The 229,332-nt window shown below is 72.0% G+C and carries 199 protein-coding genes, 1 tRNA gene and 4 pseudogenes (2 of these 204 running past the window's edge); 115 read left to right on the plus strand and 89 right to left on the minus strand.

Annotated elements, in window-relative coordinates:
- The 4 genes and pseudogenes from ACN28C_RS10940 to ACN28C_RS10955 form a co-directional block, all read left to right on the plus strand.
- On the plus strand, positions 1-183 hold the 3' end of the coding sequence (locus ACN28C_RS10940; protein WP_422773385.1) for an aminoglycoside phosphotransferase family protein. The gene continues 726 nt to the left of window position 1, outside the view; 183 of the gene's 909 nt are visible here — the last part of the coding sequence; its start codon lies off the left edge, out of view; the stop codon is at positions 181-183.
- Between the two features lie 276 nt (positions 184-459).
- Positions 460-2,097 (plus strand): IS1634 family transposase, encoded by a 1,638-nt coding sequence (locus ACN28C_RS10945; RefSeq protein ID WP_422773386.1) that lies wholly within the window; start codon positions 460-462, stop codon positions 2,095-2,097.
- 16 nt (positions 2,098-2,113) lie between these two features.
- Positions 2,114-2,332 (plus strand): annotated as a pseudogene (locus ACN28C_RS10950) (transposase family protein); the annotation flags it as partial.
- Positions 2,333-3,139: 807 nt separating this feature from the next.
- The gene (locus ACN28C_RS10955; protein WP_422773387.1) at positions 3,140-3,316 is read left to right on the plus strand and encodes a hypothetical protein; all 177 of its coding nucleotides are present in this window, start codon (positions 3,140-3,142) and stop codon (positions 3,314-3,316) included.
- A gap of 239 nt (positions 3,317-3,555) precedes the next feature.
- Here ACN28C_RS10955 and ACN28C_RS10960 read toward each other — a convergent pair whose 3' ends face one another.
- The 6 genes from ACN28C_RS10960 to ACN28C_RS10985 form a co-directional block, all read right to left on the minus strand.
- Positions 3,556-4,179 (minus strand): IS630 family transposase, encoded by a 624-nt coding sequence (locus ACN28C_RS10960; RefSeq protein ID WP_422774614.1) that lies wholly within the window; start codon positions 4,177-4,179, stop codon positions 3,556-3,558.
- The gene (locus tag ACN28C_RS10965) at positions 4,143-4,634 is read right to left on the minus strand and encodes a winged helix-turn-helix domain-containing protein (RefSeq protein WP_422768684.1); all 492 of its coding nucleotides are present in this window, start codon (positions 4,632-4,634) and stop codon (positions 4,143-4,145) included. The genes ACN28C_RS10960 and ACN28C_RS10965 overlap by 37 nt, the downstream gene beginning before the upstream one ends.
- A gap of 705 nt (positions 4,635-5,339) precedes the next feature.
- Positions 5,340-5,411, minus strand: a tRNA-Arg gene (locus ACN28C_RS10970).
- A gap of 102 nt (positions 5,412-5,513) precedes the next feature.
- Entirely contained in the window at positions 5,514-6,194 is a 681-nt protein-coding gene (locus ACN28C_RS10975) for a winged helix-turn-helix domain-containing protein (protein WP_422773388.1), read from the minus strand.
- Between the two features lie 190 nt (positions 6,195-6,384).
- The gene (locus ACN28C_RS10980; RefSeq protein WP_422774615.1) at positions 6,385-6,936 is read right to left on the minus strand and encodes a DUF305 domain-containing protein; all 552 of its coding nucleotides are present in this window, start codon (positions 6,934-6,936) and stop codon (positions 6,385-6,387) included.
- Between the two features lie 128 nt (positions 6,937-7,064).
- The gene (locus tag ACN28C_RS10985; protein ID WP_422773389.1) at positions 7,065-7,928 is read right to left on the minus strand and encodes a DUF3105 domain-containing protein; all 864 of its coding nucleotides are present in this window, start codon (positions 7,926-7,928) and stop codon (positions 7,065-7,067) included.
- Positions 7,929-8,023: 95 nt separating this feature from the next.
- Here ACN28C_RS10985 and argS point away from each other — a divergent pair, with 95 nt between their 5' ends.
- The 9 genes from argS to rho all read left to right on the plus strand — a co-directional run bounded on the left by argS (position 8,024) and on the right by rho (position 22,799).
- On the plus strand, positions 8,024-9,685 hold the full coding sequence (gene argS, locus ACN28C_RS10990) for an arginine--tRNA ligase (protein WP_422773390.1): 1,662 nt from the start codon (positions 8,024-8,026) through the stop codon (positions 9,683-9,685).
- A gap of 65 nt (positions 9,686-9,750) precedes the next feature.
- Positions 9,751-11,136 carry a diaminopimelate decarboxylase gene (lysA, locus tag ACN28C_RS10995; RefSeq protein WP_422773391.1) on the plus strand — a complete coding sequence of 462 codons (1,386 nt, stop codon included), beginning with the start codon at positions 9,751-9,753 and terminating at the stop codon, positions 11,134-11,136.
- A 2-nt stretch (positions 11,137-11,138) separates the two neighbouring features.
- Complete coding sequence (locus ACN28C_RS11000) at positions 11,139-12,488, plus strand: homoserine dehydrogenase (RefSeq protein ID WP_422773392.1); 1,350 nt, start codon at positions 11,139-11,141, stop codon at positions 12,486-12,488.
- A gap of 138 nt (positions 12,489-12,626) precedes the next feature.
- Positions 12,627-13,676 carry a threonine synthase gene (gene thrC / locus ACN28C_RS11005; protein ID WP_422773393.1) on the plus strand — a complete coding sequence of 350 codons (1,050 nt, stop codon included), beginning with the start codon at positions 12,627-12,629 and terminating at the stop codon, positions 13,674-13,676.
- Positions 13,677-13,882: 206 nt separating this feature from the next.
- Entirely contained in the window at positions 13,883-17,191 is a 3,309-nt protein-coding gene (locus ACN28C_RS11010) for an efflux RND transporter permease subunit (protein WP_422773394.1), read from the plus strand.
- Positions 17,192-17,302: 111 nt separating this feature from the next.
- On the plus strand, positions 17,303-18,559 hold the full coding sequence (locus ACN28C_RS11015) for an MFS transporter (RefSeq protein WP_422773395.1): 1,257 nt from the start codon (positions 17,303-17,305) through the stop codon (positions 18,557-18,559).
- Positions 18,560-18,929: 370 nt separating this feature from the next.
- Positions 18,930-19,448, plus strand: coding sequence for a hypothetical protein (locus ACN28C_RS11020; RefSeq protein WP_422773396.1), 519 nt, complete (start codon positions 18,930-18,932; stop codon positions 19,446-19,448).
- 98 nt (positions 19,449-19,546) lie between these two features.
- Positions 19,547-20,503 (plus strand): homoserine kinase, encoded by a 957-nt coding sequence (gene thrB / locus ACN28C_RS11025; RefSeq protein WP_422774616.1) that lies wholly within the window; start codon positions 19,547-19,549, stop codon positions 20,501-20,503.
- Between the two features lie 298 nt (positions 20,504-20,801).
- Complete coding sequence (rho, locus tag ACN28C_RS11030) at positions 20,802-22,799, plus strand: transcription termination factor Rho (RefSeq protein WP_422773397.1); 1,998 nt, start codon at positions 20,802-20,804, stop codon at positions 22,797-22,799.
- Positions 22,800-22,887: 88 nt separating this feature from the next.
- Here rho and ACN28C_RS11035 read toward each other — a convergent pair whose 3' ends face one another.
- Entirely contained in the window at positions 22,888-23,088 is a 201-nt protein-coding gene (locus ACN28C_RS11035) for a hypothetical protein (protein WP_422773398.1), read from the minus strand.
- Between the two features lie 70 nt (positions 23,089-23,158).
- Here ACN28C_RS11035 and ACN28C_RS11040 point away from each other — a divergent pair, with 70 nt between their 5' ends.
- The gene (locus tag ACN28C_RS11040) at positions 23,159-23,530 is read left to right on the plus strand and encodes a winged helix-turn-helix transcriptional regulator (RefSeq protein ID WP_422773399.1); all 372 of its coding nucleotides are present in this window, start codon (positions 23,159-23,161) and stop codon (positions 23,528-23,530) included.
- A 256-nt stretch (positions 23,531-23,786) separates the two neighbouring features.
- On the opposite strand, the gene ACN28C_RS11045 is transcribed toward ACN28C_RS11040, so the two are convergent.
- Positions 23,787-26,690 carry a BTAD domain-containing putative transcriptional regulator gene (locus ACN28C_RS11045; RefSeq protein WP_422773400.1) on the minus strand — a complete coding sequence of 968 codons (2,904 nt, stop codon included), beginning with the start codon at positions 26,688-26,690 and terminating at the stop codon, positions 23,787-23,789.
- 217 nt (positions 26,691-26,907) lie between these two features.
- On the opposite strand from ACN28C_RS11045, the gene ACN28C_RS11050 reads away from it, so the two are divergent.
- From ACN28C_RS11050 to prfA, 4 genes are all read left to right on the plus strand, one after another.
- Positions 26,908-27,777 (plus strand): hypothetical protein, encoded by an 870-nt coding sequence (locus tag ACN28C_RS11050; protein WP_422773401.1) that lies wholly within the window; start codon positions 26,908-26,910, stop codon positions 27,775-27,777.
- A gap of 130 nt (positions 27,778-27,907) precedes the next feature.
- Positions 27,908-31,336, plus strand: a complete 3,429-nt coding sequence (locus ACN28C_RS11055) for a phosphodiester glycosidase family protein (RefSeq protein WP_422773402.1) — start codon at positions 27,908-27,910, stop codon at positions 31,334-31,336.
- A gap of 359 nt (positions 31,337-31,695) precedes the next feature.
- On the plus strand, positions 31,696-31,920 hold the full coding sequence (rpmE, locus tag ACN28C_RS11060) for a 50S ribosomal protein L31 (RefSeq protein ID WP_203867866.1): 225 nt from the start codon (positions 31,696-31,698) through the stop codon (positions 31,918-31,920).
- Positions 31,921-32,014: 94 nt separating this feature from the next.
- Positions 32,015-33,103, plus strand: a complete 1,089-nt coding sequence (gene prfA / locus ACN28C_RS11065) for a peptide chain release factor 1 (protein WP_422773403.1) — start codon at positions 32,015-32,017, stop codon at positions 33,101-33,103.
- A 32-nt stretch (positions 33,104-33,135) separates the two neighbouring features.
- Here prfA and ACN28C_RS11070 read toward each other — a convergent pair whose 3' ends face one another.
- Complete coding sequence (locus tag ACN28C_RS11070; RefSeq protein WP_422773404.1) at positions 33,136-34,695, minus strand: GGDEF domain-containing protein; 1,560 nt, start codon at positions 34,693-34,695, stop codon at positions 33,136-33,138.
- Between the two features lie 227 nt (positions 34,696-34,922).
- Here ACN28C_RS11070 and prmC point away from each other — a divergent pair, with 227 nt between their 5' ends.
- From prmC to ACN28C_RS11150, 16 genes are all read left to right on the plus strand, one after another.
- Complete coding sequence (prmC, locus tag ACN28C_RS11075; protein WP_422774617.1) at positions 34,923-35,780, plus strand: peptide chain release factor N(5)-glutamine methyltransferase; 858 nt, start codon at positions 34,923-34,925, stop codon at positions 35,778-35,780.
- A gap of 59 nt (positions 35,781-35,839) precedes the next feature.
- Positions 35,840-36,484 (plus strand): L-threonylcarbamoyladenylate synthase, encoded by a 645-nt coding sequence (locus ACN28C_RS11080; protein ID WP_422774618.1) that lies wholly within the window; start codon positions 35,840-35,842, stop codon positions 36,482-36,484.
- A complete protein-coding gene (locus ACN28C_RS11085; RefSeq protein ID WP_422773405.1) occupies positions 36,485-37,105 on the plus strand; it encodes a phosphotyrosine protein phosphatase in 621 nt (206 codons plus the stop codon).
- Between the two features lie 182 nt (positions 37,106-37,287).
- Positions 37,288-39,597 carry a transglycosylase domain-containing protein gene (locus ACN28C_RS11090; RefSeq protein ID WP_422773406.1) on the plus strand — a complete coding sequence of 770 codons (2,310 nt, stop codon included), beginning with the start codon at positions 37,288-37,290 and terminating at the stop codon, positions 39,595-39,597.
- A gap of 322 nt (positions 39,598-39,919) precedes the next feature.
- Entirely contained in the window at positions 39,920-40,336 is a 417-nt protein-coding gene (locus ACN28C_RS11095) for a hypothetical protein (protein WP_422774619.1), read from the plus strand.
- A 204-nt stretch (positions 40,337-40,540) separates the two neighbouring features.
- Positions 40,541-40,771 carry an AtpZ/AtpI family protein gene (locus ACN28C_RS11100; RefSeq protein ID WP_422773407.1) on the plus strand — a complete coding sequence of 77 codons (231 nt, stop codon included), beginning with the start codon at positions 40,541-40,543 and terminating at the stop codon, positions 40,769-40,771.
- A gap of 12 nt (positions 40,772-40,783) precedes the next feature.
- Positions 40,784-41,596 carry a F0F1 ATP synthase subunit A gene (atpB, locus tag ACN28C_RS11105; RefSeq protein WP_422773408.1) on the plus strand — a complete coding sequence of 271 codons (813 nt, stop codon included), beginning with the start codon at positions 40,784-40,786 and terminating at the stop codon, positions 41,594-41,596.
- A 95-nt stretch (positions 41,597-41,691) separates the two neighbouring features.
- Entirely contained in the window at positions 41,692-41,931 is a 240-nt protein-coding gene (locus ACN28C_RS11110; RefSeq protein WP_107260457.1) for a F0F1 ATP synthase subunit C, read from the plus strand.
- A gap of 26 nt (positions 41,932-41,957) precedes the next feature.
- Positions 41,958-42,521, plus strand: a complete 564-nt coding sequence (locus tag ACN28C_RS11115) for a F0F1 ATP synthase subunit B (RefSeq protein ID WP_422773409.1) — start codon at positions 41,958-41,960, stop codon at positions 42,519-42,521.
- On the plus strand, positions 42,521-43,342 hold the full coding sequence (locus tag ACN28C_RS11120; protein WP_422773410.1) for a F0F1 ATP synthase subunit delta: 822 nt from the start codon (positions 42,521-42,523) through the stop codon (positions 43,340-43,342). The genes ACN28C_RS11115 and ACN28C_RS11120 overlap by 1 nt, the downstream gene beginning before the upstream one ends.
- An 80-nt stretch (positions 43,343-43,422) precedes the next feature.
- Positions 43,423-45,078: a F0F1 ATP synthase subunit alpha gene (gene atpA / locus ACN28C_RS11125; protein ID WP_422773411.1), complete on the plus strand. Its 1,656-nt coding sequence runs from the start codon at positions 43,423-43,425 to the stop codon at positions 45,076-45,078.
- Between the two features lie 9 nt (positions 45,079-45,087).
- Positions 45,088-46,020 carry a F0F1 ATP synthase subunit gamma gene (locus tag ACN28C_RS11130; protein ID WP_421495033.1) on the plus strand — a complete coding sequence of 311 codons (933 nt, stop codon included), beginning with the start codon at positions 45,088-45,090 and terminating at the stop codon, positions 46,018-46,020.
- Entirely contained in the window at positions 46,020-47,456 is a 1,437-nt protein-coding gene (gene atpD, locus ACN28C_RS11135; protein WP_422773412.1) for a F0F1 ATP synthase subunit beta, read from the plus strand. Before ACN28C_RS11130 ends, atpD begins: the two co-directional genes overlap by 1 nt.
- A 301-nt stretch (positions 47,457-47,757) precedes the next feature.
- A complete protein-coding gene (locus tag ACN28C_RS11140) occupies positions 47,758-49,008 on the plus strand; it encodes an LCP family protein (RefSeq protein ID WP_422773413.1) in 1,251 nt (416 codons plus the stop codon).
- Positions 49,009-49,096: 88 nt separating this feature from the next.
- Positions 49,097-49,378 (plus strand): F0F1 ATP synthase subunit epsilon, encoded by a 282-nt coding sequence (locus ACN28C_RS11145; protein ID WP_422773414.1) that lies wholly within the window; start codon positions 49,097-49,099, stop codon positions 49,376-49,378.
- Positions 49,379-49,390: 12 nt separating this feature from the next.
- Positions 49,391-49,834 (plus strand): DUF2550 domain-containing protein, encoded by a 444-nt coding sequence (locus tag ACN28C_RS11150; protein ID WP_422773415.1) that lies wholly within the window; start codon positions 49,391-49,393, stop codon positions 49,832-49,834.
- Here ACN28C_RS11150 and ACN28C_RS11155 read toward each other — a convergent pair.
- Positions 49,817-50,470, minus strand: a complete 654-nt coding sequence (locus tag ACN28C_RS11155; RefSeq protein WP_422773416.1) for a class I SAM-dependent methyltransferase — start codon at positions 50,468-50,470, stop codon at positions 49,817-49,819. The two genes, ACN28C_RS11150 and ACN28C_RS11155, sit on opposite strands and share 18 nt — an antisense overlap.
- 130 nt (positions 50,471-50,600) lie before the next feature.
- Here ACN28C_RS11155 and ACN28C_RS11160 point away from each other — a divergent pair, with 130 nt between their 5' ends.
- Positions 50,601-51,647 carry a sensor histidine kinase gene (locus ACN28C_RS11160; protein WP_422773417.1) on the plus strand — a complete coding sequence of 349 codons (1,047 nt, stop codon included), beginning with the start codon at positions 50,601-50,603 and terminating at the stop codon, positions 51,645-51,647.
- Complete coding sequence (locus tag ACN28C_RS11165) at positions 51,644-52,363, plus strand: response regulator (protein WP_422773418.1); 720 nt, start codon at positions 51,644-51,646, stop codon at positions 52,361-52,363. Before ACN28C_RS11160 ends, ACN28C_RS11165 begins: the two co-directional genes overlap by 4 nt.
- Here the strand turns inward: ACN28C_RS11165 and ACN28C_RS11170 are convergent.
- Positions 52,340-52,768 (minus strand): VOC family protein, encoded by a 429-nt coding sequence (locus ACN28C_RS11170; RefSeq protein WP_422773419.1) that lies wholly within the window; start codon positions 52,766-52,768, stop codon positions 52,340-52,342. The genes ACN28C_RS11165 and ACN28C_RS11170 overlap by 24 nt on opposite strands.
- Positions 52,755-53,327 (minus strand): cob(I)yrinic acid a,c-diamide adenosyltransferase, encoded by a 573-nt coding sequence (locus ACN28C_RS11175; protein ID WP_422773420.1) that lies wholly within the window; start codon positions 53,325-53,327, stop codon positions 52,755-52,757. Before ACN28C_RS11175 ends, ACN28C_RS11170 begins: the two co-directional genes overlap by 14 nt.
- On the opposite strand from ACN28C_RS11175, the gene murA reads away from it, so the two are divergent.
- Positions 53,326-54,798: a UDP-N-acetylglucosamine 1-carboxyvinyltransferase gene (murA, locus tag ACN28C_RS11180; protein WP_422773421.1), complete on the plus strand. Its 1,473-nt coding sequence runs from the start codon at positions 53,326-53,328 to the stop codon at positions 54,796-54,798. The genes ACN28C_RS11175 and murA overlap by 2 nt on opposite strands.
- 17 nt (positions 54,799-54,815) lie before the next feature.
- Here murA and ACN28C_RS11185 read toward each other — a convergent pair whose 3' ends face one another.
- Positions 54,816-55,304 (minus strand): MarR family winged helix-turn-helix transcriptional regulator, encoded by a 489-nt coding sequence (locus tag ACN28C_RS11185; RefSeq protein ID WP_422773422.1) that lies wholly within the window; start codon positions 55,302-55,304, stop codon positions 54,816-54,818.
- 103 nt (positions 55,305-55,407) lie between these two features.
- Between ACN28C_RS11185 and ACN28C_RS11190 the strand changes: the two genes are divergently transcribed.
- Positions 55,408-55,968, plus strand: a complete 561-nt coding sequence (locus tag ACN28C_RS11190; protein ID WP_422773423.1) for an NADPH-dependent FMN reductase — start codon at positions 55,408-55,410, stop codon at positions 55,966-55,968.
- Positions 55,969-56,169: 201 nt separating this feature from the next.
- The gene (locus ACN28C_RS11195) at positions 56,170-57,018 is read left to right on the plus strand and encodes a 3-hydroxyacyl-CoA dehydrogenase family protein (RefSeq protein ID WP_422773424.1); all 849 of its coding nucleotides are present in this window, start codon (positions 56,170-56,172) and stop codon (positions 57,016-57,018) included.
- Between the two features lie 115 nt (positions 57,019-57,133).
- Here ACN28C_RS11195 and ACN28C_RS11200 read toward each other — a convergent pair whose 3' ends face one another.
- The 3 genes from ACN28C_RS11200 to ACN28C_RS11210 all read right to left on the minus strand — a co-directional run bounded on the left by ACN28C_RS11200 (position 57,134) and on the right by ACN28C_RS11210 (position 59,562).
- Positions 57,134-57,991, minus strand: a complete 858-nt coding sequence (locus ACN28C_RS11200) for an ABC transporter permease (protein WP_422773425.1) — start codon at positions 57,989-57,991, stop codon at positions 57,134-57,136.
- Entirely contained in the window at positions 57,988-58,836 is an 849-nt protein-coding gene (locus tag ACN28C_RS11205) for an ABC transporter ATP-binding protein (RefSeq protein WP_422773426.1), read from the minus strand. The genes ACN28C_RS11200 and ACN28C_RS11205 overlap by 4 nt, the downstream gene beginning before the upstream one ends.
- 84 nt (positions 58,837-58,920) lie before the next feature.
- Entirely contained in the window at positions 58,921-59,562 is a 642-nt protein-coding gene (locus tag ACN28C_RS11210; protein ID WP_422773427.1) for a DUF4126 domain-containing protein, read from the minus strand.
- Between the two features lie 73 nt (positions 59,563-59,635).
- Between ACN28C_RS11210 and nucS the strand changes: the two genes are divergently transcribed.
- The 4 genes from nucS to ACN28C_RS11230 all read left to right on the plus strand — a co-directional run bounded on the left by nucS (position 59,636) and on the right by ACN28C_RS11230 (position 62,535).
- Entirely contained in the window at positions 59,636-60,295 is a 660-nt protein-coding gene (nucS, locus tag ACN28C_RS11215) for an endonuclease NucS (protein ID WP_422773428.1), read from the plus strand.
- A gap of 283 nt (positions 60,296-60,578) precedes the next feature.
- A complete protein-coding gene (locus ACN28C_RS11220) occupies positions 60,579-60,989 on the plus strand; it encodes a hypothetical protein (protein ID WP_422773429.1) in 411 nt (136 codons plus the stop codon).
- A 13-nt stretch (positions 60,990-61,002) separates the two neighbouring features.
- The gene (locus ACN28C_RS11225) at positions 61,003-61,605 is read left to right on the plus strand and encodes a cell wall protein (protein ID WP_422773430.1); all 603 of its coding nucleotides are present in this window, start codon (positions 61,003-61,005) and stop codon (positions 61,603-61,605) included.
- 84 nt (positions 61,606-61,689) lie between these two features.
- Entirely contained in the window at positions 61,690-62,535 is an 846-nt protein-coding gene (locus ACN28C_RS11230) for a MauE/DoxX family redox-associated membrane protein (RefSeq protein WP_422773431.1), read from the plus strand.
- Positions 62,536-62,617: 82 nt separating this feature from the next.
- Here the strand turns inward: ACN28C_RS11230 and ACN28C_RS11235 are convergent, their stop codons facing one another.
- Together ACN28C_RS11235 and ACN28C_RS11240 are read right to left on the minus strand one after the other, a co-directional pair.
- Entirely contained in the window at positions 62,618-63,277 is a 660-nt protein-coding gene (locus ACN28C_RS11235) for a class I SAM-dependent methyltransferase (protein ID WP_422773432.1), read from the minus strand.
- A gap of 80 nt (positions 63,278-63,357) precedes the next feature.
- On the minus strand, positions 63,358-64,845 hold the full coding sequence (locus ACN28C_RS11240) for an aldehyde dehydrogenase family protein (protein WP_422774620.1): 1,488 nt from the start codon (positions 64,843-64,845) through the stop codon (positions 63,358-63,360).
- Between the two features lie 236 nt (positions 64,846-65,081).
- Here ACN28C_RS11240 and ACN28C_RS11245 point away from each other — a divergent pair, with 236 nt between their 5' ends.
- From ACN28C_RS11245 to ACN28C_RS11255, 3 genes are all read left to right on the plus strand, one after another.
- Positions 65,082-65,630, plus strand: a complete 549-nt coding sequence (locus ACN28C_RS11245; protein WP_422773433.1) for an FHA domain-containing protein — start codon at positions 65,082-65,084, stop codon at positions 65,628-65,630.
- Positions 65,631-65,742: 112 nt separating this feature from the next.
- On the plus strand, positions 65,743-66,891 hold the full coding sequence (locus tag ACN28C_RS11250) for an alpha/beta fold hydrolase (protein WP_422773434.1): 1,149 nt from the start codon (positions 65,743-65,745) through the stop codon (positions 66,889-66,891).
- 176 nt (positions 66,892-67,067) lie between these two features.
- Complete coding sequence (locus tag ACN28C_RS11255) at positions 67,068-68,735, plus strand: 3-hydroxyacyl-CoA dehydrogenase family protein (RefSeq protein WP_422774621.1); 1,668 nt, start codon at positions 67,068-67,070, stop codon at positions 68,733-68,735.
- Positions 68,736-68,789: 54 nt separating this feature from the next.
- Here the strand turns inward: ACN28C_RS11255 and ACN28C_RS11260 are convergent, their stop codons facing one another.
- From ACN28C_RS11260 to ACN28C_RS11280, 5 genes are all read right to left on the minus strand, one after another.
- On the minus strand, positions 68,790-69,890 hold the full coding sequence (locus ACN28C_RS11260) for an Ig-like domain-containing protein (protein WP_422773435.1): 1,101 nt from the start codon (positions 69,888-69,890) through the stop codon (positions 68,790-68,792).
- A 177-nt stretch (positions 69,891-70,067) separates the two neighbouring features.
- Complete coding sequence (locus tag ACN28C_RS11265) at positions 70,068-71,180, minus strand: FG-GAP-like repeat-containing protein (RefSeq protein WP_422773436.1); 1,113 nt, start codon at positions 71,178-71,180, stop codon at positions 70,068-70,070.
- A gap of 40 nt (positions 71,181-71,220) precedes the next feature.
- Positions 71,221-72,345 (minus strand): FG-GAP-like repeat-containing protein, encoded by a 1,125-nt coding sequence (locus ACN28C_RS11270; protein ID WP_422773437.1) that lies wholly within the window; start codon positions 72,343-72,345, stop codon positions 71,221-71,223.
- Positions 72,346-72,431: 86 nt separating this feature from the next.
- Positions 72,432-73,547 carry an Ig-like domain-containing protein gene (locus ACN28C_RS11275; protein WP_422773438.1) on the minus strand — a complete coding sequence of 372 codons (1,116 nt, stop codon included), beginning with the start codon at positions 73,545-73,547 and terminating at the stop codon, positions 72,432-72,434.
- A gap of 165 nt (positions 73,548-73,712) precedes the next feature.
- Positions 73,713-74,810, minus strand: a complete 1,098-nt coding sequence (locus ACN28C_RS11280) for an Ig-like domain-containing protein (RefSeq protein WP_422773439.1) — start codon at positions 74,808-74,810, stop codon at positions 73,713-73,715.
- Between the two features lie 196 nt (positions 74,811-75,006).
- On the opposite strand from ACN28C_RS11280, the gene ACN28C_RS11285 reads away from it, so the two are divergent.
- The gene (locus ACN28C_RS11285; protein WP_422774622.1) at positions 75,007-75,333 is read left to right on the plus strand and encodes a hypothetical protein; all 327 of its coding nucleotides are present in this window, start codon (positions 75,007-75,009) and stop codon (positions 75,331-75,333) included.
- 93 nt (positions 75,334-75,426) lie between these two features.
- On the plus strand, positions 75,427-76,227 hold the full coding sequence (locus ACN28C_RS11290; RefSeq protein ID WP_422773440.1) for an alpha/beta hydrolase: 801 nt from the start codon (positions 75,427-75,429) through the stop codon (positions 76,225-76,227).
- Between the two features lie 31 nt (positions 76,228-76,258).
- On the opposite strand, the gene ACN28C_RS11295 is transcribed toward ACN28C_RS11290, so the two are convergent.
- From ACN28C_RS11295 to ACN28C_RS11320, 6 genes are all read right to left on the minus strand, one after another.
- Positions 76,259-77,242: a glycosyltransferase family 2 protein gene (locus ACN28C_RS11295; protein ID WP_422773441.1), complete on the minus strand. Its 984-nt coding sequence runs from the start codon at positions 77,240-77,242 to the stop codon at positions 76,259-76,261.
- Positions 77,239-78,099 (minus strand): glycosyltransferase, encoded by an 861-nt coding sequence (locus tag ACN28C_RS11300; protein ID WP_422773442.1) that lies wholly within the window; start codon positions 78,097-78,099, stop codon positions 77,239-77,241. Before ACN28C_RS11300 ends, ACN28C_RS11295 begins: the two co-directional genes overlap by 4 nt.
- Complete coding sequence (locus tag ACN28C_RS11305; RefSeq protein ID WP_422773443.1) at positions 78,093-78,944, minus strand: glycosyltransferase family 2 protein; 852 nt, start codon at positions 78,942-78,944, stop codon at positions 78,093-78,095. The genes ACN28C_RS11300 and ACN28C_RS11305 overlap by 7 nt, the downstream gene beginning before the upstream one ends.
- Positions 78,941-80,305 (minus strand): O-antigen ligase family protein, encoded by a 1,365-nt coding sequence (locus ACN28C_RS11310; protein ID WP_422773444.1) that lies wholly within the window; start codon positions 80,303-80,305, stop codon positions 78,941-78,943. Before ACN28C_RS11310 ends, ACN28C_RS11305 begins: the two co-directional genes overlap by 4 nt.
- 89 nt (positions 80,306-80,394) lie before the next feature.
- Positions 80,395-81,285 (minus strand): hypothetical protein, encoded by an 891-nt coding sequence (locus ACN28C_RS11315; protein ID WP_422773445.1) that lies wholly within the window; start codon positions 81,283-81,285, stop codon positions 80,395-80,397.
- A 41-nt stretch (positions 81,286-81,326) separates the two neighbouring features.
- Positions 81,327-82,580, minus strand: a complete 1,254-nt coding sequence (locus ACN28C_RS11320; protein WP_422773446.1) for a glycosyltransferase family 4 protein — start codon at positions 82,578-82,580, stop codon at positions 81,327-81,329.
- 468 nt (positions 82,581-83,048) lie between these two features.
- Between ACN28C_RS11320 and ACN28C_RS11325 the strand changes: the two genes are divergently transcribed.
- From ACN28C_RS11325 to ACN28C_RS11335, 3 genes are all read left to right on the plus strand, one after another.
- On the plus strand, positions 83,049-85,943 hold the full coding sequence (locus ACN28C_RS11325) for a PQQ-dependent sugar dehydrogenase (protein WP_422773447.1): 2,895 nt from the start codon (positions 83,049-83,051) through the stop codon (positions 85,941-85,943).
- A 163-nt stretch (positions 85,944-86,106) separates the two neighbouring features.
- The gene (locus ACN28C_RS11330; RefSeq protein ID WP_422773448.1) at positions 86,107-88,959 is read left to right on the plus strand and encodes a PQQ-dependent sugar dehydrogenase; all 2,853 of its coding nucleotides are present in this window, start codon (positions 86,107-86,109) and stop codon (positions 88,957-88,959) included.
- 26 nt (positions 88,960-88,985) lie between these two features.
- Positions 88,986-89,282: a hypothetical protein gene (locus tag ACN28C_RS11335; protein WP_422773449.1), complete on the plus strand. Its 297-nt coding sequence runs from the start codon at positions 88,986-88,988 to the stop codon at positions 89,280-89,282.
- Here the strand turns inward: ACN28C_RS11335 and ACN28C_RS11340 are convergent.
- The 5 genes from ACN28C_RS11340 to ACN28C_RS11360 are packed head-to-tail and all read right to left on the minus strand — an operon-like array spanning position 89,279 to position 94,223.
- On the minus strand, positions 89,279-89,410 hold the full coding sequence (locus ACN28C_RS11340) for a hypothetical protein (RefSeq protein ID WP_422773450.1): 132 nt from the start codon (positions 89,408-89,410) through the stop codon (positions 89,279-89,281). The two genes, ACN28C_RS11335 and ACN28C_RS11340, sit on opposite strands and share 4 nt — an antisense overlap.
- Positions 89,407-90,999: a lipopolysaccharide biosynthesis protein gene (locus ACN28C_RS11345; protein WP_422773451.1), complete on the minus strand. Its 1,593-nt coding sequence runs from the start codon at positions 90,997-90,999 to the stop codon at positions 89,407-89,409. Before ACN28C_RS11345 ends, ACN28C_RS11340 begins: the two co-directional genes overlap by 4 nt.
- Position 91,000: 1 nt before the next feature.
- Complete coding sequence (locus ACN28C_RS11350) at positions 91,001-91,933, minus strand: glycosyltransferase family 2 protein (RefSeq protein WP_422773452.1); 933 nt, start codon at positions 91,931-91,933, stop codon at positions 91,001-91,003.
- A gap of 14 nt (positions 91,934-91,947) precedes the next feature.
- A complete protein-coding gene (locus tag ACN28C_RS11355; RefSeq protein WP_422773453.1) occupies positions 91,948-93,195 on the minus strand; it encodes a methyltransferase domain-containing protein in 1,248 nt (415 codons plus the stop codon).
- A complete protein-coding gene (locus tag ACN28C_RS11360; RefSeq protein ID WP_422773454.1) occupies positions 93,192-94,223 on the minus strand; it encodes an NAD-dependent epimerase/dehydratase family protein in 1,032 nt (343 codons plus the stop codon). Before ACN28C_RS11360 ends, ACN28C_RS11355 begins: the two co-directional genes overlap by 4 nt.
- A 179-nt stretch (positions 94,224-94,402) precedes the next feature.
- Between ACN28C_RS11360 and ACN28C_RS11365 the strand changes: the two genes are divergently transcribed.
- Genes ACN28C_RS11365 through ACN28C_RS11385 form a run of 5 tightly spaced genes read left to right on the plus strand, consistent with a single transcriptional unit; the run spans position 94,403 to position 99,863 of the window.
- The gene (locus ACN28C_RS11365; RefSeq protein WP_422773455.1) at positions 94,403-95,632 is read left to right on the plus strand and encodes a methyltransferase domain-containing protein; all 1,230 of its coding nucleotides are present in this window, start codon (positions 94,403-94,405) and stop codon (positions 95,630-95,632) included.
- A 19-nt stretch (positions 95,633-95,651) separates the two neighbouring features.
- Entirely contained in the window at positions 95,652-96,518 is an 867-nt protein-coding gene (locus tag ACN28C_RS11370) for a glucose-1-phosphate cytidylyltransferase (RefSeq protein WP_422773456.1), read from the plus strand.
- Complete coding sequence (locus tag ACN28C_RS11375) at positions 96,515-97,150, plus strand: PIG-L deacetylase family protein (protein ID WP_422773457.1); 636 nt, start codon at positions 96,515-96,517, stop codon at positions 97,148-97,150. Before ACN28C_RS11370 ends, ACN28C_RS11375 begins: the two co-directional genes overlap by 4 nt.
- The gene (locus tag ACN28C_RS11380) at positions 97,147-98,478 is read left to right on the plus strand and encodes a polysaccharide pyruvyl transferase family protein (protein ID WP_422773458.1); all 1,332 of its coding nucleotides are present in this window, start codon (positions 97,147-97,149) and stop codon (positions 98,476-98,478) included. Before ACN28C_RS11375 ends, ACN28C_RS11380 begins: the two co-directional genes overlap by 4 nt.
- On the plus strand, positions 98,478-99,863 hold the full coding sequence (locus ACN28C_RS11385) for a Coenzyme F420 hydrogenase/dehydrogenase, beta subunit C-terminal domain (RefSeq protein WP_422773459.1): 1,386 nt from the start codon (positions 98,478-98,480) through the stop codon (positions 99,861-99,863). Before ACN28C_RS11380 ends, ACN28C_RS11385 begins: the two co-directional genes overlap by 1 nt.
- Here ACN28C_RS11385 and ACN28C_RS11390 read toward each other — a convergent pair.
- From ACN28C_RS11390 to ACN28C_RS11410, 5 genes are all read right to left on the minus strand, one after another.
- Entirely contained in the window at positions 99,833-101,191 is a 1,359-nt protein-coding gene (locus tag ACN28C_RS11390) for a hypothetical protein (RefSeq protein ID WP_422773460.1), read from the minus strand. The two genes, ACN28C_RS11385 and ACN28C_RS11390, sit on opposite strands and share 31 nt — an antisense overlap.
- Positions 101,192-101,451: 260 nt before the next feature.
- Positions 101,452-102,687: an AI-2E family transporter gene (locus tag ACN28C_RS11395; protein ID WP_422773461.1), complete on the minus strand. Its 1,236-nt coding sequence runs from the start codon at positions 102,685-102,687 to the stop codon at positions 101,452-101,454.
- Positions 102,688-102,832: 145 nt separating this feature from the next.
- Positions 102,833-105,112, minus strand: a complete 2,280-nt coding sequence (locus tag ACN28C_RS11400; protein WP_422773462.1) for a hypothetical protein — start codon at positions 105,110-105,112, stop codon at positions 102,833-102,835.
- A gap of 192 nt (positions 105,113-105,304) precedes the next feature.
- Positions 105,305-106,573 (minus strand): cell division protein DivIVA, encoded by a 1,269-nt coding sequence (locus ACN28C_RS11405; protein WP_422773463.1) that lies wholly within the window; start codon positions 106,571-106,573, stop codon positions 105,305-105,307.
- A 110-nt stretch (positions 106,574-106,683) separates the two neighbouring features.
- Positions 106,684-107,751, minus strand: coding sequence for a TIGR03621 family F420-dependent LLM class oxidoreductase (locus ACN28C_RS11410; RefSeq protein WP_422773464.1), 1,068 nt, complete (start codon positions 107,749-107,751; stop codon positions 106,684-106,686).
- 179 nt (positions 107,752-107,930) lie between these two features.
- Here ACN28C_RS11410 and ACN28C_RS11415 point away from each other — a divergent pair, with 179 nt between their 5' ends.
- Positions 107,931-108,812 carry a hypothetical protein gene (locus tag ACN28C_RS11415; RefSeq protein ID WP_422773465.1) on the plus strand — a complete coding sequence of 294 codons (882 nt, stop codon included), beginning with the start codon at positions 107,931-107,933 and terminating at the stop codon, positions 108,810-108,812.
- A 93-nt stretch (positions 108,813-108,905) separates the two neighbouring features.
- Here ACN28C_RS11415 and mce read toward each other — a convergent pair whose 3' ends face one another.
- Positions 108,906-109,370 (minus strand): methylmalonyl-CoA epimerase, encoded by a 465-nt coding sequence (mce, locus tag ACN28C_RS11420; RefSeq protein WP_422773466.1) that lies wholly within the window; start codon positions 109,368-109,370, stop codon positions 108,906-108,908.
- 64 nt (positions 109,371-109,434) lie between these two features.
- On the opposite strand from mce, the gene ACN28C_RS11425 reads away from it, so the two are divergent.
- The gene (locus ACN28C_RS11425) at positions 109,435-110,634 is read left to right on the plus strand and encodes an acetyl-CoA C-acetyltransferase (protein WP_422773467.1); all 1,200 of its coding nucleotides are present in this window, start codon (positions 109,435-109,437) and stop codon (positions 110,632-110,634) included.
- 92 nt (positions 110,635-110,726) lie between these two features.
- A complete protein-coding gene (gene meaB, locus ACN28C_RS11430; RefSeq protein WP_422773468.1) occupies positions 110,727-111,710 on the plus strand; it encodes a methylmalonyl Co-A mutase-associated GTPase MeaB in 984 nt (327 codons plus the stop codon).
- Here meaB and ACN28C_RS11435 read toward each other — a convergent pair.
- Positions 111,685-112,137 (minus strand): DUF2000 family protein, encoded by a 453-nt coding sequence (locus tag ACN28C_RS11435; RefSeq protein WP_422773469.1) that lies wholly within the window; start codon positions 112,135-112,137, stop codon positions 111,685-111,687. The two genes, meaB and ACN28C_RS11435, sit on opposite strands and share 26 nt — an antisense overlap.
- Before the next feature lie 171 nt (positions 112,138-112,308).
- Between ACN28C_RS11435 and ACN28C_RS11440 the strand changes: the two genes are divergently transcribed.
- From ACN28C_RS11440 to ACN28C_RS11465, 6 genes and pseudogenes are all read left to right on the plus strand, one after another.
- A complete protein-coding gene (locus ACN28C_RS11440; protein ID WP_422773470.1) occupies positions 112,309-112,743 on the plus strand; it encodes an Asp23/Gls24 family envelope stress response protein in 435 nt (144 codons plus the stop codon).
- A 185-nt stretch (positions 112,744-112,928) separates the two neighbouring features.
- Positions 112,929-114,617, plus strand: a complete 1,689-nt coding sequence (locus ACN28C_RS11445; RefSeq protein WP_422773471.1) for an acyl-CoA mutase large subunit family protein — start codon at positions 112,929-112,931, stop codon at positions 114,615-114,617.
- A 105-nt stretch (positions 114,618-114,722) separates the two neighbouring features.
- On the plus strand, positions 114,723-115,655 hold the full coding sequence (locus ACN28C_RS11450; protein WP_422773472.1) for a tetratricopeptide repeat protein: 933 nt from the start codon (positions 114,723-114,725) through the stop codon (positions 115,653-115,655).
- A gap of 82 nt (positions 115,656-115,737) precedes the next feature.
- Positions 115,738-116,904 (plus strand): annotated as a pseudogene (locus ACN28C_RS11455) (arginase family protein); the annotation flags it as partial.
- A gap of 618 nt (positions 116,905-117,522) precedes the next feature.
- Positions 117,523-118,080 carry a TetR/AcrR family transcriptional regulator gene (locus ACN28C_RS11460; RefSeq protein WP_422773473.1) on the plus strand — a complete coding sequence of 186 codons (558 nt, stop codon included), beginning with the start codon at positions 117,523-117,525 and terminating at the stop codon, positions 118,078-118,080.
- Between the two features lie 131 nt (positions 118,081-118,211).
- Positions 118,212-118,445, plus strand: a complete 234-nt coding sequence (locus ACN28C_RS11465) for a TM2 domain-containing protein (RefSeq protein ID WP_422773474.1) — start codon at positions 118,212-118,214, stop codon at positions 118,443-118,445.
- Positions 118,446-118,568: 123 nt separating this feature from the next.
- Here ACN28C_RS11465 and ACN28C_RS11470 read toward each other — a convergent pair whose 3' ends face one another.
- Positions 118,569-120,533 carry a penicillin-binding transpeptidase domain-containing protein gene (locus ACN28C_RS11470; protein ID WP_422773475.1) on the minus strand — a complete coding sequence of 655 codons (1,965 nt, stop codon included), beginning with the start codon at positions 120,531-120,533 and terminating at the stop codon, positions 118,569-118,571.
- A 429-nt stretch (positions 120,534-120,962) separates the two neighbouring features.
- Between ACN28C_RS11470 and ACN28C_RS11475 the strand changes: the two genes are divergently transcribed.
- Positions 120,963-126,011 (plus strand): NAD-glutamate dehydrogenase, encoded by a 5,049-nt coding sequence (locus ACN28C_RS11475; protein ID WP_422773476.1) that lies wholly within the window; start codon positions 120,963-120,965, stop codon positions 126,009-126,011.
- A 63-nt stretch (positions 126,012-126,074) separates the two neighbouring features.
- On the opposite strand, the gene ACN28C_RS11480 is transcribed toward ACN28C_RS11475, so the two are convergent.
- The 4 genes from ACN28C_RS11480 to ACN28C_RS11495 all read right to left on the minus strand — a co-directional run bounded on the left by ACN28C_RS11480 (position 126,075) and on the right by ACN28C_RS11495 (position 129,352).
- Complete coding sequence (locus tag ACN28C_RS11480; protein ID WP_422774623.1) at positions 126,075-126,809, minus strand: class F sortase; 735 nt, start codon at positions 126,807-126,809, stop codon at positions 126,075-126,077.
- A gap of 1 nt (position 126,810) precedes the next feature.
- The gene (locus tag ACN28C_RS11485; protein WP_422773477.1) at positions 126,811-127,608 is read right to left on the minus strand and encodes a hypothetical protein; all 798 of its coding nucleotides are present in this window, start codon (positions 127,606-127,608) and stop codon (positions 126,811-126,813) included.
- 252 nt (positions 127,609-127,860) lie between these two features.
- Positions 127,861-128,592, minus strand: a complete 732-nt coding sequence (locus tag ACN28C_RS11490; protein ID WP_422773478.1) for a class F sortase — start codon at positions 128,590-128,592, stop codon at positions 127,861-127,863.
- Positions 128,576-129,352 (minus strand): hypothetical protein, encoded by a 777-nt coding sequence (locus tag ACN28C_RS11495; RefSeq protein ID WP_422773479.1) that lies wholly within the window; start codon positions 129,350-129,352, stop codon positions 128,576-128,578. Before ACN28C_RS11495 ends, ACN28C_RS11490 begins: the two co-directional genes overlap by 17 nt.
- 699 nt (positions 129,353-130,051) lie before the next feature.
- Here ACN28C_RS11495 and ACN28C_RS11500 point away from each other — a divergent pair.
- Positions 130,052-131,815, plus strand: coding sequence for a glycoside hydrolase family 6 protein (locus tag ACN28C_RS11500; protein WP_422773480.1), 1,764 nt, complete (start codon positions 130,052-130,054; stop codon positions 131,813-131,815).
- Between the two features lie 123 nt (positions 131,816-131,938).
- Here the strand turns inward: ACN28C_RS11500 and ACN28C_RS11505 are convergent, their stop codons facing one another.
- The 7 genes from ACN28C_RS11505 to ACN28C_RS11535 form a co-directional block, all read right to left on the minus strand.
- Entirely contained in the window at positions 131,939-132,307 is a 369-nt protein-coding gene (locus tag ACN28C_RS11505) for a hypothetical protein (protein WP_422773481.1), read from the minus strand.
- 187 nt (positions 132,308-132,494) lie between these two features.
- Complete coding sequence (locus tag ACN28C_RS11510) at positions 132,495-132,776, minus strand: hypothetical protein (protein WP_422773482.1); 282 nt, start codon at positions 132,774-132,776, stop codon at positions 132,495-132,497.
- A 32-nt stretch (positions 132,777-132,808) separates the two neighbouring features.
- Complete coding sequence (locus ACN28C_RS11515) at positions 132,809-134,440, minus strand: sodium:solute symporter family protein (RefSeq protein WP_422774624.1); 1,632 nt, start codon at positions 134,438-134,440, stop codon at positions 132,809-132,811.
- A 222-nt stretch (positions 134,441-134,662) separates the two neighbouring features.
- Positions 134,663-135,286 carry an IS630 family transposase gene (locus ACN28C_RS11520; RefSeq protein WP_422774625.1) on the minus strand — a complete coding sequence of 208 codons (624 nt, stop codon included), beginning with the start codon at positions 135,284-135,286 and terminating at the stop codon, positions 134,663-134,665.
- Complete coding sequence (locus tag ACN28C_RS11525) at positions 135,250-135,741, minus strand: winged helix-turn-helix domain-containing protein (RefSeq protein ID WP_422768684.1); 492 nt, start codon at positions 135,739-135,741, stop codon at positions 135,250-135,252. The genes ACN28C_RS11520 and ACN28C_RS11525 overlap by 37 nt, the downstream gene beginning before the upstream one ends.
- Positions 135,742-135,860: 119 nt before the next feature.
- On the minus strand, positions 135,861-137,105 hold the full coding sequence (locus ACN28C_RS11530) for a hypothetical protein (RefSeq protein ID WP_422773483.1): 1,245 nt from the start codon (positions 137,103-137,105) through the stop codon (positions 135,861-135,863).
- 14 nt (positions 137,106-137,119) lie between these two features.
- Positions 137,120-137,722, minus strand: a complete 603-nt coding sequence (locus tag ACN28C_RS11535; protein WP_422773484.1) for a hypothetical protein — start codon at positions 137,720-137,722, stop codon at positions 137,120-137,122.
- A 388-nt stretch (positions 137,723-138,110) separates the two neighbouring features.
- On the opposite strand from ACN28C_RS11535, the gene ACN28C_RS11540 reads away from it, so the two are divergent.
- From ACN28C_RS11540 to ACN28C_RS11560, 5 genes are all read left to right on the plus strand, one after another.
- Positions 138,111-139,364 carry an MFS transporter gene (locus ACN28C_RS11540; RefSeq protein ID WP_422773485.1) on the plus strand — a complete coding sequence of 418 codons (1,254 nt, stop codon included), beginning with the start codon at positions 138,111-138,113 and terminating at the stop codon, positions 139,362-139,364.
- A gap of 186 nt (positions 139,365-139,550) precedes the next feature.
- Complete coding sequence (locus tag ACN28C_RS11545; RefSeq protein ID WP_422773486.1) at positions 139,551-142,322, plus strand: nitrate- and nitrite sensing domain-containing protein; 2,772 nt, start codon at positions 139,551-139,553, stop codon at positions 142,320-142,322.
- Entirely contained in the window at positions 142,323-142,745 is a 423-nt protein-coding gene (locus ACN28C_RS11550) for a roadblock/LC7 domain-containing protein (protein ID WP_421497435.1), read from the plus strand.
- On the plus strand, positions 142,735-143,127 hold the full coding sequence (locus tag ACN28C_RS11555) for a DUF742 domain-containing protein (RefSeq protein WP_422773487.1): 393 nt from the start codon (positions 142,735-142,737) through the stop codon (positions 143,125-143,127). The genes ACN28C_RS11550 and ACN28C_RS11555 overlap by 11 nt, the downstream gene beginning before the upstream one ends.
- On the plus strand, positions 143,108-143,710 hold the full coding sequence (locus tag ACN28C_RS11560; protein ID WP_422773488.1) for a GTP-binding protein: 603 nt from the start codon (positions 143,108-143,110) through the stop codon (positions 143,708-143,710). The genes ACN28C_RS11555 and ACN28C_RS11560 overlap by 20 nt, the downstream gene beginning before the upstream one ends.
- Before the next feature lie 77 nt (positions 143,711-143,787).
- Here ACN28C_RS11560 and ACN28C_RS11565 read toward each other — a convergent pair whose 3' ends face one another.
- The 4 genes from ACN28C_RS11565 to ACN28C_RS11580 form a co-directional block, all read right to left on the minus strand.
- Positions 143,788-144,432, minus strand: a complete 645-nt coding sequence (locus ACN28C_RS11565; RefSeq protein WP_422773489.1) for a LutC/YkgG family protein — start codon at positions 144,430-144,432, stop codon at positions 143,788-143,790.
- The gene (locus tag ACN28C_RS11570; RefSeq protein ID WP_422773490.1) at positions 144,429-145,880 is read right to left on the minus strand and encodes a lactate utilization protein B; all 1,452 of its coding nucleotides are present in this window, start codon (positions 145,878-145,880) and stop codon (positions 144,429-144,431) included. Before ACN28C_RS11570 ends, ACN28C_RS11565 begins: the two co-directional genes overlap by 4 nt.
- 86 nt (positions 145,881-145,966) lie before the next feature.
- Positions 145,967-146,710, minus strand: coding sequence for a (Fe-S)-binding protein (locus ACN28C_RS11575; RefSeq protein WP_422773491.1), 744 nt, complete (start codon positions 146,708-146,710; stop codon positions 145,967-145,969).
- The gene (locus ACN28C_RS11580) at positions 146,701-147,411 is read right to left on the minus strand and encodes a GntR family transcriptional regulator (RefSeq protein WP_422773492.1); all 711 of its coding nucleotides are present in this window, start codon (positions 147,409-147,411) and stop codon (positions 146,701-146,703) included. The genes ACN28C_RS11575 and ACN28C_RS11580 overlap by 10 nt, the downstream gene beginning before the upstream one ends.
- 135 nt (positions 147,412-147,546) lie before the next feature.
- Here ACN28C_RS11580 and ACN28C_RS11585 point away from each other — a divergent pair, with 135 nt between their 5' ends.
- The 3 genes from ACN28C_RS11585 to ACN28C_RS11595 all read left to right on the plus strand — a co-directional run bounded on the left by ACN28C_RS11585 (position 147,547) and on the right by ACN28C_RS11595 (position 152,388).
- Positions 147,547-148,578 (plus strand): lactonase family protein, encoded by a 1,032-nt coding sequence (locus ACN28C_RS11585; protein WP_422773493.1) that lies wholly within the window; start codon positions 147,547-147,549, stop codon positions 148,576-148,578.
- A 219-nt stretch (positions 148,579-148,797) separates the two neighbouring features.
- Positions 148,798-150,549: a substrate-binding domain-containing protein gene (locus ACN28C_RS11590; protein WP_422773494.1), complete on the plus strand. Its 1,752-nt coding sequence runs from the start codon at positions 148,798-148,800 to the stop codon at positions 150,547-150,549.
- Between the two features lie 354 nt (positions 150,550-150,903).
- Positions 150,904-152,388, plus strand: a complete 1,485-nt coding sequence (locus tag ACN28C_RS11595) for a sugar transferase (RefSeq protein WP_422773495.1) — start codon at positions 150,904-150,906, stop codon at positions 152,386-152,388.
- Here ACN28C_RS11595 and ACN28C_RS11600 read toward each other — a convergent pair.
- Positions 152,382-153,683, minus strand: a complete 1,302-nt coding sequence (locus ACN28C_RS11600) for a PP2C family protein-serine/threonine phosphatase (protein ID WP_422773496.1) — start codon at positions 153,681-153,683, stop codon at positions 152,382-152,384. The genes ACN28C_RS11595 and ACN28C_RS11600 overlap by 7 nt on opposite strands.
- Positions 153,684-153,799: 116 nt before the next feature.
- Between ACN28C_RS11600 and ACN28C_RS11605 the strand changes: the two genes are divergently transcribed.
- A complete protein-coding gene (locus ACN28C_RS11605) occupies positions 153,800-154,276 on the plus strand; it encodes a MarR family winged helix-turn-helix transcriptional regulator (protein ID WP_422773497.1) in 477 nt (158 codons plus the stop codon).
- A gap of 455 nt (positions 154,277-154,731) precedes the next feature.
- Here the strand turns inward: ACN28C_RS11605 and ACN28C_RS11610 are convergent, their stop codons facing one another.
- Both ACN28C_RS11610 and ACN28C_RS11615 read right to left on the minus strand, forming a co-directional pair.
- A complete protein-coding gene (locus tag ACN28C_RS11610) occupies positions 154,732-155,937 on the minus strand; it encodes an IS110 family transposase (RefSeq protein ID WP_422769885.1) in 1,206 nt (401 codons plus the stop codon).
- A 262-nt stretch (positions 155,938-156,199) separates the two neighbouring features.
- Positions 156,200-157,480, minus strand: a complete 1,281-nt coding sequence (locus tag ACN28C_RS11615; RefSeq protein ID WP_422773498.1) for an ROK family protein — start codon at positions 157,478-157,480, stop codon at positions 156,200-156,202.
- Between the two features lie 136 nt (positions 157,481-157,616).
- Between ACN28C_RS11615 and xylA the strand changes: the two genes are divergently transcribed.
- The 5 genes from xylA to ACN28C_RS11640 all read left to right on the plus strand — a co-directional run bounded on the left by xylA (position 157,617) and on the right by ACN28C_RS11640 (position 164,028).
- Positions 157,617-158,804, plus strand: coding sequence for a xylose isomerase (gene xylA, locus ACN28C_RS11620; RefSeq protein ID WP_422773499.1), 1,188 nt, complete (start codon positions 157,617-157,619; stop codon positions 158,802-158,804).
- A 66-nt stretch (positions 158,805-158,870) separates the two neighbouring features.
- A complete protein-coding gene (gene xylB, locus ACN28C_RS11625) occupies positions 158,871-160,286 on the plus strand; it encodes a xylulokinase (RefSeq protein ID WP_422773500.1) in 1,416 nt (471 codons plus the stop codon).
- Positions 160,287-160,625: 339 nt separating this feature from the next.
- Positions 160,626-161,924 carry a hypothetical protein gene (locus ACN28C_RS11630; protein WP_422773501.1) on the plus strand — a complete coding sequence of 433 codons (1,299 nt, stop codon included), beginning with the start codon at positions 160,626-160,628 and terminating at the stop codon, positions 161,922-161,924.
- 102 nt (positions 161,925-162,026) lie between these two features.
- Positions 162,027-162,341, plus strand: a complete 315-nt coding sequence (locus tag ACN28C_RS11635; protein WP_421494941.1) for a DUF6458 family protein — start codon at positions 162,027-162,029, stop codon at positions 162,339-162,341.
- Between the two features lie 229 nt (positions 162,342-162,570).
- Positions 162,571-164,028, plus strand: a complete 1,458-nt coding sequence (locus tag ACN28C_RS11640; protein WP_422773502.1) for an MFS transporter — start codon at positions 162,571-162,573, stop codon at positions 164,026-164,028.
- A 14-nt stretch (positions 164,029-164,042) separates the two neighbouring features.
- On the opposite strand, the gene ACN28C_RS11645 is transcribed toward ACN28C_RS11640, so the two are convergent.
- The 6 genes from ACN28C_RS11645 to ACN28C_RS11670 form a co-directional block, all read right to left on the minus strand.
- On the minus strand, positions 164,043-165,695 hold the full coding sequence (locus ACN28C_RS11645) for a glycoside hydrolase family 13 protein (RefSeq protein WP_422773503.1): 1,653 nt from the start codon (positions 165,693-165,695) through the stop codon (positions 164,043-164,045).
- 125 nt (positions 165,696-165,820) lie between these two features.
- Positions 165,821-166,846 carry a LacI family DNA-binding transcriptional regulator gene (locus ACN28C_RS11650; RefSeq protein ID WP_422773504.1) on the minus strand — a complete coding sequence of 342 codons (1,026 nt, stop codon included), beginning with the start codon at positions 166,844-166,846 and terminating at the stop codon, positions 165,821-165,823.
- A 103-nt stretch (positions 166,847-166,949) separates the two neighbouring features.
- Entirely contained in the window at positions 166,950-167,918 is a 969-nt protein-coding gene (locus tag ACN28C_RS11655; RefSeq protein ID WP_422773505.1) for a carbohydrate ABC transporter permease, read from the minus strand.
- A gap of 1 nt (position 167,919) precedes the next feature.
- Positions 167,920-168,987: a carbohydrate ABC transporter permease gene (locus ACN28C_RS11660; protein ID WP_422773506.1), complete on the minus strand. Its 1,068-nt coding sequence runs from the start codon at positions 168,985-168,987 to the stop codon at positions 167,920-167,922.
- A gap of 73 nt (positions 168,988-169,060) precedes the next feature.
- On the minus strand, positions 169,061-170,404 hold the full coding sequence (locus tag ACN28C_RS11665) for an ABC transporter substrate-binding protein (protein ID WP_422774626.1): 1,344 nt from the start codon (positions 170,402-170,404) through the stop codon (positions 169,061-169,063).
- A 175-nt stretch (positions 170,405-170,579) separates the two neighbouring features.
- A complete protein-coding gene (locus ACN28C_RS11670) occupies positions 170,580-171,338 on the minus strand; it encodes an HD domain-containing protein (RefSeq protein ID WP_422774627.1) in 759 nt (252 codons plus the stop codon).
- 129 nt (positions 171,339-171,467) lie between these two features.
- Here ACN28C_RS11670 and ACN28C_RS11675 point away from each other — a divergent pair, with 129 nt between their 5' ends.
- Complete coding sequence (locus ACN28C_RS11675; RefSeq protein ID WP_422773507.1) at positions 171,468-172,247, plus strand: peptidoglycan DD-metalloendopeptidase family protein; 780 nt, start codon at positions 171,468-171,470, stop codon at positions 172,245-172,247.
- Between the two features lie 188 nt (positions 172,248-172,435).
- Here the strand turns inward: ACN28C_RS11675 and ACN28C_RS11680 are convergent, their stop codons facing one another.
- The 4 genes and pseudogenes from ACN28C_RS11680 to ACN28C_RS11695 all read right to left on the minus strand — a co-directional run.
- Positions 172,436-172,579 (minus strand): GPGG-motif small membrane protein, encoded by a 144-nt coding sequence (locus ACN28C_RS11680; protein ID WP_422773508.1) that lies wholly within the window; start codon positions 172,577-172,579, stop codon positions 172,436-172,438.
- A 3-nt stretch (positions 172,580-172,582) separates the two neighbouring features.
- Complete coding sequence (locus ACN28C_RS11685; protein ID WP_422773509.1) at positions 172,583-173,356, minus strand: metallophosphoesterase family protein; 774 nt, start codon at positions 173,354-173,356, stop codon at positions 172,583-172,585.
- 10 nt (positions 173,357-173,366) lie between these two features.
- The gene (locus tag ACN28C_RS11690; RefSeq protein ID WP_422773510.1) at positions 173,367-173,642 is read right to left on the minus strand and encodes a hypothetical protein; all 276 of its coding nucleotides are present in this window, start codon (positions 173,640-173,642) and stop codon (positions 173,367-173,369) included.
- Positions 173,643-173,719: 77 nt separating this feature from the next.
- Positions 173,720-174,280 (minus strand): annotated as a pseudogene (locus ACN28C_RS11695) (nucleotidyltransferase); the annotation flags it as partial.
- A 211-nt stretch (positions 174,281-174,491) separates the two neighbouring features.
- On the opposite strand from ACN28C_RS11695, the pseudogene ACN28C_RS11700 reads away from it, so the two are divergent.
- Positions 174,492-175,157: pseudogene (locus ACN28C_RS11700) on the plus strand (dTMP kinase); the annotation flags it as partial.
- Between the two features lie 160 nt (positions 175,158-175,317).
- On the opposite strand, the gene ACN28C_RS11705 reads toward ACN28C_RS11700, so the two are convergent.
- Positions 175,318-176,064 carry an SDR family NAD(P)-dependent oxidoreductase gene (locus ACN28C_RS11705; RefSeq protein ID WP_422773511.1) on the minus strand — a complete coding sequence of 249 codons (747 nt, stop codon included), beginning with the start codon at positions 176,062-176,064 and terminating at the stop codon, positions 175,318-175,320.
- A gap of 263 nt (positions 176,065-176,327) precedes the next feature.
- On the opposite strand from ACN28C_RS11705, the gene ACN28C_RS11710 reads away from it, so the two are divergent.
- From ACN28C_RS11710 to ACN28C_RS11730, 5 genes are all read left to right on the plus strand, one after another.
- The gene (locus ACN28C_RS11710; protein WP_422773512.1) at positions 176,328-177,236 is read left to right on the plus strand and encodes a MurR/RpiR family transcriptional regulator; all 909 of its coding nucleotides are present in this window, start codon (positions 176,328-176,330) and stop codon (positions 177,234-177,236) included.
- A 253-nt stretch (positions 177,237-177,489) separates the two neighbouring features.
- A complete protein-coding gene (murQ, locus tag ACN28C_RS11715; protein ID WP_422774628.1) occupies positions 177,490-178,389 on the plus strand; it encodes an N-acetylmuramic acid 6-phosphate etherase in 900 nt (299 codons plus the stop codon).
- Positions 178,390-178,814: 425 nt separating this feature from the next.
- A complete protein-coding gene (locus tag ACN28C_RS11720) occupies positions 178,815-179,813 on the plus strand; it encodes a sigma-70 family RNA polymerase sigma factor (RefSeq protein WP_422774629.1) in 999 nt (332 codons plus the stop codon).
- Positions 179,814-180,118: 305 nt separating this feature from the next.
- Positions 180,119-180,973 carry a helix-turn-helix domain-containing protein gene (locus tag ACN28C_RS11725; RefSeq protein WP_422773513.1) on the plus strand — a complete coding sequence of 285 codons (855 nt, stop codon included), beginning with the start codon at positions 180,119-180,121 and terminating at the stop codon, positions 180,971-180,973.
- 16 nt (positions 180,974-180,989) lie between these two features.
- Complete coding sequence (locus ACN28C_RS11730) at positions 180,990-181,223, plus strand: DUF397 domain-containing protein (RefSeq protein WP_422773514.1); 234 nt, start codon at positions 180,990-180,992, stop codon at positions 181,221-181,223.
- Positions 181,224-181,306: 83 nt separating this feature from the next.
- Here ACN28C_RS11730 and ACN28C_RS11735 read toward each other — a convergent pair whose 3' ends face one another.
- A complete protein-coding gene (locus ACN28C_RS11735; RefSeq protein ID WP_422773515.1) occupies positions 181,307-182,053 on the minus strand; it encodes a hypothetical protein in 747 nt (248 codons plus the stop codon).
- A gap of 201 nt (positions 182,054-182,254) precedes the next feature.
- Here ACN28C_RS11735 and alr point away from each other — a divergent pair, with 201 nt between their 5' ends.
- Positions 182,255-183,406 carry an alanine racemase gene (gene alr, locus ACN28C_RS11740; RefSeq protein WP_422774630.1) on the plus strand — a complete coding sequence of 384 codons (1,152 nt, stop codon included), beginning with the start codon at positions 182,255-182,257 and terminating at the stop codon, positions 183,404-183,406.
- Positions 183,399-184,457, plus strand: a complete 1,059-nt coding sequence (locus tag ACN28C_RS11745) for a D-alanine--D-alanine ligase family protein (RefSeq protein ID WP_422773516.1) — start codon at positions 183,399-183,401, stop codon at positions 184,455-184,457. The genes alr and ACN28C_RS11745 overlap by 8 nt, the downstream gene beginning before the upstream one ends.
- Before the next feature lie 68 nt (positions 184,458-184,525).
- Here the strand turns inward: ACN28C_RS11745 and ACN28C_RS11750 are convergent, their stop codons facing one another.
- Positions 184,526-185,488 (minus strand): NlpC/P60 family protein, encoded by a 963-nt coding sequence (locus ACN28C_RS11750; RefSeq protein ID WP_422773517.1) that lies wholly within the window; start codon positions 185,486-185,488, stop codon positions 184,526-184,528.
- A 731-nt stretch (positions 185,489-186,219) separates the two neighbouring features.
- Here ACN28C_RS11750 and ACN28C_RS11755 point away from each other — a divergent pair.
- A complete protein-coding gene (locus tag ACN28C_RS11755) occupies positions 186,220-186,759 on the plus strand; it encodes a DUF6232 family protein (protein WP_422773518.1) in 540 nt (179 codons plus the stop codon).
- A 166-nt stretch (positions 186,760-186,925) separates the two neighbouring features.
- Positions 186,926-190,240 carry a BTAD domain-containing putative transcriptional regulator gene (locus ACN28C_RS11760; RefSeq protein WP_422773519.1) on the plus strand — a complete coding sequence of 1,105 codons (3,315 nt, stop codon included), beginning with the start codon at positions 186,926-186,928 and terminating at the stop codon, positions 190,238-190,240.
- On the opposite strand, the gene ACN28C_RS11765 is transcribed toward ACN28C_RS11760, so the two are convergent.
- Both ACN28C_RS11765 and ACN28C_RS11770 read right to left on the minus strand, forming a co-directional pair.
- Positions 190,213-191,106, minus strand: a complete 894-nt coding sequence (locus ACN28C_RS11765) for a C40 family peptidase (RefSeq protein ID WP_422773520.1) — start codon at positions 191,104-191,106, stop codon at positions 190,213-190,215. The genes ACN28C_RS11760 and ACN28C_RS11765 overlap by 28 nt on opposite strands.
- Positions 191,107-191,256: 150 nt before the next feature.
- Positions 191,257-192,123, minus strand: coding sequence for a helix-turn-helix domain-containing protein (locus ACN28C_RS11770; RefSeq protein WP_422773521.1), 867 nt, complete (start codon positions 192,121-192,123; stop codon positions 191,257-191,259).
- 321 nt (positions 192,124-192,444) lie between these two features.
- On the opposite strand from ACN28C_RS11770, the gene ACN28C_RS11775 reads away from it, so the two are divergent.
- Complete coding sequence (locus ACN28C_RS11775) at positions 192,445-192,633, plus strand: DUF397 domain-containing protein (RefSeq protein ID WP_422773522.1); 189 nt, start codon at positions 192,445-192,447, stop codon at positions 192,631-192,633.
- Positions 192,634-192,781: 148 nt separating this feature from the next.
- Here ACN28C_RS11775 and ACN28C_RS11780 read toward each other — a convergent pair whose 3' ends face one another.
- Together ACN28C_RS11780 and ACN28C_RS11785 are read right to left on the minus strand one after the other, a co-directional pair.
- Positions 192,782-193,093 carry a DUF3817 domain-containing protein gene (locus ACN28C_RS11780; protein WP_422773523.1) on the minus strand — a complete coding sequence of 104 codons (312 nt, stop codon included), beginning with the start codon at positions 193,091-193,093 and terminating at the stop codon, positions 192,782-192,784.
- A 12-nt stretch (positions 193,094-193,105) separates the two neighbouring features.
- A complete protein-coding gene (locus ACN28C_RS11785) occupies positions 193,106-193,519 on the minus strand; it encodes a hypothetical protein (protein ID WP_422773524.1) in 414 nt (137 codons plus the stop codon).
- A gap of 138 nt (positions 193,520-193,657) precedes the next feature.
- On the opposite strand from ACN28C_RS11785, the gene ACN28C_RS11790 reads away from it, so the two are divergent.
- Genes ACN28C_RS11790 through ACN28C_RS11800 form a run of 3 tightly spaced genes read left to right on the plus strand, consistent with a single transcriptional unit; the run spans position 193,658 to position 194,933 of the window.
- Positions 193,658-194,014 (plus strand): DUF6158 family protein, encoded by a 357-nt coding sequence (locus ACN28C_RS11790; RefSeq protein WP_422773525.1) that lies wholly within the window; start codon positions 193,658-193,660, stop codon positions 194,012-194,014.
- Entirely contained in the window at positions 194,008-194,358 is a 351-nt protein-coding gene (locus tag ACN28C_RS11795; protein WP_422773526.1) for a hypothetical protein, read from the plus strand. The genes ACN28C_RS11790 and ACN28C_RS11795 overlap by 7 nt, the downstream gene beginning before the upstream one ends.
- Positions 194,359-194,414: 56 nt before the next feature.
- Positions 194,415-194,933: a DUF1360 domain-containing protein gene (locus tag ACN28C_RS11800; RefSeq protein WP_422773527.1), complete on the plus strand. Its 519-nt coding sequence runs from the start codon at positions 194,415-194,417 to the stop codon at positions 194,931-194,933.
- A 97-nt stretch (positions 194,934-195,030) separates the two neighbouring features.
- Here the strand turns inward: ACN28C_RS11800 and ACN28C_RS11805 are convergent, their stop codons facing one another.
- The 4 genes from ACN28C_RS11805 to ACN28C_RS11820 form a co-directional block, all read right to left on the minus strand.
- Entirely contained in the window at positions 195,031-195,228 is a 198-nt protein-coding gene (locus ACN28C_RS11805; RefSeq protein WP_422773528.1) for a hypothetical protein, read from the minus strand.
- A 45-nt stretch (positions 195,229-195,273) separates the two neighbouring features.
- Positions 195,274-195,495 carry a hypothetical protein gene (locus tag ACN28C_RS11810; protein WP_422773529.1) on the minus strand — a complete coding sequence of 74 codons (222 nt, stop codon included), beginning with the start codon at positions 195,493-195,495 and terminating at the stop codon, positions 195,274-195,276.
- Positions 195,496-195,855: 360 nt separating this feature from the next.
- On the minus strand, positions 195,856-198,354 hold the full coding sequence (locus ACN28C_RS11815; RefSeq protein WP_422773530.1) for a penicillin-binding protein: 2,499 nt from the start codon (positions 198,352-198,354) through the stop codon (positions 195,856-195,858).
- Between the two features lie 229 nt (positions 198,355-198,583).
- Entirely contained in the window at positions 198,584-199,678 is a 1,095-nt protein-coding gene (locus ACN28C_RS11820; RefSeq protein ID WP_422773531.1) for a 3-deoxy-7-phosphoheptulonate synthase, read from the minus strand.
- Positions 199,679-200,101: 423 nt separating this feature from the next.
- On the opposite strand from ACN28C_RS11820, the gene ACN28C_RS11825 reads away from it, so the two are divergent.
- Together ACN28C_RS11825 and ACN28C_RS11830 are read left to right on the plus strand one after the other, a co-directional pair.
- Positions 200,102-200,896 carry a hypothetical protein gene (locus ACN28C_RS11825; protein WP_422773532.1) on the plus strand — a complete coding sequence of 265 codons (795 nt, stop codon included), beginning with the start codon at positions 200,102-200,104 and terminating at the stop codon, positions 200,894-200,896.
- Between the two features lie 2 nt (positions 200,897-200,898).
- Complete coding sequence (locus tag ACN28C_RS11830; protein WP_422773533.1) at positions 200,899-201,771, plus strand: hypothetical protein; 873 nt, start codon at positions 200,899-200,901, stop codon at positions 201,769-201,771.
- A gap of 84 nt (positions 201,772-201,855) precedes the next feature.
- Here the strand turns inward: ACN28C_RS11830 and ACN28C_RS11835 are convergent, their stop codons facing one another.
- The 3 genes from ACN28C_RS11835 to ACN28C_RS11845 all read right to left on the minus strand — a co-directional run bounded on the left by ACN28C_RS11835 (position 201,856) and on the right by ACN28C_RS11845 (position 207,369).
- Positions 201,856-202,056: a DUF397 domain-containing protein gene (locus tag ACN28C_RS11835; RefSeq protein WP_422773534.1), complete on the minus strand. Its 201-nt coding sequence runs from the start codon at positions 202,054-202,056 to the stop codon at positions 201,856-201,858.
- The gene (locus ACN28C_RS11840; protein WP_422773535.1) at positions 202,053-202,919 is read right to left on the minus strand and encodes a helix-turn-helix domain-containing protein; all 867 of its coding nucleotides are present in this window, start codon (positions 202,917-202,919) and stop codon (positions 202,053-202,055) included. The genes ACN28C_RS11835 and ACN28C_RS11840 overlap by 4 nt, the downstream gene beginning before the upstream one ends.
- A gap of 691 nt (positions 202,920-203,610) precedes the next feature.
- A complete protein-coding gene (locus tag ACN28C_RS11845) occupies positions 203,611-207,369 on the minus strand; it encodes a M12 family metallo-peptidase (protein WP_422773536.1) in 3,759 nt (1,252 codons plus the stop codon).
- 195 nt (positions 207,370-207,564) lie between these two features.
- On the opposite strand from ACN28C_RS11845, the gene ACN28C_RS11850 reads away from it, so the two are divergent.
- The 10 genes from ACN28C_RS11850 (at position 207,565) to ACN28C_RS11895 (ending at position 218,483) form a co-directional block, all read left to right on the plus strand.
- Positions 207,565-208,899, plus strand: coding sequence for a M16 family metallopeptidase (locus ACN28C_RS11850; RefSeq protein ID WP_422773537.1), 1,335 nt, complete (start codon positions 207,565-207,567; stop codon positions 208,897-208,899).
- The gene (locus tag ACN28C_RS11855) at positions 208,896-210,260 is read left to right on the plus strand and encodes a M16 family metallopeptidase (RefSeq protein ID WP_422773538.1); all 1,365 of its coding nucleotides are present in this window, start codon (positions 208,896-208,898) and stop codon (positions 210,258-210,260) included. Before ACN28C_RS11850 ends, ACN28C_RS11855 begins: the two co-directional genes overlap by 4 nt.
- A 90-nt stretch (positions 210,261-210,350) precedes the next feature.
- Complete coding sequence (locus tag ACN28C_RS11860) at positions 210,351-211,370, plus strand: aspartate-semialdehyde dehydrogenase (RefSeq protein ID WP_422773539.1); 1,020 nt, start codon at positions 210,351-210,353, stop codon at positions 211,368-211,370.
- A 29-nt stretch (positions 211,371-211,399) separates the two neighbouring features.
- Positions 211,400-211,837 carry a PPOX class F420-dependent oxidoreductase gene (locus tag ACN28C_RS11865; protein WP_422773540.1) on the plus strand — a complete coding sequence of 146 codons (438 nt, stop codon included), beginning with the start codon at positions 211,400-211,402 and terminating at the stop codon, positions 211,835-211,837.
- 117 nt (positions 211,838-211,954) lie between these two features.
- The gene (locus ACN28C_RS11870; RefSeq protein ID WP_421494899.1) at positions 211,955-212,371 is read left to right on the plus strand and encodes a CBS domain-containing protein; all 417 of its coding nucleotides are present in this window, start codon (positions 211,955-211,957) and stop codon (positions 212,369-212,371) included.
- A gap of 75 nt (positions 212,372-212,446) precedes the next feature.
- Positions 212,447-212,821, plus strand: a complete 375-nt coding sequence (locus ACN28C_RS11875) for an SCP2 sterol-binding domain-containing protein (RefSeq protein WP_422773541.1) — start codon at positions 212,447-212,449, stop codon at positions 212,819-212,821.
- On the plus strand, positions 212,818-214,881 hold the full coding sequence (locus ACN28C_RS11880) for a glycogen debranching N-terminal domain-containing protein (protein WP_422773542.1): 2,064 nt from the start codon (positions 212,818-212,820) through the stop codon (positions 214,879-214,881). Before ACN28C_RS11875 ends, ACN28C_RS11880 begins: the two co-directional genes overlap by 4 nt.
- A gap of 72 nt (positions 214,882-214,953) precedes the next feature.
- The gene (locus tag ACN28C_RS11885) at positions 214,954-215,361 is read left to right on the plus strand and encodes an SCP2 sterol-binding domain-containing protein (protein ID WP_422773543.1); all 408 of its coding nucleotides are present in this window, start codon (positions 214,954-214,956) and stop codon (positions 215,359-215,361) included.
- The gene (locus tag ACN28C_RS11890; RefSeq protein ID WP_422773544.1) at positions 215,358-217,451 is read left to right on the plus strand and encodes a glycogen debranching N-terminal domain-containing protein; all 2,094 of its coding nucleotides are present in this window, start codon (positions 215,358-215,360) and stop codon (positions 217,449-217,451) included. The genes ACN28C_RS11885 and ACN28C_RS11890 overlap by 4 nt, the downstream gene beginning before the upstream one ends.
- A 57-nt stretch (positions 217,452-217,508) precedes the next feature.
- Entirely contained in the window at positions 217,509-218,483 is a 975-nt protein-coding gene (locus tag ACN28C_RS11895; protein WP_422773545.1) for a hypothetical protein, read from the plus strand.
- 395 nt (positions 218,484-218,878) lie between these two features.
- Here the strand turns inward: ACN28C_RS11895 and ACN28C_RS11900 are convergent, their stop codons facing one another.
- On the minus strand, positions 218,879-219,238 hold the full coding sequence (locus tag ACN28C_RS11900; protein WP_422773546.1) for a hypothetical protein: 360 nt from the start codon (positions 219,236-219,238) through the stop codon (positions 218,879-218,881).
- Positions 219,239-219,472: 234 nt separating this feature from the next.
- Between ACN28C_RS11900 and ACN28C_RS11905 the strand changes: the two genes are divergently transcribed.
- A complete protein-coding gene (locus tag ACN28C_RS11905; RefSeq protein ID WP_422773547.1) occupies positions 219,473-220,216 on the plus strand; it encodes a helix-turn-helix domain-containing protein in 744 nt (247 codons plus the stop codon).
- Positions 220,207-220,395, plus strand: coding sequence for a DUF397 domain-containing protein (locus ACN28C_RS11910; RefSeq protein WP_422773548.1), 189 nt, complete (start codon positions 220,207-220,209; stop codon positions 220,393-220,395). Before ACN28C_RS11905 ends, ACN28C_RS11910 begins: the two co-directional genes overlap by 10 nt.
- An 8-nt stretch (positions 220,396-220,403) precedes the next feature.
- Here the strand turns inward: ACN28C_RS11910 and ACN28C_RS11915 are convergent, their stop codons facing one another.
- Genes ACN28C_RS11915 through ACN28C_RS11925 form a run of 3 tightly spaced genes read right to left on the minus strand, consistent with a single transcriptional unit; the run spans position 220,404 to position 222,294 of the window.
- Entirely contained in the window at positions 220,404-221,087 is a 684-nt protein-coding gene (locus ACN28C_RS11915) for a hypothetical protein (protein WP_422773549.1), read from the minus strand.
- Positions 221,084-221,959, minus strand: a complete 876-nt coding sequence (locus ACN28C_RS11920) for an ATP-binding cassette domain-containing protein (protein ID WP_422773550.1) — start codon at positions 221,957-221,959, stop codon at positions 221,084-221,086. Before ACN28C_RS11920 ends, ACN28C_RS11915 begins: the two co-directional genes overlap by 4 nt.
- Positions 221,956-222,294 (minus strand): PadR family transcriptional regulator, encoded by a 339-nt coding sequence (locus tag ACN28C_RS11925; RefSeq protein WP_422773551.1) that lies wholly within the window; start codon positions 222,292-222,294, stop codon positions 221,956-221,958. The genes ACN28C_RS11920 and ACN28C_RS11925 overlap by 4 nt, the downstream gene beginning before the upstream one ends.
- 159 nt (positions 222,295-222,453) lie before the next feature.
- On the opposite strand from ACN28C_RS11925, the gene ACN28C_RS11930 reads away from it, so the two are divergent.
- The 3 genes from ACN28C_RS11930 (at position 222,454) to ACN28C_RS11940 (ending at position 224,515) form a co-directional block, all read left to right on the plus strand.
- Positions 222,454-222,858 carry a hypothetical protein gene (locus tag ACN28C_RS11930; protein ID WP_422773552.1) on the plus strand — a complete coding sequence of 135 codons (405 nt, stop codon included), beginning with the start codon at positions 222,454-222,456 and terminating at the stop codon, positions 222,856-222,858.
- Positions 222,859-222,936: 78 nt separating this feature from the next.
- Positions 222,937-223,776 carry a hypothetical protein gene (locus ACN28C_RS11935; protein WP_422773553.1) on the plus strand — a complete coding sequence of 280 codons (840 nt, stop codon included), beginning with the start codon at positions 222,937-222,939 and terminating at the stop codon, positions 223,774-223,776.
- Positions 223,777-223,876: 100 nt separating this feature from the next.
- Positions 223,877-224,515, plus strand: a complete 639-nt coding sequence (locus ACN28C_RS11940) for a hemerythrin domain-containing protein (RefSeq protein ID WP_422773554.1) — start codon at positions 223,877-223,879, stop codon at positions 224,513-224,515.
- A gap of 72 nt (positions 224,516-224,587) precedes the next feature.
- On the opposite strand, the gene alaS is transcribed toward ACN28C_RS11940, so the two are convergent.
- A complete protein-coding gene (gene alaS / locus ACN28C_RS11945; RefSeq protein WP_422773555.1) occupies positions 224,588-227,263 on the minus strand; it encodes an alanine--tRNA ligase in 2,676 nt (891 codons plus the stop codon).
- Positions 227,264-227,620: 357 nt separating this feature from the next.
- On the opposite strand from alaS, the gene ACN28C_RS11950 reads away from it, so the two are divergent.
- Entirely contained in the window at positions 227,621-228,442 is an 822-nt protein-coding gene (locus tag ACN28C_RS11950) for a Clp protease N-terminal domain-containing protein (RefSeq protein ID WP_422773556.1), read from the plus strand.
- Positions 228,443-228,624: 182 nt separating this feature from the next.
- Positions 228,625-229,332 carry the 5' portion of an asparaginase gene (locus tag ACN28C_RS11955; protein ID WP_422773557.1) on the plus strand. Its footprint extends 288 nt past the window's final position, so the window shows 708 of its 996 coding nt (coding positions 1-708); it begins with the start codon at positions 228,625-228,627; its stop codon lies beyond the right edge, outside the window.

Below are 229,332 nucleotides of genomic sequence, written 5' to 3' on the forward strand. Positions count from 1 at the left end.
GACATCACTACCGACCCCGCCTGGCCCTTGCTCCGCGAAGCACGCGAGTTGAAGATGATCGCTGCCGGAGCGCCTCTACTTGCCTCCGCTCCAGGCGTTGCAGCCGAGTTCCAGCTCCGTCTGAACTCGATTCGTCACAACGATGCAGCTGTGCGATGGACCGCATTTGGCGACTTGTACTGAACGACTGAAACCGCGTCCCGAGTTTGGTCACTGGCTTGCGGGGCGATGGGGCGTAGGGCGCTGACCTGGGGTGTTGGGTGTTGGTGGGTTGTTTCTGAGGCACTAATTGGTGTCTTACGCTCGGGTTCGTGGCGTGGATTCGGCGGGTGCGGACGGCCTCGGGCCCTGAGTTTGGTCACCGGCTCGCGGCGTGACGGTGGGCGGCGCGCTGACCTGGGGTGTTGGGTGTTGGTGGGTTGTTCCTGAGGCACTAATTGGTGTCCTACGCTCGGGTTCGTGGCGTGGATTCGGCGGGTGCGGACGGCCTCGGGCGCGACGGCGGTGCAGATCGCCGAGTCCGTGGGCGGGCGTCGGCGGATCGTGGCTCATGTGGGCTCGGCCCATACCGAGGCCGAGTTGGGGCTGCTGGTCTCGCGGGCCCGCGAGTTGCTTGCCGATCTCGGGCAGGGCGAGTTCGACCTCGGTGTAGAGCCGGTCGTGTCGAGGGCGACGTTGGTCGGCCCGGCTGGTGACGCGGCGCTGTTTGACCTCGGCGGGTCACCGGAGCGTGGACCGGCGGTGCCCGCCGCGCCGCGGGTGGTGTCGACGGCGTCGCGGGTGTTGTACGAGGTGCTGGCCTCGGTGTTCACATCGCTTGGATTCGACCGCTTGGGCGACAGGGTGTTCCGGGACTTGGTGATCGCGCGGGTCGTGGAGCCGACCTCGATCCGCGACACCGGTCGGGTGCTGATCGACCTGGGCCGTAAGCCGTCCAGCGAGAAGACGATGCGCCGCACCCTGATCCGCGCTCACGAGGGCGGCTACCGCGATCAGATCGCACGGCTGTGCTTCGCCCACGCCCTGAACAGCGGCGACGTCAGCCTCTGCTTGTACGACGTGACCACCCTGTATTTCGAGGCCGACAAGGAGGACGACCTGCGCAAGGTCGGATACTCCAAGGAACGGCGCGTGGACCCGCAGATCGTCGTCGGTCTGCTGGTCGACCGGCACGGGTTCCCGTTGGAGATCAGCTGCTTCGCCGGCAACAAGGCCGAGACGTTGACGTTGCTGCCCGTCATCCGCCAGTTCCAGGCCCGCCACCACATCGCGGGCATGGTCATCGTCGCCGACGCCGGCATGCTCTCGGCCACCAACCTACGCGAACTCGACGCCGCCGGCCTCGGCTTCATCGTCGGTTCCCGCACCACCAAAGCGCCGATCGACCTGGAGTCCCACTACCGCTGGCACGGGGACTACTTCACCGACGGACAGATCATCGACACGATCACCCCCCGCACCGGCGTCAACCGGGACAACGACCCCGCCCTCAAGGCCGAACCGGTGTGGAACCCACGAACACACACATCGGCATGGCGGGCGGTGTGGGCGTACTCGGCCACCCGCGCTGCCCGGGACAACAAAACCCTCAACGCCCAAGAGGCAAAGGCGCGAGCCGTGGTCGCCGGAGAGAAGACGACCCGAACCCCGAGATTCGTCACCATCAACGGCAACGCCCGCACCCTCGACGAAGCGTCGCTGGCCAGGGCTCGGAAGCTGGTCGGGCTCAAGGGCTACGTCACCAACATCGCCCACAACGTGATGAGCCCGGCCGAGGTGATCTCCAACTACCACGACCTGTGGCACGTGGAGCAGTCCTTCCGCATGTCCAAGACCGACCTCGCCGCCCGACCCATGTTCCACCACACGAAAGACGCCATCGAGGCGCACCTGACCATCGTCTTCACCGCCCTGGCCGTCACCCGCGAAGTCCAGACCCGCACCGGACTCGCGATCCGCAACGTCCTCCGTCAGCTACGCCCGCTACGATCCGCGACCCTCGCGATCAACGAAGCCACGCAGACGTTCCCACCCCAGATCGACCCCAACCGGCAAGCCATCATCGACGCCCTCGTCACGAGGGACGTCAGGCACTAACGATATGACCGAACTCGGGTTCAAGCGTCACCGCTACCGGCCCAAGCTGTCACACCGGCAGAAGTCCGTGAACAAGGCGCACGCCCGTATCCGCGCCCTCGGTGAACGAGCCGTCGCCACCTTGAAGACCTGGAAAGTCCTGACCAAGCTGCGCTGCAGCCCGTCCCGGACAACCGCGATCGTGCAGGCCATCCTGGCCCTGCACCACGTCGAGAACCCGACCTACCGAGGATGAAAAACGCTCAATGAGGATCGGTCAAGCGGCCGGCCAGCGGAGCAGATGCAGCACCGAATCATCGAGGCTAGTTGAGTCTGGTGCATAAAGCATGTTCTACAGATGATGTAACAAACCCTCGATGGTCGGCGAAATTGGGTTCGATATGAATACTCCCGTTCGCCGATACACTAAACACCATTGTCCCGGCACAGCATCCGCCTTTGCGTTTTCCGTCGGCCGGGCGTAGTGCCAAATGGCGGGGTTGGGGTATTACTCTTCGACCGTCACAACCAAGTCCCAGTTGCGTGCAGAGCATCTTCACGTTGCTGCTGTAATCTCGAATGCCTTGGATGATTTCCGGCCTTGGCGTCCCGTAGCCGCTGTGTCTGCCGTGCGAGAATACGATGACGTCCGGGTGTACCGCCTCACACAACTCTCGTGCGAACCGTCGATCATCGCCTCCGGAATGGCCACCGTGATGCGGAAAAACAAGCAGTGGCGCTGCCATGGGAAGCTTGCGAGAGACCATTCGATCGAAGCCGTACCGAGTCACATCCCCTGCAAGGGTCCAAAGATCCCCGTCGCCACCACCCTGCCGCTGGTCAACCGACCTTGAACCTCGCGACGTAGGCGGCTATACCTGGATCCGGTCCGAAGCACGTCCGGCAGGATCGCGATCACCGTAGAGCCGGGGTTCTGCTGCACTGCAGCGTGGAGGAACACGGCTGCCGAAGAGACGCCCCCGCTGCCCCACTTCGTCCCTCCCGGGGCTAATTGGGTAATAAAGGGAGGGTTCATGATGATACCTTGCGGCGGCATCGCCTGATGCAAGGCAGCAAGGCCGTCGCCCGCTCGGACGTTTGGGAAGATCGTCTTCTTGTTTATTCGTTCCGTTGGGGCGTTCGGGTGTACTGCGCGGAAGCGGCTGACGGCACATACCAACAAGCGCAGGCGCGTGGCCTCTACGAATTCTGGCTCGAGGTCCGCGCCATGGAGCTGTGAGCCCCAGGACTTCAGCGTTGCTCGTAGTGAGTCTCGTATGGCGAGCCGCTGAGCGACACACAGTAGAAGGTCGCCAGCGCCGCAGGCCGGGTCTAGCCAGGTGCCCGTGATCTTCTTCGGCAGCAGGGCATCGAGCTGGCTGCGCCATGCTGATGAGGTGAAGTAGGCCCCAGCGTCTCGACGTACAGAGCGCTCGACCAACGTCGCTACAGCGGTTGAAAGTCTGGGGTCTGTTTCGGTCATGGTGGTTCCGGTTCCAGGCTGAGTCCGGTCTGGGTGAGGAAGCCGGGGATCAGGTCGGGTCGGTACTGGATGCGTTTGAGTCGGTTGCGGATGATCGCGGCGAGGTGGTCCACGCCGTCGACGGCGAGGTTGCCGAGGCTGGACTTCATCGTTGACCACAGGCCCTCGACGGGGTTGAGGTCGGGTGCGTACGCGGGTAGTTGGACCACGGTCAGCCACCGGTGGCGGGCGGCGATGAGCTGGCGCATCGCGGTGCTGGTGTGGGTGTTGACTCCGTCCCAGATCAGGATGATCGGGGCGTGGAGCCGGTGGTGCGCGGCGGTGATCAGGGTGGCGTAGTCGTCCTCGGACAGGCTGCGGCGCTCGCCGGTACGGTTGCGGTGGACGCGCAGGCGGTAGAAGACGTGGCCGCGCTGGCCGGGTTTGTAGGCGATCAGTCCGGCGATCGAGACCCGGCCTGAGCCCTTGCCCGATACCCGCACGGTGGGTGTGTGGCCCGTGCGGGCCCAGGTTCGGGCCCTGGACGGGCGCAGGGTCTGTCCGGCCTCGTCTTCGAAGACGATCCACGCCCTGGTCGCCGCCGCTAGCCTCGTACCTTGGCCCAGGTCGTGGCCCGCCAGTCGGCGATCGCGTCCTCATCGCGCTGGACGGCTCGGTGTGTGGGTACCTGAGGGGTGTAGCCCATGCGGTGCAGCAGGTAGGACACGCCGCGCAGGGTGTAGGAGACGTGGAACAGTCGGCCGATCAGGGTGGCGACCCGGGCCAGGGTCCAGCGTTGGTCCTCGATCCAGCCGTGTGCGGCCGGGCCGAGGTCCAACTCCGCGCGTAGCCGCAGTAGCTGGTCCGGTGAGAGCCGGGAGACGTTTCCACCCGGGCCGGTCGAGGCCAGGGCGGTCATCCCACCCGCACGCCAGCGGCGTCGCCACTGGTAGATCGACTTCGTCGACACCCGTAGCCGGGCCGCGACCTGCGCCGCCGGCACATCGACGGCGAACATCCGCGCGGCCTGCATCCGTACCTGCTCCCGCTTGGCCCGTCCGGCAGCGGACAGGCCACCACTATCGGCGTACCTCACACCCCAGGTATAGATCGACACCGACCGGTCGTCCATAGTGGTTGATCACAGGCGATCGACCGAGCCAGACCCCAGCCATTCAACCGCTGTAGCGCACGGTTGGCGGCGCCATCTAGGGCTGCCGCCACCTCGGCCGCTGTGTGAGTGCCCTTCACCGCGCGCCCGGCGAGATCCCGCAAGGAGCCAACGAAGGGCTCATAGTTGGCGAATCGGTTCGTTGCAGGCGATTTCAGCGCGGGGGAGATCGTCACAGGCCCAGTCTGCAGCAGTGTCCCCGCAAAGGACAGCACCCTGTCCCTACGGGGGACCTGGTGGCTCCGTTAAACCCGACTCCCCTCGGGGTGGTACGTCAGCTTGCGTGAGGTACAACGCCTACGCGCTGAGCCTCGGAGGGCCTCCCGCTTCAAGCCGAAGCTTGCCCCTTTCGGAAAGCCTCAGCGGCCTGACGCCGCCGGTGCGTCCACGGCGGCAGACAACGCACCCGGGCGGTCTTGGAGGCCGGGCACTCGAATGGTCACCGTCTAATGGTCCCGAGGTGGGAGTTACTGAGCAACGGGTCGCACCGACGCCCGCGCGTGAAGGCGAACACGATGATGCCTCAGCGCGCCCAGGCCGAGGCATCATCGTTGTGTTCACGTAAGTGCGAAGCTAGCGTCTACGACTAGTGATCTACCAGCTACGTCCTGCTTTTGCAGTTCTGTGAGGTGCCCCCGGCAGGATTCGAACCTGCGCTCCCGCCTCCGGAGGGCGGTGCTCTATCCCCTGAGCTACGGGGGCTCAGCGACCCAGGAAGAGTAGCAGGCGTGGTTGCCGGGACACGAATCGGTATGCCCCGGGTCGGTGCACCTGCCGCACCTGCCGAAACCCGCTACCCGACGCTCACCGGCCGCAGCTCGGCAGCGGGTGCAGCACGATCCGGCGGGGGAGCCGGCGGGGCCACTCGGCCCTGGTCCAGGAGCCGTCGACCACGACGTGGACGGCGTTCCCCTCCGCGCCGCTGAGCCGGAGCAGGAAGTCGCGGGGGAGGGCCGGGTCGACGTTGGGGGTGGCGATGACGAACCGCACGCGGCCGCGTACGGAGACCGCGGAGAGGACGTCGGCGGCGGGGACCACCCCGTGCAGCCGGGTACGGCCGATCCAGCAGAGTTCGGCGCGGTGCTCCTCGGCCGCGCGGACGATGGCCGGGTACTCCCGCTCTACCCAGAGGGCCACCGCGTCGACGCAGAGCCCACAGGCCCGCTCGGTCGGCTGGCGGGGGCCGAGGCCCCAGGCGCGCAGGTAGCCGCCGACCTCGGTGGTGTCGACACGCAGGTCGTACCGGTGGCGTACGAGGTTGGCGACGCTCTGGCGGGTCCAGAGTTCGTCCTCCAGGCCAAGCTCGTCGGGGTAGCAGCCGCGCAGCGTCTCGATCAGGTCCAGCTCCTGGTCTCGGCTGAGCGTCCCCGCCTCGCCGGACCGCTGCCCGCGCCGGACGGCAGCGACCGCGCCGTCCCCGCCGATGGTGTGCCGACGGCACCAGCTGGTGACCGACCGGCGTCCGTCCCGGAGAGCAACCGTCATGTCTAGGACAACGACGGCAGATCCTGACTGGTCACGTTATGTATGGAGAAAACTCGCCAAAGCGGGCAAGTATCCCAAGCCGGACCTAATGGCTGCGGATGGAGATCGCACCTCGAACGGATCCGGCGGCCGTCCCATCGGTGGGAACGGCCGCCGGAGCGGTGGTCGTGCGGGAGCCAGGAACCGGCGCTCAGCCGGCGCCGATCCTGCTCTGCAGGCTCTGGATCAGCTCGATCTCCTTCTTCTGCCCGGCGACCATGGACCGGGCCAACTCGGCCACCTGCTCGTCGTCGGAGAGCTCGAGGATGCCATCGGCCATGTGGATCCCACCGAGGTGGTGGTCGAGCATCAGCCGCAGGAAGAGCAGGTCGAAGTCGCGCCCGGTGGCGGCGCGCAACTCGGCCCGCTCGGCGTCGGAGGCCATCCCGGGCATCAGTCCGTCCTGCACCGCCTCGGCGCCCTCCGGCATCCAGGCCATCCGGGGATCCCGGCCGGTTGGGCCGAGCCCCCACTGCTTGAGCCAGCTCTGCATGGTGCCGATCTGGGCCTGCTGGGTCAGCGCGATGTCCGCCGCCAGGGTCCGCACGTCCGGGTCGGTGCCCTTCGCGTGCGCCAGGATCGACATCTCGACCGCCTGGGCGTGATGTGACGACATGTCCCGGGCGAAGCCGGCCTCGGGGGAGCTGTCACCTGGGCGCAGCAGCCCGGGGGCGAGCAGGCCGGCGGCGAAGCCGAGCAGCATCCCCAGCAGGATGGCGAGGGCCAGCGGGGCCGGGCCCGCGCTCCACCTGCGGCTCCGGCCGGCGGCGACCCCGGTCTCCTCCCGGGCGGTGGCGGTCGCCACCGCCCCCGGTCCGCTGGTCACCCCGATCAACCGCCCGCCGGAGGCATCGGCTGGTCACCCGGCACGTTGTCCCGCGGGGTCGTGCCGGTGGCGGTGATGCCGCCGGAGCAGGGGGCGCCGGGCTCCATGGAGGCGTTCTGCCGCAGTGCGGTGATGAACTCGTCGATCCGGCTGTCGTCGGCGCTGTCGAGCTTGAGCTGGTAGCCCCAGGCCTGCAGCGAGATCGGGCGGTCGAGGTTCTCCACCGGGCTCATCAGCATGAACTCGTTGCCCCGGACCTTGCCGGCCAACTGCTCCACCTGCTCGGCCGGCAGGTCGGACCTGTAGGTGACCCAGACGGCGCCGTGCTCCAGGCTGTGCACCGCGTGCTCGTTGGCGATCGGGGCGTCGTAGACGTCACCCATGCAGTTCTGCCAGGCGTTGTTGTGCGAGCTGCCGACCGGCGGGTTGATCGCGTAGGTCAGCGGGCCGGCCTCGTGGGACTGCTTGCCCGGCATCGGGTTCACCGCCGACGGGTCGCTCTCCCGGAAGTTGACGATCCCGCCGATCGCGGCGGCCTTGTCCTCCCAGCTCCTGCCGTTCTGGATCACCGCGTACGCGCCGTACCCGATGATGCCGGCGGCGATCACGCCGACCGCGACGAAGAGGCCGATGGAGCCCCACGACCGGCCCTGGCTGACCCTGACCGGGGCGACCGGGCGGCGCTGCTGCGGCTTCTTACCACCCCCAGCCCCGCCGGCGCGACCGGCCGGGACGCGGGCACCCGAGCCCGCAGACTTGGCCCCGGCCCCCTTCCCCGCCGCGGCGGGCTTGCCGCCGGCCGGCGGCTTCTTGCCGGTACTGACCACGGACGGACGGCGCTGTTCGCCGCCCGAGGTGCTGATGCTCATGGTCCCTCGTCATGTCGGTCGGTCAGGGCATGGCGGGCCACACACGCGCAGGGTCGCCACCGAGTGACCGAGTCTACCCCCGGTAGCATGGTTCGGTGACTCCCGCCAATCTCGCCGAGGCCGTCCTCGCCGCCGCGCACGCCGTCTTCGACCGGCGTGGGCTCGACCGCTCGGTCCTGCCCGGGTCCGTGACGCTGGAGCGACCCCGGAACCCCGAGCACGGCGACTACGCCTCCACCATCGCCCTCCAGTCGAGCAAGCGGGTCGGCATGCCGCCCCGGGACCTGGCCACCGCCCTCGCCGAGGAGCTGGCCCGGACCCCGGGCGTCAAATCGGTCGAGATCGCCGGTCCCGGCTTCCTCAACATCCGGCTCGACGCGGCCGCCGCCGGGCAGCTCGCCCGCGAGGTGGTCCGGGCCGGTCAGGCGTACGGGCGGAGCGACCGGCTCACCGGCCAGCGGGTGAACCTGGAGTTCGTCTCGGCCAACCCGACCGGCCCGATCCACCTCGGGCACACCCGGTGGGCGGCGGTCGGCGACTCGCTGCGCCGGATCCTCACCGCGGCCGGCGCCGAGGTGACCAGCGAGCACTACGTCAACGACGCGGGCGCCCAGGTCGACCGCTTCGGCCGCTCTCTCCTCGCCGCCGCCAGCGGCGAGCCGGCCCCGGAGGACGGCTACGCCGGCGAGTACGTCGCGGAGATCGCCGAGCGGATCGTCGCCGAGCACCCCGGCCTGCGCGACCTGCCGGAGGGCGAGGCGCTGCCGATCTTCCGGGACCGGGGCTACCGGCTGATGCTCGACGAGATGCGCGCCAGCCTGGAGCGCTTCGGCGTGCACTTCGACGTCTGGTTCTCCGAGCGCACCCTGCACACCAGCGGCGCCATCGAGCACGCGCTCGCCCGGCTGCGCGAGCAGGGCCACGTCTACGACGCCGACGGCGCGATCTGGCTGCGCACCACCGACTTCGACGACGACAAGGACCGGGTGCTGATCCGCAGCAACGGCGAGCTGACCTACTTCGCCGCCGACTCGGCGTACTACATCGACAAGCGGGAGCGGGGCTTCGACCGCTGCGTCTACCTGCTCGGCGCCGACCACCACGGCTACGTCAACCGGCTCCGGGCGATCGCCGCCTGCGCCGGGGACGATCCCGACGTCAACATCGAGATCCTGATCGGCCAGCTCGTCAACCTGGTTCGCGACGGCGCGCCGGTCCGGCTCTCCAAGCGGGCCGGCAACATCATCACGCTGGACGAGATCGTCGACGCGGTGGGCGTGGACGCGGCCCGCTACTCGCTGGCCCGCTCCTCGACCGACTCGCCGCTGACCCTGGACATCGACGTCATCACCAGGAACTCCAACGACAACCCGGTCTTCTACGTCCAGTACGCGCACGCCCGGATCGCCTCGCTGCTGCGCAACGCCGCCGACTCGGGGATCGACCGGGGCGACGACTTCGACCCCGGGCTGCTCGGCCACGAGAAGGAGAACGACCTGCTCAAGACGCTCGGCGAGTTTCCGGTGGTGGTCGCCACCGCCGCCGAGCTGCGCGAGCCGCACCGGGTCGCCCGCTACCTGGAGGAGCTGGCCGGCACCTACCACCGGTTCTACGACGCCTGCCAGGTGCTGCCGCGCGCCGACCGGCCGGTGCCGCCGCCGCTGACCCAGGCCCGGCTCTGGCTGGTGGAGGCGTCCCGGACCGTCCTGGCCAACGGCCTGGACCTGCTCGGCGTCTCCGCACCGGAGCAGATGTGACCCGGCTCCGGCTTTCCGGACAGCGACGGGGAAGACGCGGGTAGCGAAGGGAAACGACGACAGACATGCGCGCTCACGAAGCGGGGGCACTCCACGGCGACCTCGGGGTACGGGGTCCGGCCTGGCTGCGTACCCCGGAGGACGTCAACGCCCTGGTGCCGCACCTGTGGCCGCGCAACGTGGCGCGGCACGCCGACGGCGCGCTCGTGGTCGCCGGCCTCGGCGTCCGCGAGCTGGCGGCCGAGTTCGGCACTCCCGCCTACGTCCTCGACTCCGACGACCTGCGCAGCCGCTGCCGGGACTTCCGGGCCGCCTTTCCCGACGAGGACGTCTACTACGCCGGCAAGGCGTTCCTCTGCCGGGCCGTGGTGCGGATCGTCGCCGAGGAGGGGCTGCACCTGGACGTCTGCTCCGGCGGGGAGCTGGCGGTGGCGCTGGCCGCCGGGATGCCGCCGGAGCGGATCGGGTTCCACGGCAACAACAAGTCCCCGGCCGAGCTGGCCCGCGCCGTCGACGCGGGGGTGGGGCGGATCGTCGTCGACTCGTTCCAGGAGATCGACCGGCTGACCGCGCTGGCCCGGGAGCGCGGCGTCCGGCCCAGGGTGCTGGTCCGGGTCACCGTCGGCGTCGAGGCGCACACCCACGAGTTCATCGCCACCGCGCACGAGGACCAGAAGTTCGGCTTCTCGCTGGCCGGCGGCGCGGCGGCCGCCGCCGCGTTCCGGATCCTCGACGAGGGCGTGCTCGAACTGCGCGGGCTGCACTCGCACATCGGCTCGCAGATCTTCGACACCAGCGGCTTCGAGGTCTCCGCCCGGCGCGTCCTCGGCCTGGCCGCGCAGATCCGGGACGCCCGCGGGGTCGAGCTGCCGGAGCTGGACCTCGGCGGCGGCTTCGGCATCGCGTACACCACCCAGGACGATCCGGCGCCACCGCACGACCTGGCGAAGCGGCTCCGCAAGATCGTGGACGGGGAGTGCGAGGGGCTGCGGCTGGCCGTACCCCGGCTCTCGATCGAGCCGGGGCGGGCGATCGTCGGCCCGGCCGTCTTCACCCTCTACGAGGTCGGCACGGTCAAGGACGTGGACGGGATCCGGACGTACGTCAGCGTGGACGGCGGGATGAGCGACAACATCCGAACGGCGCTCTACGGCGCCTCCTACTCGGCGACGGTCGCCTCCCGGCGGTCGACCGCCGAGCCGATCCTCGCCCGGGTGGTGGGAAAGCATTGCGAGGCCGGGGATGTGGTGGTGAAGGATGAATTCCTGCCCGCCGACGTGCAGCCCGGAGATCTTCTCGCCGTTCCTGGCACGGGCGCCTACTGCCGGAGCATGGCCAGCAACTACAACCATGTTCCCCGGCCCCCTGTGGTGGCGGTCCGGGACGGGCGCGCGCGGGTGATCGTCCGGCGGGAGACCGAAGACGATCTGCTGGCATTGGATGTGGGTTGACCTTGACGAAGCCTGTCCGTCTCGCCCTGCTCGGTTGCGGCACCGTCGGCGCGGAGGTGGTCCGCCTGCTGCACGAGCAGGCCGCCGACCTGACCGCCCGGGTCGGCGCGCCGCTGCAGCTCGCCGGGATCGCCGTCCGCCGGCCCGGCCGGGACCGGGGTGAGCTGCCGGTCGACCCCGCCATCTTCACCACCGACGCGCTCGGTCTGGTCAAGCGGGACGACATCGACCTGGTGATCGAGGTCGTCGGCGGCATCGAGCCGGCCCGAACCTGGCTGGTCGAGGCGCTGCGCGCCGGCAAGAGCGTGGTGACCGCCAACAAGGCGCTGCTGGCCGAGGATGGCGGGGCGCTGCACGATGCGGCCGCCGAGGGCGGTGCCGACCTCTACTACGAGGCGGCGGTGGCCGGAGCCATCCCGCTGCTCCGCTCGCTGCGCGAGTCGCTGCACGGCGACACGATCACCCGGGTCACCGGGATCGTCAACGGCACCACCAACTTCATCCTCTCCGCGATGGACGCCACCGGTGCCGGCTTCACCGAGGCGCTCGACGAGGCGACCGAGCTCGGCTACGCCGAGGCCGACCCGACCGCCGACGTGGAGGGCTTCGACGCCGCCGCGAAGGCGGCCATCCTGGCCTCGCTGGCCTTCCACACCCGGGTCACCGCCGCGCACGTGCACCGGGAGGGCATCACCGAGGTCACCGCCGCCGACATGGCCAGCGCCAAGGCGATGGGCTGCACCATCAAGCTGCTCTGCATCGCCTCCCGGGGGCCGGACTCGACCGGCGCCGACTCGGTGAGCGTCCGGGTCCACCCGGCGATGATCCCGGTCGGGCACCCGCTGGCCAGCGTCGGCGACGCCTTCAACGCGGTCTTCGTCGAGGCCGCCGCCGCCGGTGAACTGATGTTCTACGGGCGCGGGGCGGGCGGCGCGCCGACCGCGAGCGCGGTGCTCGGCGACATCGTCGCGGCGGCCCGGAACAACCTCGCCGGGGTACGCGCACCCAGCGAGTCCGTCTACGCCGCGCTGCCGATCCGGCCGATGGGCGAGGCGGTCACCCGCTACCACATCAGCCTCGACGTGGCCGACCGGCCCGGCGTGCTGGCCGCGGTCGCCGGGGTCTTCGCCCGGCACGACGTGTCGATCGCGACCGTGCGGCAGGCCCCCGCCCCGGGCGGCCCGGCCGACGGTGCGGCTGGCGCGGTGGGCCGGGGCGACGACGCCGTCCTGGTGATCGTCACGCACGCCGCACCGGACGCCGCGCTCGCCGCCACCGTCGACGAGCTGCGCCGGCTGGAGATCGTCCGGTCGATCGCCAGCGTGCTCCGGGTGGAGGGCGGCGGCCGGTAACGATCCGGGGGTCCGCCGTCTCGTCAGGTGGTTACCGGCTGGTGCCGGTGCGGGGGATCGGCGACGCTGGGTCACCGTGGTGAGCAGAGTTGTTCGCCGCCGGTGACGACCGGGCGGGCGCGAGGCGAGGAGAGCGAGATGTGGCGGGGCTTGATCGAGGCATACCGGGAGCGGCTGCCGGTCAGCGACGCCACGCCGGTGATCACCCTCTACGAGGGAAACACCCCGCTGCTGCCCGCCCCGGTGCTCTCGGCCCGGCTCGGCTGTGACGTCTATCTGAAGGTGGAGGGGGCCAACCCGACCGGCTCGTTCAAGGACCGTGGCATGACGCTCGCGGTCTCCCGGGCGGTCGAGGCCGGCAACAAGGCGATCATCTGCGCCTCCACGGGCAACACCAGCGCCTCGGCGGCGGCGTACGCGGCCCGGGCCGGGCTCACCTGCGCGGTGCTGGTGCCGCAGGGCAAGATCGCGCTGGGCAAGCTGGCCCAGGCGCTGGTGCACGGCGCCCGGCTGCTCCAGATCAACGGCAACTTCGACGACTGCCTGGCGCTCGCTGCCAAGCTGGCCCTGGACTACCCGGTGGCGCTTGTCAACTCGGTCAACATCGACCGGCTGCACGGGCAGAAGACCGCCGCCTTCGAGGTCGTCGCCGCGCTCGGCGACGCCCCCGACATCCACTGCCTGCCGGTCGGCAACGCCGGCAACATCACCGCGTACTGGATGGGCTACTCGGAGGAGACCGAGGCCGGCAACGCCACCCGGCGGCCGAAGATGTACGGCTTCCAGGCCGCCGGCGCCGCCCCGATCGTCACCGGCGAGGCGGTCCGGGAGCCCTCCACCATCGCCACCGCGATCCGGATCGGCAACCCGGCGAGCTGGACCAAGGCGGTGGACGCCCGGGACGCCTCCGGCGGGCTGATCGCGGCGGTGACCGACCGGGAGATCCTCTCCGCATACCGGCTGCTCGCCCGGGAGGTCGGCGTCTTCGTCGAGCTGGCCAGCGCGGCCAGCGTCGCCGGGCTGCTGCAACAGGCCGCCGAGGGCAGGGTGCCGAGCGGCTCCACCGTGGTCTGCACCGTCACCGGGCACGGGCTCAAGGACCCGGAGTGGGCGATCTCCACCGCCCCCTCGCCGATCACCATCCGCAACGACGTGCCGACGGCGGCCCGCGCGCTCGACCTGGCCTGACCGCGGGGCACGATCCGGGCGGTACGGCGAGCTGAGAATGTGCTGAGCAGGGGTTGCCGTTCGACTGAGTCGTCACGCAGGCTGGCCGAGCGCCCCGGGGCCGGGGCCGCGTTCCGGGTCAGGCAGACTCTCCCTGCCGCGCCGAGTCGGAACTCGCGCGAAGAGCATTCTCGCGCCAACTCGATCATCTCAGGAGTGAGCCGCCGATGTCCTTCCTCGCCAGACTCAGTCTCGCCAACCGAGGGCTCGTCGCGCTCATCGCGATCGTGATCACAGGCTTCGGCGTCTACGCCGTGCCGTCGCTGAAGCAGCAGCTCCTGCCGTCGCTGGAGTTTCCGGCGGCCTTCATCGTCGCGCCCTACCCCGGTGCCGGACCGGAGGTGGTGGAGCAGCAGGTCGCCGAGCCGATCGAGAACAGCATCCAGGGCATCGCCGGGCTGACCACGGTCACCTCCACCTCGCAGGAGGGCAGCGCCACCCTGCAGGTCGAGTACGAGTTCGGCACCGATCTGGACGACGCGGTCAACAAGATGCAGACCGCGCTGAACCGGACCCCGCTTCCGGAGGGCGTCGAGCCGCAGGTGATCGCCGGCAGCACCGACGACCTGCCGGCGGTGGTGCTGGCGGCGGCCGGCAACGGCGACGAGCGCGTCCTCGCCGACCGGCTCGCCCAGACCGTCGTACCGGAGTTGGAGTCGATCGACGGCGTTCGGGCCGTCGAGGTGACCGGTGCCCGCGACGAACAGGTGGTGATCACCCCGGACCCGGCCAGGCTGGCCGGGGCAGGCGTCACGCCGGCCGCGATCGGCGAGGCGCTGCGGGCCAACGGCGTGACCATTCCGGCCGGGGCGCTGGCCGAGGGTGACCAGACCCGGGCGGTCCAGGTCGGTGGCCGGATCACCTCGGTCGACGACCTCGCCGGCATCTACCTGCCGGCGCGCTCCGGCGGTCAGCCCGTCCGGCTCGGCGACGTGGCAGCGGTCGAGCAGCAGCTCGCCGCCCCGACCTCGTTCACCCGCACCGACGGTGCGGAGAGCCTCGGTATCATGATCACCGCCAGCCCGGACGGCAACGCGGTACGGATCTCGCACGACATCCGGGACCGGCTCGACGAGCTCTCCACCGCCTCCGGCGCCACCCTCACCGTCGTCTTCGACCAGGCGCCCTTCGTCGAGAAGTCGATCGAGAGCCTGACCACCGAGGGCCTGCTCGGCCTGGTCATGGCCGTACTGGTGATCCTGGTCTTCCTGCTCTCGATCCGCTCCACCCTGGTCACCGCGGTCTCCATCCCGCTCTCGGTGGTGGTGGCGCTGATCTCGCTCTGGGTCGCCGACTACTCTCTCAACCTGCTCACCCTCGGCGCCCTCACCATCGCGGTCGGCCGGGTGGTCGACGACTCCATCGTGGTGTTGGAGAACATCAAACGGCATCTCGGCTACGGCGAGGAAAAGCGCGCCGCCATCCTCGGCGCCGTACGCGAGGTGGCCGGCGCGGTCGTCGCCTCCACCCTCACCACCGTCGCCGTCTTCACCCCGATCGTCCTGGTCGGCGGCTTCGTCGGGCAGCTCTTCGCACCGTTCGCGATCACCGTCACGGTGGCGCTGCTCGCCTCGCTGCTGGTCTCGCTGACCATCGTCCCGGTGCTCGCCTACTGGTTCCTCCGGCCGGCGGGCGGCGGCGCCACCGAGGAGGAGGTCCGGCGGGCGGCGGAGGAGAAGGAGCTGCGCAGTCCGCTGCAGCGCGGGTACCTGCCGGTGATCCGGTTCGCCACCCGGCGGCGCTGGCTCACCGTCGCCCTCGGCCTGGTGGTGCTGGTCGGCACCTTCGTCCTCTCCACCCGGCTGGAGACCAACTTCCTGGACGACTCCGGCCAGGACACCCTGAACATCAGCCAGGAGATGCCGGTCGGCAGCAGCCTGGCCGCCACCGACGCGGCCGCCAGGAAGGTCGAGGGGGTGCTCTCCCGCGCCGACGGGGTGCGGTCGTACCAGGTGACGGTCGGCGGGGGCGGCGGCAACCCGTTCGCCGGCGGTGGCGGCGCCAACGAGGCGAGCTTCTCGGTCGCGCTGGACGAGGAGGCCGACGCCGAGCGGGTCGAGGAGGCGCTCCGGGCCGAGTTCGGCCGGCTGGCCGGGGTCGGTGAGCTCAGCTTCGGCGGTGGCGGTGGACCGGGCGGCGGTGCCGTCGACGAGATCCAGGTGATCGTCCGCGCCGCGGACACCGCCGTACTGACCCGGGCGAGCGAGCAGGTGCGCGAGGCGATGGCGGAGGTGCCGGACGTCACCGACGTGCGGAGCAGCCTCGCCGAGAGCGCCCCGCGGATCGACGTGACGGTGGACCGGGCCGCCGCCGCCCGGCTCGGGCTCTCCGAGGCGGCCGTCGGGCAGCTCGTCGCGCAGCAGTTCCGGGGCAGCCCGCTCGGGCAGGTGGCGCTGGACGGGCGGCAGCAGGACGTGGTGCTGCGTACCGGGCAGCCGCCGGCCGGCATCGAGGCGCTCCGGGCGATGCCGGTGGGGCCGCCCGGACCGGGTGGCGTGGTCACGCTCGACGACATCGCCGACGTCACCGAGATGCGGGGACCGGTCGCGGTGACCCGGATCGACGGCGAGCGCAGCGTGACGATCAGCGGTACGGCGGCCGGCTCCAACCTGGGTGCCACCACCACGCAGCTGCGGGAACGCCTGGACGGGATCGACGTGCCGGGCGCGAGCTTCGAGATCGGTGGCGTCAGCGCCGAGCAGCAGGAGGCCTTCGCCGACCTGGGGCTGGCGGTGCTGGCCGCGATCGCGATCGTCTTCGTGATCATGGTCGCCACCTTCGGCAGCCTGGTCCAGCCGCTGATCCTGCTCGTCTCCGTTCCGTTCGCCGCGACCGGCGCGATCGGCCTGCTGCTGGCCACCGGCACCCCGCTGGGGGTACCGGCGCTGATCGGCGTGCTGATGCTCGTCGGCATCGTGGTGACCAACGCGATCGTCCTGATGGACCTGATCAACCAGTACCGGGCCCGGGGGATGGGCGTGGTCGAGGCGGTGATCGAGGGCGGACGGCGCCGGCTGCGGCCGATCCTGATGACCGCGATCGCGACGATCTGCGCCCTGCTGCCGATGGCGCTCGGGCTGACCGGTGAGGGCGGGTTCATCTCGCAGCCGCTGGCGATCGTGGTGATCGGCGGCCTGATCAGCTCGACGCTGCTCACCCTGGTGCTGGTGCCGACCCTCTACACGATGGTGGAGCGGGCCAAGGAGCGGCTCCGGGGCGGCTCCGGTGCGGAGCGGGACGGTGCGGAGCGGGACGGTGCGGACGGGGCCGGCACCGCGGGCGTACCGGCGGGCGAGCCGGTGCCGGTCGGCGCCGGGCAGACCGGCGGTGCCCCGGCCCGTCCGGCCGGCGGGTCTCCGGGGCCGGTGCCGGCCCGTCCCGCCCCGTCGGGCGCGCTGATCGACGGGACCGACCAGTTCGAGGTGCTCCGACTGCCGAAGAGCCGGAGGTCGCCCCTGCCGCCGGCCGAGGACTGACAACGCCCGACAGCATCGACGCCGACCGCCGGTCGGGCCGGTGGGGCCGGTGGGGCCGCGCCGGTCGGCGTCGATCGCCGGCCCGCAGGCGGCCGGGTAGGGTTCCGGTACGTGTCGCCCGTTGTTTCAGTCCTTACCCGCAACCGGGATTTCCGCCGCCTCTTCACCGCCGAACTCGTCGTCTTCGGAGCCGACTGGTTCATCATGGTGCCGCTGCTGGTGCTGCTTCCCGAGCTGACCGGCAGCGGGGTGTGGGGAGCGCTGGTGCTCGCCGCCGACAACGGCATCCTGGCGCTGCTGCTGCCGTACGCCGGAACGGTCGCGGACCGGCTGGACCGCAAGCGCATCCTGATCGCGTCCAACCTGGTCGCGGTGACCGCGATCGTGCTGCTGCTCGGCGTGCGCTCGCCCGGCACCGCCTGGCTGGCGCTGGTGGCGGTCGGCACGGTGGCGGTGGCCAAGGCGTTCTACTCGCCCGCCGCGCAGGCCGCGCTGCCGAACATCGTCGACCCGGAGGATCTCGCCGCCGCGAACGCGGTCGCCGGTTCGGCGTGGGGCACGATGAGCATCGTCGGCGCCTCGCTCGGCGGTGTGCTGACCGCCGTCATCGGGCCGTACGCCTGCTTCTGGGTGGCCCTGGGCGGCCTGGCGCTGGCCGCGGGCCTGACCTGGCTGATCCGCCGTCCCCTGCAGCAGCCGCGCGACCACGACCTGCCGGCGCCGCACCCGTGGGCGGCGCTCGGCGAGGCGGTGCGCTACATCGGGCGCCGCCCCCGGGTGCTGGCGCTGGTCACCGTGAAGAGCGCGGTCGGGCTCGGCAACGGCGTGCTGACCGTCTTCCCGCTGCTGGCCGCGGTCTACGGGGTCGGCGCGATCGGCACCGGCCTGCTCTTCGCGGTACGCGGCGCCGGCGCGCTGGTCGGTCCGCTGCTGATGCGCCGGGTGCTGAAGCACCGCTCCTGGCTCCTCACCGGACTGGCCCTGTCGATGTCGCTGTACGGGCTGGGCTACCTCGGTGTGTCGGTGACCCGGTGGTTTCCGCTGGTGCTGGTCCTGGTCTTCGTCGCGCACCTGGCGGGCGGCAGCAACTGGGTGATGTCCAACTACGCGTTGCAGGCCGAGGTGCCGGACCGGTTGCGGGGTCGGGTCTTCGCCACCGACATGATGCTGGCGACGGTGGCCATCGCGCTGAGCCAGCTCGTGGTGGCCGGCGTGGTGGACCACGTCGACCAGCGGGTGGTGCTGGCCGGATGCGGCCTGACCACCCTGGTGTACGCGATCGGCTGGTGGGTGGCGACCCGCCGGCTCGACCCCTCCGACGACGAGAACCCGGAGCCGGTCGCCCGCCCGGTCAACCAGCCCGGCTGACCCTGCCGGGCTCGGTCGGTCTGCCTGGCCGGGCTCGGTCTGCCTGGCCGGGCTCGGGTCGGTCTGCCTGGCCGGGCTCGGGTCGGTCTGGCCGCTCCGTCGGCCGTCCCGCCCCGGCCCGTCGGCCCGACGGGTCTGATGGGGCTCGGCTCGGTCGGCCGCGGCGTGCATTGCCCGGCCGGAGGGTGGGTATCCAGAGCCCATCGACACGATTCCGGAGTCCCGGGGCTCCCGAGCGTCCAGCCGTGCCGCCCGGTGGCGCGGCGGTCGCCTGCTGCATCCACGTGGGCTCTCCTTCACCGGCCAGGTCGAGGTCTGGGGGCCGCTCGCCGGTCCGCTGGCCGGTGGCGCCGGCCGGTACGCCGGCACGGTGCGGCTTTCCCGGGGCATCCCGACTCCGGAGGGTTGGCCCGACGTGCTGGGCTTCGCCCTCCGGCTGCACGGTGCCGAGGGCGCGGTCGACCTGCTGCTCTCCAGCGCCGGTCGGCCGCCGGTGCTCCGGCACCTGCCGCTGCCGCGCTGTGACTTCGCCGGGCCGTACGGCAGCCTGCTGGCGTACCGGTTCGGTGGCCGGCGGGTCTATCTGCTGGCCCGCGCCGGTCGTCCGCTCGGCTGCTCCCTGGCCGGGGTGGCCGAGCTCGCCGCCCGGAACGAGGCCCGGATCGACCTGCTCGCGGCCAGCGCCGGTGGCCCCTGGTGGCCCTACGGCCGGGTCACCTTCGGCACCCGGCTCCCCGCCGAGGTCGATGCCGCGCTGGCCTTCGATCCGAACGGCCGGGGCGGTTTCGACCTGCGACCGCGCGGGCTGCTCCAGCGGCTGCGGACGGTCGGCTATCCGTGGTCGCGCCGCGGCCGGGGTGCCGCCGATGACCAGACACGGCTGCCCTGAGCTCGCCACCGAACGCGTTAACCGGGGGCCCTTCCTCTACCGGAAGCGATAAGCGGGGGCCCTTCCTTGCGCCCCCGGCTGGTGGATATCCTTGTGATATCACTTCGCTAGCAGGGGGATTCGTTTCCGAGCCGGTCCGGGTCCGGGTGCCGGCGACCAGCGCCAACCTGGGTCCGGGCTTCGACGCGCTCGGTCTGGCACTGGCGCTCTACGACGACGTCAGCGCGTGGACGGCTCCGACCGGTTGCCGGGTCGAGGTCACCGGGGAGGGTGCCGGGGAGCTTCCGGCGGGTGAGGACCACCTGGTCGTCAGGGCTATGCGGGCCTGTTTCGACGCGCTCGGTGCGCAGCCGCCCGGACTGGCCGTCGAGTGCGTCAACCGGATTCCGCAGGCACGCGGGCTGGGCTCCTCGTCGGCGGCGATCGTCGCCGGCATCCAACTGGCCCGGGCCCTGGTCGTGGACGGGATGCGGCAGCTCGACGACGCGGCGGCGCTGCGACTGGCGGCCGAGCTGGAGGGCCACCCGGACAACGTCGCGCCCTGCCTGCTCGGGGGCTTCACCATCGCCTGGACGGATCCGGCCGGTCCGGCGAGGGCGGTCCGGCTGCCGGTCGCGCCGCAGATCAGGGCCACGGTTCTCGTGCCGGAGGAGCGGGGCCTGACCGCGACGGCCCGGGCCGCGCTGCCGGCGACGGTGCCGCACGCGGACGCGGCCCGCAACGCCGGCCGGGCCGCCCTGCTGGTGCACGCCCTGACCGCCGCTCCGGCGCTGCTCTTCGCGGCCACCGAGGACCGGTTGCACCAGGACTACCGGGCGGCCGGAATGCCGGCGACGGCGGCCCGACTGGCCGAGTTGCGTGGGGCTGGTGTGCCGGCCGTGGTCAGTGGGGCGGGACCGTCGATCCTGGCGCTGACCGGCGCCGACGAGGAATTCGACGCGGGAATGGGTTGGACCGCGCAAAGGTTACCGATAGACGTAGCCGGGGCCCGGGTCGATGGGGGTAGACTGGGACACGCCGAGCGGGACCCTGTTGCCGCAGGTCGGAAGAGTTGATTACGCTCTAGACCTAGCACAGCCGCGAAGCAATGCGACTCCTGCGGGTCGGTGCACCCCCGAAGCTCTCGGCGGTCAGCCCGTCTCACCCCTGCCTAGGTCTACGCCGCACCGCAGTTTCCACAGGTCGCCGCAGGCGGCGAGACCTGCCCACCGATGTTGGTGGGTCGGGAAACCAACCGGCTGCTGTGTTACAGACTCCCGCTACGCGTCACGCGAGGCGGGTGCACCGAGGCCGCCCGGCCAGCCAGCACTTCCGGCCACGGGCGGGCCCCGGCCTTACGAGGGAAGGAATCCATTGAGCGACACCACCGACGTGACGTCGGATGTTTCCAACGTCGCTGGCGAAGCCACCGCAGGCGCCACCCGCCGTCGGCGGACCGGCACCGGACTGTCGGCGATGCTGCTGCCGGAGTTGCAGAGCCTGGCCGCGTCGCTCGGCATCTCCGGTACGGCCCGGATGCGCAAGGGCGAGCTGATCGCCGCCATCTCGGAACGGCAGGCTGGTGCCACCAACACCGCGGGTGGAGGTGCGCCGCGGCCCCGCGTCGAGGTGTCGGCGGCGTCCGCTCCGGCCCGCGAGGAGGTCCGGGCCGACGTGCGGGAGAGCGCCGACCGGCCCGACGGTGAGCATCGGGCCGCCGAGCAGGCGCCCGCTGGTGGGGAGGGCCGGGCCCGGTCGTCCCGCCGGTCGTCCGGCCGAGCCGCCACCTCCGAGCTGGAGACCGACACGGCTCCGGCGGAGCGGGGTGAGCGGGCCGACCGGTCCGAGCGCGGTGAGCGTGCGGATCGGTCCGAGCGCGGTGAGCGTGCGGATCGGTCCGAGCGCGGCGAACGCGGTGAGAGTGCCGAGCGGAGCGACGGTGGCGAGCGCGGCGAACGTGCCGACCGGAGCGAGTCGCGCAACGGCCGGGACCGCAACGACCGGGGTGACCGGGGTGACCGCAACGAGCGGGGTGACCGCAACGAGCGGGGCGAGCGCGGTGAGTCGCGCGGCGACCGCGGGCAGCGTTCGGCGGACCGGGACAACGACGGCGACGACGACGGTGAGGGCGGCGGCCGGCGCAGTCGGCGGAGCCGCTTCCGGGACCGGCGGCGTGGCCGTGGCGACCGGTCGGACAACGGCGAGGGCGGTGGCGGCCGGGAGCCGCAGGTCAACGAGGACGACGTGCTTGTCCCGGTGGCCGGCATCATCGACGTTCTCGACAACTACGCCTTCGTCCGGACCACTGGCTACCTCTCCGGCCCGAACGACGTCTACGTGTCGATGTCCCAGGTCAAGAAGTACGGCCTGCGTCGCGGTGACGCGGTCACCGGCGCGGTCCGGGCGGCCCGGGAGGGCGAGCAGCGGCGGGACAAGTACAACCCGCTCGTGCGGCTCGACACCATCAACGGGATGGACCCGGACGAGGCGAAGCGGCGTCCCGAGTTCTACAAGCTGACCCCGCTCTACCCGCAGGAGCGGCTCCGGTTGGAGACCGAGCCGCACATCCTGACCACCCGGGTCATCGACCTGGTCACCCCGATCGGCAAGGGGCAGCGGGCGCTCATCATGTCGCCGCCCAAGGCCGGTAAGACCATGGTGTTGCAGGCGATCGCCAACGCGATCACCCACAACAACCCCGAGTGCCACCTGATGGTCGTGCTCGTCGACGAGCGGCCCGAAGAGGTCACCGACATGCAGCGCTCGGTCAAGGGCGAGGTTGTCGCGGCCACCTTCGACCGCCCGCCGCAGGACCACACCACGGTCGCGGAGCTCGCCATCGAGCGGGCCAAGCGCCTGGTCGAGCTCGGCCACGACGTGGTCGTACTGCTCGACTCGGTGACCCGGCTCGGCCGCTCGTACAACCTGGCGGCCCCGGCCAGCGGCCGGATCATGTCCGGCGGCATCGACTCCACCGCGCTCTACCCGCCGAAGCGGTTCCTCGGCGCGGCACGGAACATCGAGAACGGCGGCTCGCTGACCATCCTCGCCACCGCCCTGGTGGAGACCGGTTCCGTGATGGACACGGTCATCTTCGAGGAGTTCAAGGGCACCGGCAACGCGGAGCTGAAGCTGGACCGGAAGATCGCCGACAAGCGGGTCTTCCCGGCCATCGACATCCACACCTCCGGCACCCGCAAGGAGGAGATCCTGCTGGCCCCGGAGGAACTGGCGATCACGCACAAGCTGCGCAAGGTGCTGCACTCGCTCGACTCGCAGGCCGCACTGGATCTGTTGCTGGACCGGCTCAAGCAGTCCCGGACCAACATCGAGTTCCTGATGCAGATCGCGAAGTCGACACCGGGCGAGTAGCTGCCCAGATCCCGACAGAGACAGTCGTGGGGCCCGGCCGGTTCCGGCCGGGCCCTCGGTGTCTGCCAGATCGGTTATCGGGGCCGGGTCAGCCGGTCAGCAGGTCGACCACTCCGGTTCCGCTCTCCGCGCCGTGGCCGTCGGCGAGCCGGCGCGCCATCAGCGTCAGGTACGGCTGCAACAGCTCAGCACTGACGCCCTGCTCCTGCGCCGTACGCCGCAGCGTGTCGTTGGCCGCGACCATCATCGCGAGGTTGGACCCGGTGCCGCCGTACCCCGGGCCGCTCAAGTACGCACTTCGTTGTGGGTGGTTACCCGGGGGAAAGCGAGCTGGCCGGGGGAGTGCGACCGTGGCGACGGTGACGAGGCCGAGCGCGCCGGGCGGGTACGTCTGCGGCATCGACGCGGCGATGGCGGTGGTCGGCGGGAAGTGGAAGGTCCTGATCCTCTGGGCGCTCGGCGAGCAGGTGTGCCGGTTCGGCGAGCTGCGCCGGCTGGTACCGGGCGTGACCGAGAAGGTGCTCGCCTCGCACCTGCGCGAGCTGGAGGCGGACGGCATCGTGCACCGGGAGGTGTACGACGAGGTGCCGCCGAGGGTCGAATATTCGCTGACCCCGCTCGGTGTCTCGCTCAACGCGGCCCTGGAACCGCTCGGCGCGTGGGGTCGGCAGCACGTCTTCGGTGCCGGCGCGAGCGGGACCTCTGCCCCGGCTGCCTCTTCCCGGACGTGACCACGCCTCGGCGCTGGTCCGGCCGTGCCGGTGCAGCCCAGCAGCACGGTCCGGCCACACAACGGTCCGGTCCGGCAGCACGGTCCGGCCACACAACGGTCCGGTCCGGCAGCACGGTCCGGCACCACAACGGTCCGGTCCGGCAGCACGGTCCGGCACCACAACGGTCCGGTCCGGCCCCACCACCGTTTGGTCCGGTCCCACGATCCTCTGGTCGCACGGTCCGGTCGATCGTCGTACGCCCCGCCGACACGGCTCAGTCGCTGGTCGCGGTCGCCTCGTCGGCCGGGACGGCCGAGGCTGTGCTGCCCAGTCCGGCGGTGTCCGGCCCGCGCGGAACGGCGAGCCTGGCCCGCAGTTGGTCCGCGTCGGGGTGGTGCAGCTCGTCGTAGATCGCCAGGGCCTGTCGCCAGGCGGTCCGGGCGGCGTCGAGGTCTCCGGCCGCCCGGTGGCTGTCCCCGAGGTTCGCGAGCACCTCGGCCTCGTCGTACCGGTCGCCGAGCTCCCGGTGCAGGGCCAGGGCCCGCCGCTGGCACTCGACCGCCCGGTCGTGCTGGCCGAGCCGCTGGTGGGCGTAGCCGAGACTGTCCCAGGTGAGCGCGGCACCGCGCCGGTCGTCGTTGCGGGCGTGCAGGGCGAGGGCCTGGTGGCAGCAGGCGACGGCCCGGTGGTGGTCGCCGAGCCGGGCGTGCAGCCAGCCGATGTTGTTGAGCGTCTTCGCCTGCCCCACCGTGGCGGCGGTGGCCTGATAGAGCAGCAGCGCGCGTTCGGCGTGCTCCAGGGCCGTCCGGTGCCGGCCCTGGCGGGCGAGCAGCCAACTGATCCCGACGTGGGTGTGCGCCTGGCCGGCCCGGTCGCCGAGCTCCTCGTAGAGGTCGATGACCCGCCGGAAGTGGCGGTGCGCCTCGCCGTGCCGGCCCAGCCAGGTATACGCGACGGCCAGCCCTCGGTGCGCGTGCGCCTGGCCCGGCAGGTCGGCGCGGCGCTGCGCCGCCGCCAGGGCGACGCGCTGGGCTGCGGCCAGCTCCGCCCAGTGCCCCTGCCGGTCCAGGAACGTCGTGACCAGCGCGGCAAGCTGCCAGGCGTGGCCGTCGAAGCCGGTCGTGGCGGCCTGGGCAACCGCCGCGAGCAGCACCCGGTGTTCGGCGGAGAGCCAGGCCATCGCCTCGGCGTGCCCGTCCGGCCGCTCGACGGTCACCCCCGGCCGGGGCGGCGCTGGCCGGACCCGGGGCGCGAGCCCGTGTGGGTCGAGCAGGTGGTCGGCGGCTCCGGCGGCGTGCAGGTAGTGGTCGAGCAGCCGGTGCCGGGCGGCCTCTCGCTCGGTGTCGCCGTCTGTCCGCCGGCAGAGCTCGGCGGCGTACGTGCGCAGCAGGTCGTGGAAGGCGTACCGCCCCGGTTGGTCCTCGGCGAGCAGGTGTGCCCGGGTCAGCCCGGCCAGCAGTGGGCGTACCCGGGGCAGCGGTAGCCCGGCCATACTGGCCGCGGCCGGTGCCGAGACGTCCGGGCCGGGGTGCAGCCCGAGCAGCCGGAAGAGCCGTGCCTCGGCGGCGTCCAGGGTCCGGTACGACCAGGAGAGCACCGCCCGGACCCCGGTGGCCGGGTCGACGGCGTCGAACGCCGTCAGGGCGTCCTCGGCGTCCCGCAACTCGGCGGCGAGGGCGGCGAGTGGAAACCGGGGATTGATCGCGGCCCGCGCTCCCGCCACGGCCAGGGCCAGGGGCAGCCGTGCGCACCGCTCGACGATCTCGTCGACCGCGCCCGGCTCGGCGGCGGCCCGGTGGGCGCCGACGCGCCGTCCCAGCAGCTGCCGCGCCTCCACTGTGGATAGGCGGTCCAGGGTGAGCGGGCGCGCCCCCTCGGTCACGACCAGCGGCAGCAACTGGTCGCGGCTGGTCACCACGACCAGGCAGCCCGACGCGCCGGGCAGCAGAGCCCGGACCTGGTCGGCGTCACGGGCGTTGTCCAGCAGGACCAGCATCCGCCGGCCCGCCAGCGTGCTGCGGTAGAGGGCGGCCTGCCGGGACTCCTCGGTGGGAACCTGGTGCGGGGGTACCCGCAGCCCGTCCAGGAAGTCCCGGAGCGCCTCGCCCGGCGTCACCGCCCGCCCGTCGAGGTCGAAGCCCCGCAGGTTGACGTAGAGCTGCCCGTCGGGAAAGCGGTGGGCGACCCGGTGTGCCCAGTGCACCGCAAGCGCGGTCTTGCCCACCCCGGCGGTGCCGCCGATCGCCGAGATCACGACCGGGGCGGGTCCGGCATCCTCGCCGGTCGCGTGGGGGAGCAGCGCGTCGAGTTGGCGGAGGAACGCCGTACGCCCGGTGAACCCGGCGACGTCGGCCGGCAGCTGTGCCGGCACCGGCCGCTCCGGGGAGTCCTCGGTGACCACCGCGGCGGCCGGCGCGACGGCGTCGACCGCGGCGGCCGGCACCTCGTGCCGGAGGACCCGCAGCTGGGCCGAGGCCAGTTCGGCACAGGGCTCGACGCCGAGTTCGTCGGCGAGCCGGGCCCGGGTCTCGGCGTAGAGCCGCAGCGCGGGTTCCTGCTGACCGCAGCCGGCCAGCGCCAGCATGCAGCGGGCGACCAGCCGTTCCCGCAGCGGATGCTCGGCCAGCAGCGGGCGCAGCGTGCCGAGCAGCCGCTCGTGCCGGCCCAGCGCCAGTTCGACCTCGGCGAGCTGCTCATACGCCGCCAGTCGCTGCTCGGCCAGCCCGGCCGCGGCCGTCGCGACGAAGTCGCCGGCCGCACCGGCCAGCGCCGGACCGCGCCAGAGCGCGAGCCCGGCGCGCAGCTCCGCGGCGGCCTCCTCGGGCCGCCCGTCCCGGGCGGCGATTCGCGCCCGTTCCACGGCCCCGGCGAATTCCGCCAGGTCGAGGCTGCCGTCGGCGACGGCGAGCCGGTATCCGCCGGCCCGGTGCGCGAGCAGGTCGCCGGCATCGGCGGTACGCAGGGCGGCGCGGAGCTGCGAGACGCAGACCTGCACCTGCGTACGGGCACTGGCCGGCGGCTCGTCGCCCCAGAGTGCCCGCTCGATCTGCGCCACCGACACCACGCGGTTCGGGTTGAGCAGCAGCAGCGCCAGCAGGCCGCGGTACTGCGGCCGCCGGATCTCCAGCGGCCGTCCGGAGACCGTCGCTTCGACCGGGCCGAGGAGGCTCCAGCGCATCGCCCCACCTCACGGTGTGCCGTGAACGTCCTCATCGTAGGTTCGCCACCGGTGCGGCGGTCGCTGCCTAGCGGTCGGATAGCGGACGCCAAGGGGCGGCTCGGAGGCTGGACCCGCAGCACCTTCCGGCCCTCCCCGGGCTGCACTCCGGCGGGTTCGGACGGGTCTGCCGGGTGGCCGGCGGTCGGCTCCCGGAGGGGGAACAGGAGGCAGCACGATGAGCAGCTCCACACGATCCGCCCGCGCCGTACTGGGCGGGCTGGCCGGCGTCGCCGTCGCCGTCGCGATGGCGTCGGTGCCGGCCGCACCGGCCGCGGCCGACCCGCCGGGCCTGGTGAAGGTCGGCGTCAACTCGGCCCGGAACAGCATCGACAAGGGGGTGACCGCGAGGTGCCCGGCGGACACGGTGGTCACCGGTGGTGGTGGCTATCTCGCCGCCTCGGGCAGCGCGTGGGGGCACGTCGGCATCGAGCGGTTCGAACCGCTGGCCGGCGGTACCGGTTTCGCGGTGACGATGCGCGAGGCCGGCAGCGTCAACTTCGAGGGCGACTGGACACTGACCGGGCAGGCAATCTGCGCTCCGGCCCCGGCCGGCTGGCAGGTGGTCGCCGCCACCGGCCCGGCCGAGAGCCAGTACGTCACCGCCAGTTGCGGGACCAAGCGGGTGATCGGGATGGGGGGCCGGATCAACGGTGGTGGTGCCGGTGACGTCCTGCTGGACCAGGTGGTGCCCGCCGCCGACCTGCGTTCGGTGACCGCCCGGGGCGTGGAGGTGCCGGGCTCGGGGCCGCCGCCCGGCTGGAGCGTGACGGCGTACGCGGTCTGCGCCACCAACCCGGCCGGGCTGGAGCGGATCTCCTTCTCGTCCAGCCCGGACGCTGCCGGGCACGCCGGGGCCAGCCAGTCCTGCCCGGCCGGCAAGGCGCTCTACAGTGCGGGCTCCGACATCGTCGCCGGCAACGGCGCGGTGCTGCTCTCCGGCGTGAACATCATCGACTCGGACACCACGTCGGCCTGGGCCGACGAGTACGACGGCGGTCCGTCGAACGTGTGGAGCTTCCTCGGCTACGGCATCTGCGGAAGCTGACCGGACCGGGACGCGGGAGCAGCTGGCCGGGGGCGTCGGCCAGCGGCTCCCGCCCACCATGCTGGAGTTTTTCTTCGTTTCACTCGGATGCTATTGAAACTTCTAAACAATGTCGGGTTGACTACCGGGCATGCGTACCCGCCGAACCCTCCGCTCCGCCGGACTGCTCCTGCTGGCGCCGCTGCTCACCGTCGTCGGGCCCGTACCACCCGCAGCCGCGCACTCGGCACCGCCCGCCCGGTACCCCGTCAGCGCGCCCGCCGCCCCGGCGGAGGCATCAGCCGCCGAAGAGGGGATCGAGACCGACACCCGGACCCGACCGGTCGCACCCGGGCTCGCGCTGACCTCCTTCGACCGCTACGACGCCGACGGCTGGCTCCGGGCCGACGCCCTCACCGCCGACCTGGGCGGCGGGCTCACCGTCGACTACGTCAACTCCGGCGAGGTGGCCAGGGTCGAGCCGCTGCGCGCGGCCGCCGACCGGGCCGGTGCGGTGGCTGCGGTCAACGGCGACTTCTTCGACATCAACAACTCGGGCGCGGCCCAGGGGATCGGCATCCAGAGTGGAAACCTGATCCAGTCGCCGGTCAGCGGCCACCACGAGGCGGTCGGGATCACCGCCGACGGGGTGGGCCGGGTCATCCAGGTGCACTTCGACGGCACCGCCACCCTGCCGGCCGGGCCGCTCACCCTCACCCAGTTCAACAACATGGTCGCCACGAACGGCGTCGGCGTCTTCACCCCGCTCTGGGGGTCGTACCCCCGCACCCGCGCCGTCGAGGGCGCCGGCCGGGTCACCGAGGTGACGGTGCGCGGCGGCCGGGTCGGCACCGTCTCCGCCGCCGCCGGCAGCGGCGCGATCCCGGCCGGCACGACGATCCTGCTCGGCCGGGAGGCCGGCGCCGACGCACTCGCCGCGCTCCGCCCCGGCGACCCGGTCGAGATCGCGTACGCGCCGAAGTCCTCCGACGGCAGCACCCTGCACGCCGCGATCGGCGGCAACCGGGTACTGGTCCGCGACGGCGTGCCGCAGGAGATCGGTGACGTCAACCCCGAACCTCGGACAGCGGTCGGGTTCTCCGCCGACGGCCGGAAGATGTTCCTGCTCACCGTGGACGGCCGGCAGGCCGACAGCCGGGGCGTGACGCTCACCGACCTCGGCCGGATGATGGCCGACCTCGGCGCGCACAGCGCACTCAACCTCGACGGCGGCGGCTCGTCGACGCTGCTCGCCCGGGAGCCGGGCCAGGCCGCCGTCCGGGTCGAGAACAGCCCCTCGGACTCCTCGGAGCGGTCGGTGCCGAACGGGCTCGCGCTCTTCGCGCCGCAGGGGAGCGGTCGGCTGAAGGCGTACTGGGTGACGACCGTGCTCGACGCGGCGGTGGCGCCGGGCGTCGGGCCGGTGCGCGGCGGGCGCCCCGACCGGGTCTTCCCCGGGCTGACCCGGCGGCTCTCGGCGGCCGGCCACGACGAGACGTACGGGCCGGCGGCCGGCGCGCCGACGTGGCGGGCCGAGCCGGGCAGCCGGGGCACGGTCGACTCCGCCGGGCTGTTCCGGGCCCGCGGCACCGGCGAGGTGACCGTCACCGCCTCGCGAGGGTGGGCGCGGGGCGAGCTGGAGCTGACCGTGCTCGGTCCGCTGGCCCGGATCGACGGCACCGTCGACAAGGTCGGACTGGCCGGTGCGGGCGGCACCGGGACGTTCGGCGTGGTCGGCTTCGACGCCGAGGGGAACACCGCGCCGATCGAGCCGGCCGACCTGCGGCTGGAGTACGACCGGGAGCTGCTGGAGATCACCCCGGCGCCGAGCGGCGGACTCAGCGTGAAGGCCAGGGTGAGCAGCGGTGCCGGACTGGTCACCGTCCGGGTCGGCGCGACCAGCACCGTGCTGCCGGTGACGATCGGGCTCACCGACGTGCCGGTGGCGACATTCGACGACGACGCGGCGAGCTGGCGGTTCAGCGCCGCCCGGGCCACCGGCTCGGTCAGCCCGGTGCCGGGCCGCACCGGGACCGGCCTGAAGCTGGCGTACGACTTCGGCCAGTCCACCGGCACCCGGGCCGCGTACGCCGACCCGCCCGCCTACATCCCGGTGGCCGGCCAGCCGCAGGCGTTCGGGATGTGGATATACGCCAACGGGCACGGCGAGTGGCCGAGCCTGCACCTGCACGACGCGCTCGACCAGCAGCACGTGCTCCGCGGCCCCTACCTGGACTGGACCGGCTGGCGGTACGTGGAGATGCCGGTCCCGGCCGGCGTGGCGTACCCGGTGCGGGTCCGCCGCTTCTACGTGGCCGAGACCGACGCGGCGGCGGCATACACCGGCGAGGTCATCATCGACGACATCGTGGCGAAGGTGCCGGTCGAGGTGACGCCGCCGGCCGAGCCGTTCCGCACCGACCGGGTGGTGCTGACCGACGGCACCGTGGAGCGGGCACCCTGGCGGTTCGCGGTCCTCTCCGACGTGCAGTTCGTCGCCGCCGACCCCGACAGCGACCTGGTCGCCCAGGCCCGCCGTACGCTGCGCGAGGTGCGGGCCGCGAAGCCCGACCTCCTGGTCATCAACGGGGACTTCGTGGACACCGCCTATCCGGCGGACTTCGCGCTGGCCAAGCGGATCCTGGACGAGGAGTTGCGCGGCGAGCTGCCGTACGTCTACGTGCCGGGCAACCATGAGATCATGGGGGCGCCGATCGGCAACTTCCGGGCGGTCTTCGGTGAGACGTCGCGGGTCTTCGACCACGCCCCGCGCCGGGGCGGCACCCGGACCCGGTTCATCACCCTGGACACCTCCACCGGCACCCTCCGAGGCGGTGGCTTCGGGCAGGTGCTGGCGCTGCGTACCGCCCTGGACGGCGCGGCCCACGACCCGGGGGTCGGCTCGGTGGTGGTGCTGGAGCACCACCCGCTGCGCGACCCGACCCCGGCCAGGGCGAGCCAGCTCGGCGACCGCAAGGAGGCGGCGCTGCTGGAGCGCTGGCTCGCCGAGTTCCAGCAGGAGACCGGCAAGGGCGTCCTCTTCGTCGGCGCGCACGTCGGCAGCTTCTCCGCCGACCGGGTCGACGGGGTGCCGTACCTGGTCAACGGCAACGCCGGCAAGAACCCGTCGACCGCGCCGCAGCTCGGCGGGTTCAGCGGCTGGACGATGTTCGGGGTCGACCCGGTCAGCCCGGCGGAGTCGGCGGCGGCCCGCCGTGACCCGCTGGCCGCCGGCCCGGAGTGGGTGACCGCGCAGACCCGGGCACACGTGGACCAGCTCGCCCTGGCCGCCCCGCAGACGCTGCCGGCCGGCACCGCCGTCACCGTCACCGCCACGGTCACCCAGCCCGGCGGCCGGCAGGTGCCGGTCGCCGCCCCGCTCTCGGCCGACTGGGCCGGCTCGGCGAACCTGTACGTCGGATCATCGCTGTGGGGGCTGCGGCCCTGGCACGCCGCCTGGTTCGACCCGGGCACCGGCCGGCTCATCGCGCTGCGCTCGTCCGGCTCGGTGCGGCTCGCCGTCACCGTCAACGAGGTGACCGCCGCGGCCACCATCCCTCTCACCCGCCGCCGGGCCTGACCCTGCCGACCCGGCTCCCCACTCACCGTACGCCGGTTCGATCTTCGTGGCCGGGGCGTCGGGTCGGAACACTAGGTTCGGAGTTTCGGCCGTTCCCGTCCGTTCGTCCGGTATCGCCTGGTCCACCGAGGTGTGTGGCTGGCCAGGGCGGGAATGCCGCGTAGCGGAGCGGCGTTGTCCGTCACGGATCAGGTGTGCCTGCCCGCTGCCGGGGCGACCCGGCCGCCATGGCACACTGGTCAGTCGGCCACCGGTTCCGGTTCACGCCCGAGTCCGCCATGCCGCGCGATACCCGACATCGCGCCGGTGGCGGGTGCCGAGGGCGACCCGGCGACCAACCACGAAAGGACCGAGGCGACATGAAGCCCAACATTCACCCGGAGTACGTGACCACCGAGGTCACCTGCTCGTGCGGCAACACCTTCACGACCCGCAGCACGGCGAAGGGCGGCTCGATCCACGTCGAGACCTGCAGCGCCTGCCACCCGTTCTACACCGGCAAGCAGCGCGTGCTCGACACCGCCGGCCGGGTCGCGAAGTTCCAGCAGAAGTACGCCAAGGTTCAGGCCAAGAAGGCCAAGTAGCCGCGTCGACGGCGCCCGCCTCCGGCTCTCCGCCGGGGGCGGGCGCCGTCGTGCCGTATCGGCCGTGGACGGTTCCAGCAGAAGGAGTACGAGCATGAGCGGCGATCGGCTGGCCGGTCTCCTCGACGAGTACGCGGAGCTGGAACGACGGCTCGCCGATCCGGCGATCCACGCCGACCAGGCCACCGCCCGGCGGGTGGGTCGGCGGTTCGCGGAGTTGACCCCGCTGCACAAGGCCGCCGGTGAGCTGGAGCAGGCCCGCGCCGACCTGGCCGCGGCCCGGGAACTGGCCGCCGAGGACCCCTCCTTCGCGGCCGAGGTCGAGTCGCTGGCCGAGACGCTGCCGGTGCTGGAGGGGCGCCTCGCCGAGCTGCTGATCCCGCGTGACCCACACGACGCCAAGGACGTGATCCTGGAGATCAAGGCTGGCGAGGGCGGCGAAGAGTCGGCGCTCTTCGCCGGCGACCTGCTCCGGATGTACCTGCGGTACGCCGAACGGCACGGCTGGGCGACCGAGGTGCTCGACGCACAGGACTCCGACCTCGGCGGCGTGAAGGACGTCTCGCTCGCGGTGAAGGCGCGGGGCGTCCCGGAGGGCGGCAACGGGGTCTGGTCCCGGCTCAAGTGGGAGGGGGGCGTGCACCGGGTGCAGCGGGTGCCGGTCACCGAGTCCCAGGGGCGGATCCACACCAGCGCGGCCGGCGTACTGGTGCTGCCGGAGGCCGAGGAGGTGGACGTCACCATCGACCCGAACGAGCTGCGGATCGACGTTTTCCGGTCGTCCGGGCCGGGTGGCCAGTCGGTGAACACCACCGACTCGGCGGTCCGGATCACGCACCTGCCGACCGGGATCGTGGTCTCCTGCCAGAACGAGAAGTCCCAGTTGCAGAACCGGGAGCAGGCGATGCGGATCCTGCGGGCCCGGCTGCTCGCCAACGCGCGGGAGCAGGCCGACGCGGCGGCCTCGGACGCCCGCCGGTCGCAGGTGCGCACGGTGGACCGCTCGGAGCGGATCCGGACGTACAACTTCCCGCAGAACCGGATCACCGACCACCGGATCGGCTTCACGGCGTACAACCTCGACCTGGTGCTCGCGGGCGAGCTGGACGGAGTGCTCGACGCGCTGGCCGAGGCGGACCGTTCGGCCCGGCTGGCCGGCGAGACCGAGCTGTCCCGTCGCTGAGCGGAGCTGTCCCGCTGGTGAGCGGAGCTGTCTCACCGCTCGGCGGTGCCCTCCGTCCCGGCCCGGGTCCGTGCCCGGTCGGCGCGGGCGACCGCGGCGCCCAGCACGTCCTGCCGCCCGACACCCGAACCCTGCATCTCGGCGAAGCCGACGCTCACCCCGACCGAGCTGCCGGGGATGAGCGTCTCCCACTCCTCGGCGGCGACCGCCGCCCGGATCCGCCGGCCCACCTCGGTCGCCTCGATCATCCCGGCGCCGGGCAGCACCACCACGAACTCGTCGCCGCCGTATCGGGCCACGAAGTCGCCGCGGCGCATCACCCGGTTGACCACTCCGGCGATCCGTTGCAGCACCAGGTCTCCGCAGCGGTGACCGTGCCGGTCGTTCACCGCCCGGAAGCCGTCGATGTCGCAGACGCCGAGCACCGCCCGCTCGCCCCGGCTCACCATCGCGGCCACATAGCGCTCCAGGCGGCGGCGGTTGGGCAGCCCGGTGAGCGGGTCGGTCAACGCCTCGCCCTCGTAGCGGGCCGCCTCGCGCCGCATCTCCTCGTGCTCGATCCGGGCCGCGATGCCGTCCACGTAGACGTCCCGCAGCCGGTCGTTGCGCTGGGTCGCCAGCCGGAACGCGTACCGGTCGGCCCGGTGCGCCGCCGCGTGGTCGCCGACCCCGGCGTACGCCAGGCTGGAGAGCCGGGCGTGTTCGGCCGCGCCCAGCGTCTCGGCCGAGACGTGCACCGTCTCCAGCCGGGCCAGCGCCTCCGCCGAACGGCCGCCGGCGATCGCCAGGCACGCCCCGCCGAGTTGGCGCATGTCCCGGGTCCGGGCGCTGTCCCCGCCGTTGCCGAGCAGCCATCCGGGATCGAACTCGGGCACGGCCGGCCGGTCGGGTGCCGCCCCGAGCGCCGCCTGCCGGGCCAGCGCGTAGCCGTACGCCGCCCGGCTGCTCGGCCGCAACCGGCTCGCGGTCCCGGCGGTGACGAAGCGCTCCAGGTCGCCGCCGACGTCCCGGAGCACCCGCAGGCAGCCGTCGCTGTCCCCGTGGTGGTCGAGCGCGACCGCGTTGCGCAGCCGGATGCCGGGCGCGGCGAAGGTCTCCTCCGGAATGCCGGCGCCGACGCCCAGCCGGCGGGCCCGCTCGATGGCGCCGAGGGCGTAGCCGTGGAAGCTGAGGTAGGAGTAGGCCATCGCCAGGTCGTGCCAGCCCCAGGCGGTCTGCCGGTCCGGGTCGTCGACCGAGCCGAGCGCCCGGGCGCCGCGTACCAGGTGTGTGACGCAACGGTCGAGCGCGCCCTGGTTGTGCGCGGCGAGCGCGGCCAGCGCGTGCAGGTGCCCGTGCAGGTACGGCTCGGGCAGGTCCCGGGCGGCGTCGAAGGCCCGCTCCACCGCCCGGGTGTATTCGGCGGTGCGGCCCAGGTTGAGGATCGCGGAGAGCCGCTGGAGCAGCGCCTCGGCCCGGGAATAGGGGTCGTCGGTGGTGTTGACGACCCGTTCGAAGATCAGGCAGGCCTCGGCGGAACGACTGCTCTCCATGAGGTCACGGGCGTGTCTCAACTCCTCGGCCTGGTCTCGGACCCGGTCGAGCCAACTCACGCACAACCTCCATCGCCTCGCCAGCCAGACCCCGTCTGCCGTGGGCCCGGCCCGTCGGCAGACCGGAGAGGAGGCCCTCCGGGACGCTCGACCGGCCCGAGCACCCGGTCGACCCGGGATTGCGCCCGCGACGCGATGATCCCCGGTCGACGTTTCATGATTATGTCGTGACACGTATTCCCCGGCATAGCTCCCCGGCGCCAGCGGACGTTCCGCCGTCGGCCGCGATCACGGCGGCGACGTCCACGCTGGCCCGGGCCGGTGTCGGCCCGGCCCGGATCGAAGCGGAATTGTTGCTCGCGCACGTCCTCGGCGTGTCGCGCGGCGGTCTGGCCCTGGCCGGCCCGGTCACGCCGGCACAGCAGGAGCGGCTGCGGGACCTGGTCGACCGGCGCGCCCGGCACGAGCCGCTGCAGCACCTGCTCGGCACGGCCGCGTTCCGCTACCTGGAGCTGGCGGTCGGCCCCGGGGTCTTCATCCCGCGCCCGGAGACCGAACTGCTCGCCGGCTGGGGCGTCGAGCAGGCACGCCGGAGCGTCGATTCTGGCGGCGGCCTCGTCGTCGACCTCTGCAGCGGCAGCGGTGCCATCGCGCTCGCCGTCGCCGCCGAGGTGCCCGGGACCCGGGTGATCGCGGTGGAGCGGGCGGCGCCGGCGCTCGACTGGCTGCGGCGCAACGCCGCCGACCGGGCCGCCGCCGGGGACCGGCCCGTCGAGGTGGTGGCCGGGGACGTGACAGATCCGGAGCTGCTCGCCGACCTCGCCGGGCGGGTGGACGTGCTGCTCTGCAACCCGCCGTACGTGCCGGACGGCACCGCCGTACCGGCGGAGGTGGCCGAGCACGACCCGGCGGAGGCGGTCTTCGGCGGCCCGGACGGGCTCGCGGTGATCCGGCCGGTGCTGGACCGGGCGGCCCGGCTGCTGCGCCCGGGCGGGGCGCTCGGGATCGAACACGACGACACGCACGGTACGGCGGTTCCGGAGCTGCTCCGCGCCGACGGCCGGTTCGTCCGGATCGCCGACCGTCCGGACCTGGTCGGCCGGCCGCGTTTCAGCACCGCCCGGCGGGCCGACGCCGGCTCGTGACCGGCCCGAAGTCCCCGTGCCACGGCGGGGGTCCCGGCGTGGCAGACTGGCTCCCCGTGATGCTCTACGACTGCCGGTCGCTCGAGGACCGTGACCGAGGCATCGCCGCGGCGATCGAGGCGGTCAAGAACGGCGAGCTGGTCGTGATCCCGACCGACACGGTCTACGGGATCGGGGCGGACGCGTTCACTCCGTACGCGGTCACGGCGCTGCTCAACGCGAAGGGACGGGACCGGCAGCATCCGCCGCCGGTGCTGGTCGGCTCCAGGCGCACCCTGGACGGGCTGGTCTTCCTGCTGCCGAGCGCGGCCCGCGACCTCGCCGACGCGTTCTGGCCGGGTGCCCTGACCATCGTGGTCGAGCACTCGCCGAGCCTGCAGTGGGACATCGGCGACACCGGCGGCACGGTGGCGGTGCGGATGCCGCTGCACCCGGTCGCCCTGGAGGTGCTCCGCGAGACGGGCCCGATGGCGGTCTCGTCGGCGAACAAGACCGGCCAGCCGGCGGCGGTGACCGCCGAGGAGGCGCGGGAGCAGCTCGGCTACTCGGTCCGGGCCTACCTGGAGGCCGGGCAGTGCCCGGAGCCGGTGCCGAGCACCATCGTCGACGTCACCGGCGAGGTGCCCCGGGTGCTGCGCCAGGGCGCCATCCCGCTGGAGAAGCTCCGTGACGTGGTGCCGGACATCCAGGGCCAGGTGTCCTGAGTGCCGCCCTTCACCGTCCTGCACGTCTGCCTGGGCAACATCTGCCGGTCGCCGATGGCGGAGCGGCTGCTCGCGCTGGCCGTACGGGAACGGCTCGCCCGCCGGCCGGCGGCGGAGGTGGCCGACGTCGACCGCCTGGTGCACAGCCACAGCGCCGGCACCGGCGGCTGGCACGCGGGTGAGGAGATGAACCCGCCGGCCGCCCGGCAGGTGCGGTCCCGGGGTGGGGACGTCGACGACTTCGGCGCCCGCAAGCTCCGCTCCGAGCACATCGACGCGGCCGACCTGGTGCTGACCGCAACCGCCGACCAGCAGGAGTACGTCGTGGCGCTGCGCCCCGACGCCGCCGACCGCACCTTCGTGCTCGGCGAGTTCGGCCGGCTGCTGCCCACGGTCGACGCCACCGCCCTGCCGCCGGTCAGCGACCCGCCCGATCCGGACGCCGTCTACGCTCGGGGCAGCGCCCTGGTGGCCGCGGTGGCGGCAGCCCGGCACGGCTCGTCGCCGCTTCCCGGCGACGACCTCGACGACCCGTGGGGCCGCGGCGACCAGTGCTTCAGCCGGGTCGCCGACGAGATCGAGGAGGCGGTCCAGCCGCTCGCCGCCGTCCTCCTGCCCTGAGGTGTAAGGAAGGGCCCCCGCTTATCGCTTTTTGTATAAGAAGGGCCCCCTCCTAACTCGCTTGGTTGATTTGGCGCGAAACGGGTGCGGAGTTCCGAAAGTGCCGTCAGGCTGACGGGGTCCTGAACCCGGTCGACTGTCCGGGTTGTCGTCCCGAACGCTGTCCCGCCGGGAGGTACGGCATGCTCCGGCAGCGGCTGAGCCAGCTCTGGACCCTGACCCTGGCCGGGATACTGGCCGGCACCATCCTGGCCGCGGCCGCCCTGCCGGCCTCGGTGCTGGCCGCCGTCGGGCTGAGGTCGCTGGGCGCCCGTTACGAAGACCTGCCGCAGGACCTGCGGACCCCGCCCACCGCCCAGCGTTCCTACCTCTACGCCAGCGACGGCCGCACGCTGATCACCTCGTTCTACGACGAGAACCGGACGAACGTGCCGCTGGCCCAGGTGGCCGAGGTGATGCGGCAGGCCACGGTGGCGGCGGAGGACGCCCGCTTCTACTCGCACCGGGGCGTCGACGTCCGGGGCGTGCTCCGGGCCGCCGTGGCGAACAGGGTGGGTGGGGAGGTCCGGCAGGGCGCCTCCACGCTGACCATGCAGTACGTCCGTAACGTCCTCGCCAGCGATCCCGGCCTGAGCGTGGAGCAGCGGGCCGAGGCCACCGAGACCAGCGCCGCCCGCAAGATTCAGGAGGTGCGGTACGCGGTCGCGCTGGAGCGCCGGCTCGCCAAGGACGAGATCCTCGGCCGCTACCTGAACATCGCCTACTTCGGCGCGGGGGCGTACGGTGTCGCCGCCGCCAGCCAGCGGTACTTCTCCAAGCCGGCCCGGAGCCTCACCCTGGCCGAGGCCGCCCTGCTGGCCGGCCTGGTGCGCTCGCCGGAGACGGACACGCCGATCGGCGGTGACGCCGACGCCGCGCTGGTCCGCCGGGGGTACGTGCTGCGGCAGATGGCCGAGAACGGGATGATCTCCGCCGAGACCGCCACGCGTGCCCAGGCGGAGCCGATCCGGCTGCGCCCCGGCGCCGAGCCGAACGACTGCGCCGGTATCCCGGACGGGCACTCCGACTGGGGCTTCTTCTGCGACTACTTCCGGCAGTGGTGGGACGCGAACCCGGCGTTCGGGCTCACCGTCGACGAGCGGCGGGAGACGCTGCGGCGCGGCGGCTACCGGATCGTCACCTCGCTCGACCCGGCCATCCAGGCCGGCGCGCTGCAGCAGAGTCTGACCGTGTACGACCTCGACGACCGCAGGGCCGCCCCGATCGCCGTGGTGCAGCCCGGGACGGGCCGGGTACTGGCGTTGGCGGTGAACCGCAACTACCGGCTGGATCCCAATCCGGCGGGACAGCGCAACCACCCGAACACCGTCAACCAACTGCTCGCCGGCGGTGGCGGGATCAACGGCTACCAGGCCGGTTCCACCTTCAAGATCTTCACGTTGCTGGCCGCGCTGGAGTCCGGGATGCCGCTCAGCGCGGGCTACGACGCGCCGTCCCGGCTGCTGACCCGCTATCCGGTGGACGGCCCGAACAGCTGCGGCGGCTACTGGTGCCCGGCCAACGCCAACCCGGGGTGGATGGACGGCTACCACACCATGTGGACCGCCTTCGGGCGCTCCGTCAACACCTACTTCGTCGCGCTGCAACAGTGGATCGGCGCGGAGCGGGCGGTCCGGATGGCCGAGCGGCTGGGCATCGTGTTCCGGGCCGACCGCGACGCCCAACTGGCGGCGTACGGCGCACGGGGCTGGGGTGCCTTCACCCTCGGCGTGGCCGCCACCACACCGCTGGAGCTGGCGAACGCGTACGCCACGCTGGCCGCCGAGGGGAGGTACTGCAAGCCGCTGCCGGTGATCAGGATCGTCGACCCCACCGGTCGGGCGCTGCCGGCCGCCGCGCCGAGCTGCGGAAAGATGCTCAAGGCGGAGGTGGCCCGAGCGGCGACCGACGCGGCCCGCTGTCCGGTCGGCGGCCAGTCGGCGTACGCCCAGTGTGACGGTGGCAGCGCGCCGGAGGTGGCGAGGATCCTCGGCACCCAGCCGGTGGCCGGCAAGACCGGCAGCACCGAGGGGTACGCCACGGAGACCTTCGTCGCCTTCACCCCGCAGCTCGCGGCAGCGGGCATCGCCACCAACCCGGACGACCCGAGCGACGCCGTCGGCCGGGCGGCGCAGCGGAGGGTGATCGCGGCGGTGGCGAACACCATGGCCGGCGCGTTGCGGGGGGCGCCACGGCGGGACTTCATGCCGCCCGGCCGGGAGATTGCCTTCGGTGCCGGCCTCGGCGCCGCTCCCGGCGAACTCGGTCCGGAGCCGTTCGCCCCGGCACCCGCCCGGACCACGCCGCCGGCCGCCCTGCCGACCCCGCCGCCCGCCGTCCCGACCCCGCCGCCCGGCGTCGTGCCCCGGCCGACGCCGGTGCGCACGGCCGCCGTTCCCCCGCCCACGTCGCCACGCAGCACCGCCACCGCCCCGCGCCCCCCGCTCCGTTAGGGGCGTCGGCGCGACGACCGGGCGTCCGCGCTGCGACAGGGCGTCCGTGCGGCGACCGGGCGTCCGTGCGGCGACCGGGCGTCCGCGCGGCTACGGAGGGCGTCCGGCGCGTTGGGTCAGAAAGGATGCCGTGCCGCCAGGCGCTACGCTGCCCAGATGGTTTCGAACGCGCAGGCGCCGGCCGCCGCCCTCGCGGCCGCGGGGGTCCGCCCGGTGTCCGGTCCGGCGTACCGGCGTGGCTGAGCAGGCGGACCGGCCGGTCGAGGTGGCGGACGTGCCGGTGGAGACCGCGGACAGGCCGGGCGAGGCGGCGGACCGGCCGGTGGAGGCCGCGGAGCGGCACTGGCGACTGGCGCACCTGCCGGTGGTGCTCGGGGCCTCGGCGGCCCTGCTGGTCGTTGCCACGGTGCTCGGCGCGGTGCTGGGTGGCGGGATCGGCGCGGTCGGCGCGGCGGCCGGAGTCGGTTTGGTGACGCTGAGTTACCTTATCTCCACCCTGGTGATCGCCTGGGCCGACTCGGTCCACCCCAACCTGGTCCTGCCGTTCGGGCTGGCGATGTACGTGGCCAAGTTCAGCGTGATCGGCGTGGTGATGGCCGGAGTGGCCGCGCAGGGCTGGGCCGGGCTGGTGCCGTTCGGTTGGGGCGTACTCGCCGGGGTGGTGGCCTGGATCGGCGCGAACATCTGGTGGGTGGTGACCGTGCACGCCGCACGGACGGGGTCCGGCTCCGCCGGGTGACATGGGTCACGGCCACCGGGCCGGAATTACCGTAGTCCCGTAGACGGGACGGCACAGGAAACTGTCAGTGATCGGTCATTTTCCCAGTGGCGGAACCGGAGTAGCGTGCCCACAGACGACGCGCCCACCCAGAGGCCCACACAACGAGGTTGTGCGGGGGGTGAGGCACAGCCTCGTATCCCCGGCTGATATCGTTCGGCCGTCATGACCGGTGACCAAACCCCCCAACCCCCTGGCGGTCCGGGCACTCCCGAGGCCGGCGAGGGTTGGACCGCGCTGGCATACCTCATCGGAGGTCTGGCGGTGTGGGGCTTCATCGGTTGGTTGGTCGACCAGTGGCTCGAGACCGATGGCCTGGCCACCGGGATCGGGTTCCTGCTCGGCGGGGCCGGGGGCGTCTACCTGGTCATCCGCCGGCTCGGCACCCCTAGCTAGGGAAGGGACGCGGTGATCGGAGAGTCGGTCGTCCTCGCGGAGGGCCTCGCGGAGGGCGAAGTTCCGTTTCCACCCAGCGTGGAAGACTTCTTTCTGCCGAGCATCGTGCCCTGGGGCGGGCACAACGTTTACTGGATCACGAAATTCACGGTGCTCATCTGGCTGGGCGCCGCGCTGCTCATCATCTTCTTCCTGGCGACCTACCGGAATCCGAAGCTGGTGCCGACGAAGGGGCAGTGGATCGCCGAGTCGATCTACGGCTTCGTCCGGAACAACATCGCGGTCGACATGATCGGGCACCGGGGCGTCGCCTTCGCGCCGTATCTCACCACGCTCTTCTGCTTCATTTTCATCAACAACCTGTGGCAGATCATCCCGGTCGTGCAGATATCGCCGATGTCGCACATCGCGTTCCCGGCGTTCCTGGCGATCATCAGCTACGTGCTCTTCATCTGGGTCGGCATCCGGCACCACGGTTTCGGAAAGTTCTTCAAACATTCACTCATGCCGCCGGCGCCGTGGTTCATGCAGCCGCTGCTGATCCCGATCGAGCTCTTCTCGACGTTCGTCGCCCGGCCGGTCTCGCTGGCGCTGCGGTTGTTCGCCAACCTGTTCGCCGGGCACATCATCCTGCTGGTCTTCACCCTCGGCGGCTTCGTATTGCTGAACGCCGACTCGTTTTTCCTGAAGCCGATCTCGGTGCTCTCCTGGACGGTGTCGATCGCGATCACCTTCCTGGAGGCCCTGGTCATCGTCCTGCAGGCCTACATCTTCACCGTGCTGACCGCCAGCTACGTGCAGGGCGCGCTCGCCGACGAACACTGATCCGCATCCGACGAACACCGACCCGCACGCCACAACCGCACAACCGTTGTCGTCCCGCGTGAACCGTCACGCGTGATTTCAGGAGGAACCAACCCATGTTGTCGTCGACCCTCGCCGCCGTCGAAATCACCGGCAGCCTCAGCGCCATCGGCTACGGCCTCGCGGCCATCGGCCCCGGCATCGGTGTCGGCCTGGTCTTCAGCGCCTACATCCAGTCGACCGCCCGGCAGCCCGAGTCGTCCCGGATCACGCTGCCGTACGTCTGGATCGGCTTCGCCGTCATCGAGCTGCTGGCGCTGCTGGGCATCGCCTTCGGTTACGCCTTCGGCAACTAGCCGTCCCCTCGACCGAGGAGGTTCCGATGCTGCGCTACCTAGCCGCCGAGGGCGGCACCGAGCACAACCCGATCATCCCGCTCTGGCAGGAGATCGTGGTCGGCTCAATCGCCTTCGCCATCCTCTGCTTCGTGCTGATGAAGTTCGTCTTCCCGCGGATGGAGCAGACCTTCCAGGCCCGGGTCGACGCGATCGAGGGCGGGATCAAGCGCGCCGAGGCCGCCCAGGCCGAGGCCAACCAGCTTCTCGAGCAATATCGTGCCCAGCTCGCCGAGGCCCGGACCGACGCGGCGAAGATCCGCGACGACGCCCGGGCAGACGCCGAGGGCATCCGGCAGGACGTCCTGGCCAAGGCCAGGGAGGAGTCCGACCGGATCATCGCGGCCGGCAAGGAGCAACTCGCCGCGGAGCGGGCCACCATCGTGCGTGAGCTGCGTACCGAGGTGGGCACGATCGCCGTCGACCTGGCCAGCCGGATCGTCGGCGAGTCGCTGGCCGACGAGGCGCGGCGCACGGGGACGGTCGAGCGGTTCCTGGCCGACCTCGACGGTGTCGCTTCGGCCAACGGCTCCGCCGTCCGGACGAGCTGATGCAGGCCGCCAGCCGGGAGTCGTACGCCGCCGCGCGGCAGCGTCTCGACGAGTACGCCCGGCAGACCGACGCGGCGCGGATCTCCGCCACCGGTGACGAGCTCGGCTCGGTCGCCGGCCTGCTGCGGCGCGAGCCGCGGCTGCGCCGGGCCCTCTCCGACCCGGCGCGGGCCGGTGAGGACCGGGCCGCGCTGCTGGACTCGCTGCTCGGCGACAAGATCGGCGCGGACGCCAAGGAGCTGCTCGGCGTGCTGGTCTCCGGCCGCTGGTCGGCGCCGTCCGAGCTGCTCGACGCCGCCGAACGGCTCGGGGTCGAGGCGCTGCTGGCCAGCGCCGAGCAGGCCGGGGACCTGGGCGAGGTGGAGGACGAGCTGTTCCGCTTCGGCCAGGTGGTCGCCGCCGACGCGCGGCTCTCCAACGTGCTCTCCGACCCGATCGCGCCCGTGTCGCAGCGGGCCGAGCTGACCGGGGCGCTGCTGGAAGGCAAGGCCAGGCCGGTCACGGTCAGGCTGGTCGAGGTGGCGCTCGCCGGGTTCGGCGGGCGGTCCTTCACCGGCGCGCTGACCCGGCTGGTCGAGCTCGCCGCCGACCGGCGGGACCGCCAGGTGGCGTACGTCACCGTCGCGGCCCCGCTGACCGAGCAGGAGGAGCAGCGGTTGGGAAGCAAGCTCGCCGAGCTATACGGTCGGGAGGTCAGCGTCAAGCAGACCGTCGACCCGGCGGTGCTCGGTGGGCTGAGCGTCCGGATCGGCTCCGATCTCTACGACGGCACGATCCTGCGCCGCCTCACCGACACCCGAAACGCGCTCGCGCGGCGATGAGCACCGCCGACGCCGCGCAGCGCTGAGAACCACATCCACGCCGTTCCGGTTAACCGGGCCCTGAATAGAGGAAGAAGAGGATGGCCGAGCTGACCATCTCGTCGGAGGAGATCCGCGGCGCGCTGGAGCGCTACGTCTCCTCCTATTCGCCCGACGTCTCCCGTGAGGAGGTCGGCACCGTCGCCGACGCCGGTGACGGCATCGCCCACGTCGAGGGCCTCCCCTCGACCATGACCAACGAGCTGCTCGAGTTCGAGGACGGCACCCTCGGCCTGGCGCTGAACCTCGACGTCCGCGAGATCGGCGTCGTCGTGCTCGGCGACTACCGCGGTATCGAGGAGGGGCAGCGGGTCAAGCGGACCGGCCGGGTCCTCTCGGTGCCGGTCGGCGACGCGTTCCTCGGCCGGGTGGTCGACCCGCTCGGGCAGCCGATCGACGGCCTCGGCGACATCGAGAACGAGGGTTACCGCGAGCTGGAGCTGCAGGCGCCGAACGTGATGGCCCGGCAGAGCGTCTTCGAGGCGCTGCAGACCGGCCTCAAGGCCGTCGACGCGATGACCGCGATCGGCCGGGGCCAGCGGCAGCTCATCATCGGTGACCGGCGGACCGGCAAGACCACCGTCGCGCTGGACACCATCCTCAACCAGCGGGACAACTGGCGCTCCGGCGACCCGGCCAAGCAGGTCCGCTGCATCTACGTGGCGATCGGCCAGAAGGGCTCCACCGTCGCCTCCGTGAAGGGGCTGCTGGAGGAGCAGGGCGCGATGGAATACACCACCATCGTCTCCGCGCCCGCCTCCGACCCGGCCGGCTACAAGTACATCGCCCCGTACACCGGCTCGGCCATCGGCCAGCACTGGATGTACGCCGGCAAGCACGTCCTGATCGTCTTCGACGACCTGACCAAGCAGGCCGAGGCGTACCGTGCCGTGTCGCTGCTGCTGCGCCGCCCGCCGGGCCGCGAGGCGTACCCGGGTGACGTCTTCTACCTGCACTCCCGGCTGCTGGAGCGCTGCGCGAAGCTCTCCGACGAGATGGGCGGCGGCTCGATGACCGGTCTGCCGATCATCGAGACCAAGGGCAACGACATCTCCGCGTTCATCCCGACGAACGTCATCTCGATCACCGACGGCCAGATCTTCCTGGAAACCGACCTCTTCAACCAGGGTGTTCGGCCGGCGATCAACGTCGGTACCTCGGTCTCCCGGGTCGGCGGCGCCGCACAGGTGAAGCCGATGAAGAAGGTGGCCGGCCGGCTCCGGCTGGACCTGGCGCAGTACCGGGAGCTGGAGGCGTTCGCCGCGCTCGCCTCGGATTTGGACAAGGCCTCGCAGGACCAGCTCAGCCGGGGTGCCCGCCTCGTCGAGCTGCTCAAGCAGACCAACTACTCGCCGTTCCCGGTACAGGAGCAGGTGGTCTCGGTCTGGATCGGCACCGAGGGCAAGCTGGACGACATCCCGATCGGCGAGGTCCGGCGCTTCGAGTCCGAGTTCCTGGAGTTCCTCCGCCACCAGTACAAGCCGACGTTGCAGTCGATCGCGGACAACAACTGGGACGACGACATCGTCAACGCGCTGAACGAGGCGGTCGCCCGGTTTAAGCAGATGTTCCTCGGCAAGGAGGACGAGGTGCGGATCAACGAGGCACCCGCCGAGCCGATGGAGGGCGAGCAGGACCGCGAGACGGTCACCCGCTACCGCGACGGCGGCGAGTCGGCCCCGGCCGAGAAGCAGTAGGGCCGACCGGTGGCTGCCCAGGTACGCGTTCTTCGTCAACGAATCCGCTCGGCGAAGTCGATGAAGAAGATCACCAAGGCGATGGAGCTCGTCGCGACGAGCCGGCTCGCCAAGGCCCAGTCCCGGGTCGCGGCCTCGCTGCCGTACGCCCAGGCCATCACCGGCGTGCTCACGGCGCTGGCGTCCAACGCGGCCATCGACCACCCGCTGCTCACCGCCCGGCCGAAGGTCCGGCGGGCCGGGGTGGTCGTGGTGACCAGCGACCGCGGCCTCGCCGGCGGTTACACCTCCAACGCGATCAAGGCCGCGGAGTCGCTTATCGCCCGGCTGAGGGCCGACGGCAAGGAGCCGGTGCTCTACGTCATCGGCCGCAAGGGCGTCGGCTACTACCGGTTCCGGCAGCGGAAGGTGGAGGCGAGCTGGACCGGCTTCTCGGAGCAGCCGACCTTCGCCGACGCCAAGCAGGTGGGCGAGACGCTGATCAAGGCGTTCGTCTCCGGCGCGGACGATCTGGAGGGCGGCGACCCGGGGATCGACGGCGTGCTCGGCGTGGACGAGCTGCACATCGTCTTCACCGAGTTCAAGTCGCTGATGTCGCAGACCCCGGTGACCCGGATCATCGGCCCGATGGAGGTCGAGGACCGGCCGCGCTCCGAGGGGGTGCTGCCGGCGTACGAGTTCGAGCCGGAGGCGGACGCGCTGCTCGACGCGCTGCTGCCGAAGTACATCAACACGCGGATCTACGCGGCGTTGCTGGAGTCGGCGGCGAGCGAGTCGGCGTCCCGTCGCCGGGCGATGAAGAGCGCGACGGACAACGCCGAAGAGATGATCGAGAACTACACGCGCGAGATGAACTCGGCCCGCCAGGCCGGGATCACCCAGGAGATCAGCGAGATCGTCGGCGGCGCCAACGCGCTGGCCGCGTCGGGAAGTGAAGTGTGATGACTGCTCCTACAGAGACCAAGACCGCGACGGGCCGCGTGGTCCGGGTCATCGGCCCGGTCGTCGACGCCGAGTTCCCGCGCGACGCCATGCCGGACATCTTCAACGCCATGCACGTCGACGTGACCCTCTCCGGGGGCGAGAAGACCCTGACCCTGGAGGTCGCCCAGCACCTGGGCGACAACATGGTCCGGGCGATCTCGATGCAGCCGACCGACGGCCTGGTCCGGGGCACCGAGGTCCGGGACACCGGCTCGCCGATCATGGTGCCGGTCGGTGACGAGGTGAAGGGCCACGTCTTCAACACCATCGGTGAGGTGCTCAACCTCAAGGAGGGCGAGACCTTCAAGGCGACCGACCGGTGGCAGATCCACCGCAAGGCGCCGGCCTTCGCCGACCTGGAGCCGAAGACCGAGATGCTGGAGACCGGCATCAAGGTCATCGACCTGCTCGCCCCGTACGTCAAGGGCGGCAAGATCGGCCTCTTCGGCGGTGCCGGCGTGGGCAAGACGGTGCTGATCCAGGAGATGATCACCCGGGTCGCGAACAACTTCGGCGGTACCTCGGTCTTCGCCGGGGTGGGTGAGCGGACCCGTGAGGGCAACGACCTCATCCACGAGATGACCGAGTCCGGCGTCATCGACAAGACCGCGCTGGTCTACGGCCAGATGGACGAGCCGCCGGGCACCCGGCTCCGGGTCGCGCTCTCCGCGCTGACCATGGCGGAGTACTTCCGGGACGTGAACAAGCAGGAAGTGCTGCTCTTCATCGACAACATCTTCCGGTTCACCCAGGCCGGTTCGGAGGTCTCCACCCTGCTCGGCCGGATGCCGAGCGCGGTGGGCTACCAGCCGACCCTGGCCGACGAGATGGGCGAGCTGCAGGAGCGGATCACCTCGGTCCGGGGCCAGGCGATCACCTCGATGCAGGCGATCTACGTGCCGGCGGACGACTACACCGACCCGGCGCCGGCCACCACCTTCGCGCACCTCGACGCCACCACCAACCTGGAGCGGTCGATCTCCGACAAGGGCATCTACCCGGCGGTGGACCCTCTGGCGTCCTCGTCCCGGATCCTCGCGCCGGAGTTCGTCGGCGCCGAGCACTTCGCGGTCGCCTCCGAGGTGAAGCGGATTCTGCAGCGCTACAAGGACCTGCAGGACATCATCGCCATCCTCGGCATCGAGGAGCTCTCGGAGGAGGACAAGCTCACCGTCGGCCGGGCCCGCCGGATCGAGCGGTTCCTCTCCCAGAACACCTACGCGGCCGAGGTCTTCACCGGCATCAAGGGCTCGTACGTGCCGGTCAAGGACACCGTCGAGGCGTTCAAGAAGATCAGCGAGGGTGAGTACGACCACTTCCCCGAGCAGGCCTTCTTCATGTGCGGTGGCCTGGACGACCTGGAGCGCAACGCCCGGGAGCTGATGAAGGACTAGTTCTCCGACCCGTGCCCGCAGGAAGCCGCACCGGCAGTTGCCGGTGCGGCTTCGGCGCTTTACGTGTTGTTCACCTGCGCGCTCTGGTCGGTTTATCCGCGCTTCGCGTGGTTCCGGTGCTTTGGTAACCCGCGTTCGCCGGGTACCGTCGGGTGCGCCGCTACCGTGGCGAGCAGTCCCATCGATCGGACGTGGGGTTGTGGCGCGTTCGAAGCTGTGGCTCTGCAACACTTTTGCCCCGTCATCCCGTCATTAGTGAGGGGGGCGTGACACTCGCGGTGCGCGACGGATGGAGATTCAGGTGAGCGAGGGCATGGGCGCCGGTCGGTCGGGCAGGCGGACGGCCCGGCCGGAACGTGGCCGGAGCTACGGTGGTCCCGGCCCGGCCGACGACGGCCGGGTGGGCGACCTCACCGGCGCCGGACGGCCGATCAGGGAGAAGCGGCGCCGGAAGTCCGCGGTGCCTCTCTGGGCCCGGCTCTGCGCGATCTTCGGTGCGGTGCTCGTGGTGCTCAGCGGCGGGACGCTGGTCGGCCTGGAGACGGTGCTCGCCCGGTTCGAGGGTGCGGTCACCGAGCAGGACCTCTTCGGCGACCAGGCCGCCGGGGCGGCGGAGAAGAAGTCGGATATCAAGGGGCCGCTGAACATCCTGCTGGTCGGGATCGACCCCCGGAAGCCGGAGACGCCGCCACTGGCCGACTCGATCATGGTGTTGCACGTGAACGAGACGCTGGACGATGCGTACCTCTTCTCGATGCCCCGGGACCTGCTGGTGGACATCCCCCGCTTCTCGAAGGCGGACTTCCCGGGTGACCGGACGAAGCTGAACGCCGCCATGTCGTACGGCAGCAGGGTGCCCGGCGAGAAGTTGCCGAGCGCCGCCCAGGGCTTCGAGTTGCTCTCCATGACGGTCTCCAAGGTGACCGGGATCAAGCGCTTCGACGCGGGCGCGATCATCAACTTCGGCGGCTTCCTGAAGATCGTTGACGCCATGGGCGGCGTCACGATGTACATCGACCAGAACGTCAAGTCGGAGCACCGCCGTCCGGACGGCACGCACCGGACGCTCAAGCCCGGTGGCGGCGGCTACCTCGGCCCGCAGGCCACCTACAAGAAGGGCACCCGGCACCTGGAGGGTTGGCAGGCGCTGGACTACGTCCGGCAGCGGTACCCGGAGAACGGGGTCACCGACGGCGACTACGGCCGCCAGCGGCACCAGCAGCAGTTCGTCCGGGCAATGGCCGACCAGGCACTGAGCAAGGACGTGGTGACCAACCCGATCAAGCTGGACAAGGTGATCCGGGCGGCCGGCGAGTCGCTGATCTTCAGTGGCCGGGGTAACAAGCTGATCGACTTCGGCTTTGCCCTGCGCAACCTGCGGTCCAACTCGATCCAGATGATCAAGTTGCCGGGTGGCGGCGTCTACAACGGTGACAAATACCAGGGTGAGCAGTTCCAACCGATCGCCCAGGAGTTCTTCGACGCGCTCCAGGCGGGTACCGTCGACAGCTTCGTGATCAACAACCCGAAGTTGTTGAACAAGGTCAAGTGAACGGCCCGCGAGAAGCCACCCGGCTGCCGGCGGCGGTGGGAGCGGGGCTAGACTCTGCAGCATCCCGCCGCCGCAGCAAGGAGACAGCGTGGCACAGCTTCAGGTCGAGCTCGTAGCCGTCGAGGAGAAGATCTGGACGGGCGAGGCCGAGATGGTCGTCGCGCGGACGACCGAGGGTGAGCTCGGGGTGCTGCCGGGTCACGCCCCCCTCCTGGGGCAGCTCGCCGAGCCCGGCCAGGTACGCATCAAGTTGTCCGGCGGCGAGCAGTTGACCTACGAGGTGAACGGCGGCTTCCTCTCGGTGACCGGGGCCGGGGTCACGGTCCTGGCCGAGAGCGCCAGCCCGGTGACCGAAGCCACGAGCCGCTGATCAGACACGTCGATGCTGGTCTTGCGGTGGATCGGAATCGGCGTCCTGGTGCTGCTGCTCGCGGTGGCGGCGCTCTTCCTCCGGCGGGCCCTGATGACCCGCGCCGGTGGGATCATCCGGCTCAGCGTGCGCGTCTCGACCATTCTCGACGGCCGCGGTTGGTCGCCGGGGTTCGCGCGGTTCGCCGAGACCGAGCTTCGTTGGTACCGGATGTTCAGCTTCGCCTTCCGGCCGAAGCGGGTGCTGTCCCGGCGGGGCCTCGCGGTGGAGCGCCGGCGGCTGCCCGAGGGTCAGGAACGGCTCATCATGCCCGCCGACTGGGTGATCCTGCGATGTGTCAGCCACCAGGCGCCCGTGGAGATCGCCATGGCGAAGTCCACGGTCACCGGCTTTCTCTCCTGGCTTGAATCCGCCCCTCCGGGGGCGGTTTCTTCTTCTCTAGCCGTGCACGACTAGGCCGCCGGCCGCCGGGATGCCCCACTGCTCCCGGACACCGGCCAACTGCCGGACCGGTCGGCGGCAGTGGTAGACCACGGCCGGGGGCAGGTTGGCCCAGACCGTCGAGCCGACCACGACCTCTTCGAAGAGGTCCCGGAGGTTGCGGTGCAGGCGCCGGGCCGGCGGCGACCATCGGGCGTGCTGGTAGGCGAAGGTGGTGAAGACCCCGTGGTCGGCGAGCGCCGCGACGACGGAGGCCAGGATCGCCCGCTGCCGGTCCGCGCCGAAGACCGCCCAGGGCAGGCCGCTGACGATCACCTCGGCCGGCGGCAGGTTCCGCTCTGCGAGCAGTCCGGCCAGCGTACTGGCGTCGGCCTGTAGCACGTCGACCGCCGGATGTTCCCGGGCCAGACGGTCGGCGAAGGTCGGGTTGATCTCCAGGGCGAGGTGCCGCCCCTGCCCCGCCAGCCGGCGCTGGATCACCCGGGTGAACGCACCGGTGCCCGGACCGAGTTCGACGACCAGCGGCTGCCCGGTCCGGGGAATCGTCGCGGTGATCCGTTCGGCGAGGGGTGCCCCGCTGGGCGCGATGGCGCCGACCGATCGGGGGTCGCGGGCCAGCTGGGCCAAAAACGAGATCATCTCGGTGGGCACGGACCGAAGCTAGGCGACGTGATCCTCTTTCGATGTCGTCCGGACGGCCGGTGTACCGGCCACTCGGAGGAGGCGCCGTGCGCGGTGGCAGGACTCGCTCCCCGACGGCCGGCTCCGTATCGTTGCCCAGGTGCATGATCGGCGCAGGTGGTGGCCCGATGTCCGGATGGGTCTGGTCGGTGGCGTCTTCGGACTGGTGAAGGCCGGCTGGCCGGTGGTGTGGAGCCGCGTCCCGCTGGTGACCGGCGTGGCGCTCGGCCTGGCGTACGCGGCCTCGCTGCTGCACCTGATCCGTCCCGGCAGCACCGGCCTGCTGCCGGGGCAGCAGGGCATCATCCAGCTCGCCGGCTTCTTCGGGATCGCCGTCGCCCCGGTCGCACTCGCCCGCTACCTCGCCGGGGTACGCCGGGCGGCACACTCGGCCGAGGAGCGCGCCCGGGAGGTCGAGGAGCAGCAGGAGGTCCAGACCCGGGCGGCCCGCCTGGCCGAACGGGCCGCCATCGCCCGGGACCTGCACGACATCGTCGCGCACCACGTCGGGGCGATCGCGTTGCAGGCCGGCGCGGCCCAGTACGCGGCCCGGCGTACCGGCCGGGTGGACGACGCGGTGCAGGCGCTGGGGGAGCTGCGGGTCACCGCCGGTCAGGTGCTCGACGAACTGCGGGCGCTGCTGGAGGTGCTGCGTGACCCCGACGCGATCACGACGGGCGGGCCGCCGATCGAGCCGGAGCAGCTCATCATGGACGCGGGGCAGCGGGTCCGGGCGGCCGGGGTGGCGGTCCGGATGAACCTGGCCGGTGACGTCGGGAAGGCGCCGCTGGTGGTGCGTACCACCGCCGCACGGGTGATCCAGGAGGGGCTGACCAACACCCTCAAGCACGCCGGACCGGGCGCGACCGCCGTGGTGGACATCCGGCCGGAGGGCTCCGGGCTGCTGGTGGAGGTGCTCGACACCGGTCCGGAGCGGCCCCGACCGTCGCTGCTGCCGCCCTCCGGGCACGGGCTGGCCGGGATGCGGGAGCGGGTCCGGCTGCTCGGCGGCACGCTGCTCGCCGGCCCGACCGGCACCGGCGGCTGGCGGCTCGCCGCCCACCTGCCGATCCGGGAGAAGGCACCGGGGGTCCGGGAGAGGTCGGAGTGCCGTACCGGCGCGGAGCCGGCCGGGTGGTGCCGGTGACCGTACGGGTGCTCGTCGTCGACGACCAGGCCCTGGTCCGGGCCGGGGTGACGCTGCTGCTGCGCACCGCCGGCGGGTTCGACATCGTGGGCGAGGCCGGCGACGGGCCAGAGGCGGTCCGGCTGGCCGAGCGGCTCCGCCCGGACGTGGTCCTGATGGACCTGCGGATGCCCCGGATGGACGGGATCGAGGCCACCCGCCGAATCCTCGACCGGCATCCCGCGACCCGGGTACTGGTGCTGACCACCTTCGCCGACGACGCAAACATCTACGGGGCGCTCGGTGCCGGTGCGATCGGCTACCTGGTCAAGGACGGCGCCCCGGAGGACCTGGTGGAGGCGGTCGGCCGGGCTGCCCGGGGCGAGCCGCTGCTCGCCCCGGCCGTGCTCTCCCGGATCGTCCAGCGGGCCCTGCAGGCGCACAGCCGGGACACCGAACGGGGCTCGGCGAGCGTACGGCCGTCGGGCCGGCGGCTGCTCAGCGGTCGGGAGCGCGAGGTGCTGGCCCTGGTCGGGGCCGGGCTCTCCAACGCCGAGATCGCCGCCCGGATGCACGTCGGCGTCACCACGGTGAAGACGCACGTCTCGGCGGCGATGGAGAAGCTCGGGCTGCGCAACCGGGTCCAGGCGGCGGTGGTGGCGCACCGGCTCGGCCTGGTCGACGACGAGTTCCGGCCGGTCCCGGCCGGCCGGTCACCCCTGACCGGCGGGGACTGAGCCGGCGCAGAGCTCCACCTCGAAACCGGATCCGTCGGCGAGGTAACCGGCGTAGGTCTCCGGCCCGCCGGCGTACGGGTGGCGGTCGGCGAAGAGCAGCGACCAGCCGTACTCCGGGGCCTGCGCGACCAGCCGGTCCACGACGGCGGGCGGACCGGCGTGGAAGGCCAGGTGGTTGAGGCCCGGCGCGAGCCGGTCGTGCCGCCGCGAGGAGAGCGCGGGAGACTCCTCCAGCACCAGGTAGGTCGGGCCGAACCGCCAGGAGCGGCCGGCGTTCCAGCTCTGGTACGGCGTCCAGCCCAGCTCGCCGAGGAGCCAGCCCCAGCTGGCGGCGGCCCGGTCGAGATCCGGCACCCAGATTTCCACGTGGTGCAGCCCGCCGGGCTCGGCGTCAGCGCTGGGCACCGGGGACCCATAGCACATCTCCGGCCGGATTTGCCGTTCTTGCCAGGATGAAGAGCAGATCCGAGAGGCGGTTGAGATACTTTGCCGGGAGAGTGTTGGTTCGATCCGGTTCGGCGTTGACCAGGGTCCACGCCGAGCGCTCGGCGCGGCGGGCGACCGTGCGCGCCACGTGCAGCAGTGCCGCTCCCGGAGTGCCGCCGGGCAGGACGAAGGAGTCGAGTTTGGCCAGTCGGGCGTTGTACCGGTCGCACCAGCCCTCAAGGCGCCGCACGTACTCCTCGGTGACCCGCAGCGGCGGATACGCCGGCTCGGGCTCGACCGGGTTGGCGAGATCGGCCCCGACGTCGAAGAGGTCGTTCTGGACCGTGCCGAGCACGGTACGGACGTCGTCGTCGAGCCGGCCGAGCGCCAGCGCCACCCCGATCGCCGCGTTGCACTCGTCGACGTCGGCGTACGCGCCGATCCGCGGGTCGGTCTTGGCGACCTCTTCGTTGTTGACCAGCCTGGTCGTGCCGGCGTCGCCGGCCCGGGTGTAGATGCGGGTGAGGTGGACGGCCATGACCAACAGCGTACGGGCGTCGGCGCCGGCCGCACCCGCGCGGGAGCTCAGCCCGGCGGCGGGGTCGGGCTGGCCCGACGCTACCGGGCCGGGTGGCGCGGGCGACTCTACGATGTGCGACGTGGACGTCATCAGAGTCGGCGGTGGTGCCCGACTGGCCGGCCAGGTGCACGTGGTGGGTGCCAAGAACTCCGCGCTGAAGCTGATGGCCGCGGCGCTGCTCGCCCCCGGACGAAGCGTGATCACGAATGTGCCCCGGATCACCGATATCGCGATCATGGCGGAGGTGCTGCGGCGGCTCGGCTGCGAGGTCTCCTTCGCCGACGACGTGGGCGGCGACGGAGCGATCGCGGGAGGTGACACGGCGATCGCGGACGGCGGGCCGCCCCGCTCCTGCTCGGTGACGATCGACGTGCCGGCCGAGCCGGGCACCGAGGCGGACTACGACCTGGTACGCCGGCTCCGCGCCTCGATCTGCGTACTCGGGCCGCTGCTGGCCCGGCGCGGATACGTCCGGGTCGCCCACCCCGGCGGCGACGCCATCGGCTCGCGCGGCCTGGACATGCACGTGGCCGGGCTGGCCCGGATGGGTGCGGAGATCTCCGGCGAGCACGGGTTCGTCATCGCTTCGGCGCCTCGTGGCCTGCGCGGCGCGACCATCTGGCTCGACTTCCCGAGTGTCGGCGCCACGGAGAACCTGGTGATGGCGGCGGTACTGGCCAGGGGCGTCACCGAGATCGACAATGCCGCCCGGGAACCGGAGATCGTGGACATCTGCACCCTGTTGAACCGGATGGGTGCCCGGATCGACGGAGCGGGCACCTCGATGCTGCGCATCGAGGGCGTACCCGAGTTGCAGCCGGTCCGGCACGCCACGGTCGGCGACCGGATCGTCGCCGGCACCTGGGCCTTCGCGGCGGCGATGACCCGGGGCGACGTCACGGTTACCGGCGCGAGCCCGGCCTTTCTGGAGATCGCGCTCGACAAGCTGGTCTCGGCCGGCTGCCTGGTCGAGACGCGGCCGGACGCGTTCCGGGTCCAGCTGGACCGGCGACCCTCCGCCGTCGACGTGGTGACGCTGCCGTATCCCGGCTTCGCCACCGATCTGCTGCCGATGGCGATCGGGCTCGCCTCGGTCAGCGAGGGGGCCTCGCTGGTCACCGAGAACATCTTCGACGGCCGTTTCATGTTCGTGAACGAGATGGCCCGGCTGGGGGCGGACATCAAGACCGACGGGCACCACGCGGTGGTCCGGGGTCGGGAGCGGCTCTCCAGCGCTCCGGTGCGGGCCACCGACATCCGGGCCGGTGCGGGGCTGGTGATCGCCGGGCTCTGCGCCGACGGCGTCACCGAGATCTCACACGTGCACCACGTCGACCGGGGCTACCCGGACTTCATCGCCGACCTGCGGGCTCTCGGCGTCGAGGTGGAGCGGGCGACCGCTCCCGAAGAGCCGGCGTTCACGATATGACCGGGCGCCCGGCCCGGTCAGCGGGCGGATCCGGGCTCGGGGTGCTCGGCACACGTGCCGGTGGTGGCGAAGCGGCGCAGGGCGTCGGCGAGCTGGGCGAGGTCGAGCCCGTCGAGGTGGTCGACGATGTGCCGGCGGACGCTGGCCAGGTGGGTCGGGTAGGCCGCGCGCAGCCGGGCCAGCCCGGCGTCGGTGAGCACCGCGTTCCAGCCACGGGCGTCCTCGGGGCAGCGGACCCGCTGGACGAAGCCGTGCTGCTCCAGCCGGCCGACGATCCGGGTCATCCCGCTCAGCGACAGGTCGACGGCGGTGGCCAGCTCGTTCATCCGCATCCGGCGGTCAGCTGCCTCGGAGAGGTGCATCAGCACCCCGTACTCGTTGATCGACAGGCGCTGCTCGCGGGTGAGGTCGGCGTCCAGCGCCCGCGGGACGACGGTGATCGCTCGGCCCAGGGCCCGGACGACGGCCTCCTCGTCGCGGCTCAGCGGACGCAACGGCGCTGTCATGGAAAACACAGTAGCACGGCAGTTGCTTGACAAAGCAAGTACCTGCCTATTTGCTTGACGCGGCAAGTAAAAATGCCGCTCACGTCGGAGGGAAACACCGGTAATGACCAGAATCGGCATCATCCTCGGCAGCACCCGCCCGGGGCGCAACGGCGAGGCCGTGGCGCGCTGGGTGTACGACATCGCGAGTCAGCGCGGCGACGCGGAGTACGAACTCGTCGACCTGCTCGACTACAAGCTGCCGCACCTCGACGAGGCGATTCCGCCGAGCATGGGCCAGTACGCCAACCCGCACACCCTGGAGTGGGCCGCCAAGATCGGGTCGTTCGACGGCTTCGTGATCGTGACCCCGGAGTACAACCACTCCACCTCGGGGGCGCTGAAGAACGCCATCGACTTCCTCTTCGCGGAGTGGAACAACAAGGCGGTCGGCTTCGTGAGCTACGGCAGCGTCGGCGGCGCCAGGGCGGTGGAGCACCTGCGACTGGTCGCCGGTGAGCTGATGATGGCCGACGTGCGGGCTCAGGTGACGCTCTCGCTGCGTACCGACTTCGAGAACTTCAGCACCTTCACACCGGGCGACTACCAGCGGGAGGCGCTGGGTGCGGTGCTGGACCAGACCGTGACCTGGAGCAAGGCGCTGGCCCCACTGCGCGCCAGCTGACCCTGCGACCAACCGACCGCCCGACCAACCGACCGCCCGACCAACCGACCGCCCGACCAACCGACTGCCCGTCCGCCCGTCCGGCGGCACCCGGTGCGCGACGGGGTGCCGCCGGGCGGAAGTGTTACCGGAGGGTAGCTGGGCCCGCGCCGCCGGTTAAGGTGCTCCGGAGGGACACAGTCCAGCCGAAGGAGTGCAGAGATGGTGGGTCGACTCGCGGTCGTTGGAGCCGGTCTGATGGGTTCGGGCATCGCGCAGGTCGCGGCGCAGGCGGGGTGGCAGGTGACCCTGCGCGACCTGGACGACGCGGCCACCCGGCGGGGCCTCTCCGGCATCCGCACGTCACTGGAGAAGTTCGCGGCCAAGGGCACCATCGACACCTCGGACGTCGAGGCGGCGCTGGACCGGATCACCCCGACCACCGAACTGGAGGCGGCGGCCGACGCCGACATCGTGGTCGAGGCGGTCTTCGAGCGCCTGGAGATCAAGCAGGAGGTGTTCCGGGCGCTGGACAAGATCTGTGCGCCCGACGCGGTGCTCGCCACCAACACCTCGGCGATCCCGGTCACCCAGATCGCGGCGGTGACCGCCCGACCGGAGTCGGTCGTCGGCACGCACTTCTTCTCGCCGGTGCCGATGATGAAGCTCTGCGAGCTGGTCCGGGGCTACAAGACCAGCGACGAGACGCTGGCCACCGCCCGGGCGTTCGCCGAGGAGATCGGCAAGACCTGCGTGGTGGTCAACCGGGACATCGCCGGCTTCGTCACCACCCGACTGATCACCGCCCTGGTGATGGAGGCGGTCACGCTCGTGGAATCCGGGGTGATCTCGCCGGAGGACCTGGACACCGCCTGCAAGCTCGGCTTCGGGCACGCCATGGGCCCGCTGGCCACCACCGACCTGACCGGCGTCGACGTGCTGCTGCATGCGACGAAGAACATCTACGCGGACACCGCCGACGAGAAGTTCTTCCCGCCGGAGCTGCTCCAGCGGATGGTCGCCGCCGGTGACCTGGGGCGGAAGACCGGCAAGGGCTTCTACTCGTACTGATCCCGCAGGAGCCGTGCGCGACAGACTCCGGGCATCGGGTGTCGCGCCCCGCTGCTGCGCCCAGCTCGACAGGGTGCCGACGAGCGTGTCGATCCGGGGGCAGAGCGGCTCCGCCTCAGCCGTCGCGCCGGCTGGTCCAGCGGAAGGTGGTCAGGCAGAGCAACAGGCCGACGAGGCACCAGGCGGCGAGCACCAGCGCGACCCGGGTCAGCTCGAAGGAGCCGGCCGGCTCCTGCGCGCCGAACGACTCGGGCAGGAAGACCGAGCGCAGGCCCTGGCACATCCACTTCAGCGGAAAGATCGCCGCGACCTGCTGCATCCAGGGCGGCAGGCTGGTGAAGACGAAGAAGACCCCGGAGATGAACTGGAGGACCAGGGCGACCGGGGTGACCACCGCCGAGGCGCCCCGGCCGGTGCGCGGCAGCGTGGAGAAGGCGATGCCGCAGAGCGTGCAGGCGGTGATGCCGAGCACCGAGACCCAGAGCAGGGTCAGCCACGCGGTGGCGGTCCGCGGCAGGGAGAGGTCGAAGAGGAGGGCGGCGACCGCGAGCAGCAGCACCGTCTCGGCGACACCGATTACGGCCACCATGACGACCTTGCCGGCGAAGTAGACCCACTTCGGCATCGGCGTGCCGCGCAGCCGCTTCAGCACCCCCCGATCCCGCTCGATCGGGATCTGGATCGCCAGGCTCTGGAAGCCGACCGTCATCAGGCCGGTGGCGATCATGCCGGTGACGAAGTACTGCGTGAACCGGACTCCGCCGCCTATCTCGCCCGTGAAGATCGACGCGAAGATCACGATCATCACCACCGGGAAGAGCATGGTGAAGACCACGGACTCCCGGCTGCGCAGGAACTGGCGTACCTCCAGCCGGCCCTGTCGCAGGCCCAGGGCGACCGGCCCGACCCGCCGGGCCGGCGCGGACGCCGGCGGGCTGGTGGCGCTGCTCGGTGCGGTGGTCGAGGTACTCATCGGTGCCCGATCATCCTTAGGTAGACGTCCTCCAGGGTGGGCCGGGTCACGGTCAGCCCCGGCACCTCGCCGCCGAACCGCGCGGCCAGCTCGCCGACCAGCGCCGTAGGCGTCGCGGTCTCGACGCGTTCCACGCTGCCGGACGGGGTACGCCAGGAGACCGTGGCCAGCGCTTCGGCCCGGTTGCCGAGCCGCTCCGGAGTGGCGACCTCGACCAGCCGCCCGGCGGTGATCACACCTACCCGGTCGGCCAGCGCCTCGGCCTCGTCCAGATAGTGCGTGGTCAGCACGATGGTGGTGCCGGCGGCGGCCAGGTCGCGGATCAGCTCCCAGAACTCGCGCCGGGCCTCGGGGTCGAAACCGGTGGTCGGTTCGTCCAGGAAGAGCAGCTCGGGCCGGCCGATGATGCCCAGCGCCACGTCCAGCCGGCGCTTCTGCCCGCCGGAGAGGGTGTGGGTTCGTGCCGTCGCCTTGCCAGCCAGCCCGACCCGCTCGATGACCTTGTCCGGGTCGTCGGGGTCGGGGTAGAAGCCGGCAAAGTGGTGCACCACCTCGGCCGCCGTGAGATCGTCGAACTCGCCGGTGCCCTGGAGCACGATGCCGACCCGGGACCGCCACCCCGCGTCCGCGCGGTCCGGGTCGACGCCGAGCACGGTGACCTCGCCCGCGTCCCGGCGGCGATAGCCCTCCAGGATTTCCACCGTGGTGGTCTTGCCGGCACCGTTCGGGCCGAGCAGGGCGAAGACCTCGCCCCGGTGCACCGCCAGGTCGACGCCGTCCACGGCGACCGTCCCGCCGTAGGCCTTGCGCAACCCCCGTACGGAGATCGCGAGCTGCTCTGCCATGGGTCAACTATGCGTGACGGACCGGCGGTGCCGGGGACCGGGTCGCCCGGGTAGCCCGGGTAGCCCGGCCCGCGCCCCGGAGCATCAGTACTTCGCCATGTCCCGGGTGTCCCGGGTGTCCCGCGCGACCTGGGCGGCCTGCCGCTCCGCCCGGCGACGGCGTCGCCGACGTACCACCCAGAGCACGAGCAGCGGCAAGGCCAGCAGGAAGAGCAGCACCAGCACCGGCAGCAGGATCGCGGCCAGCGAGAAGACCACACTCGTGGCGTCCTCGGCGGTGCTCGCCACCGGGGCGCCGAGGCCCGCCGTACCGGCGTTGATCACCGGTCGGGCAGCCGCCTTCAGCCCGTGTACGCCGAGCGCGATCAGCACCCCGATGACCACCGGCACCCACTGGCTGGAGCCGAAGAAGGCGCCCGGATCGCTCACCGTCACCGTCTCCGCCCCTGAACCCGCGCCGAAGGCGAGCCCGCCGGCGGTCGGCCGGACCACGGTCTGCACCACGTCGTTGACGTGGTCGACCACCGGCACCTTGTCGGCGACCGCCTCGATCGCGAGCAGCACCGCCAGGATCGCCAGCACCCAGCCGTTGGAGATCCACTGCCAGCCGCCGGGCAGCTGTATGACGTCGGTGTACCGGGCCAGCAGGCCCATGGTGAGCAGCGGGATGTACGCGTTGAGTCCGGCCGATGCGGCGAGGCCGGTTCCGGTGAGGGCTTCCAGCACGGCTACCAGGATGGCACCGACTCGCCAGTACGGCGCGTCGGGTGGAGATCGACGCTTCCGCTACCCTCGTCGGGTGCGGTTGGTGATTGCGCGGTGCTCGGTGGACTATGTCGGACGGCTTTCGGCCCACCTGCCGCCCGCGACCCGGTTGCTGATGGTCAAGGCGGACGGGTCGGTCTCCATCCACGCCGACGACCGGGCCTACAAGCCGCTCAACTGGATGAGCCCGCCGTGCCGGCTGGAGGAGGCCCCCGGCGTGTGGCGGGTGGTCAACAAGGCCGGCGAGGAGCTGCGGATCACGCTGGAGGAGATCTTCCAGGACTCGTCGTACGAGTTGGGTGTGGACCCCGGACTGCGCAAGGACGGCGTGGAGGCGCACCTGCAGGAGTTGCTGGCCGCCAGCCCGACCGCACTGGGCGACGGCTTCACGTTGATCCGCCGGGAGTACATGACCGCGATCGGCCCGGTCGACCTGCTCTGCCGGGACGGCGCCGGTGCCACGGTGGCGGTGGAGGTGAAGCGGCGCGGTGAGATCGACGGCGTCGAGCAGCTCACGCGCTATCTGGAGCTGCTCAACCGCGATCCGCTGCTCGCACCGGTCGGTGGCGTCTTCGCCGCCCAGGAGATCAAGCCGCAGGCCCGGGTGCTCGCCACCGATCGGGGCATCCGGTGCGTGGTGGTCGACTACGACCGGCTGCGCGGCATCGAGCGCGACGAACTGACGCTCTTCTGATCGCAGAGCAGACGCGTCTGACCGCAGAGCAGACGGGCTCTGACCGCAGAGCAGACGGGCTCTGACCGCAGAGCAGACGGGCTCTGACCGCAGAGCAGACGGGCTCTGACCGCAGAACGGACGCGCCCGGGTCGGGGGCGACCGCCCGGGTGGGCGGCGCCGTGCGCCGAAGCTGAAGAAAACTTTCAGTTACATCGATTGACGCTGAGCATTTCCGCCGTAATAATTGGCGTCAATATTGATCAACGTCGTTTCCCTTAAACCCCCGAAGGGAGGACCGATCATGGCAGCTGTGACCGGGGAGGTGTCCTGGTTCTGTTGCGGCAGTTCCTGGGGCCCCTGCGGCACGGCCGGTGGCGGTGCCTGCGGCACCTGCAGATCCGGCAACCTCCAGCACGCCTGGCCGAACACCTCGCAGGCGTGCCTGGACATCACCCGACCGCACGTCTGCGGGCCCAGTCTGGCCCGCCGGACCTGCGGGTTCGTCCACTACACCACCAACCTCTGCAACGGCGCCCGGGTCCGCACCTCGATCGCCGACTGCGGGCCGCAGACCGACCTGTTCTGCGGCGAGCGCACCTGCTGTGGCTCGTCCTGCGGGACGAACCGGATCATCGACCTGACCCCGGCCGCCTACAGCGCGATCGCCAGCCTCTCCACCGGGCTGCGGCCGTGCTCGGTCGACACGGTGTAGGGGAGGAGCCGCGATGACGAACACCATGGACCGTCGACGGCTGCTCAGCACCGCCGTGCTCGGCGGCGCGGGTCTCGCCGGAGCCTCCGTGCTCGGCCCGCTCGCCCCGGAGGCGGCCCTCGCCGCCGAACCCGTCAAGCTCGAACCCGGGGCTCCCGACCCCAACTTCGCGGAGGGGCGGGTCACCTCGATCACCGGCACCGTGGTGCTGCTGGCCGCCTCGGACGGTGCGCTGCACCGGATCCAGGTCACGAACGGCACCAGCATCTGGAAGTTCCAGCCGACCACCTTCGACCGGCTGGAGAAGGGCGACGGCATGTACGTCCGGGGCGTGCGGCTGCCCGACGGCACCCTGGCCGCCGACTCGCTCTGGGCCAACATCGTCAACCTGACCGCGCACATCGTCTCGGTCGGGCGCAACGTGCTGCATCTCGACCACCACGGCAGGCGGCTGGTCGGGCACGTCGTACCCGGCACCACCGCCGCCGTCTACAACGGCACGCCCGCCATCTCCGACGTGTCGCTGCTGCGGGTCGGCGGGCACGTCCAGGTGATCGGCGCCTGGCACCCCGACACCAACGAGATCAGCATCGCCACCGTCTACGCCGCCAACTGAGGTGCAAGGAAGGGCCCCCGCATATCGTTTTCTGTTGTAGCGGGGGCCCTTCCTTGCACCTCTTCCCCTGGAAGAGGAGGCATCATGCTGCAACTCCTGGCGGCGCTCCAGCCCCTGCTGGTGGGCGTCGTGCTGATCTGGTCGGCCCGGGTCAAGCTGCTGGACCGGGGGGCGGCCGAGCAGGCGCGCCGCTCGGCGCTCGGCACACTGGTCGGCGAGGAGCGGGCGGTGCCGGCGTACCGGCTGCTCGGCGGGGTCGAGCTGCTGCTCGGCATCGTGCTGGTGCTGCCGCCGGCCTCCGTCGCCGAGCCGGTCGCGGCGGCCGGGCTGGCCGCCGGCTTTGTCGGCTACCTCTGGTACGCCCGCCGCGCCGCACCCGGCTCGTCGTGCGGGTGCCTGAGCGCCAAGGTCACCCCGGTCACCGGCCGCAGCATCGGTCGGGCCGGTCTGCTGGTGCTGGCCGGACTCGTCGGCGCGGCGGCCGGCGGCGTCCACTGGCTGCCGGCGCTGCTCGACGGGCCGGTCGGCGCGGTCGGACTGCTGCTGGCCGAGGCGGCCGTGCTGGTGGCGCTCTCCCCCGAGTTCGACTCGGCCTGGCTGCTGCCGCTGCGCCGGCTCCGCGTGCGGCTCACCTCTCCGCTGCGGGGCGGCTCCGGCGTACCGCTGCTGGCCAGCGTGCAGCAGCTCCAGCTCAGTGGCGCGTACCGGCAGGTGGCCGCGCTGCTCACCTCCGACGTCCGGGACCACTGGCTGGAGGAGCCGTGGCGGATGGTCTGCTACTCGGCCCGCTACCAGGGCCGGCCGGCGACGGCGGTCTTCGCCGTACCGGCGGAGGAGATGGCACCGGAGCGGGTGCGGGTCGCCGTGGTGGACGACTCGACCGGGGCCACGCTGGTCAGCCTGGCCGGGGAGCGGGCGTACGCTGCCTGACGCCGCGGTGGCAGCCGCCTCCGGCCGCTCAGCCGCCTCCGGCCGCTCAGCCGCCTCCGGCCGCTCAGCCGCCTCCGGCCGCTCAGCTGCCGGTGCGGACCGCGATCAGAGACTTGATCATCCCGGCCAGCCGTTCGGTCCGGACCTGGGAGTGTGGGAAGTAGTGCCGCATCTGCGACCGGTCCACCAGCTCGGTCCAGAGCACCTGCTGGATCGCGGTCTCGCGGGAGTCCGGCCGGGTGTGCGCCAGCGGCCAGTGCCGGGCCAGCGCCACCCGCAGCCGGACCGGGGCGAACTGCATGCCCGGGGCGATCCAGTGCGGCTCGATGGGAAAGTAGCGGTAGGGAGTCTGCACCCAGTGCGCGTCGGCGAGCGCGTGCACGGTCTCGGCGAACCGCAGCCGGCGCTCGTGCCCGCCGACGTGCTCCAGCACCGAGTTGGAGAAGACCAGGTCGTAGCGGCGGGCGGCGATGTGCCGGGGCAGCGCGCAGGCGTCGCCCCGGTCGACCTCCGCCCACTCCGGTACGTCGGCAGACGCCTCCTCGAGGTTCACCACGTGCAGGTGTTTGGGTCGTACCCGGGCCCGGACCCAGGTGTCGAGCCGTCCGCCGAGGTCGATCACGGACATCTGGGCCAGATCCGGGAAGGTCTCCGCAAGCCAGCCGGCCCGCCGCTGTCGCCGCCGGGCACCCCAGGAGTTGTCGCCGTCGACCAGGCGGAATCGCAACGCGTGCAGTCCCATTGGGCGAACGGTACCGATGCGAGAGGCGGCCAGGGATGACCTACTCGCCCCTTTTGTCGCTACGATCGGTCAGATCGTCGTCACCGGCCGTACATTAATTTGGTCGCCTTGACGATGCGGTCGAGATGTGCCGGGGTGCGCTCGAACGTCATCGCCGGCAGCAGCGAGGGACCGCGCCGTCTGGTCACCGCCTTGCTGCGGGCGAACTCGCGCAGCCCGTCCGCGCCGTGAATCCGGCCGAAGCCGGAATTGCCGACCCCGCCGAACGGCAGTGTCGGCATCCCGACGAAGGTCAGGGTGGAGTTGATCGCGGTCATCCCGGAGCGCATCCGGGCGGCGATCCGCGTGGCCCGGCGCCGGCCGAAGACCGCACCACCCAGGGCGTACTGCGCGGCGTTGGCGCGGGTCAGTGCCTCCTCGGCGTCGCTGACCCGGCTGATGGTGAGGGTGGGGCCGAAGGTCTCCTCACGGACGGCCTCGGCGTCCTCCGGCACGTCGACCAGGACCGTCGGGTGTACGTACGGCGGCCGGACGGCGTCGGGGCCACCGAGTACGGCCCGGCCGCCACGCTCGACGGCATCCTCGATGTGCCGGCGGATCGTGGCGATCTGGTCGGGCATGGTGATCGGGCCGAGGTCGGCGTCGTCCAGGCCGACGGTCAGCCGGCCGGCCCTGGTCACCACCTTGTCGACGAAGGCGTCGTAGACGGGCGCGGCGACATAGGCGCGCTCGATGCCGATACAGGTCTGGCCGGCGTTGGTGAACGCGCCCCAGACGCAGGCTTCGGCGGCGGCGTCCAGGTCGGCGTCGGTGTCGACGATGACGGCATCCTTGCCGCCGGCCTCGATGACGAGCGGGGTGAGCGTCTCGGCGCAGGCGGCCATGACCACCTTGGCCGTACGGGTGGAGCCGGTGAAGGCGAGCTTGTCGATGCCGGAACGGCAGAGTGCGGCGCCGACGTCGCCGAGCCCCTGCACCGCCTGCAGCACCGGCTGTTCCGGCACGACCTCGGCGAAGGTGTCCACGAGCCACTGGCCGACGGCGGGGGTGTATTCGCTCGGCTTGGAGACGACCGCGTTCCCGGCGGCGAGGGCATAGCCGATGGAGCCCAGCGGGGTCAGTACCGGATAGTTCCACGGGCCGATCACGCCGACCACGCCGAACGGCTGGTATTCGAGCCGGGCGGAGAACTCCGCTACGGGGAGCCGGGAGCGCACCCGGCGGCGTCCGAGCACCCGCTTGGCGTTCCGGGCGGCCCAGTCGAGGTGGTCGATGGCGCTGACCGCCTCGACCACGGCTTCGACGACCGGCTTGCCGGTCTCCAGGTGCGACAACCCGGCGAGTTCGGTGATCCGGTTGGCCATCAGCGCCCGCCAGCGCAGCAGCCGGGCCCGCCGGCCGGCGAAGCCGAGCCCCGCCCACCACTCCGCGGCCAGCCGGGCCCGTTCGACGGCCCGGCCGACGGCGTCGGCGTCCGCGACCGGGAACTGCCCGGCCAACTCGCCGGTGGCGGGGTTGGTGGAGATCAGCTCTCCGTCGGAGACGCGCGGTACGCCGGGAGCGTGCATTCCGGGTACGCCGGGAGCGTGCACGGTCGTCATGACGGGAGTCTAGACCCGAGGATTACCCGCGGGTAAGTATGTGCGACGACAACGCATCGGCCGAACCGGCGAGGTTGCGGTCCCCTTGCTGGTCAGTGCGGTTCGACCCGGCGGGACGTGGAACCCGGCCGTTCCGGGTGGGAAGCTGACCGGGGGCCGACGTTGTCGCGTCGGCGTGGGGGTGGAGCCGGATGGAGACATCCATGTCCGACGGACGCGAGCTGTTGCCGATACTGACCGTGACCAGCGGGTCGCTGCGAGGTGCGAGCTTCCGACTCGGTCCGGGGTTGCGCCGGATCGGTCGGGAGGACGGCGCCGACGTGCTGCTGGACGATCCGAAGGTGAGCCGCTGGCACGCCACGGTCGAACTCGCCGCCGGCCGGGTGCTGTTGACCGACACCGGATCGACGAACGGGACGTGGCTCAACGACGAGCGACTCCACGGGCACGGTGAGCTGCGGGACGGTGACCGAATCCGGTTGGGCAACCTGGAGCTGCGCTTCTTTGATCCCGGAGCCGCCGCCACCGACCGCCTCGGCACGTACCGTGACATGCTCGGGCCGCCGGCGCCCCCGCCCGGGCCGCCCGCGCCGGCGGTTGCCGGCGCTCCGGCAGCGGCGGCAGGCGCGCTCGCCGCACCGACCCAGCTGATCGGTACGCCTGCCGGGCGGTCCCGCCGGATGCTCCTGATGATCAGTGGTTGCGCCGTGCTCGCCGGCGGAATGGCCTGGGCATACCTCGTCCTCGGATAGCTGGGCACACACGTGGTCCGACCGCACGTGGCACACCCGGTCATGCTTCCGGGGCGGGATATGGGGCCGGGCCACATATCCGCAGCCGCAACCGGCTGGCATCATCGCCCGGATGGAGATCCGGGCACACGAGGTTTCGGCTAACGGCATCCGGCAGCGGGTCCTGGTGGCGGGCCCGCCGGACGGCCGCCCGGTCCTGCTGATCCACGGCAACTGCTCCTCCGCCGACTTCTGGCGACCGCTCCTCCGACACCTGCCGGCCGACCTGCGCCTGGTCGCCCCCGACCTGCGCGGTTACGGCGGCACCGAGGCCGCGCCGGTGGACGCGACCCGAGGGCTGGGAGTCTTCGCCGACGACGTCGCCGCACTGTTCGACGAGCCGACCCTCTTCGAGCCGACCCTCTTCGAGCCGGCCCTCTCCGACCCGGCCCTCTCCGGTGCGGCGGGCGCCCGGCCGGTGGTGGTCGGCCACTCGCTCGGCGGTGGTGTGGCGATGCGGCTGCTGGTGGACCACCCCGAGCGGGTGGCCGGGCTGCTGCTGGCGGCGCCGGTCTCGCCGTACGGCTTCGGCGGCACCCGGGACCTGGCCGGCACCCCGACCACCCCGGACTTCGCCGGCACCGGCGGCGGTACGGCGAACTCCGACTTCGTCCGCCGGCTGGCCGCCGGTGACCGCGGCGCCGACGAGCGGACCAGTCCGCGTACGGTGCTGCGCACCGCCTACGTCGCCGACCCGGCCAGCCTCGGCGCGGACGAGGAACTGCTGCTCGACTCGGTGCTCTCCACCGCCACCGGCGACGACAACTACCCGGGCACACACCGGTCCAGCGACAACTGGCCGGGGATGGCGCCGGGGGACCGGGGCGTGCTCAACGCCCTCGCGCCGAACCACTTCCGGATCGCGGACGAGCTGGTCGCCGTCGCGCGGAAGCCGCCGATCACCTGGGTACGCGGCGACGCCGACGCCATCGTCTCGGACACCTCCCTCTTCGACCTGGCGCAGCTCGGCGCGCTCGGCGTACTGCCCGGCTGGCCCGGCGCGGAGGCGTGCCCGCCGCAGCCGATGATCGGGCAGACCCGGGCGGTGCTGGACCGGTACGCGGCGGCGGGCGGCAGCTACCGGGAGATCGTCTTCGCCGGTTGCGGCCATTCGCCCAACATCGAACGCCCCACCGAGTTCGCCGCCGCCCTGCGGGACCTGGTGTCCGGGGCGCACCGGGTCGGGGCCGCCGGGCGCGCCGTGACAGACTCGCCGCAGTGACGTGGCGGCCGCTGCGCCGGCCGCACGCGACACAGCGGCGCGACGCATCGGCGCGACACAGCGGGAGGCCACGGGTGGCAGGCGGAACGACAGGTGCCGGCGGCACCCCGAGCGGGCCTGGTGCCGGCGGCACCCCGAGCGGGCACGGTGCCGGCGGCACCCCGAGCGGGCCCGGTGTGCAGGGCGCTCCCCTCGCCACCGTCGGCGTCGTCGGGCTCGGCGCCATGGGCGCCGGCATCGCCGAGGTCTTCGCCCGCAGCGGTCTCCAGGTGGTCGCTGTCGAGATCATCGAGGAGGCACTCGACCGGGGCCGCGCCACCCTGACCCGCTCCACCGACCGGGCGGTCGCCCGGGGGCGGCTGAGCGGCACCGACCGGGACGCCCTGCTGGGCCGGATCACCTTCGCCGTGGGGCTGTCCGCGCTCGCCGAGGTCGACCTGGTGATCGAGGCGGTGCCGGAGCGGCTCGACCTCAAGCGGCGGCTCTTCGCCGACCTGGACCGGATATGCCGGCCCGGCACGATCCTGGCCAGCAACACCTCCTCGCTGAGCGTCACCGAGATCGCCGTCGCGACCGGCCGGCCGGACCGGGTGGTCGGGATGCACTTCTTCAACCCCGCGCCGGTGATGAAGCTGGTCGAGGTGGTCCGGACCGTGACCACCTCGACCGAGGTGGTCGGCGCGGTGCAGGAGCTCTGCGCCCGGCTGGGCAAGGTCGCCGTGACCATCGCCGACCGGGCCGGTTTCGTCGCCAACGCCCTGCTCTTCGGCTATCTCAACCAGGCCGTCGGGATGCTCGAGTCGGGGTACGCCGGCCGCGAGGAGATCGACACCGCGATGCGGCTGGGCGCCGGGCTGCCGATGGGGCCGCTGACCCTGCTCGACCTGATCGGCCTGGACACGGCGTACGAGATCCTGGAGACCATGTACCGGCGCGGTGGCCGGGACCGCCGGCACGCGCCGGTACCGCTGCTGCGCCAGATGGTCACGGCGGGACTGCTCGGCCGCAAGTCCGGTGGGGGTTTCTACCGCTACGAGCGGCCCGGTTCGGCCATCGTCGTACCCGACGGGCAGACCCCGGCGGCGGCGCCGCTCGACGGTGCCCGTCCGGTGCGTCGGGTCGGGGTGGTCGGGCCGGGGGAGGCCGCCGAGGGGCTTGGCGAAATCTTCCGTCGAGCCGGCTACGACGTGGTCGTGGTCGCCCGGGACGCCGGGCGTTCCGGCGGGTCGCCGGGGCTGACCGCACTGGCCGACGCCGACCTGGTCGTCGAGGCGGTCGCCGACGAACTCGCCAGCAAGCAGGCGCTCTTCGCCGAGCTGGCCGAGGTCTGCAAGCCGGAGGCGCTGCTCGCCACCACCACCGGCACGCTTCCGGTGATCGACATCGCGATGGCCGCCCGGCGGCCGGCCGAGGTGGTCGGCCTGCACCTGCTCGACCCGACCCCGGCCGGCGCGGTGGTGGAGATCGTGCGTACCGTCCGCTCCTCGCCGGAGGCGGTTACGACCGCCCGGGCGGTCTGCGCCGGGCTGGGCCGCGCCGGGGTGGTCTGCGGGGACCGGGCCGGGTTCGTGGTGCGGGCGCTGCTGCATCCCTACCTGAACGACGCCGTGCGGATGCTGGAGGCGTCGTACGCGACGGTGGACGACATCGACCACGCGATGACGCTGGGCTGCGGCTATCCCGCCGGCCCGTTCGAGGTACTGGACCGGGTCGGCCCGGAGGCGGCGCTGCGGATCCAGCGGCGGCTCTACCGGGAGTCCCGGGAGCCGGGGCTCGCCCCGGCTCCGCTGCTCGAACAGGTGGTCACCGCCGGCCGATCGTTCCGGGGACAACCGGCGGAGTGACTCCCCGCCGGTGTCGCCGGGCGATCCCGTGGACGCGTGTCCGTGACCGCGCCGCTACCGGGCGATCCGCAGACTGACGGCGGCGTTGCTGCTCCGGCCGCCGTCGGTGAGCCGGTAGACGAAGCGGTCGCTGCCGGCCCGGCGGTCGCCGTTCGGCCGGTAGATGATCGTCCGGCCGGTGGTGACCTGCACGGTGCCGTGCGTAGGCGGAGTGACGATGGTGAGCCGGGTGGTGCCGGTGGCGAAGTCGTTGGCCAGCACCGGGATGCCGGTCGCCTTGACCGCGCTGACCCGGGGGTTGTCCCGCACCGCCCGCGGAGCCGTAACGAACCCGCCGCTGCCGGTGCCGATGAACACCGTCTGCGCGGCGGTCACCTCGCTGGTGGTGACGATGTCCAGGATCCCGTCGCCGTTGCGGTCCGCCACCGCGACGCTCCAGCTCTCGTCGCCGTAGACGTCGCCGTGCAGGTCCAGCACCGTGCCGTCGTCGAGCACCACGACCACGCCGGTGAAGTAGTCACCGCAGCCCTCGGCGTACGCGATCGTCACGTCCATCGCGCCGTCCTGGTCGAAGTCGGCCAGATGGTGCTGTGGGCGGCCGGAGCAGTACCGCACCGGGCCCGGCGTCAGCGTGCCGCCGGCGGTGGCCAGGTAGGTGGCGAACCCCTCGCCCTGGTCGGTCCACTCGTAGACGTCCTGCCGCCCGTCGCCGTTGAAGTCGGCGGTGCCGATGTAGCTGGGCTGCCAGATGGTGTCGAAGCCGCGGACGACCTGGAAGCCGTCCAGCAGCAGCAGGGTGTCGTCGATCGACGGCGGCGGGCCGGCGAACCAGGTGACCACGAGTTCGTTGGCGGCGTCGCTGTCGAGGTCGAGCCCGACTCCCATGTCCGGGCAGTACTCCGCCGAGGGGAGGTACGGGTAGGACTGTGCCGGGTCGTAACCGCCGCCGGGGCGGCCGAGTTCGACCCGTACCAGGCAGCCGGACGTGCCGGGCGCGGCGCCGAGGGTGCTCCGGTCCGGCCGTCCGTCCCCGTTCACGTCGGCGACGATCGGCTCGTCCTGCCAGCCCGCCAGCGCGGGCGGCGCGGTCAGGCCGGCGCTGGCGGTGGCCACCGCGGCCGCGACCGCGAAGATGTTGATGCGTCGGCTCCACATGGTGCCTCCTCCGACCCAGTTGGCGCTTCCGGACAAATCGCTTTCCTGGTGGAGAATAGGGTGTACGTGGGGCAAAAATGTATCTGCTGACCGCAATGCGACACGCCGTTTCATCGGCCTCTGGGTGGGTACCAGCGCGGGCGGGGTCGGGCCTGGCCCGACCCCGCCGGTCCGCGCTCAGCCGACGATCCTCAGGCTGACCGCGGCGTTGCTGGTCCTGCCGTCCTGGGTGAGCCGGTAGATGAAGACGTCGGTCCTGCCGTGCACCGGGTGGGGGGTGTAGATCACGGTGCCGTTCGTGGTGACCTTCACCGTGCCGTGCCGGGGCGGTGTCCAGATGCTGACCTTCACCCGGTCGGTGGCGGCGAAGTCGTTGGCGAGCACCACGATGCCGGTCGCCTTGATCCCGCTCACCGTCGGATAGTCGCGGATCGCGACGGGCGACCGGACGAAGGTGCCGTTGCCCACGCCGATGAACGTGCTGACCTCGCCGGTCAGGTCGTTGTGGGTGGTCACGTCCGGCACGCCGTCCCGGTTGGCGTCCTCGGTCTCGACCGTCCAACTGCCGAACCCCTCGACATCGGCGTGCAGGTGGATCAGCCGGCCGTCGTCGAGGACCACCACCACCCCGCTGAAGTAGTCACCACAGCCCTCGACGTACGCGATCGCCACGTCCATCGCGCCGTTCCGGTTGAAGTCGGCGAGCCGGTGGGTCAGCGGGCCGGAGCAGTGCCGCACCGGGCCCGGCGTCAGGGTGCGGGTGCCGGTGGCCAGGTAGGTGGCGAATCCCTCGCCCTGGTCGGTCCACTCGTAGACGTCCTGCCGCCCGTCGCCGTTGAAGTCGGCGGTGCCGATGAAGCTGGGCTGGTAGATCGTGTTGAAGCCGCCCGAGACCCGAAAGTTGTCCAGCACCAGCAGGGTGTGCGCCACCGTGCTCGGCGGACCGGCGAACCAGGTCACCGCGAGTTCGGCCGGCGGATCGGCGTCGAGGTTGAGCCCCACCCCCATGTCCGGACAGTTGGGCTCGGTGGCCGGCAGGGTGAGATAGGTGTACGGGCGCCCCACCCCGTAGCCACCGCCGGGCAGCCCCAGACCGACCACCGCCCGGCAGGACGTCGAGGCCCCGACAAGGTGGTCGAGCACCACCCTGTCCGGGTGGGCGTCCCCGTTGACGTCGGCGATGATCGCCTCCCCCGGGCCGCCCGCGGTGGCGCCGGACGTCCCCGCGCCCACCGAACCGGCTGTCGTGATCGTTGCCGCCATGGTGACGGCGACCCACCTACCCTTCATGCCCCGCCTCCCTGGGCTCGCCAACCCCTCCCAGGTTGGGTTATCCGGTCCACCGCAGATAGACGACACCGCTGCTACGGTGCTCGCCATCCGTGATCTGGTACGTGAACCGATCGGTAACACCATGGTCGGCCCGGGGACGGTAGACGATGCGACGGTCGCTGATGACCTGGACGGTGCCGTACCGGGGCGGCGCGCTGATCGTGACCGTGGCCCGGGAACTGACGTAGTCGTTCGCGAGGACGTCGATCGCCACCGCCCTGGTGCCGGTGAGTGTGACGGAGTCGGTGTTCGCCCTGGGGGACTGGACGAAGACGCCGGTCGGGGTGCCGATGAAGAACTCGATCTCTCCGGTCAGTCGCGAGACCGTGCGGATGTCCGGAATCCGGTCGCCGTTGGCGTTCACCACCTGGCTGGTCCAGGTCTCCAGGCCGACCGGATCGTGCTGGAGCTCCTGCGGCGTACCGTCGTCGAGCACCACTGCGACGCCGCTGTTGAAGGTGATCGACCGGCAGCGTTCGCTGTAGCTGTTGACCAGGTCGGCGGCACCGTCGAGATCGAAGTCGGCCAGCTCGTAGTCGATCGGGATGCCGCACCACTGGGTCGGCCCCTGCGCCAGCGTGCCGTTGCCCTGGTTCAGGTACGTCTCGATGCCCTGCCCCTGGTCGGTGACCGCGTAGACGTCCTCCCGGCCGTCGCCGTTGAAGTCGGCGGTGCCGAGGTGATAGGGGGCGAAAATCGCCGAGTGCAGTCCGGAGGCCGGCCGGAAGGAGTTGTCGAGGTACATGAGGTTGTACGGCACGGTCGGCGGTGGCCCCGGATACCAGGCCACGACCAGTTCCTCCCGCCCGTCACCGTTCAGGTCGGCGGCCACGCCGAGTTCCGGACAGCGGGTGCCGATGCCGGTACCGCCCGGACGCAGATAGACGAAGGCGACGGGCAACCGGTAGTCGCCGGAGGCGGTGCCGTACTCCACGATGACGGAACAGAAGTCGGGCTGGACCAGGCCGAGGGTGATCCGGTCGGTGAAGCCGTCCCCGTTGACGTCGCCGAGGACCTGCTCACCCCGACCGCCGGCCCAGGCGAGCGGTGCCCGGGCCACCGCTCCACCCGTCGCGGCCACGATCACCATCACCACCACGAGCGCGGTACGTCTCCGCAACATGGCCCCTCCCTGGTACGTCGACGTGTCCGGCCGTGTCCGGCTGTGTCCGGCCCGGGACGGTCCTGCCAGCCCCGGAATTGTCCGGTTCACTCCGGAAAGCTGAGATAGACGGTGGCACTGGATCGTCGGCCATCCTCCGCCACCACGTAGGTGAACCGATCGGTGCGGCCGTGCCGCGGGGCCGGCCGGTAGATGATCCGGCGGTCGGAGAGGACCTGGACGGTGCCGTACCGGGGTGGCGTGCTGACCGTGACCGTGGCTGACAGGCTGACGTGGTCGTTGTCGAGCACGTCGATGGCGAGCGGCTTGACCCGGTCCAGCGTGACCCGGTCGGTGTTCGCGTCGGGCGCCCGGACCAGGAGGAACATGCCGCCGGTCTCGGTGTTGATGAAGTGGCTGACCCGGCCGGTACGCCGATCCGTGGTACGCACGTCGGGATAGCCGTCCCCGTCGGCGTCCACGACCCGGGCGGTCCACCGGGTCTGTCCGGTGGGATCGTTCTCCAACTGCTGGACCGTGCCGTTCTGGCGGATCCGGACGACTCCGCTGCTGCCGTCGCCGCACGCCTCGCCGTAGGCCAGCAGGACGCCGTCGACTCCGCTGCGGGTCCAGTCGGCGAGTTCCGCGGTCGGGGCGTCGACGGAGCAGAACCGGATCGGTCCCGGCACCGCCGTGCCGTCCTGGATGATGGCGTTGACGATCCCACCCGGACCGATCGCGTACGGGGAGGGTGCGGCGCCGGGGCTGAAGACGCCGACTCCGAAGTAGGTGGGGTAGTTGAGCTCCGACGTGTATGTCAGTGCCGGCTGGAACGTCGGGGGAAAGAGGATGAGGCGGTTGAAGGTGAGCCCGGCCGGTGCGCCCCTGCTCCACCCGATGCCGAGGTCGTCGCGCCCGTCTCCGTTGAGATCGGCGGCGACTCCCATGTCCGGGCACTCCGGCATCGGCGCGGTACCCACCCTCAGGTAGACGAAGGCGATCGGCGGCAGCAGGGTCCCCCCGGCCGTCCCGTACTGCACGATCGTGGAGCAGAGGTTCGGGCTGACCGAGCCCAGTTGCACGGCGTCCCGGATGCCGTCGGCGTTGAAGTCGCCGTAGACGGTCTCACCGGGGCCGGCGGCCCACGCGGGGGGTACCGGCGCCATCCCGCCGCCGACGACGACGATGGTGATGATTGCAGCGCTGAGGCGAACGCTCCACATATCGTTCCCCATATCATGCTTTGGCTGGCCAATCGGACCAGACCATATTCGGGACGCTAGACCGGTTCTGCCCGGTACTGACCTGAGCTGACGGTGATCCGACACCGAATCGGCACGGCGTAATCCCAGGTTGGTGGGGACGGTCGGCCGCCGGTGCCGACGGCCTCAGGGGAAGCTGATGTAGACCACCGCGCTGCTCCTGCGGTCGGCACGCTGGATCTGGTAGGTGAACCGGTCGGTACGGCCGTGCTCGGCCCGGGGGCGGTACAGGATCCGCTCGTCGGAGAGCACCTGTGTGGTGCCGTACCGGGGCGGTGTGGTGACGACGATCCGGGCCTCGGCCGCCGTGTAGTCGTTGGCCTGGACGTCGATGGCCAGCGGTTTGACGGTGGTGAGGCGGACGCGGTCCGTGTTCGCTTTCGGGCCCCGGACGAACTCGCCGTCGCCGACGCTGTGGTAGTAGTTGATCTCGCCGGTGCGGGTGTTCTGGGTGCGGACGTCCGGGAACTGGTCGGCGCCGAGGCGGCTGACCTGGATCCGCCAGATGGCCTGCCCGGTGAGATCGCGTTCCAACTGCCGGGTCCGCCCGTCGTCGAGCACCACCACCACGCCGTTCTCCTCGTCCGCGCAGCCGCCGGTGTAGGCCAGTACGGCGTCCGTCCTGCCGTTCAGGTCGAAGTCGGTGTGCTGGAAGGTGGGCGTGCCGGTCGAGCACCACCGGGCCGGACCGAGGACGGCCGTGCCGTTCTCGATGATCGCCGTGTAGTAGCCGCCGGGCCCGACGGCGTACGGCGTGACGGTGCCGTTTCCGGTGAAGTCCTCCGTGCCGAGATAGCGCGGGTTGGGCAGCGGCGACGTGTACGTGAGGAGCGTGTCGAAGTCATCGTCGATGGCGATCCGGTTGTAGGAGATGCCCGGCGGGACGGCCTCGCTCCAGGCGAGCCAGAGCTCGTTGCGGTCGTCGTCGTCCCCGTCGAAGGCGGTGCCGATGTCCGGACAGTTGGTCCCGACGTCGACACCGGGACGCTGGTAGGTGTAGGCGATCGGCGGCAGGTAGACGCCGGGGCTGGAGCCGTACTGGATGATCAATGAGCAGAGGTTGGGGTGGATGGCTCCGAGGATCGCCCGGTCGGTCACGCCGTCGTCATTGAAGTCGACCAGGATCGGGTCGCCCGGCGCAGCGGCCCAGGCAGCCCGGGGAGGGGCTCCGGCGGCGAGTAGTGCCGTCACCAGCAGGCCCGTGAGGATACGTCTGCTCCACATCGCGTCCTCCTCCTGTGGGCCGGGAATCACCATCCGAAGGGATCCGGATCGCCGACCGACGAGATGTTCCTGGAACGTAACTCCCTGTACACAGGAAGGGCTCGATGCTGACCGTGATTTGACAGTTACGCACAGCAATAATGTGTTGGTGGATGCATGGATCGACCCGTGCCGGATGCTGCGTACCCTGGAAGACGTGAGCCCGCGTCGCAACCGCCCGCGTCCGGAGGACGCCCCGCCGCTGGACCGCGCGCGCCTGGAGCGCGGGGTCGGCTCGGTGCAGGACTGGCGGGACGGCGAGTGGCAGGTCCGCAACATCCCGGGCAGCGCGGCGACCAAGACCTATCGCTGCCCCGGCTGCGCCCAGGAGATCCGGCCCGGCGTCGCCCACATGGTCGCCTGGCCTGCCGACGGGCAGGGCGACCTGACCGACCGCCGGCACTGGCACACCGGCTGCTGGCGGGCCCGGGACCGGCGCGGCCCCGGCGTGGAACGCTCGCGCAGCGCCCCGCGCTACGGCTGACGCTCCGCACCCCGGCGGCGACAGCGAGGGATCTTCGTCACGGTGCCCCGGCCGGCTGCACCGGCCGGCGGTCGGCGGGTAAGACTTGTCCCTGTGAGTCCCGCCATCCGCGCCGCCAGCATCCTGCCCGCCCGCCGCGAGGAGATCGAGCTGCACACCGCCGACGGCCTCCGGCTCGTCGGCGAGCTGGCGCTGCCCGCCGAGCGGGACCCGGTCGCCACCCTGGTCTGTCTGCACCCGCTCCCCACCCACGGCGGGATGATGGACAGCCATGTCTTCCGCAAGGCCGCCTGGCGGCTGCCGGCACTGGCCGACCTCGCGGTGCTCAGGTTCAACACCCGGGGCACCAGCAGCGTGCGCGGCACCAGCGAGGGGAGCTTCGACGGCGGCGAGGCGGAGCGGTACGACGTGGCGGCGGCCATCGAGTACGCCGAGTTCGCCGAGCTGCCGCAGATCTGGCTGCTCGGCTGGTCGTTCGGCACCGACCTGACTCTGCGGCACGGCTGCGACCCGGGCGTCGTCGGCGCCATCCTGCTCTCCCCGCCGCTGCGCAGCAGCACCGACGCCGACCTGGCCGAGTGGGCGAAGTCCGGCAAGCCGCTGACCGCGCTCGTCCCCGAGTTCGACGACTACCTGCGGCCGGACGAGGCCCGTCGCCGGTTCGAGGCGGTGCCCCGGGCCGAGGTCGTCGGCGTGCCGGGCGCCAAGCACCTCTGGGTCGGCGACGCCGAGACCGTACTCGACGAGGTGGTCCGGCGGGTCAACCCGGCGGTGCCGGTACCGCTGCCGACCACCTGGGACGGGCCGATGGAGACCGGCGACGCCAGCGCGTACGCCGACCGCACCGTGGCGGCCTTCGCCGACGTGCCCGCGCCCGGGGAGGAGCCGGACTGAGCCGGTCCGCCCGGCTGGTCGTGTCGGGTCACTACGCCGGGTCGGCGGTGCCGCGCGGGCCGGGCGGCACCGGCGCGGTGACCTCGGCCGGGGGCAGCTCGGACGTCGGTGGCCAGCCGGCCAGCCAGGTGCGGCGGTGCCGCCAGACCTCCCGCCAGTAGCCGGCCCGGCCGGTGAGCCGGGATCCGGCCGCCCGGGCGGCGATGCCGACCGCCAGCAGCGTCCGGCCCAGCGCGGCCCGGGGCGGCGACCAGTGCAGCCGGAGGAAGGTGACCTGGCCGCGCAGCAGCATCACCCGCTTGCCGGCGCTGGTCGAGGCGGCCCCGCCGACGTGCAGGACCCGGGCCGCCGGCACCAGCACCGGCCGGGCGCCGAGCGCGGTCGCCCGCAGGCAGAGATCGAGGTCCTCGCTGTACATGAAGTAGTCCGGAGTGAAGCCGCCGAGCTGGGCGAAGAGGGTCCGCCGAACCAGCAGCAGGCAACCGGAGGCGGCCGGCACCCGGACCGAAGCCGACCGGTCCAGCCAGGGCAGCGCCTCCCGGTTGAAGAGCCGGGACCGGGGGAGGAGCTTCGAGAGGCCGGTGGCGAAGCAGGTGAGCGTCCAGAGCGAGGGCGGGCCGAAGACCGAGTGCCCGTCGTCGCTGCCGTCCGGCGCCAGGGTGCGACCGGCGTAGATGCCGTGCCCGGGGTGGGCCCGGGTGAACGCCAGCAGCTCGCCGATGACGTTGCCGACCGGTTCGGTGTCCGGGTTGAGCAGCAGCAGCCATTCTCCCCGGGCCCGGGCCGCGCCGACGTTGACCGCCCGGCCGAAGCCGACGTTGCGGGCCAGCCGGAGCACCCGGGCCTCCGGGAAGGCCGCCGCGACCGCCGCCGCCGAACCGTCGGTCGAGGCGTTGTCGACCACGATCACCTCGTACGGCTCCGCGGGGCAGGCGGCACGCAGGGTGGCCAGCGCGGTTATGATCAACTCGCGGGTCTGGTACGAGACGACGACGACGCTCACCACCGGGGTCACGACGCCGCTCCGGTCGCGCCGTCGGTGTCGGCCGGAACGCGGCTGGAGTCGTCGCGCCCCCAGCCGTCCCGTACCGCCGGGCGGCGGGCGGCCGCCGCCGCCAGCAGGGTCAGCCCGGCATAGCAGACCCCGGCCGGCAGCAGCCAGGGCCGGGGCAGCACCACGTCGACCAGCCAGGAACTGCGGCGGGCCCGGCGTACCCGGTCGTCGGCGGCGCGCAGGCTGGCGTTGCCGGCCCGGACCCGGCCGAGCCGGCGGAGCAGGTCGGCGGTGCGCCGGGGCGTCGCCACCACCGTCGCCACCTCGGCGACCTCCCGTTTCTCGGCCGCGCCGAAGAGCGAGTCGAGGAAGAGGTCGTCGGCGACGATGTCGGGAAACGGGCCGAACCGGGCCCGGCCGGCCGCCGAGAGCGCGATCGCACCCCGGCCGAAGAGCGCGTCCCGGTACGCCGGGTGCCGCCCGTTGATCGCGTAGTAGCCGCGTACCAGCAGGGGGCGGCCGGTGGTGTCGAGCCGGCGGCGCGGCGCGGCGGCCAGCACCCCCGGCGCGGCGACCGCGGCGGCGAGGGCGCGCGCCCCGGTGGTCTCCAGCGCGATGTCGGCGTCGAGGTAGATCCGCGGGAAGCCGCGCACCGCCTCGTCGCCCGCGTTGAGCGCGGCCGGCTTGCCCGGCTCGGGCAGCTCCCGCACCGCGACCCCGGGCACCGACCGGGCCACCGCCGCCGTGGCGTCGGTGCAGCCGTTCGCGACCACGACCACCTCGAACTCGCCCGGCTCGGCGTCGGCGAGCAGGGTCCGCAGGGTCTGGCCGAGCACCGCCGCCTCGTCGTGCGCGGCGACCACCACGCTGGTCACCACGGGGCCCGCCCGGTCAGCGCGAGCCGGAGCCGGCGGGTGGCGTTGCGGCGCCGCAGCCGCCAACCCTGGTACTCGCGCAGGTCCAGCGGGGCGGCCTGGACGACCCGGGCGGAGTGGCGCATCTGCGCCGTCCACTCGGCGAGCGTCGTCACCCCGGTCCGCCGGGCCGACAGCGGCCGCCGGGCGATGAAGTCGGCGTCGGTGCGGTAGATGGTGTGCGGGCTGCGCGGATCGTCCATGTGGTCCTCCGGCAGGAACGGGTGGTACCAGCCGTTCAGCCAGCCGAGCCGGGCGGCCCGCAGGCACCACGCGGTGAAGGTCTCGCCGCCGGCCAACGGCCCCACCTGGGCCAGCGTCTCCCGTTTGAGCAGGTAGCCGCTGCCCTGCACCCAGTGGTTGCGGAAGAGCCGGTGCCCGCCCGGATAGTCGGCGAGCTTCGCCGCCACCAGCGCCTCGTCGACGTCCTCGGCGGGGAACCGCCAGGTGCCGATCACCCCGAAGCCGGGCACGTCCTGGTGCGCCTGACGCAGGATGGTGAGCCAGTCCGGGTCGGGCAGGCAGTCGTCGTCGACCTTGCTCAGGTAGGAGCCGGTCGCCTCCGACCAGAGCCAGTTGGTGGGCTCGGTCAGCCCGGCGTTGACCGGGCTGGACCGGAAGCGGTGCACCCGGGGGTGGTGCCGGAGTTCCTCGACCGCGGTCAGGGTCGGCTGGTCGGTGCCGTTGTGCCAGAGCCAGACCCGGGCGTCCGCCGGACAGGTGTCGAGCAGGTGCGGCAGCGAGAGCCGGACGTACTCCGGGCGGTCGTACGTGATCATGAGGATGTCGATGCCACCGTCGCCGGTCATCCGACCGCTCCCCTCGGCTCGGCTTCGTCGGACTGCCGGCCCGGCCGGCCCGACTCGATCCGGTTGGTGCGTTCCGCCCTGGTCAGCCGCCACAGCGCTCCGGTCAGGCCGAGCAGCACGTGCACGGTGATGAAGAAGGTCGTGAAGTACATGGAGTCGAAGGTGAAGCCGGAGGCGGCGGCCACCCCGATCGCCACCGCCAGCACCGCCGCCAGGTCGCGGTCCCGCTCGGTGCGGGCGAACCGGCGTACCCGGCCGGCGACCACCACTCCGGCTCCGAAGAGGATGGCGAGCCCGGCCACCCCGATGATGCCGCCCTGGACCAGGGTGGTCAGCCACTGGTTGTCCAGCAACTGGTAGAGCTCCGGCAGGAAGGTGCCGACCCCGCGCCCCAGCCAGGGCCGTTCCCAAATGAACGGGGTCACGTAGTCGTAGTCCTCCACCCGCGCCTGCACGCTGGGATCGCTCTCTCCGGCGAGCAGCAGGGACTTGATCGCGGCCAGCAGCCCCGGCCGGACGACCTGGATCAGCGCGGCCAGGAAGCAGCCGACCACCAGCACGTTGAAGGTGGTGCGCAGCGGCCAGACCAGGACGAAGAGCAGCATCGCGGCGGCGAGGGCGAGCACGCCGGTGCGGGAGAGCGAGATCGGGATCACCGCCGCCTGGAACATCGCCAGCGCGCCGTAGATCTGCCGGCCCCGCCGCGTCGAGGAGAACCGGGCGAAGTGGATCGCCACCACCAGGCTGATCACCATCAGCACGCTGAACTCGATGTAGTGCCCGGCTGTGCCGGCGACCCGGACCAGACCGTCGCCGCCCCGGTCGCGGAAGCCGATCACCTCCCGGTGGAAGGTCAGCAGCGGCGGCAGCTTCATGTAGGCGGTCAGGTCGATCCGGGTCACGAACTGGACCAGCGCGACCAGGGCCATGAAGCTGGCACCCCAGCAGAGGCAGCGGAGCACCTTGTCGATGCGCTCCCGGGTCAGCACGCCGTCGGCGGCGGCGAGCAGGATCCCGGCGCCGGCGAGCGCCATCAGCAGGGTCCGCTCGGCGCCGTTCGCCTCCAGTACCGGCATGCCCCGGGCCTGCCCGGCGACGTAGGAGAGGAAGAGGGTGACCAGGTAGATCGCCAGCGCCCAGCGCATCGGCTGCTGCCCCCGGGTGAGCAGGGTGGGATGCAGCCGACTCAGCGCCCACCAGACCAGCAGGCCGAACCCGATCATCAGTCCCGGCTTGCCCAGGTCGCTCAGGGGCGGAAAGACCAGCCGGAACGGGAGCAGGTAGGCGAGCATGACCGAGGCGACGACCGCCGCTGTCGCGTCCGGGAAGTGGCGTACGGCGGGGGTTATGCCGTCGTACACGGTGTCGGACCGCCGCGCGGATAGGTAGGTCGGCACGTCGCTCGTCTCGTCCCTGCGCCGTCAACCGGCGCTCGTGGGCTTCCGGGAGGTCATCGGCCGGATTCGTCGAGGACGTTTCGGGCGGTGGCGGTGAGCAGGACGGTCTCCTCGGTCGATGGCGCGGTGCCCCGGCCGTTACCGGTCTCGGTAGGCTCGCGTCCGGAGCCACCGGGGACCGGTGTGGACCGGGGACCCGGGGTGGGGGAGATCGGGGCCGGCGAAACCGGGGCCGGGGTCACCGCCGGTGCCGGGCGCGGAGCCCTGACCGGCGCCTGGCCGGCGTTCCAGGCCATCGGGGCACGCGCGTCGCGGCGCCGCCCGAGCCGGGCGCTCGCCCGGCGGCGGACCAGCGCGTCGTGCACCACGGCGGCGACGGCGGCCAGCAGCATACCGATGGCCACGATCACGACCTGCGCGCGCAGCACGTTGGAGCGGGACGGCACGATGTTCAGCCCCGGGTCCAGCACCTCGGTGGTGATCTGCTCACCCGGGTTGGGCTGGTACGGCGCCTGCCGTCCGGCGACGTCGTCGTGGATGAGCTGGGTCACCGCCTCGACCGTCTTGCGGGCACTCTCCTCGCTCGCCGCCGTCACCGCCACGGTCAGGATCGAGCTGCGGTTCACCAGGCCGACCTCGTAGTCGGGGTCGCCGCCGGCCGCCGCGATCCTGGTCCGGGCGTCGTGCGCGGAGGTCGAGATCTGCACCGCCTGCGCCATCGCGTTCTCGCCGATCCGCAGCCAGGGGTTGCCCGGCCGGGGTGCCGCGTCCGGTTCCGGGGCCGCCGTGGTGGTCGGCGGCACGAGCAGGATGGCCACCTCGGTCTTGTACTCGGGCTGGATCGCCACGCCGAACGCGAGGGCCGCGCCGAGCGTCACGACGACGATCGGCGCCGAGACGTACCACCGCCGAAACATGAGCTTCAGCAGGTCGAGAAGGTCCATCGGGCGGCCCTTTCGAGAGCGCGGAAGTGTGGTGCGGACGGTCAGAGTGGTAGACGCGCGGCATCGGCCCCGTTACCGTGTGAGACTTCGTTGTAGTCGCTCCGCGACCGGCGGAGCAATCGATCCCAGAGTCGGATGTACGACTTCACCTGGTGGTCCCAGGCGAGTTCATCGACGAAGCGCTGCCGTCCGGTGGCACTCATCGCCGCACGGGCCCGCTCGTCGCTGAGTAGCTGGTCGATCGCCTTGGCGAACTCGTCCGGGCTGCCGTTCTCCACGTAACTCGCGGCCTTCTCGGCGGTACGCCGGGTTTCCAGCAGGTCCACCGCGACCACCGGTACGCCACGGGCGACGTACTCCACGGTCTTGGCCATGGTGTACATCTCGGCCATCGGGCTCGGCTTGTCCGGCTGGATGGCTACCGACGCCGAGCAGAGCAGGGCGTCGACCTCCTCGGCCTCCAGCCAGCCGGTGAAGCGTACGACGTCGTCCACCCCCCGCTCGGTGGCGAGCCGGCGCAGCTCCGGCATGCTCTCGCCGTCGCCGGCGACGACCAGCTCCCAGTCCTCGGTGCCGCGTAACCCCGCCAGCCGTTCGGCGGCCAGCACGGTGGCCTCGACGTTGTCCTGTGGGTTGATCACGCCGACGTAGACCACCCGCTGCCGGGAATCCTCCGGGGTCGGACCCTCGCCGTGCCTGACCTCCGCCAACGCGGGCCCGTTGCGGACCACCACCACCTTCTCCGGCGGGCAGCCGCCCCGGCGCAGGGCCAGCTCGCGGAACGACTCGTTGGTGGCGACCACGGCGGTGGCGGTGCGCCAGGAGAACCGTTCGAAGAGCCGGAGCAGCCACAGCACGCTCGCCCGGGGCTCGCCCGCCTTGCACTGGTAGAGTTCCGGGCTCAGGTCGTGGTGGTCGAAGACGAAGGGGCGGCCGAGGGCCCGCATCAGCAGCCCGATCACCCAGAAGACGTCCGGTGGATTGCATGCCTGGACGGCGTCGACCCGGGTCCGCAGCATCAGGCCGAGCAACCGGGTGGCGACGGCGATCAGCGCCCAGGCGAACTCGGCGGCGAAGGAGAGCACGCCCCTGCCCGCCAGCGGCTGTGGAAAGGAGTGGATCCGGGTTGCCGTGGTGCCGGGTAACACGGTCAGCCGGCGCGGTCCGCGCGGGCAGATCACCGATGCCCGGTAGCCGGCCGCCTCCAGCGCCTGGCACTCCCGGATCACCCGGCGGTCCCGCTCGGCCGGCAGATTCACCACCACGATGACGACATGGGGGCGCCGATCCGCCATCTCTAACTCCCATCCGCGCAGCTCGGACGACGTTTTCGATGGAAGGTCGCGACGGAAGGAAATTGCGTCGCGATCCGAATGAGGTCCACTCGCGCCGGTTGTCCCGCCACCGGCCCGGTGCTGCCAAAGACATTGCTCTACCAACCCGGTCCGGGCAAGGACCGGGGAATGGCGGATGTGTCGAGTTACTTACATGGTCAACGACCGATCGGGTGATTGTTCCTTCACTCACTCATCCGCGTGTCGGGGCCGCAACGGCAGGTCACAGGGTTGATCCACACTGATTTGCCGCCACAATGGATGAACCGCCGGGCAGGCGCGGGTTTCATGATCTCTGTCCTGTTTCGTGATTTGACGCGCCCCTGGTGGAACGTGGGGGGTCGAAACTACTCTGTGCCGACAAACGTGAGCCGGCGTTCACCTCGGGCCCGCAGGGCGGCCGTCGGACTCAGGGAGAAGGAGTGCGCCGTGGGGCTGCGACGTGGCATGCGACTCGGGCTGGTGCTGGCGCTGCTGGCGAGCGCCGTGGTCCCACTGCCCGGAACGTCGGCGTCGGCGATGCCGTTGCCGACCGGGTTCGGAGAACAGGTCGTGTTCAGCGGGCTGGACAAGCCGACGAACATCGAGTTCGCCCCGGACGGGCGGATCTTCGTCGCCGAGCAGGGTGGCCGGATCAAGGTCTTCAGCGACCTGGCCGACCCGACCCCGACGGTCTTCGCCGACCTCTCCACGGTCGTACACCACCAGTGGGACCGTGGGCTGCTCGGCCTGGCGCTGCCGCCCGGCTTCCCTTCCGACCCGTGGGTCTACGTCCTCTACAGCTACGACGCGCCGCCCGGCCAGACCGCCCCCTACTGGAACGACACCTGCGGCAACGCCAACAGTGGCCAGTGTGTCGTCACCGGCCGGCTCTCCCGGTTGCGGGCCGGCGGCGACGTGATGACCGGCGCGGAGCAGGTGCTGATCTCCGACTGGTGCCAGCAGTTCCCCAGTCACTCCGTCGGCGACCTGCACTTCGGCGCCGACGGCATGCTCTACGCGACCGCCGGGGACGGGGCCAACTTCAACACCGTCGACTACGGCCAGTTGGGCTCTCCGGCCAACCCCTGCGGCGACCCGCCCGGCGGCACCATGACCCCACCCACGGCCGAGGGCGGTGCGTTGCGCGCCCAGGACGTGCGGAGCACCGCCGACCCGACCGGACTGGACGGCGCGGTGCTCCGGCTCGACCCGGCCACCGGTGCCGCCGCGCCCGGCAACCCGCTGATCGGCGCCGCCGACCCCAACGCCCGGCGGATCGTCGGCCACGGCACCCGCAACGCGTTCCGGTTCACCATCCGGCCCGGCACCAACGAGATCTGGCTCGGCGACGTCGGCTGGCGCACCTGGGAGGAGATCAACCGGATCGTCGACCCGACGGCGGGGGTGACGAACTTCGGCTGGCCCTGCTACGAGGGGACCGGCAAGATGGGCAGCTACGACAACGCCAACCTGAACCTCTGCGAGCGGCTCTACAGCGGGGGCGGGCACACCGCGCCGTACTACAGCTACCACCACAGCGCGGCGGTGGTGTCGGGGGAGAACTGCGGCTCGGGCGGCGACGCCGTCACCGGGCTCGCGTTCTATCCCGGCAGCGGCGGCAGCTATCCGGCGGCGTACGCGGGGGCGCTCTTCTTCGCCGACTACTCGCGCGGCTGCATCTGGGCGATGCGCTCGAACAGCCCCGGCGGGTTGCCGAACCGGGCCGACATCGAGGCGTTCGGCCAGGCCGCTGCGGCACCGGTCGACCTGGCGATCGGCCCCGGGGGCGAGCTCTACTACGCCGACGTCACCGGCGGCACCGTACGCCGGATCCGCTACTTCCCCGGCAACCAGCCGCCGACCGCGGTGATCAGCGCGACCCCGACCAGCGGACCGACGCCGCTCACCGTCACCTTCGACGGCACCGCCTCCACCGACCCGGACCCGGCCGACGCCGGCCGGTTGCGCTACCGGTGGGACTTCACCAGCGACGGTACGGTCGACGCCACCGGACCCACTGCCACCTTCAGATATCCGGACGCGGGCCGCTACACCGCGACGCTTACCGTCATCGACACCCTGGACGCCACGGCGAGCGGCACGGTCACCATCCAGCCCGGCAACTCCGCCCCGACGGCCCTGCTGGATGCCCCGGTGCTCGGCACCACCTGGCGGGTCGGGGACACGCTCGACTTCGCCGGCCGGGCCACCGACCCGCAGCAGGGCGACCTGCCGGCCTCCGCGCTGCGCTGGCGGCTGCGGATGGAGCACTGCGAGTCGGTCGGCAACTGCCACACCCACCACCTCCAGGAGTGGTCCGGGGTGGCCGCCGGCTCCTTCGTCGCACCGGACCACGAATATCCCTCCTATCTGGAGCTGGAGCTGACCGCCACCGACGGGCAGGGTCTGTCGAACACCGTGGTACGCCGGCTCGACCCGCGCACCGTGGACCTCACCTTCGCCAGCAACCCGCCCGGGCTGCGGCTGAGCGTCGGCGCCAGCACCGGGACGGCCCCGTTCACGCGTACGGTGATCGTCGGCTCGACGAACACGGTCAGCGCGCCCAGCCCACAGTCGGCCGGCGGCTCGGCGTACGACTTCGAGAGCTGGAGCGGCGGGGAGCCGGCGACGCACGTGATCACCGCGCCGGCCACCGCCCGCACCTACACCGCGACCTACCGCCGCGCCTCCGGTTGCGGCGCCGTGCCGGGCTACTCCTGTAGCACGGAGACCGGTCTTCCCTGGCGCGGGGCGGGCAGCGTGCTGCCGCTGGCCGGCGACGACGTCGTCACCTCGGTGGAGCTGCCGTTCCCGGTGCCGTTCTTCGGCCGGACCTACCGCACCGCCTGGATCTCCGCGAACGGGTTCGTCTCCTTCGCCGACCCGGGCCACTCGCAGCCGTCCAACAGCGTGTTGCCGGTGACCGGCCTGCCGAACGCGGGGATCTATCCGTTCTGGGACGACCTCTACGTGCGCGCGGACTCCAGCGTCCGTACCACGGTGACCGGTACGGCGCCGAACCGTCGCTTCGTGGTGGAGTGGCGCAACGTCGGGATGTACGGCTTCGTCTCCGCCCGGATCAGCTTCGAGGCGGTGATCGCGGAGAACGGGGAGATCGTGTTCAACTACGCGGATCTGGACGGCACCGGGCGGGAGCGGGGCAGCGCGGCGACGGTCGGCATCGAGGACCCGGCTGGTACGGCGGGGTTGCAGTACTCGTTCAACCGGGCGGCGCTCACGAACGGCACCTCGATCCTCTTCCACCCGAACGGTCAGCCACCCTTGGTAGTCGACCGATCCCCCGACCGCCAACCATCGCTTCCGGCTCGACGACCCAGGTGACCGCTCGGCAAACGGCTGACCAGGGATGCTGATCGACCGTTAAGGAACGTCCGGTCGGTTAGCCGCCGTGGTCAACCTCGCGACAGCCCGCACCCGCTACTCACGGTGATCCTGAGAACTGCGGCGGGCCGCCGATCGGCGGCGCCGCGGGGAGGAGACCGCCATGTTGCGGATTGTGCGGCACAGCTCGGCCCTGGCCCTGGCACTCGTGCTGGGCGCACCGGTCGTGGCCGGGCTGCCGCCGCTCGAACCCGGGCCCGCGGCGGCACTGCCGACCGGCTTCACCCAACAGGTCGTCTTCGCCGGGCTGACCCGCCCCACCAAGCTGGTCTTCGCGCCGGACGGCCGGGTCTTCGTCGCGGAGAAGAGCGGCATCGTCAAGGTCTTCGACGGCCTGGCCGACAGCACCCCCACGGTCGTCGCCGACCTGCGCACCCAGGTGTACGACTACGACGACCTCGGCCTGATCGGCCTGGCGCTGCCACCGACCTTCCCCACCGACCCGTACCTCTACGTCAGCTACACCTACGACGGCGTCGTCGGCGGTGGCGCACCCACCTACCGGGACAACTGCACGTCCCAGAACAACTGCGTGGCCAGCGCCCGGGTCTCCCGGCTGCGCCTCGCCGGCGACGTGGCGACCGGCGCCGAGCAGGTGCTGCTGCACGACTGGTGCCACCAGATCGAGAGCCACTCCATCGGCGACCTGGCGTTCGGCCCGGACGGCGCGCTCTACGTCGCCGGTGGCGACGGCGCCTCGGCGACCTTCACCGACTACGGACAGGCGGGCACCCCGTCGAACCCCTGCGCCGACCCACCCGGACCGGTCGGTGCGACGATGGCGCCGCCGAACGCCGAGGGCGGTGCGTTGCGGTCCCAGGACATCCGCACCCCGGCCGACCCGACCGGGCTCTCCGGCACCCTGATCCGGATCTCCCCGAGCACCGGCGCGGGGCTGCCGGACAACCCGCTGGCGGCCAGCACCGACCCGAACAACCGGCGGATCCTGGCGTACGGGCTGCGCAACCCGTACCGCTGGACGTTCCGGCCGGGTACGAGCGAGATCTGGCTCGGCGACGTGGGGTGGCGCACCTGGGAGGAGATCAACCGGGTGGTCGACCCGGCGATCGGGCCGGTCCGCAACTACGGCTGGCCCTGCTACGAGGGGAACGCGCCGCAGGGCGGCTACAACGCGGCCAACCTGACGCTCTGCGAGAGCCTCTACGCCGCGCCCGCCGGCACGGTCACCCCGCCGTACCACACCTACCAGCACAGCCAGCAGGTCGCGCCCGGCGACGGCTGCCGGACCGGCGGCTCGGCACCGTCCGGGGTGGCCTTCTATCCGACCAGTGGCGGAGGCTATCCGGCGACGTACGCGGGTGCGCTCTTCTTCGCCGACTACTCCCGGGGCTGCGTCTGGGCGATGCGGGCCGGCGCCAACGGGCTGCCGGACCCGGCCCGGATCGTGCCGTTCGCGGCGGCACCAGGCGTGGCGGACCTGCGGATCGGGCCGGAGAACGACCTGTACTACGTCGACCTGCTCGGCGGCACGGTGCGGCGCTTCCACCACAGCTCCGGCAACCGGGCCCCGGCCGCCGCCCTCGTGGCGACCCCGACCAGCGGAACCGCGCCGCTGACCGTCTCGTTCGACGCGGTCGGGTCCACCGACCCGGACGCCGGCGACATCCTCGAATACCAGTGGGACTTCACCGACGACGGGACCGTGGACGCCACCGGGCTGACCGCCAGCCACCGCTACACCGCCGTGGGCACCTACACCGCCCGGTTGCGGGTCGTCGACTTCGCCGGCCTCGCCGACACCGCCACGGTGCAGATCAGGGTCGGCACCAGCGCGCCGGTGCCGGTGATCGACACGCCGACCGCCGCGCTGCGCTGGTCGACCGGGGACACGGTCACCTTCGGCGGCCGGGCCACCGATCCGCAACAGGGCGCCCTGCCGCCCTCCGCGCTCTCCTGGACCCTGGTCAACCGGCACTGCAGCACGCCGGAGAACTGCCACAGCCACCCGGTCCGGGAGCTGACCGGGGTCTCCTCCGGCACGTTCGTGGCACCGGACCACGAATATCCGTCCTATCTGGAGCTGACCCTGACCGCGCGGGACGGCACCGGGCTGACCGGCAGCACGACGCTGCGGCTCGACCCGAAGACGGTGCAGCTCAACCTGGCGACCCGACCCGCCGGGCTGCGGGTCAACGTCAACGGCCGCACCCTCACCACGCCGTACGCCGTGCAGGTGATCGCCGGTTCCACCACCACGGTCAGCGCGCCCGGCCCGCAGCGGCTCGGCCCGGCGACGTACGCCTTCGAGAGCTGGTCGGACGGGGGTGCCGCGACCCACGTGATCACGGCGCCGGCCACCTCCCGGAGTTACACCGCCACCTACGACGGCGCACCGGGTAGCTGCGCGGACGGCTTCGGCTACGTCTGTACGACCGTCAGCGGCCGCCCGTTCCTGCCGGCCGACGAGGTGATCCTCCCGCTCACCGGCGACAACGGGGTGGCGCCGGTGACGCTGCCGTTCCCGGTCCCGTTCTACGGGCAGTCGTACACCCGGGCGTGGGTGGACATCAACGGCACGCTCTCCTTCGCCGACCCGGGCGGGTCGTACCCGACCAACAAGGCACTGCCGAGCACCGCCCGGCCGAACGCCACGCTCCATCCGTTCTGGGACGACATCGTGCTGCACCCGGACTCGAGCGTCCGGACCGCCCTGCTCGGCGGTGCGCCGGACCGACAGTTCGTGGTGGAGTGGCGCAACGTCGGCCTCTACGGCGCCTCCGCCGCGCGGGTCAGCTTCCAGGTGCTCGTCTCGGAGTGGGGCCAGATCACCTTCAACTACACCGGCCTGAACGCCGGTCGGGAGCTGGGCAACTCGGCGACGATCGGCATCGAGAACCCGACCGGCACCGACGCGGTGCAGTACTCGGTCAACCAGTTGGTGCTGGCCAACGGCAAGGCGATCGTCTTCACCCCGCCGGCCGCGACCCTCGGGTAAGGAAGGGCGGCATCCAGGCGTTGGCGGTGGCCGACCTGAGCCAGCAGTCGGCGTTCTTCCCGACGACCGCCTACCCGAACGCGGTCGAGGTGTCCCGGGACGGCACCCGCATCGCGGCCGGCTCGGACGCCACCTACGACCCGGACGTCGTCGTCCTGCGGCTACCGGACGGCATCCGGGAGAGCGCGGTCGAGCTGGGGGAGAATCTCGTGTCCGGTGCACTGGCCTGGGCGCCCGGCGGCGGCCGGCTCTACGCGGTAAGCCAGCACTGGTCGGCGGTTGAGCCGCCCGTCCTGCACGTTCTGCCGGTGCCCGCCGCCTAGCGGAGGGGCGACGGGCGGCCGGGCAGTCCGGCCGCCCGGTCGTCAGCCTCGCCGTGCTCCGCGACCAGCAACTCGACCAGCGGCTCGTCAGCGGCGACACCCGGCGGGCTTGCGTCTCTGGCGTTCATGTCGCGTCGCTGCGCCGGCGGGGGAGCCGGGTCAGCACGAGGCGGCGCAGCCGGGCGTCGGTGGCCCAGAGCAGCACCCCGGCGACCAGGCCGGCGGCTCCGGCCAGCACCAGCAGCTCGACCAGCGGCCCGGCGTGCGGGCCGGTCCGGGCGACCGCCAGCGGCACCAGCGCCGCGGCCGTCGCGGCCAGCACCGCCGGCACCGTCGGGGCGAGGAACGCCGCGACCGACGCCCCGGCGGCCCGGCGCACCGTGACCCAGACCGCCAGGGCGGTCACCACGAGCTGCATTCCCACCCCGGCAACGGCCACGGCGGTAGCCTCGGCCACGTCGTTGTACCCGGTGAAGAGCACGCCGACGGCGGCCAGCGTCGCCACCCCGAGCACCCCCCGGGTCCAGAGGATCGCGGCGAGCTTGCCCGGCTGGCCGATCGCCTGGAGCGCCGGGCCGAGCAGCACCCCGTACACGTTGACGGCGCCGAAGAGGCAGAGCAGCCGCAGCGGCACCTCGGTGCCGGCCCACTGCGGGCCCAGGAGCGTGACCAGCGGATGCGCCGCCGCCGCCAGTACGCCGAGCACCGGCAGCCCGGCCAGCGCGCCGAGGTGCTGGAGCTGGTTGAGCTGCGCGGCCAGCGCCGTACGGTCCCGCTGCAACCGGGACAGCGAGGGGAGCGCCACCTGCTGCAACGAACGGACCGTCACGTCGACAAGCATGTCGGGCAGCCGGGCCGCCAGCCGGTAGATCCCGGTCGCCACCGGCCCGAAGAAGAGCCCGGTGAAGATGACGTCCGCCTTGGAGCTGAGCATCAGGGCCAGCCCGGCGTTTGCCGAGTGGGCGGAGAAGACCAGCAGCTCCCTGATCCCGGCGAGCCGGGGTCGCCGGCTCGGTCGCCACGGGCAGACCACCCAGAGCACCACCAGGCCGACCACCGCGTTCACCAACTGCTGCGCCACCAACGCCCAGAGGCCGGCGCCGACCAGCGCCAGCACCACCCCGACGACGCCGCTGAGCAGCGAGGCGAGCAGGGTACGGATGGCGACCGCCCGGAACCGCAGCTCGCGGCGGAGCACCGCCTCCGGGACGATCGAGAGTCCCTGCAGCAGGACCAGCGGGGAGAGCGCCACGCAGATCGCGGTCAGCTCCGGCGCCCGGTTGGCCAGTGCCCAGAGTGGACTGGCAGCCGCCGTCAACCCGCCGATCACCAGACCGGCCAGCACCAGCACCACGAAGGCGCCGTCCAGGTGCTCGCGGGTGAGCCGGTCGCGCTGCACGATCGCCGAGACCAGCCCTTGCTGGATCAGCGTCTGCGCCACCGTGATGAAGACGGTGGCCATCGCCACCAGGCCGAACTCGGTCGGCCCGAGCAGCCGGGCGAGCAGGAAGGTGACCAGGATCGACGAGCCGATCCGGCCCGCGGTGAGCAGGTACGACCAGCCGATCGCCGAGCGCAGCCGACCACCACCACCGTCGCCACTCCCGTTTCCGGTCGCGGCCCCGGGCGCGCCGGCCTGGAGCGGCGACGGGGGTGACTCCGGATCCGCCGGGGGCGGCTGCTCCGGAGCCGTCCGGGCGGGCTGGAGCCCGGCCACCCTAGGCGCTGCCCTTCGCCGCGCTGGTACGGCGCCGGATCAGCCGGCCGAGCCAGACCGCGGCCCGGCGGCGCAGCCGGCCCAGCCGGACCCGGACCCGTCGCGCCCACCAGGTGGCCAGGAACGCCACCGCCGAACTGAGCCGGGTGCCGAGCGGCTGCGAACCGGTGGAGAGCGTCCGCAGCGTCTCGACGAGCATCCGCAGCCGGGGCGCCCGGACCCGCTTGCCGCTCTGGGCGAACCAGGCGAGTGCGGAGGCCGGAGTGGCGTCCTTCGCCTGCCGGGTGGAGGCGCCGTGCATCCGGCGCAGGAAGAGCGGCTCGGCCACCTCGTGGATCTCGCCGAGCCGGGCCACCTCGGCGATCAGCGTGTAGTCGGAGGAGAGGAACGGGCGAATCATGCCGGTGCGGCGCAGCGCCGACATCCGGAAGACCCCGAAGTGCGCGTGGCAGAGGTTGATGTTCTTCGCCACCCCGGCGACCCGGCGCCACGCCCGCCGGTCGCGCAGGTCCAGTCGGTCGGCGTACGGGCCGATCACCTCGCCGGCCTCGTCGATCAGGACGGTACGCGGATAGGCGAGCACGGCGTGCGGCCCGGCCGCGTCCAGCGCAGCCACGCAGGTGCTCAGGTACGCCGGCAGGCAGACGTCGTCGTACGCCACCCACTTGAAGAGCTCACCCCTGGCCAGCTCCACCACCCGGGCGTAGTTGACGTGCCCGCCGAAGTTGCGCGGGTTGCGGTGGAGCCGGATCCGGGGGTCCTTCGCGGCGTAGCTCTGGCAGATCTCCCAGGTCCGGTCGGTGGAGGCGTTGTCGCTGACGATGATCTCGAAGTCGGGGTAGTCCTGGGCGAGCAGGGCGTCGAGGCAACCTTCGAGGTAGCGCTCGGCGTTGTAGAGGGGCACACCCAGGCTCACCCGCGGCGCTGGCTCCATCGTCTCCTCCGCTTTCAGGCGACCAGCAGCTCGGCCTGCACGCCGAGCTGGCGCAGCGCGGCGTCGATCTCGTCCCGGTAGGCCGGGTTGGTGATGATGACCGTGCGGGTGCCGGAGCCGGCGAGGCTGGCCGGGTCCCGCACCTCGTGCCCGGTCACCGGCAGGTAGCGGCCCCACTTGCGCGGGTTGACGTCCACCACGGCGGCGAGCCGGCACTCCGGGTCGGCCAGGTGCAGGAACTGCACCCCCCGCGAGCCGGCGCCCCAGAGCACCGGCCGGTCACCGGCGGCCAGCAGCCGGTCGATCGTGCCCCGCCATCGTGCCCGCTCGGCGGCGTGCCGGTCGGCGAAGCCGGCGATCGCGGCGAGCTGGCGGTCCCGGTCGGCCGTCCCCGGCGTCTCCGCTCCGGGTAGTTCGGGGCCGGCCAGACCCGCCCCGGCCAGCTTGGGGCCGGCGGCCGGGTCGGGGGCGTTCACCGCGATCTCGACGTACCGGAACATGCCGGAGAAGAGCCGACCGGTGGCGAGTACCCGCCAGCCGGCCCGCTCGACGATCCGGCAGAGCGAGTAGCCGTCGAAGTAGGAGACGTGCGGATAGATCACCTCCCAGCCGGCGGTGGCCAGGTCGTAGCCGGCGTCCGGCACCTCCAGGTAGCCGTGGACGGGACGGTTGCCGGCCAGCTCGCGGAGCCGGACCAGGAAGGCGTACGGGTCGGCCAGGTGCTCGAACCAGTGCCTGGAGGTGACCAGGTCGAAGGCGGGGGTGCCGGCGTCCAGCGGTGCGTGGCCCCGGACGAAGGTCGCGCCGGACGGGTCCGGGCCGGGTGGGCCGGCGTACATGGCGTCGTAGCCGACGCCCCGGCAGCCGGCGACGTGGCAGAGCTCGCGGAGGAACTCGCCCTGGCCGCAGCCGACGTCCAGCACCGTGCCGCCGCGCAGCGGGAACCGCCCGGCGAGGTGCTTGACCAGTTCCGCCGAGAAGACGCCGAACGCGGGCGAGTGGTGCAGGTTGGTGTCCATGGTGGTGTCGTAGACCAGAACGGCCGGGTCGAAGGCGAGGTTGCGCACGTAGCCGCATCCCGGGCAGTAGGCCAGCCACATCCGACCGAGCGGGCTGGTCAGCGCCTCGGCCCGGCTGGCCCAGTGCACCCCGCAGTAGACCGGGATCTCGCCCAGGTCGGCGAAGGGCACCAGGTCGTGCCGCCCGCACGCCGCGCAGCGGTGCTCCGGATGGCGGCCACCAGCCAGCCCGGCAGCGCTCACCGTGCGCTCCAGCGCAGCCCGGTGTCGAGCCGGCCGGCCTCGGTCAGCGCCCGGATCCGCCGCAGTCGCTGGTGCCGCTCGCCCCGGAACGCCTCGATGGTCAGCCCGTACCGCTGGTACGCCTCGACCAGTTCCTCGATCCCCTTCCGCACCGTCCAGCGGGGACGGAAGCCGGGCACCTCGGCGGCGACCCGGTCGCAGCTCACCCGGTAGTTGCGGGTGTCGGCCGAGGCGCCGCCCGCGAAGGTCACCCGGGAACCGGGCACCACCTCGGCGACGAGTTCGGCGACGTCCCGGATCAGGTAGTTCTCGCCGGTGACCCCGATGTTGTACGCCCGGCCGTGCACCACGGCCCGGTCCGCCTCCAGCAGGGCGAGGAAGGCGGCGCAGATGTCCTCGGCGTGCACCAGGGGCCGCCAGGCCGAGCCGTCGGAGAGCAGCCGCACCTCGCCGGTGAGCAGGGCGTGCGCGGTCAGGTCGTTGACCACCAGGTCGCCGCGGAGCCGGGGTGAGAAGCCGTACGCGGTGGCGTTGCGCAGGAAGACCGGGGAGAAGTCGTCGCTGGCGAGGGCGGCGAGATCCTGCTCGGCCAGGATTTTCGACTCGCCGTACGGGGTGACCGGCGCGAAGCCGGCGCTCTCGTCGAGTGGCCGGTCGTCGGTGCCGGCCCCGTAGAGGCTGCACGAGGAGGAGAAGAGGAACCGGGTCACTCCGGCCGCCCTGGCGGCGCGGGCCAGCCGCAGCGTCGCCCGGTGGTTGACCTCGTAGGTCAGCTCGGGATTGAGGTTGCCGATCGGGTCGTTGCAGAGCGCCGCGAGGTGGCAGACCGCGTCGAACCCGGCACAGTGCTCGGGCCGGACGTCCCGCAGGTCCATCCGGAGCGACGGCACGGCCGCCGGTGCCGGACTGAGCAGGCAGTCGGCGTAGTAATCGGTGTCCAGGCCGGTCACGTCGTGCCCGGCCGCCTGAATCATCGGGGTGAGTACGCTGCCGAGGTAACCATGGTGGCCGGTCACGAGAACACGCACGGCAAAGCTCCCGTCGTCGCCCGGGTGAGAAGGCGAGTTTATGGGTGGCCCCCGGGGCGGCCCGGCTATTGTCGGACTTTTTACTGAACCCCTTCCGTGCTCCGGCGGCGCTGGTTAGCGTGTCGCGCAGGCGGGCGGGCGCCGCGCCGGTATTCCGATCACATCGGGGTGGGTGGGGCATGACCGATGCCAGATGCCGGCTGTGTACAGCGGTTTTGACCGAGACCTTTGTCGATCTGGGTATGTCACCGCTCTGCGAGAGCTATCTGAGCGCCGATCGTCTCGACGCGCCGGAGACGTTCTATCCGCTGCACGTCCGAATCTGTTCGAACTGCCTGCTCGTGCAACTTCCGGCGTACGTGTCCGGAGAGGAAATCTTCTCCGACTATGCCTATTTCTCGTCCTATTCCGACTCCTGGGTCGCGCACGCGAGGCGCTATGCCGACGCGATGACCGAGACGCTGCGGCTCGGGCCGGACTCCCTGGTGACCGAGGTGGCGAGCAACGACGGCTACCTGCTGCAGCACTTCGTCGCCCGGGGGGTGCCGGTGCTCGGGGTGGAGCCGGCCGGCAACGTCGCCGAGGCGGCCCGGCAGCGGGGCGTACGCACGGAGGTGCGCTTCCTCGGCGCGGAGTCCGGCGCCGAGCTGGCCGACCGGTACGGCCGGGCCGACCTGGTGGCGGCGAACAACGTCTACGCGCACGTGCCCGACCTGATCGGCTTCACCGCCGGGCTGGCCGCACTGGTCAAGCCGACCGGGCTGGTCACCTGCGAGTTCCCGCACCTGCTGCGGCTGATCGAGCGCCGGCAGTACGACACGATCTACCACGAGCATTATCAATACCTGACGCTGCGTACCGCGATGCGGGCGCTGGCCACCGCGGGCCTGATCGTGGTCGACGTGGACGAGTTGTCGTCGCACGGCGGGTCGCTGCGGGTGCACGCCCGCCCGGCCGCGGCGGCGGGTGAGCCGTCCGGCAACGTCAAGTCGGTGCTGGACGCCGAGTCCGAGGCTGGCCTGCACACCGTCGCCGGACACCTCGGCTTCGCCGACGCGGTCCTCGACATCAAGCGGGAGCTGCTGGACTTCCTGCTCACCGCGCGGGCGCAGGGCCAGCGGGTGGTCGGCTACGGCGCGCCGGGCAAGGGCAACACCCTGCTCAACCACTGCGCGATCCGCGCCGACCTCCTCGAATACACCGTGGACCGCAGCCCGCACAAGCAGGGGCTCTTCCTGCCCGGCACGCACATCCCGATCCACTCCCCGGAGCGGATCGCCTGGGACCGCCCCGACTACGTGCTGGTGCTGCCCTGGAACCTGCGCACCGAGATCTCGGCGCAACTGGCCTACGTACGGCACTGGGGCGGGCGGCTGGTCTTCCCGATCCCGGCCCTGGAGGTGATCTGATGAGGGAGGAAGTCCACGGATGAAGGTCGTGCTCTTCTGCGGCGGCCTCGGGATGCGGATGCGTGAGGACGCCGCCTCCGCGCCCAAGCCGATGGCGATGATCGGGGATCGTCCGCTGCTCTGGCACGTGATGCGCTACTACGCCCACTTCGGGCACACCGACTTCATCCTCTGCCTCGGCTACGGTGCCGTGGCGGTCAAGGACTACTTCCTGCGCTACGACGAGACCCTCTCCAACGACTTCAGTCTCGCCATGCACCGCCGGGACGTGCGGCTGCACTCCGCCGACATCACCGACTGGAACATCACCTTCATCGACACCGGCCTCGGGGCCAGTATCGGGGAACGGCTGATGCGGGTTCGCCGGTACGTCGAGGACGAGCCGATGTTCCTGGCCAACTACGCCGACACCCTCACCGACGCACCGCTGCCGGAGATGGTCGACCGGTTCCACCGCACCGACGCGGTGGCCAGCCTGCTCGCCGTGCCGGTGCAGTCGACGCACCACGTCATCGACATCGCCGCTGGCGACCAGGTCACCCGGGTACGCCCGATACGCGAGCTGATGCAGTGGGAGAACGGCGGCTACTTCCTGCTCCGCCCGGGGATCTTCGAGGTGCTCCGGGAGGGCGAGGACCTGGTGCCGCACGCCTTCGAGCGGCTGCTGTCGGAGCAGCGGCTGATCGCCCAGCGCTACACCGGGTTCTGGCGGGCCGCCGACACCTTCAAGGACCGGGCCGAACTGGAGCAGCTCTACCACTCGGCCCGCTGCCCCTGGATGCTCTGGGACGCCAACCGCAACCGGGGCCGTCGGCCAGCCACCCTGGAGCCGGTGCTCGCCGGTGCCGGCGGGGGAGCCCGCGACCCGGGACCGATCGGCGGATGATGCCGCTGCGCCTCTCCGCGGCCCGTTCGGTGACGCTGCTCGGGGCACATCCGGACGACATCGAGATCGGGGCCGGGGGCCTGCTGCTCGCCCTCGGCGACGTACCCGGGCTCCGGGTGCACTACGTGCTGCTCACCGGCACCCCCGACCGGCAGGCCGAGGCGCGGGCGGCGGCCGGGGCGTTCCTGCCCGACGCCCGGCTCAGCTTCGCCCTGCACGACCTGCCGGACGGCCGGGTGCCGGCCCGGTGGGGCGAGGCGAAGGAGATCGTCCAGGCCGCCGCCGCGACGCTCCGCGCCGACCTGGTCCTGGCGCCGGCCCCGGACGACGCGCACCAGGACCACCACACACTCGCCGCCCTGGTGCCCACGTCGTTTCGGGACGCCACGGTGTTGTACTACGAAATCCCCAAGTGGGACGGGGACCTGGGCCGGCGCAACGTCTACCTGCCGCTGACCGAGGAGCGGATCCGCCGCAAGGTCGAGCTGCTGCACGCCGGCTATCCGTCCCAGCGGGCCCGGGACTGGTGGGACGAGGAGGTCTTCCTCGGCCTGGCGCGACTGCGCGGAATGGAGTGCCGGTCCCGGTATGCCGAGGCGTTCCGGTGCGAGAAAGCGGTGATCGAACAGTGACCGAAGCAACTGACACGACCGGGTCGAGTGCCGGCAGGCCGATCTCCGCCTGCCTCTTCGGGGTCCCCGGGGCTCATCTGAACCTCGGGGTCGGTGCGCTGCGGGCGGCCACCCTGGGCGGCCTGCTGGCCCGCGAGCCGGGCGCGCAGGTCACCGTCTTCGACGACGGCTGGGGGCAGCGCGCCGGGCACACCTTCGTGGCCGGCCGGCCGGTGCCGATCTCGCTCGCCGGTGCCCGGCACTCGCGGCGCTACCACCGGCCGGAGTCGTACCTGAACATGCGGATCAGTGCGGCGCTCGGCGGGCTCGGCAACGCCGGGCTGGCCCGGATCGACGCCGCCGACGTGGTGCTCGACGTCAGCGGCGGGGACAGCTTCAGCGACATCTACGGCGAGCACCGGTTCCGGACCGTGACCTGGCCGAAGCGGCTCGCCCTGCTCCGCCGCCGCCCGCTGGTGCTGCTGCCGCAGACGTACGGGCCGTTCCGGTCGGCCCGGCTCCGGGCCGAGGCGGCAGCGCTGGTCCGGGGCGCCCGGGCGGCCTGGGCGCGCGACCCGGAGAGCTTCGCCGCCCTCGCCGACCTGCTCGGCCCGGACCTCGACCCGTCGCGGCACCGGGAGGGCGTGGACGTCGCCTTCGGGCTGGAGCCGAGGGTGCCGGACGAGCCGGCGTACCAGCGGCTGGCCGGATGGTTCGAGGCGGATCCCGGTCCGGTGGCGGGGATCAACGTCAGCGGGCTGATCGCCCGGCCGGAGGGGCGGGCCCGGTTCGGGCTGACCGGGGACACCGCCGAGGTGGCGACCCGGCTCTGCGAGCGCCTGCTCGACCGGTCGGAGGCCCGGGTGATCATCGTGCCGCACGTGCTCACCCCGAACGGTGCCGACGACGACCGGTCGGCCAGCGAACGGCTCTACGCCACCCTGGCCCCCCGGTACGGCGACCGGGTCTACCTGGTCCCGTCCGGCCTCGACCCGCACCAGAGCAAGTGGGCCATCGCCCGGACGAGCTGGTTCTGCGGGATGCGGATGCACGCGACGATCGCGGCGCTCTCCTCCGGCGTACCGGCGGCGGTGGTGGCCTACAGCGACAAGGCGCGGGGCGTCTTCGCCAGCGTGGGGCAGCGGGCACACGTCGCCGACGCCCGCCGGCTCGCCGGTGCCGACCTGCTCGACGCGCTCTGGGCCTCCTGGACCGGCCGGGCCGCGGCCGCCGCCGAGCTGGCGGTGCGCGCCCCCGCCGCGATCGCGCGGGCCGCCGCCCAGATGGACGAGTTCGTCGCGTTGGCCCGGACCGAACGGGACCGCCGCCACCCGGCCGGGGTGCGCTGATGGCCCGGCCGCGCACCGTGCACGACGTCGCCACCGGCAGGCTCTGCACCGGCTGCGGGGTCTGCGCCTATCTGGCCCCGGACGAGGTGCGGATGGTCGACGTACTCGACCACGGCCGTCGGCCGCTCCCGATCACCCCGGTCGGCGCGGCGGGCCGCCCGACCTCGGTCGGTGCCGCTGCGACCGGCCCCGGTGCGGTGGCGGCGCTGAGCTGCTGCCCGGGAGCGCGGCTGGCCCACGACAACCCCCGGCCGGCGCCGGGCGAAATCGCCGCGCTGCACGCGGCCTGGGGACCGGTCCGGGCCCTCTGGGAGGGGTACGCTGCCGACCCGCGAATCCGGCACGCCGGCTCCAGCGGCGGGGTGGCGACCGCACTGGCCGGATACTGTCTGACCGGCGAGGGGATGGCCGGGGTGCTGCACATCGGCGCCCGGGCCGACGTGCCGTACCTGAACGAGACCCGGCTCTCCCGCACCCCGACCGAGCTGCTCGCCCACGCCGGCTCCCGGTACGCCCCGGCGAGTCCCTGTGACCGGCTGGACCTGGTCGAGGCGGCCGAGGGTCCCTGCGTCTTCGTCGGCAAGCCCTGCGACGTGGCGGCGGTCCGGATGGCCCGGCGGCTCCGGCCGGAGCTGGACCGCAGGCTCGGCCTGAGCATCGCGATCTTCTGCGCCGGCACCCCGACCACCCGGGGCACCCTGGAGATGCTGGCCAGGCTCGGCGTGCCCGACCCGGCCGGGCTGGCCTCGGTGCACTACCGGGGCGCCGGCTGGCCCGGCCGGGCCCGGGCCCGGCTCGTCGACGACCCGCCCGGGACCCGCCGCGAGCTGAGCTACGCCGAGTCCTGGGGCGACATCCTGCAGAAGCACCGGCAGTGGCGCTGCTATCTCTGCGCCGACCACACCGGCGAGTTCGCCGACGTGGCGGTCGGGGACCCGTGGTACAGGCCGACCGGCGACGACCCGGGGCAGTCCCTGGTGCTGGCCCGCACCGAGCGGGGCGTCCGGCTGGTGGAGGCCGCCGTCGCGGCCGGTGCGCTGGTGCTGACCCCGGTGGCTCCGGGCATCCTGCCCGCCTCGCAGCCGAACCTGCTGCGGGCCCGGGGCGCGGTCTGGGGGCGGCTGGCCACGCTGCGCGCCGCCGGCCTGATGACGCCCCGGCTGCGTAACCTGCCGATGGCCGGGATCTGGTGGCGGCACCTGTCCACGGGGGAGAAGCTGCGTTCCACCGTCGGCACGCTGCGCCGGATCGGCCGCAAGCGGCTCCGCGAGCCGGCGACCCTGGAGCCGTACCGCCCGCCGGTCCAGGCGGGTCCGGCGCCGTCGGCTCGGTCCGCTCCGGCATCGCCGTCGGCTCAGAGCACCGGTTGGCCGTTGTCGAAGTAGACGTTCGTGGCCCGCTCCCAGATGACCCCGGGCCGGTTCCAGCCGGAGGCCACCCCGTAGCGGTAGTCGCGGCCGTACTTGTTGTTCCGGAACAGGATGTTGGAGCCGACCAGCCGAGGGCTGATCCCGATCGAGTAGTTGCCGCCGTTGCAGTAGTTGTCCTGGTAGGTGAGGTTCGTCAGCGACGGCGCGGTCTCCGAACCGATCGTGAGACAGGAGTTGAACGGGTCCTGGGTCTCCGGCTTGTACGACAGCAGCGTGTTGTGCTGGACGAGGATGTTGTTGCCGCCGGTGCTCTGCAGGATGTCGTTGTGCGAACCGGCCACCCGGTTCAGGCTGTGGATGTAGGAGTCGTAGACCCGGGTGTTGCTGCTCAGCCGCGGACCGTCGATCATGTTGTAGATGTTGGCCCGGCGCAGCGTGTAGTCACTGCAACAGATCGAGGCCGAGTTTCGCCCCATGCCGTTGATCTCGACGTCCTGGATCAGCAGGTTGGTGGTACCGGTGAGCGTCCGGATCGAGTACGTCGTGCTGTTGCAGGTGATCTTGGAACGCAGAATCTGCACGTTGGCGGCGGAGACGGTGACGCAGCCGACGATGTTCAGCCCGCTCACCACCTGCCCGGCCCTGCTCAGTCTGAGCGAGCCGGAGTTCCGCAGTGCCGTTCCGGCCGGTACGCCGGTGGTCGCCGCGCTCGGCCAGTACGTGATCGGGGTCGGCGGCGCGGCGGCCGGCGCGTACGGCGGCTCCTCGGCCATCGCCTGGGAGTCGGGGTCCGGGGTCGGGATCGGCCCGGTCGGGCTGCTCGGCACCCCGCCCCGGTACGGCCGGCCGTCCTGGTAGGAGTCGACGATCGTGGCAGGGTTGTCGTCGGTCTGCCGGAACGCCTGGCGGCAACCGTTCACCCGCACCCGCAGCGCCGAGTAGCCGCCAGGTGTCACGCCGTCGGTTCCGGTCGAGGTGCAACGGATCTCGGTCTCCTCGATGAGGGTGCCGGTCACGCCGTCCCGGATCACGATGACGGCGGTGCCCCCGGTGCGGATCTTCACCCGCCGGATGGTGACGTTGTCGGCCGCGACCTCGATGGGCCGGTTCACGGTCTGTCCCCAGAGCACGGCGGCGGGCTGGTCCAGCACCAGCGGCGCGGCCCGGACCGGCTGCCCCGCGACGGTGAGCACGAGGTATCCGCTGGCCGCGAGGAGGGCGACGGTGAGGCCGAAGATGCCGGCGACGGTGGCCCGGCGGCGGACGCGCTCCCGCTGGCCGCGTTCCCGCTCGCGGTCGAGGTCTGCCGGCTCGGTCGGAGGTGTGGCGTTGGTGTCGGTCACGGCTACCCCCCACGGGCGCGTTGCAGACGGCCATGGCCCACAGCTCGTGCCGCAACGAGGGCCGCTCCCACCACCGATCCGGCCTGTCCCGCGCCGACTCCCCCCGAGCCGACACGATCGCCCGCGACCGACGCACCCGCCCAGGTCAGAAGGGGTGTGTCTCCGGTCGTCTCGATCCGTTGGCCATGAGTGAATACTACAAGCGGTGTTGGAGCGGCTACAATTCGCGATTGAGACGGATTGCGGACAGAAGCCGCTGATCAGCGGTGCTGCTGGCGGGGGAGGATCACCTCGCGGAGTACCAGTTGGATCGCGGCCACCGCCGGGATCGCCACCAGCGCGCCGATCACCCCGAACAGCGCCACCCCGAGCAGCGCCGCGACGATCGCCGCCACGTCGTTGACCTGCACCGAGCGCCGCATCACCCGGGGATAGACCAGATAGTTCTCCAACTGCTGGTAGATGACGAAGAAGACCACGCAGGTGATCCCGGTAGGCACGTCGGCGGCGAAGCCGACCAGGCTGATCACCACCGCCCCGATGGTCGCGCCGATCTGCGGGATGAGGTCGCAGATCGCCACCACCACCGCGAGGGCGAACGGGTACGCCAGCCCGACGATGACCGCGAAGACGAAGGTGCTCACCCCGGCCAGCAGCCCGATGGCGAGCGCCCCCACCATGTACGCGCCGACCTTGGTCAGGATCTCGTCGACGATCAACCGGACCCGGTCGCGCCGGCTGGCCGGGACCAGACCGTAGCCGAGGTCGCGTAGCCGCTCGAAGGTCGCCATGAAGTAGATGGTCAGGACGATCACCGTCACGATGTTGAAGACCGTGCCGAAGATGAACCCGGCCGCCCCGAAGACCCCGCCCAGCGCCCGGGTGATGTTCTCGGTGGTGACGGCCGATTCGATCTGGCCCATCAGGTCGTATTCGCCGATCAGGTCGTTGACGCGGTCGTTGCGGCGCAGTTGGCCGACGTATCCCGGAAGCTGGTCGATGAGTTCGCCGGTCTGGCTGACAATCGGCGGGACCAGCGCGTAGACCCCACCGGCGATGATGCCGAGCAGGGTCAGTGTGACCACCGTGACGGCGAGGCCACGGGGCAACCCCCAGGCGCGCAGCCGGACCACGGCCGGATGCAGGCCGATCGCCAGGAAGAGCGCGATGAAGACCAGCACCAGCATCGAGCCCGCGTTGCGGACCGCGAGAAAGATCGCGTACGCCAGCAGCACGCCCAGCCCGCCGGTGAGCCCGATCAGGAAGGGGCTGCGCCGCAGCGGCCGGCCGGGCTGACCGAACCGCCCCGACTCGACGTCACCAGCGTCGCCGCGCTCGGCAGCATCTCCGGAGGACAGCTCGGCGCTGCTCTCCGAGGGCTCGGCGGTGCGTTGCGGCTCGGCGGTGCGCTGCGGCTCGGCCGGCCCGGGCGCGCCACCGGCCTCCCCGCCGGCCGACGGGGTGCCGCCGCCCACCGTCGACCGCGTGCTCTCCATCCGAACCTCCCCGACGCGACGCCTGCGCCGAGGCTACCGGCCACCCCCGACGCCCGCCGCGCCGAAGGCAGGCCATGATCCGGTAGCGTCCGGCCCGTTGTGTGGCGGACCGGACGCTACCGGATCATGAATGGCGATCCGCCGGCTACTCCGAGTCGACGGAGACCTTGGTGGACTTGGTGGCCTGGTCCTCGACGGTCGGCTTGCCGCTCCGCTTCGCGGAGTCGCCGGTGCTGGTGATCCGGGTCGGCATCGGCTCCCGGCCGCCGCTGCCCGGCACCGCAGCCACGGTGGGCTCGCCGTCGATGCCGGCGCCGTCGGCCCCGGCGGTCACCGGCTCGGCCACCCGGTTGCCGCCGTCGGTCAACCGGTTACCCCCGGACGGCCCGCCACCCGCCGTCCCGCCACCCGCCGGCCCGTCGCCCGCCACTCCGGCGTGCTGGTCGGCGGCGGCCTGCTCGGCGGCTGCCTCGACAATCTGCTGCATGTCCGCCTCGGCCCGGGCCAACTGCTGCTCGGCCTGTTGCGCCGACTGCTCGGTGCCGGTCAGCCGGTCCTGCTCGCCGGCGAGCTGATCCCGCGCGGCGGCGAGCTGTCGCTGGATGCGGTCGGACTCCTGGCGGGAGGCGACCGTCTCCTGCCGGATGTCCGCGAGCGCCTGCTGCGCCTCCGCGATTTCCTGCATCACCCCGGCCAACTGCTGCCGGCCGGCGACCGCCTCCTGCTGCGTACTCGCCAGGTGCTGCTGGGTGGTGGCCAGGTGCTGCTGCGCCGTCGCCATGTACTCCTCGAACTGGCGGCGGGACGTCGCGGCCTGCTCGTCGGCCTGCCGCTGCAACTCGGCGAGCCGCTCCTCGGCCTCCCGCCGGATCGCGGCTGCCCGCTCCTCGGCCTCCCCGCGCACCCGGGTGGCGTACTCCTCGGCGTCCCGGCGGAGCTGGTCGGCGCCGCCCTCGATTTCCTGGCGGCGGCTCTCGTAGGAGTCATCCAGCTCGGCCCGCCGCTCCGCGAACTGCCGCTCCAACTCGCTCTGCCGCTCCTGGTACTGCTGTTCCAGCTCGGCCCTGCGCTGGTTGAACTCGTTGTCGGCTCCGGCCCGGTAGGCGGCCAGTTCCTCCTCCAACGCGGTCCGGGCGGCGGTGATCTCCTGCTCGGCCTCGGCCCGCTTGGCGGCGATCTCCTCGTCGGCGGCGGAGATGCGCCGGTTCACCTCCTGCTCGACGCCGGTGCGCCAGGAGCCCAACTCCTGCTGCGTCTCCGCCCGCGCCTTCTGGGCGTACTCCTCGACCTCGGCCCGGGACCGACGGACGTACTCGGCGGTCTCCTCGTTGATCCGGGTCGCCTCCTGTTGGGCCTTGGCGTGTGCCGCCTGGCCCGCCTCGCGGAGCTGGGTGGCCTCGTGCTTCGCCTTGGCGTGCAGCCCCTGGCCGGCCTCGCGCAGCCGGGTGGCCTCCTGCTTGGCGATCTCGACCATCCGGTCGGCTTCCTGGCTCGCCGCGTCGACCAGCCGCTGCGCCTCCTGTTGGGCCTTGACGTGTGCCGCCTGGCCCGCCTCGCGCAGCCGGGTCGCCTCCTGCTGGGCGGCGTCGCGCAGCCGGTTGGCCTCGTGCTGTGCCGCGTGCCGGAGCCGGGCGGACTCCTGGCGGGCGCGCTCGACGACCTGCTGGCTCTCCCGCTCGGTCCGCTCGGTCAGCTCCTGGGCCTCCCGCGTGGTCCGCTCGGTGAGCCGCTGCGCCTCCTCCTCGGCGGTGTCCCGGAGCTGCTTCGCCTCCTGGACGGCCTTGGCGTGTGCCGCCTGGCTCGCCTCGCGGAGCCGGTTCGCCTCCTCGGCGGCCCGGTTGCGCAGCTCGGAGCCCTCCTGCTTGGCCTTCTCGAAGGCGGCCTGCGCGGCCTCACGCAGCCGGGTGGCCTCCTCGGCGGCGGCGGTGACGGCGGCGTCCGCCTCCGCCCGGCGCGCAGTGTTGACCTTCTCCTCCTCCGCCCGCCGGGCGGCGAGGGCGAGTTCGAAATCGCGCAGCGCGTCGGCGGCCTGCTGGCGGGCATCCTCCAACACCTGCTCCGCCTCGACCCGCCGGGCTTCGATCTCCTGGAGCGTCTCCCGGTGGATGATCTCGGCCTGCTCCTCGGCGAGGGTCAGGATCTGTTCGACCACCGGTCCGAGGTGCCGGAACGACGCGCGGTCCACCACGCCGACCTGCCGGCGCACCGCCGTGAGGTCGCGTTGCAACGCCTCGACCTGGCCGGCCAGATTGTGGATCTGGCTGTACGCGTGCTCGCGCTGGGCCGCCAGGGTGGCGATGTCGTTCTCGGCACGAGCGACGTACCGGTCCACCTGCCCTCTGTCGTAGCCCCGGAAGGCCGGCTCGAAGCTCGGCTCCGTAGCGACATCTCCGTTCAGGGCAAAGAGTTCCTCGCCGTGCGACATAGTTCCATCCTCACACGGGTCGCCCCGTTCTGCGGCGATACAGGGCGGGGCTGATGGGACGAAGCTCACCGGTGCGGACAGGACCTCACCCAATGCCTCGTACGCCGTGCAGCGCGCAGGGCCGTACCGGAAACTCCGGTACGGCCCTGGCCGTGCTGCTGCCCCGCAGTCCGACCCGCGACCGTCGTGGGGTTAGCTTGCCGCGTCGGCGGGAACCCGCTCCTCCGCGTCGTCCTTCTCGGCGACCGCCGCGGTGGGCGCCTCGGGCTTGCCGCCCGCCGCGCCCACGCCCGGCACGATGCCGGCGAGGCCGGAGAGCATCTGGCCGAGCTGCGAGGTGACCGCGTCCTTCTGCCGGGTGAGGTCCTCGACCTCGCGGCGGGCCGCCTGCGTGGTCAGGTCCGCCTCGGTACGCGCCTCGCTGAGCAGGCGGTGCGCCTCGGCGCGGGCCTCGTTCAGGGTCTTGTCGGCGAGCGCCTTGGCCTTGTCGATGGTCTCGGCGGCGTTCCGTTCCGACTCGACCCGGCGGGCCTCGGCGCGCTGCTCGATCTCCTTGGCGCGGTCCTGGGCCGCCCGGGCCCGCTGTTCGGCCTCGGCGACGAGCTTCTGGGTCTGTGCCACCTGGGCGGCGTGCCGCTCCGACTCCTCGCGCTCGGCCTTCTCACGGCGCTCCGCGAGCTGGAGTTCCAGCGCCTGGAGGTCCTTGTCCCGCTTGTCCCGGGCGTCGGTGAGCAGCTTGGTCGCCTCGGCGCGCTTCTCCTCGGCCTCCCGGGCCGCCTTGGCGCGCTGCTGGGTGATCTCCCGCTCGGCGGTGGCCCGGAGGGTCGCGACCTCGCGCTCGACCGTGGACTTCAGCTCGGCGACCTCGTGCGCGGTCACCGTGCGGAGCTGCTTGGTCTCCCGCTCGGCGTCGGCGCGCAGGGTGTCCGCCTCCCGGCGGGCCTGCACCCGGACCTCGGCGGCCTCCCGCTCGGCGGCGGTGCGTACGCTGCCCGCCTCCCGCTCGGCGGTGGCCTTCATCGCGGCGGCCTCGGCACGGGCCTTGTCGGTGATCTCCCGCGCCTCCAGCCGGGCGGCCGAGAGGATGCCCTCCGACTCGCGCTTGGCCTCACCGCGGTGGTCGTTCGCCTGCTCCTCGGCGAGGCGCAGGATCTGCTCGACCCGGGTGCCCAGGCCGGAGAGGGTGGGGCGGTTGTTCTCCTCGAGCTGCTTGTTGGTGTCGGTGAGCTTCTGTTCCACCGACGCGAGCCGCTGCTCGGCCTGACGGAGCCGGCGCTGGGCGTCGTTCATCCGCTGCTCGGCCTCGGCCCGGGCCTGCTCGGACTGGTTCAGTGCGGCGTTCAACCGGCCAAGGTGGCTGTTGACCTGCTCACGGTCGTAGCCGCGCAGGGCGACCGTGAAGTCTGGTTGCGAGTTCGCGTTGTCGAAGAACGCGAGAGGGGAGGACTGCTGCTGGGGCATTGGGACATACTTGCAGACTTACCGGGGTGCTTCGCAAGGGCCGGACCGTACTATCGCGTCCAGTTCACAAGGTCAACTCGACCCGCCGTCCGGTCGGGCCATTTGCCCGGTCAGCGTCCCGCCAGTCGGGCCACGATCGGAGCGGCGGCGTCCAGGTTGCCGCCGAGGTGCAGATAGCTGACGCCGTACCGGTCACGGAGCGCGACCAGCCGGTCGACGCACTCGACGACGCTGCCGTGCAGCACCGACGGCGAGTCGGCCAGCGCGGCCGGGTCGGCGAGGCGGGCGTGGCTGGAGGAGGCGCGGTACTCGACACCGCGGTGTTGCACGCGTACGTCGAACATCCGGGCCTGGAACTCCAGATCGGCCGGGTCCCGGCCGGCGGCGGCTGCTGCGTCCCGGGCCCAGGCCACCTTCCGGGCGAAGCGTGCCGGGCTCATCTCCTCGACGGCGGCCAGCGGGTCGACGTCCGGGGCGAGTCGCGGGTTGATCCCGACGATGTCGGCGCGCCGGCCGGCCAGCTCGAGGATCCGGCGGCTGCCGCCGCCGACCAGCAGCGGTGGATGCGGGCGCTGCACCGGCTCCGGAAGCCCGGCGAGTCCGGTGACCCGGTAGTGCTGCCCTGCGAAGTCGACCGGCTTGTCGCCGAAGAGCCGGAGCAGTATCTCGATCGACTCGGCCAACCGGGCGACGCGCACCTGCGGGGGATCGAACGGCAGTCCCGCCGCGTCGTGGTCGTCGCGGAGCCAGCCGGCGCCGAGCCCGATCTCCACCCGGCCGCCGGAGAAGACGTCGAGGTTGGCCAGGGCCTTGTGCAGCAGGACCGGGTGTCGGAAGTCGTTGCAGAAGACCATGCCGAGCACCCGGAGCCGGGTGGTCGCCTCGGCGGCGACGGTCATCGCGACCAGCGGGTCCATCGACCAGCCGCCGGTGAAGTGGTCGGAGACGGAAACCGAGTCGAAGCCGAGGTCCTCGATCCGGCGGATCTCGCCGCGCCACCGCGCGACCGGCCGGTCCAACCCGGGCATCGCCGCGGTGAACCGGAACGGTCGTACCGCGCCGGAGGCCGGCCCCGCCGTGACGCTGGCCGTGGCCGTGGCCGTGGCCGTGGCCGTGGCCGTGGCCGTTGTCGCGGTGGCGGTGGTGGTGGCGGGTGGGGACGGCCGCGTGGGGGGCATTGCCCGACCATATGCGGGCCGGGCGGGCACGTAGGGCGTTCCCGGCGGGTACCCGAGGCGAAGTCGGATTGTCGACAGGGACGCGGGCCCGACCGGACGGCGGCTTCCGACCCGCGGGCTCCCGGCCTAGCGTGACCGCTGCGTAGAGGACCTATCGGGAGCTATCGCGGGAGGCCGCCGTGACGGTGCTGCACTTCGACTCGCCGATCTCCGACGACGAGCGTCGGGAACGGCTCTTCGCCGGGGACCTGTTCGTCTACTCGCCGACACCGCACTCGATGGCGCTGGTCGCCTTCGCCCGGGAGATGACCGAGACCGCGTTCGCGCCGCACTTCCCGCCGGAGGCCCAGCACCACCTGGCCGGGCCGGACTACGTGCGGGTGCTGGCCGACCTGAAGCCCGGCTTCATCAACCACCCGCGCAGCGCAGACCTCGTCCGGGGACTCCTCGCCGACCTGGGTGCGGATCCGGCGCAGACCTACTTCGACGTTCCCCGGCTGCGCTCGATGACCAGCGAATATCTCAACGCCGGCCTGACCCTGCAGTTCGAGTCGCACCGGGACACCTGGTTCTCCGCGCCGATGTCACAGATCAACTTCTGGATGCCGGTCTACGAGGTGGCGGAGTCCAACGTGATGGCCTTCCACCCGAGATACTTCGACACCGGGGTCCGCAACAGCTCACGGGACTACAACTACGCCCGGTGGGTGGCGCACGGCCGCAGTGCCGCGGCGGCGCAGGTGCACGCCGAAACCCGCCGGCAACCCCGGCTGGAGCAGGAGCTGGAGCGGGAGCCTGACCTTCGGGTGATCACCCCGCCCGGCGGGGTGCTGGTCTTCTCCGGCGCCCAACTGCACGCCACGGTGCCGAACACGTCCGGCCGGACGCGGTTCTCGATCGACTTCCGGGCGGTCAACCTCGCCGACGTGCGGGGGCGGGCCGGCGCCCGCAACGTCGACTCGGAGTGCACCGGCACCACCCTCGGCGACTTCCGCCGGGCCACCGACCTGGCCCCGATGCCGACCGAGTTGGTCGAGTCCTACGACACCGTGCCCGCCTGAGGTGCTGGGAAGGGCCCCCGCTACAACAGAAAGCGATAACGGGGGGCCCTTCCTTGCAGCTAAGCCTTCTGCGCAGCTAAGCCTTCTGCGCAGCTAAGCCTTCTGCACGAGTTCGACGAGGACGCCGCCGGTGTCGCGGGGATGCACGAAGTTGACCCGCGAGCCGGCGGTGCCGCGCTTGGGCGTCTCGTAGAGCAGCTTGACGCCCCGTTCGCGCAGCGCCGCGCAGGCCGCGTCGACGTCCGCCACGAGATAGGCGATCTGCTGCAACCCGGGGCCCCTGCGGTCCAGGAACCTGCCGATCGTGGAGTCCGGGGTCAGGGGCGCCAGCAGTTGTATCTCCGCGCCGTCCGGGGTCGGGCCGACCCGGAGCATCGCCTCCCGGACTCCCTGCTCGGGGTTGGTCTCGGTGTGTACGCAGCGCATGCCGAAGACCCGCTGGTGGAATTCGATCGCCGCGTCGAGGTCCGGCACGGCCACCCCGACGTGGTCGATGCCGAGCAGGCCGATGCCTGTGAGATAGTCGGCAGCCGGGCCGCCCGAGGTGTCGTCGTCCATCGGGCTAGTCTGACCTAATCGACGTTAAGGTGCTTCGTCAGGCCCCCCGGAGGCGACAGGTCAAATGGCATCCGTGATCGTGAACGGCGCCCGTACCCCGATGGGTCGGCTGCTCGGCAACCTCAAGGACTTCTCGGCGACGACGCTCGGCGGGATCGCCATCCGGGCCGCCCTGGAGCGCTCCGGGGTCCCCGCCGACCAGGTCCAGTACGTGATCATGGGTCAGGTGCTCCAGGCGGGTGCCGGCCAGATCCCGGCCCGCCAGGCGGCGGTCGAGGCGGGCATCCCGATGTCCGTGCCGGCGCTGACGATCAACAAGGTCTGCCTCTCCGGCCTGGACGCGATCGCCCTGGCCGACCAGCTCATCCGGGCCGGCGAGTTCGACATCGTGGTGGCCGGCGGGATGGAGTCGATGACGAACGCCCCGCACCTGCTGCTCGGCCAGCGCGCCGGCTACAGGTACGGCGACGTGACGGTCCGGGACCACATGGCGCTGGACGGCCTCACCGACCCGTGGGACTGCTGCGCGATGGGCGAGTCCACCGAGCGGCACAACGCCCGGCACGCCATCAGCCGGGCCGAGCAGGACGCCTTCGCGGCAGCCAGCCACCAGCGGGCCGCCGCCGCGCAGAAGAACGGTGCCTTTGCCGAGGAGATCGTTCCGGTGACGGTGCCGCAGCGCAGGGGCGAGCCGCTGGTGATCGACGAGGACGAGGGGATCCGGCCGGACACCACCGCCGAAGGGCTGGCGCGGCTGCGCCCGGCCTTCACCCCGGACGGCACGATCACCGCCGGAAGCTCGTCGCCGATCTCCGACGGTGCCTGCGCGGTGGTGGTGATGAGCGAGGCGAAGGCGCGGGAACTCGGCCTGACCTGGCTCGCCCGGATCGGCGCGCACGGCAACGTCGCCGGCCCGGACAACTCGCTGCACTCGCAGCCGGCGAACGCCATCGAGCACGCGCTGCGTAAGGCCGGGTTCGGTGTCGCCGACCTCGACCTGATCGAGATCAACGAGGCGTTCGCGCAGGTCGGCATCAAGTCGATGCGCGACCTCGGCGTCTCCGACGAGATCGTGAACGTCAACGGCGGCGCGATCGCGCTGGGCCACCCGATCGGGATGTCCGGCGCCCGCCTGGTGCTCACCCTGGCGATGGAGCTGCGCCGCCGGGGCGGCGGCACCGGCGCGGCGGCGCTCTGCGGGGGCGGTGGCCAGGGCGATGCGCTGCTCGTGCACGTGCCGGGACAGGCCGGCGGGCGCGAGTGACGGCAGGGGCGGCCGGGGACCGGCCCGCTTCCGGCTCGGCCGGGGACCGGCCCGCTTCCGCTCCGGCCGTACCGACCCGTGGCGCCGGCTCGGTGCGGCGCAGCCGGGACGTCCCGGGACTGGTGACGCTGGCCCGGGAGGGCGATCCCCGCGCGGTGGCCCGGCTGATCACCCTGGTCGAGTCCGGGGACGAGCTGCTGCCGCGGGTGGCGGCGGCCCTCGCGCCGTACACCGGGCGGGCCCAGGTGATCGGGCTGACCGGTTCGCCCGGGGTGGGTAAGTCGACCACCAGCAACGAACTGGTCCGGGCGCTGCGCTGCCGCGGCCACCGGGTCGGGGTGCTCGCGGTCGACCCGTCCAGCCCGTTCACCGGCGGGGCGATCCTCGGTGACCGGGTCCGGATGCAGGACCATGCCACCGACCCCGGGGTCTACATCCGGTCGATGTCCAGCCGGGGACACCTGGGCGGGCTGGCGGCGGCGACCCCGCAGGCGGTCCGGGTGCTGGAGGGGGCCGGCTGCGACGTCGTACTCGTGGAGACCGTCGGGGTGGGCCAGGCCGAGGTGGAGGTCGCCTCGCTCGCCGACACCACAGTGGTGCTGCTGGCGCCCGGGATGGGCGACGCGATCCAGGCGGTCAAGGCCGGCATCCTGGAGATCGCCGACGTCTTCGTGGTCAACAAGGCCGACCGGGACGGCGCCGACGCCACCGTGCGGGACATCAACGGCATGATCGCGCTGGGTGAGCGCGGCCCAGGCGAGTGGCGACCCCGGGTGGTGCGCGCGGTCGCGGCCCGGGGTGAGGGGATCGACGACCTGGTCACCGCCGTCGAGAAGCACCACGGCTGGCTGGTCGACAACGGTGAGCTGCGCCGTCGGCGAGAGGCGCGGGCCGCCGCCGAGGTCGAGGCGATCGCGCTCGGCACGCTCCGGGACCGGATGGGCTCGCTCCGCGCGGGTACGTCGCTCGCGGCGCTCGCCGCCCGGGTCGCCGACGGGTCGGTGGACCCGTACGCGGCCGCCGGAGAGCTGCTCGACCAGCTCGACCGGGTCACGGGTGCAGCACGGCGCCCTTGAACACCTTGTCGACCGCGTTCCTCGGCCCGTGTACGGCCAGCCCCACCAGGTCGAGCCGGTCGCGGGCGACCGCCCGTACGACGGCCCGGTTGTCCCGGTCGTTGCCGGTCGAGAAGAGATCTCCGGTGAAGATGGCGATCCGCATCCCGCGCTCGACGGCCCGCCGGTGCGCGCCCACCAGGACGTCCCGGGCGCCGGTGAAGACCAGCACCGGCTGGCGGAACATCGGCAGGTAGCGGGTGCCGTCGGCGTCCTGGTAGTCGGCTCCGAGCAGCTCCGGCTCGGCCCCGGCGACGCCGCTGGTCAGGAACGCCGTGACGTTGAGCCGTTGCCAGCTCGCCAGGTCGTCGCGGAGCAGGATGGCGATCTTGGTGTCGAAGCGGACGCGTGCCGGCTCCGGCCCGGCAGTCGGGACGGCAGCGGTCATCGGGTACCTCCTCGGTCGGTCGTCGACCCGAGCCTCTCCCGCGGGCGGCAGCGCGGTCTTGTACGTTCCTTGCCCGCGCCGTCCCCCGCCGGCTCGCCGTTGCCGAGTAGGCTCCGTCAACGCCGACGGTGCCGTGCCGGACCGTCGAGACCAGGGGAGAGAGACGAGCAGATGACCGAGGTTCAGAACGGTTCCGACCAGGCCCCGGAGAGCGTCGCGCCGGCGGCACAGCCCGCCGCCCCGAGGGGCGGCACCGAGGTGTCCGAAGAGGTCATCGAGAAGATCGCCGGTACGGCGGCCCGTTCGGTGCCCGGTGTCGCCGATCTCGGTGGCGACGTGGCCCGGTTCTTCAACAACGTGCTGGACCGGGTCGGCCTGGACGAGGTGGGCGACGCCGGGCGGGGGGTCTCGGCCGAGGTGAAGGGGACCAGCGCGACGATCCGGATCGTCCTGGTGATCGCGGCCGGTTCGGTCGTGCAGGAGGTGACCGAGGCGGTCCGGGCGAAGGTCGTCGAGGCGGTGGAGGCGTACGGCATCACGGTCGCCGAGGTGAACGTCAAGGTCGACGACATCGAGCTGAACGCCGGGCCGGCCGGCGGAGCCTGACCGGACGCCGCGATCAGGGATCTTCCGGACAGAGTCGCACCGGTCACCGCACCGGCAGGGGCGGTTGAGGAGCAGGTCGGGGTCAGCCCCGGGCCGGAAGATCCCTGGATCGCGGGTCCTTAGCGATCGTTCAGGGACCCCCTCTACACTCGGGCGGAGTCGAGGAGTGCGAGGAGGCCCCCGCGATGAACGCCGAGGAGATCGCCGCCGGTCGAGCCCGCTGGCAGGCCCGGTACGACGCGGCACGCACACGGGAGGCGGACTTCACCACACTCTCCGGGCTGCCCGTCGAGCCGGTCTACGGCCCGCCGGAGGGGAGCGCCGATCCCCGGTTCGCCCGGATCGGCTGGCCGGGCGAATATCCGTACACCCGGGGGTTGTATCCGACCGGTTACCGGGGGCGGACCTGGACGATCCGGCAGTTCGCCGGCTTCGGTAACGCCCGGCAGACCAACGAGCGCTACCGGATGATCCTCGGCGCGGGCGGCGGTGGTCTCTCCGTCGCCTTCGACATGCCGACCCTGATGGGGCGGGACTCCGACGACCCGCAGGCGCTCGGCGAGGTCGGACACTGCGGCGTCGCCGTCGACTCGGCCGCCGACATGGAGGTGCTCTTCGACGGGATCGACCTGGCCGCCGTCACCACCTCGATGACCATCTCCGGACCGGCGGTGCCGGTCTTCTGCATGTACCTGGTCGCCGCCGAGCGGCAGGGGGCGGATCTCTCCACCCTGGACGGCACGCTGCAGACCGACATCTTCAAGGAGTACATCGCGCAGAAGGAGTGGCTCTTCGACCCCGAGCCGCACCTGCGGCTCATCGGTGACCTGATGGAGTACTGCGCGCGGGAGATTCCGCGCTACAAGCCGCTCTCCGTCTCCGGCTACCACATCCGGGAGGCCGGGTCGACCGCCGCGCAGGAGCTGGCGTACACCCTGGCGGACGGGTTCGGCTACGTCGAGCTGGGGCTCTCCCGAGGGCTCGACGTCAACCGCTTCGCACCCGGGCTGAGCTTCTTCTTCGACTCGCACATCGACTTCTTCGAGGAGATCGCCAAGTTCCGGGCCGCCCGCCGCATCTGGGCCCGCTGGCTGCGCGAGGTCTACGGCGCCACCGACGAGCGGGCGCTCTGGCTGCGCTTCCACACCCAGACCGCGGGTGTCTCGCTTACCGCCCAGCAGCCGGTCAACAACGTGGTGCGTACCGCCGTGGAAGCGCTGGCGGCGGTGCTCGGCGGCACCAACTCGTTGCACACCAACGCGCTGGACGAGACCCTCGCGCTCCCCACCGACTCGTCGGCCGAGATCGCGCTCCGGACCCAGCAGGTGCTGATGGAGGAGACCGGGGTCACCAACGTCGCCGACCCGCTCGGCGGCTCCTGGTACGTCGAGGCGCTGACCGACCGGATCGAGGCCGAGGCGGAGGAGATCTTCGCCCGGATCCGGCAGCTCGGCGGCGACGGCCCGCACCGGATCGGACCGATGACCTCCGGCATCCTGCGCGGCATCGAGGAGGGCTGGTTCACCGGCCAGATCGCCGAGTCGGCCTTCACCTACCAGCAGGCACTGGAGAAGGGCGACAAGAAGATCGTCGGGGTCAACTGCCACACCGGCACGGTCGCCAAGGAGCTGGAGATCCTGCGGGTCTCGCACGAGGTGGAACTGGAGCAGCGGCGGGTGCTGGCCGGGCGCAAGGCAGGCCGCGACGTCGCCGAGGTGACCGCCGCGCTCGGCCGGATGGTCGAGGTCGCCCGGACCGGGGAGAACCTGATCCCGCCGATGCTGGCGGCGGTGCGCGCCGAGGCCACCCTCGGCGAGATCTGCGACGCGCTCCGCGCCGAGTGGGGCGTCTACCGCGAACCGGCCCGGTTCTGAGGTGATCCCCGGGGCGGGGTGCGGTCCGGGCGGTCCGGGCGGTTGGCACGTCCGGCACGGGCGGTTGGACAGGGTTGGCGACACCGCGTGCGAGACTAGGGAACCATGAGCGACCCACGGATCACCTCGTCGATCTTCACCCGCGGCGCGGTCGACCTCGGCGCGTTGCGCGCCGCCCAGACGCCCGCGACACCGGCGGCAGCCGCCCCCTCGCCGGCCGGTCCCGGCAATGCCGGCGGTCCGGGCACACCTCCGGCGGGCGGAGGTGGGGTCACGGTGATCGACGTCACCGAGGCCACGTTCCAGTCCGAGGTGCTGGAACGGTCCCTGAACACACCCGTCGTCATCGACTTCTGGGCCGAGTGGTGCGAGCCCTGCAAGCAGCTCTCCCCGGTGCTGGAGCGGCTGGCCGTCGAGGGCGGCGGCTCCTGGGTGCTGGCCAAGATCGATGTCGACGCCAACCAGCGGCTCGCGCAGATGTTCCGGGTGCAGAGCATCCCGATGGTCTACGCGGTGGTGGGCGGCCAGCCGGTCGACGCCTTCGCCGGAGTGGTGCCCGAGGCCCAGCTGCGGCAGTGGATCGGCGCTGTCCTCAAGGCCGGCGGGGTGTCGGTCGAGGCCCCGGAGGACCCCCGGCTCAGCGAGGCCGACGAGGCGCTGATCAGCGGTGACCTGGACGCCGCCGAGCGGGCGTACAAGAAGATCCTCTCGGACGCGCCCTCGGACGCCGCGGCCGAGGCCGGCCTGGCGCACGTCGCGCTGGCCCGCCGGGTGAGCGGCGCGGACCCGGCGGCGGCGCTGGCCGCGGCCGCGGCGGCGCCGGACGACGTACCGGCGCAGCTGCTCGCTGCCGATGTGGAGGTGCTCAGCGGTCAGGCGGAGCAGGCGTACGCCCGGCTGGTCGAGCTGGTTCGCCGGACGGCCGGCGATGACCGGGAGGTGGCCCGGCAGCACCTGGTGTCCCTCTTCACCATCGCCGGTCCGGACGATCCTGCGGTGGCCAGCGCCCGGCGGGCCCTCTCGCGTGCGCTTTTCTAGACAATAGGCAGCTGGAGACAGTAGGCACCACGAGCGGCACGAGTGCCGGCCTGGCAGCCGCGATACCGGACGGGAGCACAGTATGCGCCGGATCGCCGTCCTGGACGCTCCGTCCAACCTGGGCCTGCGTCCGCCGACCCCCACGTCGGTGCCGGGCTGCGCCAAGGCGCCGGGCGCGCTGCGCGACCACGACCTGCTCGGCCGGCTCGCCGCCCGGGACGCCGGCTGCCTCACCCCGCCCCGGTACGACCCGGGCGACTGGCGTCCCGGGGACGGGGTGTGCCACGCCGACGCGATCGCGCGATACTCGGCGGAGCTGGCCGAGCGGATCGGCGCCATCATCGACCAGGGGGAGTTCCCGCTCGTGCTCGGCGGGGACTGCTCGATTCTGCTCGGTTCGGCACTGGCCATGCACCGGCTCGGCGAGGCGGTCGGTGGTCGGATCGGTCTGGTATTCGTCGACGGCCACTCCGACTTCCGGCACCCGGGCAACGCCTCCTACGTCGGCGCCGCCGCCGGGGAGGACCTGGCCCTGGTCACCGGGCGGGGCCAGGCCGACCTGGCCGCCATCGAGGGTCGCCGGCCGTACTTCCGGGACATCGACGTGGTGGTGCTCGGCATCCGGGCGCACGACGAGTACCGGCTCGATCTCCAGGCGGCCGGGATCGTGACCCGGCCGGTGCCGGCGCTGCGGGTCGAGGGGGCGGCCCGGACGGCACAGTGGGCACACGACCAGTTGACCGACTGCGCGGGTTACTGGCTGCACGTCGATGTCGACGTACTCGACCCGGCCGTGATGCCGGCGGTGGACGCACCGGACCCGGGCGGGATCGCCTTCACCGAACTGGAACTGCTGCTGGCCGGGCTGGTCGACACCCCGCACTGCCTGGGGGTGGAGCTCACCGTCTTCGACCCGGACTACGACCCGGACGGCAGTTACGCGGCGGAGATCGTGGAGACCCTGGTCGCCGGTCTGGCCCCGGTCGCCGCGCCGGAGGCGGTGCCGCCCCGGCTCCCGCCGAGCCGAGGCGCCGTCGCTGTCCGCGGCCCAGCCGTGCCGGCTCCCCGGTTGGTCCCGTCGGAGTTGCCGGCACCGGCCGGTGCCCGCCGGGGCGGACCGGCCGTCGAGATTCCCGCATTCTCCCGGCCCGGTCCGGCCGCGACAGCACGTGATCCGCTACCGGTACCGGAACTGCCGGAGACTCCGGCCGTCGCCGACCCCGATCCGTCCCCGGTCCGTCCGACCGGCCGGCAGGGCGAGGTCGGCTCGCAGGGCGAGGTCGGCGGCCCGCAGGGCGAGGTCGCCGCGGAGGTCGTGCTCGAAAACAGTGCCGGAAACGTCAGGCCAGGTGAGCCGGCCGCCGCCGCACCAGCGGCGTCGTCAGCCCTGTCAGCCGCCCCGGAGCGCGCTGCCGAGCGGCCGGTTCCCGCCGACGGGCCGGTTCCCTGGGTGGAGCCGGTCGGCCCGCCCGCCTCGGCCGGTCCGGGACGGCTCCGCCGGAACCCACCGGCCGTCGCCGAGGAGGGGGCCACGGAGGTCGCCCCGGCCGACGCGCCTCCCCGCGACGGGCCCGGGGCAGAGGCGGAGATTGCCTGATCGGTGCGGCGGCCCTCGCGGAGCGCCGGACACGCGTGCAGCGGATGCACGTGTGCGGGGTGGTGGGTGCGCGGGGCGCGGGCGCACAAGCGGGGTAGCTCGACAGTCCCGGGTCGATACGTCCGTGGTACGTCCGTCCACCCGTCGATTTGACACCGAAGGCTATGCTAACTAGCTTTCTGGCTATGTTGGGTAGCGCAGCTGGCGGGTCACGTGCAGCCTCGCAAGCGTGGGGAACGCGGTCCGCTACCCCGGTGGAACGGATTTGCGGTGCCTAGGGCGGGTCTCTCCACCACTGCCGTGGTCAGCACGGCGATCGAGCTGATCGACGAGCACGGTCCGGACGCCCTGACCCTGGCGGCCGTCGCCGCACGCACCAGGGTCGCCCCGCCCTCGCTCTACAAGCATGTCGCCGGCCTGGCCGAGTTGCGGACGCTGGTCGGTATCCGGGTGATGACCGAGATGACCGACCGGTTCGTGGCGGCGGTGCTGGGCCGCAGCGGTGACGACGCCGTGGCGGTGCTGCTGCGTACCTACCGCGACTACGTCCGCGAGCACCCGGCCCGGTACGCCGCGATGCCGCCCAACCCCCTGCACGAGCCGGCCATGGTCGACGCCGCCAACCGGATGTTGCAGGTCTTCCTCGCGGCGCTGCGCGGGTACGGTCTCACCGACTCGGCCGCGATCCACGCCACCCGGTGCGGTCGGAGCATCGCGCACGGTTTCGCCTCGCTGGAGGCGAGCGGCGGTTTCGGGCTGCCGGAGGACCTGGACGAGACGTACGAGCGACTCATCGCGATGTTCGTCGCCAGCCTGCACCGCCGCTGAGCCGTGACGGCACCGCCGAGCGGGACAGCGCAGCCGGCTGGGGTGCGGTAGTGTGCGCGATCGCTGTTCGCGTCGGCTCTTCACAGCCGCCTGAACGCCCTTCCTTCTGAGTGTCCTGAAAGGAATAGACCATGTCCACAACCGCCGCTGTTCCGGCCACCGGGCAGAAGTCCTGGATCGTCGCGGTGCTGCTCTGCTTCTTCCTCGGTGCGCTGGGCGTGCACCGGTTCTACGTCGGCAAGGTCGGCACCGGCATCCTGATGCTCCTCACCTTCGGCGGGCTGGGCCTCTGGGTTCTGATCGATTTCATCATGATCCTGATCGGCAAGTTCACCGACAAGCAGGGGCAGGCGCTCGCCCGCTGAGGCAGCCCGCAACTCCTGTGCCGGCCGGGACGGTCCGGGAAATGTTCCCCGTCGACCGTCCCGGCCGTCGCGTCTGACGGTCGTCCGCCGCCTGCCGTCCGCCGCCTGGCCAGCCGCGACGGTTCAGGCGAGGCCGCGCAGGAACCTTTCGGCGATCGGCACGGCGGTGGCCGTACCCGATCCGCCCTTCTCGACGAAGACGGCGAAGGCGACATCCCCCTGCCAGCCCACGAACCAGGCGTGCGTGTGCGCCGGGTTGTCGTCGTACTCGGCGGTGCCGGTCTTGCCGTGGACCGGGCCGCCCGGGACGTCCGCCAGCGCCGTGCCGGTGCCCTTGGTGACCACCTCGCGCATCATCGTGCGGAGCGCCTCGACCGATCCGGCCTTCAGCTGTGGCCCGGCCGGCGCGGGCTCACCCGGCGACGGCTCCAGCACCAGCTTCGGCTGCTGCCACTGGCCACGGGCGACTCCGGCGGTCGCCGCCGCCATCGCCACCGGGCTGACCAGGGTGGTGCCCTGGCCGAAGGCGGCGGCGGCCCGCTCGGCCGGCGGCCCGCCCGCCGACACCCTGCCGGAGAAGACGTCCATCCCGAGCTTCCACTCGGCCTCCAGGCCGAGGCCGCGTCCGGCGTTGGCGAGCCCGTCCGGCCCCAGCTTCGGGGCGAGCGCCGCAAAGGCGGTGTTGCAGGAGCGCGCGAAGTCGGTCCGGAACGGCACCGTGCCGAGCGCGAAGTTGTCGGAGTTCTTGAACGAGCGCCCGTCGACGGTGAACGTCCTCTCGCAGGCGACCGGGGCGTCCAGGGTGACCGCACCGGCGTCGAGCAGGCCGAGTGTGCTGACCATCTTGAAGGTCGAGCCCGGTGGCACCTGGGCGGTGAAGGCGAGGTTCTCGGCGGTGCCGCCGTTCGCCGCCGCCAGCACGGCAGCGTCGCTGATCCGCACCGCCACCAGGGCGGAGCGCTGCCGGGTGCCGCGCAGCGCGTCGTCCGCCGCGTTCTGGGTCGGCACGTCGAGGGTGGTCTTCAGCGGTACGCCGGGCTCCGGCTCGCGCCGGAAGACCTCGGTGCCGCTCGGCGTGACCGTACCGTCCGGCCGCTTGCTCGCGATGATCACGCTCAGCCCGGTCCCGCCGCGAAGCTGCTTGTCGTACCGGCCCTGGAGCCCGCCGTGGCCGACCAGGTCACCCTCCTCGAAGAGCCCGGGGTTGGCGGTCATGTCGTCGGCCTGCACCGGGTCGACCGAGCCGAGCAGGGCCCGGGCGAAGTCCCGGGTCGGGGCGAGTTCCCGCTCCTCGTCGCGGAACTTCGTCCCCTCAAGTGGGTGGATGCGCGGTTTGACCTGGAGGTAGGCATCCCGGCGCAGGGTGACCACCTCGACGAAGGCGTCGGGTTTCGCCTCCCGCATCCGGCCCGGCAGGTCGGTCAGGTCGATCGCCGGGGTGATCGGTGGCCGGATCGTCCTGAACGCCGCGTCCAGTTGCCGCACCAGCCCCGGTACGTCGGTCACCTGGCCGGGCTGCACGCCGACCACCACCACCGGCCGGGGCGCCACCAGGGGCGCACCTGCACCGTCTGTCACCACCGCCCGGGTGGCGGTCAGGCGCCGCAGCGCCAGCTCGTCACCCCTGGTCAGGCGCGACTCGACGACCTTCGGTTCCCAGATCACCTGCCACTCGTCGTCCTCGCCGCGGTTGAGCTGGATCTCCGACGGGTACGTCCAGTGCGTGTCACCCGGTAACGTCCAGTCGACCCGTACCGTCACGGTCGCGAGGTTTTCAGTGATCTTCGCCTCGCCCTCCCGGCGGAGCGCCGGCGGGGTCTTGGCCAGCTCACCGGAGAGTTGCTTGATCTCCTCGGCCACCTCCTCGGCCGGGACCCGCTGCCCGGCCGGGTTACGGAAACCGACCTTGTGGAGATCACCGCCGCGCCAGCCCGCCAGGAACGCGTCGACCGCGCGGTCCGGCCCGTCCGAGGCGGTGCAGCCTGCCAGCGCCCCGGCGGCCAGCAGCACGCCGACCAGTGCGGTGGCGGTGCCGCGCCAGGTGTGCTGCCGGGCGCGGAACTGACGAGGTGGCGTCGGAAAGCGCATGCCGCGGTTACCTCCCGGGTCGGCGGTGCGCCGGGGCGTCGGCTCCGGCGGCAGGTCAACGCAGCGCCGGACCTCGTTCCGGCGGCAGCCTGACGGTAGTACGCGGGACCGAATGCCTGCTGTCCCGGCATGCGCCCCTGCGGGCCGGATCACCCCGGTTTTCGGCGCCGTTCTCAGGTTTCCGTGCTGGTCAGGGTGGAGATCACTGCCGTTGGCACGTGCCGGACCGGTTGTCCGCCGCACGGATCGGGTGATGGCGGAGCGTGCGTGGGTACTCCGGGGCGGGCGTGTCGGGTGCCCGCACCGCAGGAAAGGACATCACTCGGATCCGACATCCGGCCGCCGGTCCACCGACAGAGGGGCTTATCGGTAGGGCCTAGTCTGGGCGGAGAGTGACCCACGGCGTGGTGGGTCGAGGGGAGTTGCACGATGGACCGGCGTCCGGCGATCTCACCGGAACCCGTCCTTCGGCCGGAGGATGCCGGCCGGGACGACAGCTACGACGCGGCGATCGACGACGACGGGGCGGGCTCTCGACTCGCCTCCGGCGTCACCGGTGTGCCGGGGGCCAGCATCGACACGCTCTACGATCTCGGACTGCCGCCGGAGGCCCTCGTCGACGACGTCGAGGACGCCGACCTGGACGAGCCGGTGCCGAACGCCGAGCGGCTGGTCGCCCAGGCGGTGGCGCTGGCCGGCGACGACCACGACGCGGCGACCCTGGTCGACCGGTTCTGGCGCTTCGCCCCGGACGAGGAGCTGATCGGGTTCACCGCGGAGGAGATGCTGACCGCGGCCCGGGAACACCGGGATCTCGCCCAGCAGCGCGTACCGGGTGAGCTGAAGCTGCGGATCCGCGAGCCGGACGAGGACCAGCAGCACACCGTGATCGAGATCGTCACGGACGACATGCCCTTTCTGGTGGATTCCGTCACCGCGCTGCTGACCGGGCACCACCTCGACGTGCACATGCTGGTACACCCGCTCGTGGTGGTCCGCCGCGAGCCGCTCGGCAGGTTGACCGAGGTCGCCGCCGACGTCGAGCCGGACGACGCGATCGACGGCGACATCGTCGAGAGCTGGATGCGGATCGAGATCGACCCGGTGCGCGGCGAGGCCGACCGGAACCGATTGCGCGCCGAGCTGCAGCGGGTGCTCACCGACGTCCGCGAGGCGGTGGAGGACTGGCCCAAGATGCGCCAGCGGGCACTCTCCCTCGCCGACGAGCTGGCCGCCGCCCGTACGTCGGAGAACCGCCCACCCGTGCCGGAAAAGGACATCACCGACTCGGTGGAGCTGCTCCGCTGGCTCGCCCACGAGCACTTCACCTTCCTCGGCTACCGCGAGTACCGGCTGATCGAGACCGAGCAGGGGCCGGCGCTGGAGGCGATCCTCGGCAGCGGGCTGGGCATCCTGCGCCAGGACTCCACCACGCCCCGCACGCTCTCCTCGATGACGCCGGAGGCGCACCAGAAGGTGACCGAGAAGCGCCTGCTGATCATCACGAAGGCGAACTCCCGGGCCACCGTGCACCGCTCGGCCTACCTCGACTACATCGGCTTCAAGATCTTCAACTCGGCGGGCGAGGTGGTGGGGGAGCGGCGCTTCCTCGGCCTGCTCGCCACTGCGGCGTACCGGACCAGCGTCCGGGAGCTGCCGGTGGTCCGGCGCAAGGTCGCCGAGGTGCTGGACCGCTCCGGGCTGAGCCCGCGCAGCCACTCCGGCAAGGACCTGCTGCAGATCCTGGAGACCTATCCCAGGGACGAGCTCTTCCAGATCAAGACCGACGACCTCTACCACGCCGTCGTCGGGGTGCTCCGGATGGCGGGCCGCCGGCAGCTGCGGGTCTTTCTGCGCCGGGACGGCTACGGGAGGTTCATCTCCTGCCTGATCTACCTGCCCCGGGACCGGTTCACCACGCAGAACCGGCTGCGGATGCAGGAGATCCTGCTCCGCGAGCTGAACGGAATCGGCGTCGACTACACCACCCGGGTCACCGAGTCGATGCTGGCCCGGGTGCACTTCATCGTCCGGACCGACCCGTCCAACCCGCCCGGCGAGGTGGACGCGGACCTGCTGGCCGAGGAGCTCGCCGACGCGACCCGACTCTGGGACGACGACTACCGGCTGGTGCTGGAGCGCAAGCTCGGTGACGAGCAGGCCAAGCAGCTCTTCACCCGGTACGCCGACGCCTTCCCCGAGGGCTACAAGGACGGGCACACCCCGTACGAGGCGATGAAGGACCTGGCAAAGCTCGAACTGCTCGAGGAGCCGGGCCAGCTCGAGATGCACATGTTCCGCAAGCACCAGGCGGCCCGGCCGGGCGGGCCGGCCCCGGCCACCACAGTGGAGGACGTCCGGTTCAAGGTCTACCGGTACGGCGAACCGATGGTGCTCTCCGCCGTGCTGCCGGTGCTGCACTCGCTCGGCGTTCGGGTGATCGACGAGCACCCGTACGAGGTGGAGCGGATCGACGGCCGGATCTACCTCTACGACTTCGGCCTGGAGCTGCCGGATGGCGCTCGGGACCTGACCGAGGTACGCCCGCACGTGGAGAACGCCTTCTCCGCCACCTGGCGGGGCGAGGCGGAGGTGGACGGCTTCAACGAGTTGGTGCTGCGCGGCGGCCTGACCTGGCGGCAGGTGGTGGTGCTGCGGGCGTACGCGAAATATCTGCGCCAGGCCGGCACGGTCTTCTCGCAGGACTACATGGAGTCGACCTTCATCGCGTACCCGCAGGTCGCCGCCTCGCTTGTGGAACTCTTCGAGGTGCGGTTCTCCCCGACGCTCGGGCTGGGCGCCGAAGAGCGCAACCTGCGGAGCAAGGAACTGGTCACCTCCATCAACCAGCAGCTCGACGACGTGAGCAGCCTGGACCAGGACCGCATCCTGCGGTCGTATCTGACGCTGATCCAGGCGACCCTGCGGACCAGCTTCTACCAGCGGCGCACCGACGGGCGGCCGAAGTCGTACGTGGCGTTCAAGCTCGACCCGCAGGCCGTGCCCGACCTGCCGGCGCCCCGCCCGAAGTACGAGATCTTCGTCTACTCGCCTCGTTTCGAGGGCGTGCACCTGCGGTTCGGGCCGGTGGCCCGGGGTGGCATCCGCTGGTCGGACCGGCGGGAGGACTTCCGGACCGAGGTGCTCGGCCTGGTCAAGGCACAGATGGTGAAGAACGCCGTGATCGTGCCGGTGGGTGCCAAGGGCGGCTTCGTGCTCAAGCAGAAGCCGGGTGACCGGGACGAGGCGGTCGCCTGCTACCAGGGCTTCATCTCGGCCCTGCTGGACGTGACCGACAACCTGGTCGGCGGGCAGATCGTGCCGCCGCACGACGTGGTCCGGCACGACGCCGACGACCCGTACCTGGTGGTGGCGGCGGACAAGGGCACCGCCAGCTTCTCCGACATCGCCAACGAGATCTCGATGCGGCAGGGCTTCTGGCTGGCCGACGCCTTCGCCTCCGGCGGCTCGGCCGGCTACGACCACAAGAAGATGGGGATCACCGCCCGGGGTGCCTGGGAGTCGGTGAAGCGGCACTTCCGGGACATGGGGATCGACACCCAGAGCCAGGACTTCACCGTGGTCGGCGTCGGCGACATGTCCGGGGACGTCTTCGGCAACGGGATGCTGCTCTCCGAGCACATCAGGCTGGTGGCCGCCTTCGACCACCGGCACATCTTCCTGGACCCGGATCCGGACCCGGCCGTCTCCTACGCGGAGCGCCGCCGCCTCTTCGACACGCCGCGCTCCTCCTGGGAGGAGTACAACGCAGAGTTGATCAGCGAGGGCGGCGGGATCTATCCGCGTACCGCGAAGTCGATCCCGATCAGCCCGCAGGTCCGGGCGGTGCTCGACCTCGGCGACGTCGAGTCGATGTCGCCCCAGGAGCTGATGAAGGCGATCCTCTGCGCTCCGGTCGACCTCTTCTGGAACGGCGGCATCGGCACCTACGTCAAGGCGTCGTCGGAGTCGAACGCCGAGGTCGGGGACAAGTCCAACGACGCGATCCGGGTGGACGGCAAGGACCTGCGTTGCCGGGTGGTCGGCGAGGGCGGCAACCTGGGCTGCACCCAGGTCGGCCGGATCGAGTACGCGCTGGCCGGCGGCCGGATCTTCACCGACTTCATCGACAACGCGGCCGGGGTGGACACCTCGGACCACGAGGTGAACATCAAGATCCTGCTCGGCGCGGCGGTCGCCGACGGCGAGCTGAGCGGTCCCGACCGGGACGCGCTGCTGGCCGAGATGACCGACGAGGTCGCCGAGCTGGTGCTCCGGGACAACTACGACCAGGCGCGGGCGATCGGCAACGCGCAGGCGCAGGCGGCCTCGCTGCTGCCGGTGCACCGCAGGATGATCTCGGACTTCGAGCGCGCCGGTCACCTCAACCGGGAGCTGGAGGCGCTGCCGCCGGACGAGGAGCTGGCGGCCCGCGGCGACACCGGACTGACCGCGCCGGAGTTCGCGGTGCTGCTCGCGTACGTCAAGATCGTGCTGGAGCGGGAGATCCTGGCCGACACGTTGCCGGACGAGGAGTGGACCTTCCAGGTGCTCTCCGGCTACTTCCCGTCCCCGCTGCGCGAGCGGTACGCCGGCCGGATGCCCGAGCACCGGCTGCACCGGGACATCGTCACCACCGTGCTGGTCAACGAGGCGGTGAACCGGGGCGGCATCTCCTTCATCTACCGGGTGGTGGAGGAGACCGGCGCGACGCCCGCCGACGTGATCCGGGCGTACGTGGTGGTCCGCGAGGTCTTCGGGCTGCGGCAGGTCTGGGCCGACATCGAGGCACTGGACAACAAGGTGCCGACCGATGTGCAGACCGCCGTCTACCTCGACACCCGCCGACTGCTCGACCGTGCGGTGCGGTGGCTGGTGACCAACCGGCGCTCGCCGATGGACGTGCCGGCCGAGATCTCCCGGCTGCACGACGGGGTGTCCCGGCTCCTGCCCCTGCTGGACAGGCTTTTCTGCGGCGGCGAGCGGGCGGCGCTGGAGGCACACGTCGACATGTGCGTGCGGCGCGGGCTGCCCCGGGAGCTGGCCGAGCGCTCCACCCGGCTGATGTACAGCTTCGGCCTGCTCGACGTCGTGGAGACCGCCACGGCGACCGGCCGGGAGGTGGGCGAGGTGGCGGCGGTCTACTTCGTTCTCTCCGACCGGTTCCGGGTCGACTCGCTGCTGTCGAAGATCTCGCTGCTGCCCCGGGAGGACCGCTGGCAGACGCTGGCCCGGATGGCCCTGCGCTACGACCTCTACGCGGCGCTGGCCGCGCTCACCGCCGAGGTGCTCGGCGCGACCTCGGGCGAGCTTCCGCCGGCCGAGCGGGTGCGGGAGTGGGAGGAGTCGAACTCGATCTCGGTGGGCCGTACCCGTAGGGCGATGGGCGAGTTCGACGAGTCCCGGGCCGATCTCTCCGCGCTGTCGGTGCTGCTACGGCAGATCCGTACCCTGGTGCGGACCTCGGCCGCCTCCTGATCCGCCCGCTGGACCTGGTCGTACCGGGCCGGCAGGCGGCCGGCCCGGTACGCGCGGTCGCAATCAGCGGAGCCGGGTCGCGGAGACGACGATGTTGTGTGGATAGCTGCCCTTCTTGCGGTCGAAGGTGCCGCCACAGGTCACCACCTGGAGCTGGGCGGTCTCCGCGTCCCCGTAGACCAGTTCGGACGGAAAGTCCGTCTTCGGATACGACGTGACGGCGTCCACCGTGAAGCGGGCGACCTTGCCGTCCTTGCGGGTCACCTCGATCCGGTCGCCGCGCTTCAGCGAGCCGAGCCGGAAGAAGACCGCCGGCCCGATCGCGGCCGAGTCGACGTGCCCGACCACGACCGCGTTGCCGATCTCGCCGGGGCTGGCGCCACCCTTGTACCAGCCGGCGAGCCGGGCCTCCTTCAGCGACGGCACCTGCACGGTGCCGTCATCCTCCACCCCGAGAGGGATGATCTTCGCGTTCACCTTGATCTTCGGGATGGTGATCCGGACCGGCTCGGAGCGGGGTAGTGCCACCGCCGGGGGCGGTGCGGGCAACCCGGGAAGCGGGCCGGAGGCGGTGCCAGGGGTCGTCGTCGGGGTCGGAATGGCCGTTTCCGGGCCGGGCGCTGGCTGCGCCGACGCCTCGCCGGCCTCGGTCAGGGCGGGCTGCGGCGGTTGCGCCGGTGCCGGGTTCAGCCCGGCGGTGAGCAGCGCGGTCCCGCTGAGCGCGAGGAGGGCGACCAGGGTGACGCCGGCGGCACGCCACGGTCGCCCGTGCCGGCCGCCGGCGCGCCTGGTCGGCACGTCAGGCGAGTGAGCCATCGGTACGACGCCGCCGGATCATCAGGAAGCCACCGAGCGCGGCCGCTCCCAGCAGACCCGCACCAGCGGCTACCCGACTCTGGTCGGTGCTGGCGCCACCGTCACCGCCGTTCACCCAGCCCTTGGGCAGCACGATGATCTTGCCCTTGCCGTCGCAGGCACCCCAGGCGGAGTAGTGACCGGGCTTGGTCTTGTACGACACCTTGGCCCAGCCCCAGTAGGTGGCCTCGTCGCCGTACGCGGCCTGGCCGCCCTGGCCGCCCTCCGGCTGCGCACCGGCACCCTCGTCGGCGCCGTCCGGCGCCGCGGGCTGCGCCCCGTCGGGCAGCGGCGGCTGTCCGTCGTCCGGTGGCAGCGGTGGCTGTCCGCCGTTGGGCGGGAGCGGTGGCTGTCCGCCGTTCGGTGGCAGCGGTGGCTGTCCGCCGTTGGGCGGGAGCGGTGGCTGTCCGCCGTTGGGCGGCAGCGGTGGCTGTCCGCCGTTCGGCGGCTCCGGCGGCTGGACGTCGTCGGGCACCCGGACCCCGTCCTCCAGAGGCTTGAGCCAGATCTTGCCGGTGACCTTCGACGAAACCCAGGGCTTCTCCACGGGACGGTCACACTTCAGGATGATCTTGAATTTGTGCCCTGCCTTCACCCCTTTGGGCACGGTGTAGATGTGTCCGCCCTCCTCCCCGTCGTACGGGCCACCGTCGGCGAGGGCGGTCCCGGGTGCGCAGATCAGTAGGGCTGCGGCGCCCAGGCCGGCGCCGGCCATCACCTTGCCCAGCAGCTTGTTACCCATGACTCGTAGTCACTTCCTTCCCCGTTTTGGTTGCTCGACGGCCAGTCGAGCCAGGAACGACGCTAACCACTTTGTGAGCTGATGTCGTGATTACGAGTAATTCCCCGGAAAGCTCACCTCTGGGTGGTAAAGGATATTGGCTCCGAGCGTGTCCGGATCGGCGTACCAGAGCAGGGGACAGCGTCGGGCGCTGTCCCCTGCGGGCCCGGGATGCCCCGGGCGCCGTCGTGGGCGGAGTCGGGTGAGAGCCGCCTACCTGGCGAGCCTCGCGAAGGCGATGACGTTGTCCGGATAGGAGCCGGTCCGCTCGTCGAAGTCTCCGCCGCAGGTCACCAGGCGGAGCCCCGGGGTCTCGCTCGGGCCGTAGACGAGTTCGGTGGGGAAGGCGCTCTTCGGGTACGACTTCACGCCCTCCACCACGAAGCTGGCCAGGCTGCCGTCCCGCCGGATCACCTCCACGCCGTCCCCGGGCAGCAGGGCACCGAGCCGGAAGAAGACCGCCGGCCCGACCTCCCGGGAGTCGACGTGCCCGACGATCACGGAGTTGCCGGGTTCGCCGGGAGTCGGGCCCAGTTGATACCAGCCGGCCAGTTCCGCCCTGGTCAGTGGCGGCACCTGCACCATGCCGTCCGGGGTGAGCCCGAGCGGCAGGATGGTCGCGACCACGCCGATCTTCGGAATTCTGATCATCACCGGTTCCGACCTGGCCAGGCCGGTACCGCCGGTGAGCTCCGGTCCGGGGGGCGCAGAGGCGTCCCCGGGGCCGCCCACCGGACGGTCGCCGGAGAGCCGGTCAGGATTGTCCGGTGCGGCACCAGCGCCCGGCGCGGGCGGAGCGACCGGATCCGGCGCGGCGACCGCAACACCGATCAGACCGGCGCCGACCAGGGCCAGCGCCGCAACGAGGGCGGTGCCGGCGGTGCGCCACGGTCTCCCGGGGGCGCCGCCGGCACGGCCCGCCGTCGCCTCAGTTGGGCGACTCATCGGTACGGCGCCGGCGCAGCAACGCCAGTCCGCCGAGCGCGGCCAACCCGAGCATCCCGGTGCCCGCGACGGCGAGGTTGTCGCCGCTACCGGAGGGCGTGCCGCCGGCACCGCCGTCGACCCAGCCCTTCGGCGCGACGACCAGCTCGCCCTCGCCACAGGAGCCCTTGAGCTCGTACGACCCCGGCTCGGCGTCCCGTGGGACGGTGACCGTGGTCCCGTACTCGAAGCCGGTCCGCCCGCCGCCGGTCCAGCCGTCCGGGCCGGCTGCCCGGTGATCGGCACCGGGCCGGCCGCTCGCCGACGGGGACGGCGCCGGGACGGCACCGGCAGACGGGCCGGGCGGCGAGGGTGTTTCCTGCTTGTCGTCCTCGCCCTTGTACTCCCCGTAGTCGCCGGAGTTCGAGGGCCTCTCGGTCGCCGCCGTCTCTCCGCCGCCTTCCCGACCGTCCCCGCTCTCCCCGGACCCCCCGCCGGCCGGGTGGCCGTCGCGGTGCTCGGGTGTCAGGTCCACCTTTCCGGTGACCCGCGACCACAACCACGCGTGCTGCTGTGCCTCGGGACAGACCTCGACAACTTCGATCTTGTCTCCGGCCTTTACGACGTGCGGTTTCGTGAAGATCCGGCCCGCGTGGCCGGACCGCTGCCCCTCCGGGGGGTACCCGCCGTCCGCGAGCGCCGCCGAGGGGGTGAAGACGAGTAGCGACGCGCCACCGAACGCGGCTGCGGCGATCACCTTGCCGAGGAACTTCTTGGACATGACTTCCGTCATCCTTCCGTCTTGCCTCAACTCGCCGGCAGACGAGCCATGACTGAGAGTAGCGAGTTTGTGAGTTTTCATCTTATTTTCGTCACATTTCCCCGATTAGCCCCGGACGCGGACTGCCCGTGCTACCTGGGGCCTCTGGCGGCGTACCGGCCGGCTCGCACCGGCTGCGCCGGCTGGCCGGAGCAGGCGCGATTCGCCGCGATTGGCGCCGATCACCTGATCCGGGGGACTGCAGCCGGTCTGCCGGAATCGCCCGGCCCTCTTCGTGCGGTTGACGGCCCGGTCCCGGGGGGCGAGAGTGGGGGGCAGCCCTCGTCCGGGATGCCTCCACTGTGTCCGTCCGGGCCCGCCGTCCCAGGTCGGCAGAGGTGAGCGCGGCAGGTCCGGACGAGCAGGGAATCGTCATCCATCAGTGTCGGGGTGTTGTGGTGGAAGCGCTCCCATGCAAGAATTCATCCACTGTGCTGGGGGAGCCACACCGCGCAGCAGAGACGCCGAGGGCAGCCGGTTCACCGGACGGCGTCACCACGGCCGCCAGCCGCGGCCGGCACCACCACCACATGCGCCCGTCCGGGTCGGGCAACTTGCAATCCCCCATGGCGTCCACGGAGTACCCCACCTGACGTGACGTCCGTGACCGCCGCGCCGGTTCCGCCTGTCGTGACCGGCTGGCCCAAGGAGATCAGTGGCATGAATTTACGGAGTAGACTGTCCGTCCGGCAGAAGGCCGTCGCGGTGGCAGGCGCCAGCGCTTTGGTCGCCGCCGGTCTGGTCACCATCCCGGCGTCGATGGCGCAGGCGGCCCCCGGGTGCAGTGTCACCTACACCGCCAACCAGTGGCAGGGTGGCTTCAGCGCCAGCATCACGATCCGGAACGTCGGTGACGCGATCAACGGCTGGACCCTCCGCTTCACCTTCCCCGACAGCGGCCAGCGGGTGACCCAGGGCTGGTCGGCGAACTGGACCCAGTCCGGCAGCCAGGTGACCGCGACGAACCTGTCCTGGAACGGCAACCTGGCCACCGGCGCCTCCACCGGCATCGGGTTCAACGGCTCCTGGAGCGGCAGCAACCCGGCGCCGACGTCCTTCAGCGTCAACGGGACGACCTGCAACGGCACCGCGCCGACGAACCCGCCGACGAACCCGCCGACGAACCCGCCGACGAACCCGCCGACCGGCAACCCGACGAACCCGCCGACCGGCAACCCGGGCCAGCGGGTCGACAACCCGTACGCGGGCGCCCGGGGTTACGTGAACCCGGAGTGGAAGGCCAAGGCGGAGAGCGTCTCCGGCGGCAGCCGGATCTCGAGCAACCCGACCGGCGTCTGGCTCGACCGGATCGCGGCGATCAACGGCACCCCGGACAGCAGCTCCAACGGCCCGATGGGCCTGCGGGCGCACCTGGACGAGGCGCTGGCGCAGAACGCCGGCTACATCCAGATCGTCATCTACAACCTGCCCGGCCGGGACTGCGCGGCGCTTGCCTCGAACGGTGAGCTTCCGGCGGACGCACTGCCCAGGTACAAGACCGAGTACATCGACCCGATCGCGGCGATCATGGGAGACTCGAAGTACCGGAACCTGCGGATCATCGCGATCATCGAGATCGACTCGCTGCCGAACCTGGTGACCAACGTGGCGCCGCGGGAGACCGCGACGGCGCAGTGCGACACGATGAAGGCCAACGGCAACTACGTCAAGGGTGTCGGCTACGCCCTGGCCAAGCTCGGTGCGGTCCCGAACGTCTACAACTACATCGACGCCGGCCACCACGGCTGGATCGGTTGGGACGACAACTTCCGGGCCTCCGCACAGATCTTTGCCGAGGCCGCCCGGGCCGAGGGCAGCACCACGGCCAACGTGCACGGCTTCATCGCCAACACCGCCAACTACTCGGCCACGCTCGAGCCCTACCTGAACGTGACCGAGCAGAACCGGCTCTCCAAGTGGATCGACTACAACCGGTACGTGGACGAGCAGCGCTTCGCCCAGGCACTCCGCACCGAACTGGTCTCGCAGGGCTTCGACCGCAACATCGGTATGCTGATCGACACCTCGCGTAACGGTTGGGGTGGCTCGGCTCGGCCCACCGGCCCGGTCACCAGCGGCACCGTGGACCAGCAGGTCGACGGCTCCCGGATCGACCGCCGGATCCACCTCGGCAACTGGTGCAACCAGAGCGGTGCCGGCCTCGGCGAGCGGCCGCGGGCCAACCCGGCGACCGGGATCGACGCGTACGTCTGGATCAAGCCCCCGGGCGAGTCGGACGGCTCCAGCACCCAGATCGACAACGACGAGGGCAAGGGCTTCGACCGGATGTGCGACCCGACCTACGGTGGCAACCCGCGTAACAACAACAACATGACCGGTGCGCTCTCCGGCGCCCCGATCTCCGGTGCCTGGTTCCCGGCACAGCTCACCCAGCTGATGCAGAACGCCTACCCGGCGCTCTGATCCGACGGCACCAACTGGGGTAGCACGACGAAGTCAGTACCGTCCGGGCGGTCCCCGGGTCGGCGCGGCGACGCGCGGGCCCGGGGACCGTCGCATGTGGCCGAATAGGTGCGGGGCAGCCGGTCAGGGCACCGTCTTCTCCACCGTGGCGGCGGTGCCCTCCCGGTCCAGTTCGTCGCGGGCCCGCCCGACGTTGTCCGGTGTCGGGTCCCGGCCCTGTGCGGCCGCCACGTCCTCCGGATCCCACGGCTGTTCGGCGCCGGTACGGGCGTCGCCGGCACTGCCCGCCCCCTGCCCGTGCGGGTCGCCGAGCAGGTCGTCGGTAGCCGGAAAATCGCCGGGAACATCCTCGACGTCCACGAAGTCCGGATTGTCGGCGCCTCGTCCGCCGTCGGAGGCCAACTGCGGTACGGCGGTCTCGTCCTCGACCGCCGCTGCCACCTCGGGACTCTCCTCCAGCGGCCGGTTCGGCATCGGATCGCGCTCCGTCATCGTGCTGCCCTCCTGTCCGGATGCGGCGTGCGGCTGACCGGTCTTCCGGATCGACTACCCCGGATGACCGGCACCATGCCTGCGCATCCGCCTACCTGCCGGTCGCGCCGGAACACCCGTGCTCCGGCAGCCGACTGCGGTCGGCAACCGGCGTGCGGTGCCGGGAGTCGATCGCGCTGCCGCGAACTCAGCCGTCGCGGTCGACCGGGCGCAGCCACTGCCAGAGCAGGAACCCGAAGCCGACACCGAGCATGGCCAGACCGGCCCAGAGGTTGATCCGGATACCCTGGGCCTTCTCCACCGCCGCCGGGCCGTCGAAGATGCCGGTCACGCCGACGATCACGCCGTACACGACGAAGAGCCCGCCGATCACCCGGCGGATGTCGAACAGCCGGGCGGCGGCCGAGCGGCGCTCCTGGTCGGCCTCGTCCACCGGTGTCTCCGTCGGTGGCCCGTTCTGGTCTTCCATCGCCTCGTCCCTTCTCGCTGTCCTGCCGGCCGTCACAGCACCGGCAGGTAGAGCAGTGCGGATATGGCCAGCGCGATCCCGCCGAGCAGCAGCGGCGAGCGGTACCAACGGGCGTCTCCGGCCAGCACCTCGCCCCCGGGGTCGGCGCGCCCCACCCCGTAGACCAGGCCACGCAACTCGCCCTCCGGCTTACCGGCCGTCAGCGGCGTGATGATCGCCGTGACGACCACGACCAGGACGAAGGCGACGCCTGCACCCCAGAAGCTCTCCTCCAGGTCGGAGTCGAACGGCAGCACCCCGGCCGCGTAGAGCAGATAGGTGGCGAGCGCGCCGAGGGTGCCGACCAGCAGCGACCAGAATCCGGCCCAGGCTGTCATCCGCTTCCAGAACATGCCGATGATGAAGGTCGCGAAGAGGGGCGCGTTGAAGACCGAGAAGAGCATCTGAATGTAGTTCATGATGTTGTTGAACCCGGCGGCGATGAACGCGGTGCCGATTCCGACCAGCACCCCGACGACGGTGGCGAGCCGGCCGACCCGCAGGTAGTAGCCGTCCGACCGGTCCCGCCGCACGTACGCCTGCCAGATGTCGTAGGTGAAGACGGTGTTGAAGCCACTGACGTTGGCCGCCATGCCGGCCATGAAGGAGGCGAGCAGGCCGGTCACCGCCACCCCGAGCACCCCGGTCGGCAGCAGGTCGCGCATCAGCAGCGGGATCGCGTTGTTGTAGGTCAGGTCACCGGTCTCGGCGCCCAGGCCGGTGACGGTAACCACCGCGACGAGGCCGGGGATGACCGTGACCAGCGGGATGAACATCTTCGGGTACGCGGCGATGATCGGCGTACGCCGGGCGGCGCTCATGTCCTTCGCCGAGATCGCCCGCTGTACCTCGGCGAAGTTGGTGGTCCAGTAGCCGAAGGAGAGCACGAAGCCGAGTCCGAAGACGATGCCGATCCAGCTCGCACCCAGCGGGTTCTCGGCGCTGCCCGTGCCCGACCAGGTGTGCAGCCCGGCCTCGCCGAGGTCCGAGCCGCGGACCGCGTCCCAGAGCCCGTCCACCCCGCCGACCTTGACCAGCCCGATGACGGTGATCGGGATCAGGCCGGCGAGGATGACGAAGAACTGGAGCACCTCGTTGTAGATCGCCGAGGAGAGACCGCCGATCGTGATGTACACCAGCACGATCAGCGCACCGACCACGATGGAGACCCAGAGCGGCCAGCCGAGCAGCGCCTGCATGATCAGGGCGAGCGCGTAGAGGTTGACGCCCGCGATCAGCACCTGCGCGACCGCGAAGCTGAGCGCGTTGAGCAGGTGGGCGGGGCGGTTGAACCGCAGCCGGAGGTACTCGGGCACGCTGCGTACCTTGGAACCGTAGTAGAAGGGCATCATCACGATGCCCAGGAAGACCATCGCCGGCACGGCGCCGATCCAGTAGTAGTGCAGGGTCATCAGGCCGTACTGGGCGCCGTTGGCGGCCATCCCGATGATTTCCAGCGCACCGAGGTTCGCGGAGACGAAGGCGAGCCCGGTCACCCAGGCCGGCAGCGACCGGCCGGAGAGGAAGAAGTCGACGCTGGTCCGGATTGCCCGCCGGGCCGCGAAGCCGACGCCGAGGACGGTGCCGAAATAGAGCACCAGGATCAGATAGTCCAGCGCGTTCATGTCCAGCCGCAGGCCGCCGTCCACACCGCCACCTCGTTCACATGCTCGATCCGGCTGCCGCCCGGTGGCAGCGACCGCCGGAGGCGAGGGGCCTACTACCCGAGGTGAGGAGAATTCACGCCTGAAGCGTGTGGCGAGCCCTGAGCCGTCGACGGGGTGCAGGAAGGGCTCCCGCCACGCCAGGAGGCGATACAGCGGTTGAAAGTCTGGGGTCTGTTTCGGTCATGGTGGTTCCGGTTCCAGGCTGAGTCCGGTCTGGGTGAGGAAGCCGGGGATCAGGTCGGGTCGGTACTGGATGCGTTTGAGTCGGTTGCGGATGATCGCGGCGAGGTGGTCCACGCCGTCGACGGCGAGGTTGCCGAGGCTGGACTTCATCGTTGACCACAGGCCCTCGACGGGGTTGAGGTCGGGTGCGTACGCGGGTAGTTGGACCACGGTCAGCCACCGGTGGCGGGCGGCGATGAGCTGGCGCATCGCGGTGCTGGTGTGGGTGTTGACTCCGTCCCAGATCAGGATGATCGGGGCGTGGAGCCGGTGGTGCGCGGCGGTGATCAGGGTGGCGTAGTCGTCCTCGGACAGGCTGCGGCGCTCGCCGGTACGGTTGCGGTGGACGCGCAGGCGGTAGAAGACGTGGCCGCGCTGGCCGGGTTTGTAGGCGATCAGTCCGGCGATCGAGATTCGGCCTGAGCCCTTGCCCGATACCCGCACGGTGGGTGTGTGGCCCGTGCGGGCCCAGGTTCGGGCCCTGGACGGGCGCAGGGTCTGTCCGGCCTCGTCTTCGAAGACGATCCACGCCCTGGTCGCCGCCGCTAGCCTCGTACCTTGGCCCAGGTCGTGGCCCGCCAGTCGGCGATCGCGTCCTCATCGCGCTGGACGGCTCGGTGTGTGGGTACCTGAGGGGTGTAGCCCATGCGGTGCAGCAGGTAGGACACGCCGCGCAGGGTGTAGGAGACGTGGAACAGTCGGCCGATCAGGGTGGCGACCCGGGCCAGGGTCCAGCGTTGGTCCTCGATCCAGCCGTGTGCGGCCGGGCCGAGGTCCAACTCCGCTCGTAGCCGCAGTAGCTGGTCCGGTGAGAGCCGGGAGACGTTTCCACCCGGGCCGGTCGAGGCCAGGGCGGTCATCCCACCCGCACGCCAGCGGCGTCGCCACTGGTAGATCGACTTCGTCGACACCCGTAGCCGGGCCGCGACCTGCGCCGCCGGCACATCGACGGCGAACATCCGCGCGGCCTGCATCCGTACCTGCTCCCGCTTGGCCCGTCCGGCAGCGGACAGGCCACCACTATCGGCGTACCTCACACCCCAGGTATAGATCGACACCGACCGGTCGTCCATAGTGGTTGATCACAGGCGATCGACCGAGCCAGACCCCAGCCATTCAACCGCTGTAGCGGGAGCCCTCGGTCGCACCGCGACGGTTACCGGCCGAGCAGGCGGTCCAGGAAGTCGCGGTGGCGGCGTACCACCATGCGGAGCTGCTCGGTGTCGGTGGTGCCGTCGCGCTGCCAGTCCCCGATGTCGTCGCGCTGGCGGCTCAGGGCGGCGGTGACGGCCTCGACGGTCTCCTCGACCACGCGGTGCGCGTCGGCGGTGGCGCCCGGCGGGTCGTCGACGAAGCGCAGCTGCACCTCCCGCCAACGGTCCCGGAAGCCCTGTACCGCCTGCTCGTCCAGGAGCCCGACGATCGGTTCGGCCTGCGGTGCCGTGCCGGGGCGCAGCCCGCCGTCCACGCGGCCGTCCGGGTCGCGGCCGTCCGGGTCGCGGTCGGCGTTGGTCAGCACGTCGGGGTTGCCCGCGCTGAGCACGTTGGGGGTCGGCGGGTGCGCCACCCCGACCGCCACCGTCTGCGCCGGCTCGGCCCGGCCGAGCGGGTCGACCGGCTGGTCGCCCTCGCCCTCGGCGTCGTGCCGGACGTCGGGCCGGGTGGCGGTGGTGGCGTCGGCCGCACCGAGACTCCGGTCCGGCACGTCCGGCTGCGCGACGCCGTCGACCGGCTCGGCGCCGGCACCCCCGGACGGCCGCGTGGCACTGCCGGCGGGCTCGTCGCCGGCACCGTCGATCCGGTCCTCGGCCGGCCCGTCACCGCTGCGTACGGTGTCGTCGTTGCGGGGATCGCGGTGGCTGCCGGCCATCGCCGCCGCCGCCACCGCACCGCCGACCGTGGGCGCACCGAAGCTGGTGGGTACCGGGGCCGGCTCGTGAAACTCCGGCTCGTCGTCGCGGACCTTCCCGGTGTCAACCTCGTCGGCGTCGGCGTCGGCGTCGGCTCCGGCGTGCCTGTCGGCGTCGGCGTCGGCCGGCCCCGCCGTGCCGCGGTCCCCGGGCGAGCGCTCGGGAAGCGCGTCGTCGTCGAGCGCGGCGTCCTCGGTCCGTTCCTCACCCGAGCGGCCCTCGCCCTGCCGGTCGTCCCTGGCGCGTGCCGCCGCGGCCGGATCGGTCGGCCAGGCCGGTCCCGCCCCGCTGGTGGCGAGGTCGCTGTCGTAGGAGCCCCGCTCGTCCAGGGCGTCCGGGCCCTGGTCGCCGGTGCCCTCCGGATACTCCGGCCGGTGCCGGCCCTCGTCGGTGGGGCCGGCACCGACCTCGCCCGGACCGGTCACGGGCACCGGCTCGGAGCGGATCAGGTCGGGGCCGTTCTCGGTGGTCTGCTCTTCCTTCTGGCGCATGACGGCGTTCCTCCTCACCGGCTCGGTACGTCGTGCGTGGTGTCCGGACGGGACTCGACACCGGCCTCGTCCGACGGCTGCTGTACGGGGTCCTCGCCGAGCAGGTCGGCGAAGAGTTCCCGATAGTGCACGACGGCCTGGCGAAGCTGCTCGGTGCTGGCCTCGCCGCGCTCGTTGCGCAGATGGATCTCGTGGGCGTCCCGGTAGTGGCCCAGGGTGCGGGAGTGCTCGACGGAAAGGTGGGAGAGCTGGTCGTCGTACTCCCCGACCGGATATCCACGTTCGGCGATCAGCCGGGTGACCAGTTCGTCCGCCGCACCCACCGCCTCGGCGGGCGAGTCGACGAACCGGGCCTGGATCTCCTCCCAGTCGGCCGCGTACTGGCGGCGGGAGTCGGCGGAGAGCGGGGTGAGGGCGAGGTCGGCGTGCCGGCGTTCGCGCTCCCGGAGTTCGCGTTCGGCGGCCGACCGGCTCTGCTCTTCGGCGACCACCCGGTCGTACTCCGGCCCGAACCTGTTGCGCAGCGCGCGGCGGCGGCTTGCCACCCAGATGGCGGGGACGGCTGCGGCGACGGCGAGGACCACAAGGACGATGAGGATGACTTCTATGGGCGACATGACTCCTCCTTCGTCTCCTGGTATTCCCGCTCAGCCCTGATCACCAATCCAGATCCGGCACACTTTCGGGCCCGGCGCCGGGAGGCGACGCAGGCAGCCGGAAAACGGCCGGTACAGCGTCCGACCGCCGAAATCGGGCCGAACCGGTGGATGATGTCGTGATCATTGCCCTGCGGCCCTGTCGTGATCATTGCCCTGTGGCCTGTCGTGATCATTGCCCAGCCGCACCGGCCGGGCGCGGTCGTGGCCGCCCGCCGCTACACTCAGCCGCATGACGCAGCGACATTAACTTCCCACCGGAGGCCGGCCCGGCCCGCGCTGCCGGGGCCCGCCGAGGGGCGTTCGTGACCCGATCCGAGAGTCCGAATCGTCCCCGTGGGAAGGTCTCATGCCCGTCGCCCCGTCCGCCGCGCCGACAACCTCTGCGCGGCGATTGACCGTCAGCTTCTACCTGTACGCGTTCCTGGACGAGTTCGTCCTGCTCTACCCGGTCTACGCCCTGCTCTTCACCGACACCGGGCTCTCGGTCGCCCAGATCTCCTCGCTCTTCGTGATCTGGTCGCTGACCGGCATCGTGCTCGAAGTCCCCTCCGGGGTCTGGGCCGATGCCGTGTCACGGCGGCTGCTGCTCGCCGGAGCCCCGCTGCTCGGCGCCGTCGGCTTCGGGCTCTGGGTGGTGGCTCCGTCATACTGGGCGTTCGCGCTCGGCTTCGTGCTCTGGGGCGCCCGGGGCGCGCTGCAGTCCGGTGCCGCCGAGGCGCTGCTCTTCGACGAGCTCGACCGGCTCGGCGTGGCCGACCGGTACGGGCGGGTCATCGGCCGGGCCAGCACCATCGGCCTGCTCGCCGCCCTGCTGGCGATCGCGGTCGCCGGGCCGGTCTTCGCGGCCGGCGGCTACGTCGCGGTGGGGGCCGCCAGCGTGCTCGCCAGCCTGCTCTGTGCGGTCGTGGGCCTGACGCTGCCGGAGCACCGGGCACCGGTGCCGGTCGGCGGGCCGGGCGGGAAGACCGCGAATCCCGGATCGCCCGGTTACCTCGCGATCCTGCGCTCCGCGCTCGCCGAGGCCCGACAGAATCCGGGAGTACGGCGGGCACTGCTGCTCCTGCCGGCGATGCTGGGCATCTGGGGGGCGCTGGAGGAGTACGTCCCGCTGTTGGCCGGCGCGGTCGCACCGGCCTCCGGCGTGCCGCTGCTGGTGCTGCTGGTCTGGCTCGGGGTCATGCTGGGTGGCCTGCTGACCCCGATCGGGCAGCGCCTGCCGGCGGGACGGTTCGCGGTGACGGTCGGAGCGGCTCCGCTCGCCCTGGCCCTGGGCGCGCTGACCAACCGACCGGCCGGCTTCGTACTGGTGGCGGCGGCGTTCTGCGTGTTGCAGATGGCGAGCCTGGTGGCGGACGTACGCCTTCAGGAGAGCATCGGTGGATCGGCGCGGGCCACGATGACCTCGCTGGCGGGGCTCGGCACCGAACTCGTCACGATCGGTGTGTACGGCGGTTACGCCCTCGCATCGACGGTCGCCGGGCATGGCACCATCTTCGCGTTGTTCGCTCTTCCGTACCTGGCCCTGGCGGTGGCGCTGCGGCGAGCCGGGCCGCCGGCGGAGCCCGGGTCAGACGCACGGGAAGGCGTCGAGACAAATTAATAAAGACAGATATCAATGATTTTTCCTCGGTCCGATCAACTCGGAGCCCTCCGTCCAGTAGTGCCGACGCCCTCGATTACGTATCCTGCCGAAGGCACGCGCGCCCGTGACCCTCGGACTCTGGCCGGAGCCGCGGGCCGCCGGTGCGGGTGTCGTCCCTGACACAACCCATTCCGGCGAGGTCTGATGGAAACCCAGAACTGGCCGATCCGCTCGAAGATCGTCGCGCTGGTCGCCGTGCCGATCCTCGCGTTGTCGGCTCTCTGGATCTTCGCGACGACGCTCACGGTCGGGCCGGCGTCGGATCTGCTGGCCGCGCGGACCCTCTTCGACGAGGTCGGCCGGCCGGGCGAGGCGCTGGTGGCGGAGTTGCAGCGGGAGCGCCGGCTCTCCGTGCTCCGACTGGCCGATCCGAACGCCGCCGCCGCCCTCGCCGACCAGCGGATCCGTACCGATCGCGCGATAGTGGAGTTTCGGCGCCGGACCTCGGACGGCGGTGTGCGGGACACCACCGGCGAGCTGCTCGACGCCCGGATCGACCAGTTGCTCACCGCTGTCGACGCGTTGCAGTCCGGCCGGCTCTTCGTCGACCGCCGCAGCGTCGACGCCAGCGGAGCACTGGGCCTCTACAGCGGCATCATCGACGCCGCGTTCCGCACCTTCTCCGCGCTGAGCACCCTCCCGGACGACAGGCTCGACCGGGAGGCGCGCACCCTGACCGAGCTTGGCCGGGCCCGCGAGGTGCTGGCCCAGGCCGACGCGCTGCTCGCCGGGGTCTTCAACGAGGGGCGCTTCGGGCCGGGAGAGCACGCCCAGTTCGTCCAGATCGTCGGTACCCAGCGGTTTCTCTACGCGACGGCGACGGCGGAACTGCCCGACGCCGACCGGGTCGAATACCAGCAGCTCACCGAGGGCGACTCGTACGTCCGGCTGCGTCGGATGGAGGACGAACTGATCGGCCGGGGCAACGGAAACACGCTGCCGGTCCGTGCCACGCAGTGGCAGGGCAGCTACGACTCGGTGCAGCGACAACTGCGCGACTTCGAACTGGCCGGTGCGGAGGCACTCACCGAGCGCAGTCGGCCGGTTGCTGCCGGCATCCTGCTCCGGTTGGGCCTGGCCGGCCTGCTCGGCTTCGTCGCCGTGCTGCTCTCGGTGGTCGTCGCGCTCCGGATCGGACGCTCCCTGGTCCGGCGGCTGACCGGCCTACGTGCCGCCGCGCTGACCATGGCCGACGAACGGCTGCCCGACGTCGTCGCCCGGCTGCGCAAGGGCGAGGAGGTGGACGTCGACACCGAGGCGCCACCGCTGGACTACGGCCAGGACGAGATCGGCCAGGTCGGCCAGGCATTCAACGAGGTGCAGCGGACCGCCATCGCGTCGGCGATCGACGAGGCCGCGTTGCGCCGCGGCCTCCGGGAGGTCTTCCTCAACATCGCCCGGCGAAGCCAGACGCTGCTGCACCGCCAGTTGGCGCTGCTCGACCGGATGGAGCGGCGGGCCACGCAGCCGCAGGAGTTGGAGGACCTCTTCCGGCTGGACCACATGGCGACCCGAATGCGGCGGCACGCGGAGGACCTGGTGGTACTCGCCGGAGCGGCGCCCGGACGGGGCTGGCGCAACCCGGTGTCGATGGTCGACGTGATCCGGGGCGCGATCTCCGAGGTCGAGGAGTACGCGCGGGTCCACCTGGTCAACGTGTCACCGGCCGCCTGTGCCGGCCGGGCGGTCGGCGACGTCATCCACCTGCTCGCGGAGCTGATCGAGAACGCGACGTCGTTCTCGCCGCCGCACACCCGGGTGCAGATCACCGGCCAGGTGGTCTCCAACGGCTACGCGATCGAGATCGAGGATCGTGGCCTGGGCATGGCCGCGGACGCCATCGAGCAGGCGAACCGCAGGCTGGTCGACCCACCGGACTTCGACCCGTCGAACAGCGCCCGGCTCGGCCTCTTCGTCGTCGCCCTGCTCGGCGCCCGGCACGGAGTACGGGTCCAACTGCGCACCTCGCCGTACGGCGGGGTGACCGCGGTCGCGCTCGTACCCGGCGATCTCGTGGTCCCGGAGAGCACCGCCACCGCCCTCTCCGGCGGGCAGGGAGAGGCGTCCGGCGCCGTCCCGGCCGCACAGCGGGGAATCGCCGGCCGGAAGGCTCCGCTGGCCATCGCCGGCCCGGACGCCCCGCCTGCGACGGCCACCCCTGCGACGGCCACCCCTGACCGGGACACCACAGGCGTGGGCGGTCCTGGCACGGCGGTCCCGCCGGAGAGGAGTGTGGCCACCCCGGACGGCGACGAACCGGCCACGGATCCCGGTCCGGATTCCGGACCAGGCGCCGGACTCGGGCCGAGGCGGCAGGCGGGGGCGGCGCTCGCCGCGCTGGTCGCCGCCGCCGGCCCCCGCGAGTCGAAGCCGGCGCCTGCCGCTCCAGGCGAGTCGAAGCCGGCTCCTGCCGGCTTGCGGAAATCGACATCGGCCCCTGCCGCCCCGATGGACTCGACATCGGCCCCTGCCGCCCCGGGGGATTCGCCGGCCGCTGCCGGCATGGAGCCGGGGTCGGTGCACCGGGCGACGGACGACGACACCGTGGTCCTTCCGGCGGTCCCGCCGGGCGGCCCGGTGCGGCCGGTCGTCGCCCCGATCGGCCCGGACGGCCTGCCCCGACGGATCCGGCAGACGAGCCTGGCCCCGCAACTGCGCCACGGCCCGGACGCCAGCTCCGACCGGTCCGCGCGACCGGCCGCCGGCGCGGCCGCCACCGCAGAGCGCGGTGCGGCGCTGGACGAGCCGCAGCCGCGTACTCCCGAGCAGGTCCGGGCGGTGATGGCGGCATTGCAGGCAGGCACGGCGCGGGGACGCCGAGACGCCGAGACGCCGGCGCAGGCCGACGCGGAGACCTCCGATGCCACCTCCCGGATCGCCGATCCGGGAGTCACACACTCTGAAGGGGACGGGTGACTGGTGCACACGACGAAGCCGGGTGCGGACCTCGGTTGGCTGCTCGACGATCTCGTGGAGCGGGTGCCCTCCGCGCAGCAGGCCGTACTACTCTCCGCGGACGGTCTGCTGATGGCCACCTCACGGGAGATGGGCCGGGAGGCCGCCGAGCACATGGCGGCGATGGCGGCCGGCTTCCACAGCCTGGCCAAGGGGGCCAGCCGGCACTTCCAGGCCGGTCCGGTACGGCAGACCGTGATCGAGATGGAGGGCGCCTTCCTCTTCGTCACCGCCGCCGGTCAGGGCGCCTGTCTCGCCGTACTGGCCAGCGCCGCATCGGACATCGGCGTCATCGCGTACGAGATGGCGATGCTGGTGACCCGGGTCGGGCAGACCCTCTCCGCGCCGAGCCGATCGCCCAGGGCGCCGGCAGATGCGCAGTGACGCCCCGGGGCCCCACCACGACTGGCTGGACGACGAGGCCGGGCCGGTCGTCCGGCCCTACACGATGACCGGTGGTCGGGTCCAGCCCTCCGCGGGCCGGTTCGACCTGGTGGCGTACGTGGTGGCTGGTCCGCTGGAGGACGAGGGCGGCGACGATCCGCCGCCCCAGCCGGAGCACCGGGCGATCATCACGCGGGCGCAGCAGCCGGTGACCGTCGCCGACCTCGCCGCCGACCTCGACCTGCCGGTGGGGGTGATCCGGGTCCTGCTCGGAGACCTGATCGCCACCGGCCAGGTTTCGATGTACGACCCACCCACCTCTCGCCAGTTCCCCGACGACGACATCCTCAAGGCGGTGGTCAATGGACTCCGGGCTCTCTGACCAGGAGACGGGTAGGCGGCGCATTCCGCTCGCCCTGAAAATCCTGATCGCCGGTGGCTTCGGGGTCGGCAAGACGACCCTGGTCGGGGCGGTGAGCGAGATCCGTCCACTACAGACCGAAGAGGTGCTCACCGACGCCGGGACCGGCACCGACGACCTCTACGGGGTGGAAGGCAAGCAGACCACCACCGTCGCGATGGACTTCGGCCGGATCACCATCAACGAGGATCTCCAGGTCTATCTCTTCGGCACCCCGGGGCAGGACCGGTTCTGGTTCCTCTGGGACGAGTTGGCGTTCGGTGCGCTCGGTGCGGTGGTGCTCGCCGACACCCGACGGCTCGCCGACTGCTTCCCGTCGGTCGACTACTTCGAGCGCCGGGGCATCCCCTTCGTGGTCGCGGTCAACTGCTTCGACGGCGCCAAGCGGTTCGGCCCCGACGCGGTGCGCGGCGCGCTCGACCTGGACCCGGACGTCCCGGTCGTGCTCTGCGACGCCCGTAGCCGCCAGTCGGGCAAGGTGGTGCTGGTCGCCCTGGTGGAGCACGTCGCCGCCCGGCGAGCCGACCGCGTCCCGGCCAACTGAACCGGCCTGCCGGACCGTCCGTCTGAACGGGCCTGCTGGACCGCCCGACCGAACCGGCCTGCCGGACCGCCCCCACCTCAGCCGCTGACGACCAGCACGTCCAGCCGGCGTGGTCCGTGTACCCCCTCCACCCGGTTGAGCTCGATGTCGCTGGTTGCCGACGGTCCGGAGACCAGCGTGATCGGCCTTTGCGGCGCGGCGAGTCGGGCCAGCGCCTCCGGTACCCCGTCGACCACCCGATCGGCGCGGACCACGCAGAGGTGATGGTCGGGCACCAGGCTGAGCAGCCGCCGCCCCTGGTCGGGAGCGGCGTCCAGCAGCAGCGTGCCGGTCTGCGCGATCGCCACCGCGCAGCCGGTGACCACGGCCACACCGGGGGTGTCGAGGTCGGCCACCGTAAGCGGCTCCGGGTCGCCGTCCCGCCGGATCCGGCCGAGGTACGCCGACAGCCACTCCGCCGGAGCTCCCGGTGGCACCACCACGGTCGGCACCTCACCCAGCAGATCGGTCAACGCCTCCGGCACCTCCCGGGACCCGCAGCGGCGTACCGTGGCCCGGTAGTCGACGAGGCGATCGACCAGCAGGTCGAGAAGCGCCCCGTCCGGCGGCGACCGGTCCGGCACACCGGTCGGACCGGTCCGGTAGTCCCGGGGCACCGGCACCGGCCCGTCGGGGCGGGCGGCCCGGATCCGGGCCAGGATCTCCTGCCGAGCCGATGTCACGCCCGATCACCCCGCCCCGCTCCACCGGCGCGATCCCGCTCACGCTCGGCCCACCAATCCCGGAAGGTCTGCGCCGCCGGAAGCGGGGCGTCCCGGCTCGCGGTCCAGGCCGAGAGCGGCCACGGGAGCCGGCGTACCTGCCCCCGGCGCCCCCCGACCAACCGCAGCGGCGCCGAGCCGCGGCGGGCGGCCCGGAGCGCGGCCGCGTACCGTCGCCGGTCGCGCATGGCCCAGGAGAGCGCCCGCATCGCGGTGCGTTCCGCCGAGGGTCTGCCCCGGCGGGCGTCCACGCCGCGCTGCCGCAGGTGCACCAGCACCTCCGGGATGTCGATCCGGACCGGGCAGGCGTCGAAGCAGGCGCCGCAGAGCGTCGAGGCGTACGGCAGGGTGCGGTTCGCGCCCGCCTCGGGGCCGGTCATCTGCGGCGACAGGATCGCGCCGATCGGACCCGGATAGACCGACCCGTACGCATGCCCGCCGACCCGTTCGTAGACCGGGCAGACGTTCAGGCAGGCCGAGCAGCGGATGCAGCGCAGCGCCTGCCGCCCGACCGGATCGGCCAGCGTCTCGGTACGCCCGTTGTCCACCAGCACGACGTGCATGGTCTGCGGGCCGTCCCCCGGAGTGACCCCGGTCCAGAGCGAGGTGTACGGGTTCATCCGCTCGCCGGTCGAGGAGCGGGGCAGCAGTTGCAGGAAGACCTCCAGGTCGCGGAAGGTCGGCAGCAGCTTCTCCACCCCGACCACCGAGATCAGCGTCTCGGGAAGGGTCAGGCACATCCGGCCGTTCCCCTCGGACTCCACCACGACCAGGGTGCCGGTCTCGGCGACCGCGAAGTTGGCGCCGGAGACCGCCACCCGCGCGCCGAGGAACTTCGCCCGCAGGTGCCGGCGGGCCGCCTCGGCGAGCGCGGGCGGGTCGTCGGTGAGCGCGTCGACGTCGACCCCGGGCATCCGGCTGGCGAAGATGTCCCGGATCTGCCGGCGGTTGTAGTGGATCGCCGGCACCAGGATGTGCGACGGGGTGTCGTCGGCGAGCTGCACGATGAGCTCGGCCAGGTCGGTCTCGACCGCCGCGATGCCGGCCTCGGCGAGCGCCTCGTTGAGGCCGATCTCCTGGGTGGCCATCGACTTGACCTTGACCACCTCCCGGCTGCCGGTCTGCTGGACCAGCCCGGTGACCACCTCGCACGCCTCGGCGGCGTCCCGGGCCCAGTGCACCGTTGCGCCGGCAGCGGTCGCGGCCTCCTCGAACTGCTCCAGCAGCTCGGGGAGGCGGGCCAGTACGTCGTCCTTGATGGCCGCACCCGAGCGGCGCAGCGCCGCCCAGTCCGGCACCTCGCCGACGACCCGGAGCCGCTTGTCCCGGATCGTGTGAGTGGCCCGGCGCAGGTTGGCCCGGAGCTGCCCGTCGGCGAGCTCCCGCCGGGCCGCCACCGGAAACGGCACCGCCGCCACGATGTTCCCCGTGCCCGAGGTGTAAGGAGGGGGCCCTTCTACAACAGAAAACGATAATGGGGGGCCCTTCCTTGCACTCATGGCTGCTCCTCGGTGTGGGCCAGGATTTCGGCGTAGTGGATGGGGCGGGGGCCGCCGGGCGGTGCGTCGGTGCGTCGGGAGAGGCCGCCGCCGATGTGGGCCAGACAGGAGTTGTCCGCCGCCGCCACGTACGCCGCCCCGGTGTCGCGGACGGCGCCGCACTTGTCGGCGAGCATCGCGGCCGAGACGTCGGCGTTCTTCACCGCGAAGGTGCCGCCGAAGCCGCAGCACTCCTCGGCGCCGGGCAGCTCCACCAGCTCCAGCCCGCGCACGGCGCGCAGCAGCCGCAGCGGCCGGTCACGCAGCCGTAGTATCCGCAGGCCGTGGCAGGTGGGGTGGTAGGTCACCCGGTGTGGGAAGGCGGCGCCGACGTCGGTGACCCCCAGCACGTCGACCAGCAGTTCGGAGAGTTCGTGGACCCGGGGTGCGAGGTCGGCGACCACCGCTGCGAGGTGCGGGTCCGGTCCGGCGAGCCGAGGGTACGACTCCCGCACCATCGCCACACACGAGCCGGAGGGCGCCACCACGGCGTCGTAGCCGGCGAAGGTGTCGACGAAGTGTCGGACCAGTGGCAGCGCCTCGGCCCGGTAGCCGCTGTTGGCGTGCATCTGCCCGCAGCAGGACTGCGCGGCAGGGAACTCGACGGTGTGGCCGAGCCGCTCCAGTACGCGTACCACGGCCCGGCCGGTGGCCGGGTAGACCAGGTCGTTGACGCAGGTCACGAAGAGAGCTATGCGCATGGGGTTCCCTCGAAGAACGGCAGGTGCCGGTCGGCGGCGGCGAGCAGGTGGTCCCGCATGGCGGTGCCGGCGGCGTCCGGGTCGCCGGTGCCGACGGCGTCGACGATCCGCAGGTGCTCGCGGGCACTGGTGCCGTGGTGTGCGGTGGGGAAGTGCAGCCGGAACAGGTGCAGGTGGGCCCGGAGCCGTACCACGGCGGCGTGCAGCATCCGGTTGTCGGACCACTCGGCGAGCAGATGGTGGAAGCGTGCGTCCTGGGCGGTGAACGCGGCGATCGCCGCGAAGCCCTCGGTGCCGGGGACCTGGTCGGGCAGCTCTGCCTCGCGGCGGAGCCGGGCGAGTTCGCCGGCCGCTCCGGTGTCGGGCCCGGCGAACCGGTCCGCGAACCGGTCGGCGACCCGGCGCGCGGAGGCGGTCTCCAGGATCAGCCGCATCTCGACCAGCTCGTCGAACTCGGCCCGGGTGAGCAGCGGCGCGGCGGTGTAGCCGGCCAGCGGTCGCTTTCGGACCAGACCGTCGGACTCCAGTCGGGCGAGGGCCTCGCGGACCGGGGTCGGCGACACCTCCAGCCGCCGGGCGAGGGCGTCGATATTGATCCGTTCCCCGGGGGCGACGGCATGGTCCATCAGGAGGGCCCGGACCGATTCGTACACGTCGTCGGCGAGGGTGGTCCGGCGGGCCGGCCGGAGGAGACCGTTCACGATCGAAGATCCTATAGGAAACGCGGTCGTGGCGGGAGGGTGCGGAAGCGATTGCCCTGCCGCCCGGGGCGGGCTCTGGTTTGATCGGGCGGAACGGCGCGACCCGGGGGCGGTCGGCCGGGAACGGAGCGGCGCATGTCGGACAGGGCGGGGATCGTGTACATCGGCTGCTACACCGTCGAGAGCGGTGGGCGGGGTACCGGCATCGTGGCGGCCCGCCGGGATGCCGACACCGGGGGGTTGGAGCTACTCGGCGTGGCGGCGGCCACGCCGTCGCCATCGTTCCTGGCCCGCCATCCCCGGCTCCCCGTGCTCTACGCGGTCAACGAGCTGGCCGAGGGGACCGTCAGCGCATGGACGGTCCAGCCGGACGGCGCGCTCACCGCGCTCCCGGTCCGCTCCACCGGTGGTGCCGATCCGTGCCACCTCGCCGTCGACCCGGAGGGAACGTTCCTGTACGTGGCGAACTACGGCAGCGGCAGTGTCGCCGTACACCCGTTGGACCGGACCGGGGCGCCGGGTGACCGGAGCGATCTGGTTGTGCACGACGGTCGGGGGCCGGTGCCCGACCGCCAGGCAGGGCCGCACGCGCACATGGTCTCGCCGGATCCGGCCGGCACCGGGCTGCTCGCCGTCGACCTCGGCGCCGACACGCTCTACCGGCACCACCGCGACGCCGCCGGACGTCTGCGCACCACCGCCCGGATCCCGACGGCGCCCGGCACCGGCCCCCGGCATCTGGCCCGGCACCCGGACGGGCGGCGCTGCTTCGTCGCTGGTGAGCTGGACGCCTCCGTCACCACGTACGCCTGGGACGGCCCCGACCGGTTGGCCGAGCGCGGTCGGGTCCGGGCCAGCGAACGGCCGGGCCCGGTCCAACCCTCCGAGATCGCGGTGGGGCCGGACGGCCGCTTCCTCTACCTGGCCAACCGGGGCGCCGGCACGGTGACGGTCTTCGCCCTCGACGCGGAGGTGCCCCGCCATCTGGCGGAGGTCCGGGGCATCGGCGACTGGCCCCGGCACCTCGCGCTGCTCGGCGAGCACCTCTATGTCGCGGAGGAGCGGGCCGACGCGGTCGCGGTGTTCGCGGTCGACCGCGAATCCGGGATCCCGGCGGCGCCGCCGACCCGGGTCGCGGTGGCCAGCCCGACGTGTGTCCTCGGATAGCGGTCCTTAATTCCTGCATAAGTCTCCATAAGATCTTTTTGGTGCGCGGTGTGCAGATCGGGCCCCGTTGGGCCCGATCCTCGACGTTCCGAGGCCACCCGACTACCGAAAGTCAACAATTTTCAGAAACTCTTTCCCGGGTCGATAACATTCCGCCGTTCGCCCCTGGCACGACTTCGCAGAAGCCCTCAAGATGGTCAGGTGCCTGGCCGCCATCGCATGCGTAGAAGTATCCGTGGGGCGGGCGCCATCGCCGGTGCGATGGCGTTCGTCCTTGTCGCGGTTGGAGGGTGGTTCGGCTATCAGCAATGGGCGGGGTCGAACTGCTCGGGTGAGCTGACGCTCACCGTCGCCGCGGCGCCGGAGATCGCTCCGGCCGTCAAGGAGACCGCCGCCGACCTGACCGCCGACGGTGCCGAGGTCGACGGCCTCTGCGTCGCCGTCGAGGTCACCGCCAGCGAACCCGTGGAGGTGGCGGCGGCCATCGCCGGTCAGCACGGCGTGTCGCTCTCCGGCGTCGGGCAGGCCAGTGGCAGCGCCGTACTGCCCAACGTCTGGCTGGCGGACTCCTCCACCTGGCTGCTGCGGCTGCGGCAGCAGGCCCCCGCGTTCGCCTCCCGCAACAACGCCTCGGTCGCCCGTAGCCCCATCGTGGTGGCCATGCCGGAGCCGCTCGCCACCACCGTCGGCTGGCCGCAGAAGAAGCTCGGCTGGAAGGACCTGCTGGGCCGGATCACCACCGGTACCCAGCTCAAGACCGGCCTCGTGGAGCCGAGTCGGGACGCCGCCGGGCTGGCCGGCCTGCTCTCGCTGGCCACCGCCGCGCAGTCAGGTGGCGGGGCCCAGGCGCAGCAGGCGACCACCGCAGCCCTGCGGGCCCTGGCCACCGGCGTCTCGGCCGTCCGCGAGGAGCTGATCGCCCGGTTCCCCCGGGCGACCGACCCGACCTCGCTGGCCCGAGGGCTGGGTGCGGCGGCTCTCTCCGAAGAGGAGGTCATCAAGTTCAACGCGGAGAAGCCGCCCGTTCCGCTCGCCGCGCTCTATCTCGAACCGGCGCCGATCTCACTCGACTACCCGTACGCGGTGATGCCCGGCACCGAACCCGCCAAGGCGGAGGCCGCGGGGAAGCTCTTCGCCGCGCTCGGCACCCCGGCCTTCCGGGGCAGGCTGGCCGGGCAGGGGCTCCGGGCGCCGGACGGCACCTGGGCCGACGGCTTCGCGCCGCCCCGGGGCGCGCCGAGCCCGGCCGGCACCGAGCCGGCGCCGACCACCGCGGCGCCCAACCCCGGCGGTACGGCCGGCGGCGGCGACGGGGCGACCATCGAACGGGTGCTCTCCAGTTGGTCGGTCGCCACCCAGTCCGGCCGGATGCTGGCGGTCATCGACGTCTCCGGTTCGATGTTCGAGCGGGTGCCCACCGCCAACAACGCCACCCGGATGCAGGTCACCCTGGAGGCGGCCCGGCGAGGCCTGGCGCTCTTCGACGACAACTGGGCGCTCGGCCTCTGGATCTTCTCCACCGAACTGAACGGTTCCCGCGACTACCGTTCGCTGGTGCCGATCGGACCGATGTCCAGTCAGCGGGAGGAGTTGGAGCGCGCGCTCGGCGGGATCACCCCCAAGCGGGGTGGCGACACCGGCATGTACGACACGATCCTCGCCGCGTACCGGGCGGTCCAGGACGAGTGGGAGCCCGGTCGGGTCAACTCGGTCGTGCTGATGACCGACGGCAAGAACGAGGACGACAACGGCATCAGCCAGGCGACCCTGCTCGCCGAGCTGAAGCGGATCAGTGACCCGGACCGTCCGGTCCAGGTGATCATCGTCGGCATCGGCGCCGAGGTCAGCAAGGCCGAGCTGGATCCGATCCCGAAGGTGACCGGCGGCGCGGCCTTCGTCACCGAGGACCCGGCGAAGATCGGCGACATCTTCCTCCAGGCCATCGCCAGCCGGCCGTCCGCCCCGCGCTGACGCCGCGGCTTCACCCGGTCGGGGCCGGCGGTGCTTACCGCCCACACGACCTGATCGACGACGCCCGCCGTACCGGCCAGCCGTGCCGGTACGGCGGGCAGGTTGTTTGCCCGGGAGACCGAGTCCGCCGCATCGCCCGACGCCGAGCACCGTTGTGGCTTGTTGCCCTGGGGGCTGGCGGCGCGGCCACGGAGGTGAGCAGCCGGATCACCGGCGACGCAAACAAGTGACAGTAATCTGTCGGAAGCTCTACGTGATGGTGCCGCCGGGTGAAGATGTCCAGGTGCCTCCGGGCCGCTCGGTCAGACGGCGGGCGGCCGATCGGGTGGTGCCCCCTGGAGCGAGGGAGGGCCGGTGACGTCGGCGACACTGCTGAGCCCCACCACGATGCCTCCGGAGTCGACTGCGGGGGCATCCGTCACGTCGTCCCGGACGCGCCAGCGCGGCTACATCCGCACGCTGCTGTTACTCGACGCGGTCATCCTGGTGGTGGCGGTGACCGGCGGCTACGTCGCCCGGTTCGGCGGCGACGAGGCGGTCGGCTCCGACATCCCGTACGTGATCGTCGGGCCGGCCCTGGTGCTCGCCTGGCTGGCCTCGCTCAAGGCGCTGCGCTGCTACGACCACCGGGTGCTCGGCTACGGCGCCGACGAGTACCGCCGGGTCGTCTCGGCCGGTCTCCGGCTCGCCGGGGGCGTCGCGATCGCCGGCTACCTCGCCGATGTCGGCGTCTCCCGGGGCTTCCTCGGCATCTCGTTCGCGGTCGGCACCGTCGGGCTGGTACTCGCCCGGTTCGCCGCGCGGAAGCGGCTGCACTGGTCCCGCTCGCGGGGGGCCGGCTGGTCCCGGCGGGTGTTGGCGGTCGGCGACACCGCACACGTACTGGAACTGGTGCACACGCTGCGTCGTGAGCCGTACGCTGGTTACCAGGTCGTCGGTGCCTGCATCCCGGACGCGCTGCTGGCCCCGGTGCCGCAGCGACTCGGTGACGTGCCGGTGCTGGGATCGTTCCGGGCGATCGTCGACGCCGCGGCGGCGATCAACGCCGACACGGTGGCGGTGACCGCCTCCAACGAGCTGACCGCCACCCGGCTGCGTCGGCTCGGCTGGCAGCTTGAGGGCACCGGGATCGACCTGGTGCTCGCCCCGGCGCTGACCGACGTCGCCGGCCCGCGCATCCACACCCAACCGGTCGCCGGGTTGCCGCTGATCCACGTGGAGGCGCCCGAGTTCCGTGGTGCCCGCAAGGTCGTCAAGGCATTTGTGGACCGGACGCTGGCCGCCGCCGCGCTGGCCGTCGCCCTGCCGCTGCTCGCCGTCATCGCGCTCGCCGTCAAGCTGGACAGCCGGGGGCCGGTGATTTTCCGGCAGATCCGCGTGGGCCAGGGTGGCCGGGAGTTCGGGGTCTACAAGTTCCGGACCATGGTGGTGAACGCGGACGCGCTCCTGGCCGACCTGGCCGCCAAGAACGAGACCGACGGCCTGATGTTCAAGATGCGGGTCGATCCCCGGGTCACCCGGGTAGGTCGGATACTGCGCAAGTGGTCCCTTGACGAGTTGCCGCAGCTCGCCAACGTGCTCTTCGGGCACATGAGCCTGGTCGGCCCCCGTCCGCCGCTGCCGTCCGAGGTGGCCCGCTACGACGGCGACGTCGCCCGCCGGCTGCTGGTGAAGCCGGGCATCACCGGCCTCTGGCAGATCAGCGGCCGGTCGGACCTGAGCTGGGAGGACGGCATCCGGCTCGACCTCTACTACGTGGAGAACTGGTCGCTCGCCGCCGATCTGACCATCCTCTGGAAGACGTTCGGCGCGGTGGTCCGGACCAGGGGGGCCTACTGACCCTGGTCGGGTCCCGTCCGCTCCCCGCCGCGCTCTCCGGAGAGGGCGTCCCCGCCGCGTCCTTCGAGGGAGGTGTCCCCGCCGCGTCCTCCGAGGGAGGTGTCCCCGCCGCGTCCTCCGGACAGGGTGTCCCCGGTGTGCCACACGGAAGGGTCGTGGAGGTGCTCGGCGCGGAAGCCCCGCCACTCCAGGCAGACCACCACCGCGTCGTCCACCAGGTCGGTGCCGACGAACGCGCGCAGGTCACCGAGGAGCGAGCGTACCGCCTCGAGCGGCGCCATCGACCTGGTGCGCCGGACGGAGCGGTGCAGCGCGGTGTCGCCGTACCGGGCAATGCGGGAGGTCGCGTCGAAGACGCCGTCGCTGACCACGAAGAGCCGGTCACCGAGGGTGAGCGTGAAGCTCTGCGACTGGTAGATGGTGCCGTCGAACATCCCCAGCGGGAACTGGTCGTCCAGCGACTGTTCGATCACCTCGCCGTCGCGTAGCACGAGCAGCCGTGGCGAGCCGGCGTCCACCGCCGTCACCACCCCGGTACGCAGGTCCAGCTCCAGCAGCAGTGCCGAGAGGTGCTGGATGCCCTGGTGGTAGGCGTAGATCGCCTGGTCGGCCAGGGCCGCCTGGTCGGCGAGTTCGAGGCCGGCCCGGCGCGCGTTGCGCAGGGCGTTGGTGCCGAGGCAGGTGAGCATCGAGGCGGTCACCCCCTCGCCCATGCCGTTGACGGTGGAGAGCCAGAGCCGCTGGTCGTCGTCGGCCCAGTCGAAGCTGTCGCCGCGCACCGCGTACGCCGGCTCGAGTTGGCCGGCGAGGCTGAAGGAGGGACGGATGCGGCTCCGGCCGGGCAGCAGTTCCCACTGCATCTCGGCGGCGAGCGTCAGCCGGCGGGTCCGGGCGCCCACGGCGTACTTGTCGGTGCCGGGTCGCACCACGATCAGCTCGTGCGCCAGTGCGTCGGCCGCCTCCGCCAGTTCGTCGCGCCGCCGCGGATCCTCGGGTGCCGGCGCCAGCCGGAGCACGCCGAGCCGCTCGCCGCGCATCGTGACCGGTAGGTGGAGAATCCCGTCCTGGAACGCGGGTGCCTGGTGGTCGAAGCAGCGCCAGGCCGGGGTGCCAGCCCCGGTCACCGGGTCGCCGCCGTGCAGCGGGACCAGGGCGGCGAGTCGGTAGTCGACCTGGAGCAGTTCGGTCTCCACCGTCCCGTACGCTCTGGCCAGCTCCGTGGCCAGGCACTCCACCACGAGATCGGCCGGAGCCTCGGCCAGGCGGCGGCGGATGTCGGAGAGCCGATCCGTCATTTCCGACCCGTCGCAACAGCGGCGCCGCGCGGGGATCGTCCGCGCCGGTCCGGATGGGCCGTCCGGACCCGCAGCGATGCGGCCGGCCGCGTGACGGCGGTAGTGTCGAGACCACCATGGCTGATTCCGGCGGTCCCGGCGGACCGGACGTGACGCTCGCTACGGCGGTGGACACCGCCGCGGCGGCGCTGCTGTCGATCTGGGACGCGGCCCGGGAGCGGACGAGTGGGCGGCTCTCCAGCTCGCAACTGCGCGCTCTGATGGTGGTCGAGCAGTTCGACGGGATCAATCTGCGGGGACTTGCCGGGATCCTCGGGATGCTGCTCTCGTCGGCGAGCCGGCTCTGTGACCGGCTCGTCGCCGCCGGGCTGCTCGAACGCGAGCCGGGCCGGGCCGACCGCCGGGAGATCTCGCTGCATCTCACCACGGTTGCGCAGAAGCTGCTGTCCGAGATCCGCGCCGACCGTCGGGAGCGGCTCGCCGAGACGCTGGGCGGGATGAGTCCCGCCGGACGGCAGGCGCTGCTGCGTGGTCTCGTCGAGTTCGACCAGGCCTTCCGGGGCAGCGCGGAGCGGACCGAGCGCTCGGCCTGAACGGAGCGTCGGCGGCGCGCCGGCGCGGTCCTGTGGCCGGCGCGGGCAGCGGTGGTCCGCGGGCCCCTCTCCGGCTCGTCGAGCTGTGCGCATCGGCGCTGGCACTCCCGTCGCCATGACAATGATTGCTGATCGGAATAGTTGCTCGGGGGCAACAATAGCGAGCCGGTCTCGGCACCGTCGCCGAGGTCGCCCGGGTTGTCGTGCCGCGTGTCACCTCCGTTCCGCCCCGGGCACGAGCGGCACATCCGGCCGTTCCCGCCCGGGCACGAGCGGCACATCCGGCCGGTCCCGCCCCGCGTGCCGAGCGGCGCGGCGGGCCGGACGTCCGATTGTCTCCCGTTCCGGGCCGTCGGTGCTCCCGCTCACGCCGTGCCGTTGCCGGCGGCTCCTGACACGGCCCGCTTCCGAGGGCCTCGCGGCCCGCTTCCGGGGGGGTGTCCCTATGGGTTGTGTCAAGCAGCGAGGCGGGGTTCGTCCGCCGTTTTGGGCTGGTATGGCCGCTGGGTGCGGAGCATGGCGTGGAGGACGTCGACGCGGCGGCGGGCGAGGCAGATGAGGGCGGCGTTGTGTTTCTTGCCCTCAGCGCGTTTGCGGTCGTAGTAGGCGCGGCTGAGCGGGTCGGCGAGAGCGGCGAACGCGGACAGGAAGAACGCGCGTTTCAGCTGCTTGTTGCCACCCTTGGGTGGGTGTTCACCGCGGATGCTGGTGCCGGAGCGGCGGGTGACCGGGGCCAGGCCGGCGTACGCGGCCAGATGGCCGGGGGTGGGGAACGAGCTGCCGTCGCCGACTTCGAGCAGGATTCGGGCTGCGGTCCTGACGCCGATGCCGGGCATCGACGTCAGGACCGGGGCAAGAGGGTGCGTATCGAGCATCCCTTCGACCTGTTCGGCGACCTGGTCGCGTTGTCGCAGCAGGTCACGCAGGTTGTCGGCGAGTCGGGGAAGGACGGTCTCGGCGGCGGTGGTGCCCGGGACCACGACGGTCTGCGCGTCGAGTGCGGCGAAGATCTGCTCGACCAGGCGGGTGCCCATGCGCGGCGCGCGGGCCTTGACGATCTCGGTGAGTTTCGCCCGGCCGGCCTTGCGCAGACCGGTGGGTCCGCCGCACCGCGAGAGCGCCTCGAGTACTGCGGGGTGCTGCAGCTTCGGTCCCAGGACGCGTTCCAGGGGTGGGTGGATCTGGGTGAGCAGGCCCCGGATGCGGTTGGCCACGCGGGTGACCTCGCTGGCGAGGTCGTCGTCGTAGCCGACCATCACCTCCAGTTCGGCCAGGGTCTCGTCGCCGGTGTCGACCCGACGCAGGGTGTGGGGCAGGGTGCGGGCGGCGTCGGCGATGACGTAGGCGTCGCGGGCGTCGGTCTTCGCGGTGCCGGGGTGCAGGTCGGCCAGCCGGCGCATGACCAGACCGGGCAGGTAGGCCACTTGGTGGCCGCCGGCGCGGGCGACCGCGACAGGCAGCGCACCGATCGAGGCGGGCTGGTCGACCACGGCCAGGATCCGGCCGTGGCGGGCGAGTTTGTCGAACAGTTTCCGCAGCCCGGTCTCGGTGTTGGGCAGGGTCGCGTCGTGCAGCCGCTTGCCCTCACGGTTCAACGCGACCGCGTGGTGTCCTTCCTTGCCCACATCGAGTCCGATGAAGACGCCGAACCCGTCGTGCACAGCCTGCCCTCCTCACCGCGATGTCCTGGCTCGGCCGCTGGTCACAGCGCCGGACTGCCGGCATCCACGTTACGGAGAGACCTACCCCACGGACGGGGTGGCCGGGTCCCTATCAGCGGTCCGCCGACGCCACCCGGCCCGGCGACAACACCCCCCGGATCATGCGTACGACAGGGGCAGAAAGTCATACCGGACCGAGCGACCGAGCAGTCCCCGGATGGGGACGATCAAAAAGGTAACGGGCCTCGTGGCCCGCCTCCGGCTAGCGGCTGGGCCGGCCGAGCCAGCGGGCGGGGTGCTCCAGCACCGTGCGGACGACCGATCCGGCGGCGCCGAGCGCGGCCGCGTCCCCGCCGAGCAGTGCGGGCCGGACGGTCACCGGTGACCAGGCTGCGGTGAGCACCCGGCGGCGGATCTCGGCCTCCACGGTCGGAGCCAGCCAGCGGGCCAGTGGGGCGTAGACGCCGCCGAGCACCACCGTGTCGACGTCCAGCAGGTTGATCACTCCGGCGACCGCGACTCCGAGCGCGGTTGCCGCCTCGACCAGTGCCCGCTCGGCGGCCGGCTCGTCCCGGGTGGCCGCCGCCACCAGCCGGGTGACCGCCGCGCCCGGCACCGGCGCCGTCGGCGGGGAGTCGGCCCGGCCGGCGTCGACGGCGGCCGGGTCGGTCAGCCCCGCCCGGGCCAGGATGGCCTCCTGGCCGGCGTACTGCTCCAGGCAGCCCCGACCGCCGCAGCGGCACGGCCGGCCCTCCGGGTGCACCGGCACGTGGCCGATCTCCCCGCTCCAGCCCCGCGCGCCCCGGAACAGCGTGCCGTGCAGCACGATTCCGGCGCCGATGCCGACCTCGCCGGAGATGTAGATGAAGTTGGCCGAGCCGGGCGGTGCGGCGTGCAGCTCGCCGAGTGCGGCAAGGTTTGCCTCGTTGTCCACGCCGAGCCCACGCCCGCCCAGCCCTGGATGTGTCCCGAGCAGGGCCGGTACGTCCACATCCCGCCAGCCGAGGTTCGGTGCGAGCCGGACCAGCCCGGTGGCGGTGACCAGGCCGGGCACCGCGAGCGCCGTGCCGGCCAGGGTCAGGTCCTGCCGGTCCGCCTCGGCACCCGCCTCCGTGATCAGGTCGCCGACCAGCGCCAGGGCCTCGACCGGGGGGACCGGGCGCAGGTCGACCCGGCGTACCGCCCGGTGCCGTACCGTCCCGGCGAGGTCGACCAGGACGGCGGCGAGATAGTCGACGTTGATCTCCAGGCCGAGGCCGGCCGGGCCGTGACCGGCGAGCGTGAGGCCGACCGCCGGGCGGCCGGCGCCGGAACGGGGCGTCGGGGCGACCTCGGTGAGCAACCGCCCGGCGATCAGGTCGTCGACGAGTGCGGAGACGGTGGCCCGGGTCAGCCCGGTGGCGGCGGCCAGGCCGGCCCGGGACGGCGGGCGGTCGGCGGCGGCGATCTGCCGTAGCACCAGGGCCAGGTTGTGTTCGCGCAGGCTCGCCTGCCGGACGGCGCTCACCGCCGCGCCAACCGGCACCGCCGCGGGTTGCGTCACGCTATTGACAATGCCATACCGCAGTCAAATAATTCAACCGATAAACAAATCGGCCGGGTAGCCGGCGCATCAACCCGGGATTTCACCACCCGCGCCCCTCACCTCGACGTCGAGTCGGTTCCTCTGGAGGTCCGCCATGGCAGCCCAACCAACCCCTGCCGACAAGTTCTCCTTCGGTCTCTGGACGGTGGGCTGGACCGCCCGGGATCCGTTCGGTGAGGCGACCCGGGAGGCGCTCGACCCGGTCGAGGCGGTCAACCGGCTCGCCGAGCTGGGTGCGTACGGGATCACCTTCCACGACGACGACCTGGTCCCGTTCGGCTCCGACGACTCTGCCCGGGAGCAGCACGTCGCCCGGTTCCGCAAGGCGCTGGAGGCGACCGGTCTCGTGGTGCCGATGGTCACCACCAACCTCTTCGCCCATCCGGTCTTCAAGGACGGCGGCTTCACCAGCAACGACCGGGACGTCCGCCGCTACGCCCTGCGCAAGGTGCTGCGCAACCTGGACCTCGCCGCCGAGCTGGGCGCGCAGACCTTCGTGATGTGGGGCGGCCGGGAGGGCTCGGAATACGATCACGCCAAGGACGTCCGGGCCGCGCTGGACCGTTACCGCGAGGCGGTGAACCTGCTGGCCCAGTACGTCATCGACCGGGGCTACGGGCTGAGGTTCGCGATCGAGCCGAAGCCGAACGAGCCGCGCGGTGACATCCTGCTGCCGACGGTCGGGCACGCGCTCGCCTTCATCAACGAGCTGGACCACCCGGAGCTGGTCGGGCTGAACCCCGAGGTCGGGCACGAGCAGATGGCCGGGCTCAACTTCATGCACGGGATCGCCCAGGCGCTCTGGGCCGGCAAGCTCTTCCACATCGACCTCAACGGGCAGCGCGGGGTCAAGTACGACCAGGACCTGGTCTTCGGGCACGGTGACCTGATGAACGCCTTCGCGCTGGTGGACCTGCTGGAGTTCGGCGGGTCGCAGGGCGGGCCGGCCTACACCGGGCCCCGGCACTTCGACTACAAGCCGTCCCGCACCGAGGACTACGCCGGGGTGTGGGCCTCGGCGGCGGCGAACATGCGAACCTACCTCCTGCTCAAGGAGCGGGCGGCGGCGTTCCGGGCCGACCCGGAGGTGCGTGAGGCGCTGGCGGCCAGCAAGGTGGCGGAACTCTCGACACCGACGCTGAACCCGGGTGAGACCTACGCGGACCTGCTGGCCGATCGGAGCGCGTTCGAGGATGTGGACGTCGACGCGGTGGCGGCGCGCGGGTTCGGGTTCGTCCGGTTGAACCAGTTGGCCGTGGAGCATCTGCTCGGGGCCCGCTGAGGTCCCTGCCGCTTTCGTGCGGTCGGGGACCGTAACCGTCCGTTGAGCCCGGAGGGAGGGCATGAGATGGCGCTCGTCGCCGGGGTCGACTCGTCGACCCAGTCGTGCAAGGTGGTGATCCGGGACGCCGGGACCGGGGCGTTGGTCCGCAGCGGCCGGGCGGCGCATCCGGACGGGACCGAGGTCGATCCACAGGCGTGGTGGGAGGCGTTGCGGGCCGCCGTCGACGAGGCCGGCGGGTTCGACGACGTGGCGGCGGTGTCGGTCGGTGGCCAGCAGCACGGGATGGTCTGCCTGGACGAGTCCGGTGCCGTGGTGCGCCCGGCCCTGTTGTGGAACGACACCCGCTCGGCGGAGGCGGCGGCCGAGCTGGTGCAGGAGCTGGGTGGCGGCGAGGCCGGGGGGCGGGCCTGGGCGGACGCGGTCGGCAGCGTGCCGGTGGCGAGCTTCACCGTCACCAAGCTGCGCTGGCTGGCGCGGCACGAGCCGGAGAACGCGGCCCGGGTGGCGGCGGTATGTCTGCCGCACGACTGGCTGACCTGGCGGCTGGCGGGTGCGCCCGGCCTCGACGCGCTGCGAACCGACCGGGGAGATGCCAGTGGGACGGGCTACTGGTCGCCGGTGACCGGCGAATACCGGCTCGACCTGCTGGAGCGGGCGCTCGGTCGGGTGCCGGTGGTCCCGGCGGTGCTGGGGCCGGCGGAGGCGGCCGGGCGGCTGCCGGGTGGCGCGCTGCTGGGTCCCGGGACCGGGGACAACGCGGCCGCCGGGCTCGGCGTCGGTGCGATGCCGGGAGACGTCGTCGTCTCGATCGGTACGTCGGGGACGGTGTTCAGCGTCGCGGACACTCCCGCCGCGGACCCGTCGGGTGCGGTGGCCGGGTTCGCCGACGCCACCGGGCGGTTCCTGCCACTGGTCTGCACCCTCAACGCGGCACGGGTGCTGGACGCGGCGGCGGCGATGCTCGGCGTCGGGCTTGACGAACTGGCCAGGCTGGCGCTGTCGGCACCGGCCGGCGCGGAGGGGCTGGTCATGGTGCCGTATCTGGAGGGGGAGCGGACGCCGAACCGTCCCCTTGCGACCGGCGCGGTGCACGGACTGACCCTGCGGACCGCCACCGCGGCACACCTGGCCCGGGCAGCGGTGGAGGGGATGCTCTGCGCGCTGGCCGACGGGCTGGACGCGCTGCTCGCGCAGGGGGCGACGGCGAACCGGATCATCCTGGTGGGTGGCGGTGCCCGGTCGGAGGCGGTGCGCCGGATCGCGCCGGAGGTCTTCGGCTGTCCGGTGCTGGTGCCCGAGCCGGGGGAGTACGTCGCGGACGGGGCCGCCCGGCAGGCCGCCTGGGTCCTCCAGGGTGGGTCGCAGCCGCCCTCGTGGTCGGCTGGCCAGGTCCAGGAGTACGCCGGCAACGGCGTCCGGCAGATCCGTGAGCAGTACGCCCGCGCCCGCGACCTGATCCTGGAACGGACGACCGGCTGACCGCTGCCGACCCACCGTTCCACGGACATCCACCGACGCCTATGGAACGGTCGGTCGGCGTTTGGCACACTGCCTGTGGCCGGCGTTCCGGCCGTGACGGTGTGCGAGCGTGAGGGGGGCCTGTCGATGGACGCTCCGGTGGTCGACGGGGTCCGGGAGGGGCCCGGCGAGCGGTCGAGGTCCGAGCGGTCGAGGTCCGAGCGGTCGAGGTCCGAGCGGTCGAGGTCCGAGCGGTCGGAGTCCGAGCGGTCGGAGTCCGGGGAGCCCGCGGAGGGGTCCGGACGGTCCCCGGAGGCGCCGGGCGGGGCGGCGGAGCGGTCGGGCGGCGGCGTCGCGGCGGTGGTGGAGCCATTTCTGATCGCGGCCGGCATGGCGCTGCTGGCGTTCACCCCCCGCCCGCCGATGATGGGTGACGGTCTCGCCCGTTACCAGGCACTACTTCAACTGCTCGAACAGCGGCAGCTGCCGGAGATGCCGTACTCGCTGATCGGGCCGCTCTTCGCGACGCCGCTCTGGCTGATCGGCCGCTGGTACGGCGACCCGCAGCCGTTCCTGGCGCAGTACAACCTGCTGCTCTTCACCCTGGCGCTGGTCGCGGTCCACCAGCTGCTCCGGGACCGGATGGAGCCCCGGCTGCTCCGGCGGTTCCTGCTGGTGCTGGTCGCCGGCAGCATGATCGCGGTGCACGTGCAGGACTTCTACGGCGAGGTCTTCACCGCGACGACGGTCGGCGTCGGGCTGCTCGCCGCGACGCTGCCCGGGACGAGCCGGTGGACCCGGCTCGCCGGCTGGGGCGGCGTGGTGCTCGGGGTGGCGAACACCCCGGCGTCGGTGGTCGCGCTCGGCCTCGTCGTCGCGGTGCGCTGCCTCCGCGAGCGGCGGCTGCGCTACCTGTCGGTGCTGGTGGCCACCGGCCTGCTGATCGCCGCGGAGGCGTGGCTGCGCTTCGGTGACCCGCTGCACCGGGCGTACGCCGGCAACGGCGGCGGCCAGACCGTGATGCCGTACTCGGGCGAGCCGGGCTTCTCCTATCCGTTCCTGCTCGGGGTGGCCGCGATCCTCTTCTCCTTCGGCAAGGGGCTGTTCTGGTTCACCCCAGGACTGTTCCTGCGGCTGCGCCGGCCGGGTGACGCGGTCTCCGATGTCTGGCTGTCGTGGCTGCTCTTCGTGGCCGGTCTGGTGCTGGTCTACGCCTCCTGGTGGGCCTGGTACGGCGGTCTGTACTGGGGACCCAGGTTCTTCCTGATCGCCATCCTGCCGGCGAGCCTGGCCCTCGCCGTACGGCTCGGGGCCCGGGACGCCGGGCCGTGGGCGAACCTCGCCACCCTGGCTGCCGCGCTGCTCTCGGTCTGGGGCGCGGCCAGCAGTCTCGTGTATGGGCAACTCTGGCCGTGGACCTGCTACGAGAACAACTACTACCTGGAGTCGCTCTGCCACTTCACCCCGGAGTTCAGCCCGCTGTGGTATCCACTGGTCGAGGCGCCGGCCCTGACGGGCTGGCAACGGGTCGCACTCGGCGGGTACGGCGTGGTGCTGCTCTGGCTGGTGGCGCCGCTGCTCGGGCGGATGCTGCGGCAGGCCGGCGCGGCAATGGCCGGCCGGCGCCGGCTGCTCTCCTGGCGGACCTGGCGCTGGTAGGGCGAGGGGAGACCTGCCGGTCCCTCCGGGGACCGGATTGGCCGGCTCGGGGATTGGGTAGCAGCACCATGACAGCCAACACCCCCTGCAAGGAGGCGTGTCATGGGTATCGGCACCAGCATCTTCCTGATCGCGCTCGGTGCGATCCTGACCTTCGCGGTGGACGTCGCCATCGGCGGCCTGGACCTGGACGTGGTCGGCTGGGTCCTGATGGCGGCCGGTGTGCTCGGCCTGATCCTGACCATGGTGTTCTGGAACAACCGGCGCCGTTCCGCCGCGACCACGACAACGACCACCGAGCCGACGGAGTACCGGCAGGCGGAGACCGAGCCGGTCGAGTACCGGCGGGGTGTCGCCGGCGAGCCGGCCGAGTACCGGCGGGTCGAGGAGCGCCGGGACGTGACGCCGCCGCGCTGACCGACGGACCGGTCGACGGGGTCGGCGCCGCCGACCCGGTCGACCGGTCCGGACCGCTGGGTTGGCGGTCGTGCCGCCCGTCAGGTGTGGATGACCCGTCAGGTGTGGATGACCCGTCAGGTGTGGATGACCCGTCAGGTGTGGACGGGCCGCCGCAGCAGAACACCGGCCAGGCGTCCCCGGTGATCCTGTCACCTCACCGTTACCTGATCCTGGTTGGGTGCCACACATGACGATCGGCGGCCGTGTCGCCCGAGGTGGGGGGCCGGTCCACCGGTTCTACAGCGTCGCGGTCTTCGTCGTGCTCGCCTCGCTGGACAACGTCGCCATCGGGCTGGTGCCACCGCTCTACGGCTCGATCGCACCGGCGCTCGGCGTCGGCACCGGCGCGATCGGCGCGGTGACCGCGACGAGTTTCCTGGTCAGCGCGGTGGCCGCGGTCGGCTGGGCATACGTCGGGGACCAGACCAACCGCAAGCCGCTGCTGATGACCGGCACCCTGCTCTGGGCCGCCGGGACCGCCGGCAGCGCGTTCGCCGGCACGTACCCGGCGTTCTTCGGCGCGCAACTGCTGGCCGCGATCGGGCTCGGCGCGGTGGGCTCGGTCGGCTTCTCCGTCGTCACCGACCTGGTCAGCCCGCGCCGCCGGGGCGTGGTGCTCAGCTTCTGGGGGCTTTCCCAGGGCGTCGGCACCCTGGCCGGCACCCTGGTCGGCGGCGTGCTCGGCGCGCACGACTGGCGCCGGCCGTTCCTGCTGCTCAGCGTCGCGGGCCTGGTGGCGACCCTGGCCTACCTGCTGACCTACGACATCCGGCGCGGCCAGAGCGAGCCGGAGCTGACCGAGGCGATGGCCGCCGGCGGGGACTACGACTACCGGATCAGCCACGCCGACCTGCCGGTGATCCTGCACCGCAGGACGAACCGGTGGCTCGTCCTGCAGGGGCTCACGGCCCAGGTGGCGTTCGGCTCGCTGGTCTGGCTGCCGGCGCTCTTCCGGGAGCGTGCCGAGGCACAGGGTTACTCGTCGGCCACCGCCACCATGGTGGGGAGCATCTTCGCCGTGCTGTTCCAGCTCGGCGGGGTGCTCTCGATCGTCGGCGGACTGGTCGGCGACGCCGCGCAACGGCGTACGCCCCGGGGCCGGGCGCTGGTCGCGGCGATCGGAATTCTCGCGGCGGTGCCGTTCTACGCGGTGTTGTTCTTCGTGCCGATCCGGATCGACGTGCCGGACGGCGCCGGCGCCGGCGCGGTGGCCGGGGCGGTGCTCGGCAGCGTCCTCACCGAACCGACGGTCGGGATCGGCCTGCTCACCGCCCTGCTCGCGCTCGGCCTCACCTCGGCCAACTCACCGAACTGGTTCGCGCTGATCGCCGACGTCAACCCGCCGGAGCACCGGGGCACGGTCTACAGCCTCGGCAACCTGGTCAACGGGGTGGGCCGGGCAGCCGGCAACGGGCTGATCGGGGTGGCCGCCCAAGCGCTGCGCTCGGCCTTCCCACCGCCGCTGAACTTCGCCGTAGGACTCGCCGCCTTCCAGCTCTTCTTCCTGCCCACCGGGATCATGTACTGGCTGGCCTCCCGCACCGCCCCCGACGACATCCGGGGCGTGCACTCCCTGCTCACCGAACGCGCCGAAGCCGCCGCCCCACCGGTTAGGAAGGGCCCCCGCTACAACAGAAAACGATAAGCGGGGGCCCTTCCTTACTCCTGAAACCAGACGGTGACGTCGGTGGGCACCCGGCCGTCGGGGTCGAGCGGGCCGCTGGCGTGCAGCAGCTGCGCTCCCTCGGGCAGCGGGACGGGGTCGGCGCCGAAGTTGGTGAGCACCCGGGTCGCGCCGTTGCGGAAGTGCAGCACCTCGTCCGGGCTGGTCAGCCACTGCACCGTGCCGGTGCCGAGCCCCAGCTCCCGGCGCAGCCGCAGGCTGGTCCGGTAGAGCTCGTAGGTCGAGCCGGCCACCCCGCGCTGCCGGTCCAGGGCGTACTCGGCCCAGATCTCCGGCTGCGGCAGCCAGCTCGCGTCCCCCGGGCCGAAGCCGTACGACGGGGCGTCCGCCTCCCAGGGGATCGGCACCCGGCAGCCGTCCCGGCCGCGCTCGGTGTGCCCGCTACGCTCCCAGGTCGGGTCCTGCCGGGCCTCGTCCGGCAGGGTGGTGTGCTCCGGCAGGCCCAACTCCTCGCCCTGGTAGAGGTAGGCGGAGCCGGGCAGTGCGAGCATCAGCACGGTGGCGGCGCGGGCCCGGCGCAGCCCGACGACGGAATCGGGCTGCGGGTCGTCGACCCCGATGCCCCGGGGTCGGGGCGTGCCGACCGGGAGCCCGAGCCGGCTGGCGTGCCGCAGCACGTCGTGGTTGGAGAGCACCCAGGTGGTGGGCGCGCCGACCGCCTCGTTTGCCTCGAGCGAGCGGGTGATCACCGCGTACTGGATCGGAGCGGTCCAGGTCGCCTCCAGGTACTCGAAGTTGAACGCCTGGTGCATCTCGTCCGGCCGGACGTAGGCGGCCAGCCGCTCTGAGGACTGCACCCACGCCTCGGCGACCAGGATCCGCTCGCCCGGATACTCCGCCAGCACCCGCCGCCACTCCCGGTAGATCTCGTGTACGCCGTCCTGGTCCCACATCGGCGGCCGGGGGCCCTCGGTGCCCTCTCCGGTCACGGGCTCCACCGGCGGATGCCAGTCCGCCAGGTCGGCCTGCTTGACCAGCCCGTTCGCCACGTCGACGCGGAAACCGTCCACCCCCCGGTCGAGCCAGTGGCGCAGGATGTCCAGAAACTCGGCGCGTACCTCGGGGAGGTCCCAGTTGAGGTCGGGCTGCTCCCGGTCGAACAGGTGCAGGTACCACTGCCCGGGGTTGCCGTCCGGCTCGGTCACCCGGGTCCAGGCGGGGCCGCCGAAGACGCTCTGCCAGTCGTTCGGCGGCTCGGTGCCGCCGGGGCCGCGACCGTCCCGGAATATGTAGCGCTGCCGCTCCGGGCTGCCCGGTCCGGCGGCGAGGGCGGCGGTGAACCAGCGATGTGCCGACGAGGTGTGGTTGGGCACCAGGTCCACGATGAACCGGAGGCCGCGTTCCCGGGCTGCGGCGATGAGCCGGTCCAGGTCGGCCAGGGTGCCGAAGAGCGGGTCCACCTCCCGGTAGTCGGCCACGTCGTAGCCGGCGTCCGCCTGCGGGGACGGGTAGAACGGTGAGAGCCAGACCGCGTCGACGCCGAGCTCGACCAGGTGGTCGAGCCGGGCGGTGATCCCGGGCAGGTCGCCGACGCCGTCGCCGTTGGAGTCGGCGAACGAGCGGGGATAGATCTGGTAGATGACCGCGTGCCGCCACCACGGCACCGCGCCGGCCGGGTCGGTGGACATGGCGGCGGAGGAGGTCGTTGCGGTGCTGTTCAGGGTGCTCTCCCTACGTTCGCCCGCTCGGCGGCGGTGTCGGCCTACGGTCTCAGCCGTTCTGGTGCTGGCCGGTTCGGATTGGGTCGGTCGGTTCAGTCTGCCCGGGGCGGGCCGGTCGAATCCCGGACGACGAGCCGGGTGGGCAGGATCACCGGGTCCAGTTCCTCCTGGCTCCGCGCCCGGCCGGCCAGCGGGCCCAGCAGGCTGGCGGCGGCGAGCTGGCCCTGTTCGGCGGCGGGCTGGGCGACGGTGGTCAGACCGAACGCGCCGGCCAGGTCGTGGTCGTCGACGCCGACCACGCTCACCTCCTGCGGCACCCGCAGGCCGGCCAGGCGTACCGCGTTGACCACACCCATTGCCATCTCGTCACAGCTCGCGAAGATCGCGGTGGGGGGATCACCCCGGGTGATCAACTGTTCGGTCGCCGAACGGCCCCCCTCGGCATCCGCCCGGGTCTCGATGCCGAGCCGAGGATCGGGGCGGATCCCGGCGGCGTCCAGCGCCTCGCGGTAGCCGAGCTGCCGTTCCAGATGGGCGGGATGGGCGAAGTCGTCGGCCGGGTCGCCGAAGACGCAGGCGATCCGCCGGTGCCCGAGCCGCAGCAGGTGTTCGGTGGCGGCCCGGCCGGCCGCCCGGTCGTCGATCCGGATGCTCGGCCAGCCCGGCACCACCGTGCCGGAGCTGACGGTGACCCCTGGCAGCGCCAGGTGGGCGATGACGGCCAGGTCGCCGGCGCCGATCGGCGTCGCGACCAGCATCACCGCGTCGGCCCGCTTGGGCAGGTTGGCCTTGCGCAGCAGGCGTGCCCGGGCCTGCTCGCGGCCACCGATGTTGTAGAGCAGCAGGTCGTATCCGGCGGCGTGCAGGATCTCCTCGGCACCCTCCAACACGGCGCCGACGAACCAGGGTGTGATCCTGGGGACGATCACGGCGACGGTGCAGGTTTTTCCGCCGGCCAGCCGGGAGGCGCTGGGCGAGGCGGCGTAGTCGAGTTGCTCCGCGGCGAGCAGCACCCGGATCCGGGTCGTCTCGGAGACGGTCGGCAGCCCGCGTAGGGCACGGGAGACGGTGGCGGTGGAGACCCCCGCCAGACGGGCCACGTCGTCGATTGTGGTCACGGGTGCCATCCTGATCCGACCTTACCGCCGGTGCCGAGCGCCCGCACGGTCACGGGCCGCCGGGCGGGGTGCCCGGCGACCCCGTTCGGTCCGGGCCGACCGGTCAGCCCTTGACACCGCCGGCGAGCAGGCCACGTACGAAGTAGCGCTGGAGGGAGAGGAAGACGATCAGCGGTACGACGATCGAGATGAAGGCGCCGGAGGTCAGCCGCTGCCACTCGTTGGCCCGGGTGCCGGCCAGCTCGGCCAGGCGTACGGTCAGCGGCGCCGTCTCGCTGCCGCCTCCGGCGAAGATCAGCGCGACCAGCAGGTCGTTCCAGACCCAGAGGAACTGGAAGATGCCGAAGGCGGCCAGGGCCGGGACGATCAGCGGCAGCGCGATGGAGCGGAAGATCTTCGGATGGGTGGCGCCGTCCACCCGGGCGGCCTCCATCAGGTCCTTCGGGAGCTGCGACATGAAGTTGTGCAGCAGGAAGACGGCGATCGGCAGCGCGAAGCAGGTGTGTGCGAACCAGACCTGGACGAACTTCTCCTCGTCGTCGAGGTTCCACGCCGGGAGCAGCCCGATGCCGCCCAGGCTGACGCCCTCGGAGAAGAAGCTGAGCAGCGGCACCAGCGCCATCTGCAACGGCACGATCTGCAGCGCGAAGACGGCGATGTAGATCCAGTCCCGACCCCGGAAGTTCATCCAGGCCAGCGCGTACGCGGCCAGCGCGGCGAAGGCGAGGGGGAAGAGCACGGACGGGATGGTGATCACCAGGGAGTTGACGAAGTATCCGGCGAGTTGCCCGGCCGATGCCGAGCGGCCGAAGAGCACCTCCTGGTAGTTCTCCAGGGTGAACTGGGGGTTGCTGAAGGCGGTCCACCAGCCGGTCGTCTTGATCTCGTCCTCGGGCCGGAACGAGGAGACGAAGAGGCCGAAGGTGGGAATCGTCCAGAGCACCGCGATCACGATCGAGACGGCGGTCGCGACCGGGGTGTTGAGCCGGCGGCGGACCCGGGCGCCCCGGGTGGCCGGCGGCGTGTCCGCGTCCCGGGTGCCGGCCGGCGCGGGAGGAGTCGTGGTGGTCATCTCATACCTCCCGTTGCCTGCGCAGGTTGCGGATCTGGTAGATCACGATCGGGATCACCAGGACGAAGAGGAAGACGGCCAGCGCGGATCCCTGTCCGGTCTGGCCGAACCGGAACGCCTGGTTGTACATCTCGTTGGCGATCACACCGGTGTCGAAGTTGCCGTTGGTGGTGGTCCGGACGATGTCGAAGACCTTCAACGTGGCGATCGAGACGGTGACCACCACGACGATCAGGGCCGGCCGGATGCTCGGCAGGGTGATCTGCCAGAACATCTGCCACGGGTTCACCCCGTCCAGCCGGGCCGCCTCCACGACGTCGTTCGGGATCGCCTTGATCGCCGCCGAGAGCACCACCATCGCGAACCCGGCCTGGATCCAAATCATGATCACGATCAGCAGCAGGGTGTTCAGCGGCGGGTTGGCGAGCCACTGCCGGGGCTCGCCGCCGAGCAGCACCCAGACCTGGTTGAGCAGGCCGATCTGGTCGTAGTCGGCGCTGCGGTAGGCGTAGACGAACTTCCAGATGATGCTGGCGCCGACGAACGAGATCGCCATCGGCATGAAGATCAGCGCCTTGGCCACCGCCTCGAACCGGGCCCGGTCCACCAGGACCGCGTAGACCAGCCCGACCGTGGTGGCCACCAGCGGCACCAGGATCACCCAGATCAGGGTGTTGGTGAGGATGCCGAGGATCTCGTCCTGGGCGAACATCCACCGGTAGTTGGCGAACCCGACCCAGCTGTCGCTGCCACCGTCCATGAAGGAGAGCACTGTGGTCCGGACGGCCGGGACGACCAGGCCGACCGCCAGCAGGAGCAGGGCGGGCAGCAGGAAGAAGAGCGCGAGCCCGCCCTCGGGACGGTTCGCCACCGAGCGGCGGCGCGGCCGAGGGCCGGCGGCGGGCGGGGCGTCGGCCCGGGCCGCCGCGACCAGCGCCGCCTCGCGGCGCCGGGCGAACCAGTTGGGTACGACGTCGAGCAGCACGAGCAGTCCGCCGACCACGACCGCGAAGGCGATCAGGCCGTAGAGCAGCATCAGCAGTTTCGGTGCCTCGTCGGCGAATTCCATCAGCGCCTCCAACGCCGGGTTGAGCGGAAACGACGGTCCGGCCCGCGCAGGTGCGGGCCGGACCGTCGGCGGACTACTTCGGCCAGGAGCCTTCGACGAAGTCGAGAGTGCTCTTGGTGTCCTTGCCGTTGACCCAGTCGACCATGCCCTTCCAGAGGGTGCCCGAGCCGACCGCGGCCGGCATCAGGTCGGAGCCGTCGAACCGGAAGACCGCGCTCTCATCGAGCAGGACCTCCATCGAGAGCTTGTCCACCGCCTGGGTGACGTTGTTGACGTCGAGCTTGTTGTTCGGCGAGATCCAGTTGCCGAGCTTCGCCCGGGAGTTGGCGTACTCGCCGGTCATCAGGTACTGCCGGACGGCCTGCACCGCCGGACCGTCGGTGAAGGCCACCGTGAACTCGCCGCCGCCCAGCACCGGCTTGCCCTTGCTCGGGTCGACCGCCGGGAAGTAGAAGGCGTAGATGTCGCCCTCCGGCCCGATCTTGGTGCCCTCGGGCAGGTAGTTGGCGTAGAAGTTCGCCTGCCGGTGCATCGAGCACTGGCCCTGGAGGATCGGCAGGCCGCCCTCCTGGAACGGGGTCGTGATCAGGCTCTTCACGTTGCCGTAGCCGCCGTTGACGTACTCGGGGTTCTTGAGTACCTGGCCGGCCTGGTCGACCGCCTGCACGACCCGGGGGTCGTTGAACGGGATGCCGTGGGTGGTCCACTGGTCGTAGACCTCCGGCGGCTGCGTACGCAGCATCAGGTCCTCGATCCAGTCGGTGGCCGGCCAGCCGGTGGCCTCACCCGACTCCAGGCCGACGCACCACGGCTTCTGGTCGGTCGCCGCGATCTTGTCGCTGAGCTCCATCATCTGCTGCCAGGTGGTGGGCACCTGGTAGCCCTTGTCGGCGAACGCCTTCGGCGAGTACCAGACGAAGGACTTCACGTTCGCGCCGAGCGGGGTGCCGTAGGACTGGCCGCCCACCGTGGCGTACGTGAGCCAGTCGGCCGGGTAGTTCGACTCGGCCAGGCTCTTCTGCTCGGCCGTCATCGGCTTGAGCTTGCTGGCGTTGGCGAACCGGGCGAGCAGTCCGGGCTGGGGGATGAAGGCCAGGTCGGGCGGGTTGCCGCCGTCCACCTGGACCTGGAGCTGCGCCTCGAACTCGCCGCTGCCGTCGTAGTCGATCTCGATCCCGGTGCAGTCCTCGAACTGCTTCCAGGACTCCCGCAGCAGGTCGGCCTCGGCGTCCCGGATCGACGCGTAGATCGAGACGTTCTCGCCGTCGTGGCCCTGGTATGCCGAGTACGGCTCGCACTCCGCAGAGTCGGGGTCGAGCCCGCTCTCGCTCTCGCCGGAACAGGCGGTGGCGCCGAGTGCCAGGGCCAACACACCGGCGATCGCGAAGGCCTGGCGTGGTCTGGACTGGACCGCCATGCCGTCCTCCTTTCGTGCCGGCATGCCGGTCACCTGTTGGCGTCCGAGCCGGCCTGTGGGCGTCACCACATGTAAGCGCTTGCAGCCAAGATCGTCCAGACCCAGTGAGCCACGAGGCCGTAACGATTCGGAAACCTGCTCAGCGCCGCGCTCGGGGATGCCCGATGAATCCGGGCTAGTCGCCGGTGCGAGCCGCCGGCATGCCGGCCGGGCCGTCGAGGATCGCGGCGAAGCGCTGCTCGGCGAGGTCGATCTGGCCGAGGATGTGCGTCCGGGCCTCGGTGGAGAGCGGGGTGTCCGGTCGGGTGACCAGGTCGCGGAAGAGCGGCACCAGGGGGCGGTACTTCCGCGCCGAGCGCTGCACCTTTTCCCCGGTGGTGTGGATGATCCCCACCCCGTTGTCGGTGAAGTCGGAGACCTTGATCACCCGGGCCCAGGGTTCCCGGTCCAGGCTCTCCGTCAGGTGGGCGAGGTACTGCTCGTCCCGGTCCCGGCCGGGGTCGTACTCCGGATTGGTGACCGCCGCGACGAGTCGGGCGACCCGGGGATTGAACCGCCGGGCGACCTCGGCCAGGCCGGCCTCGGTGGCCACGGCACGGTTCGTCTCGGCGGGCAGGCCGGCCAGCTCCGCCGGGTGGTCCTCCACGGCGTCGTGCAACAGCGCCGCCACGATCACGTCGACGTCGGTCACCGAGTAGTAGCAGATGATCCGGATCGCCACCCGGAGCAGGTGGTTGAGGTAGGGCTCGCGTACCCGGCGGTCGTCGCGGTGCAGGGTGGCGGCCAGCTCCAGCGCTGTCGCCAGCCGGGCCTGGTCGGCGGCGCCGAAGCGCGCCGCCACCTCCAGCCGGAAGCGGTCCCGCAGGCCGGCCTCGCCGTAGACCTCGGTCACGGCGTGCAGCGGCATGCTCATCAGGTGCGTCGGCGAGGCCATGTCGTCCAGGTATACCGGATCGTCCCGGCTGCCGAGGTCCGTCCGCGCCTGGTCCGGCCCCTTCCGCTGGGTGAAGTTTTCTGCCACGATCCATCTATACATGGAAAACTTTCGCCATGGGAGGTCCTCGTGCGCTTCCGCCCGCTCGCGTCCGTCGGTGCCGGCCTGCTGCTGGCCGCCACGGTGCTGCTGCCGGCCTCGCCGGCCGCTGCCGCACCCACCTTCAAGGTCCCCTTCCCCTGCGGCCAGTCCTGGTCCGGCCAGACCCGGACCAACCACAGCCCGGCGTACGCCGTCGACTTCAACCGCACCGACGACCAGGGCGACCCGGTGGTGGCCAGCGCGCCCGGCACCGTCGACGTCGTCACCGACCTCGGCAACACCAGCTACGGCAGGTACGTCCGGATCAACCACGGCAGCGGCTACACGACCTACTACGCCCATTTGAGCAGTTTCAACACCGCCGTCGGGCGGACCGTCGGCTACGGCACCGTGATCGGGTACGTCGGCTCGACCGGCGGTTCCACCGGGCCGCACCTGCATTACGAGCAGCGCCTGAACGGCTCCGACATCCAGGTGAGGTTCAACGGCACGCTCGCGCTCTACTGGGGCACCCGGACCTACACCAGCGACAACGCCTGCTCCGGCAACAACACCGGATCCGGCACGGTCAACACCGCCGGCAGCCCGCTCACCGTCCGCTCCGGGCCGGGCACGGGCTACTCCTCGGTCGGCACGGTCGCCGACGGCGCCGGGGTCACCATCCACTGCCAGACCACCGGCACGACGGTGACCGGCACCTACGGCACCAGCAACATCTGGGACCGGATCGGTTCCGGTCGCTTCGTCTCCGACGCCTACGTCTACACCGGCTACGACGGCTTCATCCCCGGCGTACCACGCTGCTGAACCGACGTTCCGGCGAACCAGGCAGACGATTGCGCCGGGGCCGCCGGGCCCGGGTCACCAGGGGGAGAGAGGAGACCCGGGCGCGGCGACCCCGGCTTGCCTGTGGGGGTTTCCGATCCTGTGGGGGTTTTCGGTTGGAGGTTCTTCGATCGGGTGAGGCCGGCGCAGCACCGACGTCGGCCCCGCTGTCAGGTGAAGAGGCTGACGCCGCCCGGCCCGACGAGCAGACCGACGATGATCAGCACGACCCCCCAGAGGATCTGCCGCCGGAACAGCGCCAACACGCCGGCGACCACGAGTACGACCGCAAGGATCCAGAGCAAGAATTCCATGCCTCATGACCTACCCGAGGCGCTGCTCGCGGAAACCTTCGCGGTGGCCGCCCCGGCACGGCGCGGGTGCAGGTGGAAGACGCTGTACGCCTGCTTGATCACCGGGTGCGCCACGTTGCGGACCCGTACGCCGCCGGGGGTGGTGCCCCGCTCGGTGCCCGCGTGCGCGTGCCCGTGCAGGGCGAGGTCGGTCGGTGCCGAGTCGATGGCCTGGCCGAGCAGGTACGAGCCGAGGAACGGATAGATCTCCAGCGGCTCACCGGCCAGCGTGTCGGGCACCGGCGCGTAGTGCGTCAGCGCCACCCGGACGTCGCACTCCATCTCGCGCAGCGCCTCGCCGAGCTGGTCGGCGATGGCGCTGGTGGTGCCGACGAATGCCTTCATCTCCGGTTCGCCGAACTCGCTGGCGCAGCGCCCGGCGAAGCCGCCGCCGAACCCCTTGGCACCGGCGATGCCGAGCCGCGTCCCGAAACAGTCCAGCACCACGTTGGTGCCCTCCAGCACCTGGATGCCGGCGTCCTCCAGGACCCGGATCACCGCCGGCACCTCGTCGCAGTGGTGGTCGTGGTTGCCGAGCACGGCGACCACCGGCACGCCGAGGTTGCCGAACTCGGTCGCCACGCAACGCGCCTCGGACTCGGTGCCGTGCCGGGTCAGGTCACCGGCGAGCAGCAGCACGTCGGCGACGTCCGGCAACTGTTCCAGGGCGGGCCGGAACCGGCCCACCACGTCCTGGTCCAGGTGTACGTCGCCGACCGCCGCGATCCGGATCACCATGTTCCCTCCCTCACCGCAACTCCTCCACCTCGGTCGGTGCCTGGGTGCGGATCAGTCCTATGTCGACCGTCACCGGCACCTTCGGGAAGTGCTCCAGCACCAGCCGGAGGATCTCCTCGCGGCGCTGTGCGCTCTCCACCTCGCCGCAGAGCACCACCGAGTGGTCCCGCCGGGTCACCGTGATGCCCTGCTCGGCGATCTCCGTACGCTCGGTGAGCAGGCGTTGGATCGCCGCCTCCAGATAGTCGTCGGGCGGCTCGGTGCCGCCCGTGCCGCGCTGGTTCATGTCGCCACCTCACTCCGCTCGTCCATGACGGTGATCTCCTTCTCCCGGCTGGCCTGCGCGTAGCGCCGCTCGTCGCCGGTTGCCGAGTAGGGCACGACGTCGAGCCGGTCCAGCAGCACCAGGAAGGCCTCGGCGTAGGGGGAGTGCGCCGTCTCCTTGCGGACCCGGTCCCAGTCGATCTGCTCGCGTAGCGAGCGGGCGAGCGGCAGTCCCCGGGCGAAGTCGCAGTAGTGCTGGGAGAAGCTCAACAGCTTGTGCACCATCAGATGGGTGGCGGAGAGCACCGGCATGTGGATGGCGTCGACCGGCCGGATCACGGTGTCCCGGAAGGTCTCGTCGGTCACCGGGGTCTCGATCGGCCGGTGGATCAGGTCCACCATCCGGTCGTTGTCCCAGACCTTCACCAGCCAGTCCTCCGGCGGGCGCTCGGCGGTGAAGCCGGCCTCGACGAGCGCCTCCAGCGCACGCTCGGTGTCCTGCTCCCGGATGAGGAAGTCGACGTCGTGGTCGCTGGAGTGGCCGCCGTGTGCGTACACCGCGAAGCTGCCGCCCAGCGCGAAGGGGATCTCGGACTGCTTCAGGACGGCGGCGACCCGCTTGAGCGTGGCAAGTAGGGTCTCGTCGCCGCGATCATCCATCAGGGTCTCCCGGGTCGGTGGTCGGATGGGCATCTGGTCAACGGGGTGGAGATTTACCGGTACCCGGCACTTCGTTCCTTCACACCTGGCCCAGGTTCCGGCAACCGCCCGACACGGACCGAACCGGGCGTACGGCGCGGGTCGCCGCAGACCGCGCCCGGCGGCCGTTGCCGGGTGGGGAGGATGCGCCCGCCGGGTACCGTTGCTGAGCGTGGCCCGGACACTGGTTCACCGGCGGAACGTGCGGCTGCGGACCGTGGCCCTGGTCGGGATCGACGGCTCGGGCAAGACGACGCAGGCGCACCGGCTGGCGGAGACGTTGACCGCAGCCGGCCTACCGGCGACGTACTGGCAGAACGCCGGCGGCCGGCGGTGGTTCGGCCGGCTGGCCCGGAAACTGGGCCGGCGGGACGCCCAGCGCCTGCTGGGGCGGGACGGAATGCTCCTCGCCGAGTCGGTACTGCGCTGGCTCGCCGTCGCGCGGGCACTGCTCCGGTCCCGGCTGCGCTCCCGGGTCGCCGTGATGGACCGCTACTCCGTCTGCCAGTACGCCAGCATCCGGGCACACGGTGGTGGGCGCCGCTGGGAGGGGCTCGCCCGGTTGCTCTACCGCGTCTTTCCGCCCCCGGACGTCACCTTCCTGCTCGCGGTGGACCCGGGGGAGGCGTACCGGCGGATCGAGGCCCGTGGCACCGACCACGAGGACATCACCTATCTGGCGGCCGGAGGGGCGGCGTACCGCTCGCTGCCGGAGTTCGCCGGCTTCGTGGTGGTCGACGCCAACCGCACACCCGACGAGGTGAGCCGGGCGATCCATGCCGGGTTGGGCGAGTGGCTGCCGGATGGCCGCCCACCGTCGGACCCTGGGCCCATGCCGCCCGTCCCGCCGCCCGTCCCGCCGGACGAGGCCGGCCGCGAGCCGGACGGGGCAGCCGGTCTGTCGGACGGGGCAGGCGCTCGGCCGGAGGCGGATCTCGCCCGGCCGGGCGAGGTCGGGCACCAGTCCGGTGCTCCCGAGCCGGCCGGCTCGGCGCCGCTCAGGCCCGCCCGTACACCGGTATCGTCGCGCCACTCGTCGGCGCAGACTCGTCACTGGCCAGAAAGCGGATCACACCGGCGATCTCGGCCGGAGGCACCCAACGAGAGTGGTCCGCGCTGGGCTGCGCCGCCCGGTTGGCCGGCGTGTCGATGATGCTGGGCACCACCGTGTTGCACCGGACACCCGACTGGCGGTACTCGACGTCCACCGCCGAGGCAAAGGCCAACACCGCCGCCTTCGCCGTCACGTAGCCGGCGGCACCGGGGAACGGGCGTAGCGCCGCCCGGGACGAGACGCAGACCACCGATCCGCCGCCGGCTTCGACGAGGTACGGCAACGCGCTCCGGGTGACCAGGTACGTCGGGCGCAGGTTGCGCGCGAGCATCTCCTCGAAGTCGGCGAGCGGGGTCTCGTGCACCAGGCCGCCCGTCGCGTATCCGCCGGCCAGGTTGACCACGGCCCGCAACGGTGCCCCGGCATCGCCCCCGGCCAGCTCCACCGCCACGCGGACCTGGTCCGGGTCGCTGAGTTCCGCCGGAATCCGCAGCACACCGTCGACGGGGCCCGACCCGTCACCGGGCGCGGCCGGGGCGCCCTCGGTGCTGGCCGGCACGCCGCCAGTGGTGCCGGTCCCGGCCGGTCGCACCGGGACCACCACCCGCCAGCCGGCCGCGACGAACGCGGCGCTCACCGCTCGGCCGAGCCCGCCCGCGCCGCCGCTGACGAGTACACTGCGATCCGCCATGGGCGTCACGCTATCGTCACGGCACCGGCGGGCGCCGGCAACCCCGGCGCATCCGGCCCGTTCCGCCGGCCTATCGATCGATGCCTATTCATCCGGACGCTGTCCGGTACCGCGTCTCGGTGACCCCGCCGAGACGAAGGTGTGGTGGGAATGGCACGCTCGGCTGGTTTGGCCGGCCGCAAATTCCCACGGGGTGGGCGTACTTTCGCAGGTATAGCGCGTCGCGGTTGACGCTTCCGCCTCCGTGAAAGTAAGTTTCATCCGTGGTGAAGACTGCGAAGGTTTCTGCGAGTCACGAGACGGGCGGGCTGATAGTCCATATCAGCGGCCTGCTCCCGTCGTTGTCGCCCGCCGAGCAACGGGTCGCCAGACTCGTCGTGGCGGATCCTGCGGACGCCGCTCGCCGCACCATCACAGACCTTGCGACCGCGGCCGAGACGTCGGAGGCCACGGTCATCCGGTTCTGCCGTTCCGTCGGCATGGACGGCTACCCGCAACTGCGGATCCGGCTCGCCGCCGAGGCGGCCCGGCGGGTCGAGCCGCCGGACGCCAGGGTCGTGGGCGGTGACATCCCGCCCGGTGCCGATCTGGCGCAGATCATCGCGACGATCGCGTTCAGCGACGCGCGGGCGGTCGAGGAGACCGCGGAACAGCTCGATCCGGCAGTCTGCGAGCAGGTGGTCGAGGCGATCAACGGGGCCGGCCGGATCGACATCTACGGCGCCGGAGCGAGTGGCTTCGTCGCCTCCGACTTCCAGCAGAAGCTGCACCGGATCGGCCGGACCGCCTTCTACTTCCCGGACGTGCACACCGCGCTCACCTCGGCGGCCCTGCTCGGCAAGGGCGACGTCGCGATGGGCATCTCGCACACCGGCACCACCCTGGACTCGGTCGAGGTGCTGGAGCAGGCGCGGGCCCGGGGTGCGACAACCGTCGCTCTCACCAACTTCCCACGGTCACCGATCACCGATGTCGCGGACTACGTACTCACCACGGCGGCGCGGGAGACGACCTACCGGTCCGGCGCGATGGCCAGCAGGCTCGCCCAGTTGACGGTGGTGGACTGCCTCTTCGTCGGGGTCGCGGCCCGTAACCGGGCGAAGGCGAAGAAGGCCCTGGAGGTGACCGCCGAGGCGGTACAACCGCACCGGGTCAAGGGGAGGCGGGCATGAGAAGCGGGCGGATCGGCCGGCCCGGTGCGGCAGTTCCGGCCGCTGGTGCCGGCGCGGCGGGGCGGCGATGACGGCCGGCCGGGCCGAGCCCGGTGCACCGCCCGCCGCCACCCCGCGTCCTGATTCCGACGCGGGGTCCTCTTACCCGGCCGAGTCCTCTTCCCCGGCGACCGGCGGCGGATCCCCCTGTCCGGTGGACGAGCCGGGCTACCGGCCCGACGGCACGGGGGCGCGACAGCAGGAGGTCCGGACCATGGTTCGGGTCAGCTCCCCGACGGAGCTGCGCAACCCGAGCAGTCTCGACCTCGATCTGATGTCCGTCCGGGACGTCCTGAAGGTGATCAACGAGAACGACCGGCGGGTGCCGGCGGCGGTCACGAAGGTGCTGGACGAGATCACCGTGGCGGTCGAACTGGCCGTGACGGCGCTGCGCGCCGGCGGGCGGGTGCACTACTTCGGTGCGGGCACCTCGGGTCGGCTGGGTGTACTCGACGCCGCCGAGCTGGCCCCGACGTTCAACGCCCCCGACCGCTGGTTCTGCGCGCATCTGGCGGGTGGGCCGGAGGCGATGTGGCGGGCCGTCGAGGACGCCGAGGACGACGAGGCCGGCGGTGCCGAGGAGGCCCGGTCGTGCGTGGCCGCCGGTGATCTGGTGGTCGGCCTGGCCGCCAGCGGGCGTACGCCGTACGTGCTGGGCGCGCTGCGCGCCTCGACCGAGGCGGGCGCCGACACCGTACTGATCTGCGCCGATCCGGACGCCGCGACGGCTCGGTCGGTGACCGTCTTCATCGGGGTGGAGACGGGCCCGGAGGTGGTAACCGGTTCGACCCGGATGAAGGCGGCGACCGCCCAGAAACTGGTGTTGAACGGGTTTTCCACGGCCGTGATGGTGCGGCTCGGACGGGTCTACTCAAACCTGATGATCGACATGGTCGCCACCAACGCGAAACTGCGGGGACGGATGATCTCGATCCTCGTGGAGGCGACCGGATGTGCCGAGGAGATCGCACGGCGTGCACTGACCGAGGCGGATGGTGATCTCAAGGCCGCGCTGGTCTCGCTGCTCTCCGGCGCGGCGATCGCGGACGCCCGTGCGGCGCTGGACCGTTCGGCCAACCAGGTCCGGGGCGCCATCGCCCTGCTCGCCGGCTGAACCCCGCCCCGTCGTCGATCCGGCGTCTCGGGGCGGGGACTATCTCCGGGCTCCGGATTGTTAGCCAGACGGAGGGGTAACCCTCACGCGGTGAGATGAACCGACGAGCCGCGCCGTACGTATGACCAGGCGTGACGAGAATCGCAGCAACCGGGTGACCTACATCGCTGTGCGTCGTTCTCCGGTGATGATGCGATAGCCGACGGACGGCCGCGGTAGGCCGCGGAGCTGCGGCGTCGCCGGGGCGGCACACCCCCCGATCAGGACGACTGACAGCAAACGTCGATCGTGCTTTCAGCAACTACTCAGGCATTCGTGACACTTTCGACTCACCAGATGGAATCCCCAACGCGTCTCAACTGTTGTGTAGGTGTCAGCACCACGGGGCACAGCGGAGGTTACGGGGAGGGCTGATGAACGTGGGGATGGCAGGAGCAGGAACCCGGGCCACCGGGAGGAACGACGAGGGGACCGTGGGGAACGTGGAGAAGAAGATTGTCATGCGGACCGACGAGGTCGCCGAGGAGCGCGACCTGGTCGGCGTCTACCTGCACGAGATCTCCCGCACACCGCTGCTCGACGCCGCCGCCGAGGTCGACCTCTCCAAGTCCATCGAGGCTGGCCTCTACGCTGAGCATCTGATCGACGAGGACAAGGTCCCCGTGGGCGTCACCCGCGCCGAGCTGGAGCGGCTGGTGGTCGAGGGAGAGCGGGCCAAGGACCTGTTCATCCGGGCCAACCTCCGGCTGGTGGTCTCCATCGCCCGCCGGTACGTCCGGTCCGGGATGCCGATGCTGGATCTGATCCAGGAGGGCAACACCGGTCTGGTCCGGGCGGTCGAGAAGTTCGACTACGAGCGCGGCTACAAGTTCTCGACGTACGCGACCTGGTGGATCCGACAGGCGATCAGCCGGGCGATCGCGCAGCAGGAGCGCACCGTACGACTGCCCGTGCACCTGGTCGAGGACGTCAACCGGATGCGCAACGTGGCCCGGCAGCTCACCCGCGAGCTGGGCACCGACCCCGAGCCGGAGCAGATCGCGACGGCGCTGGGGGTGCCGGTGGAGCGGGTGCACGAGCTGGTCCGCTGGTCGCAGGACACCGTCTCGCTCGACACCCCGGTCGGCGACGACGGCGACACCAACCTCGGGGACCTGGTCGCGGACAGCGACGCCCCGTCGCCGGAGGAGATCGTGCTCACCGGGCTGGAGCGGCAGCGCATCGAGGGCCTGCTCAACCACCTCGACGACCGGTCGGCCGGGATCATGCGGGCCCGCTACGGACTGGAGGACGGGCGCGAGCACTCGCTGACCGAGGTCGCCTCCCGCTTCTCCCTCTCCCGGGAGCGGATCCGGCAGCTGGAGATCCAGGCGCTCGGCCGGCTGCGCGAGCTGGCCCGCGCGGAGGGGCTGCAGGCGGCCTGAGCAACCGACCCGGCGGTCGACGGCCGGCGCGAGCGATCGGCCGGCGCGGCACGTGGCGGTAGCGGTTGGCATATACGGCGGTAGCGGTTGGCATACATGACGGCGAGTGGCCGGCGTCCTGACGGGACGCCGGCCACTCGCCGTCGTACCCCGGAATTCCCGCCCGGTGCCCGCGGACCGTGACTCCGGGCCAACCAATTAGGGTGACCGGCACCACGACTGTGCGTTCGTTCGTGGCGGCGCCCGGGCCGCAGCCGACGACGGCGCGCTCGGCACCGACGAAAGGTTTCTACGGGGAGGATTCCGTGCCGATCAGTCCGACCGCCCGGCGTCGCCGGCTCGGCATCGAGCTGCGCCGCCTACGCGAGCGGGAGCAGCTCACTCTCCTCCAGGTAGCGCAGCGGATGAAGTGCTCCGACGCGAAGATCTCCCGGATCGAGGCGGGCAAGCACTCCACCCGGACCCGGGACGTCCTCGCCCTGCTCGACATCTACCGGGTCTCGGACGAGCGCACCCGCGAGGTGCTGGCGACCCTCGCGAAGCAGTCGACCCAGCGCGGTTGGTGGGTCACCTACGGCGGCGCGATCCCGGACTGGTTCGAGGTGTACGTCGGACTGGAGTCCGAGGCGACCGAGATCCGGACCGTGGAGAGTCACCTGGTGCCCGGCCTGTTGCAGACCGAGGCGTACGCGGCGGCGCTCATCCGGGCCACCCAGCCGCTCGCCCCGGCCGAGGAACTGACCCGTCAGGTCGAACTCCGGCTCGCCCGGCAGCGGCGCCTCTTCGAGCACGAGCCGATGCGGCTGAGGGTGGTGCTCGGTGAGGCGGTGCTGCGCTGCCGGGTCGGCGACAACGCCGTCATGCGCGACCAACTCGGCAACCTGGCGGTGCTTGCCGAGCGGTCGAACGTCGAGCTCCGGGTGGTCCGGTTCAGCAGTCCGGCGTACACCGCCTTCGGCCGTCCCTTCGCGATCCTCGGCTTCCCCGAGCCCACCGATCCGGGGCTGGTCTACACCGAACATCGCACCGGCGCGCTCTACATCGACGAGCCGGCCCAGATCGCATCCTTCGCGCTTGCCTTCGACCACCTCGTTGCGGCAGCGTTGTCGCAGAAAGAATCGGCGCGGCTGCTCAGGGAGACGGCGGCCTTCTGGACGTGAGGGAGGGCCGGAGGGGATGCGACCGGACGAAACCATGCTGAGCTGGCAAAAGAGCAGCCGCTCGGGCGGTGAGGGTGGCAACTGTGTCGAGGTGGCCGGCCTCGCCGCCGGAGTCGCCGTGCGTGATTCGAAGGACACTGCCGGTCCCGTACTCCGGTTCGGATCGGCCGCCTGGACGGCCTTTCTCGGCGACCTCCACCCCGGTCGGCGTCCCGACCGATCGCAGTCCGGGCACGCCATAGCTGCTTGACCTGGCCGGCGCTGTCGGTGAGTTCGACGACGCTGGCGCGCCTGTCGCAGGGGCCGGCGTTGCGGTGGCGGGCCGGCGTCGGTTCAGTCGTCGAAGCGGGCGAGCAGGTCGCCGATCCGCGTCGACGGCTGCGTCTCGCAGAGCTGGTCCACCGCCGTCATCACCAGTGGGCTGTCGACCCCGGAGATCCCCTTGGCCAGACCGATCCGCCGGATCGCCGCCACCCGCTCCTCGGGTGGCGCCTGCCGATATTCCGTACAGGTCGAGTCGGCGGTCAGGCCGCCGGCGTCGGCCATCCCGCCGAGCACCGCGCGGACGACCAGACCGCCCACCAGCATGAGCAGCACGACCGTGCCGAGCGCGACCCAGGGAGCGTAGCGGCGGGGCCGGCGACCTTCTGCCGAGCCCGGTACGTCGGCACCGGCCGGGCCGTCCTCCTCGCGTGTGATCGATGCCGGCGCCACGGTGCCGGGTGCCGGGTCGGCGGAAACCGGCTCACCGGCTCGGGGCGGAAGCGCCGCCACGGCGGCAGCCAACGTTGCCGCGTACTCCGGATCACCAGCTGCGGCGGTGCCCAGCAGGCGTCGGACGAGCGAGTTGTTCCGGGGTTCCCTGACCAGGTCGGCCAGTGCCTCCCGTTCGTCGAGGGCGTGCAGGCGCTCCGCCACCACCGCGTAGAGCCGGCGTGCCGGCGATGACGCCCCCGGACGACCCTCGACGGAGGCGACCCCGGGCAGGTGTGGCGCGAGGCGGTCGAGCGCCAGCTCGGCCACCTTCCTGGCCTTCTCGGGAGTGCCGGCGGGCGGGGTCGTTCCGGCGGGAGGGGTCACCCCGGCAGGTTAGCGCCTGGCCGTGGAGGGCACCGGGGCGAGGCCGGCGGCGGAACCTTGCACAGCTACCGCATTCCACCTTCACGAGATCCGCACAGCCGCCTCCTAGGCTCGTGCGACGTGACCAGGATCGGGGGAGCATCGGGAGCGGGAAGATCCGGGGGACCAGGGGCACCAGGGGGACCAGGGGGACCAGGGGCACTGCGGCCGCTCGCGGAGGCGGTCGTCGACCTCGACGCGGTCGCGCACAACGTTCGTACCCTGGTCGGCTTGACCGGGGCGGAGCTGCTCGCCGTGGTCAAGGCGGACGCCTTCGGGCACGGCTTCCTGCCGGTGGCGCGGACCGCGTTGGCGGCGGGGGCGCGGTGGCTGGGCGTGACCTCCCGGGCCGAGGCGTTGACGCTGCGGGCGGCCGATGTCGAGGCGCCGGTGCTGAGTTGGCTGCACGCCGAGGACGAGGACTTCGGCCCGGTCGTCGCGGCCGGGATCGACCTGTCGGTGGCCTCGGTGGCGCACCTGCGCGGGGTCGCGGCCGGAGCCGCCCGGGTCGGCGTACGGGCCGACGTCCATCTCAAGGCCGACACCGGCCTGTCCCGCAACGGGGCGGCCGAGGGCGACTGGCCCGAGTTGGTGCGGGCGGCCCGGTCCCTGGAGGCGGTGGGTCGGATCCGGGTCCGGGGGGTCTGGTCGCACCTGGCCGGCGGCGAGGTGCCGGACGATCCACGGGACATCGCACAACTGCGCCGGTTCGGCCGGGCGCTCGCGCTGGCCCGGGCCACCGGGCTGACTCCGGATCTCGTGCACCTGGCGAACTCGGCCGCCCTGGTCGGCCTCCCGGAGACGCACTTCGACCTGGTCCGGGCCGGCATCGCGGTGTACGGGGTCGAGCCGTTGCCGGCGCGGCCGGCCGGGCTGCGCCCGGCAATGACACTGCGGTCCCGGGTCATCCTGACCAAGCGGGTGGCGGCGGGCACCGGGATCTCGTACGGGCACGACTACGTCACCGCCGCGCCGACCACCCTGGCGCTGGTGCCGGTCGGTTACGCCGACGGCATTCCCCGGGCGGCGGCCGGGGCGGCCCGGGTCTGGATCCAGGGCCGGCGCTGCCCGGTGGCCGGGCGGGTGACCATGGACCAGATCGTCGTCGACGTCGGGGACCTGCCGGTGCGTACCGGCGACGAGGTGCTGCTCTTCGGCCCCGGGGACCGGGGCGAGCCGACGGTCGTGGACTGGGCCGGCTGGGCCGGCACGAACCCGCACGAGATCTTCACCGGCATCGGCGCCCGGGTCGGCCGTCGCTACCAGCCGGTGCGGGCCGGGCGACACACCGGGCGGGAGCGGGTCAATGTCTGAGTCCCCGATCAGGGTCGCGGTTGTCACGGGCGGGCGCAGCGGCGAGCACGACGTCTCGCGCCGGTCGGCGGCGGCCGTCCTGGCGAATCTGGATCCGGTGCGCTATCGGCCGGAGCCGGTGCTGATCACCAGGACCGGGCAGTGGGTCTTCGGTGCCGAGGCGCCGGTGACGGTCTTCGAGGCGGTGCAGCGGCTGCGTACGGCGGACGTGATCTTTCCGACCCTGCACGGCCCGTACGGCGAGGACGGCACCCTCCAGGCGGTGCTGGAGCTGACCGGCGTGCCGTACGTCGGCAACGGCGTGCTGGCCAGCGCCGCCGGGATGGACAAGGAGTTCACCAAGAAGCTGCTCGCCGCCGAGGGGATACCGGTGGCCGACGCGGTGGTGTCCCGGCCGACCGATCCGGAGGGCGTGCCGCCGGAGGCGGAACTGCGCCGGCTGGGCCTGCCGGTCTTCGTCAAGCCCGCCCGGGCCGGCTCCAGCCTCGGGGTGACCAGGGTGAACGACTGGGCGGAGCTGCCGGCGGCGCTGGAGTGGGCCCGGTCGAGCGACCCCAAGGTGCTGGTCGAGGCGGCGGTGCCCGGCCGGGAGATCGACCTGGCGGTCCTCGAACGTCCGGACGGCCGGCTCGATGTCGGGCCACCGCTGGAGATCCGGGTCGCGGATGAGCGGTCGTTCTTCGACTACGACGCCAAGTACGGCGATCCCGGCACGGTCTTCGAGATCCCGGCCCGGCTGCCCGACGGGGTACGGGCGGAACTGGCCGACCTCGCGGTGCGCGCGTTCCGGGCGCTCGGCTGCGCCGGACTGGCCCGGATCGACTTCTTCCTCCGCGACGACGGTCTGCCCGGCGACGGCGGTCGCTTCGCCGGTGGTGGCGGCGTGCCGGTGCTCAACGAGGTGAACACGTTCCCCGGGTTCACGCCGGTGTCGCAGTACCCGCAGATCTGGCAGGTCGCCGGGGTGGCCTATCCGGAGCTGCTGGACATCCTGGTCGAGAACGCGCTCGCGCGCCGGACCCGCCGGTCCGGCGCGCGAGCACCGCGCTGATCTGACCCCGCCGCGTCCGACCCTGCTGATCCGACCCTGCCGCGTCCGATCCGCTGCGGGGCTGCCGTCTAGCGGACGCGCCCGTATCCGTACGGGCTCATCATGTCCACGCTGGCGAGTCTGACGGTCTCGCCGGCCCGGGGCGCGTGGATCACCTTCCCACCGCCCACGAAGAGCGCGACATGCCCGAGTCCACTGTAGAAGACCAGGTCACCGGGCTTCAGTTGGCCCCGGCTGATGTGTGCCACCTTGTTCCACTGCATCGCGGCGTTGTGCGGCAGGGACTTGCCGGCCGCCCGCCAGGCGGCCAGGGTGAGCCCGGAGCAGTCGTAGCCGCCCGGACCCTCGGCGGCCCAGACGTAGGGCTTGCCGATCGCACCGTACGCGTACCGGACGGCGACACCGGCCTTGCCGGAGACGGCCGGGACGGTGCCGGTGTAGCGGCTGCCGGCCGAGGTCGCTGATCCATACGCCTCGCGGCGCATCTCGTAGAGCTTGGTCAGCTCACCCTCGATCTTCTTCTTGCCGGCGGCCAACTGCTTCGCCTGGGCGTTCTGCCGGGCCAGCGTGGCGTCGAGCCGGGACTTCTCCTCGGTGTACTGGCGCTGGGCCGCGTCGAACCCGGCGATCTGCCGGTCCCGGTCGCGGGCCAACTGCTCCAACACACCGAGCCGGTCGGCCAGACTGCTGCCGTCGCCGCGATTGAGCAGCGCGCTCGCCGTGGTCAAGCCACCGATCTTGTATGCCCGATTGGCGAGCTCGGCCACCTCGGCCCGGCTCTGATCGGCCTGCTGCCGGAGCGGCTCGATCCGGGCGCCGAGCGCGGCTGCGGCGGCCTTGGTGTCCTTGATCTCCTCGTTCAGCTTGTTGTAGGACTCGACGACCTTCTCCAGTTCGGCGGAGGCCTTGTTGATCCGCTGCGTGAGCTCGCCGACCGACGGTTCGGCCCGGACCGCCGATGCCGGGGCGAGGAGCGCCGCCGACAGGCCGGCCACGACGAGGGTCCGCAGCAGGATCCGCACCGAAGACAACGTGTGCAGAACCCTTCTTCCCGTACGCCGCCGCGAGGTCCCTTGCGGCGGCACCGGACCGGCACCACCCCTCCGGGATGACTGACGACCGGTCCAGCCGGTTCACGGTAGCCCGGCATGGCGGTCGCCGACAGCGGTCGGCGGGCGAGATGCGGCAGTAGCGCGGGAAAGCCGGAATGTCATGATCACGATCGGTATCGAGGTCGATTCCGAAAGTGATATTGCCGGCGAGCGGCCGGCGGTCCGGCCGCTCGTCCCGCCGTTCGCCCGATAGGTCGGTTCCGGCGAATGGTGGCCGGTGTCGATTGTGGGCAAACCACCATCAGGCAGGACAGAGGATCGCCGGTGGCCAAGCTGCCGCCTGGAAATCTGCCAGGTGGCTGTCTGCGCCACTACCACTAGCTGGTATCCCGTTCGCACAATGAAAGCAGGAGTCGTCAGGCTCGACGGCACCGGAGCCGTCAGGCTCCCCGGGGGGACCGGCGCAGCACGGGAGCCAGCACCAGCACGCGGGACCGGCACAGCACGTAGATGGCGTAGCCGCCAGCAGGGGGCGAGGTCGCTTGCAGTGAACCAGTCGTAGTCGCGGGCCGCCGATGCCCGGAATGTCCCCGTCAGCATGTGGCCCCGAAGGCATGCCGCCCACACGACGATCGGCACCCGGCTGCCACCAGATGCCGATCTCTACGAACCACCACACCAGCCCGCCTCAGGAGCCGTTGGAGGCAAGAATGGAGCCTACCCGCCCCCCAGTCCACCTGCCAGACGCGTCATTCGAGGTATCTGGACCGGGCCGCCCGCGTCCGGTCGACCTCTACCGCCAACCCGGAGTACGGGTCACCAGCGAGGCGTTCTTCGTCGCCGGGCGGAAGTTCCTGATAACCGAACTCACCCATCTACAGACCGCCCGGGGACCGCACGACCGGCTGACACTGCGGGCCGTAGGGATCACCGCGGCGGTGCTGATCGGCATCGGTGTCGCCCTCGGCTACACCGGTGATCTCTACCGGCTCCCTGCCACCACCTACGCCGGGCTCGGGCTCGCCGCCTTCGTGCCGGTAGGACTCGCGCTCGCCGGTGCCCGCTGGCGACCGCCGGCGTACGAGCTGTGGGGGCGGCACAGGGGCGACATGGTGCTGCTGTTCAGCTCCGACCACGAGCGTCAGTTCGGCCAGGTGACACGGGCGCTGATCCGTGCCCGGGAAGCCGTCCGGCTGGGCGGGCTCGCCTACCCGCCCGCCTCCACCACCCCCTACGAGCCGATGTCCTAGCCCGGTCATGTCTGTCGATGCAGATCGCGCGCCACGCTGCGAGCGGCGTACGCACAGCACTCACCTGCCGCCGCGGTCCCGGCCCCCGGGCGAGCGGGCGGGCGGGAAGCGCTGCCGTCGCCGAGCGCACATGGTCGGGCCTGGAGCGATGTCCTAACATCGCCGCATGGGCGACGGCGCGGCCTCGGCGGATGCCCCGAACACGCTGTCCGGCCGGCCCACGGTGGGCAGGCTGCTCCGGACGTACCGCCTGCACAGCGGGCTGACCCAGCGCGAGCTGGCGGTCCGGGCCGGCCTCAGCATCGCCGCGCTCCGGGACCTGGAACAGGGGCGGAGCACCAGGCCGAGACATGCCTCGGTGGCGGCGATCGCGGCGGCGCTCGGCCTCGACGACCGGGCCAGGGAAGCGCTGCACACCTCGGCCACCGCGGCGACGCGGGCGGACGAGCCGGGCCGGGTGGCCGACCCCGGTGCGCCCGTACAGATCCGGGTGCTGGGGCCGCTCGAACTTCGGCGCGGAAACGAACCCGTCGCCATCGGCTCGGCCACCCGACGGGTACTGCTCGCGAAGCTCGCCCTCGGCGCCCCGGAACCGGTCTCCCGGGACTCCCTCCGCGAACTGCTGCAGGGCCGGTACTCGTCGGAGGACGCGACGAAGCTGCTGCGTACGCACCTCACCCGACTACGCCGGCTGGTCGAGCCCTCGGGCCAGCGCCTCATCGTCGCGACCCCGTCGGGCTACCGCCTCGTCGCCACCGCCGAACAGCTCGACCTGGCCCGACTCCGGCAGTTGGCCGCGCAGGCGGGCGACGCGTCGCCCGAGTATGCGCTCACGCTCCTCGCACAGGCGGCGGAACTGTGGCGGGGCGGGTGCGCCTTGGACGAGCTGGCCGGCGACCCGCTGCTCGCCTCGGTCACCGAGGAGTACGCCATCCTGCTGCGGCGCTTCGCCGAGGTCGCCCGGACCGTCGGCGAGCCGGAGCGGCCACTGCCACGCCTGCGTGAGCTGGCCGGTCGGCTGGAGTTCCACGAGCCGCTGCACACCGCACTGATCGTCACGCTGGCGGCAAGCGGGCGGCAGGCGGAGGCGCTGGCGGCGTACCGGCGCGTTCGGGCCAACCTGCGCGAACAGCTCGGGCTCGATCCCGGGGAGTTGCTGCGGGACGCCCAGGCGGGCGTGCTCCAGCAGCGTTGGCGGGTGCCCGAGACGGCCGCCCGTAACGTGGTCCAGCAGCTGCCGGCCGCCCCGACCGGATTCGTCGGCCGGGAGCCGGAACTCGCCCGCATCGTCGCCGCCGTCGCGCGTACGGGGCACGAGCTGCGGCAGGCGTCGTCGCGGGTCGTCCTCGTGCACGGTGCGGCCGGTTCGGGGAAGACGGCCCTGGCACACACCGCCGGGCAGCGGCTGCGCCCACGGTATCCCGGCGGCCAGCTCTATGCCGATCTCGGTGGCGCCTCGCCCGAGCCCGCCTCCCCGGCGGCGGTCCTCGGCCGGTTCCTGCGGGCACTCGGCGTGCCGGCCGACCGTATCGGCGGCGACCTCGTCGAGGACTCGGCCCTGCTGCGTACCGAGTTGGCCGGGCGCCGGATGCTCGTCGTGCTCGACAACGCGAGCGACGCGGCGCAGGTGCGACCGCTGCTGCCGGGTACCGGCCGAAGTGACGTCCTGGTGACGAGCCGGCGGCTGCTGCGCGGGCTGGAGGTCGCGGCCTCGGTGTCGCTCGGCACCCTGACGGCGGCCGAGTCGCTCGACATGATCGCGGCGGCGGCCGGCGCCGAACGGGTCGCGGCCGATGCCCGGTCCGCGCAGGAGCTGGCGACCGTCTGCGGTCACCTTCCGCTCGCGTTGCGGATCGCGGCGGCGCGGCTGGCGAGCCGTCCGTCGTGGGCGATCGGCGACCTGGTGCAGCGACTGCGTGACGAGAGTGGCCGCCTCGCCCAGCTCGACGACGGGTCGACGAGCGTACTGGCCAGCTTCCAGCTCAGCTACGACAGTCTCCGCGAACCGGCCCGGCGGGCGTTCCGGCTCTGCGCGCTGCACCCGGCGCAGGACTTCGGAGTGACCGCCACCGGCGCCCTGCTCGACACCGACGACGCCACGGCCGAGCGGATCCTGGACGAACTGCTCGACGCCAACATGCTGCTGCAGTACTCGGCACACCGGTTCCGGTTCCACGACCTGCTCCGGCTCTACGCCGGCAAGCTGGTCGAGGCGGAGAGCGCCCGGACCCGACACGCCGCCTTCGCACGGCTGCTGGCCTGGTATGCCGAGCGGGTGACCGCCGCGATGGACCGGACGTTGCCGCAGATGGTCCGGCTCGCCGGCCATCCCCGGCCGGAGAGCCAGTTCCCCGACGAGGAGCAGGCGGCGGCCTGGCTCGACGTCGAGGCGACCGCGCTGGTGCTGCTGGCCGAGCGGGCCGGCCGGGACGACGGGCTCGCCGACTTCGCCTGGCGGATCGCCGACCAGCTGCGCGGCTACTTCCTGGTCAACCCGCACGTCGACGGCTGGAGCCGGATCGTCGAGGCCGGCTGGTCGGCGGCGGAGCGTTCGGCCGACCGCCGGGCGCGGGCGGCGATGCTGATGTCCAGGGGGCAGGCCCGGAGCATGGTCGGTCGCGACCTCGAAGGTCTCGACGACGCGCTCACCGCCCTGCGGCTGGCGCAGGAGTGCGGCTGGGACGCGGCGGCGGCCTATCTCTCCCACAACGTCGGCTGGCAGTACTACGAGTTCGGCCGGCTCGCCGACGCCGAGACGTGGTTCGGTCGCACTCTCGACCTGACCGCGCACGAGCCCCTGGGGCACATCCGCGCGGCGGTCCTGAACGGCATCGGCATGATCATGCTCGATCGTGGCCGCTGCGAGGACGCCGCGACCAGCCTCACCGCCGCGCTGGAGATCAACAAGGCGACGGGGCGCGAGCGTTCCGCGCTTGTCAACCGGGGAAACCTCGCGAGCGTACTCCGGCAGCGTGGTGAACTCCTCGACGCGGCCGAGCAGCTCGACAGCGTCCTGCGCGGGTACCGGCGGCGCGGCGACCTGCGCGGTGAACTCTCCACCCTGGACGAGATGAGTCGGCTGGAGATCGACCGGCGGAATCTCGCCACCGGGTTGGGCCTGGCCCGGCAGGCACACGATCTCGCGGTCAAGACGTACGACCGGCGGGCCCAGGCGATGACCGCCGGCACGCTCGGAAACGCGCTCCGGGAGAACGGCGAGATCGGGCAGGCGCTCGACGTCCTCCGGGACGGGGTTGCGATGGCGAGGCGGCACTCGTACCGCTGTCTGGAGACCAGGGCACGGGTCGGCCTGGCCCGTGCCCTGGCGCTGGCGGGTGAACCGGATGCGGCGCGACACGAGGCCGGCCGGGCCGAGCGGGTCGCCCACGACCTGGGATTCGGGACGCTCGCGACGGAGGCGAGGGCGATCGGGGCGAACCCGCCGGCTCCCGATCAGCCGGTGACGCCGACCACCCGGTAGTAGCCCAGTGGGGGCTTGAAGTCGACGCTCATGTAACCGATCCCCGCCGCCGGGCTCATGGCCGAGTACAACTGCCCACCGCCCGCGTACTGGCCGACGTGGCCGTCGTAGAAGACCAGGTCGCCGATCTTCAGCTGGCTGCGGCTGACCCGGATGGCGTCACGGCTCTTCAGGTTGGTGAGGTCGGCGTTGTTGTTGTCGGCCTCCGAACGCGCCCAGGCGTACTGCTGCGCCGACGACCTGACGCCGCCCCAGCCGGGGAAGTTGACCACCCGTTCGTAGGCGAACTTGACCAGGCCCGAGCAGTCGTACGCGTCCGGACCCTCGGCGCCCAGGACGTAACGCTTGTCGATCTGGTTGAGGGCGTACTGGTAGGCGAGCCGGGTGTAGTTGTAGGTCTTCTTCGTCACCGAGCACGTGGTGCCCTGCGCGCTCGTACCGTTGCTGACCTTCACCTCCAGGTGGTTGAACTGGGCGATCCCGGCCGGGTCCCAGGAGTGACCGCCGCCGCTGGCGGAGGCGCCGTAGCCGCCGTCGACCCCGAACACCACCTCGTCGTTCCGGAAGACCCAGCTCCGGCCGTCACCGGAGTCGTCCCTGGCGGCGATCTTGATCAACGGCGACTTTCCGTCCGAGCTGGTGTCGGTCAGTTCCCAGTGCACCTTTGCGGTGCGGGTGCCCTCCCACTCGACCTGGATGACCGCGCGGGCACCCGGGCAGCCGACCGGGATCTCCAGGCTCGGGTTGCCGATCGGCGCGGCCGCGGCCGGCGCGGCCATGGCGACGCTGGTGGCCAGGAACACCGGTACGGCGAGCAGTATCGCGGGAAGTGACCGGCGGCGCCGGCCGGGCGTCTTCGTGAGCATTCGACTCTCTCCCTCGGTTCGTCCGTCCTGTGATCGGACATCAGGGAGACTAGGAATCCGGCTGGCGCCGCCGATTCCCGTACCTCACCCGTACCGGGTGCGGCCTTCGAGGAGCAGGCCGGTCCGGTGACCGGCCCGGCACGCGTCCGGTCATCCGGCCAGCGCGACGGCGATCTCCGAGATCCGGCGCAGCGAGTCTGCCGGATCCAGGGCCGCCGCCCGGAGCCCGGTGAAGGTGCGCAGGTGGGCGGTCACCTCGTCGGGATCGTCGATGACGTCCTCGAGGCCGGTGCTCTCCAGATAGACGACATCGGCATCCTCGGCCGCGGCGAAGCGCACGATCACGAACTGGCCGAGCGGCGTGTAGATGGTGGAGGTGAACGGCAGTATCTGCACGGTGATCCGGCCGGATTCGGCAAGGTCGACCAGGTGCAGAAGTTGTCCCCGAATGACCGCCGGCCCGCCGGTCTGCCGGTGCAGTGCCGCCTCGTCGAACACCACGACGATTGCCGGCGGATCGGCCCGGTCGAACACTTCCCGTTGCCGGCGCAAACGGAGCGCGACCGACGCCTGCGCCTCGTCGGGATCGTCCAGCCTGGGAATTGCCGACCTGAGGACCGCCTGCGCGTACGCCTCTGTCTGGAGCAGGCCGGGCATGCCGACGGACTGATAGAAGTAAAGCTCCGAGGACTCCGCCTCCAAGCCTATGTACGAATAGTAGGCGGGTCGCAGCGCGTCGCGATACTGCGACCACCAGGTCCGTTTCCGGGACACCCGGGCAAGTTGCACGAGTTCGTCGACCTGTTTCGGATCCCGCACCCGGTAGTAATCGAGCAGCGCCTTGACGTCATTGGTGGAAATGGAGACGTAGCCGGCCTCGATCCGGATCAGCTTGGAGAGCGACCAGTCCATAGCGACGGCCACCTGCTCCTGCGTGAACCCGGCGGCTTCCCGGGCCCGCCGGATCGCGGAGCGGAGCTTGCGGCGCCCCACGGTCGGGCCGTAGGCCGTAGTCATCGGGAACGCTCCCTTCACACGGCGCCCCGGCGGCCGAGTGGGGGATCAATTCGGCTGATTTTGATCCCTCAAACGTGCCACCTGGCTACCGGCCACCTGCCGGAATGCCAGGCTTTTGTGCAGGCTACACGGACCGGTCGGGTTCCACCAGCGCAGATGCTTGCCGCGACCGGCTCATCACCGGTCGTGTCCATTGTCGACGACATCATAATCCTGGTTTCTCGGGCTGTGCCAAATTGGGAGCGACGGGTAGCCTCTGTCCGTTGTCGCGGCATCCGCCGCGGCATCTGTCGCAACAGTATTGGCCGCCAAGGAGGGCGCATGTCACAGACTGGTTCCGCCGAGCTCGTATGGCGGAAGGGCACCCGATGCGAATCGCAGCATTGTGTCGAGGTGGCTCAGGTCAGGGGCGGTGCCGCCGCCGTCCGTGACTCGGTCGATCCCGCCCACTCGCTGCTGTTCGGTGCCGCCGCCTGGCGAGCATTTCTGCACGGTCTCCGTCGCGGGTGAAGGCCGGACCGGCTACGTGATTCATTCACGTCCGGCTCTGGTCGGTCGCCGTGAGCACGGAGTTTGGCCGGCATATTGCGAGACATTCACATGAATGACCGATCCGGGGTGGCGCGTTGGCGAGCCGCCCCGGATCGGGCAATGTCGTTCAGCCGGCCGCCGGCTGTGGCTCGCGCATCTGCCGGGTGACCAACCGCTCGGCGTAGAACGAGACGAACGGCACCGTCCCGGCCAGCATGACCAGCACCATCCGCCCCAGCGACCAGCGCGCCCGGCGGCCCAGGTCGAAGGTGGCCACCAGGTAGACCATGTAGAGGAAGCCGTGCGCCGGGCCGACCGTCTCGACGATCACCGGGTCGTGCCAGGCGTACTTGAGCGGCATGCCCAGCACCACGAGCACGATCAAGACGACGCCGACGACGTATGCGACCACACGGTAGCGGGTCAGGGCTGCGCCCACGATCCATCCTTCCTACTGCCGGCCCGGGCCGGGATAGTCGACGGGCCGAGCGCCCGGATTGGCGTTCAGCCACGCCAGGTAGTGGTTGTATTCGGCCAGCGCGGGGTCGTCCGGGCCCTCGACGGCCGGCCGGGGACGGGCCGTGCGCACCGGTCGGCGTACCCCCTCGGTGGCCGTGCGGGCCGGCTGCGCGGCCGGCTCGGGATGTGTCGGCCGGCCACCGCGCAGCGTGTACCGGACCTCGCGCACCCAGAGGAAGATCACGAACCCGGCGAAGATCGGCCACTCGAAGGCGTATGCCCAGCTCAGCGCATTGCCCGACAGCGCCCGGCTGGTCTGCCACCAGCCGAGCGCCAGAAAGGCCACGACCAGCGCGACGGTGAGCACGTGGCGCGCGATCCACGCCGGTGTGCACAGCCGTCTCATGCCCCCGAGCGTACCGGCAGCCGGTGCCATCTCCGACGAGGCGTCGTAGTGTCGTCCGCGCCGCGCGGAGGGGTTTGCGGGTACCCGGTTTGGGCAACCGTCTAGTCGTCAACCCAAACGGAGATATCGGGGGCGACGATGTCCGAATCAGTACGTAACGACGAGTTCTCCCCGGCCGGCGCGCCGGTCGACGCCAGTCCCGAGCAGCGGATCGGCCAGTGGGACGGTGACCCGGTCCGTGGCGGCGGTACGGCCGGCGACTTCGCCGTCGCCGAGGAGGAGAACCTCGGGGTCGACCCGGTCGAGCTGAGCGACGAGGACCTGATCCGGGAGATGCACAGCCTGCACCGGACCAGGCTCGACACTCTCCGGCACGCTCCTGACACCGCACTCGGCAACCATCTGCGGCGCACCGCCGAGCTGGAGACCGAGTACCTGACCCGGCACCCGGGCCGCGAGGTCGACCCGGGCCGCCTCCGGGACGGCGCATGGTGAGTGCCGGCGTCGAGCGGGGCATGTCCGCCCCGCCGGAGGTGGTGTTCAACACCGCAACCGACCCCGATCGGGTCGCCGCCTGGCTCCCTGCCCAACTGCGGGACAACGGCGGACCCGGGCCGGAGCTGGCAACCGCCGACCTGCGGGCCCGGTGGCGCAGCGCCGGGGAGCCGGACTGGTCGGCCCGGTTGCAGGTGTCGTCGACCGGGGCCGGCGGCGCCACGGTACGACTCGAACTGGAGGCGGAGTCCGACCCGTCGTCGGCGCGGGAGCTGCGTGCGATCGCCGACCAGTCGCTGGCGAGCCTCGCCCGGGAGGTCGACGACAACCTCACCGCGGGGTGAGCCGGCCCTACCCGTGGGGAGCGGCCGTACCGGGTGGTGGGGAAGAGGGGACAGGGATGAACGTACGGGACAGGGTGGCGCGGCTGCGCAAGGCGTACGCGCCCGACGAGCACCGGCCGCTCGGCGGCTACCTGGCGGCGATGGGTACCTATGCAGGGGTGGCACTGGCGCTGGCGACGGCCGCGAAGACCACCGGGCGGCGGGTGCCGGAGCGGCCCACGGCCGGCGATGTCGTGCTGCTCTCGATCGCCACCCACAAGCTGAGCCGGATGCTCTCCAAGGACGCCGTGACCAGCCCGCTGCGCGCCCCGTTCACCCGCTACGACCGGCCCATCGGCAGCGGCGAGGTGATGGAGCAGGTACGCGACGATGGCAGCTCGGCCCGGCACGCCGTCGGAGAGCTGCTCAGTTGCCCGTTCTGCCTGGCCGTCTGGGTGGCGACCGGGATGACCGGCGGCCTCGTGCTCGCCCCCCGGCTGACCCGGCTCGTGGCGACCGCCTTCACCGCCGTGGCCGCCTCCGACTTCCTCCAGATGGGCTACGCCGTCGCGCAACGGGCCGCCTCCCGCCCGTAGTCGCCGCCTCCCGCCCGTGGTCGGGGTCTGCGACCGTCGTCAGCGCCTCGGATCAGGGGTCGCGTCGGATCAGAGGTCGGGTCGGATCAGAGGTCGCTCAGCGCTGCATGCCCGACCAGCCCCGGGGAGACTCCGGCTCCCGTTCGGTGTCCGTGTCGGTGATGATGTCGTCGGCCACCGCCGTCTTGTCGTGTTCGGTGGTGAAGTCCGGGTCGTCCTGCGGGTCGGTCTCGTCGGGCGGCTGCCCGAGCGGGGCCAGACGGGCCGGACCGGGCTTGTCGTCTCTGCTACTCATCAGCTGCCTCTCCTCGCCGTCTCGGGCTGCCCGCGCCGCCGTCGGTCAGCCCGCCGTACCGCCCAGCAGGTCGGCGACCTCGTCGGCGGCGTACTCGCCCTCGGGCAGGGCGGTGATCCTGGTCAACAGCTCGGCGGGGACGTCCGCGGCGACGGCCCGCCGCTGGATCTCCGACTGGGTGACCCGCTCCTGACCGGCGTAGAGGTCGTCGAGCAGGGCGTCGAGTTCCGGGCTGGCCGCGCCGTCCGGGGCCGGTAGATGGGTCACGGAGATCAGCTACCCAGCGCCGAACCGGCCAAACGCACCCGTAGCCCTGCCGCCGGATGCGAGTCGGTCAGGTGACGTGCGTCACGGCGGAAGCCGGAACAGCGGACCGGGACCTGCGGTTGACTAGGTATGTCGGTGTGTCCAGTGTCCCCGGGCCTCACCCAAATTGCCTTCGCGGAATACCGTCCGGCTGGAGCCGCGTCGCGCCACTCGCCGAGAGGCGACCTGCACACCGACGACCACGCCGCCCATGGCTCCGCGCCATGGGCGGCGTAATGCTTTCCGGCCGCCGAGTCCCGCTCGCGCGGGTGGGCTCGTCAGCCGGGGTCAGCGGCCCAGCGGGGTCGGCGGCCAGCGGGGTCAGCGGCGCCGCCCCGGCCGGTCCGCCGTGCCCGCACCGGCCCCGGCTGCGCCGTCGGGCGGATCCTGTCCGTTGCCGGGACCGCCCGCCGAGGGCTGGCCGTTGCTGATCCGGAGCATCACCACACCACCGGAGACGGTCCGGTCGGACGGGTCGGTGCCGGCGACCGAGCCGGCGGGGCAGCTCGAGGCCACCTGGTGTGAATCCACCTCGACCGTGAACCCGGCGTCGCGCAGCACCGCGGTCGCGTCGTCGACCGACCGGCAGCTCACCGACGGCACGGAACGCTGGTCTCCGAAGACCAGGGCCTCACCCGGCTTGGGAAAGTCCTTCTCCGGCTTCCCCTTCATTGCGTCGGCCAGGGTCTCGTAGACCGCCGGGTTGACGATGTCGTGGTCCATGTCGGCGGTCGTCTCGGGCCAGTCCGGGTTCGCCATGATGCCGGCGACCGAGAGCGTCGTGGTCATGGCGACGAGCGACGCCGTCCGGTCGCTGTCCGTGGTGCCGGTCTTGCCCGCCACCGGGTGGCCCACCACGCGGTGCACGTCCGACTCGGTCGCGCCACGGCACTTGCCGTACGCGGACTGGTCGCCGACCGGGCATCGGGCCGCGTCCACGGCCGCCCGGGCCACCTCCGGTTGAACCGCCTGGTCGCAGCGCGGCTCGGCGATGTCGAGGGGTTTGCCGGCCTGGTCCTTGATCTCCTGCACCGGGATCGGCTCACAGTGCCGGCCGTCGGCGGCCAGCGTGGCGTACGCGTTGGCCAGGTCCAGCGGCGTGGTCGCCGACACGCCGAGGGTGAACGAGCCCCAGGTGTCGGCCTGCGCCGGGTCGTCGGCCATCGCCGCCTCGCCCGGCTCCCGGAACCGGATGCCGAGCCGCTTGGCCGCGTCGACCACCTCGGCCGCGCCGACCCGCTCCTCCAGCGGCACGAAGTAGGTGTTCACGGACCGGCCGAACGCGCTCCACATGTCGTGCCTGCCGGCCATGCTCGTGTTGTCGTTGCTCGGGCACCACCGCTCGGTGCCGGGGCAGGCGGACTCGGTGCCGGCCGCCGCCGAGTATTTCGACGGGTAGCGCTGCGGGGCGTTGTAGCTGTGGCTGAGCGGATAGCCCTGCTCCAGCGCCGCCACCATGGTGAACGCCTTGAACGTCGAGCCGGCCTGGTAGCCGGTGATGTCGCCGCCGCCGGTGAGCAGCGGGTTCGTCGTACGCGGATAGGTGGCACGCATCCCGGCGTCCGCCTGCCTCGGGTTGCTGGAGATCGGGTTCTTCGGCTTCGCGGGATCGTCCAGCCCGAAGGTCCGGTTGGTGGCCAGGGCGCGTACCCGGCCGGTGCCCGGTTCGACGGCGGCGACCATCAGGGCGTCCCGCTTCCCGGTCGGCAGGTACTGCTGCACGTTGGAGTACGCCGCCTTCTGCACCGCCGGGTCGAGCGTGGTGACGATCCGGTAGCCGCCGCTCATCAGCCGCCGCTCCCGGTCGTACGCGCTGTCGCCGAAGGCCGGCTGGTCCAGCCACCACCGCCGGAAGTAGTCGCAGAAGAAGCCCCAGTCGTTATGCACCGAGCTGGTGCAGCCGTTGGTCGGCCCCTTCCCCCTGACCTTCAGCGGGGTGGCGAGCGCCGCCTCCTTTTCCTGCTCGGTGATTGCGCCGATCTCCCGCATCTGCCCGATCACCCAGTTGCGCCGCTCCACCGTCCGGTCGTAGCCGGGCCCCTCGGTGTCCAGCGCGTCGTAGTAGCCCGGCGACTTGACCAGGCCGGCGATCATCGCGGCCTCCGGCACGGTGAGCGCCTTCGGCTCCTTGCCGAAGTAGAACCGGCTCGCCGCGGCCACCCCGTAGGTGCCGTGGCCGAACGGCGCCATGTTCAGGTAGCGCTCCAGGATCTCGTCCTTGCTGAGCCTGTTCTCCAGGGCCGCTGCCAGCCGCATCTCGCGCAGCTTCCGGGCGTTGGTGTCCTCGCTCGCCGCCACCACGTCGTTCGGGTCGGTCGCCCCGTAGACGATCGACATCCGGACGAGCTGCATGGTCAGGGTCGAGGCGCCCTGCCGGGAGTTGCCGGTGAAGTTCGAGATCAACGCTCGGATGAAACCCTTGATGTCGACCCCGCTGTGCCGGTGGAATGCGTGGTCCTCGGCGCCGATCATGGCGTCCTGCATCGCCTGGGAGATCTCGGCGAGCGGGACGTCCTGGCGGTTCTGGTCGAAGAACGTCGCCATCAGCGTCTTGCCGTCCGCCGCGTAGACCTGGGTCGCCTCCGGCACCTGCGGCACGGTCAGCTCGGTGGGCAGGTCCTGGAACGAGTCGGCTCCCGCCTTCGCCGCCAGCCCGGACATCGCCACCGCCGGAAAGGCCGCCCCGGCGACCACCACCCCGGCGAGCACGGCACAGGTGAGCAGCGTGCCGGCCTTGGTCAGACCGCGTCGGCGGGGCTGCCGCCCCGGGCTGTGCGGGCGGCCGGGGCCCCGGCCTGGTAAGCGGCTGAGCTTGGGCATGATCGCGGAAACCTCTGGGTCTGGCGGACAGGTCGCGGCGGGGCGGCCGGCGCGAGCACAACCGTACGCGCGTCTTTTACCCCTATTGATCCAGACGCAGCCCGGAACCACGCGGTTGCGTCGCGGCCGCCCGCCCAATTGACTGCTACGTCACACCCGGTCCGTCACACCCGGTCGCCCCCACCCGCCTGACGCGTTGCCCCGCCTGACGCGTTGCCCCGCCCGAGGCTCAGCCGAGGGCGGTGCCGGCCGGGGCCGCCGCCCGCCGGGCCCGGACCGCCGCCGCCAGATCCGCGAGGACGTCCTCGGTCTCCGCCCAGCCGAGGCAGGCGTCGGTGATCGACTGCCCGTACTCCAGCGGCCGGGTCGGGTCCAGGTCCTGCCGGCCGGGGACCAGGAACGACTCCAACATCACCCCGACGATCCCGCGCTGGCCGTCGGCCATCTGCCGGGCCACGTCGGCGGCGACCACCGGCTGACGGCGGTGGTCCTTGCCGCTGTTGTCGTGGCTCGCGTCGATCACCAGCCGCTCGGGCAGCCCGGCCGCCCGGAGCAGCGCCAGCGACGCCGCCACCGACTCGGCGCCGTAGTTCGGCTCGCCCCGCCCACCGCGCAGCACCAGGTGGCAGTCGGCGTTGCCCCGGGTGTGCATGATCGCCGGAGCGCCGGAGATGTCGATGCCGGGGAAGACGTGCGGCACCCCGGCGGCCCGGATCGCGTCCACCGCCGTGCCCACGCTGCCGTCCGGGCGGTTCTTCATCCCGATCGGCATGGAGAGGCCGGAGGAGAGCTGCCGGTGCACCTGGCTCTCGACCGTCCGGGCCCCGATGGCGCCCCAGGCGACGGTGTCGGCGATGTACTGCGGGGTGATCGGGTCCAGGAACTCGCAGCCGACCGGCAGCCCCAGCCGGAGGACGTCCACCAGCAGTGCGCGGGCGGCCCGCAGCCCGGCGTTGACGTCGCCGGAGCCGTCCAGCCCGGGGTCGTTGATCAGGCCCTTCCAGCCGACGGTGGAGCGGGGCTTCTCGAAGTAGACCCGCATCACCACCAGCAGGTCGTCGGCGTGCTCGGCCGCCGCCTCCCGCAGCCGCCGCGCGTAGTCCAGGGCCGCCTCCGGATCATGGACCGAGCAGGGCCCGACCACGACGAGCAGCCGGTCGTCCTCCCGGTCCAGGACCCGGGCGACGGATCGTCGGCCGTCCAGGACGGCGCCGGCCAGCTCGTCGCCGAGCGGAAGTTCGTGGTGCAGCATGGCCGGGGTGGTCAGCGGCACGACCCGGTCGATGCGCTGGTCGCTGACCCGACCCAATCCGGTGGTGGTCATCGTCGAGGCTCCCTCTCTGCCGACCGCCGCCCGGGGCCGGCGCCCGGGAGCCGAGCCGGCTGCTCACACAAAAAGCAGGGACGATGTCCCTGCTCGAGCCGGCTCTGCTGGATCTGGTGACGTCAGGTCATGGCCGAGTCACCGGCTCCGGGGCCGGCTGACTAAACCATCGATACGAGCGTGCCACGCAGCGAACCATACCCGATGCGGGCCCGCGCCGGAGCCAGGTGCCCAACCTCTGGTACGCCCGGGATGCCCTCCCGGCCGCCTGCTGGGCTCCTCGCCGTCGTTTCTCGCCGTCGCGTCCAGTCGATGTTCGTCGTGTCCAGTCGATGTCCAGTCGTGCTTGGCAACGTCTCCTTCCGTAACCGAAGCCCTATCGGCCGGTTCGACCCGGTCGCGGCCACAGGGAGGAGACCCGAAGTGAGAGCCAGATTGTTGCGCGGCGTCGTGTGGCGTGGCATCACCGCGGCGGTGCTGGCGGTGATGGTGGCGGTGCCCGCCGCGGTCACCCCGGCGCAGGCGACCGTCGGGGTCGACGCGATCAAGAAGATCGGTGTGAAGGCCTTCAGCCTGTTCCTCCAGGCCCGCGACGGCGACCTTACCGAGCAGCAGCTCTTCGAGGCGTTGCAGGAGTTCGTCGCGGTGGTCGGCGAGGCCGAGGACGCGATCATGGCGCATCTGGACGCGCTCGCCTCGGCCCCGTGGGTCGGTGCGGCCGAGCACGCGATCCTGGAGGTCCCCACGCTGCCCGTACTCACCGAGGACACGTTGCAGGACTATGCGCTGGAGGTCGCCCTGCACGCGCGTCAGGCCAGGCGTGTCTTCGACGCCGTCGACTCCGAGGTCGAGGCAGACCACCTAGGCTTCGCCATCTACTCGCTCTACTCGGTCGGGCTCGAGGCGCGGGTCGCGGCGGGGATCGGCACCAGCACGTACATGCCGAACTACCGGGAGGCGATGCAGGCGATCGTCGACCGGCTGCGGCCGAGGTGTGTGCCGAGCGAGGGAGACATGGACTGGCATCCGTCGATCTATCACGTGGTCTGGACCTGCTCGACCCCGCACGGCAACCGCGTCTACCAGGACCGCCAGGAGTTCGGCGAGTGGAAGGAAGGGCCGTGGACCCAGCCGGCGCTGGAGGCCGCGGCCGGCGCCGGCACGAGTTGGGAACTGGCCACGGACCAGTTGCAGCGGATGACCGACGGGGGAGTCTGACGGTGGGAACCAGGCTGAGGAAGATGGTGACCCGGGGGCTGGTCGCCACCGTGGCGGCGACCGGGGCGGCGGTGCCGGCCGCCCCACGGCCGGCGCAGGCGGTGGACCCGGGCACCCTCATCCAGGTGGCGCAGTTCGCCTACGCCGCGTACTCGCTCTACAGCGACTCGCGCGGCGGCGGGCTGACGCTTGAGCAGGCCGTCACCATGATGGTCAGCGCGGTCCGCGAATCCGAGCAGGCCATCAAGAACCACATGGACGCGCTCACCGTCGCCGAGGTCCGGGGCTGCACCGAGCACGCCATGCTGGAGTTCGTCGAGAGTCAGGACTTCCCGCTGAGCCTCAAGCAGCGGTTCGCGCAGGACGCGACCGCCTGCGTCACGGCGATCAACGTCCGGTACGACGTGGTCGGGCAGAACTTCAACTTCGGGGCAATGCGCGACCTCGGCGTCCTGCTCGTCGCACTGGGGCCGGTGGCCCTGGCGGCGCGCGCGCAGGCCAACCTCCAGACCGCGCAGCTCGAGCAGTACCTGATCGCCGCCTTCACCAAGATCAAGACGACCTTCCAGATCTTCTGCCACGAGTACTTCGACCGGTTCTATCTCCCGATCCCGAACGAGGAGGAGGTGTGGCAGGTCTACCCCGAGCTCTACATCCCCGGCTATTTCCAGTGCGCGGAACACGCCGGTGGGCCGATGGCGGGCCGGCATGAGTACGCGCTGTGGCGCTGGGGAGCGTTCGCCGGTTATCGCGACCCGGCCAACCCCAACCAGATGCTGAGCTACTACCCGCACTACCCGGCGCTCCGCCAGGAGGTCGCGGAGCAGTCGCTGCACGGCATGCTCACGGCGGCCCTGGCGGAGCTCCAGTCCTGACCGGACACTCCCGGCCGGCGTTACGGGCCTCTCCGTGTCGAGTACGCGGGGAGGCCCGTCGCGTTACCCGTCGGAGGTCGGTGGTCAGCCGGTCGGGGCCTGCTTCGCGTGTGCGACGAACGCCCGCCACCGGTCGGGGGCGAAGGCCAGCGTGCCGCCCTCCGGGTCCCTGCTGTCCCGGACGCCGACGACCCCGGGAAGGTTGTCGGCCACCGCCACGCACTCCCCGCCCGCCCCGTTGCTGCGGGTCGAGGTCCGCCACACCGCTCCGGTCAGGTTGCTCATCGCTGCATCTCCTCGGCGATCTGCGCCAGTAGCTCCATGGACCGCTCCGGGTCGAGCGAGAGTCCCTCGAGCGCCTTCCATGCCACAGCGTACGTCGCCACCTCCTTCGGCTTGTCCAGATAGAGGGCCCCGGTCAGCGACTCGCTGTAGACGGTGACCGGCTCCGGCGTGCGGAGGCCGGCGGTCGGGAACTCCAGGATGGCGAAGCCGCCGTTGGTCAGCGCGTAGTTCGGCGGCGCCGACCGGGGCACGATCCGGATCGTCGCGACGCCGTCGGCGGCCTGCCGGCGCAGGTGGCCGAGCTGCGCGACCATCCCGGGAAAGGGGCGGCGCAGCACGCCCTCGTCCACGATCACGTCCAGCCGCGGCGGCGGAGGGTTCCGCCGGGTCAGGATCTTCTGGCGCTCCATCCGCACCTCGACCAGCCGGTCGACCTCCCGGGGCGGTAGGTCCGGGTGCGAGCGGAGCAGGAACGCGGCGTACTCCCTGGTCTGGAGCAGGCCGGGGATCGCGGCCGGCTCCCAGCGTCGGAGTCGGGAGGCCGCCGCCTCCATCCCGACGTAGAGCTCGAACCAGGCGGGCAGGGTGTCCCCGTACGCGTGCCACCAGCCCTTCGCCTTGGTCTCGGCGGCGAGCTTCTTCAGCGCCTCGGTCCACTCGCCCGAGGCGCCGTAGAGCCGGCACATCGCCTCGACGTCGCGCGCCTTGACGGCGGCCTGGCCGCCCTCGATCCGGTACATCGTGGAGCGCGACCACTCCAGGTCGGCGCCGGCGGCCTCCAGCGAGAGCCCGGCCTCCTCCCGGGCCTGTCGGAGAAACCGGCCGAGTTGCCGGCGCGGGATGGACGATCCGGCGTACGTCATCGTCGAGCCCTCCTGTCTCGAATTGGAAGCAACAATGTGGCCGGCGCTGCGACCCTTTCCAGTGGAATGTGAGAAAGGATCAACTGGTGTGGGATGTGCCAGCTTAAACGCTTGCAGGCGAGTTGTGGGGGCACCGAGAGTGGCAGCAGCAGGACCGCTCGGTGACCGCCGGCCGCCCGGGTGGAACCCCGCCAACGGAGAGCCGGTCTCACTTCCCCCGCCGGGACCGGCTTCCCGCCCATCTGGACCTCGGCGTCGGGCCCTCGTACCTCTCGGCGCCCACGTAGCCCGTGTGCTGCGCGCGCTGCCCCACACGCATCCCGCTGTTCGCCTATCCCAATCTTGTCGACTTGTTGCGCCTGGAACGACAACAACTCGTCAAGATCTCCTCGTCGACCACGGCGTGTTCGGCGTGGTCGACCCGCCGGACGAGCGGCGGGGTGCGCAGGTGCGGTTGGAGGCGGCGCAGGGGGAGCGGCGGGGTGCGCAGGTGCGGTTGGAGGCGGCGCAGGGGGAGCGGCGGGGCGGGATCGGCGGCGGCCAGTGCGGCGGTCGCTTCCGCAGCCGTCTGGGGTCCGGAGCTACCGGATCGACCGTCAGCGCTGACATGCGCTCGGCCTTCCCGACCGACACCGCCCCGAGCTGTCAGGGTGGTCATGACAGCTCGGGGCGGGTCTGGTGGGGCGTGCCGTCAGAGGATGACGAGCGTTCCGCTGGTCAGGTTGTGCTCCTGGGTGGTGAGGCCGGTCCAGTCGGAGGAGAGGAGCAGCCGGTCGCCCCCGGTCAGGGTGACCCCGAGGCTGTCCCTACCGCCGAGCAGGCCACGGTCGGTGCCGGTGATCCGCAGGGTGAGCCCGGTCGCCACCGTCACCGGGCGGCGCGGGTCGGTGACGTCGTAGAGACCGGCCCGGGTGCGCAGGTCCAGCCGGTCCGCGCCGCCGGCCGACCGTACGCCGAACGAGTCGAGCCCGACGCCCCGGATCTCGTACCGCCGACCGTCGGAGCGGAACGAGATCGTCGCCGTGCCGGTGCCGCCGAGCCGGGTCTGCGCGACCAGCAGACTGAAGTCGGCCCGCGAGCGCGGGTCCACCGGGTACGCCCCGGCCGACCTGGCCGGGGTCAGCGAGCCGCCGCCGAGCACCACCCGGGTGCCGGGCCGGGCCACCTCCACCCGTGCCGTCGTGCTGCCGGCGTAGTTGCCGCCGAGCGTCACCGTCAGCTCGGTGCCGCCGACCGGCAGGGTCGCCGTGCAGCTCGCCACCGAGGCGGAGCCGCCACCCTCCATCGGGGCCGGCACGTCGGTGCAGAGCGTCCGGCCACCGGCGGTGAAGGTCACCGTCGCGGTCGAGACGTCACCGGGCCACGGCTCGGCCCCCGGATACGGCGAGACCTCCCGCAGGGTGGCCCGGAGCAGCACCGCCGCCCCGGAGGAACCGCCGGAGACCAGGGTGTCCCCGGTGTAGGCGACCTCGGCAGCCTCCGGCAGCACCCGGATCACGAACGAGACCGTCCCGGTCAGGCCGTGCTGGTCGGTGACGGTCACCGCCACCGGATAGTCGCCGGGGGCCGCCCGGGTGTTGCCGATGATGCCCCAGGTGGCGGTGCCACCGGCGGCGTCCGGGTCCGCCGGCAGCTTGGCGGTGCCGAGCAGCAGGCCGGCCGGAAGCCCGGTGGCGGTCGCGGTGAGCCCGGCCGGTGCGCCGTCCGGGTCGGTCGCGGTGACCCGCACCTCGGGCAGGATCGGATCGCTGTACTCGACCGTCACCACCCCACCCGGCCCGTCCAGCGCCACCTGCGGGGTGGCCCGGAGCGCGAAGTCGGCGTCGTTGAGGTCGAAGAAGACGTTGCCGACCGCCTCGACCCTGATCCGGGCCGCCTTGGCGCCGACGTTCGGCAACGTCACCGTCTCGGCGCCGTCGTTGGCGGTCCGCTCCGCGAGGACGTACCCGAAGGTCCGGCCGCCGTCGACGGAGAGCGAGATCTTCACCTCGCCGACCCCGACCGGGGCGGCGTCGGTGCCGGCCACGTCCCAGCTGACCGGCACGGCCGAGCCGCCGGCCAGCGGCGCGCCGTCCGCCTGCGAGGTGACCAGGAACGGCCCGGCGTCCGGGGCCAGGGTCAGTGCGGTGTCGGCGCTGGCGATCCCGCCCGCACCCGGATGGCCGTCCCGGACGGTGAGCCGGAAGTGCAGGGTCCGGTCACCGGTGAAGCCGACCCAGTCGGCGGTGGGCAGGAACTCCGAGTAGCAGTCGACGAGCTCCGGCGGCACGTTGCTCGCCCCGCCGCTCGGCGGCGCCGGCGGCGCGGGCGGGCAGGCGCCGGTCGCCGCGTTGGTGTTGTTCGCCAGGATCTGCGCCAGGTCCGGGAAGACCCGCGTCGGGTCGGTGCTGACCGCGTTCAGCCCGGGGGAGTGGTATTCCAGGGTGTCGTCCGGGCCGACGATCGCCGCCGTGCCGAACTGCCGGAAGAGCGGGCCGTTGGTCTTGGTGTTGTTGACCAGTGCGGTCCCGGCGCTGCTGCCGCCGCTGACCCCGCCCCGGTCGTTCTGCTCCCAGAGGTACGTCACCGTGTCGCCGTCCGGGTCGGTGGCGCTGCCGGTCAGCGCGAACGGCGTGCGGACCGGGACGGTGTACGCCTCCGGCGCGCTGACCGTCGGGGCGGAGTTGCCGGTCTGCTCGACCAGGGCGCCGCCGTTGTCGATCGGGCCGCCCTTGACCGTCTCGCCGACGAACCCGTCCGTGCCGGTGGTGCCGGTGACGCCGAGCGCGTCCACGTTGGTGGCCGCCACCGGCCCGCCGGAGAAGGTGACCTGGAAGCCGGTGTCGTCCAGCGCCCCGCTGCCGCCGAACGCCGCGACCGAGACGCCTGCGCCGGTCGGCCAGCCGGGGATCGCCTCGATCGCGGCCCTGATCCCGGCCGTGCTGTAGGTGCTGCCCCGGACGATCGGCGCCGACTCGGCGCCGCCGAAGCTGAGCCGGAACGAGTCGCCGTCGGTGTCGAAGCCGCGCAGCGCGACGTTCTGCACCTCGTTGACGGCCGGCCGGGAGGACGTGACGAAGGTGGTGATCTCGGTGTAGCTCCGCTGCGACCAGTACGGGTCGCTGTGCGGTTGCAGGTTGTCCTGCTGGCAGATGCCGGCGTACGCCATGATCGACGACCCGCTGCCGGGCTCGTACGAGTTGGCGGCGCTGCGGTTGCCGCCGGAGCAGTTCCACTGGGTGCCGTTGAAGGTGTGGTTGCCGCCGAACTGGTGGCCGATCTCGTGCGAGACGTAGTCGACCGCGAAGAAGTCGCCGACCGGGGTCGGCAGGCCGGTGCAGCCGCGCGCCTTGCTCGCCCCGCCGACCACGCCCAGCCCGGCGACGCCGCCACCGTTGACGCCGAGCCCGATGTGCCCGACGTCGTAGTTGGACGCGCCGACGAGCTGGCCGAGCGCGAGGACGTTGCGGTTCAACGTGCCGCTGCCGCAGGAGGTGAGCTGCGCCGCCGTGTAGCAGGGCGCGGCACCGCAGGGACCGTCGGCGCCGATCGCCTCGGCCGGGGTGTTCAGGTTGGTCTTCTCGGTCTCCTCGACCAGCACCAGCCGGATCGCGGTTTCGTCCTCGTAGACCTGCGTCACCCGGTTGACCAGGGTCACCTTGGCGGCGGTGACGTTCGCCGCGCCGAAGTAGGTCGCGTAGGACGGGTCGGTGACCAGGGCGAGCCGGTACGTCCGCAGCGTCACGTCCCCACCGGCCGCACCGGTCCGGCCGGTCGCGCCGGGGCCGACCTCGTCGGCGAGCGCGTCGGCGGTGTGTGCCACGTCCTCCCGCTCGACGAAGGGCCCGTCCGGGTGCGTGGCGTCCCGCACGTGGTAGCTGGCGTACCGGCCCTGGTCGGTCCGGCTGTACGGGTCGACGTACCAGACGCCGTGCGCGGAGCGGACGGAGGCGTGGAAGCCCAGCGGGGTCAGGTCGGCCCGGACGGTCGCGGTCGGGTCGTCCAGCCCTCGGCCGGCGTACGTCCGGATCTCGGGGTGCCGGGCGGCCAGCCCGGGCGCCATCACCGGCGAGTCGACCAGCGCGAACCGCTGGAAGCCGCCCTCGGGGGTGGGCAGGGCCACCACCAGGGCATCGGCACCCACCCGGGCGGCACCGCTGCGCTCCCCGGGTGCCCGGGCCAGGGCGGCGGCGAGGCCGGCACGGTCGAGGGCGTACCCGGTGAACCGGTCGGCCCGGACGTCGGTGGGGCCGGCGGCGCGGGCGGCGGGTGAGCCGTCGGCGAGCCGGGTCCACGGGTTGGCCGGCCGGTCCGGGGCGGCGGTCGCCGCCGGAGTGCCGGTCAGCACCGGCAGTACGCCGGCGGTGAGCGCGGCCACCGCGACGATCGCCAGGCGGCGCCGGGAGGTCGGCGGGCGCTGCCGGGACGTGGCCCGGCGGCCGTTGGCGCCGGGTGGGGGGAAAGTGGTCAAGGAGGTCTCCTCGGGACTGCTCGCAGCGCCGGTCCGGGGGTGCCGGGGCGCCTGTCTCTACCCAGCTGAGCCATTGATCGGCGGCGGTGGTGTGCCGAACGATAGGCGCCCGGAGGCCGATGTGGATAGCCCCGCCCGCCGCGCTCCGGCGGGGTTGTCCCCGGCGGGGGTGGTCCATCGGATAGCGTCGTGGCCATGCCCGAGACCGGTTATCCCTGGCCGATCGAGACCACCCGCCTGGCCAACGGCCTGCGCGTGGTGGTCAGCGAGGACCGCAGCGCGCCCGTTGTCGCCGTGAACCTCTGGTACGACGTCGGCTCGCGGCACGAGCCCGACGGCCAGACCGGCTTCGCCCACCTGTTCGAACACCTGATGTTCGAGGGCTCGGTCAACGTGGCCAAGACCGAGCACATGCAACTGGTGCAGGGCTCCGGTGGCTCGCTGAACGCCACCACCAATCCGGACCGGACAAACTACTTCGAGACGCTGCCGTCGGAGCACCTGGAGCTCGCGCTCTGGCTGGAGGCGGACCGGATGGGCGGCCTGGTGCCGGCGCTGACCCAGGAGACCCTGGACAACCAGCGCGAGGTGGTGAAGAACGAGCGGCGGCAACGCTACGAGAACGTCCCCTACGGCGACGCCTGGCTGCGCCTGCTGCCGCTGCTCTATCCGCCCGGCCACCCCTACCACCACGCCACGATCGGTTCGATGGCGGACCTGAACGCCGCCGACCTCGCCACCTTCCAGGCCTTCCACACCACCTACTACGCGCCGAACAACGCCGTGCTGACGGTCGCCGGGGACGCCTCGGCCGAGGAGGTCTTCGCGCTCGCCGAGCGCTACTTCGGCCGGCTCGTCCCGCAGTCGGACATCCCGCCGGCCCCGGACGGCCGGGTGGTACCGGCCACCGGCGCCCCGGTTCGGGAGACCGTCACCGCCGACGTGCCGGCCCCGAGGGTCTATCTGGCGCACCGGACCCACCCGTTCGGCAGTCCCGGCTACGACGTCGTGACCATGCTCGCGACGGTGCTCGGCAGCGGTCGGGGCAGCCGGCTCTACCAGCGGCTCGCCGACGGCGCCCGGCTCGCCCAGCCGGAAAGCGTCGGTGCGTTCGGCGTCGACCTGGCGTACGCGCCGGCCCCGCTGATCGTCACCGCCACCGCCCGGGACGGGGTGCCGGCCGACCGGCTGGAGGCGGGGCTGGTCGAGGTGCTGGACGGGCTGGCCGACGGGGTCACCGAGGCCGAGCTCGACCGGGCCAGGGCGCTGCTCACCACCGCCTGGTGGCGGCAGCTCGCCAGCGTGGACGGGCGGGCCGACATCCTCGGCCGGCACGCCGTCCAGCTCGGCGACCCGGCGCGGGCGGCCGACCGGCTGCCGGCCCTGCTCGCGGTCACCGCCGAGCAGGTGAGCACGCTCGCCGCCGAACTGCTCCGTCCCGAGGAGCGGGCCACCCTGAGCTACCTGCCGGAGACCCGGGAGACGCAGGAGGCCCAGGAGACCGAAGAGACCCAGGAGAGCGTGTCATGACCACCGAGCCCGGCCCCATCCTGATCGCGGAACGGCCGCCGACCGGCACCGCGCGGCCGTACGCCTTTCCCCGGGTCGTCCGGCAGACGGTGGCCGGTGGCGACGTGGTCGCCGCCCACCTGCCCGGGCACAACCTCGCCGTCGCGGTGCTGCTGCTCGACGGCGGCGCCGGGCGCGAGCCGGTCGGCCGGGAAGGGCTCTCCGGAGTGCTGGCCAAGGCGCTGGAGGAGGGGACGACCCGGCGGGACTCCACGGCGTACGCGCTGGCGCTGGAGGGGCTCGGCACCGACCTGACCATCTCCACCGACTGGGACGCGTTCCAGGTCGGTGTCCAGGTGCCGGTGGAGCGGCTGCCGGCCGCGGTGGAGCTGCTGGCCGAGGCCGTCCGCACCCCGCGCCTCGACCCGGCGGACATCCTCCGGGTACGCGACGACGAGGTCACCGCGCTGCGGATGTACTGGGCCAACCCCGGCCCCCGGGCGGACGCGGCGCTCCGGGCCGACCTCTTCGGCGCCGACCAGCGGCCCGGCCGCCCGATGGACGGCGATCCGGAGTCGGTCGCCGCCGTCACCGTGGCGGACGTGACGTCGTTCCATGCCGAGTGGTTGACCCGGCTCGGCACCCTGCTGGTCGTCGGCGACCTCGACCGGATCGACCTCGACGCGCTCGGCGCTGCGGCGTTCGCCGGTGCCTCCGGTGCGGCCGAGCCGGCCGGTCCGGTGCTCGGGGTGGCGGTGCGCGACGAGCGGCGGATCATCCTGGTCGACCGGCCCGGCTCGGTCCAGTCCACGCTGCGGCTCGGGCACACCGCGCCGCACCGGGCGCATCCCGACCATGTGCCGATGACGTTGGCCGCCACGGTGCTCGGCGGGGCGTTCACCTCCCGGCTCAACCACCTGATCCGCGAGGTGCGCGGTTACACCTACGGGATCAGGTCCGAGTTCGGCCACTCCCGCCGGTTCGGGCGCTTCGTGGTCAGCTCCGGGGTGCAGACCGCGGTGACCGCGCCGGCACTGGTGGACGCGGTCGGGGAGATCACCCGTACCCGGGACGCCGGGGTGACCGAGCCGGAGCTGGCGGTCGCCCGCGCCTGGCGGGCCGGGCAGCTCTCGGTGGAGTTGCAGACGCCCCGGGCCATCGCCAGCGCCCTGGCCACGCTTGTCGTGCACGGCCTGCCGGACGACTACCACGCGACGCTGCGCGAGCGGTTGCTCTCCACCGGCGAGCCGGCGGTCTCGGCGGCGGCCGCGACACACCTGCATCCGCAGGGCCTGACCCTGGTGGTCGAGGGTGACGCGGCGGTGATCCGGGACGAGCTGGTCGCCAGCGGCATCGGCGAGGTGGTCGACGCCGCCGGCTGATCCGGTCCGCGCCGCGTGGGGCGGCCCGGATGCTGGGCGGTCGGGTGATCGCGTTGCCGGGCCGCCCGGCCGGCTGGGTAGCCTCGCGGTATGAGGATCGGCATTGTGGGGGCCACCGGGCAGGTCGGTGGCGTGATGCGGCGGATACTCGCCGAACGCCGGTTTCCGGTGGAGGAACTGCGGCTCTTCGCCTCGGCCCGCTCGGCGGGGCGCACCCTGCCCTGGGGCGACGGTGAGATCACCGTCGAGGACGCGGAGACCGCCGACTACGGCGGGCTGGACATCGCGCTCTTCTCAGCCGGAAAGGGCACGAGCAGGGCACTCGCGCCACGGGTCGCCGAGGCCGGCGCCGTGGTGATCGACAACTCCTCGGCCTGGCGGATGGATCCCGACGTGCCCCTGGTGGTCGCCGAGGTCAACCCGCACGCCGCCGCCGTACGCCCCAGGGGGATCATCGCCAACCCCAACTGCACCACGATGGCGGCGATGCCGGTGCTGCGTCCGTTGCACGCCGAGGCGGGCCTGCTCAGCATGGTGGTCGCGACCTACCAGGCGGTCTCCGGCTCCGGCCTGGCCGGCGTCGCCGAGCTGGACGAGCAGGTCCGCAAGGTGTCCGACGGTGCCGCCGCGCTCACCCACGACGGCCGGGCCGTCGACTTCCCGGCCCCCCGGCAGTACGCCGCACCGATCGCCTTCAACGTCCTGCCGCTGGCCGGATCGGTCGTCGACGACGGGTCGGCCGAGACCGACGAGGAGCAGAAGCTCCGCAACGAGAGCCGCAAGATCCTGGAGATCCCCGAGCTGCGGGTTTCCGGCACCTGCGTGCGGGTGCCGGTCTTCACCGGGCACTCGTTGCAGGTCAACGCCAGCTTCGCCCGCCCGGTGACCCCGCGGCGCGCCCACGAGCTGCTGGCCGGGGCGCCCGGGGTGGCGCTGGCCGACGTGCCGACCCCGCTGCTGGCGGCCGGGCAGGATCCGACGTACGTGGGCCGGATCCGGGTCGACGAGACGGTCGAGCACGGGCTGGCGTTCTTCTGCTCCAACGACAACCTGCGCAAGGGGGCGGCGCTGAACGCAGTGCAGATCGCCGAGCTGCTCGCTGCGGGCTAGGCTCGACTCGCCCTCGGGAGGTGAGCGTGGTGGACGGACGCACGGAACAGGCGCTGCTCGGCATCATCCGGGACGGTGCGCTCGGCGTGCTCGCGACGCTCAAGCGGGACGGCCGGCCACAGCTCTCCAACGTCAGCTACACCTACGACCCGGAGCGCCGGCTGATCCGCGTCTCCGTCACCGGCGACCGGGCCAAGACCGCCAACCTGCGGCGTGACCCCCGGGCGAGCTTCCACGTCAGCACCCCGGACGGCTGGGCGTACGCGGTCGTCGAGGGCGTCGCCGAGCTGACCCCGGAGGCCGCCGAGCCGACCGACCCGACCGTCGAGGAGCTGATCGACGTCTACCGGGCGGTCCGGGGCGAGCACCCGGACTGGGACGACTACCGCCGGGCGATGGTGGCCGACCGCCGGCTGGTGCTCCGGCTCCCGGTCGACCGGGTGTACGGCGCACCACCGCGCGCCTGACCGTTTCAGGCCCGCCTGAGCCCGGATTCCGGCCGGTCTTCTCAGCTCTCGTCGTGCGGCGTTACGTCGCGGTCTGCCCGGGTAGACCGCGACGGCCGACATGGAGAGGGGAGCAGGATGACGACCGTCGGAGAGTTCATGACGACCCGCCTGGTGACCATGGACGGCGGCGACACGCTCACCGCCGCCGCCCAGGAGATGCGGGACAGCGCGATCGGCGACGTAATCGTCACCAACGGGGACGACGTGATAGGCATCGTCACCGACCGGGACATCACGGTTCGCGGGGTGGCAGAGGAACTGGACCCGTCCAGCGCCACCCTCAACCAGATCCTCACCCAGGACGTCATCACCGTGACGCAGTACGACGACGCGGTCGCCGCCGCCGACCTGATGCGCACCTACGGCGTACGCCGGTTGCCGGTTGTCGAGGACGGTCGGTTGATCGGCTTGGTCTCCCTCGGTGACCTCGCGGTCGAGCGCGAGCCGCAGTCCGTGCTCGCCGACATCAGCGCCGATGAACCGAACAACTGAGAGCGGCCCGACGGGTCCGGGCGACAACGGCGTCCCCGGGCTCGTCGGGCTACGGCGCGAGGGAGAGGCGGTGCGATGGATCCGACCACCCAGTTCTTCGAGGGGCTCAACCACCGGCCGCCGGACCCGCTGCTGAGCCGGGTCCGCGGGACCATCCGCTTCGAACTCGAGTCGGACGACGGCGACGACGTCTGGCTGCTCGTGATGAGTGCCGGCAGCGTGAGCGCCACCCAGGCCGACCGCCCGGCGGATTGCACCGTCCGGACCGACCGGCCCTTCTTCAACCGGATCGCCGCGGGCGAGGCGAACCCGCTGGCAGCGTTGCTGCGCAACCGGGTCACCGTGGAGGGCAAGATCGCCCTCTACAGCTACCTGCACCACCTGGTGCCCGGCCCGCCCGGCGCACACGAACCGCAGGACTGGGTACGACAGCGGGGGCAGCGGCAATGAAACCACTGGTGAGCATCCTCGACGGCAACACCTTCGTGGTCAGCGACAACCGGGGGGACATCGACCCGTCGCCGACCTTCCCCACCGGACTCTTCTCCTTCGACACACGGTTCCTGTCGAAGTGGGAGCTGACCGTCGACGGTGCCCGGCTCAACGTGCTCTCCGTCGACGACCTGCAGTACTTCGAGTCGCAGTTCTTCCTGGTGCCGGGGGAACCGACACACTACGTGGACGCCAAGCTGTCGATCATCCGGCACCGGACGGTCGGCGGTAGCTTCGTGGAGGATCTCACCGTCCTCAACCACCAGGACACGCCGGCCGAGTTGACGGTCCGGATCAGTGTGGAGAGCGACTTCGCCGACCTGTTCGAGATCAAGGACGTGCGGGAGAAGGTGGGCGAGACCACCGCGACCGTGGAGGAGAACCGGCTGCGCCTCACCTACCAGCGGGAGACCTTCCGCCGGGAGTCGGTCATCACCTCCAGCGCGCCTGCCGAGTTCGACGAGCACGGCCTCACCTTCGCGTTGCGCATCGACGCGCACGGGCAGTGGCGGACCCGGCTCCGGGTCGAGACCCTGGTGGAGGGCGCCGGGGGCCGGGACATCCGGCTCAGCATCCAGCGGCACCAGAGCCGCTCCCCTGAGGAACTGCGTCGGGACCTGGACACCTGGCTCTCGCGGGCGCCGAAGCTGCACACCGACAGCGACCCGTTGAAGGAGACGTACGAGCGGAGCCTGGTCGACCTGGCCGCGCTGCGCTACTCGCCGCTGATCTCCGAGGGTTCGCTGCCCGCCGCCGGCCTGCCCTGGTTCATGACCATGTTCGGCCGGGACAGTCTGATCACCTGCCTGCAGTCGCTGCCCTTCACCCCGGAGCTCGCCCGCCGGACCCTGCGCTACCTGGCGACCACCCAGGGGGTAACGCTGGACGACTTCCGCGAGCGCGAGCCCGGCAAGATCCTGCACGAGGTCCGGTACGGCGAGTCCTCCGCGTTCGAGGAGCAGCCGCACTCCGCCTACTTCGGGTCGGCCGACTCCACCCCGCTCTTCCTGATCCTGCTCGACGAGTACGAGCGCTGGACCGGGGACGTCGAGCTGGTCGAGACGCTGGAGCACGAGGCACACGCCGCGCTGCGCTGGATCGACCGGTACGGCGACCTGATGGGCAACGGCTACATCTGGTTCGAGCGGCGGAACCTGCGCAACGGCCTGGAGAACCAGTGCTGGAAGGACTCCTGGGACGCCATCTCGTACTCCGACGGGCGGCTGCCGGCGTTTCCCCGGGCCACCTGCGAACTCCAGGGCTACGCCTACGACGCCAAGATGCGCAGCGCCCGGCTGGCCCGCGAGGTCTGGCAGGACCCGGTCTTCGCCGACCAGCTGGAGCGGGAGGCGATGGAGCTGAAGCAGCGGTTCAACCGGGACTTCTGGGTGGCCGACGGCGAGTACTACGCGCTCGCCCTGGACACCGAGGGCGGCCAGGTCAACGCGCTCTCGTCGAACATGGGGCACCTGCTGTGGAGCGGGATCGTCGACGACGACCGGGCCGCGAAGGTGGCCGAGCACCTGCTCGGTCCCCGGCTCTTCTCCGGCTGGGGGGTGCGCACCCTGGCCGAGGGAGAGGGCCGGTACAACCCGATCGGCTACCACGTCGGCACGGTCTGGCCGTTCGACAACTCGCTGATCGCCTGGGGCCTGCGCCGCTACGGCTTCCGGCACGAGGCGGGCCAGATCGCGGAAGCCATGATCGAGGCGGGACGCTACTTCGCCGGCCGCTTACCGGAGGCGTTCGCCGGCTACGACCGGGCGCTGACGAAGTACCCGGTGCAGTATCCGACGGCGTGCAGCCCGCAGGCCTGGTCGACAGGCACGCCGATGCTGATGATCCGGACCCTGCTCGGCCTCGACCCGCACGGCGAGCACCTGGTGGTCGACCCGGCCCTGCCGGCGTCGATGGGCCGGATGGAACTGCTGGACATTCCGGGGCGCTGGGGCCTGATCGACGCCTTCGGCCGGGGCCGGGCCGAACACAGCCGGACGCCACCGCACCTGACGGACTAGTCGCAGCCGTAGCGACCAGTCGTGGCCGTCGTGGCGCACGGACGGGACGAACCAGAGGGGAGGCGGCATCCGATGGCGGATCCGACCGCCGAGTTCTTCGCCGGGCTCGAGCAGAGCGGGCCGGAGATCCTGCCCACCAAGGCCAGGGGAACCATCCGGTTCGACCTCGGCCGGGACGGCGGGGTCGAGCACTGGTTCGTCGCGATCAACCGGGGCAACGTGCTGGTCTCGCACGAGCGGCGGGACGCCGACTGCGTCGTCGGTGCCGAGAAGGCGCTCTTCGACCGGTTCGCGACCGGTGAGGCACAGGTGGTCGCCGCGTACAACCGGAACGAGCTGACGGTGCAGGGCAGCCTGCCGCTGCTGCTGATGTTCCGGCGGGTCTTCCCGCCACCGCCCGGCACCCGCGATCCCCGGGAGCGGATCCGGGAGCGGTTCGCCGGCCGGAGAGGGCTGCGGGACGGGGAGCCGGTGCCGTGAAGGAGCTCGTGGACATCCTGGACGGCAACACGTTCATGCTCAGCGACTCCCGCGGCGACGTCGACCCGTCCCCGGACTATCCGTCCGGACTCTTCGCCTGGGACACCCGCTTCCTCTCCAGGTGGGTACTCACCGTCGACGGCGAGCGGCTGCACGCCCTCTCCGTGGACGACCTGCAGTACTTCGAGTGCCGCTTCTTCCTGGTGCCGGGCGAGCCGACCCACTACGTGGACGCGAAGACGTCGGTGATCCGGCACCGGTCGCTCAGCGGTGCGTTCGAGGAACAGTTGACCGTCCTCAACCACCGGGACGAGCCGGTGGAGCTCACTCTCCGGGTCGAGGTCGACTGCGACTTCGCCGACATCTTCGACGCCCGGGAGGCGCGATCGCTGCCCGGCCGGGCGCGCAGGTTCGTGGAGCCGGGCCGGCTCCGGCTGCGCCGCGACCGGGAGCGGCACGTCTCCGAGACGGTCGTCTCCACAAGCGAGCCCGCCGAGATCGACGAGCACGGGCTCACCTTCCGGATCGAACTCGGCGCGCACGGGGCGTGGTCCACGACCCTCCAGGTGGTCGGGGTCATCCTCGGCGCGGGTGGCCGCGACGTCCGGGAGAACCTGCGCGGCTACGAGCAGACCCGCCCGGAGAAGCGGCGGGAGCTGCGCGAGTGGCTGGCGCAGGCGCCGAAACTCACCTGCGACTGCGAGCCGCTGGCCGACGTCTACCGGCAGAGCCTGGTCGACCTCGCCGCGTTGCAGTACACCGGGCTGACCAGCCAGGTGCGGCTGACGGCGACCGGGCTGCCCTGGTTCATGACGATCTTCGGCCGGCACAGCCTGATCACCGGCTTCCAGGCGCTGCCGTTCAAGCCGCAACTCGCCCGCAGCGCGCTGTGGGTGCTCGGTCTGCTCCAGGGTGGCCGGATCGACGACTTCCGCGACGAGGAGCCGGGCAAGATCCTGCACGAGATCCGGTACGGCGAACCGGGCGGGTTCGAGGACAGCCCGTACACCACCTACTACGGCACGGCGGACTGCACGCCGCTCTTCGTGATCCTGCTGGACGAGTACGAGCGGTGGACCGGGGACGCCGACACGGTACGGCATCTCGAATCCGAGGCCCGGCAGGCGGTCGCCTGGATCGACTCGTACGGCAACCTGATGGACGACGGCTACGTCTGGTACGAGCGCCGCAGCCCGGGAGGGCTGGAGAACCAGGGCTGGAAGGACTCCTGGAACGCCATCTCGTACGCAGACGGGCGGCTGCCCGGCACACCCCGGGCGACCTGCGAGTTGCAGGGCTACGCGTACGACGCGAAGATGCGGGCCGCCCGGCTGGCCCGCCGCTTCTGGAACGACCCGGCGTACGCGGACCGGCTGGAGCGGGAGGCGGCCAACCTGCGCGCCCGGTTCAACCGGGACTTCTGGATCGCCGAGCGTGGCTACTACGCGCTCGCGCTCGATGCCGAGGGCGGTCAGGTCGACGCACTCGCCTCCAACATGGGACACCTGCTCTGGAGCGGCATCGTCGACGAGTCCCGGGCCAGGCAGGTGGTCGACCACCTGTTCAGCCGCCCGCTCTTCTCCGGCTGGGGCGTCCGCACGCTCGCCGACGACCAGGCCCGCTACAACCCCATCGGCTACCACACCGGCGCGATCTGGCCGTGGGACAACTCGATAATCGCCCTCGGCCTGCGCCGGTACGGCTTCGTCGAGGAGGCGGCCCGGCTGGCGATGGGCCTGCTGGAGGCGTCGCGGTATTTCGGTGCACGGATGCCGGAGGCGTTTGCCGGCTACGACCGGCAGCTCACCAGGTATCCGGTGCAGTATCCACGGGCGTGCAGCCCGCACGCATCGTCGGCCGGCACCCCGCTGGCGCTGCTGCGTACCATGCTCGGGCTGCGCCCGCACGAGGATCACCTGACCATCGACCCGGCCATCCCGGAGGAACTCGGCCGGGTCGAGCTGATCGACATCCTCGGGCGCTGGGGCCGGACCGACGCGTTCGGCCGGGGCCGGGTCCACATCGAACCCGCTGAGCGCCTGCCGGCACGCGGCCCGGTCGCCCGCGACGGACGGGGTGGGGACCGGTGACCTGCCGGGCCTGAAATGCGGGTGGTGGACGGCGATCCGTCGTGATAGCGATATGCGATGGCGGATCCTGACACGGTGGAGGGTGCCGCGCTGGCCCGCGTACTACGCCAGGCCGGCGGTGCCGAGATCCTGAACATCCTGGGCGTACGGCTCTCCGGCTCCGACCTGGTCACGTTGCTGCTGGCCGCGTTCCGGACCCGGGCCGGGTTCCTCACCCCCGCCGACGTGCTGCGCCGGTACGCCGAGGACCGCTTCGTGGCACCCGCCCCGGCCGGCTTCCGCAGGCTGCGCCGGGCCGAGGATCTGCTGCTCTCTGCCCTTCCGGACCGGTTCGAACTGCTCACCCTCGCCCCGGTGGTGCCGCTCGGCACCCATTCCGCGGTCGCGGGCGTCAACCAGAACAACGTGCTCGCCACCATCCGGGGCAGTGAGGTGGCGGCCGATCCGACGAACGGCCTCGCGCTGGAGGCGGCGGTCCGACGCCGGGAGCTGCTCGCCCGGCACGGCCGTTCCGCGCCGCCGGTGCGGCTGGCGACCCTGCAACGGGTGATCCGGGCCCAGCGCTTCGCCGGTGCCGGCCGGTTCGCCCACTTCAACCTCTTCGCCCTGGTCACCGCCGGCCGGGACACCGGCAGCCTGGCGTTCGAGCGGCGCAGTTGCGGCGAGCAGTTACGGATCCTCTGCACGGCGCTGGAGGCCGCCGGGGTGCAGACGGTCGAGGTCGCCATCACCGTGCTGGAGCCGTCGGCGGCACCGATCGCCGAGGCGGCTCGGGCCGCCCTCGCCGACCATCCCAAGGTCGTGCTGCGCGACGACCCGGACCGCTCCGGCGGCCGGGGCTACTACACGGGTTGGTGTTTCAAGATCGGGGCGGTACTCGACGGCGAGCGGGTCGAGCTCGGCGACGGCGGCTTCGTCGACTGGACCAGTCGGTTGCTCGGCAACCGCAAGGAGCGGCTGCTGGTCAGCGCGCTCAGCGTCGACCGGCTCGCCCTGCTGCTCGACCCGCCCGCGCCGCAGCCCGAACCCTGAGCCCGGGGCGGGAGCCCAGGGCGGGAGCCCAGGGCGGGCCGTGGGTCTTACCGGTGATGGGTGGAAGATCAGGGCCGGCGCCGGGGCACCCAGTAGATGATTTGGCTGACGACCAGGGCGGGATGCGTGTCGGGTAGCGCCTGTAGTGCTCGGGTCAGGTGCACTCCGAGATACGTCAGCAGGGCCACGCGGTCTCCGCCGAAGCCCGTCAGGAGATCCATCCGCGCGGTCTCGCACGGCCAGGGCGTGTACTCGCACGCCCTGCACTGGTATCGCCCGTCGGGCTCGTGCCCGCCCGGCACGGGGGCCGGGCGGGCCGCGCGGGCCATCCGGGCCGCTTTCGTGCGGCGTCGTGCGGCGTGCCGTTCCCACCGTGCCCACGGCCCGATCACGGGTCAGATCCCGGCGCCGGACCGGGAGCGGCGCTGCCGGGCCGGGGTCAGGGTGCCGGCCCGGCCGTTGTTCAGGTGCGAGTGCGTCGGCGCGTCCCACCGGGGTCGCCCGTTGCCGGGCCGGGCCGGTGGTGGGGGATCCGCCAGCGTCAGGATCTCGACCGCCTCGGCCTCGGTCAGCGTGATGGGCGTGCTGCGCGGCGTGGACCAGCAGTCCCGGTAGACCGGCGCGGTCGGCTGGTAGGGCACGGGTGTCAGCAGATTCGAGTCCGGACAGATCCAGCGGTGCCCGCATCGGCAGTAGCGCCAGAGTCGCCACCATGCCCGGCGGTGGCGGGGCTTCGCCTCGCGCAGATGCTTCATGTCGTACCTCCCGTCGTTAGCACCCCTGGAGGGCAATTCGCTAGCGGGGTGCCCGGAATCCACCCTGGACTATGGGTCACCAGCGACGGAAGATGGCCGGTAACCCGGGGGGACGGGGGGGTCACCGAGAGTGCCTTGGGTGGCCGCGTGCGCGCTCGGGGGTTCATTGAGACGGATTGGGGGACGTGAAGGTCTATGAGCGGCAGCCGTTATCTGATAGGGGAGCTGCGCAGGGTGCGTGAATCCCTCGGGCTTACTCAGGAGGCGTGGGGGGAACGCGTCCACTTCTCGGCGTCCCATGTCGGCGCCGTCGAGCGCGGCGAGCGCCCCGCGCTGCCCGACTATCTGGGGCCGGTGGACCGGGTGTACCGGACGGGTCTGCTCGACTTCTACCAGGAGTTCGTGCTGGACGAGAAGGCACCCGTGTGGCTGCGTCCCTGGCTCGAATACGAGCGCGAGGCGTCGATGATCCGCTACTTCGAACTCGCGGTGATGCCGGGACCGTTCCAGACCGAGGGGTACGCCCGCGCTGTCATCGGCACCACCAAGTCGGGCGCGGCCTTGGAGGAAGCCGTAGCCACCCGGCTTGCCCAAGGCAAGGTCGTGACCCGCGAGGAAGACCCGCCCCGGGTGGTCGTGGTCCTCGACGAGGGTGCCCTCTACCGCCCGGTGGGTGGCGAGGCGGTGATGCACGAACAACTGCGTGCGATCGTCGACGCGTGTGCCCGGCCGCACATCAGCATCTTCGTGGTGCCGTCCCACGTCGGCGCGTACGCCGGTCTGGACGGGCCGATCGCGCTTGCCACCGTGCATGGGCGCACGGTGGGCGTGAAGGACGCGCCGGGCGAGAGCATCGTGGTGGAGGACCACGCCGGGATAGCCGTCCTGGAGCGACAGTGGGAGGCCATCCGCGAGTACGCTCTACCGCAGGGCGCCAGCCTCGAACTGCTCAGGAAGGCGATGGAAACATGGACGTAGACATCCCCCGCTGGCGGACGTCGACCCGCAGCACCGGCGCAAGCAACTGCATCGAGGTGGCCGACAACCTGTCCGGCCGGGTGCTGGTCCGGGACACCAAGGACCGCGACGGCGGCACCCTGGCCTTCGGCCCCGAGGCGTGGCAGGCGTTCGTCGGCCTGGCGAAGCGGCACGGCTGACCCGGCCGTCACTCGAAGCTCAGGTGGCGGCGCTGCCGCAGCCGGATGCCGGAGGCCGCCGCCACCAGGGCGGTGAGCGTGACGGTCAGGACCACACCGTGCACCAGGCCGCGCGCCAGATAACCGCTGTCGGTGTGGTCGATCGCGTACGTGCCGATCTCGCGGCTGAACCAGAACGGCAGCGCACGAGCGGCGGTGTCCGCCGGGTCCATCACCATCTGGAGCCCGACCACGATCAACAGCACCAGGGTGCCCTCCAACTCGCGGGGCAGGATCGCACTCAGCGCCAGCCCGAACGGCACCGCAGTGGCGACGGTCAAGGCCATGATCAGTGCGATGGCGCCGTACCGGACGTTGTCCTGGTCGAAGCGGACCAGCAGGAAGTACGGCAGCGAGAGCACGGCGCCGACCGTCCACAGCGCGAGCAACCGGCCGAGGTGCAGGTGGTGCGCGCGATAGCCGGAGAGCCGCAGCCGGGGCTCGATGCTCCGGGCGGCACTGCCGGCGAAGAGCGCGGCGGTGCTCAGCGCCCAGCTCAACCCGAGGCAGACGAACCGGATCGACTGGCCGGCGTGGTCGTCCCGGCGGCTGGCGTAGAAGGCGAGCGGGAAGAGCAGCAGGATCACGAGCACGCCCCGGCGGCGGAGCACCTCGCGCAGCGCCAGCTCCGCCACCGTCCAGATCTTGGTCATGCGGACATCTCCCGGGCCGGTGTCAGGTCGAGCACGGTGTCGACCCGGTCGAGCTGGTTGAGCAGGTGTGTCACCACGACGATCGCCCGGCCCTCCGCGCGCCAGTGCCAGAGCTGCTGCCAGAAGTCGAGGTAGGTGCCCCGGTCGAAGCCCTGGTAGGGCTCGTCGAGCAGCAGCACGTCCGGCTCGCCGAGCGCCGCCATCACCAGGTTGAGCTTCTGCCGGGTGCCGCCGGAGAGGTGCCGGGCCTGGATGCGGCCGGCGGCGTCCCAGTCCAGCGCGGCGGCGTGCGCCCGGCCGGCCGCGCGGGCGTCGGCGCGGCGCAGCCCCCGCCCGGCGCCGACCAGCGCGAAGTGCTCCTCCGGATAGAGGAAGTCGCTGGTGCCGCCGGACTGCGGGCAGTAGCCGAGGGTGCCGTGCACCCGGACCCGGCCGGAGTCCGGGCTGAGCAGGCCGGCGCAGATGCGCAGGAAGGTGCTCTTGCCGGCGCCGTTCGCGCCGACCACGGCGGCGATCTCGCCGGACCGTACCGTGAGGTCGACACCGGTCAGCACCGGCCGCCGACGGTAGCGCTTGGTGATCCCGCGCACCTCCAACCGGACCGGGCCGTAGCCGCGCGTCGCCGGGGGCGCCGCCACCCGGGCCACCCCCACGGTCGGCTGCGGAGTGCCGGGGCCCGGCTGTGCTGCGCCGACGCTCTCGGCCACCGCCGTGGCGTACGCCGCCGGCGCTCCGAAGACCCGCGACGGCGGCTCGCCGCTGTCCCGCAGATGGGTGGCGGCCTCGGCGACCACATGCCGCGAGAGGTCCGGGTCGACGCCGCGCCGGTGCAGCTCACCGGCGAGTGCGTGCAACCATCCGTCGTGGTTCATCGCTTCTGCACCTCCCGCAGGACCATCCCCACCCCGCCGGAGAAGGCGTCCCAGTCGACGGCGGTCCGGCGTAACGTCTCGACGCCGACCGGAGTGATCCGGTAGTACTTGCGGGCCGGCCCGGCGGCCCCTTCCCGCCACTCGGCGCTGACCAGGCCGGTGCGTTGCAGCCGGAGCAGCACCGGGTAGAGGGTGCCGCCCTGGATCGGGCCGATGCCGGCCGCGTCCAGCGACTGGGCCAGCTCGTATCCGTAGGACTCCCGGCGGTGCAGCAGGGCGAGGACGCATAGGTCGAGCACCCCGCGCAGCCACTGGCCACGGCGCTCCTGATCCACGGCGAAGAAAGTAGCACAGTCAGCTAGCTGGCACAGCCATCTACTGACGTCGGTCACCGGCGAACTCCTCGACGAGCGGGTGCGCGGGGCCCGAGGTAGTTTGGGTGGATGCTCTCCGTCGCGTTGGTCCGCCCCGTGTGGTGGATAGCGTGCCGGTCGGTGCGGTTCGTGACCGCTCTGGTGTTGATGGGCCTGCTGCTCGGCGCCGGTGGGGCCGGGACCGCGCTTTCCGCCGGTCCGGCCGCGGCGGCGACCCCGGGCCCGCCCGCTGCCGCTGAGTCGACTGTGGACGCGCCGACGTCGAGCGTGCATCGCGCCGGACGGGAGCAGGCAGCAGGGCGGGAGCAGGCACTGGTGGCCGAGCGGCCGTCGGCGGGGGTCGAGCAGTCGGCCGCGACGGAGCGGCGGACCCTTGCCGGCTCGGTGGTGCCGACCGTGCTGGTCCGGGCCGGCCTGCTCGTCGAGCGGCCGGATCGGCCCGTGGCCGGGCCGGGGGGCGGGGCACGGCCGGCCGGCGACGCGTACGTGCGGGCCATCGGGCCGCGCGCGCCTCCGCTCCGCTGAGGGCCGGCCGCACCAGACGGCGTCCGGTCCGGTCTCGCCGACCCCCGTTCGCAACGTCCACCCCGCGAGGTGCCCCTGATGAACGACCTGCTGTACAACTTCCTGACCGAGGTGATCACCTCCACCACGTTCTGGCTCGCCGTGGTCGGGCTCGCTCTGGCGGCCGGAATCTGGCTGATCGCGCGCCCGCGTGGGCACACACCCGACCAGCGGGACGCGACCGGCTACGACGTGGCGTCCGCGGATGCCGAGGGACGCCGGGAACGGCTGGCCGCCAGAGCGGCCGAACTGCACCGCTACGCCGAGGAGGTCGCGGTGGCCGCCGAGCGGTCCACCGTCACCGCCCAGCGGCGCCGGGACGAGTGGCTGGCGACGCAGGAGGCGGCCGAGGCGGCCTGGCGCCGGTACGAGGAGGCGGACGCAGCCGCCCGCCGGGTCGACGCCGCCGCGCTGCTGCCCGAGCCGCGTACGCCGCGCACCCCGGCCGAGTACGCCGAGCGGGAGCGCTTCCTGCACCGCGCCGCGATGGCGGCGGCCACCCGGCACGAGCTGTCGGTACTGCACCTGAGCGACGCGCTGGCCAACCGGAACGGCTGGGACCCGAGGCGGCACCCGGCCGAGCAGGAGATCGTGCTGCGCCGGGTGGCCCGGGACACCCTGCTGGCCGCGCACCGCGCGGCGGAGGAGCGGGAACAGGCCGCGTGGCGGGACGCCGAGGTGGCCGCCGCCGCGGCCCGCAGCCTCCGCGAGGAGGCGTTCGCCGCCGCCAGTCGTGCCGCACAGCTCCACCGATGGCTGCCGCCCACGACGGGGAAGCGGGGTGGAGCGGCCGGGAGCGGGAACGCCCGGCAGCAGGCGAGCGGTGAGATCCAGCAGCGCCGGGCGGCCCGGCGGTGGCGGGCGGCGCGGGCCGGCTGACCCGGCCTGGGGTAGGTCCACCCGCGGCGACCCTGCCGATCATGACCTGGGTCGGGATGGCGGATAATCGACGCCTCCGGAAGATCGCGGAAGGCAGGTCATGACCACCGAGAACGACTGGCTGACCCGGCGGACCGGCGTGTTGCCGACCGTCCCGCCGGACGAGCGGCTCAGCCCCAAGAGCGTGCTGGACGAGGCGACCCGGCCGGTCGCCCCCGAGCCGCCCCCGGAGGTCACCTTCACCCACCGGGGCCGGTACGTCGGCCAGCACCTGGTCGACGTGCACGACCACTACCGGGCGGAGCTGCGCCAGGTCCGGGACATCCTCCAGCAGGTCAAGGAGGGTGCGACGCAGGTCGGCGACGCCCGCGACCAGCTCAACATGATGACGATCCGGGCCAACGACTGGACACTCGGCGGGGTCTGCCAGGCACAGTGCCGTTCGGTGGCGAACCACCACACGATGGAGAGCCAGGCCATCTTCCCGCACCTGCGGCGCAGCCAACCGGACCTGGTGGCCGTGCTGGACCGGCTGCACGAGGAGCATCTCGCCATCCACGAGGTCCTGGAGGGGATCGACGCGGCACTGGTGCACCTGGCCCGCAACCCCACCGACCACGGCCCGATCACCGAGGCGATCGACCTGCTCACCGACACCCTGCTCTCGCACTTCGCATACGAGGAAGCGCAGTTGATCGGCCCGCTCGCCCGGCACGGCTTCTATCCCGGGCAGGTCTGAGCCGCGCGACGACGACCGGCGGAGGGGGTCCCGCGCCGCTCCGGGGCGGGAGCGGCACGGGACATCCTGGCGCTACCGGTCGGGGTGGCTGCCGAGCAGGTTGCGTGCCGCCGCCTCGGCCCGGGACAGTGCCGCACCGATCCGGTCCGCGTGCCGCCCGCCCGCGTTGGCCAGGCCGCCCGTGCCACCGGCACCGCCGCCGACCAACCGACCCGCCTCGGCCAGCAGGTCGCGGGGCTGGGCGCCCCGGTCCAGCAGCGTCCGGTCCAGGCCGGCGACGAGCTGCGCCCGGCCCTCCTGTGCGGTCGCCAGGACCACGACCATCGGGGTGCCGGCCGGGCTGCGCGCCAGGACACCGCCGGCCACCGTACGAAGTTCGGCGGGGGTCAGGTCGTCGCGCCGGTCGCTGACCAGCCAGCCGGCGCCGACCGGGCGGCGTCGCCCGAGCAGCGCCCCGGCGATCGAGTCGAGTTCGTCGCGCCGGTGCCGGCGCAGCGCCGCCTCGGCCGTGGCGAGCGCGTCGAGTCGCCTGGCCAGGGTGGCGACCAGCTCCTCGGGGCGGGCGCCGACGAGCCGGCCGACCTCGGCGAGGATCCGCCGTTCGGTGTCGGCGTACCGGAGCGCGTCGCCGCCGGTGAGCGCCTCGATCCGGCGTACGCCGGCGCCGACGGAGGACTCGCCGAGAATCCGTACCGGCCCTGCCTGGGTGCCGTGCCCGACGTGCGTACCGCCGCAGAGTTCCCGGGACGCGTCGCCGATGTCGACGATCCGGACCTGTTCGCCGTACCGGTCGCCGAAGAAGGCGATCGCGCCGGCCGCCTCCGCCTCGGCCCGGCTCGCCTGCCAGACCCGCACCTCCGGGTCGGTCAGCAGATAGTCGTCGACAAGCGTGCCGATGGTGTCGAGCTCGTTCTGGTCGACCGGGGCGAAGTGCGTGAAGTCGAACCGCAGCCGGCCGGGCGCGACCAGCGAGCCCTGCTGCCGGGCGTGCCCGCCGAGCACCCGGCGCAGCATCGCGTGCAGCACGTGGGTCGCCGAGTGGGAACGTGCGGTCGCCGCCCGCCGCGCACCGTCCACTTCGGCCAGTACCGGGTCGCCGGGTCGCAGCTCGGCATGCCCGACCCGACCCGTGTGTACGTGCAGGCCCGCGACCCCGTACCGGGTGTCGGTGATCTCGACGAGGGCGCCGTCGGCGGTCCGGATCCGCCCGCCGTCGCCGAGCTGGCCGCCGGACTCGGCGTAGAACGGGCTGCGCCGCAGCACCAGCTCGACCCGGTCGCCCTCGCCGGCGGAGCCGACCGGGCGGCCGTCGGCCAGCACCGCGAGCAGCTCGGTCTCGGTGGAGTCGTCGGTGTAGCCGACGAAGTCGGTCGGCCCGTGCCGGGCCAGCAGCTCCCGGTAGCTCTCCGTCCGGCGCCGCGTCGCCGCGTCCCGACCCCGGCCACCCTCGCGGGCCCGGCGCCGCTGCGCGTCCAGCAGGGTCGCGTATCGCTCCTCGTCGACGTCGAGCCCGGCCGCCCGCGCCGCCTCGACGGTGAGTTCGATCGGAAAGCCGTAGGTGTCGTGCAGTTCGAAGGCGGTCTCGCCGGACAGCCGGCCGGAGTGCGCCTGCCGGGCCCGGCCGATCGCCGCGTCGAGCAGCCGGCCGCCCTGCCGGAGCGTCCCGGTGAAACTCTCCTCCTCGCGGGTGGTGACCGCCTCGATCAGGCCGCGCTGCGCGGCGAGTTCCGGCCACGCCCCGCCGAGGTTCGCCACGACGCTGCCGGTGACCGCGCCCAGCACCGGCGCGTCGATGCCGAGCGAGCGGGCGTGCCGAATCGCCCGGCGCATGATCCGGCGCAGCACGTAGCCGCGCCCCTCGTTGCCGGGAAGCACGCCGTCGGCGATCAGGAACGCCGTGGTACGGGCGTGTTCGGCGACCACCTGGAAGGAGACGGACGCGTCACTGCCGTCCCGGCCGGGGAAGGGGCGTCCGGCACGCTCCTGCACCAGCGCCAGGGTGGGGGCGAGCAGGTCGGTCTGGCAGACCGTCTCGACATCCTGGAGGATCGCGGCGAGCCGGTCCAGGCCGAGGCCGGTGTCGATGTTGCGGCTCGGCAGGGCGCCGAGGATCGGGAAGTCCTCCTTGACTCCGCCCTCGCCCCGGAGATCCTGCATGAAGACCAGGTTCCAGAGTTCGACGTACCGCTCGGGGTCGGCCGCCGGGCCGCCCTCGACACCGAAGGCCGGCCCCCGGTCGTAGCAGAGTTCCGAGGAGGGGCCGGCGGGTCCCGGCACCCCCATCGACCAGTAGTTGTCGGCGGTGCCGAGCCGCTGGATGCGGTCGTCCCGCACGCCGACCCGGCGCCACAGCCCGACCGCCTCGTCGTCGTCGGTGTAGACGGTGATCCAGAGCCGGTCCGGGTCGAGCCGGTAGTGCCGGGTCAGCAGCTCCCAGGCGTAGGTGATCGCGTCGGCCTTGAAGTAGTCGCCGAAGGAGAAGTTGCCGAGCATCTCGAAGAAGGTCGCGTGCCGGGTCGTCCGGCCGACGTTGTCGATGTCGCTGGTGCGTACGCACTTCTGCACGCTGGTCAGCCGGGGCGCCGGCGGCGTGGCGTCGCCGAGGAGGTACGGCGTGAACTGGTTCATCCCGGCGATGGTGAGCAGCAGTGTCGGATCGTCGGGGATCAGCGGGCTGGACGGCACGGGCGTGTGGCCGCGTGCGGTGAAGTAGTCGAGGAAGGTCCGGCGGATGTCGGAGGATCGCATTGGTTCGCCTGTCGGGTCGCTGGCGAACGCGCACCGGAGCCCAGGACGGCGGAAGCCGTACGGGGTCCTCGCGATCTCCGTCCGGATGCGTTCGCGCGATGAGCGGATGGTCGAGGCCGAGAGGGCGTGCGCCGAGCCGGGCCGAGGGGGTCAGGCGAGGACGCTGTCCTCGTTTCCCAGCTCGGCGGAACTAGCTCGCCGCCCCACCGTCGCCATCCGTGTCACTCCGATCGACTCTCGTCGCTCCGATCCAGTTGGTCCAGCCTAGCGCAGGCGGAGAATCCCCGACGGGGATATTTGATAACCCCCTTGGGGTTATAGTGGGGGTAGTACTGGGTGCCGAGGAAGGGATCCGCGATGCCGAAGATCAACGTCTATCTCCCCGACGAGCTGGCCGAGGCGGTGCGGGTCGCCGGGATTCCCGTCTCGGCGGTCTGCCAGCGCGCCCTCGAACAGGCCGTACGCCGGGTCACCGCCATCCGGGAGACCGCTCTCGGCGAGCTGGACGACGCCGACCTGGCCGCCCGGCTGCCGCACTTCACCCCGCGGGCCCGCGCAGCGGTGCTGATGGCCGTCGAACGGTCCCGCGCGGACGGCTCGGCGTCGGTCGGCAGCGCCCATCTGCTCGCCGGGATGCTGGCCGAGGGGACCAACCTGGCCCTGCGCGTGCTGCGCACCGAGGAGATCGAGCCGGAACGGCTGGCCCGGGACCTCGCCGGTCGCCCGGCCGCCGAGCCGGGTGCCGATCCGGACGACGCCCTGCGCTTCAGCGGGCCGGCGGCGAACGCCCTGGAGCTGGCCGTCACCGAGGCGACGGCGTTCGGGCACAACTACGTCGGCTGCGAGCACCTGCTGCTCGGGTTGATCGCCGAGCCGGACGGCGGCGGTGGCCAACTGCTCCGGTCGCTCGGCGCCGAGCTGCGGCTGACCCGCCGGGCGGTGGCGGCGGCCCTCGCCGGCTACGTACACCTCCGGGCGCAGACGGCGGCGCAGGCGGGCTCCGCCGGCACCGCACCGTCCCCCGGGAACGCCGCCGGAGCGCCGTCGACCGCGAGCACCGCCGGGGCGTCGCCGGAGATCGCCGCACTGCTGACCGCCGCCGTACGCCGGGAACTCCAGCCGATCGTCACGCGCCTCGAACGGCTGGAGGAGCGGGTCGGCGGGACCGGCGGAGACTGATCGGCCTCATCGACGTGCCCAGGATCCTGGCCGCCGTCGCGGCGACGCTGATCTTCCTGCTGCTGCTCGTCGTGCCGTTACTGGGTGACCTGCCGTTACTGGGCGACCTGCCGTAGCGGCCGGTCGCCGTCATCGGCCGCCCGCCGCACCGGTGGGCGGCCCGGACCAGGGAGGGATCAGAGGTGGCCGACCGGGTGCTGCTGCTCGCGACGAAGGACACCATCGCCTACGCGACGGCGCCGGGCCGGGAGGGCGTCGCGTCCGGCGCGGAGCTGGTCGCGACGATCCCGGCGGATCGGCTCGGCGCCGAGGTGACGGTCGAGGACGTGCTCGCCGAGCCGAGCTGGGACACCAGCCCGGGCACGATGCTCGGCCTCGCCCGCCGGATCAGGACGGCCATCCTGGCGGACGGGTTCGACGGCGTGGTGGTGAGCCACGGCACCGACACCCTGGAGGAGAGCGCCTACCTCGCCGACCTGCTGGCCGGTCCGGCCGCCCGGCGGGGTGCGATCGTCTTCACCGGAGCCCAGCGGCAGCTCGACGAACTCTCCACCGACGGCCCGCGCAACCTGGCCAACTCCATCGTTGCCGCCGCCCACCCGGCACTGCGCGGGCTCGGTGCGGTGGCCTGTCTGGACGACGAACTGCACGCCGCCCGCTGGGTGAGCCTGGTCGACGCCACCACCGTCCGGGCGTTCTCCTCCGCACCGTTCGCGCCGGTCGGACGGATTGCCGGGGCCCGGGTCGAGCTGCTGGGCGCGGCCCCGCCCCGGCCACCGGAGGCGGGCGGCGAGCCGGAACCCGACGTGGCGCTGGTGAAGACCTATCCGGGGATGGTCGCCGGACTCCTCACCGCGGTCGTGGACGCGGGCGCCCGGGGTGTCGTACTG

It is taken from the genome of Plantactinospora sp. WMMC1484 (genome assembly GCF_049315195.1).
Lineage (GTDB): Bacteria > Actinomycetota > Actinomycetes > Mycobacteriales > Micromonosporaceae > Plantactinospora.

Coding starts and splice junctions, on each gene's coding strand:
- ACN28C_RS11425 (WP_422773467.1), top strand. CDS start 109,435: ATGGCATCCGTGATCGTGAACGGCGCCCGTACCCCGATGGGTCGGCTG.
- ACN28C_RS11775 (WP_422773522.1), top strand. CDS start 192,445: ATGTCACAGACTGGTTCCGCCGAGCTCGTATGGCGGAAGGGCACCCGA.
- ACN28C_RS11670 (WP_422774627.1), bottom strand. CDS start 171,338: ATGGCCTCGCCGACGCACCTGATGAGCATGCCGCTGCACGCCGTGACC.
- ACN28C_RS11100 (WP_422773407.1), top strand. CDS start 40,541: ATGACCGGTGACCAAACCCCCCAACCCCCTGGCGGTCCGGGCACTCCC.
- ACN28C_RS11110 (WP_107260457.1), top strand. CDS start 41,692: ATGTTGTCGTCGACCCTCGCCGCCGTCGAAATCACCGGCAGCCTCAGC.
- ACN28C_RS11010 (WP_422773394.1), top strand. CDS start 13,883: ATGTCCTTCCTCGCCAGACTCAGTCTCGCCAACCGAGGGCTCGTCGCG.
- mce (WP_422773466.1), bottom strand. CDS start 109,370: ATGGACGACGACACCTCGGGCGGCCCGGCTGCCGACTATCTCACAGGC.
- ACN28C_RS11575 (WP_422773491.1), bottom strand. CDS start 146,710: ATGCGCATAGCTCTCTTCGTGACCTGCGTCAACGACCTGGTCTACCCG.
- rpmE (WP_203867866.1), top strand. CDS start 31,696: ATGAAGCCCAACATTCACCCGGAGTACGTGACCACCGAGGTCACCTGC.
- ACN28C_RS11510 (WP_422773482.1), bottom strand. CDS start 132,776: ATGGAAGACCAGAACGGGCCACCGACGGAGACACCGGTGGACGAGGCC.
- ACN28C_RS11555 (WP_422773487.1), top strand. CDS start 142,735: ATGCGCAGTGACGCCCCGGGGCCCCACCACGACTGGCTGGACGACGAG.
- ACN28C_RS11495 (WP_422773479.1), bottom strand. CDS start 129,352: ATGTCCAAGAAGTTCCTCGGCAAGGTGATCGCCGCAGCCGCGTTCGGT.
- ACN28C_RS11560 (WP_422773488.1), top strand. CDS start 143,108: ATGGACTCCGGGCTCTCTGACCAGGAGACGGGTAGGCGGCGCATTCCG.
- ACN28C_RS11400 (WP_422773462.1), bottom strand. CDS start 105,112: ATGTCGCACGGCGAGGAACTCTTTGCCCTGAACGGAGATGTCGCTACG.
- ACN28C_RS11785 (WP_422773524.1), bottom strand. CDS start 193,519: ATGAGACGGCTGTGCACACCGGCGTGGATCGCGCGCCACGTGCTCACC.
- ACN28C_RS11090 (WP_422773406.1), top strand. CDS start 37,288: ATGCTCCGGCAGCGGCTGAGCCAGCTCTGGACCCTGACCCTGGCCGGG.
- ACN28C_RS11605 (WP_422773497.1), top strand. CDS start 153,800: ATGGCTGATTCCGGCGGTCCCGGCGGACCGGACGTGACGCTCGCTACG.
- ACN28C_RS11405 (WP_422773463.1), bottom strand. CDS start 106,573: ATGCCCCAGCAGCAGTCCTCCCCTCTCGCGTTCTTCGACAACGCGAAC.
- ACN28C_RS11195 (WP_422773424.1), top strand. CDS start 56,170: ATGGTGGGTCGACTCGCGGTCGTTGGAGCCGGTCTGATGGGTTCGGGC.
- ACN28C_RS11260 (WP_422773435.1), bottom strand. CDS start 69,890: ATGTGGAGCCGACGCATCAACATCTTCGCGGTCGCGGCCGCGGTGGCC.
- xylA (WP_422773499.1), top strand. CDS start 157,617: ATGGCAGCCCAACCAACCCCTGCCGACAAGTTCTCCTTCGGTCTCTGG.
- ACN28C_RS11755 (WP_422773518.1), top strand. CDS start 186,220: ATGGAGCCTACCCGCCCCCCAGTCCACCTGCCAGACGCGTCATTCGAG.
- ACN28C_RS11805 (WP_422773528.1), bottom strand. CDS start 195,228: ATGAGTAGCAGAGACGACAAGCCCGGTCCGGCCCGTCTGGCCCCGCTC.
- ACN28C_RS11220 (WP_422773429.1), top strand. CDS start 60,579: ATGGCAGCTGTGACCGGGGAGGTGTCCTGGTTCTGTTGCGGCAGTTCC.
- ACN28C_RS11050 (WP_422773401.1), top strand. CDS start 26,908: ATGAGCAGCTCCACACGATCCGCCCGCGCCGTACTGGGCGGGCTGGCC.
- ACN28C_RS10975 (WP_422773388.1), bottom strand. CDS start 6,194: ATGACGGTTGCTCTCCGGGACGGACGCCGGTCGGTCACCAGCTGGTGC.
- ACN28C_RS11855 (WP_422773538.1), top strand. CDS start 208,896: ATGACCACCGAGCCCGGCCCCATCCTGATCGCGGAACGGCCGCCGACC.
- ACN28C_RS10985 (WP_422773389.1), bottom strand. CDS start 7,928: ATGAGCATCAGCACCTCGGGCGGCGAACAGCGCCGTCCGTCCGTGGTC.
- ACN28C_RS11680 (WP_422773508.1), bottom strand. CDS start 172,579: ATGGAATTCTTGCTCTGGATCCTTGCGGTCGTACTCGTGGTCGCCGGC.
- ACN28C_RS11500 (WP_422773480.1), top strand. CDS start 130,052: ATGAATTTACGGAGTAGACTGTCCGTCCGGCAGAAGGCCGTCGCGGTG.
- ACN28C_RS11705 (WP_422773511.1), bottom strand. CDS start 176,064: ATGGCGGATCGCAGTGTACTCGTCAGCGGCGGCGCGGGCGGGCTCGGC.
- ACN28C_RS11115 (WP_422773409.1), top strand. CDS start 41,958: ATGCTGCGCTACCTAGCCGCCGAGGGCGGCACCGAGCACAACCCGATC.
- ACN28C_RS11530 (WP_422773483.1), bottom strand. CDS start 137,105: ATGCGCCAGAAGGAAGAGCAGACCACCGAGAACGGCCCCGACCTGATC.
- ACN28C_RS11720 (WP_422774629.1), top strand. CDS start 178,815: ATGGCAGGAGCAGGAACCCGGGCCACCGGGAGGAACGACGAGGGGACC.
- ACN28C_RS11900 (WP_422773546.1), bottom strand. CDS start 219,238: ATGAAGCATCTGCGCGAGGCGAAGCCCCGCCACCGCCGGGCATGGTGG.
- ACN28C_RS11330 (WP_422773448.1), top strand. CDS start 86,107: ATGTTGCGGATTGTGCGGCACAGCTCGGCCCTGGCCCTGGCACTCGTG.
- murA (WP_422773421.1), top strand. CDS start 53,326: ATGACCAACAGCGTACGGGCGTCGGCGCCGGCCGCACCCGCGCGGGAG.
- ACN28C_RS11940 (WP_422773554.1), top strand. CDS start 223,877: ATGACCACCGAGAACGACTGGCTGACCCGGCGGACCGGCGTGTTGCCG.
- ACN28C_RS11320 (WP_422773446.1), bottom strand. CDS start 82,580: ATGGCGGATCGGCGCCCCCATGTCGTCATCGTGGTGGTGAATCTGCCG.
- ACN28C_RS11655 (WP_422773505.1), bottom strand. CDS start 167,918: ATGACCACCACGACTCCTCCCGCGCCGGCCGGCACCCGGGACGCGGAC.
- lysA (WP_422773391.1), top strand. CDS start 9,751: ATGCGCGCTCACGAAGCGGGGGCACTCCACGGCGACCTCGGGGTACGG.
- ACN28C_RS11535 (WP_422773484.1), bottom strand. CDS start 137,722: ATGTCGCCCATAGAAGTCATCCTCATCGTCCTTGTGGTCCTCGCCGTC.
- thrC (WP_422773393.1), top strand. CDS start 12,627: ATGTGGCGGGGCTTGATCGAGGCATACCGGGAGCGGCTGCCGGTCAGC.
- ACN28C_RS11800 (WP_422773527.1), top strand. CDS start 194,415: ATGAACGTACGGGACAGGGTGGCGCGGCTGCGCAAGGCGTACGCGCCC.
- ACN28C_RS11240 (WP_422774620.1), bottom strand. CDS start 64,845: ATGCACGCTCCCGGCGTACCGCGCGTCTCCGACGGAGAGCTGATCTCC.
- ACN28C_RS11745 (WP_422773516.1), top strand. CDS start 183,399: ATGTCTGAGTCCCCGATCAGGGTCGCGGTTGTCACGGGCGGGCGCAGC.
- ACN28C_RS11770 (WP_422773521.1), bottom strand. CDS start 192,123: ATGACTACGGCCTACGGCCCGACCGTGGGGCGCCGCAAGCTCCGCTCC.
- ACN28C_RS11410 (WP_422773464.1), bottom strand. CDS start 107,751: ATGCCCCCCACGCGGCCGTCCCCACCCGCCACCACCACCGCCACCGCG.
- ACN28C_RS11395 (WP_422773461.1), bottom strand. CDS start 102,687: ATGGAGAGCACGCGGTCGACGGTGGGCGGCGGCACCCCGTCGGCCGGC.
- ACN28C_RS11225 (WP_422773430.1), top strand. CDS start 61,003: ATGACGAACACCATGGACCGTCGACGGCTGCTCAGCACCGCCGTGCTC.
- ACN28C_RS11120 (WP_422773410.1), top strand. CDS start 42,521: ATGCAGGCCGCCAGCCGGGAGTCGTACGCCGCCGCGCGGCAGCGTCTC.
- ACN28C_RS11340 (WP_422773450.1), bottom strand. CDS start 89,410: ATGAACGCCAGAGACGCAAGCCCGCCGGGTGTCGCCGCTGACGAGCCG.
- ACN28C_RS11685 (WP_422773509.1), bottom strand. CDS start 173,356: ATGGTGATCCGGATCGCGGCGGTCGGCGACGTACACCTGGACCAGGAC.
- ACN28C_RS11280 (WP_422773439.1), bottom strand. CDS start 74,810: ATGTGGAGCAGACGTATCCTCACGGGCCTGCTGGTGACGGCACTACTC.
- ACN28C_RS11660 (WP_422773506.1), bottom strand. CDS start 168,987: ATGGAATTCGCCGACGAGGCACCGAAACTGCTGATGCTGCTCTACGGC.
- ACN28C_RS11875 (WP_422773541.1), top strand. CDS start 212,447: ATGGATCCGACCACCCAGTTCTTCGAGGGGCTCAACCACCGGCCGCCG.
- ACN28C_RS11545 (WP_422773486.1), top strand. CDS start 139,551: ATGGAAACCCAGAACTGGCCGATCCGCTCGAAGATCGTCGCGCTGGTC.
- ACN28C_RS11490 (WP_422773478.1), bottom strand. CDS start 128,592: ATGAGTCGCCCAACTGAGGCGACGGCGGGCCGTGCCGGCGGCGCCCCC.
- ACN28C_RS11275 (WP_422773438.1), bottom strand. CDS start 73,547: ATGTGGAGCGTTCGCCTCAGCGCTGCAATCATCACCATCGTCGTCGTC.
- ACN28C_RS11730 (WP_422773514.1), top strand. CDS start 180,990: ATGCGACCGGACGAAACCATGCTGAGCTGGCAAAAGAGCAGCCGCTCG.
- ACN28C_RS11645 (WP_422773503.1), bottom strand. CDS start 165,695: ATGTCCACCGACCCGGCCGGCGCGGTGCCGTGGTGGCGGCACGCGGTC.
- ACN28C_RS10955 (WP_422773387.1), top strand. CDS start 3,140: ATGCAAGGCAGCAAGGCCGTCGCCCGCTCGGACGTTTGGGAAGATCGT.
- ACN28C_RS11450 (WP_422773472.1), top strand. CDS start 114,723: ATGAGCGACCCACGGATCACCTCGTCGATCTTCACCCGCGGCGCGGTC.
- ACN28C_RS11470 (WP_422773475.1), bottom strand. CDS start 120,533: ATGCGCTTTCCGACGCCACCTCGTCAGTTCCGCGCCCGGCAGCACACC.
- ACN28C_RS11795 (WP_422773526.1), top strand. CDS start 194,008: ATGGTGAGTGCCGGCGTCGAGCGGGGCATGTCCGCCCCGCCGGAGGTG.
- ACN28C_RS11860 (WP_422773539.1), top strand. CDS start 210,351: ATGAGGATCGGCATTGTGGGGGCCACCGGGCAGGTCGGTGGCGTGATG.
- xylB (WP_422773500.1), top strand. CDS start 158,871: ATGGCGCTCGTCGCCGGGGTCGACTCGTCGACCCAGTCGTGCAAGGTG.
- ACN28C_RS11080 (WP_422774618.1), top strand. CDS start 35,840: ATGCTCTACGACTGCCGGTCGCTCGAGGACCGTGACCGAGGCATCGCC.
- atpD (WP_422773412.1), top strand. CDS start 46,020: ATGACTGCTCCTACAGAGACCAAGACCGCGACGGGCCGCGTGGTCCGG.
- ACN28C_RS11790 (WP_422773525.1), top strand. CDS start 193,658: ATGTCCGAATCAGTACGTAACGACGAGTTCTCCCCGGCCGGCGCGCCG.
- ACN28C_RS11690 (WP_422773510.1), bottom strand. CDS start 173,642: ATGAACCAGCGCGGCACGGGCGGCACCGAGCCGCCCGACGACTATCTG.
- ACN28C_RS11045 (WP_422773400.1), bottom strand. CDS start 26,690: ATGCGCTGGAGCCTCCTCGGCCCGGTCGAAGCGACGGTCTCCGGACGG.
- ACN28C_RS11640 (WP_422773502.1), top strand. CDS start 162,571: ATGACGATCGGCGGCCGTGTCGCCCGAGGTGGGGGGCCGGTCCACCGG.
- ACN28C_RS11440 (WP_422773470.1), top strand. CDS start 112,309: ATGACCGAGGTTCAGAACGGTTCCGACCAGGCCCCGGAGAGCGTCGCG.
- ACN28C_RS11385 (WP_422773459.1), top strand. CDS start 98,478: ATGGCCCGGCCGCGCACCGTGCACGACGTCGCCACCGGCAGGCTCTGC.
- ACN28C_RS11895 (WP_422773545.1), top strand. CDS start 217,509: ATGGCGGATCCTGACACGGTGGAGGGTGCCGCGCTGGCCCGCGTACTA.
- ACN28C_RS11245 (WP_422773433.1), top strand. CDS start 65,082: ATGTCCGACGGACGCGAGCTGTTGCCGATACTGACCGTGACCAGCGGG.
- ACN28C_RS11815 (WP_422773530.1), bottom strand. CDS start 198,354: ATGCCCAAGCTCAGCCGCTTACCAGGCCGGGGCCCCGGCCGCCCGCAC.
- ACN28C_RS11175 (WP_422773420.1), bottom strand. CDS start 53,327: ATGGCCGTCCACCTCACCCGCATCTACACCCGGGCCGGCGACGCCGGC.
- murQ (WP_422774628.1), top strand. CDS start 177,490: ATGGTTCGGGTCAGCTCCCCGACGGAGCTGCGCAACCCGAGCAGTCTC.
- prfA (WP_422773403.1), top strand. CDS start 32,015: ATGAGCGGCGATCGGCTGGCCGGTCTCCTCGACGAGTACGCGGAGCTG.
- ACN28C_RS11190 (WP_422773423.1), top strand. CDS start 55,408: ATGACCAGAATCGGCATCATCCTCGGCAGCACCCGCCCGGGGCGCAAC.
- ACN28C_RS11445 (WP_422773471.1), top strand. CDS start 112,929: ATGAACGCCGAGGAGATCGCCGCCGGTCGAGCCCGCTGGCAGGCCCGG.
- ACN28C_RS11880 (WP_422773542.1), top strand. CDS start 212,818: ATGAAACCACTGGTGAGCATCCTCGACGGCAACACCTTCGTGGTCAGC.
- ACN28C_RS11585 (WP_422773493.1), top strand. CDS start 147,547: ATGTCGGACAGGGCGGGGATCGTGTACATCGGCTGCTACACCGTCGAG.
- ACN28C_RS11935 (WP_422773553.1), top strand. CDS start 222,937: ATGAACGACCTGCTGTACAACTTCCTGACCGAGGTGATCACCTCCACC.
- ACN28C_RS11505 (WP_422773481.1), bottom strand. CDS start 132,307: ATGACGGAGCGCGATCCGATGCCGAACCGGCCGCTGGAGGAGAGTCCC.
- ACN28C_RS11760 (WP_422773519.1), top strand. CDS start 186,926: ATGGGCGACGGCGCGGCCTCGGCGGATGCCCCGAACACGCTGTCCGGC.
- ACN28C_RS11840 (WP_422773535.1), bottom strand. CDS start 202,919: ATGACGTACGCCGGATCGTCCATCCCGCGCCGGCAACTCGGCCGGTTT.
- ACN28C_RS11370 (WP_422773456.1), top strand. CDS start 95,652: ATGAAGGTCGTGCTCTTCTGCGGCGGCCTCGGGATGCGGATGCGTGAG.
- ACN28C_RS11315 (WP_422773445.1), bottom strand. CDS start 81,285: ATGGACCTTCTCGACCTGCTGAAGCTCATGTTTCGGCGGTGGTACGTC.
- ACN28C_RS11885 (WP_422773543.1), top strand. CDS start 214,954: ATGGCGGATCCGACCGCCGAGTTCTTCGCCGGGCTCGAGCAGAGCGGG.
- ACN28C_RS11600 (WP_422773496.1), bottom strand. CDS start 153,683: ATGACGGATCGGCTCTCCGACATCCGCCGCCGCCTGGCCGAGGCTCCG.
- alaS (WP_422773555.1), bottom strand. CDS start 227,263: ATGCGATCCTCCGACATCCGCCGGACCTTCCTCGACTACTTCACCGCA.
- ACN28C_RS11915 (WP_422773549.1), bottom strand. CDS start 221,087: ATGACCAAGATCTGGACGGTGGCGGAGCTGGCGCTGCGCGAGGTGCTC.
- ACN28C_RS11820 (WP_422773531.1), bottom strand. CDS start 199,678: ATGACCACCACCGGATTGGGTCGGGTCAGCGACCAGCGCATCGACCGG.
- ACN28C_RS11375 (WP_422773457.1), top strand. CDS start 96,515: ATGATGCCGCTGCGCCTCTCCGCGGCCCGTTCGGTGACGCTGCTCGGG.
- ACN28C_RS11185 (WP_422773422.1), bottom strand. CDS start 55,304: ATGACAGCGCCGTTGCGTCCGCTGAGCCGCGACGAGGAGGCCGTCGTC.
- ACN28C_RS11250 (WP_422773434.1), top strand. CDS start 65,743: ATGGAGATCCGGGCACACGAGGTTTCGGCTAACGGCATCCGGCAGCGG.
- ACN28C_RS11200 (WP_422773425.1), bottom strand. CDS start 57,991: ATGAGTACCTCGACCACCGCACCGAGCAGCGCCACCAGCCCGCCGGCG.
- ACN28C_RS11870 (WP_421494899.1), top strand. CDS start 211,955: ATGACGACCGTCGGAGAGTTCATGACGACCCGCCTGGTGACCATGGAC.
- ACN28C_RS11235 (WP_422773432.1), bottom strand. CDS start 63,277: ATGGGACTGCACGCGTTGCGATTCCGCCTGGTCGACGGCGACAACTCC.
- ACN28C_RS11835 (WP_422773534.1), bottom strand. CDS start 202,056: ATGAGCAACCTGACCGGAGCGGTGTGGCGGACCTCGACCCGCAGCAAC.
- ACN28C_RS11270 (WP_422773437.1), bottom strand. CDS start 72,345: ATGTTGCGGAGACGTACCGCGCTCGTGGTGGTGATGGTGATCGTGGCC.
- atpA (WP_422773411.1), top strand. CDS start 43,423: ATGGCCGAGCTGACCATCTCGTCGGAGGAGATCCGCGGCGCGCTGGAG.
- ACN28C_RS11365 (WP_422773455.1), top strand. CDS start 94,403: ATGACCGATGCCAGATGCCGGCTGTGTACAGCGGTTTTGACCGAGACC.
- ACN28C_RS11055 (WP_422773402.1), top strand. CDS start 27,908: ATGCGTACCCGCCGAACCCTCCGCTCCGCCGGACTGCTCCTGCTGGCG.
- ACN28C_RS11540 (WP_422773485.1), top strand. CDS start 138,111: ATGCCCGTCGCCCCGTCCGCCGCGCCGACAACCTCTGCGCGGCGATTG.
- ACN28C_RS11850 (WP_422773537.1), top strand. CDS start 207,565: ATGCCCGAGACCGGTTATCCCTGGCCGATCGAGACCACCCGCCTGGCC.
- ACN28C_RS11350 (WP_422773452.1), bottom strand. CDS start 91,933: ATGGAGCCAGCGCCGCGGGTGAGCCTGGGTGTGCCCCTCTACAACGCC.
- ACN28C_RS11950 (WP_422773556.1), top strand. CDS start 227,621: ATGCCGAAGATCAACGTCTATCTCCCCGACGAGCTGGCCGAGGCGGTG.
- ACN28C_RS11265 (WP_422773436.1), bottom strand. CDS start 71,180: ATGAAGGGTAGGTGGGTCGCCGTCACCATGGCGGCAACGATCACGACA.
- ACN28C_RS10980 (WP_422774615.1), bottom strand. CDS start 6,936: ATGCTGCTCGGCTTCGCCGCCGGCCTGCTCGCCCCCGGGCTGCTGCGC.
- ACN28C_RS11910 (WP_422773548.1), top strand. CDS start 220,207: ATGGACGTAGACATCCCCCGCTGGCGGACGTCGACCCGCAGCACCGGC.
- ACN28C_RS11435 (WP_422773469.1), bottom strand. CDS start 112,137: ATGACCGCTGCCGTCCCGACTGCCGGGCCGGAGCCGGCACGCGTCCGC.
- ACN28C_RS11485 (WP_422773477.1), bottom strand. CDS start 127,608: ATGGGTAACAAGCTGCTGGGCAAGGTGATGGCCGGCGCCGGCCTGGGC.
- ACN28C_RS11515 (WP_422774624.1), bottom strand. CDS start 134,440: ATGAACGCGCTGGACTATCTGATCCTGGTGCTCTATTTCGGCACCGTC.
- ACN28C_RS11305 (WP_422773443.1), bottom strand. CDS start 78,944: ATGACCGGCGACGGTGGCATCGACATCCTCATGATCACGTACGACCGC.
- ACN28C_RS11635 (WP_421494941.1), top strand. CDS start 162,027: ATGGGTATCGGCACCAGCATCTTCCTGATCGCGCTCGGTGCGATCCTG.
- ACN28C_RS11920 (WP_422773550.1), bottom strand. CDS start 221,959: ATGAACCACGACGGATGGTTGCACGCACTCGCCGGTGAGCTGCACCGG.
- ACN28C_RS11230 (WP_422773431.1), top strand. CDS start 61,690: ATGCTGCAACTCCTGGCGGCGCTCCAGCCCCTGCTGGTGGGCGTCGTG.
- ACN28C_RS11475 (WP_422773476.1), top strand. CDS start 120,963: ATGGACCGGCGTCCGGCGATCTCACCGGAACCCGTCCTTCGGCCGGAG.
- ACN28C_RS11150 (WP_422773415.1), top strand. CDS start 49,391: ATGCTGGTCTTGCGGTGGATCGGAATCGGCGTCCTGGTGCTGCTGCTC.
- ACN28C_RS11205 (WP_422773426.1), bottom strand. CDS start 58,836: ATGGCAGAGCAGCTCGCGATCTCCGTACGGGGGTTGCGCAAGGCCTAC.
- ACN28C_RS11765 (WP_422773520.1), bottom strand. CDS start 191,106: ATGCTCACGAAGACGCCCGGCCGGCGCCGCCGGTCACTTCCCGCGATA.
- ACN28C_RS11590 (WP_422773494.1), top strand. CDS start 148,798: ATGCGTAGAAGTATCCGTGGGGCGGGCGCCATCGCCGGTGCGATGGCG.
- ACN28C_RS11465 (WP_422773474.1), top strand. CDS start 118,212: ATGTCCACAACCGCCGCTGTTCCGGCCACCGGGCAGAAGTCCTGGATC.
- ACN28C_RS11665 (WP_422774626.1), bottom strand. CDS start 170,404: ATGGCGGTCCAGTCCAGACCACGCCAGGCCTTCGCGATCGCCGGTGTG.